This is a genomic window from Vallitalea guaymasensis (assembly GCF_018141425.1).
GTDB classification, from domain to species: Bacteria; Bacillota; Clostridia; order Lachnospirales; family Vallitaleaceae; genus Vallitalea; species Vallitalea guaymasensis.
In genome coordinates this window covers 3,056,589-3,287,274 of record NZ_CP058561.1, presented here as the reverse complement: position 1 = coordinate 3,287,274, position 230,686 = coordinate 3,056,589, and the positions used below count along the sequence as shown (strand labels likewise).

Annotated in this window: 164 protein-coding genes and 1 pseudogene (2 of these 165 only partly in view); 34 read left to right on the top strand and 131 right to left on the bottom strand. The window is 31.3% G+C overall.

Translation table 11 applies throughout. The annotated features are described in order from the left end of the window. The 6 genes from HYG85_RS14195 to HYG85_RS14170 all read right to left on the bottom strand — a co-directional run. Positions 1-1,025 carry the 5' portion of a type 2 periplasmic-binding domain-containing protein gene (locus HYG85_RS14195; RefSeq protein WP_212690221.1) on the bottom strand. Its footprint begins 532 nt before the window's first position, so 1,025 of the gene's 1,557 nt are visible here — the first part of the coding sequence; its start codon is at positions 1,023-1,025; its stop codon lies off the left edge, out of view. A gap of 29 nt (positions 1,026-1,054) precedes the next feature. Then, the gene (locus HYG85_RS14190) at positions 1,055-2,434 is read right to left on the bottom strand and encodes a response regulator transcription factor (protein ID WP_212690220.1); all 1,380 of its coding nucleotides are present in this window, start codon (positions 2,432-2,434) and stop codon (positions 1,055-1,057) included. 13 nt (positions 2,435-2,447) lie between these two features. After that, positions 2,448-4,190 carry a sensor histidine kinase gene (locus HYG85_RS14185; RefSeq protein ID WP_212690219.1) on the bottom strand — a complete coding sequence of 581 codons (1,743 nt, stop codon included), beginning with the start codon at positions 4,188-4,190 and terminating at the stop codon, positions 2,448-2,450. 119 nt (positions 4,191-4,309) lie between these two features. Further along, positions 4,310-5,164 carry a carbohydrate ABC transporter permease gene (locus HYG85_RS14180; RefSeq protein ID WP_113674210.1) on the bottom strand — a complete coding sequence of 285 codons (855 nt, stop codon included), beginning with the start codon at positions 5,162-5,164 and terminating at the stop codon, positions 4,310-4,312. A 14-nt stretch (positions 5,165-5,178) separates the two neighbouring features. Further along, entirely contained in the window at positions 5,179-6,096 is a 918-nt protein-coding gene (locus tag HYG85_RS14175) for a carbohydrate ABC transporter permease (protein ID WP_212690218.1), read from the bottom strand. Positions 6,097-6,244: 148 nt separating this feature from the next. Further along, on the bottom strand, positions 6,245-7,621 hold the full coding sequence (locus HYG85_RS14170; RefSeq protein WP_212690217.1) for a carbohydrate ABC transporter substrate-binding protein: 1,377 nt from the start codon (positions 7,619-7,621) through the stop codon (positions 6,245-6,247). A 593-nt stretch (positions 7,622-8,214) separates the two neighbouring features. On the opposite strand from HYG85_RS14170, the gene HYG85_RS14165 reads away from it, so the two are divergent. Genes HYG85_RS14165 through HYG85_RS14155 form a run of 3 tightly spaced genes read left to right on the top strand, consistent with a single transcriptional unit; the run spans position 8,215 to position 11,976 of the window. Further along, positions 8,215-9,033 carry a MerR family transcriptional regulator gene (locus HYG85_RS14165; protein WP_212690216.1) on the top strand — a complete coding sequence of 273 codons (819 nt, stop codon included), beginning with the start codon at positions 8,215-8,217 and terminating at the stop codon, positions 9,031-9,033. A 21-nt stretch (positions 9,034-9,054) separates the two neighbouring features. Beyond that, entirely contained in the window at positions 9,055-10,533 is a 1,479-nt protein-coding gene (locus tag HYG85_RS14160) for a cellulase family glycosylhydrolase (RefSeq protein ID WP_212690215.1), read from the top strand. Between the two features lie 12 nt (positions 10,534-10,545). Then, complete coding sequence (locus HYG85_RS14155; protein WP_212690214.1) at positions 10,546-11,976, top strand: MFS transporter; 1,431 nt, start codon at positions 10,546-10,548, stop codon at positions 11,974-11,976. A 77-nt stretch (positions 11,977-12,053) separates the two neighbouring features. Here the strand turns inward: HYG85_RS14155 and HYG85_RS14150 are convergent, their stop codons facing one another. The 3 genes from HYG85_RS14150 to HYG85_RS14140 are packed head-to-tail and all read right to left on the bottom strand — an operon-like array spanning position 12,054 to position 14,802. Next, positions 12,054-12,773 carry an LTA synthase family protein gene (locus tag HYG85_RS14150; protein WP_113674204.1) on the bottom strand — a complete coding sequence of 240 codons (720 nt, stop codon included), beginning with the start codon at positions 12,771-12,773 and terminating at the stop codon, positions 12,054-12,056. 4 nt (positions 12,774-12,777) lie between these two features. After that, a complete protein-coding gene (locus HYG85_RS14145) occupies positions 12,778-14,064 on the bottom strand; it encodes a hypothetical protein (protein WP_212690213.1) in 1,287 nt (428 codons plus the stop codon). 48 nt (positions 14,065-14,112) lie between these two features. After that, positions 14,113-14,802, bottom strand: a complete 690-nt coding sequence (locus HYG85_RS14140) for a GDSL-type esterase/lipase family protein (protein ID WP_212690212.1) — start codon at positions 14,800-14,802, stop codon at positions 14,113-14,115. A 257-nt stretch (positions 14,803-15,059) separates the two neighbouring features. Here HYG85_RS14140 and HYG85_RS14135 point away from each other — a divergent pair, with 257 nt between their 5' ends. Then, positions 15,060-15,437 (top strand): BlaI/MecI/CopY family transcriptional regulator, encoded by a 378-nt coding sequence (locus HYG85_RS14135; protein WP_212690211.1) that lies wholly within the window; start codon positions 15,060-15,062, stop codon positions 15,435-15,437. A gap of 1 nt (position 15,438) precedes the next feature. Continuing rightward, a complete protein-coding gene (locus HYG85_RS14130) occupies positions 15,439-17,106 on the top strand; it encodes a M56 family metallopeptidase (RefSeq protein ID WP_212690210.1) in 1,668 nt (555 codons plus the stop codon). A gap of 76 nt (positions 17,107-17,182) precedes the next feature. Here the strand turns inward: HYG85_RS14130 and HYG85_RS14125 are convergent, their stop codons facing one another. Together HYG85_RS14125 and HYG85_RS14120 are read right to left on the bottom strand one after the other, a co-directional pair. Further along, positions 17,183-21,859 (bottom strand): SdrD B-like domain-containing protein, encoded by a 4,677-nt coding sequence (locus HYG85_RS14125; protein WP_212690209.1) that lies wholly within the window; start codon positions 21,857-21,859, stop codon positions 17,183-17,185. A 272-nt stretch (positions 21,860-22,131) separates the two neighbouring features. Beyond that, complete coding sequence (locus tag HYG85_RS14120; RefSeq protein WP_212690208.1) at positions 22,132-22,902, bottom strand: response regulator; 771 nt, start codon at positions 22,900-22,902, stop codon at positions 22,132-22,134. Between the two features lie 559 nt (positions 22,903-23,461). On the opposite strand from HYG85_RS14120, the gene HYG85_RS14115 reads away from it, so the two are divergent. Both HYG85_RS14115 and HYG85_RS14110 read left to right on the top strand, forming a co-directional pair. Then, a complete protein-coding gene (locus HYG85_RS14115) occupies positions 23,462-24,523 on the top strand; it encodes a tetratricopeptide repeat protein (protein WP_212690207.1) in 1,062 nt (353 codons plus the stop codon). An 18-nt stretch (positions 24,524-24,541) separates the two neighbouring features. Beyond that, complete coding sequence (locus HYG85_RS14110) at positions 24,542-25,072, top strand: metalloprotease family protein (protein ID WP_113674191.1); 531 nt, start codon at positions 24,542-24,544, stop codon at positions 25,070-25,072. 126 nt (positions 25,073-25,198) lie between these two features. Here the strand turns inward: HYG85_RS14110 and HYG85_RS14105 are convergent, their stop codons facing one another. The 5 genes from HYG85_RS14105 to HYG85_RS14085 form a co-directional block, all read right to left on the bottom strand. Next, positions 25,199-26,011: a histidinol-phosphatase HisJ family protein gene (locus HYG85_RS14105; RefSeq protein ID WP_212690206.1), complete on the bottom strand. Its 813-nt coding sequence runs from the start codon at positions 26,009-26,011 to the stop codon at positions 25,199-25,201. A gap of 278 nt (positions 26,012-26,289) precedes the next feature. Then, positions 26,290-27,306 (bottom strand): UDP-glucose 4-epimerase GalE, encoded by a 1,017-nt coding sequence (galE, locus tag HYG85_RS14100; RefSeq protein ID WP_212690205.1) that lies wholly within the window; start codon positions 27,304-27,306, stop codon positions 26,290-26,292. 56 nt (positions 27,307-27,362) lie between these two features. Further along, positions 27,363-28,769 (bottom strand): phosphoglucomutase/phosphomannomutase family protein, encoded by a 1,407-nt coding sequence (locus HYG85_RS14095; protein WP_212690204.1) that lies wholly within the window; start codon positions 28,767-28,769, stop codon positions 27,363-27,365. A 59-nt stretch (positions 28,770-28,828) separates the two neighbouring features. Continuing rightward, complete coding sequence (locus HYG85_RS14090; protein ID WP_193774616.1) at positions 28,829-29,566, bottom strand: sugar phosphate nucleotidyltransferase; 738 nt, start codon at positions 29,564-29,566, stop codon at positions 28,829-28,831. A gap of 38 nt (positions 29,567-29,604) precedes the next feature. After that, positions 29,605-30,687: a GHMP family kinase ATP-binding protein gene (locus HYG85_RS14085; protein WP_212690203.1), complete on the bottom strand. Its 1,083-nt coding sequence runs from the start codon at positions 30,685-30,687 to the stop codon at positions 29,605-29,607. 215 nt (positions 30,688-30,902) lie between these two features. Here HYG85_RS14085 and HYG85_RS14080 point away from each other — a divergent pair, with 215 nt between their 5' ends. Together HYG85_RS14080 and HYG85_RS14075 are read left to right on the top strand one after the other, a co-directional pair. Further along, positions 30,903-32,075: an AraC family transcriptional regulator gene (locus HYG85_RS14080; protein ID WP_212690202.1), complete on the top strand. Its 1,173-nt coding sequence runs from the start codon at positions 30,903-30,905 to the stop codon at positions 32,073-32,075. Between the two features lie 186 nt (positions 32,076-32,261). Continuing rightward, on the top strand, positions 32,262-33,233 hold the full coding sequence (locus tag HYG85_RS14075) for a YbgA family protein (protein WP_212690201.1): 972 nt from the start codon (positions 32,262-32,264) through the stop codon (positions 33,231-33,233). A gap of 11 nt (positions 33,234-33,244) precedes the next feature. Here the strand turns inward: HYG85_RS14075 and HYG85_RS14070 are convergent, their stop codons facing one another. Together HYG85_RS14070 and HYG85_RS14065 are read right to left on the bottom strand one after the other, a co-directional pair. Continuing rightward, positions 33,245-35,242 (bottom strand): heavy metal translocating P-type ATPase, encoded by a 1,998-nt coding sequence (locus HYG85_RS14070; protein WP_212690200.1) that lies wholly within the window; start codon positions 35,240-35,242, stop codon positions 33,245-33,247. 53 nt (positions 35,243-35,295) lie between these two features. Beyond that, positions 35,296-35,649 carry an ArsR/SmtB family transcription factor gene (locus HYG85_RS14065; RefSeq protein WP_202975242.1) on the bottom strand — a complete coding sequence of 118 codons (354 nt, stop codon included), beginning with the start codon at positions 35,647-35,649 and terminating at the stop codon, positions 35,296-35,298. 267 nt (positions 35,650-35,916) lie between these two features. Here HYG85_RS14065 and HYG85_RS14060 point away from each other — a divergent pair, with 267 nt between their 5' ends. Further along, positions 35,917-37,512, top strand: a complete 1,596-nt coding sequence (locus tag HYG85_RS14060; RefSeq protein WP_212690199.1) for a peptide chain release factor 3 — start codon at positions 35,917-35,919, stop codon at positions 37,510-37,512. A 75-nt stretch (positions 37,513-37,587) separates the two neighbouring features. Here HYG85_RS14060 and HYG85_RS14055 read toward each other — a convergent pair whose 3' ends face one another. From HYG85_RS14055 to HYG85_RS14045, 3 genes are all read right to left on the bottom strand, one after another. Next, on the bottom strand, positions 37,588-39,363 hold the full coding sequence (locus tag HYG85_RS14055) for a sensor histidine kinase (protein WP_212690198.1): 1,776 nt from the start codon (positions 39,361-39,363) through the stop codon (positions 37,588-37,590). Next, entirely contained in the window at positions 39,364-40,050 is a 687-nt protein-coding gene (locus HYG85_RS14050; RefSeq protein ID WP_113674171.1) for a response regulator transcription factor, read from the bottom strand. 94 nt (positions 40,051-40,144) lie between these two features. Next, entirely contained in the window at positions 40,145-41,605 is a 1,461-nt protein-coding gene (locus HYG85_RS14045; protein WP_212690197.1) for a tetratricopeptide repeat protein, read from the bottom strand. A gap of 300 nt (positions 41,606-41,905) precedes the next feature. Here HYG85_RS14045 and HYG85_RS14040 point away from each other — a divergent pair, with 300 nt between their 5' ends. Beyond that, the gene (locus HYG85_RS14040) at positions 41,906-42,787 is read left to right on the top strand and encodes an AraC family transcriptional regulator (protein WP_212690196.1); all 882 of its coding nucleotides are present in this window, start codon (positions 41,906-41,908) and stop codon (positions 42,785-42,787) included. A gap of 114 nt (positions 42,788-42,901) precedes the next feature. Continuing rightward, positions 42,902-43,651, top strand: coding sequence for a sugar phosphate isomerase/epimerase family protein (locus tag HYG85_RS14035; RefSeq protein WP_212690195.1), 750 nt, complete (start codon positions 42,902-42,904; stop codon positions 43,649-43,651). 170 nt (positions 43,652-43,821) lie between these two features. Here HYG85_RS14035 and HYG85_RS14030 read toward each other — a convergent pair whose 3' ends face one another. The 13 genes and pseudogenes from HYG85_RS14030 to HYG85_RS13975 form a co-directional block, all read right to left on the bottom strand. Continuing rightward, positions 43,822-45,996: a S41 family peptidase gene (locus HYG85_RS14030; RefSeq protein WP_212690194.1), complete on the bottom strand. Its 2,175-nt coding sequence runs from the start codon at positions 45,994-45,996 to the stop codon at positions 43,822-43,824. Positions 45,997-46,129: 133 nt separating this feature from the next. Next, positions 46,130-47,626, bottom strand: a complete 1,497-nt coding sequence (locus HYG85_RS14025; protein ID WP_212690193.1) for a M23/M56 family metallopeptidase — start codon at positions 47,624-47,626, stop codon at positions 46,130-46,132. 6 nt (positions 47,627-47,632) lie between these two features. Beyond that, positions 47,633-47,995: a BlaI/MecI/CopY family transcriptional regulator gene (locus HYG85_RS14020; RefSeq protein ID WP_212690192.1), complete on the bottom strand. Its 363-nt coding sequence runs from the start codon at positions 47,993-47,995 to the stop codon at positions 47,633-47,635. Positions 47,996-48,089: 94 nt separating this feature from the next. Next, positions 48,090-48,773 carry a PHP domain-containing protein gene (locus tag HYG85_RS14015; protein ID WP_212690191.1) on the bottom strand — a complete coding sequence of 228 codons (684 nt, stop codon included), beginning with the start codon at positions 48,771-48,773 and terminating at the stop codon, positions 48,090-48,092. 43 nt (positions 48,774-48,816) lie between these two features. Continuing rightward, positions 48,817-49,692 (bottom strand): MBL fold metallo-hydrolase, encoded by an 876-nt coding sequence (locus HYG85_RS14010; protein WP_212690190.1) that lies wholly within the window; start codon positions 49,690-49,692, stop codon positions 48,817-48,819. 43 nt (positions 49,693-49,735) lie between these two features. Further along, positions 49,736-52,006: a glycoside hydrolase family 65 protein gene (locus HYG85_RS14005; RefSeq protein ID WP_212690189.1), complete on the bottom strand. Its 2,271-nt coding sequence runs from the start codon at positions 52,004-52,006 to the stop codon at positions 49,736-49,738. Positions 52,007-52,027: 21 nt separating this feature from the next. Beyond that, positions 52,028-52,879, bottom strand: a complete 852-nt coding sequence (locus HYG85_RS14000; protein ID WP_212690188.1) for a carbohydrate ABC transporter permease — start codon at positions 52,877-52,879, stop codon at positions 52,028-52,030. Continuing rightward, positions 52,879-53,757, bottom strand: a complete 879-nt coding sequence (locus tag HYG85_RS13995) for a carbohydrate ABC transporter permease (RefSeq protein WP_113674160.1) — start codon at positions 53,755-53,757, stop codon at positions 52,879-52,881. The genes HYG85_RS14000 and HYG85_RS13995 overlap by 1 nt, the downstream gene beginning before the upstream one ends. 103 nt (positions 53,758-53,860) lie before the next feature. Continuing rightward, a complete protein-coding gene (locus tag HYG85_RS13990) occupies positions 53,861-55,096 on the bottom strand; it encodes an ABC transporter substrate-binding protein (RefSeq protein ID WP_212690187.1) in 1,236 nt (411 codons plus the stop codon). A gap of 206 nt (positions 55,097-55,302) precedes the next feature. Further along, positions 55,303-56,274, bottom strand: coding sequence for a LacI family DNA-binding transcriptional regulator (locus tag HYG85_RS13985; RefSeq protein ID WP_212690186.1), 972 nt, complete (start codon positions 56,272-56,274; stop codon positions 55,303-55,305). A gap of 150 nt (positions 56,275-56,424) precedes the next feature. Continuing rightward, on the bottom strand, positions 56,425-56,952 hold the full coding sequence (locus tag HYG85_RS24805; protein WP_408647991.1) for a methyl-accepting chemotaxis protein: 528 nt from the start codon (positions 56,950-56,952) through the stop codon (positions 56,425-56,427). Continuing rightward, positions 56,929-57,276 (bottom strand): annotated as a pseudogene (locus HYG85_RS24800) (sugar diacid recognition domain-containing protein); the annotation flags it as partial. The pseudogene HYG85_RS24800 and the gene HYG85_RS24805, both read right to left, overlap by 24 nt. Before the next feature lie 258 nt (positions 57,277-57,534). Beyond that, positions 57,535-59,013, bottom strand: coding sequence for a sensor domain-containing diguanylate cyclase (locus HYG85_RS13975; protein ID WP_212690184.1), 1,479 nt, complete (start codon positions 59,011-59,013; stop codon positions 57,535-57,537). A 279-nt stretch (positions 59,014-59,292) separates the two neighbouring features. On the opposite strand from HYG85_RS13975, the gene HYG85_RS13970 reads away from it, so the two are divergent. After that, on the top strand, positions 59,293-59,823 hold the full coding sequence (locus tag HYG85_RS13970; RefSeq protein WP_212690183.1) for a 4Fe-4S ferredoxin: 531 nt from the start codon (positions 59,293-59,295) through the stop codon (positions 59,821-59,823). A gap of 181 nt (positions 59,824-60,004) precedes the next feature. Here HYG85_RS13970 and HYG85_RS13965 read toward each other — a convergent pair whose 3' ends face one another. The 5 genes from HYG85_RS13965 to HYG85_RS13945 all read right to left on the bottom strand — a co-directional run bounded on the left by HYG85_RS13965 (position 60,005) and on the right by HYG85_RS13945 (position 65,130). Continuing rightward, positions 60,005-60,820, bottom strand: coding sequence for an exodeoxyribonuclease III (locus HYG85_RS13965; protein ID WP_212690182.1), 816 nt, complete (start codon positions 60,818-60,820; stop codon positions 60,005-60,007). A 403-nt stretch (positions 60,821-61,223) separates the two neighbouring features. Continuing rightward, positions 61,224-61,988, bottom strand: coding sequence for a sugar phosphate isomerase/epimerase family protein (locus HYG85_RS13960; protein ID WP_212690181.1), 765 nt, complete (start codon positions 61,986-61,988; stop codon positions 61,224-61,226). Positions 61,989-62,017: 29 nt separating this feature from the next. Next, a complete protein-coding gene (locus tag HYG85_RS13955) occupies positions 62,018-63,175 on the bottom strand; it encodes a Gfo/Idh/MocA family protein (RefSeq protein WP_212690180.1) in 1,158 nt (385 codons plus the stop codon). A 17-nt stretch (positions 63,176-63,192) separates the two neighbouring features. Further along, positions 63,193-64,044: a sugar phosphate isomerase/epimerase family protein gene (locus tag HYG85_RS13950; protein ID WP_212690179.1), complete on the bottom strand. Its 852-nt coding sequence runs from the start codon at positions 64,042-64,044 to the stop codon at positions 63,193-63,195. Positions 64,045-64,107: 63 nt separating this feature from the next. Then, the gene (locus tag HYG85_RS13945; RefSeq protein ID WP_212690178.1) at positions 64,108-65,130 is read right to left on the bottom strand and encodes a Gfo/Idh/MocA family protein; all 1,023 of its coding nucleotides are present in this window, start codon (positions 65,128-65,130) and stop codon (positions 64,108-64,110) included. Between the two features lie 194 nt (positions 65,131-65,324). Here HYG85_RS13945 and HYG85_RS13940 point away from each other — a divergent pair, with 194 nt between their 5' ends. Continuing rightward, entirely contained in the window at positions 65,325-66,176 is an 852-nt protein-coding gene (locus HYG85_RS13940; protein ID WP_212690177.1) for a helix-turn-helix domain-containing protein, read from the top strand. A gap of 5 nt (positions 66,177-66,181) precedes the next feature. Here the strand turns inward: HYG85_RS13940 and HYG85_RS13935 are convergent, their stop codons facing one another. From HYG85_RS13935 to HYG85_RS13910, 6 genes are all read right to left on the bottom strand, one after another. Then, positions 66,182-67,339 (bottom strand): ABC transporter permease, encoded by a 1,158-nt coding sequence (locus HYG85_RS13935; RefSeq protein WP_212690176.1) that lies wholly within the window; start codon positions 67,337-67,339, stop codon positions 66,182-66,184. Then, positions 67,340-68,680, bottom strand: coding sequence for an ABC transporter permease (locus HYG85_RS13930; protein ID WP_212690175.1), 1,341 nt, complete (start codon positions 68,678-68,680; stop codon positions 67,340-67,342). A gap of 15 nt (positions 68,681-68,695) precedes the next feature. Further along, positions 68,696-69,631, bottom strand: a complete 936-nt coding sequence (locus HYG85_RS13925) for an ABC transporter ATP-binding protein (RefSeq protein ID WP_212690174.1) — start codon at positions 69,629-69,631, stop codon at positions 68,696-68,698. Between the two features lie 58 nt (positions 69,632-69,689). Next, positions 69,690-70,634, bottom strand: a complete 945-nt coding sequence (locus HYG85_RS13920; protein WP_212690173.1) for a hypothetical protein — start codon at positions 70,632-70,634, stop codon at positions 69,690-69,692. Between the two features lie 122 nt (positions 70,635-70,756). After that, positions 70,757-71,404: a response regulator transcription factor gene (locus HYG85_RS13915; protein ID WP_212690172.1), complete on the bottom strand. Its 648-nt coding sequence runs from the start codon at positions 71,402-71,404 to the stop codon at positions 70,757-70,759. Between the two features lie 184 nt (positions 71,405-71,588). After that, on the bottom strand, positions 71,589-72,740 hold the full coding sequence (locus tag HYG85_RS13910; RefSeq protein ID WP_212690171.1) for a sensor histidine kinase: 1,152 nt from the start codon (positions 72,738-72,740) through the stop codon (positions 71,589-71,591). A gap of 267 nt (positions 72,741-73,007) precedes the next feature. Here HYG85_RS13910 and HYG85_RS13905 point away from each other — a divergent pair, with 267 nt between their 5' ends. Continuing rightward, a complete protein-coding gene (locus HYG85_RS13905; protein ID WP_212690170.1) occupies positions 73,008-74,567 on the top strand; it encodes a DUF5050 domain-containing protein in 1,560 nt (519 codons plus the stop codon). Between the two features lie 156 nt (positions 74,568-74,723). Here the strand turns inward: HYG85_RS13905 and HYG85_RS24525 are convergent, their stop codons facing one another. Next, on the bottom strand, positions 74,724-77,921 hold the full coding sequence (locus HYG85_RS24525) for an Ig-like domain-containing protein (RefSeq protein WP_212690169.1): 3,198 nt from the start codon (positions 77,919-77,921) through the stop codon (positions 74,724-74,726). Between the two features lie 602 nt (positions 77,922-78,523). On the opposite strand from HYG85_RS24525, the gene pyrB reads away from it, so the two are divergent. Both pyrB and HYG85_RS13890 read left to right on the top strand, forming a co-directional pair. Next, on the top strand, positions 78,524-79,453 hold the full coding sequence (gene pyrB, locus HYG85_RS13895; protein WP_113674141.1) for an aspartate carbamoyltransferase: 930 nt from the start codon (positions 78,524-78,526) through the stop codon (positions 79,451-79,453). After that, positions 79,440-79,862, top strand: coding sequence for an aspartate carbamoyltransferase regulatory subunit (locus HYG85_RS13890; RefSeq protein WP_212690168.1), 423 nt, complete (start codon positions 79,440-79,442; stop codon positions 79,860-79,862). The genes pyrB and HYG85_RS13890 overlap by 14 nt, the downstream gene beginning before the upstream one ends. A 152-nt stretch (positions 79,863-80,014) precedes the next feature. Here the strand turns inward: HYG85_RS13890 and HYG85_RS13885 are convergent, their stop codons facing one another. From HYG85_RS13885 to asnA, 12 genes are all read right to left on the bottom strand, one after another. After that, a complete protein-coding gene (locus HYG85_RS13885; protein WP_212690167.1) occupies positions 80,015-81,643 on the bottom strand; it encodes an amidohydrolase in 1,629 nt (542 codons plus the stop codon). A gap of 21 nt (positions 81,644-81,664) precedes the next feature. Further along, positions 81,665-82,618, bottom strand: a complete 954-nt coding sequence (locus HYG85_RS13880) for a DegV family protein (protein WP_113674132.1) — start codon at positions 82,616-82,618, stop codon at positions 81,665-81,667. Positions 82,619-82,841: 223 nt separating this feature from the next. Continuing rightward, on the bottom strand, positions 82,842-83,720 hold the full coding sequence (locus tag HYG85_RS13875) for a DUF2935 domain-containing protein (RefSeq protein ID WP_212690166.1): 879 nt from the start codon (positions 83,718-83,720) through the stop codon (positions 82,842-82,844). A gap of 70 nt (positions 83,721-83,790) precedes the next feature. Beyond that, positions 83,791-84,516 (bottom strand): MerR family transcriptional regulator, encoded by a 726-nt coding sequence (locus tag HYG85_RS13870; protein WP_330619094.1) that lies wholly within the window; start codon positions 84,514-84,516, stop codon positions 83,791-83,793. A gap of 116 nt (positions 84,517-84,632) precedes the next feature. Continuing rightward, positions 84,633-85,883 (bottom strand): L-lactate MFS transporter, encoded by a 1,251-nt coding sequence (locus HYG85_RS13865; RefSeq protein ID WP_212690165.1) that lies wholly within the window; start codon positions 85,881-85,883, stop codon positions 84,633-84,635. A 10-nt stretch (positions 85,884-85,893) separates the two neighbouring features. Then, the gene (locus HYG85_RS13860) at positions 85,894-87,777 is read right to left on the bottom strand and encodes a DUF4914 family protein (RefSeq protein WP_244971197.1); all 1,884 of its coding nucleotides are present in this window, start codon (positions 87,775-87,777) and stop codon (positions 85,894-85,896) included. Between the two features lie 192 nt (positions 87,778-87,969). Continuing rightward, positions 87,970-88,335, bottom strand: coding sequence for a DUF2294 domain-containing protein (locus HYG85_RS13855; RefSeq protein ID WP_212690164.1), 366 nt, complete (start codon positions 88,333-88,335; stop codon positions 87,970-87,972). Between the two features lie 345 nt (positions 88,336-88,680). Further along, on the bottom strand, positions 88,681-90,249 hold the full coding sequence (locus HYG85_RS13850) for a ClC family H(+)/Cl(-) exchange transporter (RefSeq protein ID WP_330619091.1): 1,569 nt from the start codon (positions 90,247-90,249) through the stop codon (positions 88,681-88,683). Positions 90,250-90,261: 12 nt separating this feature from the next. Then, positions 90,262-90,585 carry a hypothetical protein gene (locus HYG85_RS13845; protein ID WP_113674127.1) on the bottom strand — a complete coding sequence of 108 codons (324 nt, stop codon included), beginning with the start codon at positions 90,583-90,585 and terminating at the stop codon, positions 90,262-90,264. 19 nt (positions 90,586-90,604) lie between these two features. Then, positions 90,605-91,801, bottom strand: a complete 1,197-nt coding sequence (locus tag HYG85_RS13840; RefSeq protein WP_212690162.1) for a cation:proton antiporter — start codon at positions 91,799-91,801, stop codon at positions 90,605-90,607. A 129-nt stretch (positions 91,802-91,930) separates the two neighbouring features. Next, positions 91,931-92,296, bottom strand: coding sequence for a DUF2294 domain-containing protein (locus HYG85_RS13835; protein WP_113674125.1), 366 nt, complete (start codon positions 92,294-92,296; stop codon positions 91,931-91,933). Positions 92,297-92,677: 381 nt separating this feature from the next. Then, entirely contained in the window at positions 92,678-93,685 is a 1,008-nt protein-coding gene (gene asnA, locus HYG85_RS13830) for an aspartate--ammonia ligase (protein WP_212690161.1), read from the bottom strand. Between the two features lie 246 nt (positions 93,686-93,931). On the opposite strand from asnA, the gene HYG85_RS13825 reads away from it, so the two are divergent. Further along, a complete protein-coding gene (locus HYG85_RS13825) occupies positions 93,932-94,525 on the top strand; it encodes an SPOR domain-containing protein (RefSeq protein WP_212690160.1) in 594 nt (197 codons plus the stop codon). Positions 94,526-94,644: 119 nt separating this feature from the next. On the opposite strand, the gene HYG85_RS13820 is transcribed toward HYG85_RS13825, so the two are convergent. The 13 genes from HYG85_RS13820 to HYG85_RS13760 all read right to left on the bottom strand — a co-directional run bounded on the left by HYG85_RS13820 (position 94,645) and on the right by HYG85_RS13760 (position 116,285). Further along, positions 94,645-95,124: a methylated-DNA--[protein]-cysteine S-methyltransferase gene (locus HYG85_RS13820; protein WP_212690159.1), complete on the bottom strand. Its 480-nt coding sequence runs from the start codon at positions 95,122-95,124 to the stop codon at positions 94,645-94,647. A 13-nt stretch (positions 95,125-95,137) separates the two neighbouring features. Next, positions 95,138-95,809, bottom strand: a complete 672-nt coding sequence (locus tag HYG85_RS13815) for a YukJ family protein (protein WP_212690158.1) — start codon at positions 95,807-95,809, stop codon at positions 95,138-95,140. A 64-nt stretch (positions 95,810-95,873) separates the two neighbouring features. Beyond that, the gene (locus tag HYG85_RS13810; protein ID WP_212690157.1) at positions 95,874-97,670 is read right to left on the bottom strand and encodes a MutS-related protein; all 1,797 of its coding nucleotides are present in this window, start codon (positions 97,668-97,670) and stop codon (positions 95,874-95,876) included. Between the two features lie 253 nt (positions 97,671-97,923). Beyond that, the gene (locus HYG85_RS13805; RefSeq protein ID WP_212690156.1) at positions 97,924-99,306 is read right to left on the bottom strand and encodes an MATE family efflux transporter; all 1,383 of its coding nucleotides are present in this window, start codon (positions 99,304-99,306) and stop codon (positions 97,924-97,926) included. A gap of 38 nt (positions 99,307-99,344) precedes the next feature. After that, on the bottom strand, positions 99,345-100,619 hold the full coding sequence (locus tag HYG85_RS13800) for an MDR family MFS transporter (RefSeq protein WP_212690155.1): 1,275 nt from the start codon (positions 100,617-100,619) through the stop codon (positions 99,345-99,347). 629 nt (positions 100,620-101,248) lie between these two features. Then, the gene (locus HYG85_RS13795; RefSeq protein WP_212690154.1) at positions 101,249-102,415 is read right to left on the bottom strand and encodes a glycoside hydrolase family 88 protein; all 1,167 of its coding nucleotides are present in this window, start codon (positions 102,413-102,415) and stop codon (positions 101,249-101,251) included. Beyond that, positions 102,408-103,793, bottom strand: coding sequence for a sulfatase family protein (locus HYG85_RS13790; RefSeq protein WP_212690153.1), 1,386 nt, complete (start codon positions 103,791-103,793; stop codon positions 102,408-102,410). The genes HYG85_RS13795 and HYG85_RS13790 overlap by 8 nt, the downstream gene beginning before the upstream one ends. Positions 103,794-103,814: 21 nt before the next feature. Next, positions 103,815-106,070 (bottom strand): glycosyl hydrolase family 95 catalytic domain-containing protein, encoded by a 2,256-nt coding sequence (locus tag HYG85_RS13785; RefSeq protein WP_212690152.1) that lies wholly within the window; start codon positions 106,068-106,070, stop codon positions 103,815-103,817. Positions 106,071-106,093: 23 nt separating this feature from the next. Continuing rightward, entirely contained in the window at positions 106,094-107,716 is a 1,623-nt protein-coding gene (locus HYG85_RS13780) for an extracellular solute-binding protein (RefSeq protein WP_113674114.1), read from the bottom strand. A 116-nt stretch (positions 107,717-107,832) separates the two neighbouring features. Beyond that, positions 107,833-108,720 carry a carbohydrate ABC transporter permease gene (locus HYG85_RS13775; protein ID WP_244971196.1) on the bottom strand — a complete coding sequence of 296 codons (888 nt, stop codon included), beginning with the start codon at positions 108,718-108,720 and terminating at the stop codon, positions 107,833-107,835. A gap of 15 nt (positions 108,721-108,735) precedes the next feature. Continuing rightward, a complete protein-coding gene (locus HYG85_RS13770) occupies positions 108,736-109,695 on the bottom strand; it encodes an ABC transporter permease (RefSeq protein WP_244971195.1) in 960 nt (319 codons plus the stop codon). A 420-nt stretch (positions 109,696-110,115) separates the two neighbouring features. After that, positions 110,116-112,308, bottom strand: a complete 2,193-nt coding sequence (locus tag HYG85_RS13765) for an AraC family transcriptional regulator (protein WP_212690151.1) — start codon at positions 112,306-112,308, stop codon at positions 110,116-110,118. 332 nt (positions 112,309-112,640) lie between these two features. Next, positions 112,641-116,285 carry a chondroitinase family polysaccharide lyase gene (locus tag HYG85_RS13760; protein WP_212690150.1) on the bottom strand — a complete coding sequence of 1,215 codons (3,645 nt, stop codon included), beginning with the start codon at positions 116,283-116,285 and terminating at the stop codon, positions 112,641-112,643. Positions 116,286-117,164: 879 nt separating this feature from the next. On the opposite strand from HYG85_RS13760, the gene HYG85_RS13755 reads away from it, so the two are divergent. The 4 genes from HYG85_RS13755 to HYG85_RS13740 all read left to right on the top strand — a co-directional run bounded on the left by HYG85_RS13755 (position 117,165) and on the right by HYG85_RS13740 (position 122,020). Continuing rightward, complete coding sequence (locus HYG85_RS13755) at positions 117,165-118,253, top strand: radical SAM/SPASM domain-containing protein (protein WP_212690149.1); 1,089 nt, start codon at positions 117,165-117,167, stop codon at positions 118,251-118,253. A 321-nt stretch (positions 118,254-118,574) separates the two neighbouring features. Then, a complete protein-coding gene (locus HYG85_RS13750; RefSeq protein WP_212690148.1) occupies positions 118,575-119,666 on the top strand; it encodes a radical SAM/SPASM domain-containing protein in 1,092 nt (363 codons plus the stop codon). Positions 119,667-119,733: 67 nt separating this feature from the next. Then, positions 119,734-120,840 carry a radical SAM protein gene (locus HYG85_RS13745; RefSeq protein ID WP_212690147.1) on the top strand — a complete coding sequence of 369 codons (1,107 nt, stop codon included), beginning with the start codon at positions 119,734-119,736 and terminating at the stop codon, positions 120,838-120,840. Continuing rightward, positions 120,827-122,020: an MFS transporter gene (locus HYG85_RS13740; protein ID WP_212690146.1), complete on the top strand. Its 1,194-nt coding sequence runs from the start codon at positions 120,827-120,829 to the stop codon at positions 122,018-122,020. Before HYG85_RS13745 ends, HYG85_RS13740 begins: the two co-directional genes overlap by 14 nt. Before the next feature lie 280 nt (positions 122,021-122,300). Here HYG85_RS13740 and HYG85_RS13735 read toward each other — a convergent pair whose 3' ends face one another. Further along, positions 122,301-123,713: a sulfatase family protein gene (locus HYG85_RS13735; RefSeq protein WP_212690145.1), complete on the bottom strand. Its 1,413-nt coding sequence runs from the start codon at positions 123,711-123,713 to the stop codon at positions 122,301-122,303. 175 nt (positions 123,714-123,888) lie between these two features. Between HYG85_RS13735 and HYG85_RS13730 the strand changes: the two genes are divergently transcribed. Beyond that, entirely contained in the window at positions 123,889-125,346 is a 1,458-nt protein-coding gene (locus HYG85_RS13730; protein ID WP_212690144.1) for a DDE-type integrase/transposase/recombinase, read from the top strand. A 494-nt stretch (positions 125,347-125,840) separates the two neighbouring features. On the opposite strand, the gene HYG85_RS13725 is transcribed toward HYG85_RS13730, so the two are convergent. Continuing rightward, positions 125,841-126,887 (bottom strand): substrate-binding domain-containing protein, encoded by a 1,047-nt coding sequence (locus HYG85_RS13725; protein ID WP_212690143.1) that lies wholly within the window; start codon positions 126,885-126,887, stop codon positions 125,841-125,843. Between the two features lie 457 nt (positions 126,888-127,344). Here HYG85_RS13725 and HYG85_RS13720 point away from each other — a divergent pair, with 457 nt between their 5' ends. The 4 genes from HYG85_RS13720 to HYG85_RS13705 all read left to right on the top strand — a co-directional run bounded on the left by HYG85_RS13720 (position 127,345) and on the right by HYG85_RS13705 (position 132,002). Next, entirely contained in the window at positions 127,345-128,319 is a 975-nt protein-coding gene (locus tag HYG85_RS13720; RefSeq protein ID WP_330619079.1) for an ABC transporter permease, read from the top strand. An 18-nt stretch (positions 128,320-128,337) separates the two neighbouring features. Beyond that, complete coding sequence (locus HYG85_RS13715) at positions 128,338-129,264, top strand: carbohydrate ABC transporter permease (protein ID WP_212690141.1); 927 nt, start codon at positions 128,338-128,340, stop codon at positions 129,262-129,264. A 112-nt stretch (positions 129,265-129,376) separates the two neighbouring features. Next, complete coding sequence (locus tag HYG85_RS13710) at positions 129,377-130,852, top strand: ABC transporter substrate-binding protein (RefSeq protein WP_212690140.1); 1,476 nt, start codon at positions 129,377-129,379, stop codon at positions 130,850-130,852. A 160-nt stretch (positions 130,853-131,012) separates the two neighbouring features. Further along, a complete protein-coding gene (locus HYG85_RS13705) occupies positions 131,013-132,002 on the top strand; it encodes a glycoside hydrolase family 130 protein (protein ID WP_212690139.1) in 990 nt (329 codons plus the stop codon). 184 nt (positions 132,003-132,186) lie between these two features. Here the strand turns inward: HYG85_RS13705 and HYG85_RS13700 are convergent, their stop codons facing one another. From HYG85_RS13700 to HYG85_RS13670, 7 genes are all read right to left on the bottom strand, one after another. Beyond that, the gene (locus HYG85_RS13700; RefSeq protein WP_212690138.1) at positions 132,187-133,572 is read right to left on the bottom strand and encodes a DUF2812 domain-containing protein; all 1,386 of its coding nucleotides are present in this window, start codon (positions 133,570-133,572) and stop codon (positions 132,187-132,189) included. Beyond that, positions 133,565-133,888: a PadR family transcriptional regulator gene (locus tag HYG85_RS13695; protein ID WP_113674101.1), complete on the bottom strand. Its 324-nt coding sequence runs from the start codon at positions 133,886-133,888 to the stop codon at positions 133,565-133,567. Before HYG85_RS13695 ends, HYG85_RS13700 begins: the two co-directional genes overlap by 8 nt. Positions 133,889-134,081: 193 nt before the next feature. Continuing rightward, positions 134,082-135,230, bottom strand: coding sequence for an exo-beta-N-acetylmuramidase NamZ family protein (locus HYG85_RS13690; protein ID WP_212690137.1), 1,149 nt, complete (start codon positions 135,228-135,230; stop codon positions 134,082-134,084). A 19-nt stretch (positions 135,231-135,249) separates the two neighbouring features. Continuing rightward, on the bottom strand, positions 135,250-136,143 hold the full coding sequence (locus HYG85_RS13685) for an N-acetylglucosamine kinase (protein WP_212690136.1): 894 nt from the start codon (positions 136,141-136,143) through the stop codon (positions 135,250-135,252). Positions 136,144-136,330: 187 nt separating this feature from the next. Continuing rightward, the gene (locus tag HYG85_RS13680; protein WP_113674098.1) at positions 136,331-137,173 is read right to left on the bottom strand and encodes a MurR/RpiR family transcriptional regulator; all 843 of its coding nucleotides are present in this window, start codon (positions 137,171-137,173) and stop codon (positions 136,331-136,333) included. Positions 137,174-137,538: 365 nt separating this feature from the next. Then, positions 137,539-138,264 carry a ThuA domain-containing protein gene (locus HYG85_RS13675; RefSeq protein WP_244971194.1) on the bottom strand — a complete coding sequence of 242 codons (726 nt, stop codon included), beginning with the start codon at positions 138,262-138,264 and terminating at the stop codon, positions 137,539-137,541. Between the two features lie 10 nt (positions 138,265-138,274). After that, complete coding sequence (locus HYG85_RS13670; protein WP_212690135.1) at positions 138,275-139,333, bottom strand: Gfo/Idh/MocA family protein; 1,059 nt, start codon at positions 139,331-139,333, stop codon at positions 138,275-138,277. A 204-nt stretch (positions 139,334-139,537) separates the two neighbouring features. On the opposite strand from HYG85_RS13670, the gene HYG85_RS13665 reads away from it, so the two are divergent. The 3 genes from HYG85_RS13665 (at position 139,538) to HYG85_RS13655 (ending at position 141,193) form a co-directional block, all read left to right on the top strand. Then, a complete protein-coding gene (locus HYG85_RS13665; protein WP_212690134.1) occupies positions 139,538-140,434 on the top strand; it encodes an AraC family transcriptional regulator in 897 nt (298 codons plus the stop codon). Positions 140,435-140,676: 242 nt separating this feature from the next. Then, positions 140,677-140,934: a type II toxin-antitoxin system Phd/YefM family antitoxin gene (locus HYG85_RS13660; RefSeq protein ID WP_113673462.1), complete on the top strand. Its 258-nt coding sequence runs from the start codon at positions 140,677-140,679 to the stop codon at positions 140,932-140,934. A 1-nt stretch (position 140,935) separates the two neighbouring features. After that, positions 140,936-141,193, top strand: a complete 258-nt coding sequence (locus tag HYG85_RS13655) for a Txe/YoeB family addiction module toxin (RefSeq protein WP_113673461.1) — start codon at positions 140,936-140,938, stop codon at positions 141,191-141,193. An 83-nt stretch (positions 141,194-141,276) separates the two neighbouring features. On the opposite strand, the gene HYG85_RS13650 is transcribed toward HYG85_RS13655, so the two are convergent. From HYG85_RS13650 to HYG85_RS13595, 12 genes are all read right to left on the bottom strand, one after another. Then, complete coding sequence (locus HYG85_RS13650) at positions 141,277-141,969, bottom strand: L-ribulose-5-phosphate 4-epimerase (RefSeq protein WP_212690133.1); 693 nt, start codon at positions 141,967-141,969, stop codon at positions 141,277-141,279. A gap of 1 nt (position 141,970) precedes the next feature. Next, positions 141,971-143,647, bottom strand: coding sequence for a ribulokinase (locus tag HYG85_RS13645; protein WP_212690132.1), 1,677 nt, complete (start codon positions 143,645-143,647; stop codon positions 141,971-141,973). A gap of 39 nt (positions 143,648-143,686) precedes the next feature. After that, the gene (araA, locus tag HYG85_RS13640; protein WP_212690131.1) at positions 143,687-145,195 is read right to left on the bottom strand and encodes an L-arabinose isomerase; all 1,509 of its coding nucleotides are present in this window, start codon (positions 145,193-145,195) and stop codon (positions 143,687-143,689) included. Positions 145,196-145,299: 104 nt separating this feature from the next. Beyond that, entirely contained in the window at positions 145,300-146,385 is a 1,086-nt protein-coding gene (locus HYG85_RS13635) for a GntR family transcriptional regulator (protein WP_212690130.1), read from the bottom strand. Positions 146,386-146,454: 69 nt separating this feature from the next. Continuing rightward, positions 146,455-147,408: a C39 family peptidase gene (locus tag HYG85_RS13630; RefSeq protein WP_212690129.1), complete on the bottom strand. Its 954-nt coding sequence runs from the start codon at positions 147,406-147,408 to the stop codon at positions 146,455-146,457. Between the two features lie 104 nt (positions 147,409-147,512). Further along, a complete protein-coding gene (gene larB / locus HYG85_RS13625; protein WP_212690128.1) occupies positions 147,513-148,259 on the bottom strand; it encodes a nickel pincer cofactor biosynthesis protein LarB in 747 nt (248 codons plus the stop codon). Continuing rightward, positions 148,252-149,064, bottom strand: coding sequence for an ATP-dependent sacrificial sulfur transferase LarE (gene larE / locus HYG85_RS13620; protein WP_330619068.1), 813 nt, complete (start codon positions 149,062-149,064; stop codon positions 148,252-148,254). The genes larB and larE overlap by 8 nt, the downstream gene beginning before the upstream one ends. A 13-nt stretch (positions 149,065-149,077) precedes the next feature. Then, on the bottom strand, positions 149,078-150,313 hold the full coding sequence (larC, locus tag HYG85_RS13615; protein WP_212690126.1) for a nickel pincer cofactor biosynthesis protein LarC: 1,236 nt from the start codon (positions 150,311-150,313) through the stop codon (positions 149,078-149,080). Positions 150,314-150,365: 52 nt separating this feature from the next. Beyond that, entirely contained in the window at positions 150,366-151,472 is a 1,107-nt protein-coding gene (locus tag HYG85_RS13610; protein ID WP_212690125.1) for an iron ABC transporter substrate-binding protein, read from the bottom strand. Positions 151,473-151,540: 68 nt separating this feature from the next. Beyond that, positions 151,541-152,293 (bottom strand): ABC transporter ATP-binding protein, encoded by a 753-nt coding sequence (locus tag HYG85_RS13605; RefSeq protein WP_212690124.1) that lies wholly within the window; start codon positions 152,291-152,293, stop codon positions 151,541-151,543. Then, the gene (locus HYG85_RS13600; protein ID WP_113673452.1) at positions 152,290-153,387 is read right to left on the bottom strand and encodes a FecCD family ABC transporter permease; all 1,098 of its coding nucleotides are present in this window, start codon (positions 153,385-153,387) and stop codon (positions 152,290-152,292) included. The genes HYG85_RS13605 and HYG85_RS13600 overlap by 4 nt, the downstream gene beginning before the upstream one ends. A gap of 11 nt (positions 153,388-153,398) precedes the next feature. Further along, on the bottom strand, positions 153,399-153,923 hold the full coding sequence (locus HYG85_RS13595; protein WP_212690123.1) for an FmdE family protein: 525 nt from the start codon (positions 153,921-153,923) through the stop codon (positions 153,399-153,401). A 541-nt stretch (positions 153,924-154,464) separates the two neighbouring features. Here HYG85_RS13595 and HYG85_RS13590 point away from each other — a divergent pair. Next, the gene (locus tag HYG85_RS13590) at positions 154,465-155,874 is read left to right on the top strand and encodes an ISNCY family transposase (protein WP_212690122.1); all 1,410 of its coding nucleotides are present in this window, start codon (positions 154,465-154,467) and stop codon (positions 155,872-155,874) included. A gap of 419 nt (positions 155,875-156,293) precedes the next feature. Then, positions 156,294-157,703, top strand: coding sequence for an ISNCY family transposase (locus tag HYG85_RS13585; protein ID WP_212690122.1), 1,410 nt, complete (start codon positions 156,294-156,296; stop codon positions 157,701-157,703). A gap of 294 nt (positions 157,704-157,997) precedes the next feature. On the opposite strand, the gene HYG85_RS13580 is transcribed toward HYG85_RS13585, so the two are convergent. The 9 genes from HYG85_RS13580 to HYG85_RS13540 form a co-directional block, all read right to left on the bottom strand. Then, positions 157,998-159,326, bottom strand: coding sequence for a methyl-accepting chemotaxis protein (locus tag HYG85_RS13580; RefSeq protein WP_212690121.1), 1,329 nt, complete (start codon positions 159,324-159,326; stop codon positions 157,998-158,000). 226 nt (positions 159,327-159,552) lie between these two features. Next, positions 159,553-160,392 (bottom strand): carbohydrate ABC transporter permease, encoded by an 840-nt coding sequence (locus tag HYG85_RS13575; RefSeq protein ID WP_113673447.1) that lies wholly within the window; start codon positions 160,390-160,392, stop codon positions 159,553-159,555. A gap of 91 nt (positions 160,393-160,483) precedes the next feature. Further along, positions 160,484-161,395, bottom strand: coding sequence for a carbohydrate ABC transporter permease (locus HYG85_RS13570; RefSeq protein ID WP_212690120.1), 912 nt, complete (start codon positions 161,393-161,395; stop codon positions 160,484-160,486). Between the two features lie 39 nt (positions 161,396-161,434). Further along, positions 161,435-162,760 carry an ABC transporter substrate-binding protein gene (locus HYG85_RS13565; protein WP_212690119.1) on the bottom strand — a complete coding sequence of 442 codons (1,326 nt, stop codon included), beginning with the start codon at positions 162,758-162,760 and terminating at the stop codon, positions 161,435-161,437. 134 nt (positions 162,761-162,894) lie between these two features. Next, positions 162,895-164,097: a response regulator gene (locus HYG85_RS13560; protein WP_212690118.1), complete on the bottom strand. Its 1,203-nt coding sequence runs from the start codon at positions 164,095-164,097 to the stop codon at positions 162,895-162,897. Continuing rightward, entirely contained in the window at positions 164,084-165,886 is a 1,803-nt protein-coding gene (locus HYG85_RS13555) for a cache domain-containing sensor histidine kinase (protein WP_212690117.1), read from the bottom strand. The genes HYG85_RS13560 and HYG85_RS13555 overlap by 14 nt, the downstream gene beginning before the upstream one ends. 391 nt (positions 165,887-166,277) lie before the next feature. Continuing rightward, positions 166,278-167,066 (bottom strand): carbohydrate-binding protein, encoded by a 789-nt coding sequence (locus tag HYG85_RS13550; protein ID WP_408647990.1) that lies wholly within the window; start codon positions 167,064-167,066, stop codon positions 166,278-166,280. A gap of 134 nt (positions 167,067-167,200) precedes the next feature. Then, positions 167,201-167,920 (bottom strand): NAD-dependent protein deacylase, encoded by a 720-nt coding sequence (locus HYG85_RS13545; protein WP_212690115.1) that lies wholly within the window; start codon positions 167,918-167,920, stop codon positions 167,201-167,203. A 10-nt stretch (positions 167,921-167,930) separates the two neighbouring features. Further along, positions 167,931-168,626, bottom strand: coding sequence for an RluA family pseudouridine synthase (locus HYG85_RS13540; RefSeq protein ID WP_212690114.1), 696 nt, complete (start codon positions 168,624-168,626; stop codon positions 167,931-167,933). Positions 168,627-168,846: 220 nt separating this feature from the next. On the opposite strand from HYG85_RS13540, the gene HYG85_RS13535 reads away from it, so the two are divergent. Then, positions 168,847-169,857, top strand: a complete 1,011-nt coding sequence (locus tag HYG85_RS13535) for an SPL family radical SAM protein (RefSeq protein WP_244971193.1) — start codon at positions 168,847-168,849, stop codon at positions 169,855-169,857. Positions 169,858-169,971: 114 nt separating this feature from the next. Here HYG85_RS13535 and HYG85_RS13530 read toward each other — a convergent pair whose 3' ends face one another. From HYG85_RS13530 to HYG85_RS13520, 3 genes are all read right to left on the bottom strand, one after another. Continuing rightward, positions 169,972-174,504, bottom strand: coding sequence for a coiled-coil domain-containing protein (locus HYG85_RS13530; RefSeq protein ID WP_212690113.1), 4,533 nt, complete (start codon positions 174,502-174,504; stop codon positions 169,972-169,974). 77 nt (positions 174,505-174,581) lie between these two features. Then, positions 174,582-175,655, bottom strand: coding sequence for a clostripain-related cysteine peptidase (locus tag HYG85_RS13525; protein ID WP_212690112.1), 1,074 nt, complete (start codon positions 175,653-175,655; stop codon positions 174,582-174,584). An 83-nt stretch (positions 175,656-175,738) separates the two neighbouring features. Beyond that, positions 175,739-178,873: a DUF11 domain-containing protein gene (locus HYG85_RS13520; RefSeq protein WP_212690111.1), complete on the bottom strand. Its 3,135-nt coding sequence runs from the start codon at positions 178,871-178,873 to the stop codon at positions 175,739-175,741. Positions 178,874-179,075: 202 nt separating this feature from the next. Between HYG85_RS13520 and HYG85_RS13515 the strand changes: the two genes are divergently transcribed. Continuing rightward, the gene (locus HYG85_RS13515; protein WP_212690110.1) at positions 179,076-180,179 is read left to right on the top strand and encodes a glycosyltransferase; all 1,104 of its coding nucleotides are present in this window, start codon (positions 179,076-179,078) and stop codon (positions 180,177-180,179) included. A gap of 2 nt (positions 180,180-180,181) precedes the next feature. Here HYG85_RS13515 and HYG85_RS13510 read toward each other — a convergent pair whose 3' ends face one another. The 27 genes from HYG85_RS13510 to HYG85_RS13380 all read right to left on the bottom strand — a co-directional run. Next, positions 180,182-180,655 carry an HD domain-containing protein gene (locus HYG85_RS13510; RefSeq protein ID WP_193774537.1) on the bottom strand — a complete coding sequence of 158 codons (474 nt, stop codon included), beginning with the start codon at positions 180,653-180,655 and terminating at the stop codon, positions 180,182-180,184. Further along, positions 180,606-181,328: a putative ABC transporter permease gene (locus HYG85_RS13505; RefSeq protein ID WP_212690109.1), complete on the bottom strand. Its 723-nt coding sequence runs from the start codon at positions 181,326-181,328 to the stop codon at positions 180,606-180,608. Before HYG85_RS13505 ends, HYG85_RS13510 begins: the two co-directional genes overlap by 50 nt. Positions 181,329-181,371: 43 nt before the next feature. Next, complete coding sequence (locus HYG85_RS13500) at positions 181,372-181,950, bottom strand: TetR/AcrR family transcriptional regulator (RefSeq protein ID WP_212690108.1); 579 nt, start codon at positions 181,948-181,950, stop codon at positions 181,372-181,374. An 89-nt stretch (positions 181,951-182,039) separates the two neighbouring features. Beyond that, complete coding sequence (locus tag HYG85_RS13495) at positions 182,040-182,696, bottom strand: phage head-tail adapter protein (RefSeq protein ID WP_212690107.1); 657 nt, start codon at positions 182,694-182,696, stop codon at positions 182,040-182,042. A gap of 21 nt (positions 182,697-182,717) precedes the next feature. Then, positions 182,718-183,764, bottom strand: a complete 1,047-nt coding sequence (locus HYG85_RS13490) for a hypothetical protein (RefSeq protein WP_212690106.1) — start codon at positions 183,762-183,764, stop codon at positions 182,718-182,720. Between the two features lie 183 nt (positions 183,765-183,947). Next, positions 183,948-185,108, bottom strand: coding sequence for an iron-containing alcohol dehydrogenase (locus tag HYG85_RS13485; RefSeq protein ID WP_212690105.1), 1,161 nt, complete (start codon positions 185,106-185,108; stop codon positions 183,948-183,950). A gap of 21 nt (positions 185,109-185,129) precedes the next feature. Continuing rightward, complete coding sequence (locus HYG85_RS13480; protein ID WP_212690104.1) at positions 185,130-186,248, bottom strand: C45 family autoproteolytic acyltransferase/hydolase; 1,119 nt, start codon at positions 186,246-186,248, stop codon at positions 185,130-185,132. A 40-nt stretch (positions 186,249-186,288) separates the two neighbouring features. Continuing rightward, positions 186,289-187,419 carry a hypothetical protein gene (locus HYG85_RS13475; RefSeq protein WP_212690103.1) on the bottom strand — a complete coding sequence of 377 codons (1,131 nt, stop codon included), beginning with the start codon at positions 187,417-187,419 and terminating at the stop codon, positions 186,289-186,291. 34 nt (positions 187,420-187,453) lie between these two features. Next, positions 187,454-188,170, bottom strand: a complete 717-nt coding sequence (gene cuyB, locus HYG85_RS13470; RefSeq protein WP_212693755.1) for a cysteate racemase — start codon at positions 188,168-188,170, stop codon at positions 187,454-187,456. A 16-nt stretch (positions 188,171-188,186) separates the two neighbouring features. After that, positions 188,187-188,429 carry an acyl carrier protein gene (locus HYG85_RS13465; RefSeq protein WP_212690102.1) on the bottom strand — a complete coding sequence of 81 codons (243 nt, stop codon included), beginning with the start codon at positions 188,427-188,429 and terminating at the stop codon, positions 188,187-188,189. 23 nt (positions 188,430-188,452) lie between these two features. Beyond that, the gene (locus HYG85_RS13460; protein WP_212690101.1) at positions 188,453-190,129 is read right to left on the bottom strand and encodes an AMP-dependent synthetase/ligase; all 1,677 of its coding nucleotides are present in this window, start codon (positions 190,127-190,129) and stop codon (positions 188,453-188,455) included. Positions 190,130-190,158: 29 nt separating this feature from the next. Next, positions 190,159-194,634 carry a non-ribosomal peptide synthetase gene (locus tag HYG85_RS13455; protein ID WP_212690100.1) on the bottom strand — a complete coding sequence of 1,492 codons (4,476 nt, stop codon included), beginning with the start codon at positions 194,632-194,634 and terminating at the stop codon, positions 190,159-190,161. Positions 194,635-194,905: 271 nt separating this feature from the next. Then, positions 194,906-195,157, bottom strand: coding sequence for an acyl carrier protein (locus HYG85_RS13450; RefSeq protein ID WP_212690099.1), 252 nt, complete (start codon positions 195,155-195,157; stop codon positions 194,906-194,908). After that, positions 195,157-198,582, bottom strand: coding sequence for a condensation domain-containing protein (locus HYG85_RS13445; RefSeq protein ID WP_212690098.1), 3,426 nt, complete (start codon positions 198,580-198,582; stop codon positions 195,157-195,159). Before HYG85_RS13445 ends, HYG85_RS13450 begins: the two co-directional genes overlap by 1 nt. Positions 198,583-198,600: 18 nt before the next feature. Continuing rightward, the gene (locus tag HYG85_RS13440; protein WP_212690097.1) at positions 198,601-200,088 is read right to left on the bottom strand and encodes a condensation domain-containing protein; all 1,488 of its coding nucleotides are present in this window, start codon (positions 200,086-200,088) and stop codon (positions 198,601-198,603) included. A 34-nt stretch (positions 200,089-200,122) separates the two neighbouring features. Beyond that, a complete protein-coding gene (locus tag HYG85_RS13435; RefSeq protein WP_212690096.1) occupies positions 200,123-204,241 on the bottom strand; it encodes a non-ribosomal peptide synthetase in 4,119 nt (1,372 codons plus the stop codon). Positions 204,242-204,297: 56 nt separating this feature from the next. Further along, positions 204,298-208,428 carry a non-ribosomal peptide synthetase gene (locus HYG85_RS13430; RefSeq protein ID WP_212690095.1) on the bottom strand — a complete coding sequence of 1,377 codons (4,131 nt, stop codon included), beginning with the start codon at positions 208,426-208,428 and terminating at the stop codon, positions 204,298-204,300. A 21-nt stretch (positions 208,429-208,449) separates the two neighbouring features. Next, on the bottom strand, positions 208,450-210,327 hold the full coding sequence (gene asnB, locus HYG85_RS13425; RefSeq protein ID WP_212690094.1) for an asparagine synthase (glutamine-hydrolyzing): 1,878 nt from the start codon (positions 210,325-210,327) through the stop codon (positions 208,450-208,452). Positions 210,328-210,348: 21 nt separating this feature from the next. Further along, entirely contained in the window at positions 210,349-215,016 is a 4,668-nt protein-coding gene (locus HYG85_RS13420) for a type I polyketide synthase (RefSeq protein ID WP_212690093.1), read from the bottom strand. Positions 215,017-215,056: 40 nt separating this feature from the next. Next, on the bottom strand, positions 215,057-220,978 hold the full coding sequence (locus HYG85_RS13415; protein WP_212690092.1) for a non-ribosomal peptide synthetase: 5,922 nt from the start codon (positions 220,976-220,978) through the stop codon (positions 215,057-215,059). Between the two features lie 28 nt (positions 220,979-221,006). Then, complete coding sequence (fabD, locus tag HYG85_RS13410) at positions 221,007-222,266, bottom strand: ACP S-malonyltransferase (RefSeq protein ID WP_212690091.1); 1,260 nt, start codon at positions 222,264-222,266, stop codon at positions 221,007-221,009. A 39-nt stretch (positions 222,267-222,305) separates the two neighbouring features. Next, a complete protein-coding gene (locus HYG85_RS13405) occupies positions 222,306-225,089 on the bottom strand; it encodes a non-ribosomal peptide synthetase (RefSeq protein ID WP_212690090.1) in 2,784 nt (927 codons plus the stop codon). 31 nt (positions 225,090-225,120) lie between these two features. Further along, a complete protein-coding gene (locus tag HYG85_RS13400) occupies positions 225,121-226,545 on the bottom strand; it encodes a condensation domain-containing protein (RefSeq protein WP_212690089.1) in 1,425 nt (474 codons plus the stop codon). A 32-nt stretch (positions 226,546-226,577) separates the two neighbouring features. Then, positions 226,578-227,609, bottom strand: coding sequence for a hypothetical protein (locus tag HYG85_RS13395; protein ID WP_212690088.1), 1,032 nt, complete (start codon positions 227,607-227,609; stop codon positions 226,578-226,580). 28 nt (positions 227,610-227,637) lie between these two features. Beyond that, entirely contained in the window at positions 227,638-228,534 is an 897-nt protein-coding gene (locus tag HYG85_RS13390) for an amidohydrolase family protein (RefSeq protein ID WP_212690087.1), read from the bottom strand. Between the two features lie 21 nt (positions 228,535-228,555). Beyond that, positions 228,556-229,662, bottom strand: a complete 1,107-nt coding sequence (locus HYG85_RS13385; protein ID WP_212690086.1) for an MGDG synthase family glycosyltransferase — start codon at positions 229,660-229,662, stop codon at positions 228,556-228,558. A gap of 37 nt (positions 229,663-229,699) precedes the next feature. Beyond that, a protein-coding gene (locus tag HYG85_RS13380; protein ID WP_212690085.1) for a radical SAM protein crosses the window boundary here: on the bottom strand, positions 229,700-230,686 show its 3' portion. 165 nt of this gene lie beyond the right edge of the window; the window shows 987 of its 1,152 coding nt (coding positions 166-1,152); the start codon falls outside the window, past its right edge; it ends in the stop codon at positions 229,700-229,702.

Here is a 230,686-nt window from a genome sequence, read left to right as displayed (position 1 = left end):
CTTCCATAGGTATTGCCATCTTTTGATTTTAAAGGCGATAGAATTTTCACATGATCCTCAAACTTTTTATCTGGATATTTTTCGTTCCATCTTTTAGCCAGTTTCCATGATATCATATTACCTAGCAGAGCCGCTGATGATCCATTTATAAATTTGTTTATGGATTGTTCCTCTTTCGCCAAAGGAATATCTTTCGCTATTGTTGATTCTTCATACATCTCTCTTGCAAGTTCAAAAGAAGATTTTAAGTCTCCAGCAAAATAGGCAGGGATATACTTATCATCCTTCTTGACCCACTTGAAATCACTACCACTGCCGTCACTCATTCCTAAAGGAACGCTGTAAGACATGAAAAAACTATCTAAGATGAATGGTACTGTAACAGTCATTCCCTCTATGTCCTTATTTTCAGCATCATTTTTCATAATAGCCTTTATCATAGCCCGAAACTCATCATAGGTTTCAGGTTCTTCAGTTATCCCAGCCTTCCTTGCTAAATCATAGCGGCAAAAAATCTTACGATCCATTCCACTTAACTTTACACTATGACTATTATCGTATGTCTTTCTTGGTATACCATAATAATTTCCATCAGAATGTCTGAATTGGTTCATCTCAGCACAATTCATATAACTGTTAAGGTTTGTCCACTTGGATAAATCCTTGGGTAAGGGTTTAATAATCTTTTTATCAATCCATTGATTATACAAAGGTGTACCAATAGCACCGATTGCTACAACATCTGGTAGTTGTGAAGATGATGCCAATAGATTAATCTTTCTTCTATCATCATCATGAGTAATTTCATAGGGAATAAGTTTTATATTTAATTTTTCTTCAATCTCACGTAACATTTTATCATTATCTCCACCACTCAAGGCATTATCAATATTCCAAAAGGCTATTGAAATCTCCATAGGTTCTTTTTCATTAATATCAAATACTTCATTATTATTTTTTTTACACCCTGTAAACATCATAATTATAATCAGTAATAATATATATATTAATCTGTCCTTCTTCATAAGATAACACCTCAACATTTTGATAATGATTATATATTGCTCTTTCTATAATAAGATGGTGCCATATTAGTATATTTCTTGAATTTCTTTATAAAATAGAAGTAGTCATTAAATCCGCTGTTGATACATACATCATTAATGGACATATCAGTTTTCTGTAATAATTCTTTAGCTTTTTCTATTCTTAGTCCAGTCAGATATTTTACATAAGTTGTCCCTGTCTCTTTCTTAAATAATTGACTTATATAATTAGGATTCAGGAATAATTCTTCAGCAATATCTTTTATGGATATATTCTTAGTAAAGTTTGCATTTATATATTTGATTACTTTTATAAAATTCTTATTATAACTTTCAAAAGTCAAGTCATTCTTTTCAAATGAATTCTCGATAACCACGAGTAGGCTGTTTATCAAGTTATCAAAGCTTTCATAGTTTCTTACAAGCTCATCAAAACTATATATATTAAGGTCATCCTCTTCACCTATAGGTCCTCGATATTTATTTAATATCATATTATGCAGCTTCATTGCTTGTTTGATATTCATGGTTTTGCTAGGTATTTTAGCATATTCCAGCAGATTTTCTTTAAGCTTAGCTGGTTTATCTATATCTTTACAGATTTTATTGTAATAGTCATCTTGCTTCTTAGTCTCATCCATCAAAATCTTATCATCTTTACAAAAAAAGAAATAATAGCTTTTTACCATAATATCATCTATATGTTCCAGAAGATTATCATAGCTTCCTTTATTAGTAGTTATACCTATCCCATCTATTAATGGATTGTTCTTTATTTCATTATTCAGCATTAATTTATCTGTATCATCATTCAATATATAGAGATATTTATTTATTCCTATATTGAACATAAGATGGTGTACCTTAATATACTTAGATAGATTTTCCTTGCCGATTACTATAATCATATGGAATCTATCTTTTATCTTATTCCTAATGAGGAATTTTTGTATTTCCTCTACGTTATTTTCATACACGTATTCCATGAAATCATATTCCATAAAATCATTCTTAGGTTCTATCTTATCTACAGCCAACTTAAGAACAGACATCATCTCAGTATAGTCTATTGGTTTTAAACAATATCCAGCTACTCCAATCTGTATAGCTTTTTTTGCGTATGAAAAATCTGCATAACCACTGATTATAATAAATTGAATTGAGCTATTTAATTTTGCGATTTCACTACATAATGTAAGACCATTGAATGGTGGCATACTAATATCCGATATTACAATATCTATATGATTCTCTTTTGCATAATCCAGCGCGTGACGACTATCGGTTGCAGTGTATACCAGTTCCAAATTCAGTTTTTCCCAATTAATTCCTGATTTTATAGATTGTATAATCATTGGCTCATCATCAATTATCATTACTTTATACATCTAAATCAACCTTTCATTCAAATTGTTTCCTGTTTATTGGAAGCATGATACTTATTTTAGTTCCCTCTCCATGTTCACTCTCTATCTTGACTCCATACTCATTACCATATATCATTCTTATCCTTCTATGTACATTAGATATACCCACATGACTAGAATCATCGTTTTCAGAATCTAGATTTGCAATGATTCCATCTAGTTGAGATGGTTCAATTCCTACTCCATCATCTTGTATGATGATAATAAGATTATGTTCGTCTATTTTAGTTCCAATATATAATGTTGTATCATCTGTATTTTTTTCAATAGCATGTACAAATGCATTTTCCACTAATGGCTGCATTATCATCTTAGGTATTATGATATTAAGAGTTTCATTATTGATATTATAAAAAACTGTTCCTTTATTACCAAACTTGAACATCTGAATATCAATATAAGCCTTTATCATCTTGACTTCTTCTTCTAAGGTTACTTCACTTGACCCTTTTATACTATATCTGAATATATCCCCTAGACATTGAGCCATGGTTGATATTTCAACAATGTTATTAGACATAGCAATACCTTTCATGGTTTCAAGTGTATTGTATAGAAAATGAGGATTGATCTGACTTCTCAAATAGGATATCTCCGCCCTCTTTTTCTCAATCTCAGCTTGATATAGATTATTGCTTGTATTGACTAATTTATGTGTCAGGGTATTTATCTCGTCAATCATATCATTAAGGTCATCAGCAAGTTCAACTATCTCCTTATTACCATTTACAATAACTTTTTCTTTCAGTTTCTTATAATTTCCAGATATTATTGTTTTAAGATAATCACCTATACTATGAATGGGCTTAACTGTATTCTTGTATATGACCATGAATGCAAAACATACTATGATTATAAATATTATGCAGATGATTGATATTATCAATTGAATATATCCAACATCCTTTTTAGTATATTTCTTGTCTATGTTACTTACGATATACAAATCCATATCTTTTATTTCTTCCACTATTATGATACTTTTATCATCAGTGAGCATATCTGTTTTTGTAGTGTTTCCATCAATTTTATTAATAATATTCGTTCCAACTTCTTTTGTACAATTTATGGGATAGAACTTATTATACTTATCAAGAATCACAAAACTGATTCCTTGAACTGTTCTTGCTTCAAAATTTTTTAGTATTGTATCCACATCAACAGATATGATGATGTCGCCAAAATACTCTCCATATGTATCTCCCATATCCATACCAAACACTTTATTGTCAAATGCTATGGTTGTGATATTTTTATCCATATAATTTTGTTCATATAAACCTACACATTTAAGTCTTCTATCATCCTCAGCCCTCTTAACTATTTCATTCAGGGTTTCTCTTTCCAAGTAAATACTATTTATGTATTCATCATCTATAAGAGCAATATCAAAAATATCATCATAATATAGCTTTAACACCGAAATACTTTTTTCTACTTTAGTTATTGTATCAAAATCCAGTTCTTCCTTAAAATATTTCTGTAGAATACTTTCATATTGTAATGTACTTGATGCAGCTACCATCCTCTTATTAGTATATTCTAATTCACGTACTAATTTCTGTGATATGGTTCTACTATATTGAAGATTCTTCTCAAATAATAGATTACTAATTAATTTTCCAGTTATTATATTAAGAAATATGAATACAATGATAATACTTAATACTAATACTGTAAATTGTAATTTCAGACTAGGTAGTATCCTTTTTTTCATCTAACCACATCCTTAGATATCATAATTTATACTACCTTAATATAAAAAAAACATCAAGAAGCTTTTGTAGTAAAATCGTACTTTATCCATCTAATTGTTTTATAATGTCGAATGTAATCCTATCCCTTTAATCCTCCTAAAGATAATCCTCCAGTAAGTTTTTTCTGAACAGCCATATAGAATATCATTGTTGGCAGCATTACCAGAACCAGCCCTGCAAACATAGCACCCCAGTCAGTAGCATATTTCTGGACTTCCATGAGATTCTTAAGACCAACTGAAAGAGTCTTCTTAGTATCATCTCTTATCATAGTAAAGGCTAGAATATATTCGTTCCAATAACTCATAAATGCAAACATGAGTACTGTTACCATTCCAGGTTTTGCCATAGGAACTATTACACTATAGAGAGTTCTGAAATACCCACATCCATCAATGGAAGCCGCAGCCTCATATTCCTTAGATATACCTTTGAAGAACCCGCTTAATAGATATATATTAAATGGTAACGTAGTAACTGAATATAGAATTGCAAGCATTAGTCTATTGTTCAATAAGTGCATCTTATTCATTAGAGTAAATAATGGAACTACTGTATAAGACCCTGAAACAAAAAGTCCTCCCATGAATACTAGACTGATCAATTTATTGAACTTGAAATCAAATCTAGATAGTGCATATGCCGCTGGAACAGCCAATGCAAGTAAGACTACTATTGCAATGATTGTAATACCAATGGAATTTATGAAATATGAACCCATATGCCCTTTTACTAATGCATTAGTATAGTTCTCCCAATGTAACCCTGAAGGTAACTTCCAAGGACTGGTCAAGAATTCTCTATTAGTCTTGAAAGACGTTGCGAAAGCCCAGAATATAGGATATACCACTAATATGGATGCAATAATCAATATTAGTCTAGTGACTACATTACCAACATTTATTTTCTTATTATCTTTACTTCTACTTTTCATTTATTTCACCTCCATCAATAATTATCGTTTTCTTTTTCAGTCAGTTTTCTACTAATAATAGCTAGAGTGAATGCAAATAAGAATACTACTACAGCAACAGCCATTGCATATCCAAAGTTGGAGTTGGTAAATGCTTGACTATACATATATGACAGTAAAACCTCTGATCCACCGTTAGGTGCTCCTCCTGTCATGACCGTAACGAAAAGAAAGCTCATATTAAGTGAAGATATTATAAAAAATACTATTGTTACTCTGATTATTTCCCAAAGCATTGGTATTGTGATTAAGAAGAATTGTTTGAATTTTGATGCTCCCTCTAGATCAGCTACTTCATAGAATGAAGGTGATATAGAATCCATACCAGCCATATACATTACCATATAATATCCTACAGCCTGCCATATCATTGCTCCTGAAATAGCCCACAATACGGTTTTTGAATCCCCAAGCCAGGTTTTCCCACTTAATCCTATAAGATTAAGTGCTGCATTAAGTAATCCTCTGTTTGGTTCGTATATATATGTAAATAATATCCCGATAACTACAATTGATAATACGTTAGGGAAGAAGAATAATACTCTGTATAGATTTTTTTCTTTGAATTTACTTCGTGATAATGTTGATGCAAAGAAAAGTGCGATTACCATAGTTACTATTGTTGTTACAATCATTAAAAACACAGTGTTCTTAAAAGCCAGTGCAAATTTCTGATCATGTAATAATGTCTTAAAATTATCAAGCCCTATAAATGTTTTTGTAGGTGATAATCCACTCCATTTGTAAAGTGAATTAATAAATACTTTGATAGCTGGATAAACACCTAATATTAAATACAAAACAAATGCAGGGGCAACACAAACTGCAAGAAAGAAACCTTTACTAGAACTAATCTTGCTTTTTTTAACTATTCCTTTTTTTACTGTGGACATTTGGTTACCTCCTTTACTATTTATGTTCAAGTAAAAAATTTGAACAAGGGCTGTCTAATAATACATTTTTAATGATTAAGGAAGATAGCCATCCTAAAAATGTATTATCCGACAGCCCCATGTGCAAGGTTAATAATTGATATAATTACTATTTGACTATATTTTTAGCTGCTTCTTCAAAAATTGGTTTTAGATAATCAATAGCTTCTTCTTTAGTCTTTGTTCCTGTTATAACTTGACCTACTGTACCGAAGAATTCTTTTCTAGGAACAAGAGTCATATTATCTACAGCTGCAAAGTTACTGATTAATGGTTTGTATCCTTTATCAAATAATGTATATGATGCTCCTGTTGCTTCATCAACAAAAGGTTTGATTACATCTGCTACACCTTTTAATGGTGGAACTGATTGTGCTTTTTCAGCTTGAATTTTTATTGCTTCGTCTGAATAAAGGAATTCTAAGAATTTCTTAGCTAATTCTTTGTTCTTGGATGCACTTGGTATATACATTTCATCCATTGATGCAACTACATACTTGTCATTATCTGCTTTTAATACTGGTGCTGCTGCAAATCCCCATGTGAATCCATCTTCTCTTGGTGCATCTTTCATTTCATTAGCAATCCATGAACCATTAGGAATCATAGCTGCTTTACCCATAAGGAATTCTGCTTGTGATGTTGTATGGTTGATACCTGCTGTACCATTCATGATTGCTTTAGTTGATGCTATCTTCTCGAATTTCTCCATGATTGCTTTGAATTCATCTGAGTCCAAAGTTGATACATCATATTTTACAAGTTTATCAAATGTATCTTTTCCTGCACCTGAAGCGATTGCAGGGAATACCAATGATTCAAGATATCCTGGATAGATACCTGCATATGTAATAAGTGCTCTGTCTGTTATTTTATTTTGAAGTTCAAAGAAATCATCCCATGTCACTGGTGCTGTAATGTCATTTGTTTTGAAATAATTTTCATTGTACCATAATCCAAGTGATGAGAAGTTGAATGGTGCAAGATATGTTTTTCCATCACCATAAGGACTTAGAAGTGAGTTATCAAGTACTCCGTCAATCATTTTATCTTTTAGCTTATTCATTACATCACTGATATCAGCAATAGCTTTATCTTTTATAAGAGATTGTGTTGTACCTGATTTATCTCTTGATGATAAGAATACAAAGTCTGGTGAGTCATTTGATAGAATGTCATTTCTGATTCTTTCACCTATATTAGGGTCAGCTACAACTTCTACTGTAACGCCTTCATTTTGTGCTTCGAATGCTTTTGCTACTTCATCCCAATACTCACGTCCGAATCCACCTTGAAAAACAGATACTTTTAGAGTTTGGTCTTTTATTTCTGGTTCTTGCTCATTGTCTTTTTCTTCAGATGATTTCGATGTATCTACTGTACTTTTTTGATCATCATCTGTAGTTGTTTTAGTTTTTGAACCACAACCTGCAAACATAGCGACAACCATGATTAGTGCAACGAATAAAGAAATTTTTCTTTTCATAATTAAACTTCCTTCCTCTTTTATATTTTATATTTGTTTATAGTTCACATTATAGTAATTCTTCACAAATCATACAATGGATAAAAATTATACAAATAGCATAACTTTTATAACAAAAATTAGATTTTATTGTTAATATCTATTAGTATATAAGAATAACACATAAATATCTAAGAAATATACCAATATGCAAACAGAGTTTGGGATTAAATTATAGTGCAAGTAAGTCAGGAAAAATGTTTTGTTCCGACGTGGCTTTTGCAAAATAGTATATGTATATGTTACGCCAGCTACTTGCTCGTCCTGAGCAAAAAGCTGGGTTCGGCGTCCTGCCTCACTACTCCACATATACATATACTATTTTGCTTGGAATACCCTTCAATATTATCTCAAAACATATTTTCTTCTTCATTAATATGACTATTGGCTATTTCAAATTTTATAATATTTAATGAGAACTTAGAAATTTGTTGACATTGGAGTTACTTCATAGTTTATAATATAATTAACAATCTTAATCTTATTTTATATTAAGTAATTTAAATTAATTTTATATAAAGTTTTGTTTATTATATAAGGGGGTTGGTGGGTGTTTGAAAGAGTATTATACCATAGGTGAAATATCAAAGATTTTTTCTATTTCGACAGATACACTTCGTTATTACTCAAAAATAGGTCTGATAATACCGAAGCAGATACGAGATAATAAGTACAGGTATTATAGTATTGAACAATTTGAAATGATTTCTACTATACTTTTTCTTCGTTCGGTTGATATACCTATCAAGAAAATTCAACAACTGCTACACCACGAAAATATAAGCAAGATACAAGAAGAGATATTGAAACAGGAGAATATCTTGCAGAATAAGATTAATTATCTAAAACATTTAAAATCTCAAATAGAATCTTTTTATTGGAATAGTAGTGAATTCACATCAGATTCTCTAGACATAAGAATTGAGAAGTTACCTAAGTTATGGGTACTTTCCAAACCATTTCACACTAATGAAATCGACCTTGATATTGACTCCATATCACTAATTCATAAAGAAACCAATCAGGATTGGGTTCTCACATCAAATATTATATCAATACTATCAAAAGAAAATCTTATAAAAAATGATTATCATACTTATGCTGCATACGGATTGATATCTGAGTCCCCTTGTCCTACCAAGAATGATAGTCTAAGTGTTTTGAATGAAGGTTATTATGTATCTGCCAACACAATCATTTATGAACCTAATCATTCGGATGTTAATGTTGTATATGATAGAATACTTGATTATATTGATAAACATCATTTAGAAATCACAGGAGATGCAATAGAACGTAATGTGTTGGATATGTTTGTTAATGAGCAAGGTGATAATGCTCATTATATAAAAATTATAATACCTATAAAATAATAATAAGAAAGAGGGTCATTTATGGAAAAGATTTATGTTAAAGGTAAATGTTTCATTGATAATTATAGTCGTGAACGTATTTTCAATGGTATCAATATGGTCTATAAAGGAAATTATGATGAATCATCTGGTAAGAAAAACTATATTACAGATTGGAATGAAAATCATTTCAAATGGTTGGTGGATAATGGTTTCAACATTATTCGGCTAGGTATCATATGGGATGGTGTTGAACATGAAATGGGTATATATGATGAAAAGTATCTGGATTGGATTGGTGGGATATTAGATTTATGTGAACAATATGATATCTATGCTTTTTTGGATATGCACCAAGATCTGTATAGCAATAAGTTTTCGGATGGTGCTCCTGATTGGGCTACAATTACTGATAATCAAGAGCATGTGAAAGGCGATTTGTGGAGTGATGCTTATATTTTTAGCGGTGCAGTAAAACATTCCTTTGAAAATTTTTGGGCTAATACAAAAGCTCCTGATGGGATAGGCTTGCAAGATCACTATGCTAATATGTGGGCTTATATAATTAAGAGATTTGAAAACAGTAACGCACTTATAGGTTATGATTTCATTAATGAACCTTTTCCTGGTGAGAGTTCTCTTAGGATATTTGGTACATTGTTGGGTGCTTATGCAGAGATAACACAGCAAGATATTTCACCAGAGGAATTAATGGCTTCTTTCACTGATGTTGAACAGAAAAATAAATTGTTGAGAGATATTAATAACGTAGAATTATATACTGCAATGGCAAAGTCAGCCATCCCCTTGGTAAATGAATTTGACCAAGGAGCTTTAGCTTCCTTTTATAAGAAAATGACTGGTGCTGTAAGAGAGACATCTGATAAAGGAATTGTTATGATGGAAAACTCATATTTTTCTAACATGGGTATTGAGTGTAATATTCCACTTATTACTGATGCTTATGGTATAGAAGAAAAGAATCAGGCTTATGCACCTCATGGTTATGACTTGGTTGTTGATACTCCTGAAGTTGTTCATGCCAGTAATAATCGTATTGATACAATTTTGAATGCACATAAAAGGGTACAAGAGCGTCTGAATATTCCTGTTTTATTTGGTGAATGGGGAGCTCATAGTATGTATTCAGAAGGAATGTATCATATAATACATATTCTAGATACTTTTGATAAGTATAAATGGAGTAATACTTATTGGTGTTATCATGAAAATATAGAAAAAGCACCTGTTATGGATATATTGAAACGTCCCTATCCTCAAGCTGTTTGTGGAGAGATAATTGCTTATTCCTACAATCGGGAAACTAATGTTTTTACACTGGAATGGGAAGAGAATCATGATATCATAGCAGATACTGAAATTTATTTGCCACATGAACCAGTATTAATAGATATAGATAGTGAATTCATTATGACCAATATATCAAATATGTCTGAAGCAGTTAGACTCTCTATACCAAATAAATCTATGACAGTACGTAAGCTTACTGTTGTATTGTAAGGAGTGACCTTAGTGAAAGCAAGTTTTCTCAAATTCAAAGAACAATTTTCATTTTCAAAAGAGGGGCTTAGTTTTACTGAAAAATTCATTCTTTGTTTACCTCTTCAATCACTTTCACTATCCAATGTTCTTATTCACAATGTTTATATTAAATTCTATACTGATTTAGTGGGATTGAAACCCTCATATGTAAGCCTTATATATTTTATTTTCAATGTATGGAATATGTTGAATGACCCTGTTTTTGGTGTTTTCCTTGATAAGATGAAATACAAACCAAAAAGAGGGAAATATACATATGTTATGAGAGTTACAGTACCATTCATGGTTATAATGCTGATTATCATGTTATTTGCTTCTCCATCATGGGAGGATATAACCATTTTCTGGGTTCTCCTTGTTGCACTATTCTTATATGATACTGCTGGTACATTTTTCCTTATATCAGCTAATTGCTATACAATGTTGGCGGCGCCCACTAAAGAAGAACGTATTGATGTATCGGTTATAGGTGGTTATGTAGGCAATTTCGTTAGTTTTTTTGCAACTCTTATTCCTACAATGTTATTAGTAGGAAGTACTAAAAATAATCGTTCACTGGTGATTGGCTTGCTGCTGTTTGTAGTTCTTTTGAACACTGGTATTTATCTCATTGGTATAATAAAATTGAAGGATAAACCTGAAATGTATGCTGTAGGTGATAGTTCTACAGTAGCGATCAATACCAAAACATTGTGGATTGATATCAAGAGTGTTATAACCATGCGTTCTTTTTGGTGTAATTTTTTCTTTAACTCCACAGGCTTTGCACCTCAAGCAATATATTTTACGGCTTTTCTTTATTACATGGATTATGTAGTAAAGTCTACAGGGTTTGAAGCAACTCTGGCAGATGTTCTACCAATGGTAGCTGTTTTTTTGATTTATCCTATTCTTGGCAATATCATCAAAAAAAGGGGAATCAAAAAATCTTTATTCCTAGCAATGATACCTTATATAATAGGTTATGTAATTCTATATTTCTCAAATACATGGTATTTTGTACTGATAGCCTATATACCTATTATGTTGGGAAGAACTATAAGCCTCACATCAAGAACTCCTCTCACCGCTGCTATAATAGACGAAAATGAACTTAAGACTTCCATAAGAAAACCAGGATTATTTAATTCTATAAATGCTATTTTGACTGCTCCTATTGCTGGATTGCAACTTATAATTTTCACCACAATCATAGAGAATTACGGTTTCCAACCAGGTGGTGTAGCACAGACTTCACAAGCTGTACAAGGCATTAGGATAGCAACTGCACTTGTTCCTATTGTATTCTGTTTATTAGGAATAATACCTCTAATACTATTACCTTTCAACTTAGAAAAAGAAAAGATATTATCTACTTTTTCAAAAGAACGTAGACAACTTAAAAATGTTTCCAACTTATAGTTAATAACCCCTTAGTAATATAATATTTAGGGGGCTGTCGATTAATAATATATTATCCAACAGCCCCTTGGTTCTTTTTATACATGTAACTTTCTCCTTATCTTATTTCTGACCCTACCAGGCAGACCATGATATAATCCTAGAATCAACAGACTTATAGCTACTGAACTGATGAGTACAATTATTGACCAACTTGGCTTTATCGTATTATTAATCCTATATGATATAATTGAATCAATACCTAAACATAATAAGCCTATACCCTCAAATATATAGTTCAAAATATATATGGCTTTGTTTTCTTTTTTACTCCTTTTATATAAGAAAACACATATATATAAAATAGCCATAACTAATAATATAATTAATATGGCATAACTATAGAACCAGGAAATATTATTGTCTATACTATCTAATTTGTATGTTAAAACAATAGATGTCAAACCAATACCTAATATATTATAATAAATATTTAGATAGCCGAATAGGAAAAAAAGATAGAAAACGGATGCTATTATACAGTTGATTATATAATTTATTTTTAATGTTATTGATGGATAGAAAACTCTTATGCTTATCAGTATTGGTATGGCAAAAATTAATATTATCTCAAATATGAAAAAGACTTTGTTCTTAACAATACTTACTCTATCCTTATATATATTCTCTGCTTCTGGGAATACATTGATTGATTGTTCATCTGTTTCTTGTCCCACATCTGGTATTGGGAAATCACATAGTGGACATTTTTTTATATTATTATCAACTTCCACACCACATTTTGCACAATAGGGCATAAACTCACCTCAAATTTGTTTCAACCTTCACCGAAATATTCATTTTTCTTATTTTCCTGAAAAAACTTTTTTCTATTTCAGTATTTTTTGTTAATCTTCCAAATGATATATAGATATTATCTTTATATGAAGCCACCCCCACCTTTACCATATTACCTTTGCTTGGCGGTGGATAGAATTCGAATCTTTCTATTAATTCCTGTATTTCATTAGGCATTACAATAAGTCCTAGATTGGATATACTGCTTGTATATCCGCTTTCTCCAAACCTCTGATAGATTACCGGCATTATCAGATTTTTAATGAACAGGGGAATTATCCTTATGAATTTATTCTTTTCATTATTTACATTTCTACTAATGTACATACTTAGATACTTTTCATTAAGATTCAATTCAAGATAGTTCTTAACTTGTTTTATCAGCTCTTCTCTAGTATATTTCCCTAATCTTAAATCAATAGAGGGTGTTATACTAATAAAAAAATTTCTCATAGTACTAGAAGGAAATATTCTTCTTAGATTGACTGGTAGATTGATTACTACTCTTTTTTTCAATCTTTTTCTTTTCCTTTTATCCTGGGAATAAACAAAATCCTGAATTGTTTCAAAATATAATGCTAATAGTAGTTCGGTTATTGAACAACCATATATTCTAGACTGCTCTTTTAATTGCGATACATTCAATATTCCAGTTATAATGTAATATTCCCCTTTTCTGTTTAGTTTAAAGGGAAAATGCATTGCCTTTTTAGGTAAATCTGGAGGTGGTATATCCTTCTTATAATATTTGTGAGCAGAGTCTTCATATTCTTCTTGTTTTACTGAAGATTTTATATCCAAGATATCTTTTGTTATGGTTGATTTGATACCTTTCAGTTTAAAATATTCTACCAATAGAGTCTTAAGAAATGCTATAGCTCCTGTCCCATCTGTAATGCTATGGGAGAATTCACAGCTTATTTTTCTGTTATAGTACAATACTCTAAAAGGGAATGTCTTTTTCTTTTTGAAAAGCATGAACATACAAGGATAGAAAACTTCTTTTTTAACCTTAGGATTATGATATGCATATTCAAAATAGTACCAGAAGAGTCCTCTTTTAAGGTTGACTTTAAAATAAGGGAAACGTTCTATTATATTATCTAATGCATTCTGCAATAATGCAGGATCAACTTTTCCCTTTAGGGTTGCTGATACCCTGAATACTGTTGATACTCTTGTTGATGTAATTGAAGGATATATTTTTCCGGTATTATCTAATCTATACCATCTTTTAATATTTGCTGCCATATAATCACCAGCGTACACTTTCTAATTCATAGATTTATTTGATTTTTGTTAAAGATACTTTTCTAGTTCTCTAGCAACTCTTTCATATCCACGTGGGGATAAATGTAATCCTTCTATTGTATATTCATATTTTAGCTGACCACGTTTATCTCTTAATTTTTTATTCATATCTATATAAGTACAATTATATCTTTTTGCCAATCTGTGTAGTTGTCTATTTAATGTCTGTATCTCCTTGTTATCTCTGTTTCCTACAATCCTTTTTTTGATTCTATTATTGACATCCTTATAGACAGGATATATTGATTGAACATAAATCTTGGTTTTTGGTAATCTATTTTTTAATTTTTTTATAATCACCCTAGTATTATTTATTATATATCTAAGCTCTTTTTCATTACCTATGTCATTTATTCCTATAAGCAAAAATATCTTTTTAGGTTGTAAGTCAAAGGCACTCTCCTTCAATCTGCATAGAACACCATAAGTAGTATCACCAGATATTCCTCTATTAATTACATAGTGTTCTGGATAAAATTCTGATACCATGAAATGTTCAGTTAATGAATCTCCTATAAACACAATTCCTCCTGGTTTCAGTTTTTTATTTAATCTTCTAAAGTAATCTACCCTCTCGTTATAATGATGAAATAGCCAGGTTGATGGTATTTTACAGATTATATTATATGTTTTAAGGGCTACAATTATAAAAGTTGATGATATAATCCATTTAAGCATGTTTAACTCCTTATTGATGTCATTTTTTATTATATTTATTATTAGTAGGTGTTTTAATAAGGAAAATTATTCAGGAAGTTTTTAACCATCTAAAATATAGTGTTCATAATGCTTAACATATATAATTAATATACTTTTTAGTCAAATGTCTAACAAATTTATTCAAACCTATTGACATTCATTTTAGACAAATGTATAATATGATTCAAAGAACACATCTATTATATGTTCTTGCCTTAAAAAAAGGAGATGATGTCTTGAACAGTAAAAGAAAATTACCAGATGCAGAATTTGAAATAATGAATGAGATTTGGAAAACCACACCACCTATAACTTCCAACATACTTATGGAGAAATTAGGCGAGAAAAAGAAATGGAAAGTTCAAACACTGATTTCTATGTTAAATAGACTTGTAAAACGAGAATTCCTAAGTACTGAGAAAAAAGGTAAGGAACGAACCTATCTGCCATTAGTCACAAAAGAAGATTATTTAAAATTTGAGACAGAAAATTTTATAGAAAGATTTCATGAGAACTCAATAATAAGCCTAGTGAATACATTATATAATGACAAAAAACTAAAAGATAAAGATATAGAGGAATTGTCAGCTTTGCTAAAAGACTGGGGGGAATGATTTGGAATATTTTATGACAGCTCTAATAACAAGTTCTATAACCATGTCAGCCATTTCATTGTTATATATGGCTTTTGACCCTTTACTAGCAAAAAAATACTCGGCTAGATCTATTTATTTTGGATGGTTGATTATAATTATCGGACTTTTGATTCCCTTTAGACCACAATTCAGTAATCCATTGATTGAAATTAACCCACCAACAGCTAGTTATACCAATACACCAATTGTTAACTCTGATATAGACTTTACAACTAGTATAATAGTTGAAGATACCAATTCTATATCTATGAATTCGCCCCAAATACATTGGTTTCAAGTTGCATTTATCCTTTGGCTGGCTGGTTGTGCTCTTTGTATGACTTATTATATATTGCGACATATTCATTTTATGAGAATGATAAACAGGTGGAATAAGGAAGTTGAATCAACTTCAATATTAGACTTATTAGAAGAATTAAAGGTAAATATGAATATTAATCATAGGGTCAACATTAAAATATGTCCCTGTATCTCAACTCCAATGCTTGTTGGATTTTATAAACCAGTAATATTGTTACCAGAAAACAAGATGTCCTATAGTGAAATATCCCTGGTATTAAGACATGAGTTGGTTCACTACAAACAAAAAGATATATTATTCAAAGGAATAATGTTAATGGTTATAGGTATTCACTGGTTTAATCCCATGGTATATTTTATTGTGAAAATAACTAATAGACAATGTGAATTATCCTGTGATGAAAGGGTAACAAAATATTTGGATATAAAAGGTAGAAAGCTATATGCTGAGACAATTATCAATGCAAGCAGAAGACAAACTAGGTATCAAACTGCATTATCAACTAATTTTTATGGAGGAAAAAGTAGTATGAAGAAGAGGATTATTTCTATTATGAATGGTACTAAGAAAAAATTAGGCTTTCTTATATTAGGTATTATTATTATAGCTACTATAACTACAGGAGAAGTTCTAGCTACTAGTAATTTTAAAGAACAAGTTAACGAAGAAAATAATATTATCACTGAACAAATTGAAGTAAAATCACCTGAGCAAGATGAATTTGAAGATAAACGTATAGAGAAAATCAAACAAGATTCTGCTATATATGAGAAATTTGGTTTGACCTATAATGAAGATGAAGATAAATTTTATTATAACAATAAAACAGTTAAATGCTTTTTTGACAAACTTAGTGATGAAAAAAATTATTACTTTATAATTCGTCCTAGTGGTGAATTGAACCTCAAGGCTCTTCGTAATAAAAATAATGAGTTGATAGGTATTACATTAGTGAGTAAACATGAAGTAGAAAAAATATTTGGATCAACCGAAAGCAATCAAATTCCTGTACCTAAGCAAGAAGATAAATCTATCTCCGACAATATTGTTGAAGAAAATAAAGATAACAAGCCAACTGATAAAATAGCAAATGAATATTCATTATATGAAAAATATGGTTTGACATATGAAAAAGATGAAGATATGTTTTATTATGATGGTAAAACAGTTAAAAGTTTCTTTGATAAAAAAGATGATAACAGCTATTTTCTATTTACCCGTCCTAATGGCTTAGTCAATATTAAGGCTATTCGTAACGAAGCTAATTATTTGGTAGGAATTATAAAAGTAAGTAAGAAAGAGTATGACAATCTATTTAACCAATAAATATAATAATTTGCAAAAGAATATACTCATCAAGAAAGTAAAACTTGATGAGTATATTTATATTTACCTATTATTTTTAATTATATTGTCTTTTTATTCTACCATTGAATTTTATACCTAATCCAATAAATAATAATCCTATCAAATAATACCAAAGTTGATTTTGTTCCCCTGTCTTAGGTAATACAGGTGCATCAGTTGGAATTTTACCATCCAGAATAATATCTTGCTGTATATAATATCCAGCATCAACTGTTAAATTGGTTTCTCCACTAACAAGTGTCACCATATCTGTTTTTCCAGTAGTTTCATCTGCATCACTATCAATTTCTATATTGCTACCTATGTGTTTAGCAACGGCAATATAACCTTCTGGTTTAATAAATTCAACATAATACTGACCAGGTGGAATATTAGTGAATAGATAATTTCCATTTGCATCCGTTACTAGTGTTTTAACCAATAAATCATTTGCATCATATAGATTAACTGTAACGCCTTCAATTCCTTTTTCGTTTTCATCTTGTATATTGTTTTCGTTTTCATCGAGCCATACACGACTACCTAAACATGAAATATCTCCAGTACCTTCTGGAATTTCCTCATCAATAATCTCTAGCTCTATTTGATAAAATCCTGCATCAACACTGAAATTGTTTTCACCTTCAGCTAAGGTTATTAAATCTGTTCTACCTGTTGATGTATCAATATTACTGTCTTTCTGATAATCTCCACCTTCGTTTGGAGAAGTAATTAAATATGTTTCTGGTTGAATAAATTCTAGATAATATTTACCAGCTTTCATATTGTCAAAAATATAGTTACCATTATTATCTGTTATAGTTGCATCTATTAGATGATGAGTTGAATCATAAAGTTTTACAGTAACTCCAACCAAACCATTTTCATCAGTATCTTGAATACCATTTTGATTTTCATCTATCCAAGCACTATCTCCTATTTTTGAATTAGGCTGTGGTGTTGGTGGTTCTGGTGTTGGTAGTTCTGGTGTTGGTGGTTCTGGCGTTGGTGGTTCTGGTGTTGGTGGTTCTGGTGTAGGTGGTTCTGGTGTAGGTGGCTCTGGTGTTGGTGGTTCTGGTGTTGGTGTAAGATAGAAACCAGCATCAATATCACGATTTTCATCACCGGCATTTAACGTAATAATCTCAGTTTTACCAGTAACCTGATTGGAATCACTGTCTTTTCCTTCGTCATCACCCATATTATTTGTACTAGCCGTATATCCTTCAGGTTTAATAAATTCAAGATAATAATCTCCTGCTTCCAGATTAGTAAATGTATATAAACCATTACTATCTGTTATAGCTGTATTAACCAAACTATTATCAGCTTTATATATATTGACGGTTATATTACCTAACCCACTCTCAGAATCATCTTGAATACCATCTTTATTAACATCAATCCATACTTTATCACCCACACTGGCTACTTGAGCTGGAGGTTCTGGAGTAAGATAGAAACCAGCATCCATTGTCAAATTTTCTTCCTCCACTGATAATGTGAATACTTCTGTTTTACCTGTCACTTCATCCACATCACTATCCACTGCTGAATCATCACCACTCTTCTTAGGGCTTATAGAATAACCATCTGGCGTATCAAAAAATATATAATACTCACCAGGATATAGTTCATCGAATAGATAATTACCATTATCGTCAGTGGTTGTTGTACCAATGAATATATCATTAGATGTAAATAATTTTACCGTAACATTGCTTAATCCCATTTCACCAGCATCCTGCAAACCATTTTCATCTGTATCAATCCATATCTTATCACCGACACTGGCTGGTTTATCAAGGATTATACCAGCATCCCAAGAGTTATCTTTATAACCACTTGGCAAATTGATTATAGGTGTACAATAACTTGTAGTATCTACATCTGAATCATTTTGATCATCTGTAATGTCTGGTTCTGTAAATTTATATCCATATGGAAGTTGGAATTTAATATAATAATTACCTCCATTCAAATTGGAAAAAGCATAGTAACCTGGCTTATTATCAAAATCATTGGATGTTGTTGTTGTAGCAAGCTTGACATCGTTATCATCATATAATTCAACAATTACGCCGTTTTGTCCTTGTTCATCCACATCTTGAACACCATTCTCGTTTTTATCTAACCAAACATAATTACCTAGTTCACCTTTAGAATTTTCTTTTATTTCTACACCAACTTTAATAGGTTCAGATGCTAATATTTTTTCACCATTAAGACGTTCAGCTGAAAAAGCAAAAGAGTCATAGGCTACTGAATTAATGGGAGAACCTATAGGTGCTGTCATCTTCCAGTTTATCTCTATACTTTGTCCTGGATATACTACCCATGATACCCATTCAAATTTTACGGATTTAACAGTTGTAATATCATCCGGTGGAGTTGTGGACCAATTAGCCGGTTGTGTATTTGGTAAATCTATTCCCAACTCGTTTCTGTCAGGATTACTTACTGTACTATAATAGACAACCATATTTTCAGGTGCTACTATTGGTTCAGCCAAACTTGGCGTCCATTGAGAACCTCTATCAACACCAGAATATACTGTTTTATCTCCTACAGAAGGTAATATATCTATGATTTTAATTTCTCTTGTATGAGTATTTCCTTCATTTGTTATAACCAATTTATAATCTATAGTTCCTCCAGGAGTGGTTTTCGCACGACTTCCTATTACATCATCTGCATCATACCTAGTCCAATCATCATCCAAAATACCTTTTACCCATTTAACTGGCTTCAGTGAAACTGTTGGATTGATGGCTATATCAGCTTGTCCTCTGTATATATTATCAAATCTATTACCATCTCCATCTAGATCACTAACATCATACTCTCTTCCAGTACCCCCAATTGCTCCTGTATTGGTTGTTACATAATATTTATTAGTAACAGTCCCAATCAAGGTACGAGGCTTTATCTTAACTTTGAATGTAATTTTTCTCTTATCTGATGGAGCGAAAGTAAGTGAATTATCACCTTCCCATTTCCATCTAAGCAGTGTTCTTCCTGTATTATTATAATTATCTATCTTTTCAAAAATAGGCTGTGTCTCTTCTGGTTCCGTAATAGTCCAACTGCCATCAACATATTCCAATTCACTTGGCAACAAGTCAACAACTATTGGATTCTGTAGATCTCCTGTAGCCCAATAACCATTCTCTACATTAAGCTCATATTCAACTTCCTCTTCTGGAATGTAGCCTGTCTCCTGTAAACCAACAACTTTCTTTTGTGGATATATGAATGGTTCAGGAGCAACTACTGTTATTTCAGCAGAGGCTTCTTTTACATCTGCAATATTCCCATTATATATACCTGTAACAGTAGCAGTATTAGTGAATTTTTGCCCAACAACAACCTCATTGCCTGCATGGTCAGGACTTATCAAGATTCCTTCAATATACATTTGACTCTTACTCTTGAAGTTCTGTTCAGCATTAGGAAATTCTAATCTTATACCTGTAACATATTCGTCCAAGTCTAAATTCAGCTCTTCTACCTCTAAATTTGGATAGGTACCTCTTGTAAATGTCCTATTTGGCCAAGATGTCCATGTTGTATTTTTATTGGTTTTGTATTTACAAGAATATTCTGCTTCAGGAGTAGGTTCATATCCACCAGTACTAAGTTTGGTAAAATTGAACTCCTCTGGAAAATTATCTTCAAAGATTAGGGAATCTAGGGCTACATTACCGTTAATCTCATCATTACCAATATCAGCAATGGTATATCTTACTCTTTGCCCAATAGCTCTTTCTCTTTCTGAAGAATATTTTCTGAAATCACGTACTTTTGCACTTTCAGTACTTCCAAAATAATGACTTACTTCAGCAGTCTCATTAACTTCTTCTCCACCAACCATTGTCCCAGAACCAGCAACTAGATTAGTTACACTTTCATTAATATCCTCAGGATATTTTACGACAACGTTTCTAACAAAATAACTTTCTGATTGTATACCTGGATCTAAATCTCCTAAATCCCATGTAACAGTATGTGTATCAGAATCATACACTCCTCCATCGTCTGCGCTAATGAATTCAGCCAAAGTCGGTAATGTATCTACTAGTTTAGCATTATTCAAATTTAAATATCCGCTTCCAATTAAATCATCATGAAAAAAGTTAATAGTATAAGTAACTAACGAGCCTGGTATAGGATCAGTATCTGGAGAAGTTTTTTCCTTGGATACTTTCCACTCAGAATCTGCATGTGCTGTAACACTAACCTGATTACTCTCTAGTGTTGGTGTACCATCTGCCTTAATAAAAGCTGTAGATGATACCGTTGTTCCTTCTGGTGTAACACCATTAGGAAATCTTAAATTAATTTGAACTAATCCTGTACAAGCTGGAAGTGGTTCAATAAATGGAATTTCTAATTCTCTGGTATTCTCATCATATATAGGATCAAGTGTGTGGTTTGACCCAATAGTTGAAACATATTCAACTTCTTCAGGTAGTTGTATAGTTATAGATGCACCTGTTATATTAGAGGTAGTGCTGGCAAATGTATATTTTGCAGCATAGATGAATAACTCTCCTGCTTGAACATCTTTTTCCGTTGATCTGATATCATCTTTCAGAATGAATAACTCAATATCGGTCGATATATCAGAATCAGCATATACAGTTGTGGACAAGCTTCCCATCATTAACTGTATTATCAGTAGTAGAACCAATAAGTAACTATACACTTTAGATGCTACTTTTTTTTTCATTAATATTCCTCCTTCAATAAAAAAATGGTCCATAATAAAAACTTTACTAATACATAAAGCTTTTATTATGGACCATTCAAATTATAATAGATTCAAATAGCTACTCCATAAATATTATTTATTTTTAAGTACTAATAATATAAAAATGGCTTATATATAATCTTATATATCCATTTTTCTAGAATATATTATTAGAATCAATTTTATAATAGAATTATATTATAAAATATTACAAATTTCAAGCATTATTATGTTTGATTGATATTACTAGGTTAAATGATTTCAAACAATATTCTCTCATATCTTCTTTTTGGATATAAATCTATTTTTTTCAAGTTAACATTTTTACCTATTAACTCACTTATTCCTTGTTCAACATCATTGATTGTATTTTCATAGATAGTATGCCTTATCATTTGAATACCACTAGAGTATTGTCCAGCATTCATTAAGCTTTCTTCAATTATGGTTAGATTATCTTTGCATACTATTTCAATTTCCTTATGTTTAATAAAAACCTGAATACTTCTTGCACCTTTACCAGTGATAGACTTCAAATATTTTGAATAAATATTTCTAATATCAATTTGGAACTTAATTTTTTGTTCATCTGATAATAAATGTTCTTGATTGACCACCAATTGTTCATTATTGCTTTCAATGATATCTGATACTATTTCTTTTAATTTCTCCATCAAGATATTAACATCTATAGGTTTTAGGATGTATTTCTCAATCTTCAAGTCAATGGTTTCTAATATAGTTTTAGAATCCGAGGAAGCCGATGTTATTATAACTGGCGATTTGTACCCCATTAATCTTATTCTTCTCATCATCTCTATTCCACTGATATCTGGTAACACTAAATCTGTTATAATAATATCTGGAATGTTTTCTACGAATTTTTGTATTCCATCTTCACCATTTTCAGCAAGAATTACTTTTCCTACCTTCTTCTTTAAAAAATTATGAATATATGTCCTTGTTATTTTCTCATCCTCTACATATAAAATTTTAGTTGTCTTTAGTATGGTATTATGCATTTTACATCTCCTTTCCAATAGTTGTTATAATATTATTTTAGATTTTCCCCTTTTATATTAAGATGATGAGTTTCCATTTATTAAATTTTCATATATGCTGATTTAACTTAATATTGGACAAATAGCTAGATATTCTCAGATTTTTTATGTTAGTTCTTTATTATATAATATATTTTATATATCGGTATATTATAATTTATTGATAATAAAAACTTATTAATTATTATACATTTATATCCAAAAATACATAAAATGGTAGATATATACTTAAATCAATTAATATTATATAATTAGATTATTCATATACTACGTTATACGGCTTGTTTAGTCAAGAATAAATTACTATATTTACTTATCTAATTATAAATTTAACATAAATTTTATCTACATACTCATTTTATTTAATAGCTTTCTTTTATAGTTTTATATTATTAAAGGTGGTAATTTAGAATACAATATGCAAATATAATTTTTATTAGAATTAATGCTAATTTTATTAATAATTATGCCGATACATTTACTGGCATTTGTTATGATATGTGAAGGAGAGGAGACTTTTATGTCAGAGGAGAACATGAACAACAAATATAACTATGGCAATTTTTATGACCAGACCTATCATTATGGTTGTGAAAACTGTGGACGTTCTATTGTTGAAGAAGGCTACAAATTCAATTTATGTAAAGATTGTCGAGACAAGCTTTCCAAAAGACCTATTCCTCCATCAATCAAGTTAGTATTTTTGATTGTTATAGGATTAGTCATTTATTCATTGATGAGATTTCCAACAACGATGAAAGGTGCTATAGCTTATGAAAGAGGTAAACAGGCAGAAGAACAAAAAAAATATTCTACAGCTTTAGAGGAATATAAAAAGGCAAATGAACAGTACAATAACTCAGGAAATATAAAATCTAAAATAATTATAGCTCAATATTACAATGGTAATTATGCTGACGTTATTGACCTATTAATAGCTCTAGAAGGTACTACAATTGATAATGAAAAACTATATGATCAAATAGATGATATAAGTCTTGACCTGCAAGATATCTATGTGCTAGATAGTGAACTTAGTAATCTTTTAGATATAATCGCAACTGATACAGATGATATAAAAATACAAAAATTAACTGAATATATTAATGTACACCCTAATAATAATATGGCAGCTTATATGTTATCTGACCTCTACTGTACTCAAGGTAACTATGAACAAGCAAAATATTACATGGAAATAATGTTGATACAACATCCAAACAACCAATATGCACTAGTATGTATGGCAGCAATTGAGAGAGAACTAGAAAACTATGATTCTGCAATATCTTACTGTAATCATATTCTACATATGAACGTTGAATCAGCAGGAGCATATGCAGCATTAGCAAGAATAGAATTAAAAAGATTAAATGACAAAAAGGCTCTTGACTATATTGAAAAAGCTTATGAACTTGATTCTGATAATCTTTCTATAATGGAGACTTTAGCAGAAACATATCATTACAATGATATGATAGAAGAAAGAAACGAAATCTTAAATATTATTAAAGAACATGATGACCTTAGTCCTGAAGATAAAGAATATCTAGAAAGCTTTGATTCAGAATCAATAGAATAGTAGAAAGGAATACAAAATATGTTAATACCAGGTCAAATAATATCACTAGCTACTTTTCCAGGAGTAATCGTACATGAAATGGCACATCAATTTTTCTGTAGAATTTCAAGAGTTGCAGTTTTTGATGTATGTTATTTCAGATTCGCTAATCCATGTGGCTATGTTGTACATGAAGAACCAAAAAAAGTTTATCAACACGTATTAATCAGTATTGGACCATTTATCATAAATACAATATTAGGTGCCCTGATAGCTATGTCAGCAGCAATACCCGTTCTTAGATTCAATTCTGGTGATTTCCTGGATTTTTTCCTAATCTGGCTAGGAATATCTATAGCTATGCATGCATTCCCAAGCAGGGGAGATGCTAATAATATATGGGAACTAATTAAGAGTAACGAAACTAATTGGTTGACTAAGATTATATGTTTTCCAATAGTAGTTTTAATATACATAGGTGCTTTAGGATCAGTTGTATGGCTTGACCTACTCTATGGAATGGCTGTAGCACTGTTAATACCTAATCTGTTATTGAAAATATTAGCTTGATTATAATAAACTTAATTACTTTATGTTTTATAAACAAACTCTGTTTAGCTGTTGGAACCTTCACCTTAGTTTAATAATCTGGACTAAATTGGTTTCCATTAGCTAAACAAATTTCACTTTTTCCAACTAAAACAACTCAATTCTTTGGCTTTTTCTGTTGTCAAAAGTATATATATTCCTAAACCCAATTTCTTCAAGTATACTAATAACTCTATCAAAATCTCTACCGATATCAAATGGATTATGAGCATCTGAACCTATGGTTATTATTTCTCCACCCATAGACTTATACATCTTAAGTATTGGTACTGTTGGAAAAGGCTCATCTAATCCTTGACGCAAACTTGAAGTATTGATTTCAAGCCCTTTATTTCTTTCAATTAATCGCTCAAATATCTGTGCTAACTCAATTCTATAATCTATTAAATTAACTTCTACATTAAGTTGTGATGCATATCTCTTAATTAAATCCAAGTGAGCCAGAGAGTCAAAATCTCCTTTGTCCACAAGCTCATATACCTGCTCCAGATATCTTTTGCAATATATATCTATAATACTATAATTATACTTAATCTGGCTAAGGTCCAGTTTATTAATTTTATGTACTGAACCAAGTACAAAATCAAATTTATATGATTGCAATATTCTATTAGACATTTCTAACTGTAAATGCTGCTGCCCTAACTCAATCCCTTTTTTAATTATTAATCTACCATCAAATTTTTCTTTACAATCCTTTATCGTTTTAGAATATTCCTCTAAATAAGCTTCATTGAATCTATATTCAATTACTCCTTTAGAAAAAAATTCAAAGTGGTCTGTGATAGCTATTTCTTTGAATCCTTTGTCAATTGCTGACTGACACATCTCCTCCATAGGTACATTAGAATCAGGAGAAATGCTACTGTGCATATGATAATCTTGATAAATTCTTTTCATGACAATCTCCTTCTATATAATTCACGTATTATATCTGATGACTTATTTTTATATAAGCTATTTAATAACCTATAATTATAGCACATTTAGTCATTTTATGCTAAGCAATTTACAAGATATATAAGCTTTATCTATTATCCTACTTATAACCTAGTGCCTTAGATATACTAATGATTAATATAAAAAAATCATAATATCTTGCACATAACTATGCAAAATATTACGATTTTATATCTGAATGTACTATCTATAAATAACTTCAAATGTATAATACTTATTTACTTATTTTCATACCCATTAGGATTATTACTCTGCCAACACCAAGAATCCCTGCACATATCCTCAAGATTCTTTTCTGCTTTCCAACCTAGCTCTTTATAAGCCTTTGAAGCATCAGCATAACATGTGCCTATATCTCCAGGTCTTCTCTCAATAATCTTATATGGAACCTTCACATCAGTTGCCTTTTCAAAATTGTTAATTACATCAAGAACACTGTAACCTGTACCAGTACCTAGATTATAGGCTTCTATACCTTTCATACCCATAACCTTATTAACTGCTTTTAGATGTCCACTTGCCAAATCGACTACATGAATATAGTCTCTCACACCAGTACCATCATGTGTATCATAATCATTACCGAATACACTTAACTCCTCACGCTTGCCAATTGCAACCTGAGTGATATATGGCATAAGATTATTAGGGATACCATTAGGGTCTTCCCCAATCCTGCCACTTATATGTGCTCCAATAGGATTGAAATATCTAAGTAAAGCGATACTCCATGTATTATCTGATACATAGATATCTCTTAGAATCTGTTCAATCATAAGCTTAGTACTTCCATAAGGATTCGTAGTACTAAGAGGTAAATCCTCTGTTAAAGGAGATACATTATTCATACCGTATACAGTAGCAGAAGAACTGAATACCATGTTCTTAACATTATGTTTCTTCATTAGTTCACATAACACAAGTGTACCAGTAATATTATTATGATAATATTTCATTGGAATTGAAACAGATTCTCCAACTGCCTTAAGACCAGCAAAATGAATTACTGCATCAATCTCATTATCCACAAAAACTTTATCAAGAGCTTCTCTATCTAATAAATCCACTTCATAGAATTTAAAATCTTTTCCTGTAATCTCTTTAATTCTTTTCAATGACTCAGGCTTACTATTAGAAAAGTTATCAACAATTATTACTCCATATCCCTCTTCTAACAACTGAACTACTGTATGACTGCCAATATATCCAGCTCCACCAGTAACTAATATATTCATCTAATTTCCCTCCATTCTAGTAACATTGTTCCTATTATAACATATAATCTTCAAACCTATATTCCTAAGAACTCTTTCATTTCCTTACACACGATTTCTGCTTTATCCATACAATCCATTTCAGCAAATACACGAAGTAGTGGCTCTGTTCCTGAGAATCTAGCAATAATCCAACCACCATTTTTGAAGAACACTTTAACTCCATCCATGTAACTTACTCTTTCAACTTCAAAGCTGAATTCTGGAATTTTTTTATCTGTATATAGAATCTTTAATAATCTTTCTTTTTCTTCAACATCGAATCCGAATCCATGCTCAGCCATTTCGAATTTACCAAATTGCTCATGAATCTCATCAAGAAGTTTTGAAAGATGCTTATTAGTAACACTTATCATTTCCACTAGTAGGGAAGCTGCAAAAACACCATCTTTTCCCTTAATATGACCTCTGATAGTTAATCCACCGCTGCTCTCTCCACCAATAAGTGCATTAGTTTCTTCCATCTTGGAACTAATATGTTTGAAACCAACTGGAACTTCATAGCATTCTTCTCCAAAACCTTCTGCAATCTTATCAAGCAGATGTGTAGTAGCTAAGTTTCTTACAACTGGACCAGTCCATTTTTTATATTTTAGTAAGTAGTAGTAAAGAAGTGCCATAATTTCATTAGGATGAATGAAATTACCTTTTTCATCAATAATTCCTAAACGGTCAGCATCACCATCTGTACCGATTCCTAGATCAAAACCTTTTTCCACAACATTGTTTTTTAGTCTTCCTAAGGTTTCAGCACTAGGAGATGGTAATCTACCACCAAAAAGTGTATCATGTCTATCATGAATCAGTTCAACTTCACATCTAGCAGTCATAAGTATTGTTTGTAGAGAGGTCTTGGATACACCGTACATTGGGTCAAGCAATATTTTCAACTGTTTATCTTTTATGGCTTTTAAATCAGTCATATTGATTATTGTATCAATATAATCATTGAAAGGATTGTATATAACAACTTTTTCTTCATTAACAGCTTTATCAAAATTCATTACTTTTATATCTTCAACTTCGATTTTTCTAATTTCTACTTCAATTTCATTGGTAACTTCAGCTGAAGCATCACGTCCACCTTCAGTGAAGATCTTGATTCCATTATAATCAGCTGGGTTATGGCTTGCAGTGATTGCAGCTCCGTATTTCAACTTCATTTCTTTTACACTGAACATAATCATTGGTGTAGGAGCAATCTTATTAATAAAATACACTTTGATTCCATTTCCTGCCATAACTTCTGCCATCCACTGTGCACTTTTCTCAGATAAGAATCTTCTATCATAGCCAATAACAAATTCATCAGCATTCTCTTGTATCATTCTATTAGCTAAACCTTGTGATAAAAGTTGTAAATTACTCTTAGTGAAATCTTCACCAATTATAGCTCTCCAACCACCTGTACCAAATTTAATCATATAGCTCATTCCTTCCCTTGTCAATTAGTCAACATTAAACGTCAGTACCAAACTGTATATTAATTAGCTTCTTCTTGTAAAACTTTCTCACAGAACTCTAACTCTTCTACTGTGTTTACTCCATAAACTTCATTAGTATTATAGATAGTATGAGTTACTAGTTTCTCACCTTTTTCCATAACCATCTTAGGTATATCAGTCAAGTAATACTCTTTTTGGATATTATCGTTCTTCAATAATTTAAGGTTTTCAAATAAAAATTTACTATCAAAAACATATACTCCAACATTTAGTTCTTTTATAGCTAACTGTTCCTTAGTACAATCTTTTGCTTCCACAACGCCTTCCATCTGACCATTTTCATCTCTAATAATTCTTCCATAAGCTGGTGGGTCATCAATGACAGCTGTCAAAACAGTACAAGTTGCATTCTCTTTTTCATGTATCTCAAACATTTTTTCATAAGTGCTTTTCTTGTATAGAGGCATATCACCATATGCAACTAAAATAGGTCCATCGTAATCTTTGAAAGTATCTTCTGTAACTAAAACAGCGTGACCTGTTCCAAGCTGTTCATCTTGACTTACAAATTTATAATCCCCTTTAATCTCTTCATAAACCATTTCTTTTTTATAACCTACAACTATTGTTGTATCTTCTTCCTCTATAAAAGATAAAGCATCTAGAACATACTCAATTAATGGCTTGCCATGAGCTTTTCTGAGAACTTTTGGCATATTATATTTTTCTGATTGTAACCTTGTACCTTTTCCTGCTCCTAATACGATTGCTTTCATATTAATCCATCCCTTCGTTTGTATTATGTCATTATTGGTCAACTATCTACTCTTACACCTGAATCCTGCTTGAGGATTACACCCCAATATCCTTTGGCACAGACTTCATCCAATATCTTCTGTGCATCTTTTTCATAAGCGTATACATAACAACAGCCACCTCCGCCTGAACCATTGATTTTACCTCCAAGTGCTCCGTTTTCATAAGCTGTTTCAAGGATTTCTTCAATCTTAGGTGTTGATATTTCAAGTCCGTCCCTAAGATTGCCGTGATGTCTTTTAAGAAGTTCACCTAGTTTTACTGAATCAACTCCTGTTCCAAACATCTCTTCGGCTTCTTTCAAAGTCTTATAATTATCAATATTTGCCTTAACCTTAACTAATTTTGCTGGTGATAACTTTTCTAGGTACGCAAGATTTTTTTCATCATCAACAAAATCTCTGATACTGCCAATACCATATTGTTTTAGTTCATCCAGTGCTTCAAGAACTGGATACTTAGCACTAGCCAATACCTTAGTGGTCTGCTTGTCTTCTAGAGAATCAAAAAGTATAAAGCAGCCAGGAATCTCTGTATTAAGAGGTTCAACCACTGTTTTATCCTTATCAAAAGTTAAGTGAAGAAGACCTCCATAAGCTGATGAATACTGGTCCATAAGACCACCAGGTTCATTGAATTCTGTAACTTCCGCTTCAAATCCTAATAGAGCAATTTTTTCTGGATTATCCTTATCTTCATGATTAATCAACTCTAGTAGAACTTTGATAAATACTACTACCATTGTTGTAGATGAACACATTCCTTTTCCGATTGGAATGTCAGAATCCATGTAAATGTCAAATCCTGATTCAATTTCATAACCATTTCTGCGAAGTACATTGATAGCACTCTTTATGTAGTCCCTGTTATTTTCGTAAACAATTTCTTCATCTAGATTAATTACTTCTTCTCTGCTGATTCCTTCTCCTTTTAGGCGAACATGAATAATACGATCATCTCTTTTTGTTCCCTCAGCCCTGAATCTTAGATTAATAGCAGATGCGATTACCTCTAAGTTAAGATAGTCTTGGTGTTCTCCGAATAGACATATACGACTAGGTGTTGATACGGATATTTTCATTACATACTCTCCTTTTTATTGATTTGCAAATTATAAACTGTTTATACTTGTATTGTAATCCACATTAAAATAAATGTATTTGCAAAATCCTGAATTATGTTTGTATAATTCTATACTATAGGTTATAATAGTCTTAAAATGGCTATTTAATCTCTCCCCAAAGAATGCTTGTAAAATTATACCTATTTCATTTTTAGATGTTTGGAGGTCTATCCTTGATAAAAAATATTACAAAATTATCCTTCGCCAATTACGGAACTATAAGTTCCATTCCCTATGACGATATTCAATTGGATGATGTGAAAAATGAAACAACAAAGATAATTACCACTTTTGATCTTAATTCCTACTTTATTGATACTACCAATAAAACCGTTATCAATATTGAAGAAGGAACTGCTGTTTTATATACCTATACCCCTGGTAATGACTCAAGGTCTTTTTTTCTTGACAAATGTGTTATATTGAACCCTAACGTTTTTTATAAAGTGGTTCCTCTTGATAATTCCTGTACCATTAAAATTAAGTTCAACAATAAAACAACTTCTATACAAAGAAGCAACACCCGCATTGATTTTTCTCGTGGTATAAAAAGCAAACTTAATATTGCTAAAATATATACCTTATATTATCAAGAATTTGATAAGTTTTTTTCATACAAAGGTGAAAAACATGATTTTTGGGAAATTACCTATGTGGATCAAGGTGAATTATCTACATTAATTGATGGAAGGGAATTCATTTTGAAACAAGGTGATTTTATTTTCTATGCACCAAATCAATATCATACCCAAAAAAACAATAGTTCTGTGCCTGTTTCCTTTCTTACTATTAGTTTCAAGATGGATTTTGAAGAAGAGGATATTCTAAAAGATAAGATTTTCATTTGTGACCATGAGTTAAAATCAATATTAGAAAAAATATTGGATGAAAAAAATTATAACGGTGTGTATAGTCCAGACCTGATTATATGTTATTTAAAAGAGTTTATAGTTAAGCTGATACGTATTATCTCCAAAAAAAATTCAATAAAGCAGCTTCATACTTCTATGCAGGTCAATACCAATAATGCTTTTGTTAATACATCCCTTGAATACATCTATTCTCATATCAGCCAAAAGATTACGGTGGATGAATTAGCTGATAAGGTATCCATTAGTTCTTCTTATTTGTCTCGTATTTTCAAGGATGTTATGGGTGTAACAATTATTGATTACATCAATAATTATCGTTTGGACACAAGTAAGGTGTATATCAAGTCCACAGATCTTAGCTTGACTCAGATTGCTGAGATTCTTGGTTTCAACTCGATACATTATTTTTCCAAACAGTTCAAAAAACGTTACGGTATAAGCCCAATAGTATATAGCAAATCATTGAAAAACTAAAATCAAAATTACTAGAATATATTTAATACTCTTCACACAAAATATTATCTATACTATATTGAACTTGAACATCTATATACCATTTTAATTAGTTCAATAAAATTCCCTTGATTCTATAAGTTGAGCTAAATGCTCTTAACAAATATTAAATCAACGTATAATAAAATAAATTGAAGAGGTATAGATATGATAGATAACTATGAAATTACTCCAGTAATAGGAATAAGCAAATGTATTAACTTTGCAAAATGTCGCTATAATGGTGACGGTGATAATAATGAATTCATTAATCGTCTTAATTCTTTTGTGGAATACTTACCTTTTTGTCCAGAAGTAGAAATAGGTATGTCAACTCCAAGAAAACCCATTCGTCTTGTAGAAGTGGGTAACAAAATACACCTGATACAACCGGCTACTCAAATAGACTTGACAGATAATATGTTAGAGTACACTGATTCATTGATGATAAAATTAAAAGATGTAGATGGATTCATTTTGAAAACCAGATCTCCCTCTTGTGGCATAAAAGAAGTTAAGATATATCAAAGTGACAAAAAAGGAGCAACCAGTAGGAAAGGTAAAGGAATGGTTGGTGGGAAGATTACAGAGACCTATAATCATCTTGCCATAGAAGATGATGGTCGTCTTAGAAATTTCAAAATCAGAGAACATTTTCTTACAAAACTATATGTAATGGCTAAATTCAAGAAAGTAAAACTCCTCGAATCAATTGATGATCTAAAAGAATTTCATTCTTGTAATAACCTTCTAATGATGGCTTATAATCAATTGAGGCTAAAAGAATTAAATAAAATCATTAATCAATCAGATAGTATCTCCTTTGATGATTTAGTAATTGTATATGAGAAATATCTTGCAAAAATATTCCGTATAGCACCTAGATATACTTCTAATATAGCCGTTTTATTAAAATGCGTTGATTATTTCAAAAAAAATATAAGTTCAGAAGAACTTAATTTCATATATAACCTTATAGAAGAATATAAGAATCATAAAGTACCCTTTAGCGCACCATTAAATGTAATTAAAGGGTATGTGATAAGATTTGATATAGAGTATCTAATGAATCAAAGTTTCTTTGACCCCTTCCCCAAAGAACTAATGGATGTTAATGATTCAGGGAAAGGAATCAAATAAACTTATAAGCTTTATTTAACTCTTAAAGCTCTTATAGAATTCAATATTGCGATTACTGCGACTCCTACATCAGCAAATATTGCCATCCACATATTAGCTAGATTAAGAGTCGCCAATATCATTATAATTATTTTAACGCCTAGAGAAAATACTATATTCTCCCAAACTATTTTATTAGTATTTTTTGATACTCTCATAGCTGTAGGAATACTTGATAGTTCATCTGACATAAGAACCACATCAGCTGCTTCTATTGCTGCATCAGAGCCGACTCCGCCCATTGCAATTCCTACATCTGCCCTTGCTAGAACCGGAGCGTCGTTGATTCCATCACCTACAAATACTACAGTATCATTTTTACCAACACCGTTCATTATTTCTTCAAGCTTATCAACTTTTTCATCTGGTAACAGATCACTATAATATCTAGTTATACCAACTCTCTTTGCAATATCTTCTGCCACATCTTTGTGGTCACCTGTTAACATTACAATGTCTTCTACTCCATAATTTTTAAGCTCTTTTATAGCATTAATTGTATCACTTTTCAATTCATCAGCTATAACGATTATACCCATAAGTTTATTATCCATAGCTACATATACTTTTGTTCCTACTATTGTATCTATATCACCTATAGAAACATTTTCTTGTTCCATTAACTTTCTATTACCAACTGCAACCATTTTACCATCAAATAAAGCTTTTACACCTTTACCTGCGACTTCTGTAATGTCTTTTACACGTTTTTCATCAATGTTTTTATTATATTCATTGATAATAGATACTGCTATAGGATGATTTGAATAGTGTTCAACATGTGCTGCTATCTCAACAACTTTCTCTTTATTAACTCCTTGATTAAAACTGATTACTTGTGTTACTTTGAAAACACCTTTTGTAAGTGTTCCTGTTTTATCAAAAATAATGCTTTTGATATTTCTAAGTTCTTCAAGATAGTTGCCACCTTTTACTAATATACCTTTACTAGAAGCACCACCTATTCCACCAAAATAACCTAATGGTATAGATATTACAAGGGCACAAGGACAAGAAACTACTAGAAATATTGCAGCTCTATATATCCATGAACCAAAATCTCCTCCAAAAAACAGTGCAGGAATAAAAGCTAATAGAACTGCTATTCCAACAACTATAGGTGTATAATATCTAGCAAATTTTGTTATAAATTTTTCAGTATGAGCTTTTTGTGAATTGGCATCTTTAACAAGTTTTAGTATCTTAGCAACTGTTGATTCACTGAATTCTTTTGTTACTTCAACTAAGATAACCCCAGATTTATTAATAGAGCCACTATAAACTTCCGTACCTTCTTCTGCCTCTCTAGGTAATGACTCTCCAGTAATAACTGATGTATCAATAGAAGAAGTTCCTTCTATTACATAGCCATCAAGAGGTATTTTTTCTCCTGGTTTCACCATTATAGTGTCACCAACTTTGACTTTTTCAGGATCAACAATCTTATATTTATCTCCTACTTTTAGATTAGCTACATCTGGTTTGATATTCAATAATTCTTCTATTGAATTCTTAGACCTGTTAACAGCTAATCCTTCAAATAATTCACCTACTCTATAGAACAGCATAACTGCTGTAGCTTCTGGATATTCCCCTATGGCAAATGCAGATATAGAAGCAATTGTCATCAAGAAGTTTTCGTCTAATAATCTACCAGTAAATAGACCCTTTATTGCACTAATTACAATTTCTCTTCCTACTACAACATATGCTACTACATATAATCCAATCTTTACCTCTGTTTTTACATTCAACAATAATGCTAATGCAAATAATCCAAAACCTATGATAAATTCTATAACATCTCTTTTTGTGAATTTTTCATGATGATGATGTTCATGGTTATGTCCATGTGCATCATGATTGTGATCATGGTCATGATGATGTTCATCGTAATTATGATCACTATTTGAACAGCTTTTGCTTCCACAACAACAATTACCAATGTTGTCAGTTATTCTTTCAGCCATACTAATACCACCCTTCCTAAAACTATTATTCCAGAACAAAAGAGGCTGTGCAATTATTCTAATATGTGTTCAATCCCCATTTTGTATATCATTTTAATATGGTCATCATTAAGAGAATAATAGACTAATTTTCCTTCTTTTCTTGCTTTAACTAATCTACTTGCTTTTAATACTCGTAATTGATGTGATACTGCTGATTGAGTCATGTTAAGTACATCGGCAATGGTTCCTACACACATTTCACCATTGAATAGCGCTCCCATTATTCTTACTCTGGTACTGTCACCAAAATTCTTGAAAAAATCGGATAGCAAGAATATTGTTTCTTCATCTGCCATAATTGATTGAACCTTAGTTATGAATTTATCGTCCTTACAGCATTCTTTCTTCTCTTCTTCTTTACGCATTATAATTCATCTCCTCTATATATTAATATATGAATAATTGTTCATATGTTTATTTATTAATATTATATCACTTTTTTTAATTTTTGCAACATAATCCATAATAATTTCTTGTTTTTTTAATAAAAATATACTTTATGATAATTTTTTTAAATAATAATTGACAGTTAGTCAATAAAAGTATAACATCAATAATGCTACACTTTTTTTATAAGAAAAGTGACTCGTACGAAAAGGTTAGGCTAAATATTATAATAAAGGAAGATTATGATGGTAGAGGATAAGTTAAGTTTTATTAAAGAAGTTAAACGTAGAAGAACTTTTGCAATAATATCACATCCAGATGCTGGTAAAACAACATTGACAGAGAAATTCTTATTATATGGTGGAGCAATACGTTCTGCTGGTTCAGTAAAATCAAGACGTTCTGCCAAATATGCTGTTTCAGATTGGATGGAAATAGAAAAACAAAGAGGTATCTCCGTTACATCCAGTGTACTTCAATTTGAATATGATGACTTTTGTATTAATATACTTGATACTCCTGGGCATCAAGATTTCAGTGAAGATACTTATAGAACTTTAATGGCGGCAGATAGTGCAGTTATGGTAATTGACTGTTCCAAGGGTGTTGAGGATCAGACAAAAAAACTTTTTCAAGTTTGTAAGATGAGAGGAATCCCTATTTTTACTTTTATAAATAAAATGGATAGAATGGGTAAAGATCCTTTTGATTTAATGGAAGATATTGAAAATGTATTAGGTATCAGGTCATGTCCAGTCAACTGGCCTATTGGCTCTGGTAAAAACTTCAAAGGTGTATATAATAGACATGAAAATCAAATTGAAGTTTTCAATGATGGTAATCATGGACAATCTATTGCAGAAACAATAACTGGTGATTTAACAGATGAAAAATTCACTGGACTATTAGGTGAAACCTTACATGAACAATTAAAAAGTGATATTGAATTACTGGATATCGCAGGAGATAATTTTAGTCTTGAAGAGGTCTTGAATGGTAATCTGACACCTGTATTTTTTGGTAGTGCTCTTACCAACTTTGGTGTAGAACCCTTTTTGAAATCCTTTTTGGATATTACTACTCCTCCAAAGGCACGTGCTAGTAATCTAGGTGACATTAACCCTGAATCAACTAATTTTTCTGGCTTTATATTTAAGATTCAAGCTAATATGAATCCTGCTCATAGGGATAGAATTGCTTTTCTACGTATCTGTTCTGGTAAATTTGATAAAGGAATGATGGTTAATCATGTACAGAAAGGTAAAAAAGTCAAACTCGCCCAGCCACAGCAGTTTGTTGCTACGGATAGAGTTATAGTTGATTCTGCTTATCCCGGTGATATAATAGGTATCCATGATCCAGGTATCTTTAACATTGGGGATACATTGTGTGAAGATGGCTCAAAATTGGAATATGCAGATATACCTCAATTTGCTCCAGAACATTTTGCTAGAATTTCAACAACTAATTCACTTAAGAGAAAACAATTCTTGAAAGGTATTACTCAATTGTCAGAAGAGGGGGCTATTCAAGTATATAAGCGTCCTAATATTGGGATGGAAGAGCTTATTATCGGTGTAGTTGGTGTGCTTCAATTTGAAGTATTGGAGTATAGATTGAAGAATGAGTATGGCGTGGAAGTTTCTAAGCAGTTGTTACCTTATAGGCATATACGTTGGATTGCTAATGAAGGTATTGATTATTCTGATTTATCTTTGACAATGGATTCCATGTTGGTGGTAAATAAGAATGAGCAGCCAGTATTATTATTTCAGAATGAATGGTCTATTAGACATATATTGGAAAGAAATGAAGGTATTGAGTTAAAAGAGCATTCTTGAGTTTTTTAATAGTGGTGGATAGCGGTCGCAGAGAGAGTATAGGGGAATATTCGTCAGCCAATTAAACGTCCGTGTTTAAAAGGCTGACGTTTTTATGTTGAAGTAGAATTCTACTCCTTTTTGTTTGTTGATAACGCCGTAGTCGCTTCCGTGGCCATCTAGTATGGCTTTGACGATTGCTAGTCCTAGTCCTGTTCCTCCGCTTTGTCTGTTATGGGATTTATCTATTTTATAGAATCTGAGCCAAATGCTTTCCAGTTCTTCTTTGGTAAGACTGTTACCTTCATTATAGATATATATATAATTAGTGTGATTAATGATTTCGCCTGTGATGATTATGGTAGTATTATTGGTGCAATATTTTACAGCGTTAGAAATCAGATTCATTATTACTTGGTCTATCTGAAATTTGACACCATATACATTTGTAAAGTCACCTTTAATATCTATTTTCAGTTGTTTATCCCTTATTGGTATTTCTAAGAGAGTAACTGCTTTATTGATTAATTTTATAATGTCAAATTCCTCTTTATCTTCAATCTTACCTGTTTCAAATTTTGATAGTTCTAGCATATCAAGTATAAGGGTATTCATTTTTTCTATCTCATCCAAGATAACTTCTAGATAATAGTCTGTTTTTTCCTTTTTGATGCCATCTTTTATTCCTTCAGCAAAGCCCTTTATTATGCCAAGGGGTGTTTTTAGTTCATGAGATATGTTTGCAACGAATTCCCTTCTGACTTTTTCTTGTTGTTTTTCTTTTTCCATGTCAATTACCAGTTGCTTATTGGCTTCTTTCACATCAGTTAGAGCTTCATCAAGATTGGTTGATAATATATTCAGGCTATTGGATAAAACCCCTAGTTCATCGTCGCTGCTATGAGTAGATTTTACTGAAAAATCCATTCCAGCCATTTTATCTGCTACTTTTGTTAATTTTAATAAGGGGTTGGAAATTGATTTTGAATATATCCAAGCAATAACCAAAGATATGACAATAGCTAATATATAGAATATGATATAGTAGTCACTTAATATACTCATGACCTCACCAACTGGTTGTAATGAGGCAGTAGCATTAATAGATGTTTCTTTTCCGTTATCCATATCTATTGTTTTAACAAAATTAACTTGTTTTACATTAATAAATGGCATCTCATTGATTAGGTAGTACACATCATCTTTTTTATTATACTGTAGAGTCAAATCTTCAGTATTTGCAAAACCAATGACATTTACACCGTCTGCAACCTGTATATCTGAGCCAGTAGCAGCAGTAGCAGCAGCTATTGTTATATTATCCATCACATTACTTATATTTATAAGAGTAGCATTTCCTTTTAATAAAATATAACCTTCTTCAGCTGATATATCATACAGCTGATAATCATTTATTTTAATAGGAGTCAATATTTCTGTACCAGAAATTACTGCCTCCAAGTAAAATTTTTGATACTGGGTAGGCATCTCTCCATCAAAAGCTTTTAATAAATCTTCTTTGGAAATATAAATATCATAATAATTACTATTAGCTATTTGTAATGTCAGAATGTACTCTTCAATCTGCATATCACTATAGCTCAATCCATTAACTGTTAAAGTAGCATTATTATTACCTTCAAACTTATTAATCTGCCTTGCTAGTTCATCAAAACTCCATTTTTCTTTTTTATACTGTTTGCTAAAGCTATTTATATTTTTTATAATATTATCTATTTTTTTGGTACTGTAGTATTTATTAATAAACAAACTTTGCACAAGAAAAATTACTGTAATTAGACTCATTACAGAAACAAATGTTATAATGAACATTTTAAAAACAATAGACTTGGTCTTTTTAATTTTCTTCATTTATTGAACCACCTCAAATTTATAGCCCACTCCAACAACTGTATTTATATATTTTGAAGCTTCTCCAAGTTTTTTCCTTATGGTTTTGATGTTTGTATCCACAACTCGTCCATCACCATAATAATCATATCCCCAGATATTATTAATTATTTTGTCCCTACTCATAACTATGCCTTCATTTTCAATCAAAAAAACTAATAGGTCATATTCTTTTCTTGTAAATATGATTTCCTCACCTTCTACTTTTATAGAATAAGCATCTTTATCTATAAGTATCTCTTTTTTAGAAATCATATTGTTTTTTATCTGCTCACCATTAGTTTCATTAAACCTACTAAGCAATGTCTTAACTCTTGCTACTAATACTTTTGGGCTGAAAGGTTTTGTAACATATTCATCAGCTCCCAATTCAAATCCTAATAATTTGTCATCTTCATCACTACGAGCACTTAATATGATAATGAGTACATTGGATTTTTTTCTTATTCTTCTACACACTGACCAGCCATCAAGTCCAGGCATCATAATATCAAGTAATACTAAATCAATATTATTATTTTCAAACACATTCATTGCTTCTATTCCATTATCTGCTTGAAAAACTGTAAAACCGTCCATTTCCAGATAATCACATATTATTTCACGCATTCTTTGTTCATCTTCAACTACTAAAATATTCTTATTCATAGCAAACTCCTTATATCAGCAAATGGTATACTTATGATAAGTATACCATTTTTCATATAAATATAATAGGTGGTTATATCTAGATAATTAGACTTTAGATTTCTTTTTCAGTACTTGATTCCATAGTACTTAACTCTTTAGTACTTACTTCAAAAATATCCATTTTGTAAATTTCATCCCATACTTTTCTGGCTTCTTTTTCTTTTGCAGTAGCTTTTTCAAAAAGCTCTTTTGCTTTTTCTATAACTTCTGGTTTCAAATCTTTTTTGAATCCTTTTGAGAATTCTTCAAATGTAATTGGCTTAATACTATCTATTATTGCTTCTGAACCCGTAATTATATCACCATCAAGCATAACTACTCCATCATTACTAATATCTCCATTAAAATTAACTATGCTTGCACCACTGCCTGTAATCTTACCTGTAACATTATCTTCAGTTTCTATATGTTTAATTGCTCCCGTTTCATCAAAAAGGTTCATTTCAAATAACTGACTCCATACTTTCACTGCTTCGTCATATTTTTTATCTTTATCAAGTTGTACTGCTTTTTCATATAATTCTTTAGCTTTCTTCTTATCTTCTTCCTTTACATCTTTCTTGAAGTTCTTTGAGAATTCTTCAAATGAAGTATTGTTTATTTCTATAATAATATCACCAGGCATTTCAGATAGCTCATCAATAGATAATGATTCTATACCACTTAATATTATATCTTTATCCATATTTTCAACTTTAACATTTCCTTTAATTCCAACGATATCTGCTTCACCTATATTATCAAAACTAATTACTTTTGTAGCATCTTCTCCAATTTCTATATTCTTAATTTCTCCCATTTCATCAAAAAGTTTCATTTCAAATAATTGATCCCATACTTTTACTGCCTCGTCATATTTTTTATCTTTATCAAGTTGTACTGCTTTTTCATATAATTCTTTTGCTTTCTTTTTATCTTCTTCTTTTACATCTTTTTTGAAGCTCTTTGCAAATTCTTCAAATGACATATTTTCCATTGTTGATGTACCCATAACGATATTATTTGTTTCATCATATAACTCCAAAGAATCTAGTTCTTTCCATAATTCCATTGTTTCATCAAATTTTCCTTCTTTTTCAAGCTTAATTATTTTATTATATATTTCTTTAGCCTTATTTTTAGTTTCTGTTGTTATATCTTTCTTGAACATTTTAGAAAATTCTTCAAAAGGCATTGGCTCTACATTACCTAACAATACAGATGTATCAAATAAATCAAGTTTATATAGTTCATCCCAATATTCAGATGCATCATCTTCTAACTTAATAGCTTTATTAAATAGATTCTCTGCTTTTTTATAATCTTCTTGTGATACATTCTCTTTAAACTGTTTACTAAACTCCTTAAAATTAAAATCAAAATTGCTATCAATAGTACATTCATCTGTAGTGCATATAGCTATTTTTGGCTCACCCTTATCTTGTACAGGGGCTTTTGCATAAACGCTTGTTAGTGCTGTCATACTAATAGTTGTTACCATTAAACCTGCTAATAATCCTTTTTTAATATCCATACTAATTCCTCCATGTAATTTATTTATTTTTGTTTTTTGTTTCATGAGTAAAGTATAGTATCCCCATGTGAAAAACGTGTGAAATGCATTTGAGAATCATGTGTTTTTTAATTAATCCAAAATATATAAAGTTTTATAAAAAAAATATTGTAAAATATCCTTATATGATATAAAGTAAAGTAGCAAATAAATAATCATAATAAATTAACAACAATAAATATAATTATCAACAGTCAAAGTTGAATTCTAAAAAGTTATCAACAATAGATAATGAATTATTAACAATAAGAAGGTGTATATATGATAATTTATGAAAGTAATAATACTAGAATAAACGGAAAATATACATTAGATTTTTCATCTCATACCATAGAAGGAGAACGGAGATTAGAAGATGTAATTGACGTTCACAGCAAATTGGAATTATCTATTGTAGGTTATGGAACAGGTAAATATTATATTGGTGATAAAATCTATGATATGAAAAAGAACGATGTTTTCATTATAAGTAATACAGATAAACATGCTTTGGTAATGGATAAAGATGAAACCCTTAAAAATATCGTAATCCATTTTGAACCTAGATTCATCTGGTCCGATAATAATAACTTTGATTATAGATATTTAAAGATTTTCTTTAATAGAAGTAAGAATTTTTGTCATAGGTTAGATAGGCATAATGAGGCGACAGAAAAAATAATATCCTTATTTTATGAAATAGAAGACGAATTCAATAATAAGCCTCTTGAGTATGAGTTGATGGCTAAAGTCAAATTGATGAATATATTGGTTTTACTGCTTAGGCATTATAATTATGTATATGACGATAAAGATCATTATCAATTCAAGAAAGAAGTACAATCAATAAACAAAGTTACAGATTATATCCATGAAAACTTTGATAAAAAAATAAAGTTAGAAGACTTGGCAGCAATTGTCCATATGAATACAAGTTATTTCTCAACTTTTTTTAAGAAATTCAATGGTCTTGCTCCATCAGAATATATATCACGAATTCGAATATCAAAAGCAATGGAGTTATTGGAAAAAACTGATAAAAATATTATTGAAATCTGTGGAATGTGTGGATTCAATAGTACAGCCAGCTTCAATAAGATGTTCAAGAAAATAAAACATCTAACTCCTAGCGAGTATAAAAAACAATATTTTAACCAAAAATAGTTTGTATTTATATAAAAATAACTGAGGAAATATCAGAAATAAACTAGTATAATTGATTTAATTAGAGTAAGTCATCTATAAAAGACATTTAAGGATTTTTAGGAGGGTATTAGTATGGACAATATAAAAATAGCTTTACAACTCTACACAGTAAGAGAAGAATGTGAAAATGATTTTATTGGTACATTAGAAAAAGTTGCTGATCTTGGTTATGAAGGTGTGGAATTAGCTGGAGTTCATGGTTTTTCAGCTGAACAGTTAAAAGAAGAATTGGATAGACTTAATCTGAAAGTTGTAGGAAGTCATATTGGTCTAGACGAACTGGAAAAAGATTTAGATAAAATAATAGATTATAATAAAACAATTGATAATTCAATAATTGTCTGCCCTTATGCAAAATGGGAAAGTAAAGAAGAATTAGATGAATTAGCTTGTAAACTAAATGCAATCAGCGATAAATTGAATAGTGCAGGATTACAATTATTATATCACAACCATTCCCATGAGTTTGAGATTATAGATGATTCTTATGGACTTGATTTACTATATAATCTCACCAAAAAATCAAACATGTTAATGGAATTGGATACCCACTGGGTAAAAAGAGCTGATAAAGATGTTATTGATTATATGAATCAAAATAAAGATATACTCAAGTTAGTACATATCAAAGATATGAAAGAAATTGATGGAGAAAAAACATTTGCTGCCATTGGTGAAGGGTTAATGGATATTCCTGCTATAATTGATAAGGCTGTTGAATTAGGCTGTTCATGGGTAATCGTTGAAAACGACCAACCAGAACCAAACGGAATAGAAAATGTCACTGTTAGTATTAACAATCTTAAAAAGATGTTTGATTAATATCAAAATCTATTCTATTAATCTTAGTTAGACATCTATATAAGATTAATGGAGATAAAAAAAGCTGTCGTATAATACATTTCAGAGTCAATAGCAATGAATATAGACTAGATATTGGCACCTTCTTAAAAAATGTGTTATAGACAGCCCTTTTAAATGTTATATAAAAATCAGTTGATAAAGTTTATTTTGTTAAATATTTGGGTTATAGGTTTTCTATCTATCTTATCATATAAGTCCATAATCATATGGCAAAATTCTTCTCTTGTAATATAGTCCCTTAGATTATTAAACAACTTAAGTATAATTAGATTTTTACTTACAGATTCTTTGATTTCTGACACAGCCCATTTGCTAACAATATTTCCATGTAATTCTCTATCCTTAACATAAGAAACCACGTTCTTCAAGAATATATCTTCTTCTGATAATATATCTTCAATGCTTGTTGATACAGAAATATCAGGTATTACCCCTCTTCCGTAAGGTATGTCCTTTGCCTGATTAGAACTTATTGTCTTAACAAGAGGTATCCTCAGCTGTAATCCTGTGTTAGGTAAGACTACATATGCAAACTCAAGTCCACACATCATATGATATCCTCCAGCACCTTCTTTTCCAATGATTGTTCCTCTTCTTTTTTCATGAAAAAGACTGGCGAATGAGGAAGCTGCTGACCCAGTAAACTCAGAAGTAAGCACATAAACATTACCTTTATAAATGCCCTCAGCATTAGGTTTGTAGGTCTTAAATCCATCATTTGAAGTTTCCCCATCTAAGTAATAACAATCTTTGTCTTTATCATATATGTACTGGGGAAATTTACTGCTGTCAGGAATCATATTTTCTGTGTACTTAAAAAAATCATATTTACCATTGCTTTTTACTTCAAAACGCTTATCTACGGAGAATTCTTCTTTTGCAAAAAGTGAAAATAATCTTTGAATATTTTTGGCTTCTCCTCCTGGATTTTTACGTATATCCAATATTAAATTTTGTGCTTCTGTAGTCAATAAAAGTTTTTCAATATCTGATAAAACTCCATCATCTAAACTCATTCCATTTATTCTTAGGTAAAGGATATTATTTCTTAACATTTTGCTTTCCCAAGGTATCCATTTTCTTTTTCCTGTATTCTTAACAATGTTTTCTTTTTTCAATACCCATTTAATTTTTTTACCCTTAGCAAGGGTCATATCCAAATGTTCTCCAGCATTAGGCATATACACTATATCGTATAGAGTTTCAAATCCACTACCGTAAACTTTTGACTCTGTCAGCAGATATCTTTCACTGAAAGTCTGAATCAGCCCATCACCTTTACCTGTAGCTTTTTTCAAGTCATTTATAATCTTGTCTATAGACCTGTCATTAATAGCAGTAACTTGATCACCTACATGAAGATTATCAATATCTATGTACTCTTTAAGAATATAGCATTTACCATCGACAACACCCAATTGTACTGGAAAGTCATAAGGTTTATTGTATAACTTGGTATCGTCAGTTAAATAGGTCTTATTTATGTAAGTATGATTATCGCTGATTAAATGGATTATATCATTAAGAATGACAAAGAACTCATTGGCTGTCATTAGTTTTACCAACTTACTTTCTACTTTATCAAAACTCTTTTCTAATGTGTCTCTATCCACATATGCTGTTAATGCAGGATGACCTTCATACAATGAATCTTTAAATATTTTAAAAGCTTTTTGCTGGTCTTCAATAGATATTTTATGGTTTCTATAATCTTTCTCTTTTGATATGTTGATTACCTTGTTGCCTTTATTATTCATCATGGGTGTGATTAATTTATTTTTTGATTCATAAGAAATGATAAGGCTGTATTTTTCTATCTCCTTAGAAGAATGTCCCATCTTTCCTAATAAATCTCCAACTTGGATTTTATCGCCTTTTTTAATTTTCTCTGTTCCTGGTTCAATACCTGAATAATATACTTTTACACCTGAACCAATGTTGATGCAAATTCCCATGGTCAAGAACTTAGTATCAATATTATGTTTTTTCATGATTTTCATACCTTCTTCATGAGAATCATACTCGTAACAAGTATAAAAATTTGGATTAAATACAGGTTTCACATATTCAACAACACCCGATTCGACAGCTATTATCTCAGAATTCTCGTCTCCAGCAATGGCATATTGTAAAAACTTCTCTTCCTTTTTCAAGTATTTGTTATAAACCTTATCTTCTGGTCCATATAAAACATTTTCTCCAAAAGCCTTATCTTTAATTGGCCAATTACTTCCTTGTGCATTTACCTTAATCTGAGATACCATCAATAAAAACATGGTAATTATAAATATTTTATTTCTCATTGCTCCTCCTCAAAACTTTTGTTAATCATAGTTACATAATATTTTTTGTTAATAAAAAAGTCTATTGCAATAAACCTAGAATAAGTTTACTACAATAGACCTTTCTTGTCAACAAATTATATTTATATATTTTTTATTGGAATTCAACATCCATATATTCTTTTGGATCAAGGAACTCACCATTATATAAAATCGAAAAATGCAAATGAGGACCTGTTCCTTCATTACCAATTACCGCAATTGGTTCCCCCTTAACAATTTCTTGAGTCTCTTTGACTTTTACCTCCTTACAATTTCCATACCAAGTCTCATAACCGTTACCATGATCAATCTTTATTAAACATTTAAAACTTCCTTCTTCACCAACAAATGTTATTACTCCATTTTCTACAGCTGTTATCATTTCCCCTTCATTTGCTAGTATGTCAATACCTACATGATTATCTACGTCATAATCTTTTGAAATGACATTCATACTTACAGAATTATCATATTTAGGTTCTTCAACTTCTAATGCTTCTCTCTTGGAACCTTTGTAGAAATAATCTTCATTGATATCACTCCATTGAGTATGACCGCCCTTCCAGTCTTGTGTAATTTTCTTAGCTTGGCTTATTGAAGGATTTGTTACAAGACAAATTCCTATACCCGCGACAAACATAGTTACTAATATTTTCTCATATGTTGACCGCTTCCTAAGTTTTAATATATGATTGATTCTCACTGCCAAATGACTCTTACCAAAAGATGGATACAAACCAAAAAAAGATACATTTTTTTTGATACCAAAAGAAAGCAAGGTATGAGAATATTCCTTTATGGTATTCTCACCTGATATACTAATAACCTTTTCATCACATGCCATTTCAATATCTTGATTAAATAGTTTTATTGCTACCCATACTAATGGATTGAACCAGTGCATAATAAGTAATAAATATGAAAAAGGTTTTATTAGATAATCTTTTCGTTTGATATGTACACATTCATGTGTCAAAATATATGGTAGTTGTGTTTTATCTATCCTTGCAGGTATATATATTTTAGGAGTTAAGATACCACATACAAAAGGACTATCAATCATATCTGTTTCATATATTTTTATATCTCTCTTTATCTTAAGTACTCTTTTTATGTCATTTATGATTGGTACTCTACAAATAGTTGCTGTACGAATTTGTGATAAGGTTCTTATATATGAAATCATATTATAAACAACTAAAAAGATTATACCTAACACCCAAACAATACTTGCTATAAGTAATATATTAAAATTCCAATCTCTATCTGCATTATTTATTGTATGACTAGTTGATGTGACTGAATCATTACTAATATCTGAGTCAAATACCATTTTTGTTAATGGCATTGTTGAGATATTATCATGTAAGTAACTAATTGATATATCTTCTTCCATTGCTGGTTTAGCTATATTCATCAGACTAAAATTATTTGTCATTGAAACAGGACTGATTAGTCTAAATAATAAAATCCACCACAAAAAGCATACATAGAACTTTGGCAATCTCTTTAATAATAATAACCTTATGGATATAACAATAACAGCAACAAAAGTTGCTGTTAAACTCATATTCAAAACAAACAGAAAAATATCTTTTATAGTTCCCATAGTATGTTAACCCCTACTCTCATCAATGATACGCTTTAATTCTTCTGCCTCTTCATCTGTAATTTTCTTGTCATTGAGAAAGGTTGCTAAAAACTTTGGTAAAGAACTATTGAATGCTTTATCCAAAAGTTGTTCACTTTCATATTTTCTGACTTCATTAAATTTAACCAACGAAGTTACAATAGCCTTTTCATTTTTTAATATATCACGGTTTTGCAATTTTTTTAGTACTGTATACGTGGTAGATTTTTTCCAACCAAGCTCTTCATTACAAAGTTTGACTAATTGAGTTGAATTAATAGGCTCATTCTCCCATATTATCAACATAAACTTGTATTCCGCATCAAATAATTTATATTGTTCATTCATTATTATTGCCTCCTAATAAAATCTATTACAATAGACCTATCAGAATTTTATCACACTGCTTTTACATTGTCAAACCACACTTTTTCTAACCTATCTATTTAGTTTTTCCTCTATATAATTCATATTCACTATTCTGTAACACTTCTATCAAATCTTCATTTGTCCTAATACGTTTTGGAGTAATAATCCCTCCATTACTTTCATCACCCAATTCATGATAATCAGAACCTGATGTCATTTTCAGATTATTTTCTTCAGCAATCTTTTGTATCTCATCGTTATGTGAATCATGTCTAGGATTACCATTATGTACTTCCACTCCATCCAAAAGATTAATATCAACCAATCTACAATTTTTCCTTAGAGGATGAGCTTGATATAACAGTAATCCTTTTTCACGACAAAACTCATTAAGTCCCTCTATTCCTATTTCTAAAAGGCTAGGCATTCCTTTTAGTATTTCTTCTGTAATACCATAAACCAAATAATCATTTCCTGGTTCATCATATTCCATAAAAGCTATTTCCATACCTAAGAGTACGTCCATTGATTGCTTCTTACCTTCTTCTTTTGCAGCTCTATAGCCTTTTAAGAAATCATCAACTTTTTGTTCCCAGGTATTACCTTTACTATTCTTGAAGAAGAATTTCTTGAAGTGGTCGGTAATAACAACTCCCTGATATCCTTCATTTTTATATATTTTTATCATATCTGTAGCTGAAACTTTAGCACAAGAACTCGTCTCACTAGTATGTATATGCAAATCATATTTAAACAATTTTTCATCTTCCTTCTATGTATTCGTCAAATTATAGTCTAAGTTATTCTTCTATTGACATACCATCGTATGCAACATTAATTTTACAGGGCAAATCAGTATTATCAAATATTTCTACTAAATCTTCATGCGTGGACAAGTGACAATGATTAATGTGTGTCAGATATATCTTAGTATCTTCATCAATGGTATGTTGCTCTAATAGCTTCTTGAATACCAATTTGCAGCTATCAACGTCCAAATGTCCATCAGGTTTTAATCCCCTGTCTTTTGCAGTACCAAATGTACATTCACTGATATAATAATCGATATGATATTTCTTTAGAGCTTCAAATGTTTCATCTAGGTAATAACCTGTATCAAGCCCATAAAATAATATTTTGCCATTAGGTAGTTTCACTATATAATTAGCACTGTTTTCCTGCATATTTCCATAATGGTTACCTTTTAATGGGGTTACCTCTATATTACTTATCTTATATGTATGCCCAAATTCCAATCTATGAAAAGCTATAATATTTCTTTCTATTAATTCATTTACACAACCCTTTAGTATGGGTTTGCTTTTTCTATAGAATTCCAATATATCATAAGCTTTATCGGTCATATAGTAATTCAGAGGTCTATCAATTCTATGGGTAGCCATATTTCTTACATTCATCATCATATAAGCAAAATGGTCTTCGTGTGTATGAGTAACTAAAACATGTTCCAGATTAATAAAATCACCATACATTATGGCTTGAACAAAAGAATCTGCTCCTAGGTCTAATGTTATTTCCTCATTTATCCTGAACATAGAACGTTTTCTAACTTCTTTACCGCCTTTTTCTCTGGCATTTCTACATAAATAACAGTCACAGAAAGGACTTGGTATCCCTTCCGCAGCACTGGTTCCATAAAATGTTAAATCTTTCATATGCATTACTCCTTATCAATGACTAACAATTAAGATATCAATTCTATACCACCTTAATTGATTTTTCTTCATTATATATCATTATAGGTTCACCGTGAAGTATTTTAAATTCAGTATTATTCTTAGTGACACAAACTTCTATTATCCTTCTTTGGAAAGAAACCCTGAATCTATAACTATTCCATTGATTAGGTAAATGAGGTGAAAATCTGAGAGCACCATCTTCTACTCTCATACCTGCAAAACCATATATTATCGACATCCAAGCTCCTGCCATATTAGCAGTATGGATACCAGCAGAAGTGTTATTATGTAAATTATCAATATCTGTCCGTACTGAATCACCAAAGTAATCATACGCTTTGTCGTACAATCCTAGTTCATTAGCCATTATACTGAATATACACGTAGATAATGAAGAGTCATGAGTAGTTATCTTTTCATAATAATCGTAATCTCTAATTTTCTGTTCTCTATCAAAATAACCGCCTAGTAAAAATTCTGCAAGTATCAGGTCTGCTTGTTTACATACCTGTGCTCTATATATATTAAGAGGATGATAATGCATTAATAAAGGATGCTTATCCTCACTATCTATGAAATCCCACTTAGGTTTATCAAAAAAGCTATCATCTTGGGGATATAATTTTCTATGTTCATCATATGGTACGTACATTTCGTTTGCAGCCACTTCAAAATTATCTATTTCCGATTCTTCAATATTTATTTTATCTATCAGCTTCTTATATTGTGCTGGATATTTTTTTTGTAGTAGCATAGCTGCTTTATATGCATTATGTAAATTATTTGCTGCCATCAAGTTAGTATATACATTATTATTTACTATAGCTGTATATTCATCAGGACCTGTAACACAACAGATATGGAATTCCCCTTTACTATTGAAATGACCTATTTCAAGCCATAGTCTTGCTGTCTCAATAAGTATTTCAGCTCCTTTTTCAACCATGAACTCTTCATCATTAGTGGCTTCTACATACTTACAAACTGTATATGCTATATCACCATTTATATGATATTGTGCTGTACCTGCTGGAAAATATGCAGAACACTCTTCGCCGTTTATGGTTCTCCAAGGATATAATGCTCCCTTTTTATACTGCATCTCTTTGGCTCTTTTTCTAGCTGAATCTAATAGATTATATCTATAATTTACTAATTGCTTGGCGATATCAGGATTGGTATATAGGAAAAACGGGAGTATATATATCTCTGTATCCCAGAAATAATGTCCTTCATACCCTTCTCCTGTAAGACCTTTTGCTGAAATATTAGTTAATGAATCTCTACCGACAGATTGAAGTAAATGAAACATATTGAATCTGATACCTTGTTGTGTAGCATCATCTCCATCTATAAGAATATCAGTATTGAACCAGAAATCATCTATGAATTCTTTTTGCTTTTGTTTATAGAAATCATATTTTTTTGTAAAAGCTTCTTCTACTATACCTATTACCTCTGAGTATAGATTATCGTTCAACTCATTTTTATAGGATTTATATACAATATATTTTTCAAGATCTATTACCTTGTTTTTTTCTGCTTTTATATTGAACACATGACTTACACTTTTATCATTTTGTTCATAAAATGAATCGTACTGGTCATCACACTTGATATTATTTGCCATTAAACATATTAAACCCAAATTAGAAGATTTTGTTTTTGAAATTATTTCTCCTCTATTATTATCTATCTTACATTCTAAAACCTTCAGTTCGTCACCATGAAATTCAACACCGATTCTTGGATCATTCTCTTTCGTAATGTTCTTGACGTCTCCTTCAAGATATGAAACAACCCTTATATCACCATCAAAATTCAAAGGGGTTATTCTAATCTTTGATATCATAAGATGTTTCTCATAAAAGCTTACTAATCTTTCACTCTCATATAGAATCTCATCACCTTTTTCTGATATCCATGTTACTCTCCTGGTGAGTATACCTTTCTTGAAATCTATTTCTCTGACATAATCTTTAATAGTACCTTTTTCTAGACTGAATCTTTCATTATTAATATATATATCAATTTTTTTTCCATTAGTTACATTTAACATTGCATGACTTCTGTCTGGATATCCATTATATTTTTCACCATATGATAAATCATAATAATCATAAAAACCATTTATGAAAGTTCCATCATGTCCACCGAAATCAGATTTTTCTTCAAAACTTCCTCTAGTCCCAATATAACCATTTCCAAGTGCAAATAAAGTTTCATTTAGGGGATATTTCTCCTTCTGGAAATTTTTTTCTGTATATCCCCATAAATTGATACTGCTCATTTATGTCCACATCCTATCTATCTATTTTACTGCTCCAGCTGTTACACCTTGTATAATATATTTTTGTGCAAATATGTAGAAAACAATTACTGGGATTACAGTCATTACCAATCCTGCTATAGCTAAGTTCCATTCTATTGTAAACTCTCCAAAGAAATAAAATGTTGACAAGGGAATAGTTCTAAGTGATTTACTTGATAGTGCCAATGAAGGTAACAAGAAATCATTCCATATCCATCTTAAGTCTAATATTATAACCGTTACAGTAGTAGGTTTTAATATTGGAAATATAATTTTCCAGAATATCTTCCATTTGTTACACCCATCAATTGTTGCCGCTTCCTCTAGTGATGCAGGTATTCCCTTAACGAATCCATGAAAAAGAAACACTGCCATACTGGCTCCAAATCCTATATACATATAGACAAGTCCAAATCTCGTATTGATCATTGGGAAAATTGTATTTCTTGATATAGATCCCATAAACTGCATTAAAGGCATCATGATTGATTGAAACGGAATCAACATGGTAGCTATGAATAAGAAAAATACAATCTTGCTTATTACATGTTTTGTCCTAACCAGCATCCAAGCAGTCATAGATGATAAGATTACGATTAATGTTATACTTATCGCTGCAATGATTGCTGAGTTTATGAATGCATTAGAAAAATTCATTTTTTCCATGGCAATCTTATAGAACTGAAAATCTAATTTTTTTGGTAGTGACAATACATTATCATACATCTGAGCACGATTCTTGAAGGAGTTAACTACAATAACATATATGGGCAGTAAATAAATTATACCTATAAGCAATGCCAATAATTCTATTATTATTTTTTTCGTTCTTTTAAATAATTTATTTTCCATTACATCTCAACCTCTCTTCTTTTGCTAAAGTATACTTGAATCAATGTAATCAAAGCTACAAATAAGAAGAACATTATCGCTTTTGACTGTCCGTATCCAAAATTTCTATAACCAAAAATTTCATTATATACATTCATAGCAAACATTTCAGTTGAATTATATGGTCCACCTTCGGTTAAAGAAAGGTTGACATCATATATCTTGAATGAATTTGATAAACTTAAAAATAGACTGATAGTAAATGATGGTGCTATCAATGGGAACATAATATTTTTCAATCTGCTGAAATAGCCTGCTCCATCAACTTTTGCTGCTTCCAATAATTCTCCTGGTATACTTTGTATTCCAGTTATGTAGATAATCATTATATAACCTGCCATTTGCCATGTACTTACAACCGCTATAGCTAGTAAAGCAAATTTTTCATCTAGTATCCAATTGAAGAAAATACCATGGAATCCAGTTGATTCACCTAATCCAACAAATACTTTCATAAAAATGAATTGCCATATAAATCCAAGAATAAGTCCACCAATAAGGTTTGGTACGAAGAACATTGTTCTAAGACCATTTCTTACCTTCAATTTTGTAGTAACCAATAATGCAAATGCCAATCCTAAAATATTGATTAACACTGCTGCGATTAAAGTATATTTCAAAGTCAATAAGATTGAATTAATATATCTTGTATCCGAAAACATATTTATGTAATTACCTAATCCTATAAATTTCTTAGGGTGTACAGGTATTCCATCCCATTGGAAGAATGAATAATAGATACCCATTAGAAATGGTATAATTACAACAGTAAAAAAAATGAATATGGTTGGAAATGTAAAAATAGCAAACCAAATCTTATTTCTATTCTTTTTTTTCATAGCTGCCTCCTTTTAGTCGTTTAAATACATATCATAATGGTTGAAAAAACTATATTATAATAGTTCTCTCAACCAAAATTTGTTTCATCTATTATTTGTATTTTTATTTTGTTGCGTTAGCCCATGCCTTGTCTAATTCTGCTAATAAGTCTGAACCATTCATGTTTTCATCAGCAAAGAATTTTTGAGCTACTGATAAGAAATCATTCTTAACTATTCCTGATGGCCAACTCTTGAATACCCATGGTAATGTCTTACCATCAGCTGTATATTCTGCAATTGCTTTTCCTAATGGATCTAATGATTCTGTTTTCATGTTTGTCATTGCTGGTATGAATCCAAATTCATCTATAATGTACTCTTGACCTCTTTCACTTGTGAATAACCAATTAAAGAAATCGGTTGCAGCTTTTATTTCCTCTTCAGAAGCACCTGCATTGATAGCCCATGCATTAGGTATACCAACACTGATTTTATCATTACCATTTACTGGCATTGGAAGTATACTCATATCAAAGTTCACATCATAATCTTTGAACATACCATAACACCAGTTACCTTGATGAATCATAGCTGTTTTTCCTGTAGCGAAATCACCAGTTTGAACATCATATTTGATTTCCAAAGGTTTTGTACCATCTTTTCTAATTACTTCCATGAATTTAGCCCATTCTTCAAATAATGGATCTCCACTCATAGTTTTAGTTTTATCGTTTAATCCTTCAACAAATGCTGCTGGATCGTCTTGTAATGCAAAAGGTATATTTAAAATATGACCTATCAAGAAATATGACTCACTTGATAAACTTATTGGTTGAACACCTGAATCTTTCAATTCATTTAATTTTGTTTCAAATGAAGCCAAGTCAGTTACTTCATCAGGATTAACCAAAGAACTATTATAAACAAAACCATATCCTTCTACTCCGTAAGGTACACCTATAAGTTTTTCACCATTCATAACAGCTGTTCCTGGAGCTATGTATTTCACAAAATCTTCATTTGAAAGATCATATAGATAATCGCTGATTACTTCAGCATCTTTACCAATAGCTGACATAATTGTTGGACCTTGTCCATTTACTAATTTAGCTTGTAATTGAGTGTGATATCCTCCACCTGGAGCTCCCCATACTTCTAATGTTACTCCATCTGTCATCTCACTATATTCTTTTGCTAATTTTTCTAACTGCTCTGTTATCTCAACTTTTGATTGAAATAATGTAATAGTCACATCATCTTTTTTTGATGTTGTGCTTTCTTTTTCTGATGATTTACACCCTACAACCATTGTGGATAATACTAATACCAATACTAATAGCAATCTAATTTTCTTCAATGTTTTTTCCTCCTTATAAAACGTTTTATTAATAACAACAAAATAATATCATGATTTTTTATTCATGTCAAATATTATTTTGTTTATTTTTTATATTAAAGTTTATAATATAGCATTATTTTTGTTATAATTATATGACTTTTAATAGTTTATCGGTGTCTATAATTATATTTTTATAAAACGTTTTATAAAGTCAGCAAAAAATTTTACCTACTGGAATTTCTCCATTTTATATTGGCTTTTATTTTATTAGGCTTAATATTTGTTTTTTCTTCATCAAGAACTTGAAATAATATACTAGCTGCATACATTCCCCATTCATATTTTGGAGTTGAAATTGTAGTTAGGTGTGGTTCAAGATAACTCGCTAATTCAATATCATCAAAACCTATTACGCTGACATCTTCTGGAATTTTTAGTCCTGATTCCTTAAAAGCTTTCATTACTCCTATAGCCATATTGTCATTTGCACATATAACTACCTCTGAGATATCGTTACTGATAATCATGAGCTTTCCTGCTTGATAACCGCTTTTTTCAGTAAAATCACCATGATAATAATTTTTGGGTATAAACTCTATATCACTTTTTTCAAGGGTATCCTTCAGTCCTTTAAAACGCTCAATATTATCTTGGGTATGCTCAACACCACCAACGAATGAATAGTTAGTGTATCCTTTTTTGATTAATCCATTAACCAAATCTTCCATGGCTAAATAATTATCTACAACTACAGAATAGATGTTTTCTTTCTCAAGTTCTCTATCCAAAAGAACAATTGGCAGTTCCTCACTTGCTGTGGATATTATTAATTCATCTGTTACATTTTTATCCAATACCAATGCACCATCAATAAAACCATTCCTCAGAAATTTTTCTATAGAATGATGAGCACATATAATTAAATCATATCCATTGTGTACAACACAATCATTGATTCCTTTTATGATTTCAAAGTAGAAATTTCTATCAAATTGACTAAAACAAAGAGCTACTGTTTTGGTTCTTTTCACTTTAAGATTTCTAGCCATTGTATTAGGATAATAGTTCATTTCTTTGGCTATCTCAATAATTCTTTTTCTAGTTTTCTCACTTACATTTGCTCTACCATTTAATGCATTGGATACAGATGATATGGATACATTTGCTTTCTTGGCAACATCTTTAATGCTTACCATATAACATCACCTTTCATATTGTTAGTATTTACTGTATTAGATTATTGTATCATACAAAATATATTCATGTCGACAAGAAAAATTAAGTTCATGATTTCAACTTAAAAAACTGTCTCAAAATCATTATTTTGAGACAGTCCCTATAATTGTTTATCTAATAAAACTTTCTGTTTCCATTTGTAAGGTATTAATACTTTCTGCTATTTGCTGCATAGCTTTTGTTTGCTCATCTGTTGTAATTGTACTTTTATGTACCCCTTCTATAATTTTTACCAAAGAGCCTTTCATTATAACCAGCACATTGGTAATATCTTTTAGGGAATCTGCGGAATTCATTGAAAGCTTACGAATTTCTTGAGCAACCACTGCAAATCCTCGTCCTAGTTCTCCTGCCCTTGCAGCCTCAATTGCTGCATTTAATCCTAATAAGTTGGTTTGACTACTAATTCCACTAATCAATCCTACCATTTTGTCCACATCTTGAATCTGACCTTCTGTATGCTGGGTGATACTCTCTACTTGTTTAGTCTGCTCTGAGATCTGTTCAGCTCCAGCTGTCACCTGTTGAATTGCTGCGGATATATCCTGTATTTCTTCTGCAACTTTTTCAACAAACCGTTCTCTTGCTTTATAATCCGCATGTCTTTGTATTTCTTCCTTTACAATGATAGCCGCCATATTCTGTAATGGTTTTACTCGGTCTGGGTCTCCCCCTATGCCAATACATGCAATTCTATTTCCGTCAATCTTAACAACACCATTATATCCTGGTTTTGCTCCTTGCATATTTTTTGCCATTTCAGGGGTAATTGCTACTTCATCAACCTCTCCTATCATGATGCGTCTGCCGCCTTCATGAATTGTACCTATTCGCTCTTCTTGAACAGATGATAAAATTTCTCCACCGTTTCCTATAACGTTTACTATGTTGCCTGTAACTTCATAAAGCATTTCAACAATCTTATCTGCTAATTCCTTTGTAACCCCATGTTCCCATGCCATAATGTCACTCCATTTCATGTTATTCTTTGTAGGCTAACAAATATTTTTCCTATTCATTGAGATGTCAACTTAATTTATTACATTATTTTACCTATTATATGTTTCAATTGTATCTAAATCTCTTTTTTAATTTATACCTTATAACTAAATAGACATGTATTGTTATAATTACCATTATTTTAGCATAATTTTACAATATTTTCAACTTTATCAAAAGATATAGTAAATAAGCACTAACACTATTTATATCCATATAAATTATTTTATTTTAACTTTGTTCCTACCACTTTTCTTGGCTTCATACATAGCTTCATCCGCTCTTTTTAGGATTTCTTTTAGCTGTATATCACTGTTTTTCATACTGGTTAATCCTATACTGACATTAATACTTATATTACCTTTGTCAGTATTTATATCCATATTGGAAATCTTAGTTCTAAGATCTTCAGCAGCTATAAAAGCTTCCATTTCATCTATATCCATTATTATGGCTGCAAATTCTTCTCCTCCAACTCGTCCAAATATGGCATTTTTACCTAATAAGCTAACACTTAGTCGTGCCATATTTTCCAATACAACGTCCCCTATATGATGTCCATAATTATCATTCACGCTTTTAAAATAATCAATATCTATCATCAGTAGATTAAACTTTCTGTTTTCTTTTTTAGCAAGACAAAATTCATGCTTAGCAAGCTCCATAAAATAGCTTCTATTGATTGACCCTGTCAAAGAGTCTGTTCTAGCTTGTATCTTCAATCTGTTTTCACGTAATTTATACATTATCCCTTCCATAATGATTATTATCAATAAGGATATAGCAGCAATACTAAATATAATCAACATGATTTTCAAAAAATCATTTATATCTTGGTCAATATCATTTTCAGGAATTAACTGTATTATTCCCCATCCATTCAGGTCAATCTCATGGTGATAAATAAAATATTTATTTTGTTTGTATGTAATCTTCTTATAGTCTCTACAATCTTTATCAAGTGTTTTAACACGTTCTATTAATTTATTCTTAAATACTATATCTTCTTCATTTTCTCCAACATATGAATATATGAATTCATAATCCTTATTTATTAGGAAGTTCATTCCTTTTTTCCCTACAATATAATTCTCCATTATAGTGAATATTTTATCTAATGTGATATCTATACCAACATAACCAATTATTTTATTATCTTGTTTCAATGCTTTAATTATAGATATGACCTTTATGGAAGTACCATATTCTATATAAGGATCTGTTAAAATAACCTCATCTGAACCAGCAACTTGTTCTCTCCACGGTCTTTTATAGATATCATAATTGCTACTGTCGGAATTTCCAATTGCATCTATATAAAAGTTGGCTTGTTCATTGGCAACCCAAATCGTATATATATCATCATGTGACTTTATTATATTTTTAAAGTTATTTATTACTTTTGGATATAAAATATTTGTTGTAATATCATTTCTGTCTTTGACTTCCAACAGATAATTATGAACGTCTTCATCTGCCTCAATAATATCTGATATTATTTTTTTGTTTTCAAATATATTGGTGATATCTTTATTAACAAGCTGGGATTTTAGACATATTTGTTTTGTTGTATCAGTGCGAAATTTCTTGGTGGTTTGCTGATAAACAAATATGGAAGATATACTGAACACAGTAAAAATTATTATAAAACTTCTAATAATAATTTTTAAATCTAAGTTAGACTTTAACTTATTACACATATAACCGCCCCTAACCTAGTCTTAATATACTATTATGATTAGGCATAATTCATTATAGTTAGTATCATTTTAGCATAATTTTACAATATTTTCAACTTTAATAAAAGATATATAATGGTAAATTATTACATAAATCAATATATTTTTCTAATTATTTCATATATTATATCCATTAAATTCTAAATTAATAAATTAAGTTTTTGTATAATTTCTGTTGACATATCTATATATTTGAATATAATAATATATAGATATAATTAAAAGAAGGAGAAATAAATAATGAAAAAAGAAACTGGAAAAGGTCATCAGAGATGGAGTTATATAATTATCATAAGTTTTTTCATATTAGGAATAATTGATATGAGATTCGGCATTCTAGGAATTGTTTGTATGGGTGCCCCTATATATCATGCTATAAGAGGTAGAGGTAAGATTCATTGTTCAAAATACTGTCCAAGAGGTTCTTTTCTAGGAAAATTCCTTAGAAGGATATCTCTAGGTCATACCCTTCCAAAATGGTTAAGAACCAACAAAGCAAAGAATATCATTTTGTCCATAATGCTTTCTGTTTTTAGTATTGTTTTAACTTATGCTATTGTTAATCACGGGTTCCATTTTTTGGTAATAGCTAAAGTGTTTTATAGATTCATGTTGATGTCATTCATAGTAGGTATCGTTATTGGTATTGTCTTCAAGCCAAGAAGCTGGTGCCAGATATGCCCTATGGGTCATGGTTGTACTTTAATTAAAAACAGTCAAGATGCTAAGTCTAAAAACAATACTGTTAAAATACCTGATATGCAAAATTAATTAATACATTTAGCTAAAGTTTTTAATAATACATTTATATATACAATCCTACAGTATTATATAACTCCTAATAAAAACAAGGTAAATATATCGGTATAACTATGTTATTGATGATTAGTTATATTTGATATATTTACCTATTTTATTTTTAGTTATTATTTTCACCTGTATTTAACAATTTTTATACTATATCTAATTCTAATTGTTTTTCAGAAAAATTATTATTTATGGATTCGTTTACTTCAATATCAAGTTCTAACTGAACAGGACAATGGTCTGAGCCTAATACGTCTGATAGGATATCTGCCCCCTCCAACTTTCCTTCTAATTTATTGGAGACAGTGAAGTAGTCTAAGCGCCATCCAGCATTATTCTGTCTAGCGTTGAACATATATGACCACCAGCTGTAAGCCCCTTCTTTCTCAGGATAGAAGTACCTATATGAATCTATAAAGCCAGATTCTAGTAGATTAGTCAATTTAGTTCTCTCTTCAATGGTAAATCCTGCATTCTTTTGATTAGGTTTTGGATTCTTTAGATCGATTTCTTTATGGGCTACATTCAAGTCACCACAGATGACAACAGGTTTGATTTTATCTAGTTCATTAACATAGTCTCTAAAATCATCTTCCCATTGCATTCTATAATCAAGTCTAAGCAGTCCTCTTTTAGAATTAGGTGTGTAGACATTAACTAAGAAAAAGTTATCGTATTCGGCAGTTATAACTCGTCCTTCTTGATCATGTTCTTCAATACCTATTCCATTTTTGACAGATATAGCTTCCATCTTAGAGAATATAGCTGTGCCGGAGTAGCCTTTTTTTTCTGCATAATTAAAATATTGATAATATCCGTCAAGATCCAGTTCAATTTGTCCTTCAGATATTTTGGTTTCTTGTAAACACATAATATCTGCATCTACTTCATTAAAAAAATCTAAGAAGCCTTTTTTAATACAAGCTCTTATACCGTTAACATTCCAAGATATTAGTTTCATCATGTCCTCCTTTGCCCATTATGCTACAGTATGTATATTAATTGTAGTCAACTATTTTTAGTATATTATATACTAACTTGAATAGTTAGGCAAAGTTAAATATTTTTAGTTTGACCATTATTTAGTATTAATTAGCAAGTAAGTCAGAAAAAGAGTTTTGTTCGGACTTGGTTATTGCAAAATAGTATATGTATATGTTACGCCAGCTACTTGCTCGTCCTGAGCAAAAAGCTGGGTTCGGCGTCCTGCCTCACTACTTCACATATACATATACTATTTTGCTTGGAATACCCATTAATGTAATTACAAAACACTTTTTCTTCGTTATTTAAATTTGTTGGCTATCTTAGATATTAAAAATAATAAGTAATTGCTTATTTAATCTCAGTATGAATTTGATATTCTATAATCCGTGAATTTCTTTTAAATATTTTCTGCTTATTGCTAAACTTTCAAAGGGTTCTATTTCTCCTTTGTCTCTTTCGACTGCTGCGTATTTTACTCTTGCTTGGTTACATGCTTTGATGACGTCTTGCCAATCAATGTTTCCTGATCCTATTTCTGCGAAGTATGGTTCGTAATTTTTGATACCGTAGTCTTTTAGATGTATTATATCGATCTTATCTGCTAGTTTAGTGATGTATGATGCTGGGTTGGCACCACCTGCTTGAACCCAGTAAGTATCTAATAATAGTTGAACATGGTTGTTGAATCCTTCTGCTAGGATTTCTAAGCCTGTTTTACCGTTGTATTTTTCGAATTCAAAGCTGTGGTTATGGTATACGAAGGTTAAGCCTTGTTGTGATACTATGTCTCCTATATTATTAGCCCATTCTGCGAAACTTTTGTAGCCTTTTTCATCACGTGAAAATTGTTTTGGCATTGAACCTATTCCGATGTAATCACAACCCCATAATTTGTGATATTTTAATAAAGCATCTAATTCGTTGTCTAATTGGTCAAAGCTCATGTGGGTGACACACATGATTAGTTCATATTTTTCTAATAATCCTTTTACATATTCAGCTTTTTCATCGTCTATGTATCCTGCTCCAGATAGTTGAATATAGTCATAACCCATTTCTTTAACTTTCTTGAAGGTCATATCCAAATCTTCTTTTGTTCCTAAATAATCATGTACTGTAAAAAGTTGCGCTGCTATTTTCATAAATTATACCTTCCTTACATTATTATATTTTAAAAAGTTCCATCAACATCAAGAGTGACACTTTTAGTTTCTTTTACTATTGTTGAATTCTTAATCTTTTCTTGTAATTTACTGTAATAGAGATCTTCATCAATAGGTAGGTTTACCCAATCGTCCGTCCATGCAGACAAGTGCATAGCGTTAGATATTGTAAGTCCTCTGATTCCTTCAACTGCGGGTGCTATCAATTCTTTACCATTTAATATTGCATCAACAAAGTTAGTTAGGATTGCTACATGCTGTTGTAGTGGATTAGGTTTTACATTGATTTCACACTTCCAACACTCTGGATTACCGAATCCACCAGTAAATGTTGCGTTGAATTCTCTTTCTGATACCCTTAATCTCCAGAATGTTATTTTACCGTCTTCTACAACTATTTTACCTTGATCACCACTTATTTCTAAACGGTTAGTACCTGGTGCGTCACTTGTAGATGTAACAAATACTCCAGTTGCTCCATTAGCATATTCAGCGTATGCTGTTACATCATCTTCAACTTCAATATCATGCATCTTACCGAAATGACAAAATGCTCTAATTCTTGTAGGCATACCGCAAATCCATTGCCATATATCAAGTTGGTGAGGGTCTTGGTTTAGGAGTACTCCTCCCCCTTCACCAGCCCAAGTAGCTCTCCATCCACCTGAATTATAATAGCTTTGTGGTCTGTACCAGTCAGTAATTATCCAGTTGACTCTTCTAATTTCACCTAATTCACCAGCATCAATAAGTTCTTTAACCTTACTATAATAAGGGTCAGTTCTTTGATTGTACATAATGGCGAATACTCTATCTGTATTGTTACCTACTTCATTCATCTCACGTACAGCTTTTGTATATACCCCTGCTGGTTTTTCTATCACGACATGCTTATTAGCTTTTAATGCATCAATTGCAATAGATGGATGGTCATAATGAGGTGTTGCGACAATAACTGCATCTATATTGCTATCTTCTAACATATCATGATGATTGTCATAACACATAATGTCAGAATATAATTCTTTACTTTTCTTTAGTTTTTCTTCATTTATATCACAGACTGCAACTAATTTACCGTTTTTGACTTTGCCTTCGTATAAAGACTTAGCATGATTAGAACCCATATTTCCAAAACCTATAACACCAATACGTACTTGTTCCATTTTGTCATCCTCCTATTTTATAATTTCTTTAATAATTCTTTTAATGCATCTACTGCAACAGCAAATTTTACAGGACCGCTATCTTCTAATTCTTCATTAACCTGACCGTTTTCAAGTTCTGCAAACCCTTTAAAATTACCTAAGTGTGGCTCTAAGGACAAGAATCCTTCATAACCAGCTTCTTTAGCTTCTCTTAGAATTTCTTCTAATTGTCCGTCTCCATAACCTGCTGGCACTACTTTGTGATTTTTATAGAGTGCATCTTTTATATGGAAATAAATGACTTCATCCTTTAATAGGTCAAATCCATCAGGATAATTCTCTACATCACATTGTACGAAGTTAGCGAAATCATATATCAATTTGAACTGAGGACACTTAAGAGCTTTAACTAATTCATAACATCTACGCGGTATATCTCCATAAATATCTTTCTCATTTTCATGAAGCAAAATCACATCATAATCCTTAGCTGCTTCTAAAAATCCTTTCCAGCGTCTTATAGTCTCATCTTTATAATCATCAGGGTCTTCCCCTTCTGGTATGAAGAAACTGAACATCCTAATATATTTTGTATCAAGAATTTTAGATAATTCCAGAACGTGTTTGAATTTATCCAAATGAGGTTCAAAAGGATCTGTAATCCCTATTTTACCTATGGGTGATCCTATAGCAGAAACCTTTATTCCACTTTTATCCAACTCTTTTTTTATCTCTCCTGCTTCCTCCAGTGTCAAATCAGCAACATTTTTATCATTAACACCACGCATTTCCATATATTCTATTCCATGCTTTTGTAAAACATCAAGCTGTGTAGTCAAATCCATAGATGCCTCATCAGAAAAAGCTGATAAAATAAATTTACTCATTATAAGTTCCTCCTTTATAGTCCATACTATAGTTCAATATATAGTTACATTGCATATATTGTTTTAATATTTCATTTTATAATAATCATTCTGTTCACTGGATATATAGATACCTTGAACTATCTCCAATGCTTTCAGTCCAATATCTATATCTATTTCAACTGGCTTATCTTCAATTAGTTTTTTATAAACTTTATCAATGAATATCTTATGTCCGTTACCCCAATAACTCTTGTACCCATGGATTTTATCGTCAGATACTACTTTTTGTATGTTTTCATCATCTTGTAACCATAATGCACCATCTCTTAATAACAGCTTACCTTTTTCACATACAATCTCCATCTCAACAGGTGAATTATCCACATAGTTATTGCTTCCATAGAAAAGACCTATTGCACCATTTTCAAATTTTATGGTTGCTTCTGCGGTATCTTCCACTTCTATGACGTCACCAAGTAACCTTGTATCCACATGTCCTTTTATTTTATCTATCCTCCCGCCAAACCATCTCATCAAATCAAGAGTGTGAATGGCTTGATTTATCAATAAACCTCCTCCTTCTGTTTTCCATTTTCCTCTCCATACATCCTGGTTATAATATTCCTCGTCCCTTTTCCATGTGATGAATGCTCTCATACCAATGACTGAACCTAATCTCTTGGATTCTATAATTGATCTTGCTTCTACCAATGATGGATTATATCTATTCTGGAAAACTACAGCTATCTGTTTGTTCATCTTCAATGACAGTTGTTTCAAATCTTGAACATCCTCCACGTTGATAGCAGCAGGTTTCTCTAAAACAACATGCTTAGAAGCCAGTAAAACTTTTTTAGCCATCTCATAATGGAGATAATGAGGTGTCAGTATGTGAACAACATCAATACTATCATCATAAAGAATATCATCAATGTTAGTACTATAATAACAATTGTACTGACTAGCCAGCTTTTTCACTTTTTCTTCTTCAATATCAACTAGATATAATAACTTTGCTTCATCATTTTCAATAATAGCTTTTATATGATTTTCAAATATGGTACCACAACCTACAATGGCAACTCCTAGCTTATCCTCTTCCATATTTTTCTTCCCTTCAAAGGTATTTGATTCTTATAATATAGGGTTATTGTATTATAATCATAGTATAAAAATCTATGAAGTTTTTGCTTTATATATTGCATATATTGCTATATAATAAAACTATAGTATAGTCATACTATAATGACTTTCATCTGGATACCATTAATTAACATTAAATCTAAGGAGGTTTTATTGTGGATGATTACGCTCAGTACAAACAAGAAAGGGATTTCAGCTATTTTCACTCAATCTCTCCAGGAAACTTCACCATTCCTATTCATAATCATAATGTCAATGAAATTTTCCTATGTATCAGTGATAATATTAATTATTATGTAGATGGAAAAACATATGAAATGAATAAGTATGATATCATAATTACTAATAACAAAGAATTTCATAGACCTGTCTTAAGGATTAAAGATACTTACGAGCGAAAAATAATCCAGTTCAGAAAAGAATATCTATCTTTTTTTGACATACCTGAAAATAATCCCATAGAAATCTATGAATCAAGGATGTCAGGTAATAATAATGTCATAAAATCTTCTGATACACTTGAAAACAACTTAATCTATTATTTTATGGAAATAGACAAATACTGCGATAAGCCTTCTGGTGATATAATGACTAGAACATTGCTTTTACAGCTTATTATCAAATTGAATACTATTATATTTGAATCAAAAAAAGATAAGAATACTATAAAGTCCGACCCCAAAATATTGGCTACCCTAGAATATATTAATGACCATCTAGATACTGTCATCAATCTGGATTTGTTATCCAACAAGTTTTTTATCAATAAATATTATCTATGCCATTTGTTCAAAAAACATATGGGAATTACAATAATTGATTACATCAATCTGAAAAGAATAGAAAGAGCGAAACACCTTCTATTAGAAGGTGTCCCAGTTACAGATGCTTGTTATTTAGTTGGTTTCAATGATTATTCCAATTTCTATAAGAAATTCAAGAAGATAGTTGGTCTATCTCCGAAAAAATATGTTAAGGATTTTACTTATATCTCAAAAACCACATAGTATATTTATTTACTGGCATTAATAAATCTGATTCCCAATGCCAGATATATGATTCCCATCAATAACAATACTAATACAGGTGTGACTATGGATTCTATACCATGCCCATACATTATCATATCTTTTATGCCTTCCAAAGCCCATTTTTGCGGTGTAAGATTAGCTATGAACAACAATGTTTTTGATTGTATTATTTCTAATGGCCACATACAGCCACCTAGCATTGAGGTACTAACAGTAATTACTGGCACTATAGATGATAATTGCTGCTGCGTCTTGAAGAATGAAGATATAAACAGTCCAAGGCATGTAATCGTAAATATAAAAGCCCCTAATAGTAAAAGTACTCCAATATCGCTTTTTCCCCAATCTATATGAAACAGGTATTTACCTCCATACACCATAACCAATATATTCATAAAACCAGCCATAAATGTAGCAATAACATTTCCTGACAATATAGAAATATTTTTTATTGGAGATACCAGCTGTCGCTGCCATACATAATGCTTTTTCTCATCAACTATATTACCTATACCGAAGAATACCAAGAACATTGAAAAGAACAATGCAAAACCTGCTAAAGCCTGCTTGAGATTATCATAACCATACAAATCAGTATCAATAAATTCTGAACTGGTTTTATAAAATGTCTTTTTATCTCTTAACTCTCCAATTTCTTTCATTATATCTTTTTGAATCATATTCTTTTCTACAGCTATTCCTGTCTTATCAAGATAATTGTAGGTTATATCTGCAAGTTTCATATCATTTCGGAATACACTTGATATCCCTGAAAGTAAGCTTTTTAACATCATTGTATCTCTGGTCTCATTTATACTCATTAATGATAGTTTTATACCCTCGGTACCTTGTTCTACAACAATAGCACCAATCCCTTTTGACCTTTCTACGCTTTCTATTGCTTCATCATAACCCACTTCTTTTAATTTTATAGCTTTACTCTCTTGTAGTTTAGTTATCAACAGTTCACTTACATTGTTCTCTGCTTTATCCACAATATACACCGTTGGCTTAACACTTTTTGAGGAAAAAGATCCACCAAAGATATAAGTGAATATAAGCATCATAGCAACAAAACTAAGAAGAAGAGGTAATTGATTCTTATATCCTAAAATTTTGACTTTCAGTACTGCAAACATTTATATAGCCTCCCTTCGTAACTTGACCATAATAGCAGAGACCATAATAAACCCTACTCCAGTACCTATTAATATCCCATAATAATTCCACATATCAGCCAAGCTGTTGTTTCTCATGATGCCAGTATATATTTTTATGGCAACCCCGCTGGTAGAAAAATATGATAACTTGTTCATAAAACTTGGTAAAGTCTCTATTGGTACGAAACTACCACCTATCAATGCCATGAACTGTATTATTCCAAGTTCAAATACATTAGCGAATTTATAATTCCCAACTATCAATGTTATAACAGATATGAATATTCCCAGACCACCGATAGCCAGACTGCTGCTTAGTATACTTAATAATACAAGCCCTATATCTCCCCAGTTTATTTTCAGCACGATACTGGAATAGAGAATCATGACAACTGACTGTAATATAGCAACTATACATATCATAAAGAAATTACTTATCATTATCTTACTAAGTGGTACTCCAGCAACTCTATTTCTTTGATAAGTTATATTCTCTTTTTCTTCCAATAACAATCTACCACCATTGCTGGCACTATAAAGAATGAACATAGCCATCATAGCTACAGCATAATACTGGAAGCTAGACAAATTTTTCTTTCCTTCCACATCTATATCTTTAATATCAAGGTTCTTCTGAACATTTTCAGTTAACTCTTCCATCAAATAAGGAATTCCTTCGAATGCCGACTCCAAATCACTGTATTCCTGAACCTTATTGATAAATACTTCTTTATCAAGAGAATAATTATTCATTGTTCCCATAAAACCATCAATGACAGCTTCTACAATACTTCCTTTTATGCTATTATCCGTATGCTTCAAAATTTCTACATCCACTATATTTCTTACAGGTAAAGCATAGTTCATGTAAGTATTATAAATATAGTTTTCTGGTAGAATAACAACAGCAGTCACTTCCTTGGATTCTAACATTTCTCTTGCTTTCTCTTCATCCTGTACAGTATAAGTCATTACTTCTTGTATGTTGTCTGAATCAAGAAACTCAAAAAATATATTTTCTATGTTATAGTCTTTTACGATTGATAATAGACTCTCTCTACTTTTTTCATCCAAATCTTTTGTAAAAAAACTTTTATTCACAGTTTCTTCAAATCTTGCCATATCCTCTAAGGCATCATAATTCTTAACAATGGCTACATTAATGTTGCCTATAGAAGTTCCCCCATCCCCAAACATATTGTTAAGAGAGAAACCTAATATAGTCATAAGTACAATAGGCATTAAAAGGATAATAGCTAATAATTTTTTATCGTAAATGATCTTTTTTACATCTTTGACTATGATATGTCTCAGTTTCAATTAGCCCCACCCTTTCTAATCTCTAAGTGCCTTACCTGTCAAGTGTAAAAATACAGTCTCTAAGTTAGGTTCATTAATATCAATAGAACGGATACCGATTTCTGTATTATTCAACACTTCAATAATTCTTTTAAATGTTGCTTTACCATTACTGACAGTAACGATAACTGTATTTTCTTCACTGCTGACATCTGTTACTTCTTCAATATTACCTATATCCTTCAATAATGCATCATTGACTTTATCAACTTTTATAAGAATTCTTTTTTTATCATCAATTAGATTGACTAAGTCTTTCTTAGTACCATTAGCAATTATTTTACCATTATCCATGATGCATACTTTGTTACAGATATACTCTACTTCTTCCATGTAATGACTTGTATATATTACTGTCATTCCCTCTTTATTAAGCTCGAGAACAGTATCAAGAATATGTTTTCTTGATTGTGGGTCTATACCTACAGTTGGTTCATCCATTATGATTAATTCAGGTTCATGTAAAAGAGCTGCTCCAATGTTAAGTCTTCTCTGCATTCCACCAGAATATTGACTTACTTTATCTTTCAATCTATCTGTTATACCAATGATTCCAGAGACTTTCTTGATCTGTTTTTTCAGTTTATTGCCTTTCAATCCATAAGCTCTTCCCCAGAACTCAAGATTCTCCCTACCTGTTAGGTTTGGATAAAGAGCTATTTCTTGAGGCACATAACCTAGACTTCCTTGAATGGCTTGTGGACTTTTTACTATATCTTTACCTTTGTATGTTATGACACCATCATCAGGCTTTATCAATGTTGAAAGCATGGAGATAGTTGTTGATTTTCCTGCTCCATTAGGTCCAAGCAACCCTAATATTTCACCTTTTTCTATACTAAATGAAATATCATCCACCGCTTTTATGTCCTTAAAATATTTTTTCATATGTGATACATTAAGTAATTGCATATTAATATGCCTCCATTCCTATGATTCTATATCATTATACATTTCATAACACTTTGATTTACAGACCTATGATATTATCTATATTCTTCAATTCATCCAACTCAATAATATCTTCTTCGTTGAGCTTAGGAATATTAATCTCCTGTTCCTTTCCTATATCCCAGTTAGTTTTATCAATAGAAACTTGAATTGACATTGGTTCTCCTTTTTCCTGATCAGCCATACTCATTTGTATTGTCATTTTTTCTCTTATAAGATATCCGTCAAAATCAATATAAGCCTTGGCTTCAAAATTATCAAAAACCACTATTTCAAACATCTCATCAATTTTTTTTATAATATCTTCTTTATCAATATTATCTTGGTTATCTCTATCATCAGATATAAAAATAAAATTTTCAATGATTTTACCTTCTTTTAAACTTTTATATATCTCCTCACTCAATTCTTTTAATTGTTCAGCACTAATCTTTATTGATACTTCTTTTGCTTTTACCTGACCATCTTTTGTATCAATAATTGTATTTTCACCTTTCAGTACATTTTCTTCTCCCAATAGTTCTAACCATTTATCTGATACATTAGCAAATATCTTATCATAGTTGTTAGTAGTGAAATTCTTTTCATCCAGCTTAGCATATTTCTTGAGTACTGGAATTTGTATATACTGCTTATCTCCATCCTTATAAAAATAAGAATCCATACCTAATCCACCAAAATTCATATAAATATCTGTTGCAATCTTATCTTGTGTCATATCATACTGATTAGTTATATTAAACATCATTTCCTTATAATGATTCAGTTGTGTAACTTTTTCTAAAGATAAACCTTCTGTATTATAATCTACATTTATCTTTATTTCCATAGATTCTTTCCCCATCTTCTCCGAATCCGTTTTTACTACCGCATTATTATAATCTACAAGTGCTTTAGTTGAACAGGCAGTCAACATTGCTACTACAATAACCGTCATCATTATTACACTAATCATCTTTTTCATTTTATACACCTCATTTAGCTATTTAGTTAATTACTATACAACTAATATACACCATTACCAATAATATTCCATGTATCTATTGTCACATTATACCCATGACTTTTTGCACATTTATAATATGACTATAGCTTATTCTTAATAGCAAAGATAGCCAACTGAGTACGGTCCCTGAGATCAAGTTTTCCCAATATACTAGTTATATGATTTTTGACAGTCCCTTGACTCAAGAATAACTCTTCGGATATTTCTTTATTATTCTTCCCTTTCGCCAATAGACTACAGATATCTTTTTCTCTCGATGTTAAAGTATTTACCTCCTGTACCCTTTCATATTCCTGTTCATTGTTACTTATCTCCTTGAACCTATCCATTACTTTAGTTGCAACAGATGGATTTATCAATGTTCCTCCATTATATACACATCTAATTGCCTCAGATATCTCTTTTGGCATTGCATCTTTCAACAAATATCCTGATGCCCCATATTTCAGAGAATCAAATATATACTCATCATCATTAAAAGTTGTCAAAACAATAATCTTAATACTCCCTTTAAAATCTTTTATGGCTCTTGTAGCCTCCACACCATTCATAACAGGCATTCTAATATCCATCAATACCACATCAATATTATCTACCTTACATCTACTTACAGCTTCCTCTCCGTTTTTTACTCCCCCTACTACTTCAATATCTTCCTCTTTCCCCAAAATCATAGTCAACCCCTGTAACAAAATATCCTGATCATCCACCAACAATACTCTTATCATCATCCACATCCCTTTCAAATTTAATCAACTAAATATCACCCAAAATACCCTAAACACTAACCCAATACGTACACTGCATTGTGATAAATAGTAAGTTTTACGAAGACCGTTCCTTCAGGAGTAAGGCAAGTAAAACTTACTATTTATCACTACGCTTAATCCCGTTAGTCCCCTTAATTAAAACCTACCCTCTATTAATTTCCCCCATAACTTCAAATCCACATTCATTACTATACTCAATAAATCCACCTAATAACCCCACTCTTTCTCTCATCCCCTTTAATCCATATCCCTCACAAACATCATCACATCCAACACCATTATCAACTATAGAAAATCTAATAACATCTTTCTCATATTTAATAACAATCTTAATTTCATCAGCTTTACCATGCCTTACAGCATTGGTCATTGATTCCTGTATAACCCGATACAATGTTATATAAACATCTGGGGATAAAGCAATTTTCTCTCCTTTAATTTCAAAACTGATCTTAACACCTGTCTTACTGGAAAACTCATCAATAAGTTCCTTGATAGCACCTATATCAGTATACATTCTACTTTCATCTTTAAAAGTTTCTACAATCTCTCTAACTTTCTTCAAGCTTTCCCTTGCAGTTATCTTAGATTCTTCCATAAGAATTTTTGCCTCATCCATATCTTTATCCATCATTGAACTTGTCATTTCCAGTTGCATAATAAGCCCTGTCATATTATGTCCAAGTGTATCGTGCAAATCTCTGGCTATCCTATTTCTTTCTTGGGTAGTTGTCAGTTCCTTAATCTGCTGAGCATAGTCTTTTAATTTATAATGGGCATTCAATAATTCCTTATATATATTATCAATCTTACTTTTTTCTTCTTGATGATACTTAGCGAACCCCAATATAATAATTACCAAAGAATTAATGAGAACGAAAAGAAACATCTGAGATATATTAGAAATACTATTGTTAAAAGATATTAGATTAAGAAATTTGTACAACGATACTATAAATGCCAAGGAATTAATTATCAAACTGCTTTTGAAACTAAGCAATGAGGTCGATTCGATTATTATTAATAAATAAACAGCATGTATAAAATAATTGATTGCAAACTTTGAGTTGATTTCTATAAACAGCAACAACATTATCTTCAAACATAGTATGACCAGTATTATTTTTGAATGTTCTTTAAAGATATTCTTAGCGATAGACAATATGACATAAGCTACGAATAATGTCAGCAATAATATATACCTATTATCCTTAGCTCCTTCATATATAAACGCAAAATAAAATATTATCACAGCAAGTAAATCTATCAAATAGTATCCTATTTTTCTAATCATTATCATATTAGCACCTTACCTTAATAGAAAGTTATATTTCTTTTCTCAGAACAAATGGACTTAATCGCGTCTTGAGAAACAAGTTGTTTCCGAGGCTATGCCTCATCTGTTCTACAAGATAAATTATAATCTAGATATCTTATTATTTCAATGTAACTTCACTTGCTAACTTAATTTTTTATTTGATACATACTATAAATGGAGTATAATTGTTATAACATAGTTTATTGGATAATTTAATAAAACTATCATAAAAAGGAGGTTATAATGAAAAAATTTGTATTATTCACCATGACATTCATACTCATGATGACTTGTTATACAACTAGTTCTGCCGCTGATAAAAAAGAAACCAAAGTTCTCTTTAATGGTCTTCCTCTCAATTATTATAGTATAGATGGTGATATCTATATAAAAGCAACTGATTTAAATGATTTTGGGTTCTTTCAGTTGTATTCTGATGATGTACTTACTTTTGCACAAAATATACACAAGATGATTTATCCTCTGTCTGAAGAAAATTATTATAAGGGTAGTTTAGATACTCAATGGACAAAATCCAAGGTTATTATTAATAACATTCCTATAGAAACCAAATTGATAGAGAATGAGAATTATATATCAATAGAAAATGCAAAAAAATTCTCTTCTATGACAAATAATAATCCCATTATCTACCCTAAACATAATACAATAAATCTTTCACATAAAAATAATATATTCTATCATAAAGATAAAGAAATAGGATACATCTCTGAAGAAGGTATACCATTCTTATCTTTTACATATATCAAAAACATCATTGGTCTAAATGGTGAAAGAAAACAATATGGTTCCTCTTGGATAGAATATGCCAAAGATGAACATTACAGTCTTAGTATTACAAAACTAAATAAATTTAAGAATTCCATATTAAAGGTATATTGGGATAACTCCCTAGTTTATCTTACAGTTATAAAATCTCCTTTAGACTTTGATGGTTCAGATTTTTATATGCCTCTAACTGATATAGAAAAATACCTGAATCTTGATTTGATTGTAGAAACAGATACTCCTATTACTAGAACCTATGAAATGAAGGATATGGATAGAATTCTAGGTGCAAAAGATGATTGGGTTTATTATAGAACAGCTTCTAATGGGCTAGCAGCTATGAATCTGTCTACTGGAGTTAACAGAATAATAGATGAGGAATCTTGTGAAAATTATCTTAATACAATGGATGGCTATATATATTATAAAAAATGGGGAAGTGGTGTTCATAGAATTAGAGTCAGTGGAGATGAATCTGAAAAACTTACTTCTTCCGATGTCATTCGTATTTCTGTCAATAAAGATGGAATCTTTTATTTGCAATCTGAAAGTGGAGAAGTTGGAGATTTCTTTAGAGTTAACTTAGACGGCACTAACCTGACTAGACTTATTGATGATCCAGATAGAGGTATGCATTTTACATATTGTCTTGAAGGTAATCATATTACATATGCAAAAAGAGATGGTATTTATCAAGTGGATATAGATGGTTCTAATAAAAAAATGATAAAAGATACTAAAGATGGTTTCAGAGAGATACCTGACCTATCTAATCAAGCATGGCACTATTTCGATCAATTCAAACCTACCCAAGATGTGGTAACCACTACAGAAACTAAAGATGGAAATGTACTATGTGGTATAATGCGAATTAACTATAATACAAAAGAAATCAAACATTATGTTGATATTGTAAAAGATTCCGATGATTATGTTCATACAGTAATTACTGATAAAAACATTTTTTATACTTTAGAAAACACTCCTAATATTCTGTATCGAGTTGACTTGTAAAATACATATAATCAAAGAACAAGTTAACACAGTGTATCTTTACTGTGCTAACTTGTTTGGGATGATTATCTTACTTAACAATCATAATTATGTACTATGATTATTAATTATTACTGAACATAGATTATATATTTAATTTTACCCTTAACCTATTATCTATTCACTCATATCATTTTCTACAACAACATTCAATGTAGTAGAAGTAATAACATTACCTGATTCATCAGTAATCTTTACTTGTACCTCATGATTACCGTTGTCTACTGTAGTAGTATCCCATTCAATAACTTCAGGTATTTCAGTGAATTCCATTACTTTATTTTCATCAACATATAATTCAATAAGCTTTATAGATTTGTTCTCATCAACATAAGTATCTATAGTCATAATATCACTAATGATATCTCCATCAGCAATAACCTCTATTGGTTCTACAGTTTCTGTTGAATCTTCAACTGAATCTATATCTTCATCTTGAGTAGAAACAACAGGATAAGTTGCTGTCAATGTATAATCTGCTCCGAAAAAGCTGAATGCCGAAACTACAATTGAATATGTTCCTGTTTCAGTGGCATCATATGATATACTGGATTTGTTAGTAGCTAGTAGGCTGCCACTTGGGTCATATAGTTTCATTTTTAATGATGATGAACTACCTGATAATTGTAGATCTATTGTACCATTTGCAGTTACATCAATATCAATTTGTGGACTATTGAATATACTTGCACTACCAGTAAAGGTTTCAGTTTTATATTCCACAGTTGGAGCATTGTCTACAGCAACAGTAATCTCATTAGATAAACCTTCATTATCTGATGTATCTATTGCTTTTACTTTTAATGTATGAGATGCATTACTTACTGTAGTTGTATCCCATTCAAAACTATAAGGTGATGTAGCATCTTCACCTATTTTATTATTGTCAACATAGAACTCTACCTTATTAACTGCTATATTATCCTGGGCATCAGCGTTAATATTTATTGTTCCGTTAACATCATCACCATTAGTTGGTGAAGTTATATTACAAGTTGGAGCTTCATCGTCAATAACATTATTGACTGTAACTGTTATTTCACTAGATGTTGCTTCATTATTCGATGTGTCTATCGCTTTTACTTTAAGATTATAATTACCGTTATTTACAGTATTTGTATTCCAATTGAAATTATAAGGTGCTGCAGTTACTTCACCTATTTTATTATTATCAACATAGAATTCTACCTTGCTGACTGCTACATTATCCTCAGCATTGGCTTCAATAGCTAACATAGCATTAACTGTATCACCATTACTTGGAGAAGTGATGTTACATGTTGGTGCTACATCATCAACTATTGCAGTACCAAAATCAGCAGACGCAAATAATGCAAAAGATTGAGGTCCTTGTGGTACATTGTAGCCTTTTACTTCAACTGAATAATTACCTGTTTCTGGTGAATCAATATATATATTTTCAACATTATTCAATCTATCATAATCACTATTAAATGGTTGAGTAAAATCATTACCATAATATACTGTACCTGAAGGAGAAGTAACTTTTATATCTAGGTCATTAACTAATGCTTTAGATGCAGCTGTTGAACCAGGATAATCTGACCATACTAGAGATATAGTTAATGGAGTACTAGTTGATTCTATAGTGTAAGTAAAGTTTTGTGTAGCACCTGTTGCTAGACTATAAGCTTGATCAGAATATTCATATTCCTTGTTCTTCAATGAATCTGCTAAGTTAACACGTCCCCATCCTTGATCTTTACTTGGGAAACCAAAACCTAAATCAGTACCACCATTGATGATTGCAGCTTTCATTAATGCTGCACTTGGTGTATGATTCCAAACATCCTGCATGTATCCACGTGCTGCTGCTACTGCTCCAGCAGTTAATGGAGTAGACATTGAAGTACCACCCATGTAAGCATAGTAATTATTGTAGTCTGCCCAGAAATTACTTGAAGGCGCTACAGATGATTTAGCAGAAAGAATCCATGTACCTGGAGCTACTATATCAGGTTTTACTCTTCCATCATCACAATTACCACGACTAGAGAATGGAGCAATCTCATTTGGATTATCCCCTATATTTCCCCACTTGGTATTAGGCATATTAGGACGATTGTTTTCAGTTGCACCTACAGTAATACAGTTTTTAGCTGTTCCAGGAGAACCAATTGAATTATAAACTGTTCCACTGTATCCATCGCCTTCATTTCCAGCAGCGAAAAGGATAATCATATTTTTATTATTCCATACATATTCATCAACATCTTGTGAACTTCCAGTATATTGTCCGCCTACTGCAGCTCCCCAAGAATTTGTATGAATATGAGCACCAGCATTTGCTGCTTGTTGGAATAAGTCATTCAAGTCATTTGGAAGACCGCCTAGTCCTCCACCAGAATCTAATACTGATTGAAATACTAGATGAGCTTGTGGAGCAATACCTTTGATTTGACCATTGGATCTAGTACCATCACCTAGAACTGAACCGGCAACATGAGTACCATGACCATGTATGTCATCAGCTGTAGCTCTTCCCAATGGGAATATACTATCAATTCGACCTTGGAAATCTGAATGCATGCCACTATCGTTAACACCAGTATCAATACCAGTATCACAGACTGCAACAACTTGTCCAGATCCATTGTAACCTAGATTATTTACACTATTTACACCCATGAAATCTCTAGCTTTATCATTGAATAATTCGAATTCAACAACTGGCTCTATGTATTTAACTGAATCAAGGCTTGCAAATCTCTCAACATCACTTGGATTCAATTTAACTATTACTTCATTTTCAGTAGAATCTATTTTAGTACCGCCAAATTCTTCTATGTAAGCATCTAAAATAGAGGAATCGTCAACTGTAAATATTTTAACAGTTATATCTTTTTCATTTAAATCCTCTAGAGTGATTGATCTAGTTGTTCTTCTTTTACTTTTTAATACTGGATTTATTTTATATTCAGGCTGATAACTTACAATCTTATTTACATAAGAAAGCAGTGAAACATCAGAAATTGTATTAGAATTCATTCTTGATAGAAATGCAAAATCGGGGATATATTCAATAAGCTCTACACCTAATTTTGTTATATCGTTCTTCATATACTCTTCAATAGGTCCTTCAAAAGAAATAATATATAGACCAGAATCTTCAACTACAGATCTTTTTTCTCTTCTACCCTCTTCTAAGTTCAATTCAACACCTTTTAGATAAATAATACACGGGTTATCACTATCGCCTTCAGTATTAGCTAGCAAGGTCTTTGGAGACAATATAAGTGTAACAAACATGATAGCCAAAAACAACCCAATTTTCCCTTTAAAATTTTTCTTCATTACAATTCCTCCTATTTTTTTATTTTTCAAAAAATTTTATCGTGGGTTACTTATGAAATTACTTGAAAATTATCACTCCTCATCTATACTTTATTTTCATTATGTAAATAAAGGTATATTTTTAAGAAATATTCAGTTAATTTTACGCGGGAATTTTCGGAATAGACCATAGAATAAGATATTTCGCATTATATTGAGTGTTTTTTAATTAAACAGATATGTTTGTAACAAGCTTGTACTATAATTTATAAATTATATAACATTATATTAGCATATACTGTAAAAAAAGTAAATAATTAATTTAAAATTTTTTATATAATTTTTAGTAAAATTTTTTACTTGACTTATGTAAAAGTAAGTGTTAATCTATTGATTGATAGGTATCTTTAATTTAGTCCAAGAGAGGCTAGGAAGGTAACGGATAACATGATTATTAGGTGTATAATAATACCTGATATCATATTAGCAAGAACATATGCCTTCCTATAGGGAAGTTTTTTTTATGTCCAAATTCAATTATATAATGGCAGAATTCCTAAAAGATATCCTATAAAATAATAACCTTTAATCTAGTACCGTGATGCTAAAAAGGAGGAAATACCATGTTAAAAGGAAAACATTTGATACAACCAGATGATTTTACTGTTGAGGAATTAGAAGAAATTTTTACATTGGCAGATGACATTATTAAAGACCCAGATAAATACTTGGACGTTTGCAAAGGCAAACTATTAGCAACTTTATTCTACGAACCATCTACAAGAACAAGATTCAGTTTTGAAGCTGCAATGCTTAGACTAGGTGGCGGAGTATTCGGATTCTCAGAAGCTTCATCATCCTCAGTTTCCAAAGGCGAAAGTATTGGAGATACTATTAGAGTGGTAGGCTGTTATGCTGATATAGCTGTAATGAGACATCCAAAAGAAGGTGCACCAAAACTAGCCTCCAAATATTCTGATATACCAGTGATTAATGCAGGCGACGGAGGACACCAACATCCTACTCAGACATTGACTGACTTACTTACAATCCGTTCATACAAAAAAAGTTTTTCCAATAATGTTATTGGACTATGCGGTGACTTGAAATTCGGAAGAACTGTTCATTCATTAGTCAAAGCCCTTAGCAGATATGAAAATATTAAATTTGTCTTTATAGCTCCACCAGAGCTTGAAATACCATCTTACATTACTGATGAACTTACTGACCATGAATTTTATCAAACATCCAATCTAGAAGAAGCTATTCCTGAACTTGATATATTATATATGACTCGTATCCAAAAAGAAAGATTCTTCAATGAAGAAGAATATCTCAGACTAAAAGGTTATTATCTGTTAGATAATGACAAGTTGATGAATGCTAAGAAAGATATGATTATCCTGCATCCATTACCAAGAGTAGATGAAATAAGCACAGAGGTGGATAATGACCCAAGAGCAGTTTATTTCAACCAGGCTAAGTATGGTATGTATGTTAGAATGGCGCTGATATTAAAGCTTTTAGGAGGGGATGCTAATGTTAAAAATTAATGGAATCAAAAAAGGGATTGTCATAGACCATATAAAAGCTGGACTGGGATACAAAATATTCAAAGAGCTAAAATTGGATGAAGCAGATTGTACTACAGCTCTTATCAAAAATGCACCTTCCAGCAAATTAGGTAAGAAGGATTTAATAAAAATAGATAATGTAATTGATCTCAACCTAGACATTCTTGGATTAATAGACCCAGGACTTACAATCACAATAATTGATGACGAGAACATAGTGGATAAGATAAAACTATCTATTCCAGAAAAAGTTGTGGGTATTCTCAAATGCAATAATCCTAGATGCGTAACCACTATCGAAAAAAATGAAGATATCACATTTACTTTAGTTGACCCAGAGAAAAAAGAATATAAATGCGAGTACTGTGATACTAGAACTTCTCTATAAAACAATATAAAATCTAGTATAATTACAGGCTGTCTAAATATATTTAGCAAATTATGCATAAAAATATATTAGACAGCCTTTTTTATGAACTTAAACATCTATACATTCACTTAATTAAGTTAAATACGTTTTCATTGATTCTATAATACTATTTACTGTTTCATTCTATCATATACAACAACACCATCAACTATTGTATAATCCACCTTCATATCTTTTATCTTATGGGACTCCATCTCAAGTATATCATTATCAAGTACTACTAAATCAGCTAACATACCCTCTTTGATAATACCTTTTGCATCTTCCTCAAAAGAAGCATATGCTCCTTCTTTAGTAAAAGAACTGATTGCTTGTAGAGTAGTTACCTTTTGCTCTGGCAACCATCCCTCCACTGGAAGACCCTCTAACGTTTTTCTTGTTACAGCGCAATATATTCCATGTAATACATTAAAAGGTTCTACAGGACAATCGGACCCATATGGAGTATGTACCCCCATATCAATCAAGGTTTTAAAATTATAGCTGTATTTTGCTCTCTCTTTGCCTATCCTCTTTTCCACAATAGAAATATCCCCATCCAAAAAAATAGGCTGGATATATGCAATAGCATCAACTTTTCTAAATTCATCAAGCAATTGTTTTGTAGTAATCTGACTATGTACAATACCATGACGATGGTCTTTTCTTGGATATTCCTCAATAGCTTTTTTTATGCTTGAAAAAGACATGTCCATTATCTTATCCCCAATACAATGAATCGCTATCTGCATGTTGTTTTTATGAGCACATAAGACCAATTGGTCCAATTGGTCTTGTGTTAATTTTCCAATACCGCAGGTACTGCTATCATCTTCATATGGTTCTGATAAATAAGCTGTTCTAGCTCCCAGAGAACCGTCTGCTAGTATCTTCAATGGACCTATCTTGAAAAAATTGTCTCCTTGACCTGTTCTATATCCTTTGTTCAGGAATCCTTTGAAAGTTTCAAGATCTCCCAATAAACATTGTTCGTATATCCTTACAGGAAGCTCTCCATCATCTCTAAGTTCTTCATATGCTTTTATAATCTTGTCATAATCATTATCAGAAAAATTATCAAGATCATCTGTCTGAATAGACGTTATTCCTTCACTTAATGCTAATTTACAAGCACTTGTGATCATGTCTTTTATTTCAGTTATAGTTGGTGAAGGCATATTATCATATACTAGGTTCATAGCATTTTCTCTAAAAATACCTGTTGGTTCATTATTTGCGTCTATATCAAAATGACCTCCAGCTACTTGGACAGTATCTCCAGTTATATTTAACATTTTAAGGGCATATGAATTAATTACCAGAACATGTCCACAGGCTCTTATAAAACAAATTGGTCTATCCACACTTATTTTATCAAGATCATATCTATTCAACATTCTTGGTTCATCAAAGTTATTTTGATTCCAGCCTCTTCCTTTAATCCAACTAGCATTTGCAGTATCTTGCTTAATGGATTCCTTGGATTTCTCTATGATTTCATTAACTGAAGTAAGCCCTGCCAATCTAATCATACTATCTGTATACGCAAAATTTATTAAATGCATATGACTATCATTAAAACCTGGTAAAAGTGATCTTCCCTGCAAGTCAATTAATTTTGTATTTTCTTTTTTGCATGCTAATACTTCTTCATCATTTCCCACTTTATATATTTTATTTCCTTTTATACATACCCCACTGGCATAAGGTTTATCCTCATCCATTGTAATTACTTTACCATTATACAAAATAATATCCATCTTTCTCCCCCTTGTGTTACATTATTTCTTTATCTTATCAATAAAATCATTAGTCTTATCAACAAAATCATGCATGCGATTAACTAATAGATTATCAAAAACTTGACCTTTCTTCTTCTCCATATAGAACATAGAAACTGCTCCAAGACCAACATGCGTACCTACAGCAACTCCCATTTGCATTATTAAAATCTCCCCAGTAAATTCAGAATCTCTCTTGATTCTTTCTTTTAGATTTTCTGCATATTTTATATCAGATGTATAGCCTAATATAATAAAGTTACTATATCTCATGTCAATTCTTTTATTGAATTCCTTAACCAAGAAAGATAGGACTTTTTTTCTTCCACGTTCTTTTGCTACTATGGCTCCTTTTCCCTTTTTCATGGTCATTATTGGTTTAATTCTAAGTATTTTACCTACAAACGCACTGGCATTGGTAAGTCTTCCACTTTTGATAAGATGGTCCAGATCGTCCACTGTCAAGAAATGTTTTACCTGTTTTTTATGAATCTCTATCCAATTGACCAATCTGTCAAAACTAGCTCCTCTATCTCTATAAATAGCAGCTTTCATGATTAACCAGCCGCTACCATGGCTCATACACTTAGAGTCAATAACTTCTATCTTGACTTCTGATTTCTCATTTTCTTCATAGAAATATGCTTTTGCAAGTTCTGCAGATTGATATGAACCACTAGTGGAACTGGACATACAAATACATAGTATCTCATCGTGTCCTTCTTCAACTGCCTCATTGATGATTCTTAAGAATTCAGATGGATTAGGCATTGAAGTAGTTGGTTCATTTTCTAATTCTTCAATAATTCTATAGAATTTATCTGCTGATATATCTATTTTATCTCTATAAACTTTGCCATTTATATTTATAGTAAGTGGAGCTATTCCTATATCATATTTCTTAATAATATTTGGTGATAGGTCACAAGTTGAATCTGCTATTATTTTTATCATTGTCTTCCTCCTGATTGTTTTCTGCTGTTAATTAAAAAATATGTAATACGTGAATACTTATATTTAGTATACTCCATTTCGTACTAATTTAAAAGAATTGTTATGGTTCTTATAGAAATAAATGGAACAAAAAAATAGACTCTATCATTAAACAGGTCTTAAACTTCGTTTAAGTCATCTGATTAAGTAAAGTCTATTTTTAATTAGGCTTATATATTATCTTTTAGTTATTTCTACTATATTGACTTTCCATAATTTTTTCTGTCAACAATTTTGCATATTCATGTTCTTTGATTATATGTTCAAGAATAGCAAAGAACAATTTTGGCAAGTTATTCTTAATATTAGCAGGTAAATTTTCCACGCTGTCCTTAAATCTATCTAGCAATACAAGAAAATCTTCGTTGACATTACAAAAATCTTTTAGGATTATACCAAGGTTCATCATATTCAACTTAGAATATATGCAAGAGAGTTTATAATTAATCTTATTGAATCTATTAGCTATATCATTAAACTCATTTATGATTTTTTTAGGTAATTGCTCCATTTCATTAGGGCTGATATTCATAATGATAGATGGATGTTCAGCACCTATAATACTCCAAAAATATATTTGTCCATATATGCATTGTAATGGATTAGTACCTAGAGCCATTCGTCTAAAATTAGAGTTTATTATCACATTATCTGGATAAACATCTCCAGTACACATCAAAGGTCTAAAAATCTCCTTAACATACATCTGTTCATATAGGATATGATATGTAACTTGATATAATATTGGGAAACCATTGAATCCTTCAAATTTCAGCCTTTGTAATAATATGATAAAATGATCATTGGCTATAAGAAATCTTTTTACCATAAAATAAACATTAGTATCTCTCTTCACATCATCCAGTTCATTATAAATGTTTTGAAAAGTTTTGTAGAGCCTCTTCAAGTCATTGTTAAAGCTATCAAATAGAATTCCTTTGTTTGGAGTTGCAGAATTTAATAAAACATCAATATGCTGGTACGAGTTTTTAGACCAATACCTGATAGTTTCTATTGTAATAGCATTTACAAAAGAATAAATTCCACAATCAAACATATCCATAAGCATCTCTCCCACATAATATTAATATAACTTAATATCATTATAAGAGAGATAAATGCTTTTTGTTACATTATCCTTGGCAATTGTCACAATAATAGTCCATTGCTTCCTTCATATATCCAGCTAAACCTTGTTTTGTTTTATCAATATTCTTGGTAAATCTCTCATCACTCACATATAATTGACCAAGCCCTCTGAAAATCTCAATATTACAGTCATAATAATATGTTGTAATGTGATCTTTCCACTGACCTATTAATTGTTGTACGTAAGGATCGCTAACATCTTTATCCATATTATCAGCTAAGTTCCTATAGATTGTATTACCCTCGTTGATTATTGTTTCCCATTTCTTTTTACTATATTTACTTGTTTTTTTGTAGCTATTTATAGCTGTATCCCCATATTTTTCAATAGCTTCTTCTTTATATTTTTCATAATTTTCCATACTAAATAGATCCATCATATTTTTGTCAAATCCTTTCTTTAAAGATGTGTCTATAGACTTAATAATATTATCCAGTCTTTTTCTCTTTTCGAGCAACAGTTTTTTATGCTGTTTAAGTGCTTCTTCTTTATTAAAACTAGGGTTACTTATTATTTCTTTTATTTTACCTAGTTTGAAGTCAAGTTCTTTAAAGAATAGTATTTGATATAATGTTTCTAATTCATTGTCACTATATATTCTATAACCTGATTCATTAATCATTTTTGGTTTAAGTAAACCTATTTCATCATAATAGTGAAGAGTTCTTACACTTATTCCAGCAATTTTGCTTAATTCTTTTACGGTCATTATAATCACCTTTAATAATTTTAGTAATATCACTAAAATTTATTATATACTATTACGTAGCGTTGGGGTCAAGGGGCATAAACCAAAAAGTTAACCAAAATTGCTGAACAGTGTTTCTATTTTAATTTAAAAATAGACTTGGGTTTGAGTGTTAGCAAAGCTATAAACATACCTATGATCGCCATGATCATTATAGGTAAAAAGATATATTGATAGCTGCCAAACTGTGTTCTAATATAACCTGCCAAAGGTGTTCCTATTACTGCACCTATACCGTAAGCAGTAAATAAAACGCCGTAATTACGACTATAGTTTGTTTCACCAAAATACATTGCTACAGTCGTTGGTGCAATTGAAAGCCATGCACCCAAATTCATCCAAAGCACCGATAGTGCTATTATATATATTAAGATTGTATAATCTTTTGTCATGTACATTAGACCTGCTGTAATAAAAATAAGTATGAATGACGTCATAGCAGATACAAAGGGACTGAATCTATCTGTAATCCAGCCAAAAAGTGGTCGCCCAATTGCATTAAAAATTGCAAAAATGGATAAAAGGAAGGCTGTTGTATTGGAATCAATTTTGAACAACTCTTCACCAATTTGGCTTGAGATACCAATAATCATTAGTCCAACAGAAGTCCCAATAACAAAACATAGCCACAATCCTTGAAATTTAGCATTTTTTAATACTTCCAGAATACTGCCTTCATGAGTATCATTGTCATCAACTTTCAATTCATTATTATCTTCTGTTACCCTAGCAGGTTTTTCAAAATATAGTCCTATCAGTGGTATCACTATCAAGAAAAATATACCTACAGCTTTAAAAGTATTATTAACGCCTATATGATTGATTAAAGCTTTTGTTATTGGAGCTGTTACTAAAGGTGATAGGCCAAATCCTGCAAGTAATAATCCTATAGCTACACCACGTTTTTTTGTAAAACAACTTGATATGACTTTTATTGGTGGTCCATAAGCAATACCAACACCAGCACCTGATATTACACCATATGAAACTATAATCATATTAAAGGATACTGCAATACCTGATAGAAACCAGCCTAATCCTACCATAATGCCACCTATTAAAATCATAAGTTTAGGATTCAAGCGATCAATCAATTTACCCGTTATCACCATAGATGCTGTGTACCCTAATAAAAATACTAAATATGGTAAACCACTCAAAGTAGCATCAATCTGATACTGCTCTTCTATGGGAGTTCTAAACACACTCCATGAATATACCGTTCCCAGACACATAAACATTATCATTCCTAGAATAACAAACATCCATTTTTTGTATTTATAAGGATCTGTTGAACTACTTGTACTACTTTTTTTAAAGGTATTCATAAATATACTCCTATTTCATTGATATTAATTTTACATAATCATCAACTGTACCATCATTCATAAAGCAATTTATGATTTCTCTTCCAAGTGGGAGTAATTCATCTGTATTAAACTTAGTAAGCTCACGCTTAAAGAAATCTTTTAATATTTTGGCACCTTGATCATATGCTTCTTCACCTACACTTAGTTGGTAGTTAGTCTGTAAAAGCCCTTTAGGAATATTATAACCATCAACTCTTAATCTATTTAAAGAATAACCAAGTAATGAACAACGTGATTCTACAATCTGTTCTGGTTTAAACTTGGCACTGCCCTTTCTAGCCAAATACTCTCTCGCTATCCATTGTGCATTAAATCCAACTTCATAGGAGCCAATATGCTGATTTGGAATAAGGACATATCTTGTACTTGGTGTATTGATTATTTGTTCTAACAATAAGTTAGCTTGATCTACCATTTTACCAGTAGCAAATGGCCAATATGAACCTACACCTTCACTAGTCATGCCTTCTGAATCGGTAATACTAGGATTAGCATGACCTCTTGGTGCTACTAGTCTCCATATCCAGGCTAATGCAGGTGGTAATATATGAAGACACCCAATAATACCATAAGTCGGATCAGCTTTTGTACATGCTGGTGTTCGAACTCCAAAGCTACGTACATCTATCGCCACAGGTTCTGAAACAACTTCTGGAACAAAACTTCTTGGCATTATTACCCTTGGATTAGGACAAGGTTTCCCTGGAGCATCTTGAATATGATCCCATATTAGAATCGTAGAATCAGGAGACGCATCCATGTTCAAGAATATCAAAGGTTCTTTTGGATGTATACACAGCTTTTCATGTTGTGGAGAAGTCCCATACTCTGTAATATGATTAAATCTCAAAAACCAGCCTGCTTCGGCATCCTTAACAACTAATTTATTATTATTTTGTAGTTCAGGATGACACATAGCCATATCATCAGTAACAGGATTCAACTCACATGTATCTGCTATTTCAAGATATATGCGTTCATTGGTTACTGTGTTTTCACCAAATAATATACTTCCATCTACTTCTCTATGCACTTCTTCAATCATTTCACTTTTTCCGCCACCACTAGCTCCTTCGTGCATGATAATCAATGAATTATCGTATGGTGTGGTTACTTTTACTGTTGATGCATGAACAGTTGTCCAACTTTCCAACTCACCTATATTAAGTAAAACACCATAAATACCTTTTTTGGCACTTGGACCTGGATACAAATTGAATGAAAAGATTTCATGAATATCATCAAGTCTATTGTGGACAACAACTTGCTTACCATCAAAATGTGTATGTCTAAAAGGTGGAGCTAAATATATTATTGCCTTAGGCTCAAATTCCTCACCTATTTCCTCTTCTGGTATAAATCCTTGTAGATCAGCAAGCCCCCCTGCAAAAAAGGCAGCATTAGCAGGACAAATAAGTAGTGTTGGAGAACCAAATTCGTCATCTCCAGCAATAAGTGGCATCACAATTAGTTCTTGATTTTTTAACCATTCATAAGTCTCTAGTCTTACACCGTCAAAATCCTCATTAAATCTTTCTTTGTATCTTGTTTTGTCTGTATCTTTATTATCTCCGATAACCATGCATTCTGGATCACGTCTTCTCATATACTCTTCATGATAATTAACAGATAATCCATTTTTACATTTAGTTACCGTAGCTTCTTCAGTTAAACCAATTCCGTCAATAAAATAATTAACTTTAAATACTGATTGTCCTCCACCAGTAGCTAAATCCAACAGATGTCCTCTACTTCTTGGTACAATCACTTTTGAAGCTGAATCCAATATGCTTCTAACGTCTTTATTAACTTTAAACCTAGTTACATCAAATGAGCTCATATTATCTAACATTCCCTTCCCTTTGCTAAGGCTTTTTATTTTTTGGATATTCATTCAGTCATATATTTTCTTGTTTTTCAGGAGAAAACTCCTTAATTATATAAAAAAATAAGCCAATATCCACTAATTACAGTAGTGAATATTGGCTTACTTTTAACTGGTTAAAAACCATTTAATTGTCTTCCAATCATCTATATTCTGTTTTTAATTACCAAAAAATTTTTCTTCAATATTTTCATCAAATGTAACAACAATAATCTTCTCTCCTGTTATTGTACTTACATCTGAGTGAATACTAATAATATTTGAGTCAATCACTTCATTTATAGCATTCCTAAATCTAATATTAACCTTTTCAAAAAGACGTGAACGAACCTTTTTAATGAGTTCTGTTCCATCATTAGTCTCTGCAAGTGATTCCTCAGCTAATGTCAAAAATCCCCATTGTCTTACAAAAATAACATCATCCATTATTTTTGCATTAATTCTCTTGGGGCCTCTTCCCATATATTCAGCTTCAAATTGAGTAATTACTTCACAAATTTTAGCTTCTTTCTGACCCTTTGTCATAAATAATCTCCCATCAATTTCCACGTTATCGGCTTGGTTCAAGCTGGTTTATCCATCTCTAACCCTTCCATTTGCGTTTTCCCTTAAGATGATACCATAATAATCAAAGTAATGCAAGTTCTTTATTTTCCACTTGCATTATTATAACCCCTTTTGCAATTACATTTTCCTTTTCTCCATTTCCATCTAAAACACCTACAACAATAGTTATTAATAGACCTGAGTTACATTATCATAGATACAAAAAATATCCCTCAAAGCAGATAAATCAATCTCTTATTGGGATATTTTTCTTTTAAATTATATTAGGGTTTATATGTAAAACAGTCAAGTAAATATAAATATTTATTCAACTGTAGCCATATCAAGTAATTCCAATTTCATTGTATCTGCATCATTGGAATCCGTTAGTATGATTAAAAAGTCACCAGCGTAGATTTTATATTCTCCATTGGGGATCAGTTCTTTTTCTCCTCTTCTAATTCCGACTACTAGGCAATTAGAAGGCCATGTTATATTTTTAATCTTACTATGTTCAATCTCTGAACCAAACATTACAGGGATTTCCAGTATCACTTTCTTTTCCCCTGCTTCTTTCATGTAGTTACCTTTTTTGTTTTTTAATAGTTTTTCTAATAGTAGGTCGTATATTGCTCCTGAATTTATTACTCCTGTTACAACTTGTGCTACTAAGCAGATTGTTATAAGTGGTAATAAGTGACTAAAGGAACCTGTCATTTCAGTGACTAGTATACTTCCTGTTATTGGGGCTTTTACAATAGCCGTAAAATATGCTGCCATGGCCAAAGTTATAAAATTGAGTATATACACTTCATCTATATTAAATATTGATACACATACTTGTCCATAGGCTTTTCCGATTAATGCCCCTAGTACAAGAACAGGTAGGAATATACCACCTGGTACACCAGAACCGTAGGATATAACTGTAAATAATAGTTTTAGGATAAATAAAACTATCAACACCTTAATCAACATACTTTCATTAGTCAATCTGACAATTAACTCGTGCCCTCCCCCTAATATGCTTGGAATTGTAAATCCTAGAATTCCAGATATTAAAAGAGGTATTACTGGTTTATATATTGATTTTATTTTTTTTGAACCATCTATGTGTTTAGAAGCAAATAATAGTAGATTATTAAATAGTTTTCCAAGCACAGCTGCTATGATTCCTAGTCCAACAATCATAAGATAATACTTAAGTGGTAGAATCTCCAAGTTGGTAAAATCAAATATTGGTTTTAGTCCAAAGAAATTACTTGAAACAAAATCTGCTGTTATAGATGCTCCCATGGCACACATAAGTATGATAGGTGAAAAATTACGGTGTAATTCTTCTAGTGCAAATATAACTCCTGCAAGTGGTGCGTTGAAAGCTGCTGCAAGTCCTGCACTTGCACCGGCAGTAACTAGATATTTTTCTTCAAGATGGAATCTCTTGAAAATACGGCTGAATCCAAGTCCAGCTGTAGCTCCCATTTGTACCGAAGGGCCTTCTCTTCCTAATGAAAGTCCAAACCCAATAGATAATATTCCACCAAAGAATTTTAGTACCAGTTCTTTCAACCAGCTGATATTCAACTGTCTAACCAAGAAACCTTTTATCTGTGGAATACCACTACCTTTTATCATTGGATATTTCTTGACTAACCATCCAAGGATGATTCCCACTACTATCAATAGTACAAACCATAGTATAATCATTGCAGTTTTCCCAGACATAAATTCATAGGCTTTATCTCTAATCTCATCTGCATGGCTTAAACACACTCTGTATGAAACAATTATAAGTCCTGTTATGAATCCAATGATAATTCCTTCTAATATGACCTTTAAATCCAGAGTATACCAATGATTCAATGTATCCGTAGTTTTATTATTGTTACTCAAATTAAGCACTCCTTAGGCTAATGAAATAGATTTACAATCTTCTAGTATTGGTAATGTGGCATAACTGTCAATGTAATCTTCTAATCCTAATTTCTGTAATTTCCCATATATATCTTTATATGATTCTTTTTCCATTGTGATCAAACTAGTCAACTTGTATTTGTTTTCGTATAATCCTGAAATAGAACCACCTATGATAGTGTTTTTTAGTTTTTTATCTAATCCGTCTTTTACTGTTAACCATAAAACACTATGAACTCCATTTTTTGTTGTTAATACACTTTCAAATAGATTCTTTTTGCTTTCGTCATTTATTGTACATAATACCAAATACATTTTATCATGCCTCCAATTTTCATCTTGACATACTAACTTTTTTATTGTTTTTGTTATTGTAAACTACCTTCAAAAGTATTGGCGTAATTATTGTGGTAATGATAACAACGATAATCAGAGGCGCAAAATATGTATGATTCATAAGTCCGATAGATGCTCCTTTATCAGCTACAATAAGTGCAACTTCACCTCTGGAAATCATTCCAACTCCAATTTGAACAGCCTCTTTGCTCTCATATCCACACATTCTAGCACCCAATCCACATCCTACTACCTTAGTAAGGATTGCAATGATAAGTAGTACTACTGCGAATAGAATAATCTTCATATCCATATTTTCAACACTTGTCTTTATACCTATACTAGCAAAGAAAATAGGTGATAAAAGCATATAGGATGTAATATCCAGCTTCTCTGAAACATAATCGGAATGAGTTACATTAGAAATGATTATCCCTGCCAAGAATGCTCCTGTTATATCTGCTACTCCAAAAAACTCTTCAGCTATGTAAGCTAGAATCAAACAGAATGCTAAACTATATATTGGAAGTCTTCTTTTCTTTCCGTACTTATCAGACATTTTATTGAATATATAATAGAAAACAAATGCACAGATAGCAGCGAATACAAAGAATAATAATATTCTTACTAAAATACTTACAATACTAACACTTGGGTCAGCAAAACTAGAAATGACTGTTAGAATTATTATTCCAAGTACATCATCAATAACCGCAGCTCCAAGAATAGCAGTTCCTGATGGAGATTTCAATTTTCCCATTTCCCTTAATGTTTCAACTGTAATGCTAACAGATGTTGCTGTAAGAACCACTCCGATGAATATATTTTCAAGTAATTCTTTTTGAGTCATATGTGCTAGATTACCAGCAAACAATCCAGCTACTACAAGACCTCCAACAAGAGGCAATAAAACTCCTAATACTGCAATAATAAAAGATGCTTTTCCGCATTTTTTCAATTCTTTCAAATCTGTTTCAAGACCTGCTGAGAACATTAGAACAATAACACCTAACTCAGCCATCTTATCTATAAAATCACTTTCATGGACAACATTCAATAGTGCTGGTCCAAGTATTAATCCCGCAAGAAGTGCTCCTACTACTTGTGGCATACGTATTTTTCTAGTCATTAAACCTAATAATTTTGTACTAAGTAAGATAATCGCTAAATCTAAGAAAAAACCATATGATAACATTATGACACTCTCCTTATAATAATTTCTAGTTAATTAATCATATCAATGTAATAATTTATTATCATATTAAAAACTTGAACTGCTTCAATGTTTTAATATATTAATAAATCTTAAAAAATACTGTGAAGATCAATCTAGTTTTAATCTTTCTTCTAGATTACAATCCAATATGAACATATCAATTCGTTCACCTGTTTTGGTACTAATATCATTGTGTATACTTATTACTTTTGCTCCAGTAAGATTCTGCATCAATTCTTCTAATTTTGGACGGATGATACTCTCTAACTGAATCCTTATCTCTTTTATCAAACCTTTACCTTGATCAGTAATAGCTAATTGTTTCTCGGCTGGTGTCAGAACATTTTTCATTCTTATTATAATCATGTCTCCATTAATATAAGTTTTTGTTCCTTCAGCACCTCTACCCAATTGTTCTCGTTGGAAAGCTACCATTTTAGTACTTATCAATGCTTCTAATTGTCCTTTAGTCATGTCTGATCCTCCCTAGAAAATAAGTTTTATTAAAAAAATCTATATAAAAGACCAGTTCAATTAAAGCTTATTTCAATAAGAAAGCTATAAGAGAAACTGGTCCATAAAATTGCTTATCCAAAGATACTCAAACTCATTTACCAATAATATTAAAGTTTTATCACTTTTATTATTATATTTATACACAATACCTTTGTCAACTTTTTTGTTTTTTAGATAATAATCATTATAAGCTTAGTTTTTTTGTAATAAACATGTATATTTCCTTCTTATATCAAGATATAACTGTTAAACTTTCCTAATAAAAAAACCATTAGGAATACTACTTGAAAATTTCAAAACAAATTATTACAAAAAATATTTCACTTATCAAAAAATAATCTATAATAAATTAATACCATGAGATTCACAGTCTGTTATCATTTCTTCTGGCCAAATACTAGCTTGTACCTCTCCAATATGTGCTTTTTTTAAGAAGTACATACATATTCTTGATTGACCTATCCCACCACCAATTGTATAAGGAAGAGTCTTATTAAGTATCATTTGATGATATTTCAATTCTTTTCTTTCCTCTGCCTCTGCAATTACTAGTTGGCTTTCAAGAGATTCTTCATCTACACGAATACCCATAGATGATAATTCAAAAGCTCTATTTAATACTGGATTCCAGAATACAATATCTCCGTTTAATTCCCAGTCATCATAGTCTGGTGCTCTACCATCATGTTTCTCTCCTGATTTTAGAGCTCCTCCTATTTTCATGATGAAAACAGCATAATGTTCTTTTGCAGCTCTGTCTTCTCTTTCAGAAGGTTTTAGGTCAGGATATAGATTTTCTAATTCTTGAGTAGTAATAAACTTGATGTCTTCAGGTAGATTTTTACCTAGAAATGAGTATTTTTCATATAAGAAATTCTCTGTATCTTTAAAAACTTGATAGATTTTTTTAACCACATCTTTTAGGAATTCTTCATTTCTTTGTTCTTTGGTAACAACTCTTTCCCAATCCCATTGATCTACATAGATTGAGTGAAGATTGTCCATCTCTTCATCTCTTCTTATAGCGTTCATATCAGTATAGATACCTTTTCCAGCTTCAACTTTATAACGATGTAGAGCCATTCTTTTCCATTTTGCTAGAGAATGTACAATCTCTGCAACCTTGCCTGTTTCCTTGATATCAAAATTAACAGGTCTTTCATATCCATTCAAGTTATCATTAAGTCCTGTTTCAGGTAATACAAATAATGGTGCTGATACCCTTGTAAGATTCAATACTTTTGATAAAGAATTTTCAAAAAAATCTTTCGTTTGTTTTACTGCTATCTCAGTCTCCATTAGACTCATCTTTGATTCGTAATCTTCAATAATCATTAATCGCTTCATGTTGCCTCCTTGTGTAAGCTTTAACGCTTTGCCTTTTTATTACATTAAACCACGATATTTAAAAAATGTAAATACAATAATATAAATATACTGTTCTACTCATAAAAAGTCAACCCTCAAACATATCTACTATTGAAATCGACATATATCTGCTATATAATCTAATATGACATAAGTTATTACAATTATTAGCATATTATCAGTAAAATGACTTATGTATCATAATCATATCGAGGAGGAGAATAAATGATTAAAAAAGTATTAATAAGTATGTTACTATTAACCCTAGTTCTTGTTGGTTGTCAAAAGAAACCATCACTCAATGAAATGGTGAATGATGATACTAATGATGCAAGTAAGCAACAAGAAACTACAGACATTACAACTGGTAATGATTCCAATGAATCAAATGAAGACACTGAATCTATGGAGAAAATAAAAGAACTTGAAGATTCTCTAGCTGAAAAAGATAAGATTATTGATGATCTTAAAAGCCAAAATGAAGACCTTAACAAGAAGTTAGATGAAAAAGAAGAAGAAGATAAAAAATCTGATACTTCTACAGTAAATAATGGTTCTTCTAGTTCAAAATCCAGTACAACTACAACTTCAAACACTTCTAAAAAATATTTTAGAGTAATTGTAGGTTCATTTGACAAAAAAGAAAATGCTACTAAGCTAAAAGAAGAACTTATCGCTAAGAAAATAGATGCTTATGTTTCACCAAGCAACAATAAGCATAGAGTTATAGCTGGTACATTTTCACAAATGAAAAATGCTACTAAAAGAAAAGACCTTGTAGATAAAGCCGGATATGACAGCTTTATTGTTTCTGAATAAATGTCATTACATAAACAAATATTATTAGAGTACATATAGTATCTAAGGGGCAGTCTCCATATATATACCATGACTAACAAAGTCAAAATATGTGATGGAAACTGCCCCTTAATTTATTATTATCTATTATATCTTTTTTCTAATTTTAGTAGTTCATCTTTTGTATCTAATCCTCCAGCATACCCAACCAGTTTTCCACTGCTGCCGATTACTCTATGGCATGGAACTACTATAGCTATAGGATTTTTAGAATTAGCCATCCCTACTGCTCTGCAAGCTTTTTCATTACCTACTGCAATAGCAATATCCTTGTACGAGCAAACCTCACCATATGGAATTTTAGTTAGTGCATTCCATACTTTCTTTTGGAACTGGGTTCCTTGTGGATTCAATTTCATATCAAACATTTTTCTTTTGCCACTAAAATATTCATCTAGTTGCTTAAAAGTATCTGTAAAGAAATCATCATGTCTAATCCACTCTTTTGATAGCTCAAGTTCTTCACCTGATTTAGTTTGAAGATGTAAACAAGACAGCCCTTTTTCATCTCCTGCAGCAATAATAGGAAATAAAGGCGAATTAAATATTCCATAAAACATGTTTTAATCCTCCCTATCTTTTTTTCTTCTTATATTTATAGTTAGCTTGACCTGTACAATCATCATTATCCCATGATTGGGATTGGAAGGCAAGGAAAATTCCAATCCACTTGTCTATCTCTTTATAATGTATAAAAAGACAACCGTCTTGCCATACTCCACTATCTTTTTTCCACTTTCTGATATTGCCTTGATTCATATGGATATCATGCATACCCATTGAAGGGCTAAAGCCAAAAATCCTATCTGGTTTACAGTAATTACCAGTTTTCCATTTAGACCCATATATATAAATATCAGTATCTTCAGATGAAATTGCTTTATCTATGTAGTAATTAAGTTTCTCATTAAGATCATTATTAGGGCCAGCTTTGTCATGAGGAATTTTCTTCATATCATCTCTAGAAAACCCCATGTTTCCTCGTATATAATCAATAGATACACGATTACTGAAATAAAATCCATATGGTAATTCAGTAATTATTGAAGTTATACCATGTTCAAAATTTTCATCAGTATAAAAAAGTAATTCGGATAAAACATCATTTGACTTTATATTGATTGATATCCTATAGTTTTCTTCATTAGCTTTAACATGGATATGATAATGAGGTCTGTTATTGTCTCTTTCTTCTTTTGTTGCTACTGCTTTGCCCTTTAATAGTCCGTAAGCTTGTAAACTCATGAGGTTCCCCTTTCCATATGATTTAGAAAATAACTTAACTCATTTTATTATAGCAAATAAAATCTTATATATCTATCCCTATTTCCTTCATCAAGAATACCGCATTAAATGTATTGGAGACACCTGAATATAATTTGTAATCAAATAATATCTTATTATTCTTATAGTGTTCTTGAAAATGATAATTCTTGACTCTAGAATCAGATTCTGATTCTAAATCAGCTAATTCCAAGTCATGAGTTGAAACAAGTCCTAACGTATTTCCTTTACATAATTTTTTAATTAAGGTTCTAGCACCTATATGCCTATCTCTTGAGTTTGTGCCTTTAAATATTTCATCTAATAGATAGAATACTTTTTTACCTTCATTAGTAGCTCCAATAATTTTTTTGATTCTTAATAACTCTGCATAGAATGAAGATATTTTGTTATCTATATCATCTTTTACTCTCATGGAAGTATATAAATCCATCATAGGACAGCAAAACTCTTTTGCACATACTGGAGCTCCAGCATAAGCTAATACTAGATTTATACCTATAGTTCTGAGAAAAGTACTTTTACCTGACATATTGGAACCTGTTACCAAAAGAGAAGAATGTCTTCCGCCAAAAGTAACATTATTGCAAACTCTGTCTTTTGCATTTATCAAAGGATGTCCTATTTCAGTAGCTGATACTCTATATTCTTTAGTAATAGTAGGCATTACCCAATCTGGTTGTTCATAGACTACTGTAGCAAGACTTGCCAGAGCTTCAATTTCTCCCAATGAATCCAACCATTTTGGAAGATTTTTTCCATATCTGTTCTTCCAGTTTTCAAGTGAAATAGCACATTGATAATCCCATAATGTGAGTATATCAAATATCAAATAAAATTGAAAATGTCTGATATTAAACATATCCATAATACTATCCAGCTTCTTTATCTGCTGAGAAGTAAGCTCATTATCACTTTCCATTTGTTTCTTCATGTCTTGTAATAAACTTGATTCAAATTCTTTTGATTCTATTAACTTAATCATCTTATCGTATATGGATATCTGTTTCCTGAAATCGTCAATAGTAGATAACCTTGTATGCCTTTTATTAAGACCTATAAAAGCAACTATTATCTGTATACTTATAAATATCAATCCATATATAAATGAAAAAGATGGTATACAAAAAGGCAGTACAATAGTTAAAATGGAGACTATAGGTAATATCTTTACAAATAATCCTAATAGATTATTTAGATAGAATGGTGCTATATCCTTACTCCACTTTATTAATTCTCCTTCATCTATACTGTCATTATCTTCTAACATGCCCGCTGCTTCTAATTCATGAACCCAACTCATATCTTTAGAAAGCTCTATTATGGCTTGTTGTCTTTTTCTTATTAGTTCAATATTTTTATTGGGTTTTATAAGTGCATCTCTTAATTTCTTCTTACCCATTGGGGTATTGGTATGATTTATCCATTGAAACAAGGAATTCTTGCCAAATAAGTCTAAATCCCATGAATAATTGTGGTCTTCATCAATAAATTCTTTACCATTCTTTTGGAATTTCTTCCATTCTCCTCTTAAACGTTTAATACCATTTTCATTGATTTTACAAAGAGCTGTTAATCTAGGTCTTAGATCAATATTTTTTTGATGTATAATTATTAAGCTGATAAATATAACCAGTGTAATAATTAAACTATTCAAACTAAGCAGATAAGATTTTCTGGTATACGACCATATAGTAAGTCCTAATCCTAAAAGAATTACAATAAGTCTAACATTACCATAAACATTTATTTTATGATTAAGCTTGTCCAACTCCTTATTATACGTATCTTTTCCCTTTATGTATTCTCTTTTTGGGTTCATTATTATTCACACTCCATTTACTAAATTTTATTACTATAATTAATTTCAATAGTTTTTAATACAACAATACCACATATAATAATCTTTTTAAAGTGTGAATATATATAAAAATTAAATAATCTTATAACATAGTATTTATCAAATACAACGTATTAATAGAAATAGAGCCTCATTGGGCTCTATCTCTTAATTGACTTCTATATTAAATGTATTTTCAGATAGGATTTCTTTTAATTAAAATTCTAATAATATACTATGCCTCTACTTGTTCTTTCTTTTCTACAACAACCTTATTCATCCAGTTACCTTTTTTATAGAAATAATACATAAAAAAGAAACTAACTATGAAGGATAATCCAACTCCTAACCATAATCCTTTTATTCCTAATGGAGTATAGGATAGTGCATAAGAGAGTGGAACCCTGAATCCCCATAAGCAGATTAAGCTTAACCACATGGATACGGAAGCAGCACCTGCTCCTTGGAATACATTGGACATGACAATTCTACAACCTACAAAAGCATATAATAATGTTATTCCATATATATAATAACGTCCCATCCCTATTACTTCTGTATCGTCTGAGAATATATCAAAAAATACTGTAGGGAATATTGCAAAAATAGCTCCCAATATTACAAGGATGATAAATGATGCTTTCATGGCATATTGCCCACTCTTGAATGCTCTTTCCTTTTGTCCAGCACCTAGATTCTGTCCAACTATTGAACTTGCGGCTTGAGCCAGTCCCATTGTAGGCATGGCCAACAAAGATTCCAATCTATTACCAATACCATGTGTTGCTATTGCAACATCACCAAACATATTTACTCTACTTATTATAACTGTTCCACCTAAACTTATTACAGCTTGTGAAATACTGGAAGGTACTCCAATCTTAAATAATTGTTTTGTAATTTTCAAATCCACTTTTATATTGCGTAAGTTCATTCTCAAGAAAGTCTTGCCCCTTAGTACTACATAAAAAATGTATCCTGAAGCAAATACTCTAGATATTACAGTTGCATAGGCAGCTCCCGAAATACCTAGTTCAGGGAATATCCACCATCCAAATATTAGAAACGGATCCAATATCATATTTATTACACCAGAGACTATACCTGCAATCATAGGTGTTCTAGTATCTCCTACTCCACGTAATATCCCACTCATGATAAAGAATATGAACATGAATATCATACCTACCATTATTATAATGAAATAATCCTTTGCTATAGGAATAATGTTATCTGGAGTCTGTAATAAGTCAAAAAGCTGCCTGTAAAAAATTATACCTCCAGCAACAAAAACCAATGCAATAGCACCAATTACAATTAATGATGTATAGGTTACTTCGTCAACCTTCTTATATTCTCTAGCACCATAATATTGAGCTGCTAACGTTGCTGAGCCTATACCTAATCCAGCCGCTAATGAAACTAATACAAATACAACTGAAAATGTAATGGTAACAGCTGCAATGGCTTCAGTACTGTTGTCAAGTTTCCCTACCCAATATGTATCTGTCATATTATATATAACCTGTATCAGATTACCTATCATTATAGGCCATGCCAGTATCCACAGATTTTTCTTTATATCGCCTTTAGTAGCGTCTATATTTTTATTCTTCATAAGTAAATCCTTTCTATATAACCCTTATAGCTTTATTGTTATGATGCCTCTTTTTCAGAAAGTAATTCCTGAACGTTATCAATATTTTCATTGTGACGCTTTTCTGTTGTAAATAATATATAAAGCATTATAAATGCTATTATCGCAACGAATCCAGTCAATATCCAGCCTTGTGAGTTGCTGTGTGACACTAGGAACATTCCCATGAAGAATGGAGCAAAAGAACGTCCAGCAGCCTGAATCATACCTATAATGGAGTTGAATCTACCACGATGATTAACAGGTGAATGGTTAGAGATATAGACTCCTGTATTGGTTGTAGCAATTATTTCACCTGTTGTCCAGATGAATACAGCAACAAAGAATACCCATAACTCATTAATCAATCCCATCATGCCAAAACCTACTATGTATGTTAAAGTTGCAATAGCCACATTAACAACTGGTTTAATCCTTCTTGTACAGTACATTATGATTGGTGTAAATACAACAACAATCATTGTATTAATAGCCATTACATTACCAAAATATTTCGCTCCCATATCAGGGAATAATTCCTCCAGATGCAACGGCATAATAAATCCATGCTGATTATATACAAAGCCAATAACAGAAGATATAATTACAAATCCTAATAGGAATGGTCTTCTGACAAGCGCTGTAACTACAGAACCTTTTTCCTCTTTTTCTCCCTCTCTATCAGATTCGTTAATTTCTTTTATCTGAGCTTTTGTTGGTCTAGTATCTTTTATATAAAAAACTACTAATAATAAACTAAGTAAAGATGTTATACCATCACCCCAAAATATCCATCTGGTGTAATTTTCAAATAAATATCCTGCAATTGTAAATCCAAAAGCAAGTCCAACATTCATTCCTAGGTACAATAAGGAGAAACTTTGTTTTCTATTTTCAGGAGTAGTTAAATCCGCTGTCATAGCACCACTTGCTGGGCCTGAAAAACTAGATATAAAGCTTGATATAATAAGTAAATAAACAACCGTTATTGAATTACCAAGGAAACCGCAAATAATAAATATGAAAGCTGATAAAGTTCTTGAAACAAGCAAAATTGTTTTTCTATTACATTTATCAACTAGATGACCAGAAATAAGTGAACCAGGTATACCGACTAGAGAACAAATTAACATAAAAGTACCAATAACATTTTCTTGCAAACCTAATCTCTTACTCAGAAACAGAGTCAAAAAGGCATAAACAAAACCGCCTAGTGAATTAACAAATCTCTGAATAGCGAGAATGTAGATCTCTTTCGGCAAACCTGAATACTGTTTAAACGATTTTATAACCACTACATTATCCTCCTTATTAACTTTTTTTAAACATTGTTATAATATAATGGACTATAATTCGACTCTTGTCAAGGGAATTCATTTAATAATCATTATTTTGTTTTTATAAGATGTCAAGTAGGTCAGAATAAGTATTTTGTTCTGACTTGGAGTTTGCAAAATAGTATATGTATATGTTTCGCCAGCTACTTGCTCGTCCTGAGCAAAAAGCTGGGTTCGGCGTCCTGCCTCACTACTTCACATATACATATACTATTTTGCTTTAAGTGTCCATCAATATAGTTACAAAACACTTTTTCTTCTATTTTAAATAGCTACTGGCTATTGCTTTTCATAGATAAATAAAAAAACAAAACATATGGCATTATCCATTAACGCAATACTATAACGAAGTGCATTTTCAAACTGGCTCAAGAGTGGTAAATATAGAGAAAATCATATATAGTGATAATCACGACCTTTACGGCTTGTTGCATCCTTATAAACAGATAGATGCAACAAACGTAACGAGAGTGATTATCACTATATATGATTTCAATATACGACCGTTGTCTTTTTTCAACTTAATACTTTGTCGACAGTCTAAAATGAGCAGGCTCGAATATGCCTATTCATTTGTTCTATTCTTCCTACCAATATAATTTCCAATCTCTAGTTAATCTTATGAGAGCTTCCATATAATAGTAATCGCCCCATGTATTACATTCATCTACATTCCTGTTCCTACATGGATTATACGGTGATTTTCTTGCATAGACACCATGTAGTAATTGACCGTTGGATATCTTGGAATCACTAACTGCGTAATTATCAATCAAAGATTTTAGTATCTTTAGAGCTATATCTATGTAGTAATCTGATTTTTCTTCATCAAGATATTTTGACATTTCAAGCATACCGCATACAGCTATTGTAGCTGCTGAACTGTCTTTTGGTTCGTCACTTCCATCGGTGAATTTGAAATCCCAATAAGGTACTAGGTCCTTTGGTAAATTATCAATGAAAAAGTCAGTTATCTTGTAGAATTTTTCAATGTACTCTGGGTTCTTGGTATACATGTAGCTTAAAGCTGTTCCATATACACCCCAAGCTTGACCTCTTGACCATGAAGAATCATTACTATAACCTTGCCTTGTTTCTCCATATAGTGGCTTTCCTGTTCCCTGTTCAAAATAGAATGTGTGATATGTAGAACAATCATCACGCATAATAACTTTCAAGGAAGTGTCAATATGTTGTTTAGCTATTTTAGCGTATTTATCGTCACCAGTTACGTCACTTGTCCAATATAGTAATGGAAGGTTTAGAAGACAGTCGATAATTAGACGATAGTTATCATCTGCTCCAACATTTCCCCAAGCCTGAATGAATTTACCATCTTCTCTGTAACGTGAGATTAAATTGTCTGCTGCTAGTATTGCTGCTTTTTTTGCGTTTTTATTACCTGTTAATTTGTAAGCTGCTACACAGGATAGACTATATAAAAATCCCATATCATGATTGTTGGTTTCAATTTTGTTCTCTATTCTATGAAGAAAACTGTCTACCTGAATTTCTGCTGCTTTTCTATATTTTTCATCACCTGTTATTTCATATGCCATCCATATCTGTCCGGTCCAAAAACCCGATGTCCATGATATATTGTCATTAGGTTCATAGAAATTATCAGTGGTTCCGTTTATCTTGAATTTATGTGTAAAGTTTTCTAAATCTGTTTCTACTTGCGTTACAGCGTTATTCATAGCTTGTTCTATCTCTACATCATTAGGTTTTTTGTATTTGGATATATCAACCATTATTATCTAATCCTTTCATTAAGAATGGGTCTTTGATTTCTTTCAAATAACCTTTTAGATATTCATCATATTTTTTGCATCGTTCATCAGTTGAACTTAATATTACTGGATTCAGTTGATAAGGATCATTTTCATTATCATATAGATATCTTTTTTGTTTTTCATCTGGATGAGTACCGTTATCAATAACATAAGTGTGTTTTTTAGTTCTGATTCCTCTCCAACCGAAGGACTTATTATTTAATCCCCTTTTTCTATAAGGTTCAATAAGTTCAGGCATCCCTGGAATCATTGATAAAAATACAGTATCTGGTTCATCCATTTTTTTGTCTTCTATTATATCTTTGAAACTTTGTCCTTGTACTGCAGCTGGGATATCAACTTCTAATAAATCAAGCAGAGTTGGCATATGATCTATACTTGAGAATAGACAATCTGTTCTTCCTGGTTCTATGCCTTCTCCTCTAATCATGAAAGGTATATTGATTGATTCTTCGTACCATATATTTTTTCCATATATTCCTTGAGAACCCATCATATCTCCATGATCAGCTGATAATACTACTATTGTATCCTCTTCCAAGTTGTTTTCTTTTAGATAATCTAGTATCCTTTTGAAGTTTTCATCAAGTCCTGTAACTGCTGCAAAATATTCTTTGATAGTTCTTAGATATTCTTTGTCTTCTCTCATTTCTTTTGGGACATTTTCTCTAAGAGGAATATCATCGTACATCTCTACATATTTTTCAGGTACTTTATCGTAAGGAGGGTGAGGTGGATTCCATGAAACAAACATACAGAATGGCTTACTCTTATCCCTGTTTTCAAGGTAATCAAGTGCTACATCTGTCTCTACTTCTGGAGACCATTTCCCTGGTTCAATCTTCATTGGTGTATTTCTCCAATAATGAGGATTTAGATGTTTATCCATCGCTCCATATGAGAACCAATAGTCAAATCCTTGACGTCTTTCTCCTTCAGGTGTAAATGCATCCCAATTGATTGCACCTGATTCAGGATTTTTATTGAAGTTTAATTCACTTGCATCTAAATGCCATTTTCCTATATATGCTGTTTCATATCCATTTCTTTTAAGTGTTTTTCCTATGGTTTCTTCTTGTGGTTTTAACATTACTGTTTCATCTAATCCTATTTTACAATTTGTCCACATACCACAAGAGTAAGGATATTTTCCTGTCATAAGTGCAGCTCTATGAGGTGAACAAAGGGGATATGTACTAATAGCATTATCAAAAACTTTACTCTCTGTTGCGAATCTATCCATGTTAGGGGTTATTATTTTATCTTGTCCTTCAATTCCTACTGCTATCTTTCTCCATTGGTCAGCAAAAATATATAACAAATTTTTCTTAGCCATGTGAATCTCCTTCCAAAAAACTTACACTAATGTATAGACTTTGCCTTTTTCTCCTTGTATTACAACCTCTTCATCTCCATCTAAAAGTCTATTGCCATTATCAATTACTATCTTTTCTTCAAATCCCATTTCAATCTTAAGTGATGTTATTTTACCTTTTTCATAAGCAAGGTCAATTATGTGACCACCTATGGTTTTTACTCCTGTTATACTTCCTTTCTCCCACGAAGCTGGAAGTGCAGGTAACAAGAATATCTTTCCTTCGTAACATTGTATAATACATTCAAGTACTGCTCTAGTTGCACCTAGATTACCATCAATCTGAAATACGAATTCCGTATCCTCATTTCTAACTGTACATCTAGGAGGTCTAGGATGCAAATCAAGTAAGGCAGAGGATGATAGTTCTGTAAGTAGATAACTCAATTGGTGGTTAGCTGCTTCACCATCTTGTAGACGTGCGAATAAACATGCTGCCCACGCTCTACTCCAGCCAGTACCTCCACCATTTTGGTCTAATCTATATTCTAATGATTTTCTACCTGCCTCAAATTGTTCTGTTCTATTTATTGAATTGAATAAGGTTGATGGAAATACTCCATATAAATGTGAATAATGACGATGCCCTTTTTCAACTTCTATTTTATCTTCATTATCCCATTCCAACAAACGTCCATCTTTTCCAACTTTGAAATCAGGTAATCTATCTCGTATTTGTTCCCACTCAGCACATCTTTCTTGATCAATATTCAATAATTTTGAAGTATCTATTGCATAAGTAAAAGCATCATAGGCTAATTGTACGTCCATAGCTGATGATATACACATGCTTACTGGAAAATAACCAGTACCTTCAAAACGATTTTCTGGAGATTGACTTGGCATTATCTGAGCTATATCATTATCATCAACTTCTATATAATCCATATAGAAATCTACAGTTGATTTGAAGAAAGGATAGGCTTCATTCCTTAGAAAATCTTTATCTCCATTATATTGATAATGCCACCAATAATGTTGTGCCATCCATGCTGCTCCACCAATCCATGCTGCATAGTTATATGCTTCTGGTGTTGAAATTGCCCAATGGTCTCCATTAAGTGAGAGTACTGTTCCATTACAGCCATATAATAATTTTGCCGCTTCTCTTCCACTCTCAGCAAATTTGTTTACATACTCAAATAGTTGCCTTGAATACTCTGGGTATCCTAATTGTTCTGTAAACCAATAGTTCATCTGGATGTTAATGTTAAAATGATAATCACTGAACCAAGGAGGTACTATATCACAATTCCATTTACCTTGGAGATTCAATGGAAGCTTTCCACAGATTGAACCTGATACCATTAGATATATACCGAATTTTGCATATATCTCAATAAGATTAACATCTTGATTTCCACTTCTAACTTTTTCTATTCTTTCATTTATATATGAATCAGATAATTCATCTGTTTTGTTATCAGCTATACTAATATCTGTTTTGCTCATGGCTCTTAAAAATTTTTCACTGTGATTTTTTTTCAATTCCTCTATATCTATGACAGGAAAAGGATAATCATTAATCTCTTTTTCAATATCATTGAATGATACTCCTATATTAGTGAATGTTTTAATATATGTAGCATTCCTTATATGTATTTCTTTTCTACCATATTCTAAAATACCGTCTGTATCTACTTTTACAATTACTTTGAAACTACTTACTGAATCTATTTTGCAATAATATATTATATTATTTCTATCTGCTCTAATATCTTCTATGGCTCCATCTTCTTGTCTTTCATAATGAAGTGTACCACTAAACTCATTTCTGCCCATCCATGATGCAACCATAATTCCAGTTACACAATCTGCAAAAGCTTCTATTATTATATCTTTCTTTACTACTGTTGCTATTCCACTATGTATATCAAGTACTCTCTCTACATAATTCTCTTGTTCTTCATCATATGTAAATACTATTTCCCCAGCAGGCTTGAATGAATCTTCTTGGCGTGGGTAGGGGGATATTCCCCCATCACCACCAAATGCCAAGGAAGCTAAGGCTGTTCCTCTAAAGTAATCTTTTTCTTTTAGAAGTTCTCTTACTTTAGGTAAGTATTCATATGAAGTTCTGTTCTTTCTATCTCCATACTTACCAGTCCATAGACGTTCATGATTAAGGCTGATAATATCTTTATTACTATCTCCCCATAGGATACCATTAAGTCTACCATTTCCAATAAGTAATCCTTCTTTCCAATCAGTTGGAAAGTTATTATACCTAAGCTTCATTTTTATTGTCCATCCTTAATATATTATTTTCCTAAGAAAGTATCATATGCTTTTTGGTTGATTTCAATAGCTCTTTCAATTCCTCTGTTGTTTAATTCTTTAATGAATCCATCATAATCTTTTTCGAAATCTGAAGCTCCCAATAACCATTTTTGGAACATTTCATCAACATATGGTCTAACTTCTGACATTATCTTCTTATATTCCGCTTCATCTTCTGCTGAATATTTTAATCCTAATTCACCATCTAGATATGGAGGCATATCTTCTAAGAACCATTGTGGATTACTATTGTATAATTTTGCAGCTGCACTAGCTTCTGGTGTCATGAAAGCATACTCATATTCTGCATCTTGTAACATACCGATACGATATTGAATACCTAATGAACGTAAGTATCCCAAAGGTGTCTGCTCGTTATTAAGTACTGTATCAGTATAAGATTTTGTTCCATCAGCATTAACAGTGTATGTTTCACCTTCAATACCCCAGTTCATAAGAGTTGATCCTTCTTCTGTGAACATGAAGTCAAAGAATTTGATAAGAGTTACAGGGTCTTTACATTGTGAAGAAATTCCCCAGCCTACTCCTGGATATCTAGTTGTTCTTTCAATCACTTCACCATTTTGGTTTGCTGGTGGAGCAATACTTACATTGTTAAATCCTGGAATATCTTCTGCAAGACTTCTATTATAATTTCCTGTACTTGGCCAATCATGAGTCATACCACCAATATTTGCACTGTATAGGATATCTCTGGATTTTGCACCACGAGTAAATATCTCTGGGTCTATTAAACCTTCTTTATACCATTTTACAAGATTAGTAACACCTGTTTTGAAATTCTCTTCCATTGGTTCAAAAGTCATTTTTCCATCACGAGGATAGAATTCAGTACTTGTATCCCATAAGTATAAGTATTCATCTGGCATTTTCCATCCAGCTCTATCAAATAGAGGTATCTCGTCTTTTTCACCATTTCCGTTAGGGTCATCGTTTCTGAATGCTGTAAGTACAGTGTATAATTCATCTACTGTAGTTGGAACTTTTAGGTCTAATTTATCTAACCAGTCCTGACGTATCCACCAGAATTCAGCAGAAACTAAAGTTTGGTTTTTAGGGATATAGTATATATTTCCATCAAGAGCAGTTGCGCCTTGTCTGAATTTTGCATCATTATCAAGAACCTTTTGGATATTTGGTGCATGTTCTTTGATTAAATCATTAAGTGGAATTAAACCACCATCACGACCTAATTTTTCTAATTCAGCTGGATTCTTGAATCCAATAATATCTGCAAGTTTTCCTGATGAAAGCATTAAGTTGAATGCTTCTTCTTCATTGGAATTAGATTGTGAAATTACACCTTCAAGAGAAATATTTGTTCTCTCTGCAATTTCTTGCCAAACACGCCATTCAGGATTAAAAGGCATATTATTGAAGTTTAAGAATATTGAAAATGTCTGTGGCTTCTCACTAATCAAACTACCTTCTAATTCTTTTTCTTCTGGCTTGTCAGTGGTTGAATTTGTTTGTGTATCTGTATTGTTATCCTTTTCACTATCATCTTTTTTACCACAACCAATAAATAGTGTTCCCATTAAAGTTAACGTTAACAAAATTGCTAATATCTTTTTTGTTTTCATAATCCTACTCCTTTTCTTTTAGTTGATTCAAATTTATTTTTTCACAGCTAATATCTATATAAGTTTACAATATATATAATAATACCATTAGCTATGGAAAAATCGTTATGTAAAAATTAACCTTTGACTGCTCCAACTGTAGCACCCTTCTTAAAATACTTTTGTACAAAAGGATAAGCTATCATCATAGGTATTATTGCAATAATGATAATCGCATAAATAACTGTGGTTGGAGAAAATAACGAATTAGCAGTTACAATTGCGGCTTCTGTTTCATTAGCCACTTTATCTACAATAAGTTTCTTCAATAAAACTTGTAAAGGTACTTTATTATCATCCTGAAGTAAGTTCATCGCCCAGAAATAACCATTCCATCTTGTTACTGCATAGAACATACCAACTGTTGCAAGTGCAGGTTTTGATAGTGGTAAAAATATTCTAGAAAATATCTTAAGGTTATTGGCACCATCTATAAAAGCTGCTTCTTCAAGTGATTTCGGTATTTGCTCAAAGAAACTTTTCATGATTACAAGGTTATAAGTATTAATAGCAAATCCAACTATTATCGCTGTTCTGGTATCCAATAGATTGAAATCCTTGAAAGTCATATATAATGGAATCATTCCAGCATTGAACCACATAGTGAATATTGCCATCAAGGTAAAAAACTTTCTAAATATCAATCTTTCTCTTGATAGTGCATATGCCATTGTTGTAGTAAACAACATATTAACAAACACACCTGCTACTGTATAAAATATAGTATTTCCATATGCTATCCAAATACCATCTTTCATAAAGGCTTGTTTATAGCTTTCAAAATTGAAGCCTTTGAACCAAAACATTACATCTCCGTTTTCAACAAATATTGGCTTGCTCAGTGAAGCTATCAAAACATAGAATATAGGATAAAGTGCAACTATTGATATAATCACTCCTACTACTGTCATTGCACCATTGAATATCTTTTCATTTGTAGAAACTAGTTTATCTGATTTTGTCATGATTTATCTCCTTCCTTACCATAGTGATGTCTCAGAAAGACGTTTACTGATTTTATTTGCAAGAACTACTAATATCAGAGCAACAAATGCTTCAAAAAGTCCAGCTGCCGTAGCCAGTCCATAATTACCATTAGTAATACCCGTTCTATATACATAAGTTGCAATTACATCACCAGTACTATACGTTGTTGGTTTGTAAAGAAGTAAAATCGCTTCATATCCTACTTTTACCATTTTACCTATATTAAGTACAAGCATTACAACAACAATAGGTAAGATTCCTGGTATAGTTACGTGTCTAATCTGTTTCCATTTTCCAGCACCGTCAACTTTTGCCGCTTCGTATAGCTGCTGATCAATACCCATAATTGCTGCAATATAAACGATAGCACTAAAACCAGCTGTTTTCCATAGAGTCATAGTTGTATATATTCCTCTGAAATATTCAGGTTTTACCATAAAGTAGACTGGGTCAAATCCTAATTTCTGTAATATGAAATTGATAACTCCTGTACTTGGAGAAAGAAAGTTAATTGTCATACCACAAACTACAACTATTGAAATAAAATATGGTAGGAATGTAGCTGTCTGTGTTAACTTACTTACAAACTTGTTCTTCATCTCTGTAACCGCTATAGCTAATATAATAGGTATAGGGAAACAAACAACCAACTGCCAGAAAGCAATCATCAAAGTGTTCGTTACCGTCCTAGCGAAATCAGCACCTTGTATAAATTGAATAAAATTATCTAACCCTACAAATGTACTACCTGAAAAGCCTTTAAATATATTGTAATCATAAAATGCTGTTCTAAGTCCTATCATAGGTTTGTAAGCAAACATAATATACCATATCAAACCTGGCAAAAATAAAAGAAACAAATCCCAATCTCTTCTAAATCGTTTAGTAAATTTACTTTTGCCTTTGACATATCCTTTATTATGCATGGGTAATGCCTTACTTGTTTTGCTCATATTATTGTCTCCTTTTCTTTTCCTTTCTCAATTGTTTATTTTGCACAATCAAAAGTTGTTTATGAAGGAATTATACATAGTTTTGAATAAAAAATAAATCATCAATTTACAACTCATTTACTTTTTGTACAAAGAGACATTCATTTTGAGACTTTTTATATTAATAGTTTAATCATGTGCATTTTTCAACTATGTACATTTTGCTATCTTTTCACCGTTTTTCTATTACTTTTTAATGATTTTGGTAATAAAAAATAGAAAATTACACATTTTGAACATGTAAAAATCTATCAATAATTACTATATGCTATTTTACTAGATTCTGAAAAATAGACAAAAAAAATTGAGATAAAATAGATTTTATATCCATTTTTCATTAAGGATAGCAATCTATCATATCTCTTTATTATTATTTTTTACTTATAGATGCTTAATCTGCTCTGCAAAAGCCTTTGGTGTCATACCAGTATACTTGGTAAATACTCTAATGAAGGTATTAGAGCTGTTAAATCCTACTTGTTTACCTAATGTTGATACTTTGATTTTGGTATTACTGTACATTATCTCTTTTGCCTTTTCTATTCTGTAATTGTTCAGGTAATTTTTATAATTGTCCCCTACAGCCTTTTTGAATAAAATACCGCAATATTTTTCTGATACATTCATCTTTTTAGCCATATCCACTAACATGATGTCTTCCCAATAATGCTCATGTATATATGTTAGCATCTCTTCTGCGATAGAATTCTCACTATCTTTCTTATTGTTATTCACATATAGCAAGATATCTTCTAAGATTTTTCTTAATTTCGGTATGATATCTTTTCTGTTCCACTGATCAGAGAGAGTAGAAAAATCATCATTTTCCTCTAAAAATTTGTGTGAATCTGTTTTTAACTCTTGTACTATCCTGCTGATTGTACCGATTATAGCAAATATCAAATTCTTAAATGCCTTTGGTGACAATTTATCTCCTGCACTATTTTCATTAATCAAGTCATTGAATATTTCAACTGCTTTTATATCTCCATTAAGTACACTATGGATAAGTTTATTCTCTATAACCAGAGGATAATAATAGGAATTGCGGTCCAAATCTTCTTTGATCTGTTTCATTGTCAATATTGTTCTTTGATTATATAGGAACTTATATTCTAATATCTTTTTGCTTTCCTCAAAACATTCTTTAATCTTTTTAGTGCCATATGCTACATTACTAATAGCTACTCTGATATCATAGTCATAATCTATTTCAACATTCTCCAGAAGTGTATGAATCATAGTAATAGCTTCTTTTACTTTGTCGCATTGAATTATAATGGCACATGTATAGTAATTAATATTTGCATATCTAAGCTTATTGATATCTTGTGTATACGCAAGAATTTCATTTTTATATAAGAAAATATTATCGTCCACATCTTCGTAAGGATTATTCAAAAATTCCAATACAGCCACACAATAATTGTCATCCCCTATTAGATGGTCCTTGTATATAGACTTATTAATGTTGATACCAAATAACAAATCCCTGTTCAATCTCTGTACTATAAGATTATTTCTCTCGCTAATAGCCAATTTTAGCTGTTGGTTAAGTGTTTTTATCATATTGGAATTCTGTTTCAGTATCTTGAACTCGTCCACATCCTTCTGATAATTATCATCAGAGAAGAAGTCATCCAGTACTTCTTTTATTGGACGATACAATTTGTTGGTAATGATTCTTGATAGAAATATTGATAAAAACGTAAGCAGTATAAATGGAATCAGAAAATATACGAAAATCATTGCTGTATCAATATTCTTATCTTTATATGAGTACAATAGTATCCAATCTATATTATAAAATGATTGTTTAAAAACATTATAATCCTTGTAGATAAATTTGTTGGAAGCTAAATCACTGTTTTGAAAAGCTTCAAAAATCTCATTCGCCGGTACATTTGCATCTTCTTTCATTGCAAATATGCCATTATTATTACATAAATACCAATCTTGTTCTAGATTTTCCTCAACAAAAGAATCGTAATTTATTGTTGTAAAATATAAAACATCTCTTTTTCTATATGCTTTCTTTGTAATATAGCATATCTGTGAAGAACCATCTCTGTTATTGATAGTAAAAGCCATATAACTGGATTTATTTTCAAAATGATCATAAATTCCCTCTATTTTTTCTGTAGTCAAACCAAGATTCTTTTTAAAATAATAGTCTTTTGCTTCACTGGAAACTGGAGTAATAACTAATGAATCTTCATCTAAGAAGGTTGCTGAGATTTGAAAATTAACATTATTTACCTTGGAGGATGATTTCCTGATTTTTTGTTGGACCTTTAATAGTCCCAAGTAAAACATCTCATTGTTATCGCTTTCTGACCAGTTCTTGGCTTCGTCACTCTCCATTACCAAATCTAATGCACTATTGATGACTTCTAGCTTTATCTGACTATTGTTAAGTGTTGTCTTGATAGTGTTGATAATGGTGGTTTCATATTCTTTTGACCTCTGGTCCATAACTATTTTCATAAAAATACTCATAAAGCTAACAATGATTAATGTAAACACAAGTAAAAATACTGTATTCAATTTCTTCTTGTATTTGCCACGTACCATAATCTATCCCACATCCTTTAATCTATATGTCACATTTTCATTTATTCAGGTTATTTAAAAAATGATGGAGCTTTTATAGTAAAAATAAAGTGACTAGGTTACGAAAAGATTTTAACATAAATTGAAAATAGAACTTTTTATTATAAATAAGAAAAGCCTGTAATTAGTATTTATCTATTATTTATAAATGGTATCCTAATGCAAATATAATAATAACATTAATGCACAAAAAAAACAAGAAAGGAGTTATAATTGTTCATTATAAGCTCCAACTTGTTAGTAAAATTTCGTTATTTTTATAGGTTTTTCATAGTTTATGAAGTAATGTTTTTTTATTTTTTACTAAGTTCTATTTCAATAGGTTTTGCATCTTGACATATGAACTCAAACTGAGTTTTGGCTGAATCTCTACTTATTATTTTACAGTTTTCATTGACAGTCTTTAGATTCCATTCACCTGCAATTGTTAATTTTACAGTTGATGGTTTACTTTCATTTTTGCACCACTCTCTTGAATAGATACTTACTTCTTTTCTATTACCATCCTCATCATATTGAGACTCATCTATTCCTTCATATAAATGCAGGTCAGGATCAACCATACTAAGAACCAGGTCATCTCCAGTTTCTTTTGTCATAATCATTGTTGGAGTATCCACTCCTTTGACAATACCTTTGTCTATATTATCATTTGCTTCAAAGATTGCGTAACCAGTTGTATTAGTTAATCTATCTTTTACTATATGAGCATTTTTATCTTTTTGTAATACTTTATATAAAGCGGTGTCAGTATTACCCATTTGTTCAACGAACTTTTCTATGCTTTCCACATCTGTTTTTACAAGAATTGCATATTCATAGTCTTGGTTCTTAGGTGCTTTTCCATGATCTATAACAGCAGTTGCAAAATCTCCTTTTGTATCTTTTCCATTCTTATGATTCTTGGAGTCTTGAGTGGAACGGGTTATTTCAATATCATACCCTTCTGGAATAAAATATCCATTACTGTTATTGTCCATCACCCAAAAATCTTTATCTGTTTGTATATTTTGTTCATAAGGGAATTCCTTGACACTATCTTTACTGTTAACCCATATAGGCATATCTTTGTTTGCTAAGTAATTCTGGAACATTATTGTTTGTGTTTTATATTTTTCATTATCATTTTCTATATCTGAACCTAATAATATTATTCTGTCATCAAAGAAAAAGACTGATTTCCTCGCTCTATGAGACTCATCATACTTAGGATGTTCATGAAGTTTCATGGAGAACATACCGTTTTCCCCTTCTATATTAAGTGCTCCTGAATATGATTCATCAGAGATAAGCATTTCCTCAAATCCTGAAAATTCATCAAGATTACGGACATCTGATTTCAGTTCATCTATTGGTAATTGAATTGTAGTTGTTCCAGGCCAACGGTTCCAGTTATATCCATTAGGGTTATAACCACTATCTTTATTGTTTATTGGGTCACCTTGACTCATAATCTGAACTTGTCCATAAGCAATATATCGTCCATATAGATTGGAATTAGTGTATGTTTCATTACCCCATAGATATTTGCTATGACCTCTAACCCCTGCTAACCAGTCATCTCTTCTATGTAGTCCAAGATTAGAATAGTTCATAGTCCAGTTTCCATTTGGACTATCCTCTGGAGTATATCCCATATCAAGGAGCATTTTTGCTGTTTTACTTGGTTTTTTAAGGTTAGTTAAACGTAAGTATGCAGCAGCAGCCTCTGGGTCTACTTCTTCTTCGCCGTCTGGTGTACCTGCTAAAGCTAAGAATCCAAAAGGTTTATCTGTTATTTTAGACGTTCCATCAACTCCACGTCCTGAAAGACTGACTAACCATTGATATTTATTAGTGTATAGTCTTGTCACCATTATCACTTTTTTAAGGAGCTCATGAGCTTGTTCTTCTAATCTGTACTTAGTTCCACTCATGTAATATACAACTGGAGTCAAGCCATTAAAGGCAGGATTAGCATATCCTGGATATCCATTTCTATGATGGAAACCTGACCCATCTTCCTTGAATCCACCACTAAGACCAGGCGTAGTTTTCATACATCTATTCATCCAATCAGAGAAACCATCAAAATCTCGTACTTTATCAGGAGTATCCTCCTTTATTAATATACTTATTAACATACCTTGTATAGTTGTATTCAATATGTCTACATTCCCTGGTTCTTTATCCTCGTAATCATAGATTCTTCCCATTCCAGTAAACCAGTATATGGATTTTTGTACTCTATCTAGTAGTCCTGCTTCTTTTAACTGTTCTCTCATAAGAAAAACAGAATTATAGAATCCTCTCACATTGTAGCCGATGTGGTGTACTGTACCTAGTATGCTTCCTGCTTCCCATCCTTGATCAAGCATATGTTCTGTCATATCAATGAAGATTTGATTCAGCTCTTTTTTATATTCAGCATTGTCAGTGGAATGATACATATTGGCAATGTTATACATTATATCTGTATATTGTTTTCTTACATTGGTATGTCTTAAGTCAATATATACTGCATCCATAATCTCTTGTGGATAGATTTGTTTTACAAATGGTAGGTCTACTGAATTACCAGTTATTGTACCTTCATTTCTTACTATGTTATAAGTATTGAATTGCTTTCTAATAGCATCCATAGCTTTTTCATCAACATTTTTATTGATGAACAGATTATCATATAATCTTTGTGATATCAGGTTAAAATCTTCAATATCTTCAGTAGTAACTTTTTCTGGGAGCTTGTCTTTACTCTTTAAATCATAAAATTTGTATAGAGACACCCAGTGTTTATTAGCCATATTATCAGCTTCCACATTCACAAAAGGTACTTGGAAATCTCTATTTTGATGTCTTGAATCTACAGGATTAGCTAAAACGATTTGGTCAAAGTATAGTGTTCCTGCTTCTACATTAGACGGAGCTTTAATTCTCATTGTATCCATGTCTTCACGTGGTTCACCCTGCATATCTCTCTCATAAGATACCCATGCAGTACGCCATCCAGTAAAATCAAGACCGAATGTGAAGTAACAGTCAACCTTATCTCCTCTTCCAAATTCTACTATTAACTTATCATGGACCGGCTTTTCATTGTATACCCAAAAAGCAAATGTATCTAATTTATTGGAACCAGAATTCTCATCAAACAATTCAAAACCTATAGGTGTTGAGAACACTAAACTAGATTCTTTGGAGTAATTCCATTGCAGGGATCTATAACCACCCTTAAAATGTTTTTCACTTAGTGAAATCTCTGATTCATTATCTGATTCAATATCATCTGGTATTCCTGATTCAAATGTGTATAACTTAGTATCTATTTCTTCAGCTTTTCTTTCTAAAACATTAGTAATAATAGAAGTACCACTGGCATTTCTTAGATTCAATGATTTGTACATCATTCCAGCAAGATCATCTCTGGTTAATGGTTTATCGAATTCAGCAATCTGTTCTGTTGTCCAACCATTTTTTTCACCTAATAATTCCAACGCTTTTATATCTTCATTATTCTCATACCCTAATAGCTTTAACAGCATCATTGCAAAGCTTTCACCATCTATATTTTTCTTAGGGTCAATCTCATTTCCAACTATAATTTCTTTTTTGATAGCATATGCAACATATTCCTTTGCCCACTGTGACACAAGATTACCATCTGTGTATCTACCTAGTAGCCCAACTATATCATCCTCTGTCAAATCCTCTACTTTTTGCTCATTGTTACTTAATCTTAATGCTAATATTATTGCCTCTTCTTTCGTCACAGGTGATTCTAAATCCAACTTCTGATTTACTTCAGAGCTGCCTTTTACCAACCCAAAATCATATAGTTTTTTTGCCTCTGTCTCGTATTTAGGACTATTCTGTGAATTCGTTGCATGAATTGGGTTAATGGGCATTATACACATACTTAATATCAGCAATAATAGTACCCCTTTTTTCAGTATTCTCATTCTTTAATACCTCCTATGATTAGTTTGCATATCTGAAACAATTGGTTAGAAATATTGTTGCAGAATACATATTTTAAGACAATCACTATGAACAATAATCATTACAAGTAAAATAATCATCATTTTACAGTGATTATCTAAAAACCCTCCTATGTTTTGTTTATTTGGATTAATATTTGCTCCTATACGCATGGATTATACATAACTTTTAACAATAAATAAATCATCAATTTACAACCTATATACTTTTATTACAAAAAATTAATTATAATCACCCTTTTTATATACACTTTTAAAAATGTGCATTTCTCAACTATCTACTATTTCTTATATTTTGATTGATTTTTCATTACTTTTCAGTGATTTTATTACCTTTATATAGAAAATTATCCATTTTTTATATAAATATTATTAACTAATCAATTAAAATAAATTGTATTATTCTACATTATACAAAGATAGATTGTATAAAATTAATCATTCATTAATATTTATATTATAACAATTTTTTTATTTCATTTCACAATATATATTTTTTTGTCAAATAAACTTGACATTTGTGTTTAATTATGTAAAAATATAAAATATATTAATTATTATAATTATAACAAATTTAATATACTTATTAAGCATATTAAATATATATAAGTTTATAAATAAAGCTTTCACATAATTACTTATTAATTAATTAACATCTATTTTCAAATATTAATTATATATCTTAAGTTAAGCCGTTTGAATAATTTACTAATTTCATTAATTATAGTAATATTTAAAATATCTTTATATTATAATAATACAATTCACCAAAAGATTAATACAATATTTCGCCATATAATGTTTGACCCAAATGAATAAAAAATAAATTGGAGGATAAAAATGAAAAATAACGAAAATATTTGCAAATTTATTGAAGTTGAGACTGATAACGCCATATATAATTTTGGATTTTCTGATATACAATTTGAAATAACAGGAAAATGTAATATGTTTTGCGAACATTGCAGAGGAGCGTTTGAAAAAAGAGTTGATTTACCCGTAGAACAAATTTACAAGGTAATTAAATTTGCAAAAATTTATAGTTCAGATTTAAAAGAAGTTATGCTTTCGGGCGGAGAACCTTTTATGCATAAAAATTTTAGAGAAGTTCTTAAATGCGTAAGTGATTTAAAAATACCAAATCTTACTTTAACTACAAATGGATCATTTTTAAATAGTAACATTATTGATTATATTAAATCTTTAAATTTTGAAAGAGTAATATTCTCAATAAGTTTAGACTCGTTAGATGCAAAAAAGCACAATGCATTTAGACATCACAATAAAGCTTATGAATATGCAATATCTGCTTTAAAGAAATTAGCTGAGTATAAAGAACCATCTTTTTTTGTTTCAATAAGGTCTACAATTTTGCCAGGCAACATAAATGAAATGGAAGATATGGTGAAGTTTGGAATTGAATTAGGTGTTGATAGAGTAAGTTTTTCATCAGTATTACCATCTGGTAAAGCTTTAGAAAAACCCGAATTGTGGATGGATGTAAAAAAATTAAAGGAATTCAGCACTAATTTACATAGATTGAACAATAAATATTGTAATGTAATAGATGTTTCAAGTAATGAAGTACTAAAATGGATATCTAATGGTGATCATTACAATAAAGAAGAAGGGGTTGTTACCATTGAGGGTTGCGCAGCGGGAACATTATCTTTTAATATAAATTCAAATGGTGATATGACTCCTTGCGCCCTATTAGGGTTACCAATGTTTAATATCTTGAATAAAACAATAGAAGAAATCGAAAAAGCATTTATTCATAATTCTATTGTTCATAATTTATTAGACAGAAATTTAAAAGGGAGTTGTGGAAGTTGCAATGAAAAGAATAGATGTGGTGGATGTAGAGCAAGAGCCCATTATGTAAATGGAGATTATTTAGCAGAAGATCCAAATTGTTGGAAAAATTAAATATATATAATCCAACCAAACAATTATTCAAATCAATAAAAAATATGTTGAAAAAAATATTATAATGTGATAATGTTATTATGTAGATCTAATTAATTAAATAAAGTATTAAATTTAATACATATTTAAATGGAGGTGAAATTGTGAAAAAAAGAGAAATCAAACAAAATTCAAAAAGCAATAATACTGAGAAGCCTAGAATCAGAATAAAAGCCGGACAAGATTATTGCGATAGATGTTCATAAAATTATCTCATAGGAATACACTTTTGTATATTCCTATGAGATTTTTAATAATAACTATAGAAAGTTGGTTGATAAAATGAATCGTGAAAATAGTTATAAATTTATCGAAGTAGAAACGGATAAAGCAATTTATAATTTTGAATTTTCTTCTATACATATTGAAATAACTGGGAATTGTAATATGTCATGTGAACACTGTAGAGGTGCATTTGATGATAAAATCGATCTACCATTAGATCAAATTATTAAAATTGTCAAATTTACAAGGAAGTATAGTCCAGCATTTAAAGAAATTACTCTTTCTGGCGGAGAAACTTTTATGCACAAACAGTTCAAAAAAGTTCTAAAATCAGTTAGAGAATTAAATGTTACTCATATAACTTTGATGTCAAATGGAACGTTTATTGACAATGATATTATTGATTATATTAAGACTTTAAAATTTGAAAGAGTTACATTTTCAATTAGCCTCGATACATTAAGTCCAACAAAACATAATAGTTTTAGACATAATGATAAAGCGTATGAATATGCAATATCTGCTTTGAAAAGATTAACAGAAGTTAAAGAATCTTCATTTCAAGTAGCAATACGATCAACAATATTACCAGATAATATAGAAGAAATGGAAGATATGACTATTTTTGCAATATCTTTAGGTGCAAACAGAGTTAGTTTCTCTTCAGTATTTCCATCTGGTATAGCCTCAGAAAAGCCTGAGTTATGGATGGATGCCAAAACACTAAGAAAATTTAGCGATAATCTAAATGAGCTTTATCATAAATATGGTAATAGGATTGATGTCTCAAGCATTGAACCTTTGAAATGGTTATCAAGAAAGCGTTACAGAAAAAAAGAAGATGGTGTTATAGAAATTGATACTTGTCCAGCTGGTACTATATCTTTTAATATAAATTCAAATGGAGATATGACTCCTTGTGCATTACTAAATTTACCAATGTTTAATATATTAGATAAAACTGAAGAAGAGATTGAAAAGGCATTTATAAACAATTCTATTGTTCATAACTTATTAGATAGAAATCTAAAAGGCAATTGTGGCGATTGTAGTGAAAAGGATAGATGTGCAGGATGCAGGGCAAGAGCATATTATGTAAATGGTGATTACTTAGGAGAAGACCCTAATTGTTGGAAACATTTACTATAGAATATATTACTAATAATTGCATTCGATATTTTTATAACGTTATATATTTTATCTAAGGAGGAATGTTTTGAATAAATATTATTTAAAGTGGCCAATGACCGCTAAATGTTTAATGAATTGCAAATTCTGTTACAATAAAAAATCTAGGAAAAATTGGTCTCAAGAAATTAATAAAGAAGATTTAAAAAAATTTATTAGCATAATAAATAATAATGAATATATAAATGGTATAACACTAAGTGGAGGCGAACCAACTATATCAAATAATTTTTTTGATTTTTGTGATAATATAAATAAACCATTTGGTTTTATTTCCACTGGAGATAATTTGTTTGATAAGAAATTTATAAATGTATTAGAAAATAAAAATCTACAATTTATTACTATAAGTATTGATTGTTTAAATCCAATAATTGTAAAAGAGATTAGAGGAAAAGATGTTCTTAATAATCAATTAAAAACAATCAAATATCTAATTTATTTAAGAAAAAATAATCCTAAATGTAACTTTCAAATTTATATTAATACAGTATTAACAAAAATGAATGTAAATGAAATTGAAAAATTAGTTGATGAATTAGCTAATAATGAAATAGATCGTTTACAAATATTTAGATATTTTATGTCAGGTAGAAAGGATATTGATAGTGAATTAAAGTTAAGCTTTGAGAGAGAGATTGAGATTACAGATATTTTAATAAATTTATACAATAAAAACAGAGTAAAATGGGATGATAAAGGATTTAATTTGATACTTAGACATTTACCTCCCATTGGTGGACTTTACTATGAAAAAAAACACAATAAAACATTACCTTTTAAATCTAGGGAATGTGGCATCAAAAGAAACACAATATATCTTAATAGTGATACAACACTCAATTTGTGTAAAATTTATCACAAAGATATATTCAATGAAATTAAACATTTAAAATTCGCTGAAATAGACTTTGAAATACTAAAGGTTAAACTATTAGATATTGTTGCTAACGAGGTTAATTCTTTTAAATACTACAATAACTATTTTCCATGCAGTGAATGTGAATTATTAAATACTAGATGCAATCCTTGCACTTCTATTGGTAGAGATGGGAAAACTAATGTTGAATATGAAGAATGTATAAGTTACTTTAAATTATTAAAAAGTGGCAGGTGTAAAAGTGAGAAAATTTGATAGTATTATTATAAGATGGATTATTGCAACGTCTTTATCAGGATTAGGTGACTCATTTACAAAAATAGCAATGTCAATTATGACATATAATATTACTTCATCAGGTAAATATGCTGCAATAGTTTTTTTAGCTGGTGTTATTCCATCTGTTATATTTGGACCTTTTATTGGAGTAAGAGTGGATAATAGTAATAAGAGAGATATTTTAATAAAGTCTAATTTGGTTAGCATTATTATTCTTTTATTTCTTATAATTATTCCTGGGAATGCATGGTTATATTTTATTGGAAATTTTATTTTAGCTACTATAAGTTTATTTTTCAGAACGAGCTCAATAGTTATTTTGCCAGAATTGGTTAATAATAAGGACAATTTAATAAAAATAAACAGTATCTATTCACTAACTAATAAATTAGGAAGAGCTATAGGTATGGTAATAGCCGGATTTGTAAGCGAAATAATTTTGTTTAGATATTTGTTCGTTTTTGATTTACTAACTTTTTTAATTTGTATATTTATAATTATATCCATACATGAATTAAAATATATTTATGATAGTTCTAAATCAGTTAATGCCAAAGAAAGTTATATTACAAAATTACAATGTGGTATAAAAATATATAAAGATAATCGAATTCTAGCAACAAGTTTATTTTTTTTCGGATTAGTTACAATGTGTGATGGGGTTATTTTTCCACAGCTCGTGGTGTATGTAAAAGAATATTTAAATAACGGTGGTCAATTATTAGGACAAATACAATCTATTTTTTTAATAGGTACTATAGTCGGTCAGGCAATAATATATTATACACCAACAAAAATCAACGAAAAGAAAGGTTTAAAAATCGGAGTTTTATTTAGTATTATATTTGTAATATTATTAGGAGTAATAAATTCTGTATTTTTAACGTTTGTTTTATTATTTTTATACGGAGCTTTTGGAGCACTAATAATGATTTCTTGGATAACTTTATCCCAGAAAGAAATTGATATAGAGACAAGGGGCAGAGGAACTGCTTTTGCTGATGCTATTGTAAAAATCTTTAATTTAATAGGAATTGGATTTTCAATTATTATTTATGATTATATTACTATAGCTCAACAGTTTACTATTATTGGAAGTATATCATTAATTTTATTTTGTATACTTTTATCTTTATATAAAAAGTTTAGGCTTTAATACAAACTTTAGTTAACATATAATATATTTTATACTTATTATAAATCAAGCTAAAGCTATTAATGTTTTATGATAACTTTAGCTTAGTTTTTTATTAATTTAAAAAAAATATATAAGTTCATCTTTGCCCCATTTTATGACTTTATATATCAATAAAATTATCTTGCTCAAAAACTTAACTTCTTACCTTATTTAGTTGCGTTTATAATGATATCCAAGTATTGTATAAAAATATTAATATTTACACCTAAGCTATTATTTAAAAACCAACCTATTTTTTCTATTTTAATCTTTCCGAATAATCCAGTACAGCATTAGGTCCAGTGTGATTTTCCATACCAGGCTTATGCTGTCTATATTTCTTATCGTATTCACTCTTAAGGCTAAAGAAATTATCATTAGTCTTCTCTATGTGATTCTTAAGCTTATCCCTATATTGTTCTAGAATATGTTTATATTCTGATTTCACAGCTAGATTTATATTTTCTAATCTATCATTTTTCATATCAAACAACTCTTCGCTGTTATCTTCTCGATATACCGTATATTTATAATCCTTATCAAGGTACATCCTACCTGGAACTATGTAACCATCATATTCATCATACCATTGAGCACTTACATATTCGTTATCTGCAGTATCACTCTCTCCGATAATCTGTTTATATTGACTTATACCCTCTTCCTTCTTATAAGTTGTTATGCCTGCATAATCAGCTAGTGTTGGATATATATCAAGAAGTGAAACCAATCCATCAACCTTTCTATTTCCCTTTACATTATTCCCTGAAAAAATAAGAGGAACCCTATTAGTTTCTTCATAGAAAGCACCATACTTTGTAACCAAACGGTGAGATGCCATTCCTTCACCATGATCTGCAAACAATACTATCATAGTGTCATCTTTCTTTCCTGATTCTTCTAGAGCTTTCAGTATCTTACCTATCTGTTTATCCACAACACCGATGTAATGGTAATAGGCATATAGATAGTGTCTAAAATCATCTTCTCCCCAATGAATTGTCTGGCTCTGACGTCTATGACTACAGCACATATATTGTATAAATTCTGGACGATTAAGTGCATCATCAAAATTATAATTATCTGGTAACTGAGGCAACTCATCTTCATTAATACCAAAGTCCTTATGTCCTAATTCGTTTTCACCAATATATGAACATATGTTATGTGGATTTTGCAAATCTGCAACTGCTAAAAATGGATTATCAGAAGCCTCTTCTTTTAGATAATGAATCATTTTTCTAGTTGTATCTTCATCGTAAAATGTCTCGTAATTAACCGTTATAGCAGGATTATCTCTTTCACTCTTTATCTGCTCATAATCCATTATTTTAAAACCTCGCAAAGCTCCATAGTCATGTCTTTTACCTATATGTACACAATCATAACCATTTTTACTGAATAGATCTCCTAGTGTTTCAATCTCTGTAGAGAATGTATCAAACCCTTGATCAGGTAAATTACTAAGAACCTTCGTTTGATGTGGATATTTAGAACTCCAAAAAGATGCCCTTGCAGGTTGGCATAAAGGACAGGATGTATAAGCATTCTCAAATGTAACACCATTATCAGATAAACTATCAATGTTCGGCGCCTTAACATAATCATTGCCATATGCTTTAAGTGCAGTAGCACTTAATTGGTCACAAATAATCATTAATATATTTTTCATTTCTCTTCTCCTCTTTGCTTCATGGTAGTGTAAAGTTTAACACTACACTATTTGTTTAAATTCTTTATTTATCAAGGGTTTCACAGTTTTTTGCAATAAAATAACAATGACCCCCTATTTTCAGTTATAATTGAAGTTCCAACACACCAAAAATTCCTGAAAGGATGTCATTGCTATGCCTTCAATTATAACTTATTTACTTAATATAATTCAATACCAAAATCAACAAATTTCTTGGTTACTTCTTTTCATCTCTAAATTTATTCCTCTTAAGCAATGGGCTTTTGATGATGCTCATTCACCTAAGTATCAGAAATTCAAGACCGATAAACTACCTATTATTAAACGCTTTGTTAAACAAGATTGGCAATTTTTGACTGAATACTATCTTCTTCGTTATGGTAAACCTTTAAAACCTGTTAGGACTCAAAAAGGTAAAATCCGTAATGTTCCTAACGATACCATTTGCCCTTTATGTGGTGCTCCACAGCAATATATTTACGATAATAATGGTGGTAAAGGCCAATTTAAGTGTAAAGTTTGCCAAAAAACTTTTGTTACGGGTGAACAAGTTTCTTCTCCTCTTGTTCTTAAATGCCCTTATTGCAATCATTCTCTTGTTGCAAAAAAAGATAGGAAACATTTTAATGTACATAAGTGCATTAATAATAAGTGCTCTTATTATATATCCAATGTGAGTAAATTACCTAATGACGTAAAACATTCTGATCGCTATAAGTATAAACTACGCTATATCTACCGTGAATTCTCTGTAGATTTTTTTGCTATGGATTTGGATTCTCTTCCTAAAAATGCTTCTTCTTTTAAATTCCGTAGTAAAAGTGCTTATATCATGGGACTTTGTTTGTCTTATCATGTAAACCTTGGACTATCTTTAAGAAAAACTGCTCAGGCTTTAAAAGACATTCATTGTATTGATATCTCTCATACTATGGTTGCTAACTATGCTCATTCCGCTGCTACTCTTATTAAACCTTTTGTTGATAATTATAATTACAACCATTTCTCTACTATGATAGCTGATGAAACTTATATCAAAGTCCGTGGTATCAAAGGTTATGTTTGGTTCATTATGGATGCTGTTTCTCGTTCTATCCTTGGTTACAGGGTATCTGATAATCGTGGCGTAGGTCCTTGTATCCTTGCTATGCGTATGGCTTTTCGCAATCTTAAAAAGCTTCCTGATAAATTTCGTTTTATTGCTGATGGCTATAGCGCTTATCCTTTAGCTTCTCAACAATTCGCTCTCCGTGAGAAAGATCCTCTTAAGTTTGATATCACTCAGGTAATAGGTCTTTCCAATGATGACGAAGTTTCTAAAAAGTTTCGCCCATTCAAGCAGATTGTAGAACGCCTTAACCGAACTTTTAAAGCTTCTTATCGTATAACCAATGGTTACGATAATTATGATGGTGCTAATTATGCCTTGTCTTTATGGGTAGCTTATTACAATTTCCTACGTCCCCATAAAGTTACTTGCTATAAAAAGCCTTTGAATAGGGTTAATTTGCTCTCCAAAGCTGATAACATGCCTGGAAAATGGCAACTCCTTATATACCTTGGTCAAAAAACCATTCTTCATTTACAAGAGCAACAATCTATCTGTTCTTAGATTTTGAACCAGAGGCACTGATACAGCCATCCCGCAGGGACATGCCCTTGATAGCATCATTAAACAATGCTACAATGCCATGATTACGACGGGATAGGTCTATCTGCTCTTGAGTTTTTCACCGTCGGCACCATTTTTAAGCATTGTTTAATGGTGCTGTCAAGGGTGGCGTAAGTTACCAAGAGCTATTTCTGTTACCTTTTTTTCTTTTAAGGCTTAATTATTTTTTGTTTTTGTTTTTCATAGGCTACTTTACACTACCTGCTTCATTAACATGCTGTAATTATTATTTTTAAAATGAAATAAATATTTCTAAATTAATTATATACAAAATATAACAAAAGATAAATCTTTAATTTTCAACTTATATGCTTTTTCATTGTATTACAATGTTGAAAAATCAAAACCTAACCAAAAGACTATAACATTATCAGCAATTAAAAAAACGGTCATTCAACACAATAATAGTGTATGAATGACCTGGTGTGGTTTGTTTAAAAATCTGTAGATTTCTTAAAAAGAATCTTAGGTTGAATGTTAATTGTTTCAGTAGGATAGTCAGGATGTTCTATTCTATATAACAGCTGTCTGACAAGCCTCTCTCCCAATGCAGCGTTTCTCACTTGAACAGTAGTCAAATCTCCTGACAGATGAGTATATTCTCTACTATCGTCATACCCAGAGATTGCAATATCCTTAGGAACACTATAGTTATTTCTCTTAAGATAATCCAGTACAAAATTAGCAATGAAATCACTAGCACAAACAAAAGCTTCTGGTAATTTATCAAGTTTAGATAGAAAATCATTTATCTCTTCAGCATATGAATATATCCCTATACTATGAGTAAGGCAAAAATCTTTATTGATGGCTAGATCATTTTTTTCCATTGCTGCAACATAGCCTTCGTATCTAGTATGATTGGTTACAGCATAATTTATATCACCAATGAATCCTATTTCTTTTCTTCCTTTTTTGATAATGTTTTCAGTTATGTTAAATATGGCATGATAACCTTCCAGTAAAACCAAATCTCCAGTAAGCTTTGACACTGGTATTGTTGGTACCATATCCAAAAATACTTTTGGTATTTCAAGATTATTTATCAATGACAATATATTATAATCATATACATTAAGTACGATGGTACCTTGTACTGTTCCATCAACTAAAATATCTGGTAATTTATAATCCTTGCCCACTTTGGTAGGAAGATATGTATACATTAAGTTTATGTTAAGCAACGATAAGGTTTTTGCTATATTATGAATTATATCCATCCAGAAAATTGATGATTCAGGACGACATACAATTACGGAGATAGTTGTTTTTTCTACATTAGAATTATTAGGAATCTCAATATTATAATCCTCTTCGTCATCAGTAGCCCGTAATTTTTCATAGCCTAACTCTCTAGATTTATCTAATATTTTCTTGCGTAACGAATCTGAAACTCCTGGATAGTTGTTGTGGACTTTCCAAACAGTTACACGAGATATATTAAGTTGGTCTGCTATAGTTTGCATTGTTATTTTTTTCATTTATACAGCCCCTATTCAATACGTTATTTAACATATGAATTAATAATCTTTTAACATTATTATATCAAATATGTTCAATATCATGAAATACATTAATACTCATGATATTAATTTTTAGTATTAACAATTACTTTATAGATTATAGCATAATGACAAAAAGAGTACAACAATTGTATCATGTTAATTATTCTATTATTTTACTAAAAAACTAGTCCAGCCCCCATAAATGTTAACATTTTAAGTTAACATTATTTTAACATTTTATTAAAGTAAACGTTAATTAACCCAATAAGTTTAATTTTAATTATTAATTTTATACCTAAAACCCCCTAAAAAATCGTATATTATAAGCATATTCAACAACCAAAAGCTTGAAAATGTTAAAAAACGTTGTATTTTTTTATTAAATATGTTAAAGTATAACTATGATAAAAATATGGAGAGGAGAAAATGGTTTATGGTAATGGTTAAGGGAACAAAGAAACAGAAAAAGCAGAAAAGTATAAAAAGAAAATGGCGAAAAGATGATTTTGAATTAACATTGTTAGCAACTCCTACTTTAATATGGTATATATTATTTAGTTTTCTTCCTATGTTTGGAATAATTATAGCATTTAAAAAATATGTCACATTTCCTGGCAAAGGATTTCTCTATAACTTATTTAATAGTGAATGGGTTGGCTTTGATAATTTTAGATATCTTATTAAGTCAAATACAATATTCGTTTTACTTAGAAATACAATAGGATATAATCTTATCTTCATCATTTTGGGAATTATAGTTCCTGTTACTTTAGCAATTATGATAAGCCTTATATATAGCAAAAGAAAATCTAAAACTTATCAAACCATGATGTTCTTCCCTCATTTCATGTCATGGGTTGTAGTCAGTTATTTCGTATATGCTTTCTTAAGTATGGATAAAGGTGTATTCAATAATGTTTTATCATTATTTGGCAACGATACTATCAAATGGTACATGGAATCTAAATATTGGCCCTACATTCTAATATTTATGCAATTATGGAAAACTGTTGGATACAACATGGTAATCTACTTGGCAAGCATCGCAGGAATAAGTTCACAATTATATGAAGCAGCTGTTATTGACGGTGCTTCTAAATGGCAGCAGATAAAATACATAACTCTTCCATCACTCAAAACAATTGTTATCATGATGTTTATTCTTAATGTTGGTCGTATACTTAATTCGGATTTCGGATTATTCTATCAGATAACAAGAGGTATTCCAGGCTCATTATATAATGTAGCATCTACTCTTGATACATATGTATATACTGCACTTCGTTCCGCTTCTCCAATAGGAATGACTGCAGCAGCAACTTTCTTTCAATCAGTAACCGGCTGTATTACTATTCTACTTGCAAATTGGATTGTACGTAAAATAGATAATGAAAATGCTATCATATAGAATGGAGGATTGAACATTATGTCTAAAAAGAAGCACGAAAAAGAAGAAATACTAAAGTTTAATAGAATTAAAAAATCTTCCAATGTCATATTTAACATTATTTTCATTATAACTTCGATTATAAGTATTGCTCCTATTGTATTCGTATTCATGATATCCATAACATCTGAAAAATCATTAGCAAGATACGGTTATCATTTAATACCAAAAGAATTTTCAATGGATGCATACATGTTTTTATACCAAGAAGCAGATGTTATCCTAAAAGCATTATTCATATCAATTCTAGTTACATGCCTAGGAACTATAATCGGTGTTATCCTTACTACGACAATGGGATATGTATTATCAAGACCTGATTATAAATTAAAAGGATTTTTGACTTGGATAGTGTTTATACCAATGATATTCAACGGTGGAATGATTGCTACTTATGTAGTATATACCAACTTTCTTGGATTAAAGGACTCTATTTGGAGTTTGATATTACCATTAGCAGTTAGCTCTTTCAACGTTATCATATGTAAGACATTCTTTAGAACGACAATACCAGAATCTATTATTGAATCTGCTAGGATAGATGGAGCTTCACAATTTAACATTTTCATCAGTATCGTTTTACCTATATCCAAACCAGTAATAGCTACCATAAGTCTATTCTTAAGCTTTGGATATTGGAATGACTGGTTTTTATCATCTTTATACATAAATGATTCAGACTTGCTTTCCTTGCAGGCATTATTGAATAACATACAAAAGAATATTGAATATCTAGCTAATAATCCTACAGCGGGAGTATCTTTACAACAATATAAAAACCAGATGCCAAAAGAAGGGGTTAGAATGGCTATTGCGATAATAATTGCTTTACCAATCGCTTGTATCTATCCATTCTTCCAAAAATATTTTATAACAGGATTAACTATTGGTGCAGTAAAAGGTTAACAGTGATATATCATATTATATTAGTTGAAACAAAGGCTTCTATAATATTATATATATAATCTAATTATCTAATAGACGAATATGTCTATTTCAAAAAAAGGAGGAAAAACATATGAAAAGAAATAAGTTATTTTTATGGGTAGTATTAATTACAATGCTAGTGACTATTGCAGGTTGTGCAAAAAAGACAGACACGAAAGATAATAATACAGATGGTCAAACTTCACAAGAAGAAAATAACGACAGCAGCAAAGAGAATATTCCAACTCTTAAATGGTACACAGTAGGTAATGGAATGCCAACAAATTATGATAAGTGGCAAAAACATATTAATGAATATTTAGAAGAAAAAATTGGGGCTCATGTTGATGTAAGTGTAATTCCTTGGGGTGAATGGGATGATAAAAAGAGTTTGATCGTCAACTCAGGCGAATACTTTGATATTCTCTTCACCAATGAAGCAAGATATAATACAGAAGTTTCATTAGGTACATTTAAAGATATTTCAGAATTAGTAAAAACAGTTACTCCTGATCTATACAATTATATTCCAAAAGATTACTGGGATGCAGTTTCTGTAGACGGGAAAATATATTCTGTACCAACATATAAAGATAGTTCAGCAACACAATACTTAGTATGGGATACTGCTATGGTTGATAAATATGGTATAGATATTAAAAATCTTAAAACTCTTGACCAGTTAACTGATGTTTTCAGAGAAATAAGAGACGGTGAAAATGTTGCACCTTTCAAATTATATAAAAATGGTTTGGATTATGTATTTTTCAACTATGATACTATGCAAGCAGGTCTACCAACATTAGGAGTTCGTTATGACGATGATAAAAGAACTGTTGTTAACACTTTAGAACAACAAGATATACTTGATGAATTAAGTATATTACATGAGTGGTATAAAGAAGGTATAATCAATGCTGATGCACCAGCACTTGATGAGCAATCTGGATACAGAGTTGCATTTATTGCACAAGGATGGCCATCAGCTGCAAAAACAACATGGGGACCTAATACAGGTATAGAAGCAGAAGCAGTACAATTCACAGATACCATTGTATCAAATACAACAGTTGGTGGTTCACTTAACGGTATTTATTCAGGTACTAAATATCCTGAAAAATGTTTGAAACTTATTGAATTAATGAATAAGGATTCATATGTGAGAGATGCATTCTACTATGGACTTGAAGGTGAAAACTTTGAGTATACTGATGACGGAAAAGTGCATAAGTTCAACTCTGATTGGACAATGGCTGGATATACACAAGGTACTTTCTTCAATGTATCCCAAGAAGATACTAGCTCATTCAACCAATGGGATGAAGTAAAAGAATTAAATGCTAATGCTACTCCTTCAGTTTTAATAGGTTTTAGTTTAAATACATCAAGTATCGAAACAGAATTAGCAGAATGTAGAGCTATATATCTAAAATACAGAAGTGAATTATTAACAGGAGCAAAAGATCCAATGGAATTAACTAAAAAAATAACAGATGAACTGAACGCTGCAGGATTCGAAAAAATAATTACTGAAGCTCAAAAGCAAGTTGATGAATTCAGTAAATAAAACATCCTATTATATGTGACAAATTATTTTAATAATCTTTTATGGCAAGTGTTAAGGTTAAGTCAATAATCTTTTAAAGAAGTCATTATCATTAAAGATTAGAGCTTATAGTTGACCCTTGCCATAAATATTAAATAAATAAAGTAAGGGGGACATACTAATGGCAAAAATTATTGGAAATAGTTTATCTAACATTCCATGGCAGGAAAAACCTGAAGGTTATGAAATGCCTATATGGAGGTATAAAAGTAACCCTATAATCAAACGAAATGCTATACCTTCATCTAATAGTGTATTTAATAGTGCGGTTGTACCATTCAAAGATGGTTATGCAGGTGCTTTTCGCTGTGATAGCAAATCAGTTAGTATGGATATTTTTGCGGGTTTTAGTAAAGATGGTGTTAATTGGGAAATCGAGCATGAACCTATCGTTTTTCAAAGTGACAATACTGAATTATTAAAAAAAGAATTTCGTTATGATCCAAGGATTTGTTTTATAGAAGATAGATATTACATAACTTGGTGTAACGGATATCATGGACCTACAATAGGTATAGGTTATACATTTGATTTCAAGGAATTCTTCCAAATGGAAAATGCATTTCTTCCTTTTAATAGAAACGGTGTACTTTTCCCAAGAATGATTAACGGAAAATATGCTATGCTCAGTAGACCTAGCGACAATGGGCATACACCTTTTGGAGATATTTATTATAGTCAAAGTAATGATTTGGAATATTGGGGTCACCACCGTCATGTTATGGCTACTATACCTGGTAATGATTCAGCTTGGCAGTCTACAAAGATAGGTCCTGGACCAATTCCTATTGAGACAGATGAAGGATGGTTATTGATATATCACGGGGTAATTACTACATGTAATGGATTTGTCTATAGGATGGGTTGTGCATTACTTGATATCAATGAACCATGGAAGGTAAAATACAGATCAAAAGACTATATAATGACACCAACAACAGATTATGAATGCATCGGTGACGTACCAAATGTTATATTCCCATGTGCCGCACTAACAGATGCTGATACTGGAAGGATAGTATTATATTATGGATGTGCGGACACTGTAACAGGTTTGGCTTTCACTACAGTTGATACATTATTGGATTATCTAAAAGCTAACTCACTCTAATAAAAATCACTTATATTTAATAAGAATCTTATATAAAATTTGTAGTTATGAATCATGCTAATATATGAAGATGCAAAGTCCATTGATGTCTCTGCATCTTTATTAAATTTCACCAAACATATTAACCCTAGTTAAGTATTAAATAATAATAAAAAAGCTATCAATTATATATTATAAACACCATTTAAAAACGTAATTTTTGTTTACAAATATTTATTATTTCTTCTTCAGAAAAATCTACGTCGCTATCAAGGATATATATAATATTATCTTTTTGAATGATAATTTCTGATTTATTATTCCATAAATAGTAACCTCTGTCCACTTCCCATAAATCATTATGTAGTCTACTGATATTACTTTCTTCTTCCTTAGCTTTTTCTAAATCACCGTACTCTTTATATTCTAATATTCTCTTTTCTGATCGCTTTTTTTGTTTTTCCATATATCCATCAAAGACATAATCTGCTATACTCTTATTTCTACATTTAATGTATATAGTACTTACAGTCATAATTTCATTCTTGTCAGCTTTTCTTCCAAGGCTTTCATAATAATCTATATATACAGGAACCAATATACTTGATTTTTCATGGGTATGAAACCTTTTTGGCTCATCCATGGTACCAAAATCTGAAAGCTCTAAAACTTTTATTTCTTCAGGAACATCATCATTGTTTTCAAAACTTCTAAAAGTAAGCATGATGCTCATTGTAATACTAGAAGTAAAAATAATAGCAGTTATTATACTAACCGTCAAAACGAATATAATATTATGTTTACGGGTGTTTTTCTTTGTTTTGATTCTTTTATAACAATACCTTCCAACTATAAATGAAACAATGGCAGGAATAAAAGCTATTACTCCCTTAATATTTTTATAACCATCAGTAACAGCTAAAAAAGTGCAAATTATATATACCGCAATCAAACTCCATGTCATTACCGTTAAAACCAACTTGGTTCTATACGATATATAAACCAAATCTTTACCTCTAGCTACATTAATCTTATTTCTTATGAACCAGATTAGTGTTGGAATATACAAAAACAAAATAATCAGTAATAAAAAAGCAGGTGATATTATAACAAATAATGAAATATTACTAAACAAATCACTATAATCAAAGTTTAGTGCTTGAATAAACCCCATAACTAACATTAGAGCTATAACTAGCATACCTATAAAATCTGTTTTTAGAAATATATTCTTAATTATTCTATATTCTTCTTCACTATCAGTATGTATTGGTACGGCATCTACATTCTTCTCTTTATAAAAGATCTGATATAATTCATTACTTGTACAATATTCCCATCCACTATCTTCACATAACTCTCTATAATCTTTTTCTTCCTCATAGTTTGGATAATCAAATGGGGTTGTATGATAAAAAAGACTGACATTAAATGTTATATCTCTGGGAGCAGTTTTCTTGAACACAAGAGTATTCCTCTTAATCTCAGAAAGCATTAACCCCATAGCTGCTTTCTTTTCAAGATATTTCTCTAGAGTTTTATACTCTGTAATAGAAGTGAATCTAATAACTTTCTTGGTGTCTTTACTCATTTTTATCATCTCCCAACATCAAATTGCCATCTGCCACTAACTGTTTTAATCTAATATGTTCTTGTCTTAATAAATCTCTTCCTTTATCTGTTAGTTCATATATCTTTTTACTCTCTTCTGTAGATACTTTCATAACAATATCTTCTTTTTCAAATCTAGATAAAAGTGAATATAAAGTTCCTGCTCCTACCTTCACTCTACCTTCTGTCATTTCTTTTATATTTTTCATTATCCCGTATCCATGAATCGGCTTAATCAAGTTAAGAAGGATATAATACATAGGCTCTGTTAAATTTTGGAGTTGTTTTCTTGCCATTATTAATACCTCCATATATCAAATATAGATATATTATATATCAATATTCGATATATATCAATACTAGATATATTATTACTTCTAATTAGCCATAGCTATTGATTATTATTCAATATATAGAATGAAGCTATCAAAGCATAAAAAAAGAACCTTAATTATAAGGTTCTTAAGCAATGTCATATGGATTATTCCCTTAACGATAAAGATAGTATTTCTTTAGTACTTTATCAAAATCCATAATCTTTTTTCTCTGTTTTTCAATAAATTCTTCTGCATCAAATTCTTTTTTTCTTATTTCATCTGTTCCAAGCAGAAGATCAATGAAATGATGTCCACCTTCTTTGAAAGGTTTTAACCATTCAAATTCTTTGTTGCTATTTTTAATCTCATCCAATAAGTATAAACCTGTCTTAAAAGGTTCAAAACTATTTCTGTCCATTACGTGTATCTGTATTCCTTTGCAGTCCATATCCTTATATTTAGAGAAAGTTGGCTTAAAATACGTTTGTCTGAATTTGACACCTTTCAATCTTTTTTCATTCATGGCATGAATAACTTTTTTAGTGTCAAGCCAAGGTGCCCCTATTATTTCAAAAGGTTTCGTTGTCCCTCTCCCTTCTGAAACATTAGTTCCCTCAAAAACACAGGTACCTATATATACCAATGCAGATTGGATTGTTGGTATATTAGGCGATGGCATGATCCACTGCAGGTCTGTTTCATCATAATACATTTCTCTCTTCCACCCTGTGCAAGGCACAACTGTCAAATCGCAATCAATTTTTTTCTGTTCATTTATAAGTTTAGCAAACTCCCCTATAGTCAAAGCATATCTTGTAGGCATAGAATATTTTCCTACAAAAGATTGAAATCTCTCATCTAATAAAGTTCCCTCAACTTTAGTTCCGCCTAATGGGTTGATTCTATCTAAAACTACAAAAGGTATTCCTTTTTCCCTACACCCTTCCATAGCATATGTCATTGTATATAGATATGTATAAAATCTAGCTCCTACATCTTGGATATCAAATATGACGATATCTATATCTTTTAACATTTCGCTGGAAAGACGCTTATTCTTACCATATAAAGAATATACAGGTATATTGGTATCTTCATCCATATATGATTCAACTTTCGCACCTGCTTGTACATTCCCTCTTACTCCATGTTCTGGAGAATAGAGGCAACAAAGATTATAGTCCCTGTCAATAATATCGATTGTTGCCTCTAAATTCTTATCTACACCTGTTGGATTAGTTATAAGCCCTATTTTTTTACCCTTTAATAAATTATTTATGTTATTAATATTGTCTATTCCGTTTTTAACCTTAATGTTCATTTTTATAACTCCTCCAAGGCTAGATAGAACTCTCTTCAATAAATATGTAATATCCTCCAATAGTAGGAGAACATTGTTTTTCTAGTAATCGTAAATTAGGTAACTCGTTTTTCATTCTATGAATAACAGTATTTCTGACAAGTGGTATCTTCATGATACTTCCTGAAAATGTTACGTAACCATTACTGAAATTCATAGAGTTGTATAAAGTCTTTATTATATCAAACAAATGTTGCCCTGCCCTTACTAAGATGTCTATAGCTGTTTTGTCATTTTTTTCAGCTTCATTCAATATTATAGGAACTATGGAAGCAATTTGCCCTTTTGGAGAATTATAAACAAAGTCAATAAGATATTTTATTTTGTCAATGCCCATATGTTTTAATATCTTATCACTTAGATTACTGAATTCTCTTCTTTCATCTCGCTCTTTTACAATACATCTTATAGCTTCCATTGCAATATGATATCCACTGCCTTTATCATCAATTAAATGTCCCCAGCCACCACATCTTTCTATAATGTTGCCTTTCTTTCCATAACCAATTGAACCTGTTCCAGAAATAAGTAATATTCCATCTTTTCCTTCTAAATAACCATACATAGCTAATTTTGCATCATTAGTTACAATAATTTTTGTATCGTAATATTTACTCAGATAAGATTCTATCTCTTCTAATGCATTGCCTGTTTCAGCACCAGCTGCACCAACTACAATCCCTTTACATTCTGAAGCTGTCAATGAATCCCTACATTCATCTATTCCTGTTTTAATATTCCTAAGAGCTTCTTTCTTATCTACAACAACACTTCCAAAAGAACTAGTTGCACTAGATAGAAGTTTGCCCTCAAGACTGTAAGCTTCACAACTTGTCTTGGTGCCTCCTGCATCAACTCCTATAATATATTGCATATAAATATCACCTTTAATCCTAACACAAGTTATTATTTTGAATATTTCTAGTATATTTATTATATAATATATAGAATCTGATTTCAACCTTTATTTGTATTATATGAAATATTATTTCAATATTTATTAATAATATTACCCTGCACAAGCTGTAAATTCCTGTCTGCAGGGTAATAATATTTTTAATTTATAATCTTAACCTAGCTATTATTTCTCTTGTTTTTTGTAGATACTCCTCATTCTTGTCAAAGTTATCTTTTACTACTCCAACAAACAACAAGTCTACAATAAATAATTGAGCATATCTAGATTGTACTGCTCCAATTCTTATTTCATTTTCTCTATTAGGTAAAAGCAAACACATATCTGCTATAGATGATAAAGGTGATTTTCCGCATTTGGTAACAGCTATACACTTAGCACCCTTACTCTTAGCAGTCTGCACTGCTATATTCACTTCCTTTGTTTTGCCACCATATGAAAATGCAACAACTGCATCCTTATCAGTAATATGAACAGAACTGGCTACTCCAAGGTTATAGTCTGGATAATATACACATTTTTTATTTATTCTTACGAGTTTTTGAAGCATGTCCTCTGCTACGATACCTGAGGCACCTATTCCAAATAGATATATGGTTTCGGCTTTTCTCAAAACATCAATTGCAGCTTCTAATTGTTTAGGTTTCAGCAAATTATATGTCTCATTTAATGTGGATGTAATGTTTAGCATAACTTTTTTAGTCATCTCTTCAAAACTATCATCTGAATGTAAAAGAAAGTCTAGATATTCACTATTTTGAGACTCAACATCTCTAGCAAGCTGTATCATCATCTCACTATAGCTGTCATATCCTAGTTTACGAGTAAATCTCACAACAGATGCAGGCGATACTTTACTTATTTTTGCAAGTTCATTGGCATTCAATCCCAATACTTTGTTAGTGTTCTTAAGTATATAATTAGATATTTTACTCTCTGAAACAGTAAATTCTTCAGATAACTGATTAATTATTGATAAACAACCCATAATATCACTCTTTCTAATTAAGTTTTTTTGCACCTTCAATGTGATTTTCATATGTCTTATATATTTATTATATTATATAATGATGATTTGTAAATCATTTCTTAATAAGATGCTTGCTGTCTTTCGCCTTTTTTCTATTGTTAAGTTTTATTATATATACTTTTATAGAATTATGCAATATTATTTCATAGTTTTTTATGTTTTTATGTAATTAAATTTCTTAAAGGTATTCTATGAGATTTTGAAATATAAAAAATCATTAAGAACTTGGTTAATATCTGTATATAAAAACCTCCTTAACAAAAATCGATTTTATATCTTGTTAAAGAGGTTTTTTTATTATTTATTCAATTTTTCTAACTTGATTAAATCTCTTCCAAAGGCTTAGTATTTCCCACTACTGATTTTGGATAATTCAATGGTTTAGCCCATTTCACAGCATTTTTGATTACTTTGATGACAGCTTCGTTCTTATAAGTTGGATAGGATTCGTGTCCTGGACGGAAATAGAATATCTTACCTAATCCTCTTTTATAAGTTACACCGCTTCTGAATACTTCTCCACCTGCAAACCAACTTATGAATACAAGTTCATCAGGTGCTGGTATTCCAAAAGGTTCTCCATACATCTCTTCATGCTCTAATTCTATGTATTCTCCAATTCCTTCAACTATTGGATGAGAATAATCAACTACCCATAATCTCTCTTTTTCTCCTTGTTCTCTCCATTTTAACTCTCCAGTATTGGTTCCACATAGTTTTGTAAAAATTTTTGAACCATGTCCTGAATGCAATACTATGAGTCCCATTCCATGTAGCACTCTCTGTCTTACCTTCTCAACAACTTCATCCAAAACTTCTTCATGGCTCATATGTCCCCACCATAATAATACATCTGTATCATTTAATACCTCATCTGTAAGTCCATTTTCTGGTTCATCAAGTGTAGCAGTTCTAATTACTAATTGTTTATCTACACCTAGCTGTTTTTTTAGTTCTTCATGTATTCCATTAGGATATACTTTTCTTACTTCTTCATCACTTTTTTCATGTCTGAATTCATTCCAAATAGTTACTTTGATATTTTCCATCATTATCCTCCTAATAATTAATCTTTATCCATTTTCTTTCTTTGTCAGATTGTAACATAGTATCTAGAATCACTTGATTGATATAACCATCTTTTAAGTTACCAGCTAAACCGTCACCTTTTCCATTGATTATATTAATGAATTGCTGCATTTGACTCATTTTGAATTCATCTGGAATAGTGACCTCTACAAAGTGACAGCCTCTTGCCATAACATCGCTATAACACATTTCTAAAGTATCCTCTTTTTCAAGATTATATCTCAATGCGCCTTTCTCGCCATATATCTCCAGTGATTGGTAATTCCCTCTACCATATGCAAAACGTGAGCTGGTAACTGTCCCAGATATATTGTCATCAAGCTTGATAAGTGCATTAAAATAATCATCAACATCTACTGGTAACATTTTATCACCATCTTGTTCACGTCTGGATTCTATAAAAGTACCACTATCCCCTGAGACTTCTGTTATGTCTCCTACAATAAATGAAATCAAGTCTATCATGTGACAACCTATATCGCCTAATGTACCAGAACCGCTTCTTAATTTGTTGAATCTCCAGTATAGTGGTATCTCCTTAGAATTAGCCCATGATTGATAATAACTTCCATACACATGGCGAATCTTACCAATAAAACCACTTTGAACTAAATATCTGGCATATCTTGCTGCTGATTTGAACCTGTACGAAAAACATACCATATGATTAACATTTTTACTATAGCACATGTCACATAGTATTTTTGCCTGTTCCCTGTTCAATGTTATAGGTTTCTCTAAAGCAAAAGGTTTGTTTTTCTCTATAGCATACCTAGCAATGTCAAAATGAGTATCATTGGGAGTACATATGGACACCGCATCTACATTCTTATCATCAATCATTTCCTTATAATTCCTGTAACACATGTTATTATTGATATTAAGTTTATGACTATACTCTTCTAGCCTAATTTCATCTACATCACATAATGCTACAACTTCTCCCCCATGGCTGTCAACAATACCATTAATATGAGTATCAGAAATTTGTCCTAATCCTATTACTCCCATTCTAATTTTATTTTTCATTTTACACCTCTCCTTTCTAATATTTAGTTAATATCCTTGACCTAAAACCCTGTAAAATACTTAGTTAACAGGATATTAATAAATAATTATAAAATATTATTCTTTTTTAAATACAACTGTATTGTAGCAAACAATGTGCTATAATAAAATAAACAAAATCGTATCTTTTATCCTATTTCGACTTAAAATATGGAGGTGATTCTTATGTTCAAAATTAAAACAAATATCTTGCCAAAAACAATAAATATGGGTTTCATTAATTATGTCACCCCTTGGTCTCATTTTGAAAGAGTCTCTGATGAATATATAATGTATATAATAAAAACTGGAGATTTATACTTAACTGTAGACAAAAAGAATTATCATTTAAAAGAAAATGATGCTATCTTTATAGAAAAAGGACTATTTCACACTGGATATAAAAAAGCCCCTTGCAGCTACTATTACATACATTTTGAACATGCTAATATTGCTAATGTTAATATTAGCAATGGTAGGATTAATGATTTAATGAAAGATATCAGAAAGCGTTGGATATCCAGTTCTATCTGGTCCACCTACGAAGATGAGGATTCTAATATATATATCCCCACATTATGTAATATTGGTAACTTGTGTAATGATATATTTAATCTCCTAGATAAAGCACTAGATATAATCTTTTCCAAAACCGAATACTATAAGCTTCAGATTTCATGTATCTTCAATGAGATACTTATACTATATGCAAAAGCTTATATTAATTCGTGTATTGAGGATAATGAGAATAAGAATACATACCATACTATTTCCAATCTAATATTTTTTCTCAATAAGAATTACCCCAAGAATATAACGATTGAAATTGTTGAAGAGATAACTCATTTTAATTATGACTATATGAATCGACTATTCAAGAAAAACACTAACTATACTATCATGGAATATTTAACAAAAATTAGGATAGATACAGCTAAGTCATTAGTCGCAAGTACTTCCATGAAATATTATGAGATAGGTCAGTATGTTGGATATAATAATCAATATTACTTTAGTAGAATATTCAAAAAAATAACAGGAATGACCATATCCAAATATGCTAAAACCCATAGATACCTATAAAAAATTTTGGTCCATTAATGAGAGAATTAAGTCAAAATTATACTATAGCCACAATAGAATATTTTGGAGTTGGTTTTAGTGATGAAATAGATACTCTAGAACAACAGTAACCGAAAAAATTATATTTATAACTTTAAATATTATATCTTATAATATTTATTTAATATCTTATTTGACATTTACATATACTATAAGTATAATGTAATTGTACAATATATTGTACATAAGAAAGGGGTTATAATATGATAGCTACTAATTATTCAAATGCTAGACAAAAGTTCAAAGAATATTGTGATATTGCAAACGATGATTTTGAAACTATTATTGTGACACGCAAAAATGGCGGAAATGTTGTTATGATGAGTGAAACTGAATATAACAATCTATTAGAGAATATATTCGTTATGGGTAATAAAACCAACTACGAACATATTATGAAATCCATAGACCAACTAAAAAAAGGTCATGCAAAAAAGAAAAATCTTATAGAGGTAGAATAATATGAATAAAGTATTTTCTGATCTAGCATGGCAAGATTATACCTCTTGGTTAATTGAAGATAAAAAAATCCTAAAGCGTATAAACACTTTACTTAAAGATATTGATAGAAATGGAAACATAGGATTGGGTAAACCAGAGCCGCTTAGATACAATTTAAGAGGTTATTGGAGTAGAAGAATTACAGATGAACATAGATTGATATATAAAATTGAAGATAATGAAATTTTGATTGTAGCATGTAAAGGACATAATAACTAATCAAAGAAAGCTACTGCTTCTATTTATAGTACAGTAACTTTCTTTTGGTATTCTTCAATCCTATATAATATTACACTAACAATCTATTGCCCATAATAAGCATTAACCCCATGTTTTCTTAGATAATGTTTATCTAGCAAATCTTGGCTCATCTTATGTGCGAATATATCATTTTTTATAGTAAAAGTTTTAACTGCCATCTTAGCAACTTCTTCAAGAACTACGGAATTATAAACAGCATTATGAGCATCTGTCCCCCAAGTGAATGGTCCATGTTCCTTAACTAGTACAGCTGGAACTTCCATGGGATTATGACCGTCAAATGTCTCTATTATAACCTTACCTGTCTGTTTTTCATATTCCTTTTGTATTTCTTCAGCTCTCATAGCTCTAGTACATGGAATATCTCCATAAAAATAATCTGCATGTGTTGTACCAAGTGGTGGAATATTGACACCAGCTTGTGCATAACTAGTCGCCCATTCAGAATGAGTGTGGGCAACTCCTCCAATTTCTCCAAAGGCTTTATATAATTCCAAATGTGTTGCTGTATCAGAAGATGGCTTGTAATCACCTTCAACAACATTCCCATCTAAATCAATGACTACCAGTTTATCTATAGTCAAATCTTCGTATTTTACTCCACTAGGTTTTATTACAACTAGATTTTTATCTCTATCAATACCACTAACATTTCCCCATGTGTAGACTACTAAACCTTTTTTGGGTAATTCAAGGTTGGCTTCCAAAACTTCCTGCTTCAATTTTTCTAACATATTATCCCTCCCTAGTTAGAGATTGACTTAATTTCTTAAGCCTTTTCATTACGTTATTTTCACCTGTACCAAAATATTGGTACAATCTTTTGTACTCAGCAAATAGCTTGTTATATATCTGAACATTCTCTTCAATTGGTACATAACTTTCATCTTTTACCTTTGCCATATGTTCTGATGCTTCTATAATCGAATCATATCCGCCATTGCATTTTCCTGCTGCAACCGCTCCAAACATAGCTGAACCTAGGGCTGGAGTCTGTTTTGAAGCTGAAATCTTAATCTCCATATTAGTTACATCAGAATATATCTGCATTAACATCCTATTTTTTTCAGGCAAACCGCCACAAGCATATAGTTCTTTAACAGGAACCCCTGCTTCCCTGAATGTTTCTATGATCATTCTTTTACCAAAAGCTGTAGCTTCAATCAACGCTCTATACATCTCTTCTGGCTTTGTCAACAATGTCATTCCCAAAAACATACCTGTAAGATTGGTATCAACTAATGTTGATCTATTCCCATTCCACCAATCAAGGGCTAACAAACCACTTTCACCAGGCTTTAACTTGTTGGCTTTTTCTTCTAGTAGATTATGAATATTTATATTTCTTTCTTCTGCCTCTTGCATATAACTCTCAGGAATACAATTATTGACGAACCATTCAAAAATATCTCCTACAGCTGATTGTCCCGCTTCATATGCAAAATACCCTGCAACTGCTCCATCTTCTACTACTCCACACATACCATCAACTATTTTTTCTTTATCTCCTAGTAAAATATCACATGTTGATGTGCCCATTATCATAAGCATCTTGCCCGGTTTAACTACTTTGACTGCTGGAGCCGCAACATGAGCATCTACATTACCCACAGAAACTGCAATACCTGATCTAAGTCCCATCTTTTCAGCCATAGCTTCTGTCAATTCTCCTGCTTTACTTCCAATTGGTTCAATAGGACCTGTTAACTTATCATCTACTAAATTCTCTAGTCGTTGATCTAGAGCCTTGAAAAACTCTTTATCGGGAAAACCTTTCTGCTTATTCCAAATGGCTTTATATCCAGCTGTACAACTGTTTCTCACTAGATTGCCTGTAAGCTGCATTGTAATCCAATCTGTAGCTTCCATAAAATATTCTGCCGCTTCATATATTTCTGGTGCTTCATTCAATATCTGCCATATCTTTGGTATGAGCCACTCGGAAGATATTTTCCCTCCATATCTACTAAGGAATTCTTCATTTCTTTCTCTGGCTATAGCATTTAGCCTGTCAGCTTCATCTTGAGCCGCATGATGTTTCCATAATTTTACCCATGCATGTGGATTCTCTTTATACTGATTAAGTTGACATAAAACTTTCCCCTCTTTATTGACAGGCATCATAGTACATGATGTAAAATCGATTCCTATTCCAATAATGTCACTCACATCTACTCCTGATATTTCAACTGCTTTTGGCACTGCTGTTTCCAATACATATAAATAATCATCTGGATTTTCAAGAGCCCAATCATGTTCTAACTTAATATCACTATTAGGTAATTTTTCATCAATTACTCCATCAGGATATGCTGTAACAGCCTCTCCCAACTGCTCTCCTGTATTAACGTCAATAACAACTGCTCTACCTGATTGTGTTCCATAATCTATACCAATTGTATATTTGCTCATATTAATCCCCTTTCTGATAAATGAAATATCAACTTATGATTAAATACCTTTACCTATATGGTAATAGATATCATTCCATCTCAATTCTTTCTTGAAATCTTCTACATCAGTATCTTTATCAATAACAACCAATTCAATATCTGCCATTGAAGCAAAATCCCTTAGATGTTCAGTAGTTATTGCTTTACTGAATCCTGAATGATGGGCGCCACCAGCATATATCCAAGCTGCTACAGAAGTTTTCATGTCAGGTAATGGCTTCCAGCAAACTCTGGCAACAGGTAGATTAGGTAAGTCAGCAAGTGGCTTGACAACTTCTAACTCATTAACTACCATTCGAAATCTACTTCCCATATCCATTATTGAAGCATTTATCGCTTTACCTTCTGGAGTATTGAACACTAATCTGACAGGATCTTCCTTTCCACCTATTCCCAGTGGATGTACTTCAAGTGAAAGCTTAGTTCCTTGGGATATTGATGGACAAACTTCCAACATATGTGAACCTAAAACCATCTCATTATCTTTATCCATGTTGTAGGTATAATCTTCCATGAATGAGGTACCACCTTCTAGTCCATAGCTCATGACTTTCATAGAACGAACTAAAGCAGCTGTTTTCCAATCTCCTTCTGCTCCAAATCCATAACCCTTTTCCATTAAACGTTGTACCGCTAAACCAGGTAACTGTGTTAATCCATAGAGATTTTCAAAAGTTGTAGTAAAAGCTTTGAATCCGCCTTCTTCTAAAAATCTAGTCAATGCTATTTCTATCTTAGCAGCCTCAATGAGAGATTCTCTCATGTCACCCTTTTCTTTTAATTTCTCATCAACAATATACTTTTCTTCATAGTCCTTTAATATTGCATCTATCTCATCTTGTTGTATTGTTTCAAGATGTTTAGTTAAATCACCTAATCCATATCCACTTACTGAATACCCAAACTTGATTTGAGCCTCAACCTTGTCTCCTTCGGTAACTGCAACTTCTCGCATGTTATCACCAAATCTTGCTATCTTTAATTGTTTACTATCATGCCAAGCCGCCGCTGCTCTTATGAAAGTCTCTAATTCATGTATTGGTTCCTCATCTTCCCAATAACCTACTATGACCTTTCTCTCTTTTCTTAATCTGCTTCCAATAAAACCGAATTCTCTACCACCATGAGCAGTTTGATTGAGATTCATAAAATCCATATCGATTTCTGACCAAGGAATACATCTGTTAGATTGTGTATGAAATTGAACAAAAGGTTTTTTTAGGTTAGTAAGTCCTGCTATCCACATTTTTGCAGGTGAAAATGTATGCATCCACGTAATTAATCCTATACATTTTTCATTATGATTTGCTTCTAAACATATTTTGTAGATTTCATCATTAGTAGTAACAGTTGGCTTATAGATTATTGAAACAGGAAAATTAACCTTTTCATTTAATCCCTGAGCTATTGTCTCTGCATCAACAGCAACTTGCTTCAAAGTTTCTTCCCCATACAGATGTTGACTTCCTGTTACAAACCATATTTCCATTTTTTTTATGTTCTCCACATTAATCTCCTTCTTTCTTTTTTTATTTTATATATTAAATAATATATACTTACATATATTACTATTTTACTGTAATTCGTACGTACAAGTTAGGTTAAAAAAAATTATTTTATTTTTTTTGATGATTCCCTTACTATTAGTGTTGGTCTCATCTTTTCTTTTATAACTAGATTTTGATTATTGATAATCTTAATCAATGATTTAGCTGCTTTGGAACCCAGTGCAGACTTAGGATGTGCAATTGTTGTCAGCTTTGCAGATTCAGCTATCTTAGAATTATCAAAACCTATTACTGAATAATTCTCTGGTACATTTATTCCAGCTTTATCAAATATCTCTAATATCCTAAGAGCTATCTGGTCATTATAACAAACCACTGCTGTACAATCCCTCAATCTCTCTATAATTATTTTACTGTATGATTCATCCTTGTAGAAAGTACCAATATCTTCAGTACTAAACCACATGGTTCCTTTTTCTGAGATTGGCAAATCATGCTTCCTTAAACAATTTATGAATCCTTCATATCGTCCATGTCCTTGAATATCGTCACTCTTGAAGATTCCGCCTATATTCTTATGCCCTAATTCAACTAAGTGTTCTGTTGCCATAAAACCTGCTAGATTGTCATCTTCCTCTATGTAAGAAGCAGATATATTGTTATAGTGTCCATGTATATATATGATTGGAATCCCTCTATCTATGAATTTCTGATATATATCTTTATTAGGATTAGGGAAAACACTCTTTGTAGGTTCAATAATAAGACCTGCCAAATTATTGTTTAATAAATTAGTAAGAACCATTCTCTCTTTTTCAATTTTATTATTGGTACTACCCAAAAGAATACTATAATTTTCTTCGCTCAATACTTCTTCTATTCCTGTTATGATATCAGGGAATATATAATCTTTTAAATAAGTTATTACAACACCAATTAGTTTACCCTTGTTCTTTAAATGAGCTGATGGGTCAGATACAAATGTACCTTTCCCTTGCTGTTTATATAACCATCCTTCATTAACTAATCTATTTATGGCTGTTCTTACAGTATGTCTACTGATATTAAACTTCTCCATTAGTTCATTTTCTGAAAAAATCTTATCGTTATGTTTCAGATCACCATTTTTTATATATTCTATAATAAAATCCATTAATTGTTTATACTTTGGTTCCTTACCAATATTCATTTATAGCACACCTCATCTAACTTGTTCGTATAAGCTAATATTATCATACATACAAGTATATGTAAAGTGCTAACTACTGAATGCCCATAGATTTTTAGATTGTTTCATAAAAACATCTATATCCCATTCTTTATTGCTTCTTTCTATACTATTTGGGTCATGCACTGTTATTTTCCCCTCATCTGTAATACCTGTCAAAACAATGAAATGACCTGTTGTAGTAAAATCTCCTGGTCTCAAACTAACAACTATTGGATTACCCTCTCTTAGATTTGATTTAATAGTTTTTTCACTTAACGGTAATACTGTTGAATTCAATCCAAAGGATTCGGCACCATCTGTCATAAGAGACCAGCTAGACCCTGAACCTTCTACAAAGTACCCGTTCTCATAACTGAAATCTGATACAAATTTTGGATTTTTCTCAGTATCACCAGTAAGTGCCACTATGACCATTGATAAAACTGTTGGTCCACAACCGGAAAGTCCTATTGGAGAATTTCCGTAATTATAATATCCCCAACGTTGGTCCCATTGTAAAAATAGTGGTATATCGCCTTCCTTATATTCCTGAGTGATGTCTATTGAACTATCCTCATCTACTGCTGGATATTTATTGGGATAATCTAGGACAAATTTTATTGTCTCTGGATTTCTTACTATAAGTTCTAAAAGTTCATCTGGGTAGTTTTCTACATTCTTTAATATGGTTTTTACATCTGGATACTTTCCAGCTAATTCTATAAGTTCTTCTCTATTAGGTATATCAGCTGGATATTCTTCTGTAGGTTCAGGGGCAGTTACATTTTCTCTTGTTGTAACTTCTCTCTCATATTCAAAATTAATTTCTTCACTTCTAACATTGTTTGCTATAGAGTTGCCCTGATTTACTATTTTGTAAGCCATAAAAGCTATTAAACCACAACTTAATAAAAAGAATATGACACCTGTTGCTGTTCGGCGATTTTGTTTTCTATTAGTATTATTACGTACCTTGCTATAATTATCTGGATAGTTCTCCACATCAATCTTTCCTTTCATGTTTTTCTTAACTATATCATAAATTAGGTTAGGAAAAATTGCTTTTTGATAAATTATTTCTTAAGATTTTATAAAGGTGTTTTTTATTATATTTTATTAATCATACTGGCATTATAAGCCGCACCAAATCCATTATCTATATTAACCACTGAAACACCAGATGCACAGCTATTCAACATGGAAAGTAACGCTGACAAACCATTGAAGTTAGCCCCATAACCAACACTTGTTGGAACTGCTATGATTGGCTTATCCACCAAACCTCCGACTACACTGGCTAATGCTCCTTCCATACCAGCTATTACGATAATGACCTTCGCTTCCCTAATGATATCTAGTCTAGCATATAACCTGTGAATGCCTGCTACACCAACATCAGTTATTACCTCTACTTTGTTTCCAAGTATTAAGGCAGTTTCTTTTGCTTCTTCAACTACTGCCAGATCAGAAGTACCTGCTGAAACTATAGCAATATAAGATTCCGTTCTTGGAATTTTATTTGTCTCATAAGTTATGGTTCTTCCTAATTCGTTATATCTTAAATCCTTATGGAGATCCTTAACTTCTTCAAACATCTCCTTACTTGCTCTCGTTGCCAAAATATTATTATTTTTAGTTAACATGAATTTTATTATTTCTCTAACTTGAGATATAGTTTTATTTTCGCAATATATCACTTCTGGATATCCTACTCTGATTTCTCTATGATTATCAATCTTAGCAAAACCAAGGTCCTTGAATGGCAGGTCTTTTATTGCTCCATATGCTTCATCTACAGATATATCATTATTTTTCAATTGCTCCAACAGCTGTATAATATCTTTTTCATTCATCCTTATCACCTGCCTCAATATCTTTTATACTGAAATTACCCATTTTATAACCTTGTAAATCTAATGTAGTATAGTCAAAACCTATTTTTGAAAAATAATCAGTAATATTACCTCTTACTTTTTCATCATATATCTTACCTAAATCATTCTTGGTCAATTCTATTCTCGCTAAGTTTCCATGTACTCTCACCCTACATGCTCTCATACCCTTATTCATCAAATATTTTTCTGCTTCTTCTATCCTAGATAAGGTAGTATTTTCTATTACTGTATCATGGGGTATTCTAGTCAAAAGGCAGGCATAGGAAGGTTTATTCCATACTTCTAATTGTTTATTCCTCGCCATCTCTCTAATATCAGATTTAGTAATCTCACATATCAGTAAGGGGCTTACAATCTCTAATTCTTTCAATGCTTTCATACCTGGTCTATAATCTTTTATATCATCAAAATTGGTTCCATCAATAATGTATTTGTAATTTTCATTCTTAGCCTTTTCCTTAATCTTTTGGAAGATATATTTTTTACATAGATAGCATCTATCTATTGGATTATTCTTTATATCTTCTACAATATCCACCTCTAAAAAATCATGTTTTACTCCTATTTTTTGTGTAAATTCTATGGATTCTTCAATTTCCCAGTTTGCTATATAAGGGGAGTTTATTGTTACAGCCTTTACATTATCGCCTAATGCCTCTTTTGCTGCATACAGCAAAAAAGTACTGTCCACTCCTCCTGAAAAAGCTATTATTACCTTTTCTAATTTTTTCAAGTACTGTATTAATGTATTGTATTTGTCCATAAGCATTCTCCAATCAAGTTAATTTATATATTTCATCATAAATAGTTCTTATTGGTACTTCATTTTCCTTTGCCAATCTTTTACATACTTCATATTCAGGTTTCATTTTTATGACTTTACCATCTAATAGTCCTTTTTTTATTGGTATATCTCCATATTTTGTTGAAATGATTATGAACTCTCTGTCCAGCATTACTTTTTCAACTGTATATTTTCTAAGACCTAAGGTAGTTGTCTCCACTAGTAATACATTTTCAATTTTATGTAAACTAGTTGAATTAGCTAAGACACTTAATTTAATGGCTGGTCTTCCTTTTTTCATGATGATAGGTGTTTTATATACATCCAGTGCTCCATTTTCAAAAAGTTTATCCTCTATATAACCAAACAGCTCTGAATTCATATCATCAATATTGATTTCTAACATTGTCTGTACATCTTTGACTTTATCATCAACTTCACCTAAAAAAGCCCTTAATACATTTGGTATTTCAAAATCTTTGGTACCTAGTCCATACCCTGTTTTTATTATTTTGAAATCTATTTTATCGGTAAATTCATTAACCATAGTCTTTAATATTGCAGCTCCTGTAGGAGTTGTTGTCTCAGAATTCACTTTTCCCATGTGTACAGGTATGTGAGTAAGAATTTCTGTAGTTGCAGGGGCTGGAACAGGAATGATTCCATGAGCACATTTAACGAATCCACCACCTAATTCTACTGTAGAAGACATGATTCTATCTACCTTGAGATCATCAATGCATATAGCTGCTCCTATAATATCAACTATGGAATCAACAGCTCCTACTTCATGAAAATGGACTTCTTCTATAGATTTCCCATGTACTTTTGCCTCAGCTTTTGCTACAACTAAAAACATATCCTTACTTAATTTCTTCACGTTCTCGTTTAAATCACTATCATCAATAATCTTATATATACTATTTAGATTTCTATGTTCATGATGATGTGTATGTTTTTCTGTATGCTCATGTTCGTGATGATGTGAATGTGTATTAATATGTTCATGGGTATGAGTATCATTACTGTTTTCTAGAATCACATCTACTTTCGTTCCTGTAATTCCCATCTTCTGCTTTGTTTCAACCTTAATCTTGAATTCTTGTGATATAGTCAGTTTATTCAGTTCTTCTATAAGATAATCTTTATCCACACCTAAATCTATTAATGCACCTAAGTTCATATCTCCACTTATTCCAGCGAAACAGTCATAGTATAAAACTTTCATTCTAGTCTACTCCTTTTCTTCATATATTAATTATTTATCCCCTAAGAATTAATCAATTCATTAAGATTTTACCGAACTCACCAAAATCCTCAGCCATTTTCTTATATACTTGTTTACCTAGCAGGAATTTATAAATCTCATCTGCTTTTTCCTCAGGTTCTATATCCTTGAAACTATCAGGGTAAAGAACTTTCCCAAGATAATATGCATCTGCCATTGCAGTCCCTATGTTAGTATGATAAAAGTTATATGGCAATTGTGAGTACAACTCACCATTTTTGAAGGCAGATAATGTGTTATAAAAATCTGGATTCTTGCTATAATCATCTTTTACCAAATTAAGTCCACCATAGTCAATAAATATCTTATCAGGATTCCATTCAATGAGCTTTTCTTTATCTATCATTAAAGAACCTGTTTTTCCAATTTCATCTACAACATTCTTTGCATTAATTGCCTTGAATAAGGAATAATCACCATAAGTACTTTCTATACCATGACTTCCTTTATATGATAAAGCACCTATATATGAATTTGATTTTTCATCTTCCTCAAGATCTTTTGTTCTATTGTTCAAATCATCATGACATTCTTTCATAAAATTGATGACTTCACTAGCTCTATTTTCCTTACCCATAACTTTTCCTATGATTTCTAATGAATCATACACAGCGGGGTCAAAAGTCGATACTTTACCATAGCTCAATGCCACTACTGGTATGCCAGTCTTAGCTTGCAGTTCATCTACAGCAGCTTTATCATATGCATACATTGAAAATATTACATCAGGTTTTACTGATAAAAGTTTTTCAGCGTCAGGAGAATTATTTGGTCCTCCTGGACCTATGACTTCTAAATCCTTCAATGATTCATTAGCAAGAGCATAGGGTCTTCCTGTAAGATGGTCCTTTTCTATCTGTTCTATTCCAACTACTTTATCTGCACTATCTATGTAGCAATACAGCCTTAATGCTCCTGGTCCAATAGCAACTATCTTCTCAGCATTGGTATCCATCCCTATAGTTCTTCCCAGCATATCTGTCAATGTTATGCTCTCTGAACTTGAATCTTTGCTAATTGTAGATTTTGTACAGCCAATAAAAAGTATTATCGTTATTAAAAAAGTTATAATCACTAATTTTATGTTTTTGTTATTCATAGATATCTCCTCTTATTTATTTATATATATTGAACTTAAGCATCTATACACTCATTTCAATGCATTCATTATATAGGTACTACAACCATCCTACTGCTCAAGTTTTCAACTTTTACTGGTACTGAATAGACAGACTCTATATTGTGAGAAGTCATTATTTCTATTCCTCCAGCTGCATATATTTTGCTCTCTTTCAGTAATATGAATTTATCAGCAAACCTTAGTGCCAAGTTTAGATCATGTATTGTAACTAAGGCAGAGATTTTCTTGTTTTTCACTACATCTTTAATTATACTAATTACTTCTAATTGATTTTTTAGGTCAAGACTGCTTGTAGGTTCATCAAACATAAGAATCTTAGGCTCTTGTGCCAATGCTCTGGCTATAATTACTTTTTGCAGTTCTCCGCCACTTAATTCATCTATATATCTCAAAGAATATTCTTGTAATCCAAGCATTTCTATTGCTCTATTGACAATGTTCAAATCTTTCTCCGTAACGTCCCATTTAATATATGGTTTTCTGCCAATAAGAACAGTATCAAATACAGTTGTTCTAAAAGACTGGTTACTCTGTGAAACATAACCTATCCTCTTAGCCAAATCTGTTTGGTTTAATTTTTGAACATCGGATTTGTCTATTAAAACTGCTCCCTTTTGAGGTTTTAAAATTCTGTTTATACATTTTAGGAGTGTGGATTTTCCTGTTCCATTAGTGCCTAATATGGCAAGACATTCTCCTTTTTTAATTGAAAATGAAACGTCTTTCAAAACTTTATTACTTGGGTAACTAAATTCTAAACCTTGTACTGATAGAATCATTTTCTATTATGCCCCCTTAACAATAGATATAAAAATAATGGTGCTCCTAGAAAAGAAGTTATTGCTCCTACTGGTAATATTACTGGTGCAATGATGGTTCTCGCCAATGTATCTGCAAATAATAGAATTATTGAACCTGTTATAGCAGATATTGGTATCAAGAATCGATGATCTCCACCAATTATTCTTCTTACTATCTGTGGAGATATGAGTCCAATGAACCCAATTATTCCAAGAAATGCAACAGCTACTGATGTTATCAATGATGAAACGAACATACCACCAAAACGGACTCTTTCAACATTGACACCTAGGCTTTTGGCCGACTCTTCACCACTATCCAGAGCATTATAATCCCATCTTTTCAACATGAAATATATTAAGGCAATACCTATAACAACAGCCATTATTATTACTTCATTCCATGATACTCTGCCTAGGTCACCGAATGTCCAGAAGACCGCTGCAGCCACCTGTACATCATCAGCAAAATATTGGATCAAAGTAGTTCCAGCAGAGAAAAGCGAACCTAGTGCAACACCCGCTAATATAATTGATTGGGGCGAAAAACTTCGCAACTTAGCTAGTAATAAAATGACAAAAGCCGCTGTCATGGATAGGGTAAAAGCCGATAAGGTTACGATATAGGGATTATTAATAATTACTGCATCAGCTCCCAGACTACGAAAACTTCCTGCCCCAAATATGATTATAGCTAGATTAGCTCCAAAAGCTGCTGCGTTAGATATTCCCAATGTTGATGGTGAAGCTAAGGGGTTTCGCAGGTTATTCTGCATTACACACCCTGATACAGATAGACCGGCACCTGCTACAATAGCAGCAATGATTCTTGGTAAACGGATATGCAGAACAACGATATTAGAGACTTCTGTCCCCTGACCAATGATAGCTCTAAATATTTCGTTAAATCTTATATTAGTTGAACCTGCATTTATAGCAATAATTGATAATATAATCATTATAATGATAGAACATATGGCTATAGCTACCTTCTTGGCAGTATAGCTTTTATATGCTTCTATTCCATTCTTATTTACAGCTGTTCTAGAATTAATTTTTATCACATCTTTCATATCATTATGTTTTACCAGCCTCTTGTATATTCTTCATAACAATCAAGACATAGTTTTTTTCCGTTGCTAATTCTTATATTACTTTCTTTTGCACCTTCACCGCATTTTTCACATATGACAGTATTAAATATTCTTGCTCGTGAAGGTACTTCATAGTTTGGTTTTTTTATGGTGAATACTTCTTCTGCTGGTGCTTCTAATATATGTATTTTTTTCTGTTCTCTAGTCATTTCACTTTCAACTTCATTTAGTATCAATCTTATACTGTCTCCATTGGTACGGTTAAAAAATGAAAATGCCATTTTGCCAGTATCTTTGTAGATAAGATTGCCTTTTCCCATTGTACAGCCTGTGATGACTTGGACTGCATCTACTCCGCAAGCGTCATTTTCTGTAATACATACTAATTCTTCATCTTCTGAGAATGTTAAATTGATTTTTTCCATAGCTATTTCACATGCACGGTATCCTATAGCTAGGCCTGGACATTCATGTCCGTGGAATTCTTTACATTTTTCCCATAAATTTTTATTCATGATATTCCTCCTTTTATTTAGGTAGCAATGGCTAATTAATATAGTTAACTAATTTGGCTAATTTGGCTAACAGTCGCTCCAATAGTATAGGAGAATATTCCGTCAGCTATTAAACGTCCATGTTTAAAAAGCTGAGTTCGCCGTCCATGGCTCACTGCTCCATATTCTCCTATACTATTTACGCTCGAATTTGCATTTTGGATTATGTGTGCGTTTAATAAGAGTTTCTTTTGACGTAAAAAAGCCCATGAAAAGTACTAATTAGATTAGTACCCTTCATGGGCTATTTGCGTCGTGAACTTAAATTTCTATAAGTCTTTATATTAAGCCTTCATGGCTCATATTCTATAAAGATATTATCATAGGTGTTATTAAAAGTCAATGATTACGTTATTTGCATGTAGGTCAGTATGATTGATTTATGATAATGTCTTAGTGTACCACAATTGATTATGTCCTATTTTTTTTAATTATGGTATATAATAAAACCTCATGTATTTTATAGGCAGAGGTGATTATCATTAGAAAGGTAGACTTAAACATGACAGAACAATATAAATATGAAATTATTAAAAGATTAGTTGAAACTAAAGGGAACAAGGACAATGCAGCTCTGAAACTAGGCTGTACTAGACGAAATATAAATCGTTTAATCAAAGGTTATTTAGATCAAGGAAAGATTTTCTTTATCCATGGTAATCGTGGTCGTAAACCATCACATACAATAGAAGACAATATCAAAGAAAATATCTTAAATCTTTATCGAACAAAATATTATAACACAAACTTCACTCATTATTGTGAGTTGCTAGAAGAGCATGAAAAAATCAAGGTTTCTGTAAGTACTGTACAAAACATTCTTATGTCTGAAGGGATGCTTTCACCTAAAGCTAGACGTGTTACTAAAAAGAGAATGCGTCTTAAGTTGAAAAAACAAAGAAATGCTACTAAATCAAAGAAAGAGGTTGCTAAAATTACAGAAAACATAGTTGCTCTTGAAGATGCTCATCCTCGTAGACCACGCTGTGCTTTTTTAGGTGAGATGATTCAAATGGATGCTTCTGTACACTTTTGGTTTGGGGATAAAAAAACTCATCTACATATTGCTGTTGATGATGCTACAGGAACTGTTGTTGGAGCATATTTTGATAGACAAGAAACGTTGAAAGGCTACTATAATGTTTTTCATCAGATTTTAAATAATCATGGTATTCCCTATATGTTTTATACTGATAGACGTACTGTCTTTGAATATAGGCAAAAAAAATCTCCTTCTCTTGAAAAGGATACTTTTACTCAGTTTGGTTATGCTTGTAAACAGTTAGGGGTCGAAATCAGAACAACCAGCAATCCACAAGCCAAAGGTCGCGTAGAACGAATGTTCCAAACATTACAATCACGCCTACCAATCGAATTAAGATTAGCAGGCGCAACAACCATAGAACAAGCAAATATATTTTTGGACTCCTACATACAAAAATATAATGCTAAATTTGCTCTGCCTCTTAATAATATCAAATCTGTTTTTGAAAAACAACCCGATAATGAAAAAATTAATCTTACTCTTGCAGTTCTTGTAAATCGTAAGATTGATAATGGTCACTGTATCAGATTAAACAAAAAGTATTATAAACCTATAGATTCTAATGGCTACCCTGTTTATTACCATAAAGGTACACTGGCTCTAGTTATTAAATCTTTTGATGGACAACTATTTACAAGCATAGGAGAAAAAGTATACACTCTAGACGAGATACCAGAACATGAATATACATCAAGAAATTTCCATTACCCCCAAAGCACTGAAAAACCTCGCAAAAGATATATTCCACCAATGTCTCATCCGTGGAAAAAGAGTACTTTTACAAAGTTTGTTAAAAAGCAAAAACACTATTATGAACAATCCTTTGAGTCTGCAATGTACTCCCAAGCTTTGACCATTGCTAAATAAAATTCCATAAAAATAGCTTTTATGCCGCGAAAGTCTATTTATAATGAGAAAATGGCATGTTATGCTTTCTTTACAAGGCATCCCATGCTTTACTTGCTATGCCACAAAACAGGTTAGGGGATGCCTCTGATGCATCAAAACATGCCATTAGAGGCTCGTTGTAAATAGAACCGTGGAATAAATGCGGAAGTTATTAAAGCACCTAAAAATCGGTGCTTATATTTTGAAAATTTCGGGACATTTTCAAAAATGCTTGACAGGGCAAGTATTAAGATTATTAAAAGACCTATGATTGATTTATGATAATGTCTTAGTGTACCACAATTGATTATGTCCTATTTTTTTTAATTATGGTATATAATAAAACCTCATGTATTTTATAGGCAGAGGTGATTATCATTAGAAAGGTAGACTTAAACATGACAGAACAATATAAATATGAAATTATTAAAAGATTAGTTGAAACTAAAGGGAACAAGGACAATGCAGCTCTGAAACTAGGCTGTACTAGACGAAATATAAATCGTTTAATCAAAGGTTATTTAGATCAAGGAAAGATTTTCTTTATCCATGGTAATCGTGGTCGTAAACCATCACATACAATAGAAGACAATATCAAAGAAAATATCTTAAATCTTTATCGAACAAAATATTATAACACAAACTTCACTCATTATTGTGAGTTGCTAGAAGAGCATGAAAAAATCAAGGTTTCTGTAAGTACTGTACAAAACATTCTTATGTCTGAAGGGATGCTTTCACCTAAAGCTAGACGTGTTACTAAAAAGAGAATGCGTCTTAAGTTGAAAAAACAAAGAAATGCTACTAAATCAAAGAAAGAGGTTGCTAAAATTACAGAAAACATAGTTGCTCTTGAAGATGCTCATCCTCGTAGACCACGCTGTGCTTTTTTAGGTGAGATGATTCAAATGGATGCTTCTGTACACTTTTGGTTTGGGGATAAAAAAACTCATCTACATATTGCTGTTGATGATGCTACAGGAACTGTTGTTGGAGCATATTTTGATAGACAAGAAACGTTGAAAGGCTACTATAATGTTTTTCATCAGATTTTAAATAATCATGGTATTCCCTATATGTTTTATACTGATAGACGTACTGTCTTTGAATATAGGCAAAAAAAATCTCCTTCTCTTGAAAAGGATACTTTTACTCAGTTTGGTTATGCTTGTAAACAGTTAGGGGTCGAAATCAGAACAACCAGCAATCCACAAGCCAAAGGTCGCGTAGAACGAATGTTCCAAACATTACAATCACGCCTACCAATCGAATTAAGATTAGCAGGCGCAACAACCATAGAACAAGCAAATATATTTTTGGACTCCTACATACAAAAATATAATGCTAAATTTGCTCTGCCTCTTAATAATATCAAATCTGTTTTTGAAAAACAACCCGATAATGAAAAAATTAATCTTACTCTTGCAGTTCTTGTAAATCGTAAGATTGATAATGGTCACTGTATCAGATTAAACAAAAAGTATTATAAACCTATAGATTCTAATGGCTACCCTGTTTATTACCATAAAGGTACACTGGCTCTAGTTATTAAATCTTTTGATGGACAACTATTTACAAGCATAGGAGAAAAAGTATACACTCTAGACGAGATACCAGAACATGAATATACATCAAGAAATTTCCATTACCCCCAAAGCACTGAAAAACCTCGCAAAAGATATATTCCACCAATGTCTCATCCGTGGAAAAAGAGTACTTTTACAAAGTTTGTTAAAAAGCAAAAACACTATTATGAACAATCCTTTGAGTCTGCAATGTACTCCCAAGCTTTGACCATTGCTAAATAAAATTCCATAAAAATAGCTTTTATGCCGCGAAAGTCTATTTATAATGAGAAAATGGCATGTTATGCTTTCTTTACAAGGCATCCCATGCTTTACTTGCTATGCCACAAAACAGGTTAGGGGATGCCTCTGATGCATCAAAACATGCCATTAGAGGCTCGTTGTAAATAGAACCGTGGAATAAATGCGGAAGTTATTAAAGCACCTAAAAATCGGTGCTTATATTTTGAAAATTTCGGGACATTTTCAAAAATGCTTGACATGATTACGTTATTTGCATGTAGGTCAGAAAAAGTATTATATTTTGAATAAATCTACTGTTTTTGTTAGCCTTCCTGTGGCTTCTTTACTTTCTTCTGCTTTTGCTGATATTTCTTCAATGGATGCTATTTGTTCTTCTGTTGATGCTAGTACCTGTTGTGTACTTGAATCCGTTTCATGAGTTATTCGAGATATTTCATTTATAGCGTCTAGAATATCTTTCTTGCTTTTTACCATATTAGTGGCATGGTCATTTTTTAGGTCGTCTAGGTTATCTACTATACTATCAATATATTTTACTGTCTTATCAAATATGTCTTTTGTGTTAACCATATAGTCAGCACCTGTACTTACTATACTGTCTATTTTTTCTATGGAATCAACTGCTGAGCCTGTTTTTTCTTGGATATTATTTATTAATTCTTGTATGTCTTTAGTGGCTTTACCTGTGTTTTCTGCAAGATCTCTTATTTCTCCTGCTACAACAGCAAATCCTTTTCCAGCTTCTCCTGCTCTTGCAGCTTCAATACTTGCATTTAATGCTAATAGATTAGTCTGGCTGGCAATATTTTCTATTAAACCAATAATATTTTCTGCATTCAATGATGACCTATGTACTATATCAATAATTTTAACTATGTCTTTTATCTTCCTTGTACTTTCCTCGGTAGTGTTGTATAATTCATCCATTATTTTAACGCCTTTATTACCTAGTTTCATTGTATCTTCGGAAATCTCAAGGGATTCATCTAGATGTTCGATAGTTTCAGATATATCTTCTTCTAACGTTTTGGATATATTAATGATCTTATCACTGTAGGATACTTCTCTTATAGTCCTGTCAGCAAGGCTTTCCATTGCTTTTGTAAGCTCTTTTGCTTGTTTCTCTGAATTATCTGCAATGACTGAAAGAGTATTGGAGGAATCAGATACATTATTGGATTCGTATTTAATTTTATTTATTAGTTCAATTGAATTTTCCTGCATTTTTATTAAAGATTTTGCCATGACTCCGATTTCATCGTTCATATTAAATTTATTTTTTGGTATTTCTTTTGAATAATCTCCATCTGCCATTGATTCTAAGTGTTCTGAAGCTATTTTTAATGGTTTCAATAATTTATTGATGATGATAGTAAGGATTCCTCCAACTATTATTAGACAAATGACAGCTATTAATATTGATTCTCTTATCATTGCGCCATTATATGTATCACTACCCACATATTTATTCACAGTAAATATATTAATTATTGTTAATACTGCTAATGCTAATAGAAACATTATATTTACGCAAAATATTATTTTTTTTCTAATTGTTCTATTGTTCTTTTTCACATTTAGTGCTTCGACTTCGTTCTTCATATAAACTCCTCCTATGTTATTAATATCAAAATCAACTAATTTGATTATATTGTAAATGATAACAATTTTCAAGTAGTATTTTATCTCATTTTCCAAATCATGGGAGGATTATCGGATTTTATGTTGAATATGGTTGATATATAATAAGTTAAATATTATTATAAACCATTTCACAGTTTAGTACCTAAAATAGTACTAAACTGTGAAATGGTTTTTTAGAATTGAATTATCCTTTTACAGATCCAGCTAAATTATCAATAAAATATTTTTGAACCGATAGAAAAAGTAAAATAGCGGGAACAGCTATTACCACTGATGTAGCCATAAGGCCACCCCAGTCAGTGCTATGCTCACCTATATAACTTGTTAAACCTACAGGTAATGTATTCATTTTACTATCAGAAATAAATGATACAGCTAACAAAAATTCTTGCCACACACCAATAAATGTAAAAATAGCAACAGAAACTAAACCTGGACCTACAATAGGCAAAATAACTTTCCTTAACATCTGAAAATTATTACACCCATCTAACTGAGCAGCTTCTCCTAACTCAATCGGTACTGAAGCAAAATAACCTCTCATTATAATTATAGCTGAAGGCACAGTAAACGCTAGATTAGACAATATCAAACTGTAATATGTATTAATAAGTCCTAATCTACTACATAAAGTGAATAGTGGTATGATTAGGACTACTATAGGAAACATTTGTGTAACGACCATAGCTATAGTCATTAATCGACTTCCAGACACTTTCAGAAATCCTATTCCATAAGCTGCTAAAGCAGCAATAAATGTTGCAATCAAAGTAGTTGAAACCCCAATAGTAATACTGTTTTTAGCAAATAAAAGCAAGTCATTCTCTAAAATAGCTCTTCTATAATTCTCTAAAGTAAATACTTTTGGAAAAATTGTTGGTGGAGATAGAAATATCTCACCTGCTCCCTTAAATGATGAAACAATTATCCAAAAGAACGGAAAAACTGTAAAGATAAAAATAAATATTTCCAAAAGATATAATAAAATTCTCCGTATTAATCTACTATATTCATATTCTTTCATAGTTAACTCCTCTTGAATAATCTTTAGGTTAAATAATACCTAAAATTATTTATTTGCAAATTCTATAGCTACATATATGATAAAACTTTATTCAATTACTTTTAATAATTTTAGATATCGTCTTCGGAATTAGATAAATGGCTAATAAAACCAATGTCATGATTAAAAACATTATAATCGACATTGTAGAGGCTTCACCAAATTCATAATATTGAAATGCTGTTTTCTGAACAATAAATGGAAAAGTCTCAGTTTTATTAATTGGTCCTCCACCAGTTAATGAGTATATAATCCCAAAAGAATTAAACGTCCAAATAAATGCCAAAAGACATACTGTTTGTATTGAGTTTTTAAGATAAGGTAAAGTGATATGTATAAAAGTTTGTAAAGTACCTGCTCCATCAATTTTAGCAGCCTCTAGTTGCTCTCTTGACAATGTTTTCAGTTTAGCATAGAACATCAAAGCCATAAAAGGAAATGCTCTCCACACATTAGCTAGAATAGCAACCCCCATTGCAGTTGAGCCACTTCTAAACCAAGAAAAATCTGCACTTATTAGATTAAATTTTTCTAGTATATTATTTATTATTCCATAGTCAGATGATAACATCCATTTCCAGCAATATCCTGTTACTATCTCTGGTAATACCCAAGGTATAAGAATGGACCCCTTAATAATAGTAGTACCTTTTATATTGGTATTTAGTAACAATGCTGTGGACAACCCTAATATCAACATAAAAGTAATATTACTACATGTCCATAGGATCGTTCTTATAATTGTCTCTATAAAATAATCTGATTTACATATTTCTATGTAATTATTAAACATAATAAATGTTTTCACAGGTTTTACCAATGTATAATTTGTAAAGCTATAATATATGTTACATAAGAAAGGATACGCTATAGTTACAAGTAATATTATTATGGTTGGTAGAAATAACATACTTTTCATATTAGCTTTTCTACTTAATCTTGATTTGTTGAAAGATGGAAACATACTCTCCCTCCTCACTTTTGATAATAATCATTGCTATTACTATTTTTTATCTAATATCCCTTGTATATCAGTAGACGCCTCTTTAAGAGCTTCATCCAGTGTTATGTCGTCAAGTATATATCTTTGGAAATAGTTATTCCAAGTCTCAGCTACCTTAGATAATTGTGGAATTGGAGGATTTGGAACTTCAGCAGTTTTTAACTGTTCTGCAAATATATCGTATTTTTTATCATTAAATGGTGGATAATTATATGATTCGTATATTGGAGGTATTGATGTAGCTGTTTTAGCATTGATTTCAGGATTGGATAAGAATTCTAATACCTTCCATACTTCATCTTTGTATTTAGAATTTGCACCCATTGCTATATGCCATCCTCCCATAGATGCTCCAGATTTCTTAGTTCCCACAGGATTAGTTATTAGTTCATATTCAAGATCTTTTGCTTCAATAAGTATTGGATCATGGAAATGCCAAGGTCCAAATACAAACATACCAACTTTACCTTGTGCAAATGATGAAGTTATCTTTGTACCATCATAACTTACAAAATCTTCTGGTTGATACTTGGACATTTCCTTAGCCCACACAAGAAAATCTTTAGCTCCTTGAGTGTTTATTTCTTGAACATAAGAATCACCATCTTGTATATATAGATGCGATCCATTTCCTAGTAACCATTGTCCCAAATCATAAGTTGGGTACCACATATTACCAAAATCCATTATCATACCAAATTGGTCATTCTTACCATCACCATCTGTATCTTTTGTCAATACTTTTGCCGCTTGTAACATATCTTCTATAGTTTTTGGAGCTTCAAGACCAGCTTCATCAAATAATTTTTTATTGATTGCAAGTACTCTAGTATCAGTTTCATAAGGCATAGCATATTGAGAACCTTTATACTGAGCTGAATCAGAGAAAGATGTATTATAATCATTTTTCAAATCAATATCCGAATTTTTAATATATTCATCTAGATTGGCTATAATTCCTGCATCAGCGAATGTCCCAACTGATGGATGATTAGTATAAATAATATCGTATACTACATTACCAGTGTGAGCTGTAACTATTTTTTTATCTAGTTCACTAAAAGGTACCGTTTCTATTTCTACTTTAATATTAGGATTATCAGGATAAAATTCTTCTTCCAAAGCTTTATTGATAAATTTTTCTTCTTCACCTTCTGTTGTCATAATAAATTTAAGTACAATGTTTTTTTCTGTTTTTTTATCAGCAGAAGTACTTGTACCTGATTTCTTATCATTATCTGAAGCAGGTGTATCTTCTTTTGAACATCCCATAAGTGAAGTCAATATCAGTGTTACTATCATAACCATCATAACTATCTTTTTCATAAATATTATCCTCCTTTTTACTCAATTACACCAATAAAAATTATGGCGTATTAAGATTATATCTAATTATATCCATAATATACACAAAAAAAAATGCACACATCTTTAGATTTTGTGCACTTTTATTATATGATCTAATAATTCGCATCTCTATATTCTATAGGAGTGCATTTTTCTACCTTTTTAAATATTCTACTGAAATACCTATAATTAGGATATCCTACTAATTGTGATATTTCATAGACCTTGAGATTGGAATTTCTCAATAATTTTTTTGCTTCTTCTAATCGAATATTAATAAGATACTTGGAAAATGATATGTTCATCTCTTCCTTAAACAATTTACTTAGATAACAAGGATTAAGCATAACATGTTCACTTACCATATCTAATGACAGATCAATACTATAATTACTTTTGATATACGCTACTACATCTTTAATAACTTGTCTCTCTCCTTCATTAATTGTAACTGAGAAAGTTTCAAATGCATCCATATAACTTTTATATATTTTGTCATAATTGCAATAACTTTTTCCAACTCCAATGGTAATGGATTGATTGTATTTTTCTGATATATGATTACATATGGAAACTAAGGTAAGAAAAATCTGTTTGTAAAAATCATTTTGTTTGTTCTCATTTTGAGAAGCAACAATGACTACCTGATCAGTTTTATATTGGATGATTTCAATATCTTCTATATCTTCTAATTGTTTTTTGCATATTTGATATAAGGTTACAAAAGTATCATTCACTCTATTTATTTTCAAAATATAAACCTTAATTAATTCTTTGGTAATTTGAATATCAAGAGTACTGAATTCACCTCTTAATTCTTCATGTATATATGGACTACCCGAAAATATGTTACAGAAAAGTTCCTGTCTTAGATAAGGAATACTCTTTTTGAAATGATTTTCTATAGAAATATTTTTTTCTTTATTTTCTTCTTTTTCCTTAATAACTCCTATGCATTTTTCAACTGCTTTTATTAAAATTTTCTCTTTTATTGGTTTGAGTATATAATCTGATACTCCATAGCGTAAAGCTTTTCTAGCAAATTCAAATTCATCATATCCAGTAATTATTATGACTTGAATATTGGGATATTTTTCATTGATTTTTCTTGATAAACTTAATCCATCAAGATAATCCATTTTTATATCTGAAATAACAATATCAACTTCACTACAATCAATGATGCTAAGTGCTTCATGTCCATCTTCAGCTTCGCCAACAATATTTACACCTATTTTATCCCAATCAATTGTTTTAATTAATCCCTCTCTTATCCATATAGAATCATCAACAATAAGTACATTATAGGTTCTCATTCTTTATAGTTCCCCCTGTCAACAAATCAGTGATTTGCTTAGTTATCTTAATACTAACACAAGTTCCTTCTTGTTCTTGGCTTTCAATATATAAACCGCAGTCTCTTCCATACATATGAATTATCTGTTGATTAATATTTTGTAATGCAAAATTACCATCGGTATTAAAATCACCTATCTTGAATTCCCTATTTATTTTGTTCAATCTATCTTCTGAAATTCCAACTCCGTTGTCCCATACTTTTAATATGATATATTCTCCCTCAATATTTCCTTTTATATTAAGCACCTTATGGTCTTTCTTGTTATTAAATCCATGAATTATTGCATTTTCAACAATAGGTTGTAGAACAAGTTTGGGGATATTATAACTTAATATTTCTTCTTTAACATCAATACTATAAGTAAAATTTTTCCTGAAATTATTTTTTTGTATTACAAGATAATGATTTATCAACGCTAATGCTTCCGAAATCTTAACTATATTTTTACCTTTGCTAAGAACCAATCTATAAAAATTAGCAAGACTGAAAATAATATCACAAGCATCTTCACCATTGTTAGTCTTAACCATCCAATGAAGTACATCAAGAGTATTATATAAAAAATGTGGATTAATTTGATTTTGTAATGCTTTCATTTCAGCTTCTTTCTTTAATAAACTCTGTATATACACCTCATTAATCAAGTTTTGAATCTTTCTAACCATTGTATTATAGCTTCTATATAAAATACCAAATTCATCTTTTCTATTATTATTCAGATTAGTGGTAAACTGCCCACTTCCTGCTAATTCCATAGCTTTTTTGAGTTTTCCAATAGGACTATAAATACTTTTAGATATAATTAGAATTCCTATAATATCAACAATAAAAACTATTAATGATATAATTATTGCAAGCCCAATTATTTTACTGGCTCCAGGGTATATTCCTTCTATAGGTATTAATGCTACGTACTTCCAATTCAAATATTTAGATGTAGTAGATACAACTAAATACTCCGTATTATCAATTTTTTTTACAAATCCATTTTGACTTTTGGAAAAATCATTTTTAGAAAATCCAATAGTCTCTATACTCTTTTTAATTAAAGTCAAATCTTCATGAGAAATAAAATTCAACTTATCATCTAAGAGGAATTTGTATCCTCCATCTCTTATATTAATATTTTCCAACATATTATGTATTGCTCTTTCATTTACATTCAAATATACATCGATTATGTTATTATTACCATCTTTTATGGTTTTCTTAGATGATAAATAGTATTTGTCTCTTGCACCAAAAGGATCTTCTCTAAGTACCCAAGGCATTGCTTCTTCGTTGGGTGCACTCCACTTTTCCCATTCTATATCTAGATCTTCAACATATAAGAAACCTTTTCTATTAGACGCAAACAAACATTCATCATTATAGTCGTATAGATAGATACTTTCTAATGATGTCTCCATAATTACATTTCTTGATAATACTCTATTGATATATACCATTTTTTCATAATCCTTATAACTTTGCCCCACTGTTAAATCTTCTGAAAGAATATCTAACAGCTTATCATCCAATAACAAATCTATAGAGGAATATTCCACAAGTTCAAGTGTTAAATCAATCTTTTTGGAAGCTTCTTTTAATTGATTTGATACAGATTTTTTAGTCTCTTCTTTTATTAAGTTAACAGAAGACCTTACTAATATTAATTCTATAATGCACGTAGGAATAACAACCAACATTATAGATAATATAATCAACTTGTATTTAATTGTACGTAGAACATGAATATTTTTCAATCCAATCTCTCCCTCTTCAACTAATTTTAAAGGGCAACAAATAAATTTTATCTATAGATATTGATAATTATACATTTCTTTATAACTTGAAAATTTTTTAGAGGAAACTCTATGAATAATAATGCATTTGATAAATTGTTACATTCATAACCATTATGAATTCAATCTTATTATCTTGTGTTGAATACTTATTTGTAGATAGATATGATGGTTGTATAATTAATTATAGTTACTTTTATAATTTTTTTCAATCATTTTTTTATGGTAACGCAGACTTTATAGCGATAGCTAATGTTCATATTATACCATAATAAAAGCTGATTCCTGTAAAATACAGATATCAGCTTTTAGTTGCATAATCCTTATTAAAGAAAATATTAAGGCTTTAATATTAAGCTTCTACTCCATACACTTCAATCTGTGTAAGTGCTGGGAATGGTGATGGGTCATCAGCTTTCTTCAAATCTTTTAAAACTAACCATTTGATTTTCTTTTGTTCAATATTTATTATATGTGGTTTGTAGCTTTTTTCAAGATCCCAAACCAATTCTGAATCGTCAGAGAAAACAATCTTCACTTGTTCCCACCAGTTGTCATGTGGAAAATCGCTTCTTGTGTATAATACGATTTTATCAACTGCTACTAATCTTCCAAAATCCAGTTTCATCTCAGCATCATCCTGCATATTTATACCCCATGATTGATAAGGCCAAGGACCATGAGATCTGTTTTCACAAACACCATCAATTGCATTTCTTGCTGCAAAAACTGCTTCTCCTCTTGTCTCTACATTTGCCTTTGCATGAGGATATAGTCCTTCAATACCATTTTGGTCAATAACATTTTTAGCAAGATTCTTATATCCAGCTATTTCTTCCTTTGTAGCTAGTCTCAAATGTAGTAGATGAATATTTCCGCTAAATACTTTTGGTGAAAAATTAGTTCTTTTTTCTCCAGATGGCACATTATAAACTACTTCATTTTCTGTAAAATACACAAAAGCTTCGCCAAGTGCATCATCAATTTGTGCTATAAAATATTGATTCTTTTCGCTTGACTTGAATACGATTTTGTCTCCTTCTTTATATGTATCTTGATAAACTAAATATACTTCATCAGTATTACTACACTCTGCTAACTTATTTCCTGCTTGATCCAATACTTCTATTGATAGATTAATCATAAGTTCCTCCTATAATATATAAATTCATAGTATATATTATATCAATATTTATAAAAATTTCAAACTGAAATTATAAACTATATGGCAAGTAGTTAATTTTCTACCACAAAAAACAAAAAACTATACTCCTATTACAGAAATCCTTTCATAACTTCTCCAATAGGCTCATTGATAACCAAATCTGCATAACTATCATAGGAAGTTTCCTCTTTATTGATAAGAACAAGATATTTTCCATTGAAATACTGTATCAGTGAAGCAGCTGGATAAACTACCAATGATGTACCCCCGATAATCAATACTTCTGCACTACTAACATATTCCACAGCTTTTTTAAGAATTAATCCATCCAATCCCTCTTCATAGAGAACCACATCAGGTTTGACAATATCTCCACATTTTGTACATCTAGGAACATCATTACTATCTAAGATGAAATCAATATCATAAGCTTCTCCACATGACATACAATAATTTCTGTAGACCGATCCATGTAATTCAACAACTTCTTTACTTCCTGCCATCTGATGTAGATTATCTATATTCTGAGTCACTACAGCTTTCAATTTTCCTCTTTCCTCTAACTTAGCTAACGCTTTATGAGCGTTATTAGGCTTGGCATCTGTATATATAAGATTCTCCTTGTAATACTCATAAAAAATCTTAGGGTTTTTCATAAAAAAAGTATGGCTTATTATAGTCTCTGGACGATAATGATATTTTTGAACTGCTTTATACAACCCTTTTTCAGAACGAAAGTCTGGTATATCACTTTCAGTTGAAACACCAGCACCCCCAAAAAATACTATATTATTACTTGAATCTATTATATCCTTTAATCTATTTAACATAAAATCACCCCTAAATATTATTGAACATGTTAAAAGGATACTCCTTACTTGGTTTTAGTTCATATTTACAGATCTTATTCTCTTTCGGATGTTTGAATGAAATGAATCCAGCCCACAATGCAATTTGTGTCCATTTCTTCATTTTCATAAAAGTTTCATTGTATTTATTATCTCCCCATATGGGTATATCAGCATTAGAAAGTTGAACACGTATCTGATGATGTCTTCCAGTTTTGAGATTAATCTTCATTAGACTCAAATTACCATATTCTTCAGTTTCAATGGTTTCTATTAGTTCATATTCTAAAATAGCTTCTTTGGCATCTTTTACGTTTTTAGCAACTACTTTAGATATATTATTTCTACCATTCTTTTTAAGGTAATCTCTTAATTCTCCTTTATCCTTGCTAGGCTTGCCACAGACTACAGTATAATAGTGTTTATCAAATCTTTTGGACCTAATTTCTTCTGATAATCTAGTATTGGCATATTTTGTCTTGGCAAACACCATCAAGCCGCCTACTGGACGATCAAGTCTATGAATTAAACCAATATATGGGTTTTTAAAATTATATTGTTTAATCAAATATTCTTTCAATAACGTTAACATATCCTTATCTCCAGTCTTGTCCTTTTGTGAAGGAATTTTTGGAGGTTTTTTTGCAACAATTATATGTGTATCTTCATATATTATCTCTAATTCCATTTTAGTCTCCTATTATTTTATATAAAATTTTATTAAATAACTTATTACTTTTTTCAGTAATAGAATACACTATCCTTTTATAAATGTTTCCATATACTAGTATAATCCATTATTGACCCAATATCCATAGTTAGATTTGCAGCTAATTGGTTAAGAATATTTTATATGGAAATAGCAATACTAAATATATCATTATATTAAATACTATAGAGGTGATATCTTGGATAATTTTATACCAGCAAAAGTACTTTATGAAGAGAAAATTCTAGAATATGAATTAGGGAAAACCCTTTACGAGCGTTATAAAAACATGAATATAGAAATGATACCCATAGAAAAACATCATGATGTAGAATTCATAAAAAAAGCACCTGATGAAAAATTTGTTGAGTTCAAAAAATATCTGGTTCTTGGTATTAGAAAAAGTTTACAGTTAACTCCTAATAAACTATCTGCAGATTTCATTGTTCCTTTTACATCTTCAGGCTGCTCCGCTATGTGTACATATTGCTACCTGGTATGTAACTTCTTCAAAGGTTCTTATCTACGCATATTCGTTAATAGAGAAGCAATGATTAATTCAGTCAAAAGGAAAATTAAACAAGTAGGCGAAAGAAAAATATATGAAATAGGTTCAACTAGTGATATGGTTCTTGAAAATACCATTACAGGTAATTTGAGATGGGCTATAGAAGAGTTTGGCAAACTAGATAATGCAACTTGCACCTTTGCCACAAAATTTGCTATGGTTGATTATCTTCTTGATGCTGACCATAATGGAAATACTCAGATGAGGATTAGTGTCAATCCAGATTATATTATTAGAAAAGTTGAAATAGGCACTTCTAAACTTGAAGATAGAATAGATGCCGCAAACAAGATGTTTAATGCAGGATACAGAGTTGGTGTCAATATAGCACCTATAATCCTTTTGGATAATTGGCAGGAGATGTATAGAGAATTGTTGGAATCATTGTCCAAAAAACTTGATGACAAGCTAAAAGATCAATTGTTCTTTGAACTTATCTTCATGACTTATGGATATGCCAATGATACCATTAACAGCGCCGCTCTAAAGGGTGTTCTTAATGTATTTGATAGATCAAAAATGTGTCCAAAAGGACGTGGTAAGTTCTGTTATGACCTAGATATTAGAGAAGATGCCGCCAGATATTTTAAAGACCTGATTGCTCACTATTTCCCTAATGCCACAATAAGTTATATTGTATAAATGATAATCATCACTTCTAGTATGTTTTAGAGATTAACATACATTACATTATTAAACAAAATTCAACGTCAATCTACTGATTGACGCTAATTAATTTATTTACTCATTCAATTATCAAACAGGGAAATCAGTAATCAATGGAACTAATTCTGCATGTCTAAAAGTATTGCCAGATATAGGCGTAACTGTATTTAGTGTAGTATCTACAGCTTCCGTTCTAACAGTCACCCAACAATAAACACCCTCGACTATATCGAATAACTGAACTTCACATTGATTATTTGTATTGTCACTTCTTGATATAGAATACTCAATATCTACACATTGATTTGGTAAAATATTTATCGGCATTGTTGTACCACCTTGTGGAATTACAGTATTTCTTGCGTTATTATTTCCATATTCATATACTCTTATAATTACATCTTTAGCTAGATTAGTATTGTTTAATATCTTAATTATTACACTAGCTGGCATTTGTGAACTTTGAGAGATAAAAAATGGACCTGTTGTTAAATCATCTGTTGTTGTTAAAATATTCTCAATATTACTCACTTCATATTTTATTTCTTCCAATCCATATGTTGCACTTAATACCGCTTCTTCTATTGCTGCTATTTCAGTTTTTACTTCGTATAGACCAAATATAGGACTTTGAATATCATTAATTATATCAATTACTTCAGCCTTGATTTCAAATAATCCATATGCTGGGTTTAGAACAGTTTCTTCTATGATATTTACTTCACTCTTTATCTCTTCCAATCCATACGTTGCACTTAATACTGTCTCTTCTATTATACTTACTTCATTCTTGATTTCCTCTAATCCATACATCGGATTTAATACTGTTTCTTCTATGACATTTACTTCACTCTTTATTTCTTCTAATCCATACATCGGATTTAATACTGTTTCTTCTATGATATTTACTTCGCTCTTTATCTCTTCCAATCCATACGTTGCACTTAGTACGGTCTCTTCTATTATATTTACTTCGCTCTTTATCTCTTCTAATCCATACGTTGCACTTAATACTGTCTCTTCTATTATACTTACTTCATTCTTGATTTCCTCTAATCCATACATCGGATTTAATACTGTTTCTTCTATGATATTTACTTCGCTCTTTATTTCTTCTAATCCATAGGTTGCGCTTAGTACTGTCTCTTCTATAACACTTACTTCACTCTTTATTTCTTCTAATCCATACATCGGATTTAACACTGTTTCTTCTATGATATTTACTTCGCTCTTTATCTCTTCTAATCCATAGGTTGCGCTTAGTACTGTCTCTTCTATAACACTTACTTCACTCTTTATTTCTTCTAATCCATACATCGGATTTAATACTGTTTCTTCTATTATATTTACTTCGCTCTTTATCTCTTCCAATCCATACGTTGCACTTAGTACGGTCTCTTCTATTATATTTACTTCACTCTTTATTTCTTCTAATCCATACATCGGATTTAATACTGTTTCTTCTATGACATTTACTTCACTCTTTATTTCTTCTAATCCATACATCGGATTTAATACTGTTTCTTCTATGATATTTACTTCGCTCTTTATCTCTTCTAATCCATACGTTGCACTTAATACTGTCTCTTCTATTATACTTACTTCACTCTTAATTTCCTCTAATCCATACATCGGATTTAATACTGTTTCTTCTATGATATTTACTTCGCTCTTTATTTCTTCTAATCCATAGGTTGCACTTAGTACGGTCTCTTCTATTATATTTACTTCACTCTTTATTTCTTCTAATCCATACGTTGCACTCAACACAGTCTCTTCTATGACATTTACTTCACTCTTAATTTCCTCTAATCCATACATCGGATTTAATACTGTTTCTTCTATGATATTTACTTCGCTCTTTATCTCTTCTAATCCATACGTTGCACTCAACACGGTCTCTTCTATGACATTTACTTCACTCTTTATTTCTTCTAATCCATACATCGGATTTAATACTGTTTCTTCTATTATATTTACTTCGCTCTTTATTTCTTCTAATCCATAGGTTGCACTTAGTACGGTCTCTTCTATTATATTTACTTCACTCTTTATTTCTTCTAATCCATACGTTGCACTCAACACTGTCTCTTCTATGACATTTACTTCACTCTTAATTTCCTCTAATCCATACATCGGATTTAATACTGTTTCTTCTATGATATTTACTTCACTCTTTATTTCTTCTAATCCATATATCGGACTCAACACTATTTCTTCTATTACATTTACTTCGCTTTTAATCTCTTCCAACCCGTACGTTGCACTCAACACTGTCTCTTCTATCGTTTTGACTTCACTCTTTATTTCTTCTAATCCATACGTTGGACTCAACACTATTTCTTCTATTACATTTACTTCGCTTTTAATCTCTTCCAACCCGTACGTTGGGCTCAACACTGTCTCTTCTATGACACTTACTTCACTCTTTATCTCTTCTAATCCGTACGTTGCACTCAACACTGTCTCTTCTATGACACTTACTTCACTCTTTATTTCTTCTAATCCATACGTTGGACTCAACACGGTCTCTTCTATTATACTTACTTCACTCTTTATCTCTTCCAATCCATAAGTTGCACTCAACACTGTCTCTTCTATCGTTTTGACTTCACTCTTTATTTCTTCTAATCCATACGTTGGACTCAACACTATTTCTTCTATTACATTTACTTCGCTTTTAATCTCTTCCAACCCGTACGTTGGGCTCAACACTGTCTCTTCTATGACACTTACTTCACTCTTTATCTCTTCTAATCCGTACGTTGCACTCAACACTGTCTCTTCTATGACACTTACTTCACTCTTTATTTCTTCTAATCCATACGTTGGACTCAACACGGTCTCTTCTATTATACTTACTTCACTCTTTATCTCTTCTAATCCATAGGTTGGACTCAGGACTATTTCTTCTATTACACTTACTTCGCTTTTAATCTCTTCCAACCCATACGTTGCACTTAGTACGGTCTCTTCTATTATATTTACTTCACTCTTTATTTCTTCTAATCCATAAGTTGCACTCAACACAGTCTCTTCTATCGTTTTGACTTCACTCTTTATTTCTTCTAATCCATAGGTTGGACTCAACACGGTCTCTTCTATTATACTTACTTCACTCTTTATCTCTTCTAATCCATACGTTGGACTCAACACTATTTCTTCTATTACATTTACTTCGCTTTTAATCTCTTCCAACCCATACGTTGCACTTAGTACGGTCTCTTCTATTATATTTACTTCACTCTTTATTTCTTCTAATCCATAAGTTGCACTCAACACAGTCTCTTCTATCGTTTTGACTTCACTCTTTATTTCTTCTAATCCATACATCGGATTTAATACTGTTTCTTCTATGATATTTACTTCGCTCTTTATTTCTTCTAATCCATACATCGGATTTAACACTGTTTCTTCTATGATATTTACTTCACTCTTTATTTCTTCTAATCCATAAGTTGCACTCAACACAGTCTCTTCTATCGTTTTGACTTCACTCTTTATTTCTTCTAATCCATACGTTGGACTCAACACGGTCTCTTCTATGACACTTACTTCACTCTTTATCTCTTCTAATCCATAGGTTGGACTCAGGACTATTTCTTCTATTACACTTACTTCGCTTTTAATCTCTTCCAACCCATACGTTGCACTTAGTACGGTCTCTTCTATTATATTTACTTCACTCTTTATTTCTTCTAATCCATACGTTGGACTCAACACGGTCTCTTCTATTATACTTACTTCACTCTTTATCTCTTCTAATCCATACGTTGGACTCAACACGGTCTCTTCTATCGTTTTGACTTCACTCTTTATCTCTTCTAATCCATACGTTGGACTCAACACTATTTCTTCTATTACATTTACTTCGCTTTTAATCTCTTCCAACCCGTACGTTGGGCTCAACACTGTCTCTTCTATGACACTTACTTCACTCTTTATCTCTTCTAATCCATAGGTTGGACTCAGGACTATTTCTTCTATTACACTTACTTCGCTTTTAATCTCTTCCAACCCATACGTTGGACTCAACACTGTGTCTTCTATGGTTCTTACTTCATTCTTAATTTCCTTTAATCCATATTTAGGATTTAATACAGATTTTTCTATTGCTTTTACTTCTTTTTTTATTTCCTTCAATCCATATTTGGGATTCAATACAGCTTCCTCTATTGTATTAACTCCACTCTTAATTTCTTCTAAATCGCATATAATTCTATCAACTGATTTTTCAATATAATATACTTCTTTTTTTATCTCTTTTAATCCATATTTTGGATTAATTAACTTACAATAAACTTTTTTGAGTCTTTTATTAATCTTATATGATATTTCTTCAATATTAGCGACTTCTATTTTAATTTCTTTCAATCCAAAACAGGGATTTCTTAGTAATTTATCTATTCTACTTATTTTTCTTTCTATTTCGCTTAAACTACATTGATCATTTTTTACCCATATAACTTCTTCTATTTCATCAAGATCAGTTTCTGGGAAATACAATAGTTCTTGAATACATCTAATCTCTTTTAATATTTCCTTAAAAATACATATTATTTGGCTATTATCCGAACAATCCAATGATTTAGAACGTGGATTATAATACCGCAAATCTTTCACAATATTTCTCTCCTTCTAACTCTATTAAACAATTTAATTCTTCAATCGTATTTAATGTTAACATTTCAGATGTATCACTACTTACCCATATATTTATCATCTATTACTTGTGTCCACATATTGTTATGACTAAATTTCATTGAATTATACATTCCTTTAAACTTAGAATAAACATCATAGTTATGTGGAAAATATATCTTTAACCCTCTTCTTTCTCTTTCAATGATATTAGAATCAGGTTCTAAAATAATTTTGTCTAGAATATATTTAATAACTTTATTGCATTTATTTATATCTGAATCCATTAAAATATCATTATTACATAAATCTATTAATGGAATAAAATCTAATGCTTGAATGTCATTATTTATATTTTTGTCCTTCATTAATAATAATTGTGAAAAAAGGTCTATAATCTCCTTTAACTTACTGAAATATTCACTTGCTAGAAATACACAAAATATATTATTTTTTTTCATCTCATCATTTATTATTCTTTTCATTGAGTTATAGGATATAAATCCATTCTTAGTTTTATTTAATGAATTAATTATTTCGTTATAGCTCAATCCTTCTTTTGGAGCATTATCCTGTGGAAGGATTACATACTTTACAGCATTTCTACTATTTATTATAATGTCATACCATATTTCAACAGTATCCATAAAACATGTATCCATCACTAAAACATCAATATACCTTTTTATACTTCTTCTTGCTAAATATAGTGTTTTTGCGAATCCTTTGATACCCATAAAAGAAGTCTGTTCACCTGAACAATCTTTCATTAATCCTACGAAACCAGCACTATGACCTGACATAATAACCGCAATATGTCTAGATGGAAACCTATTGCTACCCCAAACAACAAATTTTTTTAGTTCTTCTGGTTGAGCCATACTAATTTTTCCTAGATCCTTCAATAAAATGGCTTTATTATTATCAATAACATATCGTTTGCATTCATTAAAATTCACACCTTTTGGAGAGTGTCCTTCAGAAATTTGAACAATCACATTGACATTCTCAGTTTTAGTAGTAGTCAATATTGATTCAAATTGATTATAGATAAATTCCTGTAAATTATTATTGCCTGCAGCATATATTAGTACGGTCCATTCTTTATATTCAGATATATATTTATTATCCAACAATATTGTTCCTTTCTTGCCTGAGTTTTAATTATTAATTATCACATTTATGATATTTAGATTTACAGCTATAAACATATATATCAATCTACATCTTTATATTCTTGTATCATAATATCATCTAAGCACAATAACGCCTCTAATAAATCTCCTCTAATACCTGATTCTATAATAATTTCTACTTGATTAGAAGTCTCAGATGGATATATGAACATCATATTAATATTTGAATATGAATCTACTGTTCCATCATTATTTATAATAGTTCCTGGAGTCAATCCTTTTGCAATACGTACTCTGAATAGCAACTCTAATGAATCACCCTCTGCCAAGTATGGTATATTCCAAACAACCTGATTAGTTAATAACTGATACATAGCTGTTGTTCCTGATGGTGCAACTATACTTGATGGAATAAATATCAATCCAGTACTTAGACCACCCTGTTTATCGGTAATTTCAATATTATACGCATCTGCTGATCCATCATTGACTATACTTATTCTAAACTCAACTATTTCTCCACCAACTGCATTTGTTGATGTAACATAATTAATTTCACCTCTAGATATATTCCTTTCTCCCTTTTCAATACTAATATGAGGATTCTCAACTCTAACATTTTGTAAATCTGTTTCCATCATTGGAAATCCTGTAGGTGTTGAATTCCAGTTTACACTACCGCTATTAGTCTGAACTTCTGTATAGTCAGGAGCTATAAAAGTTGAACTATCAATTGATGCTCTGAAAGAATATATTAATGTTATGGCTCCAGTAGTAGCATCTACAACAGGTATTGTTGGCCACGTAATAGTTTGACCTACAATAGATTCTGGTGGTACAGGAGAAGGATCATTATCATATGATTGACCAACGGGCAAAATATCTGTAATCCTAACATTGTAAGCTTGTAACCCCTCTGGAACAGTCCAAGTAATTGTATAATTAACTGTGTCACCAATTACTGTTACATTATTATCAACAGTTTTTTCAACCACTGTATCAGCACTAACTAATGTTTCACTATCTGAACGCTCTAAATTAGGATATTGATAATTAGTACCAACAGGGTCAAATGGTTGTGAATACGGAGAAGTAGTTTCAGCATCATTTGTTAGACTAATACCCGGACCAATCCCTGCATCTACGGTCACTTCATAGGTTAATGTAATCTCATCATCAGGTTTTAATTGTATTATTTCCATATTTATTTGATCTGGAGAAGTAAATACAGGTACGTTAAAAATAGGTGTACCTCCTGATGCAATCGCTGATAAACTTAGTGGAACATAAGTTAGTAAATCTGGAATTATATCTGAAAGGCTTACATCAAAGGCATCTACAATTGTTCCATCTATATTTTGAGGATTACTAATAATAATTGAATAAGTGTATGTTTGACCTGGTAATATAGCATTAGGAGAAGGTCCAGCAACATTTTTATCTAAGATTATATTAGGTTCACCAAAGTTTACTAATACTTGATCACGACCACTAAATACCATATTATCCGAATTCATTAATTTCAGCTTAGCTAAATTGTTTTCAGAACCTATGAACTCAATATTTTTCATCTGTACCCTAAATATAACAGTCCATATAGTCATTCCTGGAACACTATTGTCTATTATCCACTCTACTCCTTCAGTTCCAGTAGGTAATGGTCCTGAAATTGGATTAAAAGGATTATATACAATTGAAGTAATTGATGACGCATCTATAACTAATGGGAAAAAATCATCAATTATTACATCTGCCTGTGGCGGATTTGCTGATGCATTATATGTTATCTGAAATTCAACAAAATCACCAGGCGCCATTGCATTTATAGTAGAAGGTTTCAACGTTCCATCTTTATAATAGTAATTCAATAATTCTTTGTCTATCGAAGGCAGCTGAATTACTCCAAAACTCTCTGAACTGTCCGGAGTTTGAGTACCAAAATTAGCATTCTCTCCATTGATATCTACTATATTGGTTAGAGTATCTCCTGCCAAAACAAGCTCTGATGTCGCAAAATAATTGGTATCAACAACAGTAGAAAATGTTATTGTCCCAGATGAAGAAACTACAAGTGTTCCAAAATCCCAAGTAACAGTGGTTTCGCCAGTTAAAGGATCTTTTGGTGAAACAGATGTAGGTGTTGGTGTTGCTGACTGAAATGTCTGCCCATCACCAATTATATCTGCAACTAATACATCATCAACATTATCATATTGGTTAACCCGATAAACAATAGTATAATCAATAATTGTTCCTATCAGCAAATTAATAGGACTTTGACTCTTATTAATTGTTATGTCCATCGCTAATGTAGAAACTTCACTTGAAGCAGGTCCTGAAGTACCAGTTAATGTTACCATATTGTTCATAGGAGTTTGGTGTGGAATTCTACCTCCTGAATTTTCAATGCCTCCAACAGTATAATTATTCCATATAGCTGCATCAAATTTTACAATATTTATTGAATTAGCACTCAAATCAACATTAGTCCATTCAATTGTCACATTGTCTTGTCCCCCAGGAGTGGGATTAATTACTATAGGATTCGGTGGTAGGAGTTGAATAGAATCAGGTCCTACAGCAGTAATTGGTCCAATAAAACGAATCCCATTATCTAAAATATCTAGTATACTTACTGAAGATACGATTCTAGTATTATTTTCAATTACAAATTCGTATTCAAATGGCCATTGTGGACTATCTCCTAGAGGAATTCCGGCTCCTTTGGGTATTTTTTCAGGTGCAATTTTAGTAACTGAGTATTGTAAAGATTTTACACTTGTAGAATCACTTTTAGTATATTGTATATTACCTGGTTCCCCATCGCCTCTAGGCTTTGTATCTACTGTTGCTTCCACAGCAACTGGTGTCAATATTGTATTAAACGGAACAGGCAAACCTGTTTCCCTATAGTTTTCATCAGCTAGTAATATAACCGTAAATTCATAATCTGTTTCATTTGGTGCTAAATCTTTAATATTTAGCCAAGTAAGAGTTATAGTATTGTCAATATTTGTTACTTGAGAAGTTACTGGAATATCCGAATTTACGAAAGATACACCATCTGGTATCGTCATTTGTAAGGTATAATTATACCCCCAATCACTTGGATTATTATTCGATGCAGTAATTATCACCCTTCCTTCTCTACCTATTACTATATTAGTAGGATTAGGTGTAACATCAACAATAAATAAATTTGGATCAAATGCCATTACAATCATTCCTTTTTAAATTTTGTATAATTCATCATAAGTAGCTTATTTTTTACTAATTTAAATGTATTTAAATAATCCCATAGAATCACCTACTATATTCTATGTATTTACATTAGATTAGCTACAACTTGTTCATACACAAATCAAATATTTATTTCATATACTATTTAAAGTAATAGTAGGGTTAAGTGAGGTTACTATGATAACAATTAGTTTATGTATGATTGTGAGAGATGAATCTCTAGTTCTTGACAGATGTTTGGAAAGCATATGTGGTATTGTAGATGAAATTATTATTGTGGATACTGGCTCAAAAGATAATACTAAAGAAATTGCTCATAAATATACAGATAAAATATATGACTTCCAATGGGTTGATAATTTCTCAAAAGCAAGAAATTACTCTTTCTCATTAGCCACTAAAGAATATATTCTCTGGCTAGATGCAGATGATATTATTCTAAAAGAAGATATTGCTAAGTTAAAAGAGATAAAAACGATGTTGAATCCAACCATTGATGTAGTTATGATGAAGTACAATCTTATGATAAAAAATGGTGAACCAACAATGTCCTTCTATAGAGAACGATTATTGAAAAGAACAAGAAATTATAAATGGTTTAGTCCTGTTCATGAATATATAGACTTTAGAGGAGCGAAAACTTTTACTTCGGATGTATGTATTACTCATAAAAAAGAGCATGCAAAATCAGAGAGAAATTTAAAAATATTAGAAAAACAATTTGACAATAACAAAGAACTGTCCCCCAGAAACTGGTTTTATTATGCAAGAGAACTTTATTATCATGGCAAATATGATAAAGCCATTATTTATTATGAAAAATTTTTGAATACAGAAGGAGAATACCTTTCAAACTATATAGATTCTTGCATTGATTTATCTAAAATATATACAGCTAAAAATATGCCAAAAAAAAGTTTTAAAACCTTACTAAGGAGTTTAGAATATGATTTACCTAGAGCAGAAATATGTTGTTATATAGGTTACTATTATAAAAAAAATAATCAATATAATAAAGCAATTTTTTATTTTGATTTAGCTACTAGATTAGTTAAACCAGAAAAGAGATGGGGATTTATCATACATGATTTCTGGGATTTCATACCTTATACAGAATTGAGTATCTGCAACTATAAACTTGGAAATATAAAACAAGCAATTATTAATAATGATATAGCACTTAAGTATAAACCTAAACATACAGTATTACTCAACAACAAGAAATTTTTCAACCAAATTATTTCAAAAAAAAACTACGCTAATGTATCGATCCAATCTTGAATTTACATTATTATTTCTTTAATAGCAATCCATTTATCAACTAATGTAACTACCCAGGATTCTGCATATCTTGGTAATTTTAATGTGAGAGGAAACATATGCTTGGCGATGATATCCTGTTCACGTTTGTTTAATTTAAAATGTCTATTAGCATTTGCAAGGGCAATTCTTGGATGGACAAACCCATGCTTGCCTTCTTTTGGTTTTGTTTCATGCCAATCATAGAGATAAAAATCATGTAATAGTCCTCCCCTAGCACCAGCACGACAGTCAAGATGTAGACGTTTGCATATAATAAAACTCTTATAGGAAACATTTAAACAATGATTCAATGTAGTAACATCTGAGTGTTGTATAAATGTTTCCATTAATTTTACATTTGGATGCTTCAAAATCTCCGAAACACACTCTTTATATTCACTTACATTACCTAAATCTACTAACGATTTGTGTCTTGAATTTCTCAACACCTTCATTAAGAATACTCCTTACGTCAAATTTTAGTGTTCCTGCATTTAATTTTAATAAATCAGGAAAAGCATTAAATATTCTTCTGCATTTTATAATACTCATACGATATTTTTCAAATGGTATTTCAGCGTATTTTCTGATAGCTTCCCTAAGTGATATGACATCTTTAGTTGATAATACTATATCTGTTATAAGATACACTGTAAATATTATTGACATACTTACTATGACACCCTCATTAAAACCTGATAGATAATATGAAATATTAGGATGCAACAGTAATAAAAATACAAAAATGAATACTCCCCAACCAATAGAGAACTTCAAGCAAATATATCCTTTCAGATTAAAAGGTTTATCACTATAATCCCACCATTTCTTGTTGAATATTCTTTCCATTGCGAAACCAGTGAAGAATTCAAGTGTTGTAACTACCAATGTGGATACTAATACAACTATAAATAAATTTAATATGTAATTATTTGTAGTATCCCCTATAATCCTATGCACCATAATTACAGACAATGCTCCTAATCCATATATAGGAATGAAGAAACCTTTTAGGAAACCTCTATTAACAAACTTTCCAGTACATACTGAAACAAAAGAGGTTTCCCATACCCATCCCAAAAAAGAATATATACTAAAGTAAATCATCAATCTACTTATATCAACCATTATCTCAACTCCTTCTTATGTCTTTATAATTAAGCTATAACGTCTATTGAAAAATCACAGATAAAGCATCTAATGAGTCAAGTATATCTTCATTTTTATTAGAATCCAGAGTATATTCAAATGCTACGCCTAGAACACTTCCCAATATCAATCTTGATAAAGTACTGGAAGAAAAATCCTTGAATTCATCTACTATGGAACTGCTTTCGTCAATACATTCTTTTATAACTCCTGACAAATGGTCAAATAGGTCAGATAGCATAAGTTTAAACGAATCAGACCTGAGAGCTAAGCTTGATAAATCGAACAGTATCTTGAAAAGTTCAGGATTTCTTTCTAGTGCTTCTTTTATGAAGTTAAATACATTCGATATTTCCTTTTTGTCTGATTGACTTTTTTTTATCTGTTTTTCTAGTTCCGTTGTATATTTACCAATCATTCGTTTGATTATCTCTTGCAATAACTTCTTTTTGCTTCCAAAATAATAATGTAATTGACTAAGTGCAACATTAGCTTCTTTTGCTATGTCTCTCAATGATATATTGGCATAGCCTTTTTCTGAAACACATTTATACGCCGCATCAAGAATTAATTCTGACTGATTAGTTTTACTACTCATCATATACAATCCTCTCCAAATAATTCGGACGACCGTCCTATATTAATTATAATATCCTAATATCTTAGATGTGTCAAATTAAAAAATGGCTACTATTTTTTAATCTTTCTCAATTTCCTGTATATCCTCAAGCATCCATTCAAATGCAGGAATTGATGTCTTGAAAAAGGCATGAGCATCAAGCCCCTATAATTTTTCTTACACCAATAATCCACAAGCCAAAACGCTTTTTCATCGGTAGATACGGAATTCAATGCTATGAGCTTTTCCTTTCTTTCCTCACTAACCTTGGTTCTACTTTCTTTCAGTGTCATATTTTCAATTAACTTATTAGTGTTTTGGAAAACATCTGTTATATAATTTTTTAATTCATCTATATTCAATTGCTTCGAAAATTCCACTAACTGCTCTCTAGGTATTTCATTACCTGTTGTGGATATAGGCGATTGTATCCTTTTTTGATAATCATTTTTATAGAAAATCTGTTCCTGATCCAATATCAATGTATTTGAAGGAATATCTTCAATCCTGGTCAAATGATATAAGAAGTAAGCTATTGTCTTATCTTTTGCCAAAGGCATCAAAGAATATTCTTCATCCTTGACATTATCAAAAATGAATTGATATATTTCCCATAATTCCTTTCTAAATTCTAACAGGTGTTTTATACCTATTTCATATTCGTCTTTTCTCTTGATTGCACTTTGAAACTCTTTGAAAAGTAACGATAGTTCAGCTTTCTCTTTCATTATTTATCATCTCCGTCTTTCTTAAATATGCTTTAGACATTCTATGTATCTAGACGTTACAGCATAATCTTCTGATTTTAACATATCCAATATCTCCAATATTTTAGTTACGTTCTTATTTTCTCCCCTCATTGTATATTTTATAGTCAGGTGGAACATTTTTCTTGCTTCCTTTTCCAATCTTATAAATTCATCTACTATGTGATTGATTTCAGAGGAATCACTTGCATAGTTCTCACTTACAAATTCAGACTGTATCTTCATATAATGAAATCTATCCTTGATTAGCAAAAATGGTCTCATGTCAAAATGGTAATAGAAATTATTGGATACTATATATTCTATATATATATCACATAAATCATAAATTGCATAGCCATAATATAAATTTTTTATGTAATCTTTATTACCGTTATTATCTCTTTTATCAAGATAATTCTGTAATCCAACTATTAATCTGTTGATTGTAAATCTGTCCCTATACTCAGTATAACTATGAAGAAGATGTACATCCTTAAGCCATTGCATCTTTTCTTTACTCAAACTATCTTCATCCAATTCTCTCTGGAGTTTATAGAATGCTGCCTTCAACTCATCATAGGATACTGTTTGATATGAGTACTTATCATTGGAAAAAGCAAAAAACTCAGAACAATAAAAAACTCTCTCATCGTCATTATATCCGTATATAAAAATGTGATGATATACTGGTTTCTTCTTATAATTTATGTAATTACTTATTTCAGATGTTTCAATTGGAAGAAAAACATAAAATTCCTTATCCAATGATTTCTTACAAAATTTTATAAAATCCATGTCCATATCTAGAATAAGATCTATAGGTACTCTTTTTTCTCCTATGCTTGAAAACTGCTCTTTATAATGGCACTCCAATTTCATGACTCCATTATCATATGCACACTTCTCAACGCTAAAGTACATAAAATTTTCGTAAATCTCCTTACATAATTTATCCTGTGCAAGAAGTACAGATATTCGTGTTGAATCAAATGGTTTGTATGTCAAGAAACCATTAGGTGATTTAACTGGTAATACTTTTTTATTCATTACTCTAACCTCTCTCTTTATCATTAATACATTGTATAAATCTATAATTAATACCTTGATTAATTGTATTTACAACCTTTTCCGACAATTCTATAAAAAGTGGTCTCTTTCAAATGAATAGATATTTGTATATTATCAGTAAATTCCTGTCATCTAGATAGCCTTTCATCTCTTCATTGCTTACTATAAACACATCTTATATATGTTGACAACATCTTCTTTTTTAAGTGGAACATAAGCAAAAGTCAGCAAACCATTGCTCACTGCATTTACTGCCATAGACTCGAATTTTTCATCATCAATTCCTAATTCACCAAGTGTCACTGGCATATTACATTCATCAAAAAATTTTCTAGTCATCTCAATAGCTTTTTCAGCTTTTTTATACTTGTCATCCTCATTAAATATGTGCCATACATTCTCAGCGTATTCCACAAATTTGTCCACTGTTTTATCATTTAATATGTAACGCATCCAATTGGTCATCAATACAGCCATTCCTACACCATGAGTAATATCATAGAATGCACTCAACTCATGTTCCATTGGATGACAGGACCATGCTGAAGTCTTTCCAGCACCAGTAAGACCATTGAGTCCAAGTGCTCCTGCCCACATAAGATTGGCTTTGGCTTCATAGTTATCATTTTCCTTTATTGCAATGGGACCATATTTGATACATGTTTTAATGATTCCCTCTGCAATCTTGTCTTGTACAAATGTATCCTTATCCTTTGAAAAATAGCTTTCCATTGCATGGGACATAGTATCTACTACTCCTGCTGCTGTAAGGTCTGCTGACAAAGAATATGTATATACCGGGTCAAGAATTGATACTTCAGGCTGTAGCAAAGGAGAATAAGTACCTATTTTTTCCTCTTCTTCTTCATTATTGATTACTGCACTTCCATTCATCTCAGAACCTGTACCAAAAGATGTCAAAACAGTAATTATCGGAAGTACTATCTTGATTTCTCCTGGGCATATAACCAGATCCCAGGGATCATCTTCATAATAATATCCTGCTGCTATGATTTTAGCACAATCAATTACACTTGCACCTCCAACAGCCAGAACTACATCAATCTTATTGTCCCGTGCGATTTTGATACCCTCTCGTACCATTTTTATCCTTGGATTAGGTGTAATGCCGCCAAACTCAACCACATTACATTTATTCAAGACCTCTACCACCTCAGAGTAGATTCCATTCTTTTTAATTGCACCTTGACCATATACCAACAAAACGTTAGTACCATAATTCGTCACTTCTTTTGATAAGTCTACAATCTTTTCTTTACCGAAATAGACTTTCGTATGTGTGTTAAAAACAAAATTCTTCATATATAACTCCTATCATATTTATTAATCGCATTTCGCCCAAAAATTGCTGAATGCAGTTGGATACTCATTAACATAAGGAATCTTAATGTTAGTTGACCCTTTCTTTTCATTAAACATATCATATTTTTTCCAGCCATTGATATTTGGTGAACCAAAGCATACATGAATGTCCAATGTTGTTAAATCAAATATCATGGAATATAAGGTTCCCAGCCCATCCTCATAATAATGACAACATACCCCATGAGGCAGTTTATTGCTTAGTATTTTTTTGAGAGTATCTTTACTCACATTTGGAATACTCTTATTCATTGTTTCCTGTGCAGCATTATATCTCATAACTGATTGATTCATTTTTGCGACATTATACTTTTTCATGCCTTCTATTGTATAATGATTTGTAGATACTAGATAATCCTCTGCTTTTTTAACTTTCACTTCTCTCTTTCCATTAAAACATGAAACCTCACATAAAACTGCCATCCCCTGTTTATCAGCAATAATGAAATTTGAATTTGAAGATATTGGCATGTTCTTGAGCATATATACTGCATCTTCTGTATTAGTACAATTTTCTATAATACTCCTTATGGCAACCCAGAATCTTACACCATTAACAGATGTCTCAACTCCTGGTGCAGCTGCTGATACAGTTATTGATAATCCATGTTCATTGACCCCTTCGTATCTTCCAAACAGGAAAACTGCAAAGCCTAGATGAGCTGGCTTTCCATTGATTCTGCATATGGATAATTTTTTTTCATCGTCAGGAGTATATTCATAACTTCTTCCAACAAGAACGTGACTATTCTTCGTTATACACGGCAATGCTACGATTTGGCAACAACCATAATTACTCTCAAACAAATTAGTATTTAGTACTATATTATCTGATTTAACCCCGAATGCCTCTGCAAAACCTTCTATCTCATCATTTAGACCAGGGCAATATTCATCATATACTTTTCTGATATACTTTATCTTTTTATTGGAAAGAGGTATATCAGAATCTTTAAAAAGATTATAATAGTATTTGGTATCACCAGGATAATTTTTCAGAGTCTCCCCACGCATTTTACCTACTTCATAGCTGCTTCCTTCAAGTACAATATACTCATAATCTGTGTCTATACTTTTCATTAATTATTCATCTCCATCTTTCCCATCCATCTTAATATGATTATAATTTTCGAAATGTGCGTAATACCTTTACACAGTTTTCCATATCCGATTCATTAGGATTATTAACATCCAGCCGATTTGACATACCACAAATTCTGCGCCTTGTATCTCCTAGTGTGACCCATCTGTTATTGGGACATTTACATAATCTTTCTGGTATATGGTTACGATACCACTCAAAAAGCTCCTCATCCATATTTCTAAGAGTATCTGCCATTGCAGTAATGTTTTTTGAATCATTAAAATATATACACACCAAAAGAGAAGTATAATCCACATAGAAACCGATACAGCTTTTACTCTTATAGATGAATTCCACTTTCCATTTGAAGTCTGATGTAATATTTCTCATTGGTTTAACTCGCATCTTAAGGGGCATCCCTTTTAATGTTTCTGTAAGAATATTTATATTATGTGCTGAGTCTTGTGGCATGGTTTCTTTAATATCTGACATTTCTGGTGCAGGTGAATGATATCTCTTATAATCAAGCCTCATATAATTCATCCATTTATACTTACTTTCAGGAGCCCTGCACAAAACAGCAAGTCCCAAAAACATCTTAGGATATTTTTCACAAGAAAATACATAACCGTCTTCATACTCTTGTCTATCAATTCCACTGCTAAGCAGGATGTCGGCTCTTTCATGGGTTTCTCCACGAACTTTAGCTGTCTCAGCATTCTTTAACACATTTTCATATTTGTTTTTAGATATTTTCAAGGAAAAGGTATCTGTACATATGTCAGCGTAAATTCCTAATTCATATAAAAACCTAAAATAAAATGTTACAGACTGCTGAAACTTATTTCTAAGAGAAGATTCTTTTGCATCCTGATGATGCTGTTTTTCTACCATGAATTTCCCCTTACTTCGTTTATCGCTCTTCATATACTCATCATATTTGGTTGAATCCAATTTGTACTTTTCATTATTATGATACATATCAAAATACAGATTCTTAACATATTGATAGAACTCAGCTTCTCCCTCTAGATAATTCTTAGTATCAATATTATCATTGAATGAGACTTCTACTTCCTTGAATGAAGCCAGCATGTATAACATATGATATATAGATTTTTGTAGGGAGCTTTCATTATTATTTCTTGTAAAATCTTCAAAAAACATCTGTCATATCCTCCTAATCAGACCACTTTTTGGATCAAAACAATGTGTCATATTCTTCTTTTACTTGAAGATCATTCAGTTCTATGCTGCGTTTTGCCAGTAACTCAAGAGTGTCCAAAACCTTATACTCAACCTTATGTTCTTTATTTATCACTGATAATTCTGTACATCCTATTATAATAACCTCTGCACCTTGTTCTATTAAGTCTTCAATAACCAAGTCATACTTTTTGGTATCAGCTGGAATGTCTGATTTTACATTATCATATATTAACTCTGTAACATGGCTCTGCATCCTTTTTGTTGGTACTTTCACATGTATTCCAGCTTTCCCCATTTCTTTTTGAAATAACTGGGAATTAATTGTTCCTTCTGTAGCCATTATTCCCACACAATGTACATTTTTATCAATTAACAGCTTTCTTGTTTCCTTGATGACATTGATAAATTCTACATTAGTTTCTTTTACTATGTCATCATAAAAATGATGTGCGGTAATACATGGCATGGCAAGATTACTTACATTTAATTTTTCTAATTCCTTTGCTATATTTATCAATACTGGAACTGGATTATCATTTGACTTATCCAATATGTATTTAGTTCTATCAGGAATCATTGGCATGTTGAAGATTATCATATTCAAATGTTCCTGATCCATTTTAGCATTAGTCATTTTTACTATTAGTTCCTGAAAATAAGCAGTTGATAACGGTCCTACTCCTCCTATTACTCCTAAAACTTTCGTAATGATACCCTCCCTTACTTTAGTTTAGTTTTTCTCCGATATATGTTACGATATCATTGACTGTAATCATTTTAGGTATATCATCATCATCAATAGTAATCATAAACGTATCTTCAAATTTCAGAATCATGGATATTAAAACCATAGAATTTATTCCTGTATCTACCCTGAGATTAGATTCTTTGTTTATCTCTATATTTTCATCATCTAGATAATCCTCTACAATAGAGATTACTTTTTTTTCTATTTCCATATTTTCCATTTCATTTCCTCCTACAGTGTAGCTTATAGTCTTTTAATTTTTTTAGTAGATGTCTTTGGAAATTCAGTATCCCTCAACTTCACACTACCTACCTGCATATAAACAGGTAATGACCTATTCACATCATTAACTTGGTCTTCAATATATTTTTGTACATCCACAATATTGTTTTCTTTTATAAATAGTTCATCTGGAAAAATAATTGCCTGTATCTGTTCTGTGTTATTCTCTTTCTTAGATACTACTTGTACTTCCTTGATAACTGGGAGAAGCGATAACTTCCCTTCAATCTCTTCAGGACTTACATTCTTACCATTACTCAAGATGATCAGATTTTTGACTCTACCTGTAATATACAGATAGTTATCTTCATCCATCCACCCAATATCACCAGTCTTGAACCATTCTCCTTCAAATGCTTTATTGGTATTTTCTGTATCTTTATAATACCCAAGCATTACATTATCACCTTTTGCAAGTATTTCACCTACCAAGTGACCGTTGACTTTCTCATACCTCTCATCTTCATTTATCTTTACCTGACAACAGGAAACTACACAACCAATTGAATATTTCTTTTTAAAACGGTCTGGATTTGCTGATAATAATGGTGAACATTCCGTAATTCCATAACCTTGTACAATATTAACTCCTATAGCATCAAAAAAATCAATATAAGATTGGTCCAGATAAGCTCCTCCTGAAACTATAAGTTTCAATTCTCCACCGAATTCATCGAGTACACTCTTAAATATTTTTCTGGACAGATTAATTCCTACCTTTTGCAATGCAGTAGAAAGCTTCAACATCTTCTTTAATATCTTCTCTTTATTTTTTTTCTTAGCAGATTCCATAATCGTTCTATGTATGCTCTCAACTACCATAGGTACAGCATATAGGACAGATGGTTTGAAGAGTTTTAGATTCTGGCTCATATATTTTAAGCTGTCATTCAAACAGACTGATGCACCATAATACATCATCAGCAATATATCACATGTCATTTCATAAGTATGATATAGCGGCAATATTGACAAGGATGTATCTCTTTCATCCAAACCAAGTATTCGTTTGGCACTCATTACATCTACTATAATATTTTTTTGGCTTAGCATTACACCTTTACTTTTACCAGTAGTCCCTGATGTAAAAACAATTAGGGCAAGTGCCTCTGCATCAATTTTATTTTTGTCAACTGCATCATCCAAGGATATATCGTATTTTTTAGATAGTGTTGATTCATTTTCTAATACTTGACTATCATTAATACATATGATCTTCTTCAATCCTTTTGAATCACTTTTCTCTATATCTGATAAATATTTTTTATCACAGAAAACAATGTCTACATCAGCACGCTCAAGAAGCTCAAGATATTCTTCTGTACTAAGTAGAATATCTATAGGAACAGCTACCATTCCTGCATACAATACAGATAAATATGAAACTATCCAATCGTATGAAGTCTTTCCTATAATGGCGATATGCTGTTTTGGCAGATCCAAAGAAACTAAAAATTGGGCTTTCTCTTTAACATCCCTCAATAACTCATTATAAGTCTTGCTTATTATCTTGTTTCTTAGCTTATATTTGAATACAGTTTTTTCGCCGTGTTTTTTTGCTGAAAATATCATCAACTCTTTAACAGAACTTAACTTTTCTCCATACTCATAAAAAGGGTTTTTATACGATTTTTTCATATTACCTTCTCTCCATCTATTCATATTTTTTAATAAAAAAGATTTTCCATATCTTCTTCTGTTAATTCAACAGTATCAAAATCAGATAGCAAAAAATTGATATCCTTATTATCTTTTACAACCTGTATCAATTCATCTAAGCAGGTGGTAATGTGATTACAGAATTCATTTATCTGCATCTCACTTAAGATGTTTAAACTACAGCAAAGACTGATTTTTAATTTAGAGTCAACAATTATGGCATTTACCTCTATTGGGTTTTCCATATAATTATCTTCGCTTATATCTACACCTGTTTCGTAATCTGCGTACCCGAACAATTCCTTATCCAGTACAGAGCTGTAATTACCTAGATAATTCATTTTTAATACCGATTTTTTATTAATCCTATTCTGACAGTACCATGAAACAAATGTATTATTCTTACTGTATTCCTTAGCTTTCTTTATTCCATCTTTAATTTTTTTCATTGTAGATTCTATATTCTCGGTTAAATTCTCAATAACAATAGGTGAAATAGCGGTAAACCACCCTATTGTCCTAGATACATCTATCTCATCACTTTCATTTCTTCCGTGCCATTCCATATCGGCGATCAAACAATCACTTGAGATGATTTTATTTAGTGCCATCGTTACAGCTGTCATTACCATGTCCAATTCACTTATCATATTGTTTTCATTAACAAGATTAAGTAACTGGCTTGTCCTATCTTTTGGAAGAATCAATTCTCTTTTTATGCTGTTTTTATATGTAATATTACAATCATACAACTTTATCTGATTTTCATATTTTTCAGTGTTCTCAATATAATCATCTATTAGTTCATTGTCAGTTCTTTTTCCTATGAGATAAGTACTCCAGTCTTTAAAGGATGCAGACTTATAGGATAATTCCATCCTGTTTCCATCTCTAATCTGCTTCAGTAATTTTTCAAAATCCTCAAGTAAGATGCTCCATGAGATACCATCTATAACAATATGATGTGCTGTCACTAATAATATATTATCCTGCTCAGAAATATGAAAACAGCATGCTCTTATTAACAAATCTTTCTCTATTTCAAAACCTGATTTTAATTCTATTCCTTTATCAATAATCATTTCTTTCTGTTGTTCTTCAGTATACTCAGATAAATCATATTGAATGACTTGAAATACATGATTATCATGGGCATCATTATATATGAGCTTTCCAGAGTTTTTATCATAATTCAATCTTAATGAATCATGAAATTTTACTAGATAACTAAAAGCTTTTTCTACCTGTTGGTGACTTATCTTTTTGTTCATCTTTAGAACAATACTTTGATTATAATAATTGTTATCCTTATGGTTCATATTAAAAAACTGTGATAATATGGGAGTAAACTGAACTTCACCATCTACTTGGCTAAGCTCCCTACTACCTATTGCCTTCATGTTCCTTGCAACGTCATTTATTGTTGAACCGGATAAGATATCGGAGGCTTTCAATCTATAGCCTTCTTCAAGCATTTTTGAAGATATTCTTATGGCTTGGACTGAATCTCCACCTATCTCATAAAAATTGTCTATAGGAGATAGTTCCTCTCTTTTCAGGATATTCCTCATTACATCAAGTAATATGTCAACCGATTCACTATGACTTTCAATTCCATCTGTTGCCCTTTCATTTGTGACCTGTACTTGTAAAAGAGAGTTCACGTTTATTTTTCCATTTGTAGTCAATGGTATTTCATCTATTTCTATAAACCAATTAGGAATCATATAATTAGGTAACTTCACTGCTAGATTCTGCCTCAAGTCCTCTACTGTCACAAATGAACGTTTTACATAGTAACAGCATAAACCTTCCATTCCATTATTGTCTTTTCTGCTAATGACAATAGCCTCTTTGACGGCATCGTTTTCAAGTAGAACATTTTTTATTTCATCTAATTCAATACGATGACCATGAATCTTGATCTGCATATCTTTTCTTCCAACATATTCAATGCAGTCTTCTCTAATGAATCTGGCGTGATCTCCTGTTGCATACATCTTTTCTCCATTCTCCAATGGGTTGTCAACAAACTTTTGGGCAGTCAACTCACTTCTATTGATATATCCTGCTGCCAGTCCCTTACCTGAAATATATAATTCACCTATACTGTTGATAGGAACAGGATTCAAGTCATTATCTAAGATATATATTCTAGTATTGGCTGCTGGACTTCCTATTGGAACCACGTGCCCCTTGTCGCTATTCATATCATATTTGTATATCATACATCCAACCGTTGCTTCGCTTGGACCATATTCATTATATATCTCAACATCTCTTCCCAGATTCAATGTTATCCTTTTGGCAAGATTCGTAGTGAGCTGTTCACCACCTACAATCATTCTTTTTATGGAAGAATTCTTATAAATCTTATCTGTCAGTAGAGACATATGTGTAGGAGTTAACTTTATTACCTGCACCTTATTCTCATTCATAATTCTGTGTAACACATATTCATCTTCATCATCTCTATAAATGACGATTTTATTTCCACTTATTAATGGGGTAAAAACCGATGTCATGGTTAGATCAAAGGACAAAGAAGTAAACAAAGGAAATGACCCTTCAGCACCATCTACATACATTTTGTCTGCCCATATTATGTAATTAGCAAGTCCCCTATGTTCTACCATGACACCTTTGGGTTTTCCTGTAGTTCCCGATGTGTATAATATATATGCTATATCATCTATACTGCACATACTATCTATGTTGGAATAATCTTTACTCCAAAACATGCTTTCATAATCTAGATACATTACATCAGCTGAGGATTCTTGTAATTCAAAATCATCCAAATTGGTTAAAATCAAATCCATAGCAGTATCTTCGATTATATACTTTATCCTAGACTCTGGATAATTACTATCAATGGGAATGAAAATTCCTCCCAGCTTCAATATCCCCATTATAGCTATTATGGTCTCCAATGAATGCTCTGTAACTATTCCTACTTTGCTGTTTCTGCCTATTCCTTTTTCCCTTAACCGACCAGCAAGCTGATTTATTTTTTCGTCCAACTGTTCATATGTTAAACACTTATCTCCATCTTCAAGAGCGCCTTTATCACCAGCGATTTTGACCTGTTTTTCGAATAAGTCAATAACTGTTTTATCAATGGAATATGTTTCTGTATTATTGAATTGGTTAACCTGCTTTTCATATTCATCATCGGTTAATAATGAAACCTGCTGTATGCTCAATTCATTATCATTTATTACTTTCTTGATTACACTAATAAGCTGTTTTCCCATTGACTCAATATCACCGTCTTTGAAATCAGTCACTTTATAGTCAATATCTATACCAAGGCTTGAACTCTCATTCCAATCTCTTATGATAACCTGTAGAGAATAATTCTGTTCACCATTAAAGAATTCTCTACTAGATACCTCTAACCCATCTATTTTTTCTAATAGTTTCAAGTTATAATAGTTAAAACAATTATCGTATATCTTTTCACCTTGGGCACCAGTTAATCCTAGATCCTTTACCATTATATTATATGGATATCTATGATTAAAAAAACATGCCATCAATTCATTTCGTACCCTTACTGCCATCTCTTTTATTGTTTCATCATCGTCTATAATAAACCTGAAAGGTACAGAACTCACATACATCCCAAGAGATTTAAAGTCCTTCTTAGAATTTCTTCCCCAAAAAGGAACTCCAATAATTATATCCTTCTTCTGAGTACTCTTTCTTAGATATATCAAGTAGGTAGTCAATAATACAGCATTCATTGAAATCTTATTACATTTACAGTATCCATATAATTCTTCTCTTATAGAATTGTCCAATGTAAATGTCTTTCTTCTGGCTGTTGTTTCTGATGATGATTTATCACTGCTCAAGGAAAGATTACTCATCTTTTCCATCCAGAATGATTTATTTTTATGGTACTGTGCAGATGTCAAATAACGTTTTTCATCATTGATATATCTTTCATAATTAGAACATATATCTTGGTTTTTCACATTTTCAGAAGTTGGATTTTCATATTCTCTGCCTATGCAATCCGTCAATAGCTGGAAAGTCCATCCGTCTGCAATAACATGATGTAATTTTATAAAATATCCATATGCATTATCATTAAGTTTGAAAACTATGAATTTGTATAAAAGGTTGTCTTCTAGAACAAAGGGGATTTCCCCTTGTTTTTGCACCCATACATCCAAATCTTCTTGGGTAGAACAAGATTTACTTAAGTCCACATAGGATATTTCATTTTCTGAATAATTTTTCATTCTATTATAATACTGATAATATTTATCACCATCTCCAGTAATGCGGATATGAAAGATAACATTATTATCCATGAATGAAATAATAGCTTTCTTCAATCTATGGACATCCACACTTCCTTTTATTAAAACATATCCACCTATATTGAACATGACTGAATCGGGATGAAGCATTTGTGTCAGCCATATTCTTTTCTGTGGCAAGGTTAACTCATACAGGCTACCTTCCTTCATGCAGCATTCCTCATTTCTGTATACCATTCATCAAGATTATGATTTTCTTATTATTATTTCACTCAGTCATATCACTTTAATCAGATTAATTTATAGTAATTCTTACTTATCTCATATACAAAATATCCATAATCAAATAAATTATTGACTCAATATACATTTCATTATCTTATATTTTAATTTATTTTAATTTTTTAACATTTTAATTTTATCATTAACAAAATGTTTTTTCAATTTATTTTTGTATATGAGATTTATGTAAACTATAATCTTATTGCTTTTCGCTGATTTTTTTCTTAATATACTCTAATATCTCTGATAGTGTTTCAAATTTTTCATAATCCAAACATTCATCATCAAATTCAATATTAAATATATCTTCCATACCAACAACCATCTTTATATAATATATTGAACTTACACCTAGTTTGCTTAGTGATACATCAAGCACAATGGCATTTTCTTCTAGTTGAAAAATTTCCATAAGTTTGCTTTTGAATTTTTCATCAATAGTCTTATCCATCATTCTCCTCCTATCTCCATAGTAGTCTCAATCCCATCAACACATTTGCTCATAAGCTCTTCAATAAACTGTTTTTCCATTAGATATAGATTTTGGAGTTTTTCCCCTGTCTTCTGTAAAGATTCTGGTTTGAATCTCTTAGTCAGAATATACTTTCCTATCATATTCATCTCTAATCTCCAACCTCGTATTATTTCATTCAAGACACTCATATCCATAAGCTGTCCATTGAAGACAGTATCCAATTGAAATTTTCTGGCATGTTGTGCTTTTAATATGTTATTGATACTAAAATACAGCCTATCTACAGCTTCAGCAAACTTCTGCTCGTCTTTAACCAATTCCTTACATCTGTTAATGAAATTCTGAAGTCTATCAAGCCCCTCCATTACTTCATCTTTGTGGTTTAGCATATGTTTCATCAACATCTTAGCGTATTCTTCATCTGTTTTCCTTGATACTTCCTGTGAAGGTTTGAGGCTAAAATCAATGTATGATGGATATTGTTTATCTCTAATAAAATTCTTCTTGGCACCATCATATACATTGATAATGTCATTGTAGCTCATAGTTCTTTCTGTAAAGTCCAGTATATTCTTATCACTCTGTTCCAGAACATATGCAGACTCTAATTCATCATCATATCCATATATTAGTATTGTGTGTGGCCAATGTTCTTTTTCATAAGTATCCTTACGTATTGAACTGTAATAACAGTCTATCTGTATAATAACCAATCTGCCTTTTTTCAGTGCAGTTTTTATGTTGCTTATGATATTATTGCTGCGAATGATTCTATTAGCCTTCAATCCACATTTATTGAACATAGGAATTAATTTATCCTTAACCAGATATGTTGTATCTATACTTTCATAGTTATCTGAACCATCATAGATGAACACATCATTGCAAAGTATTTCTTTAATACTCTTATTATAAAACTCAAGTACTGGGAATAAGGCACTATAAAAACAGTCTTTGTATATTACATCATTAAATGGCTTTATCCCATCAATATATACTTTTGATTTTTCATTTTGTGCCACATCCTCATTTTTATTATAGTCAAGGAACAGGGCTATATTTTTTCTGAAATTCTCCGTAATACAGTTAAGAGCTTCTTCGTCAATTATCTCTTTGATATAGTTGAAATTAATCCTCAGCTTATTCTCTATAATCAATCCAGTTATATCAAATATGTAATCTAAAAGCATATTTTCATCTATGGTATTACCAAAATCCATATCAGATATTGCAAACAAGTCATGGTTTATATTCTGGTCAAATTCTCCTAGATAATTAAAACGGATATCCGATTCAAAATCCAGCTTTTCTGATATATCATTTTTGGACAAGTATCTTAAAATTCCATAATCAAGTCCACGATTTGGTACTGATTCTATGTTATCAGAGACTTTTTCTATGTATTTGAGGATATCATTTTCATCAATGGATAAATATATAGGATAAACACTGGTGAACCAACCAACAGTTCTTGCAATATTTATGTCGTCATCTATTTCACTTCTACCGTGACCCTCAATATTAACAACAAAATTCTTAAAATCAATGTTATTCTTAAGGGCAAGACCAATACAGCCTAATATTACATAATCCATATTTATAAAAAGCTCACCAGATTTTTGCTGAATTAATTTTGTCTCCTCTTGTGAAAATACTACAGCAAAATCTTTTCTGTCTTTTAATTTAGTCATACATTTATCATGATCATCTTTTTCAGATTTTAGCTTGTCTCCAAGTTTCATCCAATAATCTTGGCTTTGTTTTATTTCTTCTTCATTTACATATTGCATTAATCTATCAACCCACTTATTATAAGGATGGGTTTTATTATTTAATCTCAGTTTTTCTCCATTTAGAAGTTGGTTATAGCCACGTGCAAAATCTTCAAGAATGATACGCCAGGAAAATGCATCAATCAATAGATGATGTATTACCAAGAGAAGATGATCCCCATCTGATTTATGGAAACATGCCCCTCTTATAAGTGGACCATTTTCTATATCTAGTCCAGCCTGTAAGTTATTTATTGAGGATAATATATCTTTTTCTTTAATATTATCAAATTTATCTAAGCAGAATGCTTTTTCTATATTCTCTTTATCCGTAGATAATACTTCTTGAACCACTTTATTGTCTTCTAATCTATACATGGCTCTCAACATATCATGATGAGTAATTATTCCTTCCATTACTTCTTTTACAATATCCATGTCAAATCCTTTTTCACTATACAAGAATAATGACTGGTTATAATGAGAATAATTCATATCCTTATTTTCAAAGAAGTTCTTTTGTATTGGAGATAAAGCAACTTCTCCAGTAAACATTTCTTGACTTATAACTTCATCAGATTCTTTTAGTACACTGCTCAACTTCTCTATTGTTGGATAGGTATACAAATCTTTTACTGAAAATTTATAGCCAGACAGCATTGCAACCATTCTGATTGCTTTGATGGAATCTCCACCTAATTTGAAAAAACTGGTTTTAACACTGATATCCTTAATACCTAGAATCTCTTCCCATACTTTTACCAGTTCTTCTTCTCTAGCATTCCTTGGAGCAACATAAATATCTTCATCTTCTTCTACTTCATCATCACTATCTTTTATACTATTTAATCTAACAGCTTCCATTTTTTCTTTCCATGAAAGCAATGTAGGTTCTGACAAAATATCAATATCACCAATAAGAATATTATAATCTGCCATAACACACTGCATATACTTATTTAAGTCTTCTGCAATGGTTTGTATAGTTTCAATATTATATAATTCTTCTTTATAGATTAACCTGACACTGAGGCTGTCATTTTCCATTTTGAACCTAAATATCACATCTGAACTTTCTGTATAGGTATCATCCATGTCATGAAGTCCTTCCATCTCAATTACAATCCCGAATGATGGTTCATCCTTATACATAGGAAGCTGTAAGGACTGAAAAACATGGTATAGTGGATATATTTGATTTTCATATGCTGATTTTATATTCTCCTTACATTCTATAAGCAACTGTTTAAATGTTTTATCATCATTCATGTTATATCTTAGAGCCAACAGTGCATTGGTTCTGCTCTGTTTATCACTGTCAGCAAGTAATGGAAAACCTATCATAACCTCATTTTGATCCATATACATATGAGTCAGATAAACTGTTCCAGTGGTAAGAAGAATGAACATGGCATATTGAGAATTATTACATAGTGCTTTCATTTTCCCATATATAGCTTTGTCAAAAACATATTCATATTCTTTCATATTGCTATTTTTATTATCACTAATATTGTCATATGGTATTATACTGTTCTTTTCACATCCAGATAAAATACTCAGCCAGTAATCATGCTCTTTCTCATATTTGTTACTGGATATTATTATATTTTTCATATATCTATCCATACTATTCAAACTTCTCCTTTATAGATTTATATCAAGATTGTTCAGCAATTTTTCAGGTTCATCAACGACTTGTTTAAGGATGCTTATATATTCATTCAATAATGTTTTTATGGTCTCTTCCTTGAACAATTCTTTACTATATATAAAACATATATTCAAATGTTTCTCTGATGAATTGAATATATTTATCTGTAGATCAAAACGTCCATCAGTCTCTATATAATCATGGTATGGTTTTACTCTTATGTCACCTAATTCAAGCTCACCATAATCTGTATTCTGCATTATGAACAATGTATTTATCAATGATTTATCCTTAATCTTTGACTTCTGTCTTATCTTATCCGTCAATACGTCAAAAGGATACTCCTGATTAGAATAAGCATTCAGTAGAATCTCTTTTGTCTCATTCAAGAAATCGAAGTACTTCTTCTCTCCTGAAGGATAGTTTCTTATGGCAAGAGTATTAACAAACATACCTATCATGTTATAAGCTTCTTTTATGGTTCTTCCCTGACAGCTTAAGCCAGTTACCAAATCATCTTTTCCAAGCCATTTCCATAGTAGTACATGATATACAGAAAGCATTAGCATATTTAATGTGACACCATTGCTAGAACAGAACTGTAACAGCTTATCACGATAATCATCCTGAAATTCATGATATAGTGATTTCTCAGTATATTTTCTTATACCTTCCTTTGAGTAATCTGTTTTCAATTCTGTTGACATCTTTCCATCATCAAACTGTTCCAACCAGTATTTTTCTTTTGATAGTCCTATATCCGATTTCAAGAAATTGTTGTACCATTCAACATAATGCTCATAATGAACTTCCGTCTTCGCTGGCTCTATACCTTGATATAGCTGCTGAAACTCATTCATCAAGACAACTATTGATTTTCTATCAGAAATGATGTGGTGGATATCCATAAGAAGAACATATTTTCTACTATCATATTTAATCAGCCTTACCCTGAACAAGGGTGCCTTATCAAGTTGAAAACTTCTTACGAATGACCGTATATCATCTTCTATATTCTTTTCATCTCCTTCAACGGATTCAATAGAGAAATCAGAAACCCCATTGATCTTCTGCATATATTCACCGTGATGAAGATGAAATGATGTTCTTAGGGCATGATGCCTCTCTACTATTGTTTTAAATGTATCATTGATCTTTTCTTCATCAACATCTCCTTCAAGAAAAAGCACACGAGGGATATTATAGGCAGTATCCCTTTTCATGAATTGATGTAGAAGAATCATCTTTTGTGATGGAAGCATTGGATAATATTCTTTTTCCTGTGAATCCTTTATTATATCTTCAAAGTCTGAATGATTACTTTTATCCAAATCCTCTGTTTCACTAATACTGATTTCTTCTTTTACGTTATCTTCAGATAATACATAATCATACATTTCCATAAGCATCTTGGCAGCTTTTTCTTTATCCAAACTGCCTGATGCAACCTGCTCTAGTATATATCTCCTTACTTCTTTCATACGTCACCTCTATACACACTATAGTATTTGTAGTTTAAAAATCAAAATCTACATCAGCTTCAATTATCTTTGTGTCTTGTACTATATCCATATCCAGACTAATATCCTCTATCTTAATAGAATCATTTTGTGAAATGACCTCTAACACTTTTTTATAATCTTCCATCATTCTGAAAATCATATTTTTCTCTAGATGGTCACATGCATATTTTATTTTTATATTAGTCTTGTCAGGGAGAATCTTGACAATTACTCTCATCTTTTGTGTTTCTACTGTTGTTTTATCATCTTCGTATTCTAATGTGATATTATCACTCTCTATGAATTCTCTATCTAGAATAAACATAGTGAATACTGTATCAAATAAATATGATGTGTTATGATATTGCCCATTTGTCAAATCCTGTATGACTTCATTAACATGATATTCCTGATTATTAATTGCACCTATAAGTGTTTTTTTGACATCATCCATAAATTCTGCAAAAGTCTTATTTCCATAAGGATAATTCCTAAGTGGTACACCATTAGCAAAAGTACCAATCATATCACTAAGTCCACCATAATTTCTTCCATGTAAAGGTGTTCCTATTACAACATCTTCTGAAGCAGTATATCTAGAATATACAATATTGAAAGCTGAAAAATATACCATAAAAAGTGTAGTTCTATTATCTTTGGCTACTTTGTTTAATTTATTTAATAGAGTAGTGTCTGTTATAATCTCATCTATATCATTTCCAGCATACACTTCTGTTTCTTCTGGGCTAAATCCAGCAATTTTACCTTTTTGAGGATTATAATTCTCAAAGTTTTTCTTCCAATACTCTTTTTCCTCTGTTGTATCTATGGATTCCTTGTGATCTGCCTGCCACTGTGCAAAATCTTTGTACTGTATATATAACTCTTCCATATTTCTTCCTTCATATAGTGCAGCCAGCTCATTTATCATTATCATTACAGATAAACCATCTCCCACAGTATGGTGAGAATCAAGAAGCAGTTTTGTACTGTTCTCATTTTGAAATAATGTTGCCCTTATAAGAGGTGCCTTTTGTAGGTCAAATGGCTTTACATAATCTCCAATATCATAATTCTCTTCTGTTACTATATTCAACTTGAAAGGTACATCATCATGAACTATCTGCATAATTTCTTCGTTAATCACATCAAAAGATGTTCTAAATATATCATGTCTATATAGCATCTTTCTGATAGCATCTTCCAGCCTTACTGAATCAACACTACCTTTGATATCAATTACCGTTGCAATATTATTTCCTGTAAGACAATCCTTTAACTGTTCTTGCATATAGAAACCTAGCTGCTCTGAAGTAATTCTATAATATTCTTTCTTTTGAACAGGTTTTATTTCATCAGTATCCTCATTGGTATTATTCCTAATATAATCAGCAATCTTACTGATAACTGCATCATTGAATACCACCTCTAATGGCAATTCAACATCAAAATGATCTACTATCATGGAAATCATAGTCATTACCTTCAATGAGTGACCTCCTATGGCAAGGAAATTATCATCCCTGTCAAAGTTGTCTGTCTCTAGTATCTCACTCCAGATTTCTGCCAATTTCAATTCTATCTCATCTCTATAGGCTACACTCTTTTTAAGCTGTATGTCTCCTATCTTAGGTAGTTTTTCGTAATCTATTTTTCCATTCATGTTGATAGGTATCTTCTCTATCTGCATTACTTTGGATGGTACTTCATATGCTGGAAGTCTTTCTCGTAGATACTCGTATAATTCATTTTCTTCTATTCTTTCATCTGATATATAGTATCCTGCTATGGTTTTCTTTCTATCTTCTCTTTCCAGTCTGTCTTCGTATCCGATTTCTTTCATTATTTCTACTATTTTTGTTTTGTCCACTTCTTCAGCTAGTTCTTCTAATGATTGTTCTAGGGTTATATGCCCTAGTCTTACCTCCCAGCTGTTTGGGAAAGTGTAATTGTCATATTCTTTCCTTTTTCTCTGTACGTATATTCCCACATCGTTTACCCTACAGTTACTGGAACATGAGCCTGTATCCTGTGGCTGACTCCAATGGTCACTCTTGCTTTTTAATAAGTTAAGGATTTCTTTCTTGGTTACGTCTGTATATCTATAGAAGTCTATTACTTCTGTCTTTTCTAATATTTCTCTGTCTATTATCATTTCTTCTCCAAGACTTTTGGTTACATAATCTTTCTTAGCATGATATAGACATCTTTGTTCAAATATCTTGTTTTCTATTTCTTCTACATCTTCTATTTGTTTTCCCTGTTCAAATATGTCGTACAGTCTTACATCAAATATCTGTCCTCTTGATAATCCATTTATTATATATGGTATTTTGTTTTCATAGGCATATCTTTCACTTAGTATGTTAAGTACTCTGAAACATCCTTTACATACACTGCATTCTTCATTTAATCCTTCAAGGAATACTTTGTTCATATCCTTCTGAGTCTGTATTATACAGTCTACGTTGCATTCTTTTACTACCCTGTCTATGTTCTTGAAAGCTGTTTCTGATATGTATTCGTTGTCAAATACAAATGCAAGTACTCTTACTCCCATTTCTACAAGCTTGTATAATACGTATGTGCTGTCTTTTCCTCCACTGTATTGTAATAGACAGTCATATTTTCCTTCATATGGGTTGTTCTTGAGTTTTTGTTCTAGTTCTTCAAGGGGTCTGAAGTACTCTGCTGTTATATCTTCATATCCTTCGTATTTCTTGCATACGTTGCAAACACCGTCTTCACCTATTATTACTCCTTCGTATTTTGAAGTGATTCCGCATCTGCTGCAATACTTGGCTTTTTCCTGTTCTTCTTCAACATGTACAAGTGATTCTTTGACTCCTGGGTAGGTGAGCATGGTTCCTTCTATTTCCCCAAGTTCAATCCTGTTCCCTCTTATCTTGACCTGTCTGTCTTTTCTTCCTATGTATTCAAGATTTCCGTCAGGCATTATCTTTCCGTAATCACCTGTTCTGTACATTAGTTTTTCTGTTTCTTCTATATTTATTTTCACAAATTTTTCTTTTGTCATTTCTTCGTTGTTGTAATATCCTAGAGTCATATACTCTGTTTCTATGTATATTTCTCCTTCTTCATTATCCATACATTCCTTAAGGTTTCTATCCAGGATATGTATTCTGGTTCCTTCCATTGGCTTACCTATAGATATACTGCTCTTATTTGTATCGGAAGCCTTTATTTCATAATAGGTCTTTATCATTGTTGTTTCTGATGGTCCGTAGAAATTCACTAGCTGTATTTTTTCTCCTTGTTTTTCATACCAGTCCTTCAAGCTTTTTGGTATGATTCTCTCTCCTGCCATCATCACATATTTTAACTTTTCATATCTCTCTTTGCCGTTTCTTGCTTCATCTATTAGTCTAAATAGAGTTGGTGTACAGTGTATTACATTCACCTGTGATCTTTCTATCCAGTCTCCAAGTCTTTTTCCATCTAGTATGACTTCTCTTTTTTCTGGAATGCAAATGGTTCCTCCATGGCATAGTGTAGTGAATATGTCTCTCATCACTGCGTCAAAACCTGGAGAAGTCAGTTGACTTACTCGTAGGTTTTCTATATTGCCTAGGTATTTACCTTCCCACTCTACAAAGTTCAACAGACTTTCGTTCTTGCCTAGTATTGCTTTTGGTTTACCAGTTGTTCCTGATGTGAAGAATATGTAGATAGGGTCTTTTGGGTCATAAGTAATCTGCTCACAGCTACACTGCTTGTCCTCGTTATGAGACACTATTATGATTCCCTCTTTTTGGGAGAGTATCATCTCTGCTCGATCTTCACTTTTTTTGTCTGTAATGATATATTTTAGTTCTGCACACTCTGACATGATTTTCAATCTGGTATTTTGATAGTTTTCATCAAGAGGAACAAATATGCAACCTGCTTTTAATATTCCTATCATGGCTGTTATCATTTCTACTTTATTGTCAAGAAGTATCCCTACTGGCGTTTTGTGTGGGATTTGTTTTGCAACAAGTACATTTTTTATAGTTTCTGACCTATGATCAATCTCTTCATAGGTTACTTTTTGCTCATTATATTCTGCTGCTGTTTTACTATTATATTTTTTTAATGCTTCCAGTAATTTATTCTGTATCGTGTTAACCATAATTTCCACCATCCTCATTTATATACTGCATAACTACCTGTCAATAGCTTAATTGATTAAAAACTGAAGCCCACATCTAATTCTTCTTCGTTACTGATGTCATTGAACACTTCATTAGTAAGATTTATATCTTTGATCTTGATATATGGGTTATCTGTTATTGTTTCTAATATTTTGAGATAATCTCTCATCATCTGGCTTATTGTCTCATCTCTGAACAAATCTTTTGAATAAACAAGTGATAAAATTAATGTGTTTTCATAGCTATAGACTATGACTCTTAGATTCTCAAATTCCATCACGTTGTTTTCATTCAAGTAATCTACCTCTACCCCTGCAATATCTTCAGATAATGTATCAATATACTGCATAGCAAATGTAACATCAAAAATATTATTATCTATAACCTCACTATCCTTTGATAATTCATTAAGTATATTGTCGATTTGGTACTCATCATTATCAAAAGCACCGATGACTACATCCTTCATCTCGGTTAGATAATCATAAAAAGTTTTTTCTTTTTCTGGGTAGCTCCTTATGGCAAGAGAATTTATGAACATACCTACCATATCCTTAAGTTCATTATTTTCTCTTCCTTCAATAGGTGTACCTATAACAATATCTTCCTTTGCTGTATATTTGCTGTATAAAACATTGTAAGCAGCAAAAAGAAGTATAAATGCTGTGGTATGATTTTCTACAGCTAACTTGTTCAAAGCATTATATAGATTATCTGATATATACTCAGTTATTTTTCCACCTTTGTATTCTCTCTCACCACTTACTTCAAAGTCTTTCATAAGACCTTTGGTAATGTTATAGTCTTTTAATACATCTTGCCAGTACGCTTCTTGTTCTTCTCGTTTACCTTCAACTAATCTGTTATACCACTGGGTATAATCAACATATCTTGCCTTCAATTCAGGTAATGTTTCATCTTTATATAGAGCCAGCAAATCACGTAGAATGATTCTAACTGATTTTCCATCTGCTATTGTATGATGGAGATCAAGAACTATCATACTCTTTTCTTCATTGAATTTTATTAGTGCCCCACGGAATAATGGTGCTTTTTCTAAGTTGTATGGTTTAATGAAGTTAGAAATATATTCATCCACTTCTTCTTCTCTACATGAAATTACAGTCAATCTAAAATCAATTTCATCGTTTATGATCTGCACGAATCCATTATCATGAAGTTCAAAGGAAGTTCTTAAGGATTCATGTCTTTTGATTAATTTCATAAATGCATCATTCAATCTTTCCTCGTCAACTACTCCATTAAGCATGAATTTATTAGTTAAATGGTAAGTTGTTTTTACATCTTCATATTTCTCTATGTAGACTATTCTTCGTTGGGCTGGTGATAATTCATAGTATTCTTTCTGCCCTATGTTTACTATTTTATCAATCTTTATTTTATTATTGTTTTTTATGTAATCAGCTATTTTGCTGATAACCGCATTATTGAATACAACTTCCAATGGTAATTCAACTTCAAAAGAATCATATATCATAGAAATCATAGTCATTACCTTCAATGAGTGACCTCCTATGGCAAGGAAATTATCATCCCTGTCAAAGTTGTCTGTCTCTAGTATCTCACTCCAGATTTCTGCAAGTTTCAATTCTATCTCATCTCTATAGGCTACACTCTTTTTAAGCTGTATGTCTCCTATCTTAGGCAGTTTCTCATAATCTATTTTGCCATTCATATTGATAGGTATCTTCTCTATCTGCATCACCTTGGATGGTACTTCATATGCTGGAAGTCTTTCTCGTAGATACTCGTATAATTCATTTTCTTCTATTCTTTCATTTGATATATAGTATCCTGCTATTGTTTTCTTTCTATCTTCTTTTTCCAGTCTGTCTTCGTATCCGATTTCTTCCATTATTTCTACTATTTTTGTTTTGTCCACTTCTTCAGCTAGTTCTTTTAATGATTGTTCTAGGGTTATATGCCCTAGTCTTACCTCCCAGCTGTTTGGGAAAGTGTAATTGTCATATTCTTTCCTTTTTCTCTGTACGTATATTCCCACATCGTTTACCCTACAGTTACTGGAGCATGAACCTGTATCCTGTGGCTGACTCCAATGGTCACTCTTGCTTTTTAATAAGTCAAGGATTTCTTTCTTGGTTACGTCTGTATATCTATAGAAGTCTATTACTTCTGTCTTTTCTAATATCTCCCTGTCTATTATCATTTCTTCTCCAAGGCTTTTGGTTACATAATCTTTCTTAGCATGATATAGACATCTTTGTTCAAATATCTTGTTTTCTATTTCTTCTACATCTTCTATTTGTTTTCCCTGTTCAAATATGTCATAGAGTCTTACATCGAATATCTGTCCTCTTGATAATCCATTTATTATATATGGTATTTTGTTTTCATAGGCATATCTTTCACTTAGTATGTTAAGTACTCTGAAACATCCTTTACATACACTGCATTCTTCATTTAATCCTTCAAGGAATACCTTGTTCATATCCTTCTGAGTCTGTATTATACAGTCTACGTTGCATTCTTTTACTACCCTGTCTATGTTCTTGAAGGCTGTTTCTGATATGTATTCGTTGTCAAACACAAATGCAAGTACTCTTACTCCCATTTCTACAAGCTTGTATAATACGTATGTGCTGTCTTTTCCTCCACTGTATTGTAATAGACAGTCATATTTTCCTTCATAAGGGTTGTTCTTGAGTTTTTGTTCTAGTTCTTCAAGGGGTCTGAAGTACTCTGCTGTTATATCTTCATATCCTTCGTATTTCTTGCATACGTTGCAAACACCGTCTTCACCTATGATTACTCCTTCGTATTTTGAAGTGATTCCGCATCTGCTGCAGTACTTGGCTTTTTCCTGTTCTTCTTCAACATGTACAAGTGATTCTTTGACTCCTGGATAAGTGAGCATGGTTCCTTCTATTTCCCCAAGTTCAATCCTGTTCCCTCTTATCTTGACCTGTCTGTCTTTTCTTCCTATGTATTCAAGATTTCCGTCAGGCATTATCTTTCCGTAATCACCTGTTCTGTACATTAGTTTTTCTGTTTCTTCTATATTTATTTTCACAAATTTTTCTTTTGTCATTTCTTCGTTGTTGTAATATCCTAGAGTCATATACTCTGTTTCTATGTATATTTCTCCTTCTTCATTATCCATACATTCCTTCAGGTTTCTATCCAGGATATGTATTCTTGTTCCTTCCATTGGCTTACCTATAGATATACTGCTTTTATTTGTATCGGAAGCCTTTATTTCATAATAGGTCTTTATCATTGTGGTTTCTGATGGTCCGTAGAAATTTACTAGCTGTACTTTTTCTCCTTGTTTTTCATACCAGTCCTTCAAGCTTTTTGGTATGATTCTCTCTCCTGCCATCATCACATATTTTAAATTTTCATATCTCTCTTTGCCGTTTCTTGCTTCATCTATTAGTCTAAATAGAGTTGGTGTACAGTGTATTACATTCACCTGTGATCTTTCTATCCAGTCTCCAAGTCTTTTTCCATCTAGTATGACTTCTCTTTTTTCTGGAATGCAAATGGTTCCTCCATGGCATAGTGTAGTGAATATGTCTCTCATCACTGCGTCAAAACCTGGAGAAGTCAGTTGGCTGACTCTTAGGTTTTCTATATTACTTAGGTATTTACCTTCCCACTCTACAAAGTTCAACAGACTTTCGTTCTTGCCTAGTATTGCCTTTGGTTTACCAGTTGTTCCTGATGTGAAGAATATGTAGATAGGGTCTTTTGGGTCATAAGTAATATGCTCACAGCCACACTGGTTGTCCTCGTTATGAGACACTATTATGACTCCTTCTTTTTGAGGGAGTATCATTTCCGCTCTTTCTTCGCTTTTTTTGTCTGTAATGATATATTTTAGTTCTGCACATTCTGACATGATTTTCAATCTGGTATTTTGATAGTTTTCATCAAGAGGAACAAATATGCAACCTGCTTTTAATATTCCTATCATGGCTGTTATCATTTCTACTTTATTGTCAAGAAGTATCCCTACTGGTGTTTTTTGTGGGATTTGTTTTGCAACAAGTACATTTTTTATAGTTTCTGACCTATGATCAATCTCTTCATAGGTTACTTTTTGCTCATTATATTCTGCTGCTGTTTTACTATTATATTTTTTTAATGCTTCCAGTAATTTATTCTGTATCGTGTTAACCATACTATTTCCTCCATCCTCTTTTTATGAAAGACTGTTAATACCGAATTGATCCAAAAATATATTAAAAGTCAAAGCAATAATTAACATATCATCATCATATGGAACATTAAGTTTGAATCCATCTTTTAAATATTGTTTTTTGTATCTTTCAATAGTATCCGCATTAAATATTCCCTGTCTTTTTATTTTTTCATACGATAAAAGATCCATAAAATATTCATTATTCATCTTAAGCAGATCAGAACTGCCTGGTGCTACAAAAGCAAATTTTGGACGTTTAATTATTTCCATAGGAACTACCTTTTCAGCAGTCCTTTTTAATATATATTTTTCTTTGTAAGCTTTTAACTTCATGCTTGTAGGAATTTTCTTTACAAACTCTATCACATCTTTATCTAGGAAAGGATATCTAGCCTCTACAGAATTGGCGAGAGCCATCCTATCACCATGGTCGGTAAGTAAATGGTCACCCATTCTTAATTTGAAATCAACATATGACCTTCTGTTAAATATGCTTACGTCCTTAATCCTTTCCTTATTGATTAAGGGATGCTTATAGCAGTTAAATTCATCATATACTGCATTAGCTTCTTTTGAATACAATTCTCTTACTTTTTGGGAATAGCTATAATGATATTTCTCATATAAGAAATTCTCGTCTCCCCATAACTGTTCTCTTATCTCATTTTCTCTTTTTAATTCATCTGTTATTGGCTGACTCTGCTTCTGATTGGATTTCAATTGGTCGAATCTATATCCAATATAACCACCAAATAATTCATCAGCACCCTCACCAGTAAGAATTACTTTTACATTATCAGAACAAGCTGCACTAGATAAGGCAAGTGAAGCTGTATTATAACTTTCTTTTAGGGCACTTTCTGAATGATATACAGCCTTTTTTATTCTGTCAGCAATAGAGTTAAGGTCAAATCTTATTTCATGGTGAATAGAATTCACCTTCCCTGCCATTAGCCTCTGATACTTTCCTTCTGAAATACTTTTATCATTAAAATCAACTGAATAGGAATTCCTTTGAATACCTTCACCAACTTCATATATTTTCCCTGCAATCAAAGCTGAGTCTAGTCCTCCACTTAGATAGAAACCAACTGGTACATCTGCCTGTAATCTTCTCTTAACTGATTTTGTAAGGAGGTCATTCAGATGCTCTATATAATACTCTTCATCATGAATTTCTTCTTTCTCATCTTCCTTTTGATAGATCAAATCCCAATATTCAGTGTTAACAATTCCATGAGTTCTGTCTACACTAAGGAAATGCCCCGGCTCAAGACTCTTGATATTCTTGAATAGAGTACGTGGACTTGCCATTCCTGGGAAATTCATAATCTGGTCCAAACCAGTAAGGTCTATTTGCCTTTTTACATAAGGATTCTGTAAGATAGCTTTTATCTCTGAACCGAATATAAACATTTTATCTATAACTGTATAATAAAATGGTGCTATACCTACATTATCCCTAGCACATATGAACTTTTTCTTCCGACTATCATATATGACAAATGCAAACTGCCCATTTAGATAATTAATAAAATCCGTATCATATTCCTCATATAGATGTAATATGACTTCTACGTCACATTTCGAACGAAAAGTATGACCTTTTTCTATGAGTTCTTTCTTTAATTCTTTATAATTGAATATCTCTCCATTACATATTAAAAAAATTGTATCGTTCTCATTGTTCAGAGGCTGATGACCACCTTCCAGATCCACTATGCTTAATCTTGAGAATCCTAATGCTATATTACGTTCAATATGATAACCTGTATCGTCAGGTCCTCTATGCTCAAGCACATTAATCATGCTTAACAGAACATTCCTGTCTATACGGTCTTCATCTTTCAAATCAACATAACCACAAATACCACACATATGCCACATCTCCTATAATATTTAACTTTTGTCAATAAGTCTTTCTGCTTCATCTACAGACAGCTCACCTTTTTCAAGTTTATAAAGTACATCAGTTATCATTGTGAATCTATTATCAGTATCTTTAACCTCAATATCCAACTTGCTGGTTATATATTGTGTCATTTCATTTATTGATGGATATGTAAAAATATCTGATACTTTCACTATTCCAGGGTATTTTTGTTCTACTGCCTTTGACAATGCAACTGCCTGTATGGAATCACCGCCTAGATTGAAAAAGCTCTTGTAGATATCTATATCCTCCAATCCTAATATGTCATTCCAGATTTTAATGAGTTCTTTCTCGACAGGTGCGTTATCATGTCTAATTTTTTCTATTGGTTTGTTACTGTCTTTAACTATATTATGTACTGATGTATTTTTTTTGCCTTTATTTTTCATATGCTTAAGAATTTCATCATCAAACTGTAATCCCACTTTTTCATAGAAAATTTCTAACTTCTCGTAGTCTATTTTTCCGATAATAATATTTCTATTATCACTTAACAGTACTCTTTTGAATGCTTCAATCCCGATATCAGTTGGAAGCATCTTGAAAACTCCTGTATCCTTTTGATTACTTTCATAAGCCATTCCAGCATCTTTCCATGGTGCCCAATTGATAGTTATATACTTAGTCACCTGTGTTCCCTCTAATGGTTCACTAGAGTCAAGGTATGCATTAGCCGCAGCATAGTCACCTTGACTGGGATAACCGTATAATGATGAAATTGATGAGAAATTAATGAAGAAATCTAATTTATCATCTTTAGTAATATCCAATAATGTATTATTACCATATACTTTTGGCTTAAGTACTTTTTTGAAGCTCTCATCTGTCTTGTTCATAATAAAAGCATCATCTATAACTCCTGCTCCATGCACAATGCCATTTATCTTACCAAACTTATTACGTAATTCATTAAAAATACCTGACATATCACTTTTATCCGAAACATCTCCTCTATAATAAGTTATATTGGTTCCTGATTCTGATATACTGCGTAATATATTAATATTTTCTTCAAGTTGATTATTTATAGTTTTACTATCATTAATATCATTTAATTGTTTTATTTCTTTTCTTCCAATTAGTGCTATATTAGTCTTTTTAGTATCACTAATACACTTAGCTATACGTATTCCAAGACTACCCATACCTCCAGTAATAATATACACACCATTTTCCTGAATCATATCTTGAAAATTATCAGCTGATGGTAATTTGACAGTTTCAATAACCTCTCCATAAGCTTTACCGTCCCTATAGGCTGTGTATAATTGTGTACCATGGGAATTTATATTCTCTACTACACTGTCTATCTCACTTGAAACTTTCAGATCATCTATATCCAGTACTCTGCACTGTACATTGGAAACTTCGTTAGTCAATACCTTACCCAAACCAGCCATACAACCGTTGTATGGATTTGTTCTGGACTCTTCACCTATTTTTTTCATATAATCAGTTACTAGTACTATATCCAGTTCATACTGAATCTTCATATCAATAATACTTCTAGCTATCTTCAATAAACTATATACACCTTTTTGTAGATTACTATCTATATCAGTGCTGTTATTATCGTTAAGTGAAAGCAAGTGAATAATCTGCATATTGTCATCAATACACTGGCTAAGTACTTTACTGTAGCTTTCCTGTGTATTATCAATATAAAACTTGTTACTGCTGACCTTTTCATATTTCTGTGATAAATATATCTCTGTAACGTTTTTTCTAGTCTTCTTTATTTTTTCAATGATGCCAGAAGCTTTTTTCGTTTCAGCTCCTATTATAAGGACAGGCTTCTCTATATAATCATTATCTTTTTGTACATTAGTACATTCCCTGTAAGAAATCTTATAACTATAGGAATCATCATATTTTTGCTTAGGTCTATTAACTTTCTTTGCAATAAAATCTTTTACCTTTGCAATTATCCTTCCATCTTCATTAAATAATACAACGTCACAAGAAACCATCTGTGAATTATCTTCCTTACCATTTCTATGTATAAAGGTATATATAACTTTTTCAGTCTTTGAAAAAACCTTTAGTGAACCATAATTGAATGGTAGATAAACTGCATTTCCAACATTCTGTGAAACAGCATTAATAGCCATATCATATATAGATGGATGGATATAATATTCTTCCAAATCATTTTCGTACTCTTTTGGCAATTCAATTTTAACAAGAACATCATTGTCATTCTTGTATACTTCTCTTACCAACTTGGTCCAGCGTTCTCCCAAGAATATCTGATTCTGTTTTCTATTAGAACCAGCTGATTCAATCTTATCTGTACATTTTTGTTTTACCTCTGAAAGAGTCAAATCAAGCTGATCTGAATTTACCTTAGTTATTACTTGTCCTTCACAATAGATACTATCCCATTCTTTATCATGTACACCACCATCATGATAACCACTGCCGATTGTGAATTGATAACAGTCATTATCTTGTTGTATTAAGGTCTGTACTTCCACAGGATCGTCACCTATAGTATACAAAGAGCTTAGATACACTACATTTTTAAATTCTATTGCTCCTTCTTTCTTGGTGATTCTATACATACCTTCTCTAACCATTTCTAGAAATGCTGTTCCCGGTACAATGTATCTATCAAATATCTTATGTTCGCTGAGTACCCAATGCTTCTTTAGATTGAACTCAGTATGAAAACAGTAAGCCCTCTCCTTTGAATTTATAACAGCGTAGTCTATAAGAGGGTGTTTATCCTTACTTTTTTCTATATCCAGCCAACATCTTTTCTTTTCAAATACATATGTGGGAAGGTTCACTCTCCATAATTCTTCTTTTTCATATAGCTTTTCCCACTCTATATCTGAACCTTTTACATATAAAAGTGAAAGTTTCTCTAAAATATCTTTCTTTGTATCATTTGCCAGATATTCTGTTACAAGTCGTTTTGATTCTTTATTATAATCTTTCTTAATCGCTTCTGTGATTTCATCTGTATCACGTTTTTCTTTTTTATCTGATACCACAATATGTTTTTTATATACTATATTCCTAGGAAACTCTCCATCTAAACCATTTACGCATATGTAATCCAATGCTTCACATAATTCATCAAGAGAATAGACTATTACTGCTACTCTATAATTATAATGTCCACGTCCTGTATTCATGGTATAACATATATCAGAGATATCTATTTCCCTATTTGCTGTAAGGTATTTCTTCATATCACTTATAAGAGCAGTAAGTCCTTCTTTTTTAATTGCTGAAATTGTAAATATCTTAGGTGTTTCATAACTATCAGTATTATGTGTTTTAATATTATTTTCATTTTCTTCTAAAATAACATGGCTATTGGTTCCACTTAATCCAAAAGAACTGATACCGCATCTTCTAGGAGTATCCTTGGTTGTCCAATCAGCTAATCTATTATTTACATATACCGGTGATGTCTCAAAATCAATTCTCCTGTTAGGACAGTTAAAATTTATACTTGGTGGAATCTGCTTGTTTTTTAACGCTAAAACCGTTTTTACAAGAGATACCATTCCTGAAACATTATCCAGATGGGATATATTAGTTTTAACTGAGCCTACACCACAGAACTGTTTACGACCCGTATATCTTTTAAAGGCATTGTTTATTGCTTGCACCTCTATAGGGTCACCTAATCTTGTTCCTGTTCCATGTGTTTCTATATATGAAATGGTTTCAGGAGAAACACCTGCATCCTTCCATGCTCCGCAGATTACCTCTTCTTGTGCCCCAACATTAGGTGCAGTTATACCTACTGACGAACCGTCCTGATTGATACAGCTTCCTTTTATAACTGCATATATACTGTCTCTGTCTTTGATTGCTTTGTCATAACGTTTTATAACTAATGCTATGCTTCCTTCACCGAATACCGCACCATCAGAATCATCATCAAATGTACATATCATCTCTTTATCAGATTCTATACCTAATTTTTCTTCTGAGTATACTGGACAAAAAGCTACCCTTACTCCACCAACCAATGCAGTATCTATCTCGTTGTTCCTGAGACTGCGGCATGCTAGATGCAATGCTACCAACGATGAAGAACACTCTGTATTTACAATCATGCTTGGACCCTTAAGATTCAAGATATATGAAATTCGTGATGCAACAACTGAACTAAGATTTCCTGTCTCTGCATAAGGAATCATTTTCTTATCAACATCTTTGATATATTGATAATACTCTCCTCCAGGTGTAAATCCTACGTATACCCCAGTATTACTTCCAACTAATTTTTCTCCACCATATCCTGCATCCTCAATAGCCTTCCAGACGTTTTCCAAAAACAAACGTTGATTTGGGTCCATCAATTTCGCTTCATTATAGGAAATCTTAAAAAACTCATAATCGAATTTATCTATTTCATCTAGATATCCTCCTTTTGCGAATCTGACATTACCATCATCTTCCCCTCTAAGCCTAAGATAGTCCATTACATCTTTCTGTCTGTTTCTTGACATATCATCAACACAGTTTTTTCCGTTTTTCAGATTTATCCAAAACTTATCCAGACTGCCTGCTTTAGGTAAATTTACATCAATACCAATAATAGCTATATCACGTGAGGATATTTCTTCTATTTCATCCAGTATATTATCATCTAAATCAAATCTTAACATGAATCCTCAGCCTCTCTTTCCCTTATCAATCTGCATGGCATCATTTCAAAAACAGTTCTGACACTGCCTTTATCAATTTTATATATTGTGATAAGAATATTTTCATATCATTTCTTGATAATTTTTCACTGTATTCCATGTTTATTTTTATACTGTCGGCTGACTCTTTTATCTCAATAATTACGTCATAGATGGATGTCAGTGATCCAGTTAATGGCTTATCTATAAATATCATACCTATTTCATTATCAAGTTTAATCAAATTATCTTTACCTATATTACTTATTGTTTCTTTTTTGCTTATGTAAGCTTTTTGTTTTATATTATCCAAGAACTTTTCCAGCTCTTTTATATCTTTTATTTCTTCCTCTTTTACAATGTCCATAATTGAAATATTCTTTATATCCCCTACGGTAGTGTACATTGTAAAATCTTCTTTCTCAGCTATACCATATATGTGATATGTGAATATACTTAACAACCACTCAGAAATATTATGATCTTTTATTTTTGATGCTTTCTTAATCATTTCATGTTCTTGGCTTTTTACTGTATAAGACATATTGGCGTAACTGCTTGAATTAACATTCTTGGAGAAGAATTTTTCAGGCATATGTATTGTTCCATAGGAACTCTCACGAGTATTATTATCTTTGGCAGTAATCAATAGTTGTTCAATTTTTGAAACTGTACTATTATCAAAGAAATCTGCAATACTAATTTCGCAGTTAAATTCTTTTTTGATTCTAGACTGCATTTGTACTAATAATACCGAGTCTCCTCCCACATCGAAGAAGTTATCATTGAGACCGATATTCTCTGTATTCAAAATTTCTTCCCATATTGATACTATCTTTTTCTCTATATCATTTTGAGCCCCAATGAAATTGTCATCTATGGATCTATGCTTAGGTTTTGGCATTTGTTTTCTATCTATCTTCCCATTTAGAGTCAGTGGCATATCATCTAATTGAACATAGAACTTAGGTAACATATAATATGGCAGCTTACTCTTGAGAGATTCTTTTACATCATTGATATCTACCTTTTCTTGTCCAGTTACATAAGCACATAGATAACTACTGTTTTCTTCTTCCCATTTTAAAACCACTGCACTCTGAATTCCTCTTGACTGCATTAATATGGTTTCAATTTCACCAAGCTCGATTCTATGACCATTGAGCTTAACTTGATTATCATTTCTTCCCAATATATCTAATTGACCATTTGCTAGCCATCTTGCTGTATCACCTGTTTTATATATTTTTTCTTCTTTATTGTAAGGATTCAAGATGAACTTTTCTTTTGTTAGATTTTCATTATTAACGTATCCTCTAGCCAATCCGGAACCACCAATATATAAATCTCCAGCACATCCTAATGGTCTTAGTCTAAGCTCATTATCCATAACATAAAAAGTAGTATTCAGAATAGGTCTTCCAACGGTAATTTCTTCGGATTCTGTTAATTCCCTTGTTGAGGACCAGATTGTTGTCTCAGTAGGTCCATACATATTGAAAATCCTACCCTTATATACTTTTTTGACCTTATCCAATAATGATTTGTCCAATTTTTCTCCTCCAACGAGAAGAATCTTAACTTTTTCAAACATCTCCATACATTCGTCATCTTCCAGCATCATACGAACTCTTGAAGGTGTCGCCTGTATAATATCAACATTATTGTCCATGATTAGTTTTCTAAGCAAAAACATATCCTTCTGTTGATTTTCGTCTGCTACTATGACTTCTAATCCCTGAGCGATTGAACATATGGACTCTAGTCCCCATATATCAAAAGAAACTGTTGTAAGTGCTAACATAGTATGTCCACTCTTCAATTCTAGGTTTCTCTTCATACCTAAAACGAAATTGTATAAGTTTTTATGTTCAATCATTACTCCCTTGGCTTTTCCTGTTGACCCTGAAGTATAGATAATATAAGCTAATGCATCACTTGAATATTGGAACTCCTTAGTACTATTGTCTGTTATATATTCTTTTTCATCTATTTCATCTATGCTGATAACCTTATATTCATTGTTATCAATACCAACCCTAGATATTATCTCTTTTTCGCTTAGGATAATATCAGTTTTACTATCTTTCAGCATATAATTAATATGTTCCTGTGGGAATTCTGGATCTATTGGCAGATATGCTCCACCTGACCTTAGAATACCAACCATACCAACAATCATGTTGCTGGTTCTTCTAAGCAATAATCCCACAACTTTATCTTTTCCTATACCATTTTCCTTTAATATAGCTGCCAGCTTTAATGATTTTTCATCTAGTTCCTTATAGGTCAAGGCACCATCTATCCCTACAACAGCTGTTTTGCTACTATATTCCCTGAATGTTTTTCCAAACATATCATTTATTGTCTCACTGGAGATATCTATTTCCTCTCCCTTGCTCATATCAATAAGCATTTTTTCTTCTTCTGAGTGTGAAAGCAATGTAATATCATCCAATTTGATATTTTGATTATTGATTACCTGTTCCAGAATATTTTTATAATTATCTATCATCTGCTGTATGAATATACTGTCATATGCTTGATTGCTGAAAGACAGATTGAACATCAGGTCTTCATTTGTCTCTTCTACATCCATAGTCAAATCCAAAGTTGCCGCATTAACATCATATTCCCCTTCTAATATCTTCCAATCACCATATCTAAGCTCTTTATTTTTCAAGTTGCTATGGAAAGCAAATAACACGTTAAATAATGAATTATCATCATTCTGCCTTTTTACATTTAATTTCTGTATTATCTCCTGAAATGGATAATCCTGGTTTTCATAAGCTTTTGTACACTTTTCTTTTACGTCATTCAATAGTTCATTAAAATTTTTATTAGGATTTACATTCATTCTGATAGCAAGAAGATTAATGAAATCTCCTATTAAATTTTCAGTCTGTTTATGATTTCTTCCTGCAATGGGACTACCGATAATGATTTCTTCCTGACTAATATATCTTGATACCAATATTCCATAAACTGATAACAAGGTCATAAATAGTGTGGAATCATTTTTAGCAGCAATTTGTTTAAGTTTTTCTGTTTGCTCCTTACTTACATGGAACCATAGGCTATCACCAGAATTTTCTTCTTGGTGATGATCCCCTGTGCATGGCGGTATTATTGTATAAGGTATCTTTTCTTTAAATTCATTGAACCAATAATCTGCCTGTTTTTTCATCTTATCAGTCTTTATAAGATTGTTATGCCATGCAGCAAAATCTTTATACTGTACCTTCAGTTCAGGTAAAACAGAACCGTTATATATTTTTATCAAATCTTCAAGTACCACTCCAAATGAATAACTGTCAAATATAATATGGTGTACATCATATATCAAGTACACTCTATTACTACTTATCCTAACGAGTTTTATTCTAACCAAAGGTGCTTTTTCAAGGTCAAATGGTCTCCTGAAATCTTTGATGATATTTTCTATTTCTGTGCCATTAGACTGGCTATACTCTATATCCATATCTATATTGTCATAGATCTTCATTTTAGGTATTCCATCTATGAGATGAAATCCTGTTCTCATTACTTCATGTCTATGAACTAAAGATTGAAATGCATTTTTTAACTTGTCAGTATCTACATCACCTTCTATAATTACTGCATTGGTAAGGTTATATCTTGTACTACTTCCTTCAAATAAGCATGGATAATATATTCTTTTTTGAGCTGAAGATAATTCATAGTACTCCTGCTCTTCTATTGGTGTTATGATATCATCATCACTAGAAACTGAGATAATCTCACCTAGCTGGCTGATTGTTGGATTTTTCAGTAAATCAGCTACTTCAATATGTACATCAAGCTTATCATTTATACGGTTTATGACCTTTAACGCCTGTATGGAATCACCGCCTAGTTGGAAGAAACTGTCTTCCATGGAAATGGTGTCATACCCTAAACTATAGGCTACTATCTGAGCCATCTCTATTACAACCGGTGATACAGAAGACATATTGTCCCCTGTCACTTTTATGTCTGATACCTTTCGTTCATACTCATTTGGCATATTCACAGGTGCATCTATAATAGATTTATTATGTACATTACCCTTACTCACGTCCACATCAATCCAGCATCTTGTTTGTTCAAAAGGATATACTGGTAAACTGATTTTATGGTATCTTTTCTTTTCATACAGTACATTCCATTCAACATGAATACCCTTAACATACAGTTTACATAACTTAAGAATCTCTTGATACTTTTTATCTAAATCCTTTATTTTTCTTATTTCTGTTATTCTCTCTCTCTGGTTTTCATCTATATCATCATCATAATTATCTGCTCTACCATATAAGATTCCTTTTTCGTATTCAAAGTTTAATCCATTATTGATAACCCAATCCATCTGACTCATTAGCTCATCAATGGATTTGAAAATAAAAGTTATACGCTGGGTATAATCTCCTCTACCTGTGTTAGCGGTATAACATAATTCGTCAATACTCCAATTACTCTTATTGTTTTTTATATAATCATAATAAGTGGATATAAGTCTTTTAAGTACATTCGTTGAATGCCCACTTAACTTAAGTACTCGAATATCCTCTTTTGCTTCTCTTTTCTTCCTTTTGTAAGTACCTGCTTCTTCTAGCACAACATGAACATTAGTTCCACTTAATCCAAAAGAAGTGACTCCGCATCTTCTAGGATATATGTCTGTATTCCAATCCATGAGTCTATTACTAATATAAACCGCAGAATCTTCAAAATTAATCTTTCTATTTGGTAGATTAAAATGTATATTAGGTGGAATCTGCTCATTTTTCAAAGCACATACAGCTTTTACCACTCCAAGTAGTCCTGCCGCAGTATCAAGATGTCCTAGATTAGTTTTTACTGAGCCGACTGCACAAAACTGTTTCTTATTAGTGTAGGTATCAAAAGCTTTTTTGATTCCTTCCATCTCAATAGGGTCCCCTAATTTGGTCCCTGTACCATGTGTTTCAATATAAGTGATGGATTCAGGCTCAACACCTGCATTCTCCCATGCCTTGCAGATTAATCTTGTCTGAGCCGCCGCATTAGGGGATGTCAGGCTTGCAGATCTTCCATCACTATTAATACTGCTTCCTTTAATCACAGCATATATGTTATCTCTATCCTCAATTGCATTACCTAAAGATTTTAATAGAACAGCTATTGAACCTTCTCCTCCTGAGCTTCCATCAGCACTATCGTCAAAAACCTTAGCTTTTCCATCAGGAGATGCTATCCCTATATCTGCACTTTTGATGTCATCATCAACGGTGATACTTAATCGTATACTTCCCGTTAATGCCATATCACATTCCTTGTTCCTTATTGATTGACAAGCTGTATGTAAAGCTGTCAAAGAAGAAGAACATGCAGTGTTTATATTCATATTGGGTCCCTTCAGGTCTAATAGGTATGATATGGTTCCTGCCATGGCAGAAGGAAGACTACCTGTCAATGCCTCAGACATAGATGCTTGTCCTGTCTCCATTATCATTTTCTTATATTCAAGTCTTGGGTTGAATCCAACGAATACTCCAGTTCTTGTGCCTGTTATTCTATTTTTGCCATAGCCTGCATCTTCAAATGCATTCCATGCTGTTTCCAAGAATATTCTCTGATGTGGATCCATAAGTTTTGCTTGTCTTGGAGATAGATTAAAAAAACTATAATCAAATTTATCAATGCTTTCTAGATAAGCTGCCTTAGGAAATACTGTATTATCTGAATCCTTATTACAAAAGTCCATGTAATCTATTATATCTTCTAATCTTGACTCAGGTATCTCGCTAACACAGTCTTTCCCATTACTGATATTATTCCATAATTCATCTAGGGTTTCTGCCATAGGTAACTTAACACAGATTCCGATAATAGCTATATCCTGGTCATTAACTTCTAAAAATCTATGTTTATTTTTCTCATTCATATTAACTGTGTCCATAAATCATACGACCCCTTCTTTTTATAATTTAACCAGCTATATCATCAACATAATTACTATATATTCCGTAAAATAATTCATTCATTATATAATTTCTTTCATCATCTGATACTTTCTTAGTGACTAATACTGAACTTAGCATATGATAAGCCTTCTTTGCCTCTTCCATAGTCGCCTTTTCATTATTATCTTTCATCAAGTAATAATCTTCTTTTATCATTCTATAAGGCTTTACAACACCTTCATCATATTCCTTCTCATCCCAATTATGGTTTTTAGTGGATATTGCTGATGCAATACACTTTTCAATAAAGATATTCCAGTCAACTTCATCTTTTTTGACACCGTAACATGAAACAGCTTTTTTACGAATTTCTCGGACATCTTCGTCTATATCATAAGAATAAGCATCAACATATGGGCAATTATGCTTTGTCAACTTTTTCAAAACAGATTTTGGACCGATTTCTATTAATGTATCAACGCCCATATACTCCATAAAAATCATTGATTCATTCCATCTTACAGGTTTTACTATCTGCTCAGGAAGTAATTTATATATTTCCATGGTGTCATTATAAGGTTCTGCCTTAACATTAGAGATAACTGGCATTTTGGTATCTTGAAATTTAAAATCCCCCAGATAGACAGCCATTTTATCTGCTGCATCCTTCATTAATATACTGTGAAATGGTGCTCTTACTTCTAATTCAATTATTTTTGCTCCCATTTCTTCCAGTTCCCTGCATACTGATGTCACAGCTTCCTCATTACCAGAAATAACACTCTGTTTAGGGGAATTATAGTTGGAAATCATAACAACCGAATCTCTATTACAATATTTATTGCATACATTTTGAACTATATGTGAATCTAGTCCAATGATGCAGCTCATACATCCGCCTTTTTCATTGACTGCATCCTGCATAAGTTTTCCACGAGTCTCCACTATCTTCAGTGCATCCTGAAATTTTAGTTTTCCAGAAGCTACAAGTGCAGAATATTCACCTAGACTGTGTCCAGCCATACAATATGGCTCAAGACCTATCTCATGCTCATATGCTTTGTACATAGCAATACTAGTTGTCAATATTGCTATCTGTGTATTTTTTGTACTAATCAAATCATCTCTACTGCCTTCAAAACAAAGCTTACTTATATTGAAACCCAGTATATCAGCAGCTTCTTCATATACTTGTCTAGCTTCTTTATAATTGTCGTATACCATCTTTCCCATACCTGAATACTGAGAACCTTGACCTGAAAAAACTAATGCTGTCTTTTTCATAAACTACCTCCTTAGGCTTATAATCCATTTACTTATCTTCTAATTTACTTCTAAAACATCTGAAACTATTATCTCAAGATTATCTATAATATTATTGAATAAATTTCCCATTAAGGTTTTGTTAAGATACTGACTGTTAAAACGAAATATTATACTTATCTCTTCATCAGACAAACTAACCCCAAGGAGCATATCGTATATAAGTAAGATATCCTGATTGAAATTGTAACAATCTATATCATAAAATAATGACATTACCCTCTGGTCCATCTTATGTATTTCATCTCTATTGATGTCATCTATATTGAACATAGAATCCTTAGTGTGATATGTGTTATCTAATTTTTTTAGATAATTGGTTATATCATCACCGTAATCTTCTAACTCAATAATGGAAATATTCTCTTCAGGATCACTGACAAATTGTGTCACAGCTTCCCTGCCATCACCTGCACTTGCTATATTTCTTAGAAATGAAGCCATTATTATACTTAACTCTGATATATTAAGCTTCTCTGCTGCAGTTACAACATCTATACATAAATCTTCATCCAAATCATAAATCAAGGTGGAATACTTTTTATTGTTTTTTTCCACAACAAAGTATTTTTCTTGTAGGTTACTTGAATAATTAATAATATCTTTATAACCTATTTTTTCTCTATCCTTTTCATTATTCATATTACGGTTAATCAAATTGTCTAATTCCCTTATTGTAGGATATGAAAAAGCATCTGCAACATTGATTACACCGGGATATAATCTTTCAATATCAGCAACCATTTTCAACAATAGAGCTGAATTCCCTCCCATATCGAAAAATTTCTTTTTAACACTTACTTTTTCTATATTCAAAACATTTTTCCATATTTCAATAAGATTTCTTTCTACATCTGTTATATCATGTTCATTATCTTCATCTTCCACTAAATGGGGGGCATTATCCACCATATCACAGCGGTATATCTCCACTGTTTTGCCATCCAAACTTTTTCTTGCTTTGATTCCTGTATAATAGGTCTGTCTGTAGTCATTATCTTTTTTATCATTATCAAGTTCTAAAATACATAATTCCCCTGGAAGACCATTAATTATCTCTTTGTTATTTTCATCATGAACACATAATCTATATCTATCAGGAATCTCCCCTAATGTGAACCACATACTTTCAGTTGAATCCCTGTTAAATTCATATAAGACTAAAAATGTACAGCTTTCAAACGTCTCAAAAACATATCTGCATTTTTCTGATTCTTTGTATTTCATCAACTTATTGATATCTTTAATAAGTCCTAGTAAATATATTTCTTCGAGACATACTGACTTATACGACATCACAATATCTGTACAAAAAGCTGGTACTGTCAGAGAAGTTATTTCATTCTCTTCAATAAACTTTTCCATGTACATACTATTGTTCAAAGTTTGATCAGATACTGAATATAGTACAATATTGTCTGATAACAATATACTCACTGCCCATAAAGAAGCTGTAGGCGAAAGTGTCACAGACATTGCCAAGCGTCTTTCTTCTTCGCATTCTCCCATAATCCTTTTTACGTTTTTCAAGTGATTAATCATCTGCTGTTTATTTATATCTATTCCTTTTGGAACACCATCCACATCTATTTTATACAACCTGCATAGCACATCTTTTTTATTATTACTGTTTTGTTCCTTTTTAAATGAATTATGTAAACCTAGCACTTTGAAGTCACTGGAATCTTCTTTTGTAAGTACAAAATGAGCACCACTATCTTTTAGAATGTAATCCTTATTGACTTTACTGAGTAGAGGACTTGCTATAACATAAACTCCACCAATTGAAGAAATACTTAAAATTGCTTCGATAGCACTAACAGCATCGTGTACCATGATGCATACAACATCACCTTTTTTTATCTGTTCCTCTTTCAATAGTCTAGTTGTTTTATTTACTCTTTGTTCCAATACTTCATATGTAACTGTTTTTCCATTATCTACTATTGCATTACATTTTCCATATTCTTTGACTTTATCATGAAAAATATCTATTAACTCTATGCTTCTTGTTTCATTCATCATATTTAAATCAGTGATATTCTCTTTACTTTTATGTATACTTTCTGACACATCATCTTCAATTACAGCTATGTCTATAACCTTTTTTAAATTGTTCTCTATGAGCTGACTTAATAGCTTTATGTAAACTTCCATATATGATTTAATGGTATTTTCACTAAACATCAAGCTGTTATATGTAACTTCACCTGACAGCTCACCATTTTTTTCTCTTATCACCACTGTGATTTCATTATCGCCTGACTGAGCTGTATGTTGGATTTTTGATATATCATGAATACTGTCTAGTGCTAAAATATATCTTAGTGATTCCTTTTTCTTAGTATCATCTAATGAAAATATTTCTTTTAATGGAACGAATTGATTTTTATAAGCATCTTTTATGGTCTGGGAGGTTGCCTTTATAAGATCTCTCCCGGACATATCTTCATTGAAATGCCCTACTGTAAAAACAGTTTCATTAAATGATGATTCCTTATAAACTGGTATGCCAAGAGCAACACATTTTTTTTGGGAAGCCTTATGTAAAAGGATTTTGAATCCAGATAACAAATAGATAAACAGAACTATTTTGTTTTCCTTACACAGATTATTCATTTTGTCACTCAAATCTTTGCCTAAGCAAAATGAATATTTTCTAGTTACATATTGTCCATTACACATAAAATCTCTTGGCAAGACTCCACAGTCATTTATCTTAAGCAACTGTTCCTCCCAATATTTCTTTCCTTCTAGATACTTGCTTGATACATCTGTGTTCATATTGCTACTCTCCTTACACTGCAATTTCAATTTATAAAAAAGAATCTATATCAAAATCCATGTTTTCTTCTATATCATTTGTCAAAGTCTTCATCTTCTCTATTTCCTCTGAAGTATATTTATCTATATCCCCTATCAATATATCCTCTTTACCATTTAAAATAATCTCCAATAGATTATTTAGATAATCTGCCATCCTATGAATATATTCTTCTGTATAATAATCCCTGGAATATTGTATTAAGAATGTATAATCATCTGAAGGTAAAATTCCCAATACCAGATCATAATTGTTTTTTTCACTTGAACAATAAGATTCAATTTGTAAACCACCTTCATCATTATCCAGCCATTTTCCCATCTCTACTGGATAATTTTCTACAACTACCAGTGAATGAAATAAAGCTTCATCTGATTTCAACCCAGAATACTCTTTTATATCAATCAAGTTGCTCATTTCATAGTTCAGCATCTTTTCTTTATCATCAGCAATATTCATCAACACATCATCTACCTTCATACTGTCATCTATCTTAATTCTTAAAGGCAGCGTATTTATGAACAAACCTATTGTTTTATCAATGTTTCTTATCTTATTGTTTCTTCCAGAATATGTTACTCCAATTGCAAAATCACTTATATTAGTATACTTATATAATAAAATTCCCCATACCATATATATGAAATCAGCTACTGTGGTCCTTTTATTACATAAATAGTCTTCCAGTTTTTTTATCATATCTTCATTAAGTTTGAAACTATATTCTGCTGTGATATTACTTTTACCATTACCTTGTATATCCCTTAAAAGATTATCATTAGCTTTATATCCATTAAGATATTCCTTCCAGAACATCTTTTGTTCGTTGGATTTCTTGAATTCATTACACAGTTTAATGTAATCTTTGTATTTGGCTTTTTTATCAAACTCTGGATATTCATTAAGCAGCTTTTCATAGGTTTGAAAGATTTCTCTTAGCAAAATCATATTGCTCCATCCATCATATACTATATGATGCCATGTAATAACTAAGTCATGACTGTCATCTTCATATTGGAACAATATTATCTTCACTGGTTCTATCCTTATATCAATACCATTACTTTTTTCATTTTTCATGAGCTTCTCAGCTTTTAAACGAGCCTCGTGTATTGGTTCATTTTTCAATATATATGTACCAAAAGGTACCTTGTGATTTTTTAATATAATCTGGATGGGTTTTTGCAGCCTTTCCCATCTAAATACAGACCTTAACATTTCATTATTGTTACTAACCATCTCACATGCCTTTCTCATAACACTTATATCAAGTTTTCCCTTTAGATGTAATAAAATCTGGGCAATATATAATTCCTTGTCTTCTTTTATAAGATATTCATATAATATTCCTGTCTGAACAGCACTAAGTGCAAGTATATCTTCAACGTTATCCTTTCTTATTTTCATATCATTCATGATTTTCTCCCTTAATGCATCTCTAAAATGTTTTAACTATCCAATTCACCTTTAACTCTGTCTAATAACCTGAACATCTCTTTTTCTTTTGCCATGACTCTGATAATCTGGTCATCCATATCAAATTTCTGCATCAAATGATAATTAATAAGAACTGAATTAGCAATTTTCATCCAGAATTCTGTTATTTTTAAGCTTACATTTTCTATTTTGTTGATTATATTCTCATCAAAATCTAGTGTACGTAGTTTAGTAACCATCTCTTGATAGAAAAATTCTTTGTAACGTATGGTTCTTAATAGAATGAATTCCATACTCTTGAGGATTTCTTCCCCTTCACAATTGGTTTTTATTCTTTCACCCGCTTGGATTTTATCTTGTACAGTATTCATAAGATCAATTTCCATATATGGTTGTTCACTGCGATTATATAGATATAGGTCCAATACATTCATGAGCATTTCTTTTTCTGAGTATGAACCAGCATTTTCTTCTATATCCAAACTCCATACAGATGAAATATCAAAACTGTCTACGGCTGATTCAAATAGCTTTTCAAGAAGCTCATAATCAATTGTTCCATGTATATACTGGCTTCCATCATTTCCTTCTTCATGGGTATTATCACAAACATAATATATTTTTTCTTCATCATTATAACCATTAACCAAAATCAAATGCTTCCAATCGTATTCCTCATAATACTCACTGCCTGGATATACTTTTAGATTCCCTGGAACAAGGGCATATCTGCCATTATCAATATTATTTTTAATTACATTATTCAAATTAGCTCTGTGGGTTTTCTGGATATTCATCTGTATATTGAGCATATCCTCAAATATATAGGCTAATGCTTCGTTATATTCGATTGTGTAAAAAATGGATGAGTCATCAAAACATTCGATGTTATAACATTGCATTAACTTAAGTAATAAAAAGAAGCTATTCTTGATTTTCTCATCATGGTTACCAAGGATTAATCCTAGTGGTTTTTCAAAGCAGTTTACATAATTAAATGATTCCTTGTTTTTCGTAGAATCAATAGATAGTTTATTCTCCATAGTTACCTCCATTACAGTATAAGCACCTTCACATTCCTAACAGATCTAAGGCGTTCTTGTGAAAAAACTTTTCCTTAAAATCATCTGTCATGAAATCAAAACTTTCAAAGTATGAAATATCCTCTTTAACTGTACGATACATAGGCCAGTCAGAACCGTACACTACTTTATCAGGACAATCCTTCATAAGATTCTTCATACGTTCCTTTAATAAAGCTTCCTGCTCTATCATTTTTTCATATCCAGATACTTCCAAGTATATGTTATCTCTTACTAAGGGCAATTTATGACTTTCTTCATAAAACAATAACGCTGCATGTCCTAGTACAAAAGGTACATTTGGAAACTCTTTGGAAACTTTTAAAATAGAATCTGGATAATTGAATGTGGATTTCATATCTTCCCAAGATGGTCCAATATGAATCAGTACAGGAAGTCTATATTCATTACATATTTCATATAATGGGTATAACCCTTTATCATCTATTTCATAGCCACATGGAGGATAAAGTTTTAGTCCGCTGAATTTATATTCTTTTATACATTTTTCAAATAAATCAGCTCCTTTTTTCCCCCTTCTTGGATCTATTCCTGCAAATACGATGAACCGCTCAGGATATTTTTTTAACATTTCACCATGAATATCTATAATATTGTTTAGATTATCTGGCTCTTGCCTACCATATCCAAAATCCACCTGCAGTACAACAGCTTTATTAATTCCAGATTCATCCATTACCTTGATTTTTTTTTCTCCATCAAAATCATCCAAAATATTATTTACATAGTTCTGTAAAAAATCATCTGATACTTGGATTGGAATTTCCTTTTCCAGCTTTTTTCTTATTGTTGTTTTTATATTCTGAATCCAATAATCTGGATATACCCGTATATCCGATAGATGAGTATGCATATCAATTATCATAAATATGTCCCACCTTTCTTGTTAAACATTAATTATCTGATCTACTATGACATCAGCTCCGTTAATCTTTTCTATCTCCTGAAGATTTGATATATAAGTATCATATCTTTCTAAAATATCATTGATGCCTTCAGTAAATTTATCTAGACTATCTACTATTACACCTATTTCATGTTCTTTAATAAAATCGGCTGCTCCTTTTTCCTGATATAAGAATCCTTCCATTTTATCAAGGAGCATAGGTTTTCTCATGTAAATACATTCATAAAAACTATTAGCACCTGGTTTTGTCAGAACCACATCCGATATCCTTAGAATATCATTCATGTTATTCACATAACCTAGTATCTTGACTCTTTCATTTTCTCCTATAATCATCTTAGCGATATTATAAAGAGGTTCATTTTTACCACATATAAAAATTATCTGTAGATCACTGAATTTGTTTACTGCTTCTTTTAGATATTCCTTACAATGAAAAGCTCCCTGTGAACCGCTGTTGATAAGAAGTATTTTCTTATCACGACTAAGTTCCAATTCCTTATATATCTCTGAAACTTGGGCTTCTGCGTACTCTTTCAAAAAGACTTCATTGATTGGATATGCATTTTCATATATGTATTCTTCATCAATGTTCTTGGTCAGATATTTTTTGACAGAGCTTCCTGTACAGAAATAACGATCTGCACCTTTTACATCAAATCCTACAGAAATAGGTACATATGGGTCAGTAACAACAATATAGAATTTGATTTTATCTCTTAATCCCAGTTCCTCCAGTGCACGTATTACTGCAAAATTGATTGTATGTGATGTAGATATAATTACATCAAACTGATTATCTATAATAAAATCCTTTATTTTTTTCTCAACACCAGCATAAAAGTCCTCTGATAGGTCAGGTCTAGTCATATAAGAGAGTTCACTGAATTTATAGCATAGTGGTGTAGAAGTCATCATTAGAAAATTATAATAATCACTTATTATTTTATTGCTAATCATCAAGTCCTCATAAAAAGATTCGAAAACCTCCACATGAATGGACCTTTTTTCAAATGAACCCTTTAACGCATTTGCCACACTTATATGACCATTTCCCGTTCTGGCTGATAATATTCCTACTTTCATTTTCCTGCCTTCCTCTCCCACTAACCTGATGGTATATCTATTTGTTACTCTCTATGCTTTCAATTCCAAAGAAGTTTGGTTCAAAATATAGAGATGGTAAGATACCTTCTGTTTCATGTGTACATTGTTCACAAACCTTATGACGATTTACCATATTTTTCACTTTCAACGCTTGTTCGCTATTCCATAATTTTATGAAATCCATATCGTAATCTCTTAAGTTACCCATGGACACTGGTTTATTATTGCAGGTCACATCATTGAAGACTTCACATACATTGACTTCTCCATCAAAATCAATAAATGCTCCATGCTTACCTGCATAACACATAAACTCTCTTTTTCCCGATTTCAATGTCCTATTGGTGTAATAGTATTGTGATGCTGGTATATATGTAGTTGGTTTATCACATCTACCATTAAGCCCCTGTAGAGTATACTGCTCTAATATTTTTCTTGCATTCTCATAATTCTTAGGTTCAACTTCTTTTAGGTATTCCCCGCCTCTTGGACTTTGTCTTACCAAAAGCATCATTACACTATCTGGTTTCAATGTTTCATAGACCCATTTGAAGAAATCAGGAAGTGTTTCTTGATTAACTGAGTTCATTGTTACAACAACATTCTGAATGATATTTCCGTATATCTTATTTAATTTTTTACATTCATTCCATGTCTCGATGCTCTTCTTAAATGTACCTTTTCCTCTTATCTCATCATTTTCATTTTCAAAACCTTCAAATGAAAAATTCAAGGAGTAGTTTTCATATTTTGAATAATTGCTTATATGCTCCATTTGTTTTATTATCTTATCTGTAAGTTGTCCATTAGTACTGCTTGAAAATGCCTTTGCATGATTATTCATTCTGAATAACCTAACTATTTCATATAAGTCTTCTCTTAGGAAAGGTTCTCCTCCACATAGCAATGCATTAAGGAAAAAGCCCATTGATTTCGACATCTTCTCTATTTCATCCAAGGTCAATTCTTTTCTAACTTTTTCAATTAATGATTTATCTACATC

Coding starts and splice junctions, on each gene's coding strand:
- HYG85_RS14160 (WP_212690215.1), top strand. CDS start 9,055: ATGGAAAAGATTTATGTTAAAGGTAAATGTTTCATTGATAATTATAGT.
- HYG85_RS13750 (WP_212690148.1), top strand. CDS start 118,575: ATGAATCGTGAAAATAGTTATAAATTTATCGAAGTAGAAACGGATAAA.
- HYG85_RS13445 (WP_212690098.1), bottom strand. CDS start 198,582: ATGGATAGATATATGAAAAATATAATAATATCCAGTAACAAATATGAG.
- HYG85_RS13925 (WP_212690174.1), bottom strand. CDS start 69,631: ATGCAATTACTTAATGTATCACATATGAAAAAATATTTTAAGGACATA.
- HYG85_RS14025 (WP_212690193.1), bottom strand. CDS start 47,626: ATGGGAACTATAAAAGATATTTTTCTGTTTGTTTTGAATATGAGTTTA.
- pyrB (WP_113674141.1), top strand. CDS start 78,524: ATGTTAAAAGGAAAACATTTGATACAACCAGATGATTTTACTGTTGAG.
- HYG85_RS13735 (WP_212690145.1), bottom strand. CDS start 123,713: ATGAAAAATATATTAATGATTATTTGTGACCAATTAAGTGCTACTGCA.
- HYG85_RS13725 (WP_212690143.1), bottom strand. CDS start 126,887: ATGAAAAAAATAACAATGCAAACTATAGCAGACCAACTTAATATATCT.
- HYG85_RS13815 (WP_212690158.1), bottom strand. CDS start 95,809: ATGAGTTTACAAGCTTACGGACTATTAAAGGGCAAAGCAGTAGCAACA.
- HYG85_RS24525 (WP_212690169.1), bottom strand. CDS start 77,921: ATGAAGAAAAATTTTAAAGGGAAAATTGGGTTGTTTTTGGCTATCATG.
- HYG85_RS13485 (WP_212690105.1), bottom strand. CDS start 185,108: ATGAAGAATTTTGTTTTTAACACACATACGAAAGTCTATTTCGGTAAA.
- HYG85_RS13770 (WP_244971195.1), bottom strand. CDS start 109,695: ATGAGCAAAACAAGTAAGGCATTACCCATGCATAATAAAGGATATGTC.
- HYG85_RS13540 (WP_212690114.1), bottom strand. CDS start 168,626: ATGGAATTAGAGATAATATATGAAGATACACATATAATTGTTGCAAAA.
- HYG85_RS13720 (WP_330619079.1), top strand. CDS start 127,345: ATGGTAATGGTTAAGGGAACAAAGAAACAGAAAAAGCAGAAAAGTATA.
- HYG85_RS13395 (WP_212690088.1), bottom strand. CDS start 227,609: ATGGAGAATAAACTATCTATTGATTCTACGAAAAACAAGGAATCATTT.
- HYG85_RS13545 (WP_212690115.1), bottom strand. CDS start 167,920: ATGTTAAATAGATTAAAGGATATAATAGATTCAAGTAATAATATAGTA.
- HYG85_RS13600 (WP_113673452.1), bottom strand. CDS start 153,387: ATGAAAGATGTGATAAAAATTAATTCTAGAACAGCTGTAAATAAGAAT.
- HYG85_RS14030 (WP_212690194.1), bottom strand. CDS start 45,996: ATGAGAAATAAAATATTTATAATTACCATGTTTTTATTGATGGTATCT.
- larE (WP_330619068.1), bottom strand. CDS start 149,064: ATGGACAAATACAATACATTAATACAGTACTTGAAAAAATTAGAAAAG.
- HYG85_RS13605 (WP_212690124.1), bottom strand. CDS start 152,293: ATGATTCTATCAGTACAAGGTTTAGAATTTAGTTACCCAAGTAATAAA.
- HYG85_RS13865 (WP_212690165.1), bottom strand. CDS start 85,883: ATGAATACCTTTAAAAAAAGTAGTACAAGTAGTTCAACAGATCCTTAT.
- HYG85_RS14070 (WP_212690200.1), bottom strand. CDS start 35,242: ATGGCTGAAAGAATAACTGACAACATTGGTAATTGTTGTTGTGGAAGC.
- HYG85_RS13510 (WP_193774537.1), bottom strand. CDS start 180,655: ATGAAGGTGTTGAGAAATTCAAGACACAAATCGTTAGTAGATTTAGGT.
- HYG85_RS13665 (WP_212690134.1), top strand. CDS start 139,538: ATGTTCAAAATTAAAACAAATATCTTGCCAAAAACAATAAATATGGGT.
- HYG85_RS14190 (WP_212690220.1), bottom strand. CDS start 2,434: ATGTATAAAGTAATGATAATTGATGATGAGCCAATGATTATACAATCT.
- HYG85_RS13465 (WP_212690102.1), bottom strand. CDS start 188,429: ATGGAAAATATGGAAATAGAAAAAAAAGTAATCTCTATTGTAGAGGAT.
- HYG85_RS13460 (WP_212690101.1), bottom strand. CDS start 190,129: ATGAAAAAATCGTATAAAAACCCTTTTTATGAGTATGGAGAAAAGTTA.
- HYG85_RS13560 (WP_212690118.1), bottom strand. CDS start 164,097: ATGAGAACCTATAATGTACTTATTGTTGATGATTCTATATGGATAAGA.
- HYG85_RS13675 (WP_244971194.1), bottom strand. CDS start 138,264: ATGGAAAATATCAAAGTAACTATTTGGAATGAATTCAGACATGAAAAA.
- HYG85_RS13965 (WP_212690182.1), bottom strand. CDS start 60,820: ATGAAACTAATATCTTGGAATGTTAACGGTATAAGAGCTTGTATTAAA.
- HYG85_RS13825 (WP_212690160.1), top strand. CDS start 93,932: ATGATTAAAAAAGTATTAATAAGTATGTTACTATTAACCCTAGTTCTT.
- HYG85_RS14095 (WP_212690204.1), bottom strand. CDS start 28,769: ATGATTAAATTTGGTACAGGTGGTTGGAGAGCTATAATTGGTGAAGAT.
- HYG85_RS13820 (WP_212690159.1), bottom strand. CDS start 95,124: ATGTTTTATGGAATATTTAATTCGCCTTTATTTCCTATTATTGCTGCA.
- HYG85_RS13405 (WP_212690090.1), bottom strand. CDS start 225,089: ATGAACACAGATGTATCAAGCAAGTATCTAGAAGGAAAGAAATATTGG.
- HYG85_RS13955 (WP_212690180.1), bottom strand. CDS start 63,175: ATGGAACAAGTACGTATTGGTGTTATAGGTTTTGGAAATATGGGTTCT.
- HYG85_RS13580 (WP_212690121.1), bottom strand. CDS start 159,326: ATGAAGAACGAAGTCGAAGCACTAAATGTGAAAAAGAACAATAGAACA.
- HYG85_RS14180 (WP_113674210.1), bottom strand. CDS start 5,164: ATGAAAAGTAGAAGTAAAGATAATAAGAAAATAAATGTTGGTAATGTA.
- HYG85_RS13635 (WP_212690130.1), bottom strand. CDS start 146,385: ATGAATATTGGTAAGGAACCAAAGTATAAACAATTAATGGATTTTATT.
- HYG85_RS13500 (WP_212690108.1), bottom strand. CDS start 181,950: ATGATGAGTAGTAAAACTAATCAGTCAGAATTAATTCTTGATGCGGCG.
- HYG85_RS13880 (WP_113674132.1), bottom strand. CDS start 82,618: ATGATAAAAATAATAGCAGATTCAACTTGTGACCTATCACCAAATATT.
- HYG85_RS13885 (WP_212690167.1), bottom strand. CDS start 81,643: ATGGATATTATTTTGTATAATGGTAAAGTAATTACAATGGATGAGGAT.
- HYG85_RS14065 (WP_202975242.1), bottom strand. CDS start 35,649: ATGCGTAAAGAAGAAGAGAAGAAAGAATGCTGTAAGGACGATAAATTC.
- HYG85_RS14035 (WP_212690195.1), top strand. CDS start 42,902: ATGGACAATATAAAAATAGCTTTACAACTCTACACAGTAAGAGAAGAA.
- HYG85_RS13845 (WP_113674127.1), bottom strand. CDS start 90,585: ATGTATTTGGTATTATGTACAATAAATGACGAAAGCAAAAAGAATCTA.
- HYG85_RS14140 (WP_212690212.1), bottom strand. CDS start 14,802: ATGCTTAAATGGATTATATCATCAACTTTTATAATTGTAGCCCTTAAA.
- HYG85_RS13995 (WP_113674160.1), bottom strand. CDS start 53,757: ATGAAAAAAAAGAATAGAAATAAGATTTGGTTTGCTATTTTTACATTT.
- HYG85_RS13970 (WP_212690183.1), top strand. CDS start 59,293: ATGAAAAAAGAAACTGGAAAAGGTCATCAGAGATGGAGTTATATAATT.
- HYG85_RS13575 (WP_113673447.1), bottom strand. CDS start 160,392: ATGAAAGAATATGAATATAGTAGATTAATACGGAGAATTTTATTATAT.
- HYG85_RS13645 (WP_212690132.1), bottom strand. CDS start 143,647: ATGAGCAAATATACAATTGGTATAGATTATGGAACACAATCAGGTAGA.
- HYG85_RS14175 (WP_212690218.1), bottom strand. CDS start 6,096: ATGTCCACAGTAAAAAAAGGAATAGTTAAAAAAAGCAAGATTAGTTCT.
- HYG85_RS13910 (WP_212690171.1), bottom strand. CDS start 72,740: ATGATTAGAAAAATAGGATACTATTTGATAGATTTACTTGCTGTGATA.
- HYG85_RS13905 (WP_212690170.1), top strand. CDS start 73,008: ATGAAAAAATTTGTATTATTCACCATGACATTCATACTCATGATGACT.
- HYG85_RS13795 (WP_212690154.1), bottom strand. CDS start 102,415: ATGGTTGATATATCCAAATACAAAAAACCTAATGATGTAGAGATAGAA.
- HYG85_RS14005 (WP_212690189.1), bottom strand. CDS start 52,006: ATGAGCAGTATCAATTTATGGGGATATACAGAAAAAAATTTCCAGAAG.
- asnA (WP_212690161.1), bottom strand. CDS start 93,685: ATGAAGCGATTAATGATTATTGAAGATTACGAATCAAAGATGAGTCTA.
- HYG85_RS13585 (WP_212690122.1), top strand. CDS start 156,294: ATGACAGAACAATATAAATATGAAATTATTAAAAGATTAGTTGAAACT.
- HYG85_RS13975 (WP_212690184.1), bottom strand. CDS start 59,013: ATGTGTAATAAGTTAAAGTCTAACTTAGATTTAAAAATTATTATTAGA.
- HYG85_RS13390 (WP_212690087.1), bottom strand. CDS start 228,534: ATGATAATTGATATGCATACTCATCTATCGGATATACGGGTATATCCA.
- HYG85_RS13565 (WP_212690119.1), bottom strand. CDS start 162,760: ATGAAAAAGATAGTTATGATGGTTATGATAGTAACACTGATATTGACT.
- HYG85_RS13890 (WP_212690168.1), top strand. CDS start 79,440: ATGTTAAAAATTAATGGAATCAAAAAAGGGATTGTCATAGACCATATA.
- HYG85_RS13570 (WP_212690120.1), bottom strand. CDS start 161,395: ATGTTTCCATCTTTCAACAAATCAAGATTAAGTAGAAAAGCTAATATG.
- HYG85_RS13670 (WP_212690135.1), bottom strand. CDS start 139,333: ATGAAAAATAAAATTAGAATGGGAGTAATAGGATTAGGACAAATTTCT.
- HYG85_RS14145 (WP_212690213.1), bottom strand. CDS start 14,064: ATGGCAGCAAATATTAAAAGATGGTATAGATTAGATAATACCGGAAAA.
- HYG85_RS13610 (WP_212690125.1), bottom strand. CDS start 151,472: ATGAATAACAAAAACATAAAATTAGTGATTATAACTTTTTTAATAACG.
- HYG85_RS13385 (WP_212690086.1), bottom strand. CDS start 229,662: ATGAAAGTAGGAATATTATCAGCCAGAACGGGAAATGGTCATATAAGT.
- asnB (WP_212690094.1), bottom strand. CDS start 210,327: ATGTGTGGTATTTGTGGTTATGTTGATTTGAAAGATGAAGACCGTATA.
- HYG85_RS13945 (WP_212690178.1), bottom strand. CDS start 65,130: ATGGAAGAGGATAAGCTAGGAGTTGCCATTGTAGGTTGTGGTACCATA.
- HYG85_RS14020 (WP_212690192.1), bottom strand. CDS start 47,995: ATGAATGAACAATATAAATTATTTGATGCGGAATACAAGTTTATGTTG.
- HYG85_RS13710 (WP_212690140.1), top strand. CDS start 129,377: ATGAAAAGAAATAAGTTATTTTTATGGGTAGTATTAATTACAATGCTA.
- HYG85_RS13690 (WP_212690137.1), bottom strand. CDS start 135,230: ATGAACATTAAGGTTAAAAACGGAATAGACAATATTAATAACATAAAT.
- HYG85_RS13960 (WP_212690181.1), bottom strand. CDS start 61,988: ATGAAAATAGCAGCGCAACTTTTTACAGTACATGATTATTTAGGAACA.
- HYG85_RS13430 (WP_212690095.1), bottom strand. CDS start 208,428: ATGGTTAACACGATACAGAATAAATTACTGGAAGCATTAAAAAAATAT.
- HYG85_RS24805 (WP_408647991.1), bottom strand. CDS start 56,952: ATGGCGGCTATCATTGTAAAGGAAGAAATACAAAGACATGCGGATTAT.
- HYG85_RS13860 (WP_244971197.1), bottom strand. CDS start 87,777: ATGTTAGATAATATGAGCTCATTTGATGTAACTAGGTTTAAAGTTAAT.
- HYG85_RS13515 (WP_212690110.1), top strand. CDS start 179,076: ATGATAACAATTAGTTTATGTATGATTGTGAGAGATGAATCTCTAGTT.
- HYG85_RS13985 (WP_212690186.1), bottom strand. CDS start 56,274: ATGGTAAGCATTAAAGATGTTGCCAAGAAAGCAAATGTATCCATATCA.
- HYG85_RS13700 (WP_212690138.1), bottom strand. CDS start 133,572: ATGAGTAAAGACACCAAGAAAGTTATTAGATTCACTTCTATTACAGAG.
- HYG85_RS14110 (WP_113674191.1), top strand. CDS start 24,542: ATGTTAATACCAGGTCAAATAATATCACTAGCTACTTTTCCAGGAGTA.
- HYG85_RS13755 (WP_212690149.1), top strand. CDS start 117,165: ATGAAAAATAACGAAAATATTTGCAAATTTATTGAAGTTGAGACTGAT.
- HYG85_RS14045 (WP_212690197.1), bottom strand. CDS start 41,605: ATGGATATTAAAAAAGGATTATTAGCAGGTTTAATGGTAACAACTATT.
- HYG85_RS13805 (WP_212690156.1), bottom strand. CDS start 99,306: ATGAAGAATAAAAATATAGACGCTACTAAAGGCGATATAAAGAAAAAT.
- HYG85_RS14150 (WP_113674204.1), bottom strand. CDS start 12,773: ATGCCCTATTGTGCAAAATGTGGTGTGGAAGTTGATAATAATATAAAA.
- HYG85_RS14085 (WP_212690203.1), bottom strand. CDS start 30,687: ATGAAAATATCCGTATCAACACCTAGTCGTATATGTCTATTCGGAGAA.
- HYG85_RS13785 (WP_212690152.1), bottom strand. CDS start 106,070: ATGAAGCTTAGGTATAATAACTTTCCAACTGATTGGAAAGAAGGATTA.
- HYG85_RS13780 (WP_113674114.1), bottom strand. CDS start 107,716: ATGAAAACAAAAAAGATATTAGCAATTTTGTTAACGTTAACTTTAATG.
- HYG85_RS14185 (WP_212690219.1), bottom strand. CDS start 4,190: ATGAAAAAAAGGATACTACCTAGTCTGAAATTACAATTTACAGTATTA.
- HYG85_RS13480 (WP_212690104.1), bottom strand. CDS start 186,248: ATGAAAAGTATAGACACAGATTATGAGTATATTGTACTTGAAGGAAGC.
- HYG85_RS13730 (WP_212690144.1), top strand. CDS start 123,889: ATGCCTTCAATTATAACTTATTTACTTAATATAATTCAATACCAAAAT.
- HYG85_RS13475 (WP_212690103.1), bottom strand. CDS start 187,419: ATGTTTTTTGAAGATTTTACAAGAAATAATAATGAAAGCTCCCTACAA.
- HYG85_RS13760 (WP_212690150.1), bottom strand. CDS start 116,285: ATGAGAATACTGAAAAAAGGGGTACTATTATTGCTGATATTAAGTATG.
- HYG85_RS13870 (WP_330619094.1), bottom strand. CDS start 84,516: ATGACCGTAAAAGAATTAAGCAAAATTGCTGGAATAAGTGTAAGAACT.
- HYG85_RS13855 (WP_212690164.1), bottom strand. CDS start 88,335: ATGACAAAGGGTCAGAAAGAAGCTAAAATTTGTGAAGTAATTACTCAA.
- HYG85_RS13840 (WP_212690162.1), bottom strand. CDS start 91,801: ATGTTATCATATGGTTTTTTCTTAGATTTAGCGATTATCTTACTTAGT.
- HYG85_RS13415 (WP_212690092.1), bottom strand. CDS start 220,978: ATGGACACAGTTAATATGAATGAGAAAAATAAACATAGATTTTTAGAA.
- HYG85_RS14060 (WP_212690199.1), top strand. CDS start 35,917: ATGGTAGAGGATAAGTTAAGTTTTATTAAAGAAGTTAAACGTAGAAGA.
- fabD (WP_212690091.1), bottom strand. CDS start 222,266: ATGAAAAAGACAGCATTAGTTTTTTCAGGTCAAGGTTCTCAGTATTCA.
- HYG85_RS14050 (WP_113674171.1), bottom strand. CDS start 40,050: ATGAATAAGAATATTTTAGTAGTTGAAGATGAACAAAGAATGCGTGAA.
- HYG85_RS14105 (WP_212690206.1), bottom strand. CDS start 26,011: ATGAAAAGAATTTATCAAGATTATCATATGCACAGTAGCATTTCTCCT.
- HYG85_RS13810 (WP_212690157.1), bottom strand. CDS start 97,670: ATGAACCCAAAAAGAGAATACATAAAGGGAAAAGATACGTATAATAAG.
- HYG85_RS13660 (WP_113673462.1), top strand. CDS start 140,677: ATGATAGCTACTAATTATTCAAATGCTAGACAAAAGTTCAAAGAATAT.
- HYG85_RS14010 (WP_212690190.1), bottom strand. CDS start 49,692: ATGAAAGATTTAACATTTTATGGAACCAGTGCTGCGGAAGGGATACCA.
- HYG85_RS13915 (WP_212690172.1), bottom strand. CDS start 71,404: ATGATAAGAGTATTGTTGGTGGATGATCAGGATATTTTGTTACAGGGG.
- larC (WP_212690126.1), bottom strand. CDS start 150,313: ATGAAAGTTTTATACTATGACTGTTTCGCTGGAATAAGTGGAGATATG.
- HYG85_RS13935 (WP_212690176.1), bottom strand. CDS start 67,339: ATGTTTGCAGTACTGAAAGTCAAAATTTTAGGATATAAGAATCAATTA.
- HYG85_RS14040 (WP_212690196.1), top strand. CDS start 41,906: ATGATAATTTATGAAAGTAATAATACTAGAATAAACGGAAAATATACA.
- HYG85_RS14170 (WP_212690217.1), bottom strand. CDS start 7,621: ATGAAAAGAAAAATTTCTTTATTCGTTGCACTAATCATGGTTGTCGCT.
- HYG85_RS13715 (WP_212690141.1), top strand. CDS start 128,338: ATGTCTAAAAAGAAGCACGAAAAAGAAGAAATACTAAAGTTTAATAGA.
- HYG85_RS13495 (WP_212690107.1), bottom strand. CDS start 182,696: ATGAAAGAGAAAGCTGAACTATCGTTACTTTTCAAAGAGTTTCAAAGT.
- HYG85_RS13875 (WP_212690166.1), bottom strand. CDS start 83,720: ATGGATATGTTTGATTGTGGAATTTATTCTTTTGTAAATGCTATTACA.
- HYG85_RS13420 (WP_212690093.1), bottom strand. CDS start 215,016: ATGTTAAGATTTGATTTAGATGATAATATACTGGATGAAATAGAAGAA.
- HYG85_RS14120 (WP_212690208.1), bottom strand. CDS start 22,902: ATGCATAATACCATACTAAAGACAACTAAAATTTTATATGTAGAGGAT.
- HYG85_RS13685 (WP_212690136.1), bottom strand. CDS start 136,143: ATGCAATATATTATAGGAGTTGATGCAGGAGGCACCAAGACAAGTTGT.
- HYG85_RS13950 (WP_212690179.1), bottom strand. CDS start 64,044: ATGAGTAAATTTATTTTATCAGCTTTTTCTGATGAGGCATCTATGGAT.
- HYG85_RS13505 (WP_212690109.1), bottom strand. CDS start 181,328: ATGGTTGATATAAGTAGATTGATGATTTACTTTAGTATATATTCTTTT.
- HYG85_RS14125 (WP_212690209.1), bottom strand. CDS start 21,859: ATGAAAAAAAAAGTAGCATCTAAAGTGTATAGTTACTTATTGGTTCTA.
- HYG85_RS13835 (WP_113674125.1), bottom strand. CDS start 92,296: ATGACTAAAGGACAATTAGAAGCATTGATAAGTACTAAAATGGTAGCT.
- HYG85_RS13595 (WP_212690123.1), bottom strand. CDS start 153,923: ATGAATAAAAATTTATGGGAAAAATGTAAAGAATTCCACGGACATGAA.
- galE (WP_212690205.1), bottom strand. CDS start 27,306: ATGAATATATTAGTTACTGGTGGAGCTGGATATATTGGCAGTCATACA.
- larB (WP_212690128.1), bottom strand. CDS start 148,259: ATGAATGAAAAAGATATTATACAGCTGTTGGAGCAATTGAAAAATAAT.
- HYG85_RS13520 (WP_212690111.1), bottom strand. CDS start 178,873: ATGGCATTTGATCCAAATTTATTTATTGTTGATGTTACACCTAATCCT.
- HYG85_RS13680 (WP_113674098.1), bottom strand. CDS start 137,173: ATGGGTTGTTTATCAATAATTAATCAGTTATCTGAAGAATTTACTGTT.
- HYG85_RS14090 (WP_193774616.1), bottom strand. CDS start 29,566: ATGAAAGCAATCGTATTAGGAGCAGGAAAAGGTACAAGGTTACAATCA.
- HYG85_RS13775 (WP_244971196.1), bottom strand. CDS start 108,720: ATGACAAAATCAGATAAACTAGTTTCTACAAATGAAAAGATATTCAAT.
- HYG85_RS14055 (WP_212690198.1), bottom strand. CDS start 39,363: ATGAAGAAAATTAAAAAGACCAAGTCTATTGTTTTTAAAATGTTCATT.
- HYG85_RS13765 (WP_212690151.1), bottom strand. CDS start 112,308: ATGGTACGTGGCAAATACAAGAAGAAATTGAATACAGTATTTTTACTT.
- HYG85_RS14115 (WP_212690207.1), top strand. CDS start 23,462: ATGTCAGAGGAGAACATGAACAACAAATATAACTATGGCAATTTTTAT.
- HYG85_RS13650 (WP_212690133.1), bottom strand. CDS start 141,969: ATGTTAGAAAAATTGAAGCAGGAAGTTTTGGAAGCCAACCTTGAATTA.
- HYG85_RS14075 (WP_212690201.1), top strand. CDS start 32,262: ATGATAGATAACTATGAAATTACTCCAGTAATAGGAATAAGCAAATGT.
- HYG85_RS13655 (WP_113673461.1), top strand. CDS start 140,936: ATGAATAAAGTATTTTCTGATCTAGCATGGCAAGATTATACCTCTTGG.
- HYG85_RS13705 (WP_212690139.1), top strand. CDS start 131,013: ATGGCAAAAATTATTGGAAATAGTTTATCTAACATTCCATGGCAGGAA.
- HYG85_RS13590 (WP_212690122.1), top strand. CDS start 154,465: ATGACAGAACAATATAAATATGAAATTATTAAAAGATTAGTTGAAACT.
- HYG85_RS13695 (WP_113674101.1), bottom strand. CDS start 133,888: ATGGCAAGAAAACAACTCCAAAATTTAACAGAGCCTATGTATTATATC.
- HYG85_RS13790 (WP_212690153.1), bottom strand. CDS start 103,793: ATGGCTAAGAAAAATTTGTTATATATTTTTGCTGACCAATGGAGAAAG.
- HYG85_RS13440 (WP_212690097.1), bottom strand. CDS start 200,088: ATGAAAGAAGTAAGGAGATATATACTAGAGCAGGTTGCATCAGGCAGT.
- HYG85_RS13920 (WP_212690173.1), bottom strand. CDS start 70,634: ATGAAAAAGATGATTAGTGTAATAATGATGACGGTTATTGTAGTAGCA.
- HYG85_RS13455 (WP_212690100.1), bottom strand. CDS start 194,634: ATGAAGGAAGGTAGCCTGTATGAGTTAACCTTGCCACAGAAAAGAATA.
- HYG85_RS13490 (WP_212690106.1), bottom strand. CDS start 183,764: ATGAATAAAAAAGTATTACCAGTTAAATCACCTAATGGTTTCTTGACA.
- HYG85_RS13400 (WP_212690089.1), bottom strand. CDS start 226,545: ATGAATGATATGAAAATAAGAAAGGATAACGTTGAAGATATACTTGCA.
- HYG85_RS13450 (WP_212690099.1), bottom strand. CDS start 195,157: ATGGATAAGACTATTGATGAAAAATTCAAAAGCAAACTTATGGAAATT.
- HYG85_RS14000 (WP_212690188.1), bottom strand. CDS start 52,879: ATGGAAAATAAATTATTTAAAAGAACGAAAAAAATAATAATAGAATTA.
- HYG85_RS13435 (WP_212690096.1), bottom strand. CDS start 204,241: ATGGTTAACACGATACAGAATAAATTACTGGAAGCATTAAAAAAATAT.